Annotated in this window: 156 protein-coding genes and 7 pseudogenes (2 of these 163 cut by a window edge); 88 read left to right on the plus strand and 75 right to left on the minus strand. The window is 71.2% G+C overall.

Annotated features, from left to right (window positions below):
• Positions 1-9587, plus strand: a pseudogene (locus GA0070604_RS32985) (type I polyketide synthase); its annotated part reaches 517 nt to the left of the window's first position; the annotation flags it as partial.
• A gap of 43 nt (positions 9588-9630) precedes the next feature.
• Here GA0070604_RS32985 and GA0070604_RS14335 read toward each other — a convergent pair.
• The 4 genes from GA0070604_RS14335 to GA0070604_RS14350 are packed head-to-tail and all read right to left on the minus strand — an operon-like array spanning position 9631 to position 13802.
• Entirely contained in the window at positions 9631-10968 is a 1338-nt protein-coding gene (locus tag GA0070604_RS14335; protein WP_091118406.1) for a methylaspartate mutase, read from the minus strand.
• Positions 10965-11417, minus strand: a complete 453-nt coding sequence (locus GA0070604_RS14340) for a cobalamin B12-binding domain-containing protein (protein ID WP_091118407.1) — start codon at positions 11415-11417, stop codon at positions 10965-10967. Before GA0070604_RS14340 ends, GA0070604_RS14335 begins: the two co-directional genes overlap by 4 nt.
• 2 nt (positions 11418-11419) lie before the next feature.
• Positions 11420-12709 carry a methylaspartate ammonia-lyase gene (locus tag GA0070604_RS14345; RefSeq protein ID WP_091118408.1) on the minus strand — a complete coding sequence of 430 codons (1290 nt, stop codon included), beginning with the start codon at positions 12707-12709 and terminating at the stop codon, positions 11420-11422.
• A 13-nt stretch (positions 12710-12722) separates the two neighbouring features.
• Positions 12723-13802: an arylcarboxylate reductase gene (locus tag GA0070604_RS14350; protein ID WP_091118409.1), complete on the minus strand. Its 1080-nt coding sequence runs from the start codon at positions 13800-13802 to the stop codon at positions 12723-12725.
• A 183-nt stretch (positions 13803-13985) separates the two neighbouring features.
• Here GA0070604_RS14350 and GA0070604_RS14355 point away from each other — a divergent pair, with 183 nt between their 5' ends.
• From GA0070604_RS14355 to GA0070604_RS14440, 17 genes and pseudogenes are all read left to right on the plus strand, one after another.
• The gene (locus GA0070604_RS14355; RefSeq protein WP_091118410.1) at positions 13986-14417 is read left to right on the plus strand and encodes a type II toxin-antitoxin system Rv0910 family toxin; all 432 of its coding nucleotides are present in this window, start codon (positions 13986-13988) and stop codon (positions 14415-14417) included.
• A gap of 310 nt (positions 14418-14727) precedes the next feature.
• Entirely contained in the window at positions 14728-15675 is a 948-nt protein-coding gene (locus tag GA0070604_RS14360) for a cytochrome P450 (protein ID WP_167363466.1), read from the plus strand.
• On the plus strand, positions 15672-15896 hold the full coding sequence (locus GA0070604_RS14365; protein WP_244161897.1) for a ferredoxin: 225 nt from the start codon (positions 15672-15674) through the stop codon (positions 15894-15896). The genes GA0070604_RS14360 and GA0070604_RS14365 overlap by 4 nt, the downstream gene beginning before the upstream one ends.
• Positions 15893-16864, plus strand: coding sequence for a hypothetical protein (locus tag GA0070604_RS14370; RefSeq protein ID WP_091118413.1), 972 nt, complete (start codon positions 15893-15895; stop codon positions 16862-16864). Before GA0070604_RS14365 ends, GA0070604_RS14370 begins: the two co-directional genes overlap by 4 nt.
• Before the next feature lie 65 nt (positions 16865-16929).
• A pseudogene (locus GA0070604_RS34295) lies at positions 16930-20444 on the plus strand (type I polyketide synthase); the annotation flags it as partial.
• Positions 20445-20486: 42 nt separating this feature from the next.
• Positions 20487-33707 (plus strand): SDR family NAD(P)-dependent oxidoreductase, encoded by a 13221-nt coding sequence (locus GA0070604_RS14390; RefSeq protein ID WP_425256117.1) that lies wholly within the window; start codon positions 20487-20489, stop codon positions 33705-33707.
• Between the two features lie 43 nt (positions 33708-33750).
• A complete protein-coding gene (locus tag GA0070604_RS32995; RefSeq protein WP_091118414.1) occupies positions 33751-43860 on the plus strand; it encodes a type I polyketide synthase in 10110 nt (3369 codons plus the stop codon).
• Between the two features lie 47 nt (positions 43861-43907).
• Positions 43908-49346 (plus strand): annotated as a pseudogene (locus tag GA0070604_RS34470) (type I polyketide synthase); the annotation flags it as partial.
• Positions 49347-49374: 28 nt separating this feature from the next.
• Positions 49375-56424, plus strand: a complete 7050-nt coding sequence (locus tag GA0070604_RS33540) for a type I polyketide synthase (protein ID WP_091118416.1) — start codon at positions 49375-49377, stop codon at positions 56422-56424.
• Positions 56421-56687, plus strand: a pseudogene (locus tag GA0070604_RS34310) (hypothetical protein); the annotation flags it as partial. The gene GA0070604_RS33540 and the pseudogene GA0070604_RS34310, both read left to right, overlap by 4 nt.
• Before the next feature lie 57 nt (positions 56688-56744).
• Positions 56745-61610 carry a type I polyketide synthase gene (locus GA0070604_RS33035; RefSeq protein ID WP_244161898.1) on the plus strand — a complete coding sequence of 1622 codons (4866 nt, stop codon included), beginning with the start codon at positions 56745-56747 and terminating at the stop codon, positions 61608-61610.
• Positions 61607-73867: a type I polyketide synthase gene (locus tag GA0070604_RS14415; RefSeq protein WP_091118418.1), complete on the plus strand. Its 12261-nt coding sequence runs from the start codon at positions 61607-61609 to the stop codon at positions 73865-73867. The genes GA0070604_RS33035 and GA0070604_RS14415 overlap by 4 nt, the downstream gene beginning before the upstream one ends.
• A gap of 285 nt (positions 73868-74152) precedes the next feature.
• The gene (locus tag GA0070604_RS14420) at positions 74153-74902 is read left to right on the plus strand and encodes a thioesterase II family protein (protein WP_091118419.1); all 750 of its coding nucleotides are present in this window, start codon (positions 74153-74155) and stop codon (positions 74900-74902) included.
• Between the two features lie 199 nt (positions 74903-75101).
• On the plus strand, positions 75102-76871 hold the full coding sequence (locus tag GA0070604_RS14425; RefSeq protein WP_091118420.1) for a fatty acyl-AMP ligase: 1770 nt from the start codon (positions 75102-75104) through the stop codon (positions 76869-76871).
• A complete protein-coding gene (locus tag GA0070604_RS14430) occupies positions 76868-78433 on the plus strand; it encodes an acyl-CoA carboxylase subunit beta (RefSeq protein WP_091118421.1) in 1566 nt (521 codons plus the stop codon). Before GA0070604_RS14425 ends, GA0070604_RS14430 begins: the two co-directional genes overlap by 4 nt.
• A complete protein-coding gene (locus tag GA0070604_RS14435) occupies positions 78430-78621 on the plus strand; it encodes an acyl-CoA carboxylase subunit epsilon (protein WP_208602054.1) in 192 nt (63 codons plus the stop codon). The genes GA0070604_RS14430 and GA0070604_RS14435 overlap by 4 nt, the downstream gene beginning before the upstream one ends.
• A gap of 269 nt (positions 78622-78890) precedes the next feature.
• Positions 78891-79715 carry an AfsR/SARP family transcriptional regulator gene (locus GA0070604_RS14440; RefSeq protein WP_167363467.1) on the plus strand — a complete coding sequence of 275 codons (825 nt, stop codon included), beginning with the start codon at positions 78891-78893 and terminating at the stop codon, positions 79713-79715.
• A 41-nt stretch (positions 79716-79756) separates the two neighbouring features.
• Here the strand turns inward: GA0070604_RS14440 and GA0070604_RS14445 are convergent, their stop codons facing one another.
• Positions 79757-80749 carry a helix-turn-helix transcriptional regulator gene (locus tag GA0070604_RS14445; protein WP_091118423.1) on the minus strand — a complete coding sequence of 331 codons (993 nt, stop codon included), beginning with the start codon at positions 80747-80749 and terminating at the stop codon, positions 79757-79759.
• Between the two features lie 111 nt (positions 80750-80860).
• On the opposite strand from GA0070604_RS14445, the gene GA0070604_RS14450 reads away from it, so the two are divergent.
• A complete protein-coding gene (locus GA0070604_RS14450; RefSeq protein ID WP_091118424.1) occupies positions 80861-81328 on the plus strand; it encodes a VOC family protein in 468 nt (155 codons plus the stop codon).
• A gap of 456 nt (positions 81329-81784) precedes the next feature.
• Positions 81785-82030, plus strand: coding sequence for a hypothetical protein (locus GA0070604_RS14455; protein WP_244161899.1), 246 nt, complete (start codon positions 81785-81787; stop codon positions 82028-82030).
• Between the two features lie 551 nt (positions 82031-82581).
• Here GA0070604_RS14455 and GA0070604_RS14460 read toward each other — a convergent pair.
• Both GA0070604_RS14460 and sodN read right to left on the minus strand, forming a co-directional pair.
• A complete protein-coding gene (locus tag GA0070604_RS14460) occupies positions 82582-83904 on the minus strand; it encodes a radical SAM protein (RefSeq protein ID WP_091118425.1) in 1323 nt (440 codons plus the stop codon).
• A 163-nt stretch (positions 83905-84067) separates the two neighbouring features.
• On the minus strand, positions 84068-84472 hold the full coding sequence (gene sodN, locus GA0070604_RS14465) for a superoxide dismutase, Ni (RefSeq protein WP_091118426.1): 405 nt from the start codon (positions 84470-84472) through the stop codon (positions 84068-84070).
• Between the two features lie 464 nt (positions 84473-84936).
• On the opposite strand from sodN, the gene pdxY reads away from it, so the two are divergent.
• The 3 genes and pseudogenes from pdxY (at position 84937) to GA0070604_RS34320 (ending at position 86608) form a co-directional block, all read left to right on the plus strand.
• Entirely contained in the window at positions 84937-85788 is an 852-nt protein-coding gene (gene pdxY / locus GA0070604_RS14470) for a pyridoxal kinase PdxY (RefSeq protein WP_091118427.1), read from the plus strand.
• Between the two features lie 297 nt (positions 85789-86085).
• A pseudogene (locus tag GA0070604_RS34315) lies at positions 86086-86274 on the plus strand (helix-turn-helix domain-containing protein); the annotation flags it as partial.
• 142 nt (positions 86275-86416) lie between these two features.
• Positions 86417-86608, plus strand: coding sequence for an MmyB family transcriptional regulator (locus GA0070604_RS34320; protein ID WP_377594268.1), 192 nt, complete (start codon positions 86417-86419; stop codon positions 86606-86608).
• 139 nt (positions 86609-86747) lie between these two features.
• Here GA0070604_RS34320 and GA0070604_RS14480 read toward each other — a convergent pair whose 3' ends face one another.
• The gene (locus GA0070604_RS14480; RefSeq protein WP_091118428.1) at positions 86748-87323 is read right to left on the minus strand and encodes an isochorismatase family protein; all 576 of its coding nucleotides are present in this window, start codon (positions 87321-87323) and stop codon (positions 86748-86750) included.
• Positions 87324-87574: 251 nt separating this feature from the next.
• Between GA0070604_RS14480 and GA0070604_RS14485 the strand changes: the two genes are divergently transcribed.
• Positions 87575-88093 (plus strand): helix-turn-helix domain-containing protein, encoded by a 519-nt coding sequence (locus tag GA0070604_RS14485; RefSeq protein ID WP_167363468.1) that lies wholly within the window; start codon positions 87575-87577, stop codon positions 88091-88093.
• 163 nt (positions 88094-88256) lie between these two features.
• On the opposite strand, the gene GA0070604_RS14490 is transcribed toward GA0070604_RS14485, so the two are convergent.
• A complete protein-coding gene (locus GA0070604_RS14490) occupies positions 88257-88928 on the minus strand; it encodes an ABC transporter ATP-binding protein (protein WP_091118430.1) in 672 nt (223 codons plus the stop codon).
• 35 nt (positions 88929-88963) lie between these two features.
• Positions 88964-90889, minus strand: a complete 1926-nt coding sequence (locus GA0070604_RS14495; RefSeq protein WP_141721295.1) for a hypothetical protein — start codon at positions 90887-90889, stop codon at positions 88964-88966.
• Positions 90890-91124: 235 nt separating this feature from the next.
• Between GA0070604_RS14495 and GA0070604_RS14500 the strand changes: the two genes are divergently transcribed.
• The 4 genes from GA0070604_RS14500 (at position 91125) to GA0070604_RS14515 (ending at position 93854) form a co-directional block, all read left to right on the plus strand.
• Positions 91125-91985, plus strand: a complete 861-nt coding sequence (locus tag GA0070604_RS14500; RefSeq protein ID WP_091118432.1) for a sensor histidine kinase — start codon at positions 91125-91127, stop codon at positions 91983-91985.
• The gene (locus GA0070604_RS14505; protein WP_091118433.1) at positions 91982-92692 is read left to right on the plus strand and encodes a response regulator; all 711 of its coding nucleotides are present in this window, start codon (positions 91982-91984) and stop codon (positions 92690-92692) included. The genes GA0070604_RS14500 and GA0070604_RS14505 overlap by 4 nt, the downstream gene beginning before the upstream one ends.
• A 68-nt stretch (positions 92693-92760) precedes the next feature.
• Complete coding sequence (locus GA0070604_RS14510) at positions 92761-93267, plus strand: winged helix-turn-helix domain-containing protein (RefSeq protein WP_244161722.1); 507 nt, start codon at positions 92761-92763, stop codon at positions 93265-93267.
• Positions 93267-93854, plus strand: coding sequence for a transposase (locus GA0070604_RS14515; RefSeq protein WP_141721428.1), 588 nt, complete (start codon positions 93267-93269; stop codon positions 93852-93854). The genes GA0070604_RS14510 and GA0070604_RS14515 overlap by 1 nt, the downstream gene beginning before the upstream one ends.
• 265 nt (positions 93855-94119) lie before the next feature.
• On the opposite strand, the gene GA0070604_RS14520 is transcribed toward GA0070604_RS14515, so the two are convergent.
• Both GA0070604_RS14520 and GA0070604_RS14525 read right to left on the minus strand, forming a co-directional pair.
• Positions 94120-94617, minus strand: a complete 498-nt coding sequence (locus tag GA0070604_RS14520; protein ID WP_091127124.1) for a DinB family protein — start codon at positions 94615-94617, stop codon at positions 94120-94122.
• Between the two features lie 196 nt (positions 94618-94813).
• Complete coding sequence (locus GA0070604_RS14525; protein WP_091118434.1) at positions 94814-95350, minus strand: PadR family transcriptional regulator; 537 nt, start codon at positions 95348-95350, stop codon at positions 94814-94816.
• A 108-nt stretch (positions 95351-95458) separates the two neighbouring features.
• Between GA0070604_RS14525 and GA0070604_RS14530 the strand changes: the two genes are divergently transcribed.
• Entirely contained in the window at positions 95459-96880 is a 1422-nt protein-coding gene (locus GA0070604_RS14530) for an MDR family MFS transporter (protein WP_208602055.1), read from the plus strand.
• A gap of 334 nt (positions 96881-97214) precedes the next feature.
• Here the strand turns inward: GA0070604_RS14530 and GA0070604_RS14535 are convergent, their stop codons facing one another.
• Positions 97215-98051, minus strand: a complete 837-nt coding sequence (locus GA0070604_RS14535) for an MBL fold metallo-hydrolase (protein WP_091118436.1) — start codon at positions 98049-98051, stop codon at positions 97215-97217.
• A 74-nt stretch (positions 98052-98125) separates the two neighbouring features.
• Here GA0070604_RS14535 and GA0070604_RS14540 point away from each other — a divergent pair, with 74 nt between their 5' ends.
• The gene (locus GA0070604_RS14540; protein ID WP_091118437.1) at positions 98126-98623 is read left to right on the plus strand and encodes a winged helix-turn-helix transcriptional regulator; all 498 of its coding nucleotides are present in this window, start codon (positions 98126-98128) and stop codon (positions 98621-98623) included.
• 88 nt (positions 98624-98711) lie between these two features.
• Here the strand turns inward: GA0070604_RS14540 and GA0070604_RS14545 are convergent, their stop codons facing one another.
• Both GA0070604_RS14545 and GA0070604_RS14550 read right to left on the minus strand, forming a co-directional pair.
• Positions 98712-99041: a VOC family protein gene (locus tag GA0070604_RS14545; protein ID WP_244161900.1), complete on the minus strand. Its 330-nt coding sequence runs from the start codon at positions 99039-99041 to the stop codon at positions 98712-98714.
• A gap of 473 nt (positions 99042-99514) precedes the next feature.
• Positions 99515-100519, minus strand: coding sequence for a glycoside hydrolase family 11 protein (locus GA0070604_RS14550; protein WP_091118439.1), 1005 nt, complete (start codon positions 100517-100519; stop codon positions 99515-99517).
• Positions 100520-101092: 573 nt separating this feature from the next.
• Between GA0070604_RS14550 and GA0070604_RS14555 the strand changes: the two genes are divergently transcribed.
• The 12 genes from GA0070604_RS14555 to GA0070604_RS14610 all read left to right on the plus strand — a co-directional run bounded on the left by GA0070604_RS14555 (position 101093) and on the right by GA0070604_RS14610 (position 111506).
• On the plus strand, positions 101093-102091 hold the full coding sequence (locus GA0070604_RS14555) for an ABC transporter substrate-binding protein (protein ID WP_091118440.1): 999 nt from the start codon (positions 101093-101095) through the stop codon (positions 102089-102091).
• Between the two features lie 61 nt (positions 102092-102152).
• Positions 102153-102920: an ABC transporter ATP-binding protein gene (locus GA0070604_RS14560; RefSeq protein WP_091118441.1), complete on the plus strand. Its 768-nt coding sequence runs from the start codon at positions 102153-102155 to the stop codon at positions 102918-102920.
• Positions 102917-103717 (plus strand): ABC transporter permease, encoded by an 801-nt coding sequence (locus tag GA0070604_RS14565; protein WP_091118442.1) that lies wholly within the window; start codon positions 102917-102919, stop codon positions 103715-103717. The genes GA0070604_RS14560 and GA0070604_RS14565 overlap by 4 nt, the downstream gene beginning before the upstream one ends.
• Positions 103714-104793, plus strand: a complete 1080-nt coding sequence (locus GA0070604_RS14570) for an Ldh family oxidoreductase (protein WP_091127125.1) — start codon at positions 103714-103716, stop codon at positions 104791-104793. The genes GA0070604_RS14565 and GA0070604_RS14570 overlap by 4 nt, the downstream gene beginning before the upstream one ends.
• Before the next feature lie 32 nt (positions 104794-104825).
• Complete coding sequence (locus GA0070604_RS14575; protein WP_091118443.1) at positions 104826-105560, plus strand: SDR family NAD(P)-dependent oxidoreductase; 735 nt, start codon at positions 104826-104828, stop codon at positions 105558-105560.
• Positions 105557-107161, plus strand: coding sequence for an FAD-dependent monooxygenase (locus GA0070604_RS14580; RefSeq protein ID WP_091118444.1), 1605 nt, complete (start codon positions 105557-105559; stop codon positions 107159-107161). The genes GA0070604_RS14575 and GA0070604_RS14580 overlap by 4 nt, the downstream gene beginning before the upstream one ends.
• A gap of 29 nt (positions 107162-107190) precedes the next feature.
• Positions 107191-107562 (plus strand): cupin domain-containing protein, encoded by a 372-nt coding sequence (locus tag GA0070604_RS14585; RefSeq protein ID WP_091118445.1) that lies wholly within the window; start codon positions 107191-107193, stop codon positions 107560-107562.
• Positions 107559-108095: a cupin domain-containing protein gene (locus GA0070604_RS14590; protein WP_208602056.1), complete on the plus strand. Its 537-nt coding sequence runs from the start codon at positions 107559-107561 to the stop codon at positions 108093-108095. The genes GA0070604_RS14585 and GA0070604_RS14590 overlap by 4 nt, the downstream gene beginning before the upstream one ends.
• Positions 108096-108124: 29 nt before the next feature.
• Positions 108125-108538, plus strand: coding sequence for a RidA family protein (locus GA0070604_RS14595; RefSeq protein ID WP_091118446.1), 414 nt, complete (start codon positions 108125-108127; stop codon positions 108536-108538).
• Positions 108535-109416 carry a fumarylacetoacetate hydrolase family protein gene (locus GA0070604_RS14600; RefSeq protein WP_091118447.1) on the plus strand — a complete coding sequence of 294 codons (882 nt, stop codon included), beginning with the start codon at positions 108535-108537 and terminating at the stop codon, positions 109414-109416. The genes GA0070604_RS14595 and GA0070604_RS14600 overlap by 4 nt, the downstream gene beginning before the upstream one ends.
• A gap of 186 nt (positions 109417-109602) precedes the next feature.
• Positions 109603-110373 (plus strand): GntR family transcriptional regulator, encoded by a 771-nt coding sequence (locus GA0070604_RS14605; protein ID WP_208602057.1) that lies wholly within the window; start codon positions 109603-109605, stop codon positions 110371-110373.
• Positions 110374-110549: 176 nt separating this feature from the next.
• A complete protein-coding gene (locus GA0070604_RS14610; protein ID WP_091118449.1) occupies positions 110550-111506 on the plus strand; it encodes an amidohydrolase family protein in 957 nt (318 codons plus the stop codon).
• 48 nt (positions 111507-111554) lie between these two features.
• On the opposite strand, the gene GA0070604_RS14615 is transcribed toward GA0070604_RS14610, so the two are convergent.
• A complete protein-coding gene (locus GA0070604_RS14615; protein ID WP_244161901.1) occupies positions 111555-112343 on the minus strand; it encodes a hypothetical protein in 789 nt (262 codons plus the stop codon).
• 257 nt (positions 112344-112600) lie between these two features.
• The gene (locus tag GA0070604_RS14620) at positions 112601-113113 is read right to left on the minus strand and encodes a 2-thiouracil desulfurase family protein (RefSeq protein ID WP_091118450.1); all 513 of its coding nucleotides are present in this window, start codon (positions 113111-113113) and stop codon (positions 112601-112603) included.
• Positions 113114-113357: 244 nt separating this feature from the next.
• On the opposite strand from GA0070604_RS14620, the gene GA0070604_RS32440 reads away from it, so the two are divergent.
• Both GA0070604_RS32440 and GA0070604_RS14625 read left to right on the plus strand, forming a co-directional pair.
• Positions 113358-113510, plus strand: coding sequence for a hypothetical protein (locus GA0070604_RS32440; RefSeq protein WP_167363469.1), 153 nt, complete (start codon positions 113358-113360; stop codon positions 113508-113510).
• Positions 113510-114472, plus strand: coding sequence for a golvesin C-terminal-like domain-containing protein (locus GA0070604_RS14625; RefSeq protein WP_091118451.1), 963 nt, complete (start codon positions 113510-113512; stop codon positions 114470-114472). Before GA0070604_RS32440 ends, GA0070604_RS14625 begins: the two co-directional genes overlap by 1 nt.
• 171 nt (positions 114473-114643) lie before the next feature.
• Here GA0070604_RS14625 and GA0070604_RS14630 read toward each other — a convergent pair whose 3' ends face one another.
• Positions 114644-115201, minus strand: coding sequence for a TetR/AcrR family transcriptional regulator (locus GA0070604_RS14630; RefSeq protein WP_244162198.1), 558 nt, complete (start codon positions 115199-115201; stop codon positions 114644-114646).
• A gap of 249 nt (positions 115202-115450) precedes the next feature.
• On the opposite strand from GA0070604_RS14630, the gene GA0070604_RS33040 reads away from it, so the two are divergent.
• From GA0070604_RS33040 to GA0070604_RS14650, 4 genes are all read left to right on the plus strand, one after another.
• Positions 115451-115960, plus strand: coding sequence for an ATP-binding cassette domain-containing protein (locus tag GA0070604_RS33040; protein ID WP_208602058.1), 510 nt, complete (start codon positions 115451-115453; stop codon positions 115958-115960).
• A gap of 41 nt (positions 115961-116001) precedes the next feature.
• Positions 116002-116616 (plus strand): CatB-related O-acetyltransferase, encoded by a 615-nt coding sequence (locus GA0070604_RS14640; RefSeq protein ID WP_091127128.1) that lies wholly within the window; start codon positions 116002-116004, stop codon positions 116614-116616.
• Positions 116617-116671: 55 nt separating this feature from the next.
• Positions 116672-117967, plus strand: a complete 1296-nt coding sequence (locus GA0070604_RS14645; RefSeq protein ID WP_091118453.1) for an erythromycin esterase family protein — start codon at positions 116672-116674, stop codon at positions 117965-117967.
• A gap of 174 nt (positions 117968-118141) precedes the next feature.
• Positions 118142-118690: a hypothetical protein gene (locus GA0070604_RS14650; RefSeq protein WP_091127129.1), complete on the plus strand. Its 549-nt coding sequence runs from the start codon at positions 118142-118144 to the stop codon at positions 118688-118690.
• A gap of 325 nt (positions 118691-119015) precedes the next feature.
• On the opposite strand, the gene GA0070604_RS14655 is transcribed toward GA0070604_RS14650, so the two are convergent.
• Complete coding sequence (locus GA0070604_RS14655; protein ID WP_091118454.1) at positions 119016-120674, minus strand: sensor histidine kinase; 1659 nt, start codon at positions 120672-120674, stop codon at positions 119016-119018.
• Entirely contained in the window at positions 120671-121420 is a 750-nt protein-coding gene (locus tag GA0070604_RS14660; protein ID WP_208602059.1) for a response regulator transcription factor, read from the minus strand. Before GA0070604_RS14660 ends, GA0070604_RS14655 begins: the two co-directional genes overlap by 4 nt.
• Before the next feature lie 169 nt (positions 121421-121589).
• Here GA0070604_RS14660 and GA0070604_RS32445 point away from each other — a divergent pair, with 169 nt between their 5' ends.
• The 6 genes from GA0070604_RS32445 to GA0070604_RS33550 all read left to right on the plus strand — a co-directional run bounded on the left by GA0070604_RS32445 (position 121590) and on the right by GA0070604_RS33550 (position 125799).
• Complete coding sequence (locus GA0070604_RS32445) at positions 121590-121757, plus strand: hypothetical protein (protein ID WP_167363470.1); 168 nt, start codon at positions 121590-121592, stop codon at positions 121755-121757.
• A gap of 68 nt (positions 121758-121825) precedes the next feature.
• Positions 121826-122959 (plus strand): alanine racemase, encoded by a 1134-nt coding sequence (alr, locus tag GA0070604_RS14665; RefSeq protein WP_341845357.1) that lies wholly within the window; start codon positions 121826-121828, stop codon positions 122957-122959.
• Positions 122956-123984 carry a D-alanine--D-alanine ligase family protein gene (locus GA0070604_RS14670; RefSeq protein ID WP_091118456.1) on the plus strand — a complete coding sequence of 343 codons (1029 nt, stop codon included), beginning with the start codon at positions 122956-122958 and terminating at the stop codon, positions 123982-123984. Before alr ends, GA0070604_RS14670 begins: the two co-directional genes overlap by 4 nt.
• The gene (locus tag GA0070604_RS14675; RefSeq protein WP_091118457.1) at positions 123984-125159 is read left to right on the plus strand and encodes a UDP-N-acetylglucosamine--N-acetylmuramyl-(pentapeptide) pyrophosphoryl-undecaprenol N-acetylglucosamine transferase; all 1176 of its coding nucleotides are present in this window, start codon (positions 123984-123986) and stop codon (positions 125157-125159) included. The genes GA0070604_RS14670 and GA0070604_RS14675 overlap by 1 nt, the downstream gene beginning before the upstream one ends.
• Positions 125156-125359: a hypothetical protein gene (locus GA0070604_RS33545; protein WP_244161902.1), complete on the plus strand. Its 204-nt coding sequence runs from the start codon at positions 125156-125158 to the stop codon at positions 125357-125359. The genes GA0070604_RS14675 and GA0070604_RS33545 overlap by 4 nt, the downstream gene beginning before the upstream one ends.
• A 26-nt stretch (positions 125360-125385) precedes the next feature.
• Positions 125386-125799: a M15 family metallopeptidase gene (locus tag GA0070604_RS33550; RefSeq protein ID WP_244162199.1), complete on the plus strand. Its 414-nt coding sequence runs from the start codon at positions 125386-125388 to the stop codon at positions 125797-125799.
• A gap of 388 nt (positions 125800-126187) precedes the next feature.
• Here GA0070604_RS33550 and GA0070604_RS14685 read toward each other — a convergent pair whose 3' ends face one another.
• Both GA0070604_RS14685 and GA0070604_RS14690 read right to left on the minus strand, forming a co-directional pair.
• Positions 126188-126823 carry an HNH endonuclease family protein gene (locus GA0070604_RS14685; RefSeq protein WP_091118458.1) on the minus strand — a complete coding sequence of 212 codons (636 nt, stop codon included), beginning with the start codon at positions 126821-126823 and terminating at the stop codon, positions 126188-126190.
• A gap of 262 nt (positions 126824-127085) precedes the next feature.
• On the minus strand, positions 127086-127817 hold the full coding sequence (locus tag GA0070604_RS14690; protein ID WP_091118459.1) for an MBL fold metallo-hydrolase: 732 nt from the start codon (positions 127815-127817) through the stop codon (positions 127086-127088).
• Between the two features lie 40 nt (positions 127818-127857).
• Here GA0070604_RS14690 and GA0070604_RS14695 point away from each other — a divergent pair, with 40 nt between their 5' ends.
• A complete protein-coding gene (locus GA0070604_RS14695) occupies positions 127858-128901 on the plus strand; it encodes a P1 family peptidase (protein ID WP_091127131.1) in 1044 nt (347 codons plus the stop codon).
• A gap of 95 nt (positions 128902-128996) precedes the next feature.
• Here GA0070604_RS14695 and GA0070604_RS33045 read toward each other — a convergent pair whose 3' ends face one another.
• The gene (locus GA0070604_RS33045; protein ID WP_208602060.1) at positions 128997-129215 is read right to left on the minus strand and encodes a Rossmann-fold NAD(P)-binding domain-containing protein; all 219 of its coding nucleotides are present in this window, start codon (positions 129213-129215) and stop codon (positions 128997-128999) included.
• A 176-nt stretch (positions 129216-129391) separates the two neighbouring features.
• Between GA0070604_RS33045 and GA0070604_RS14705 the strand changes: the two genes are divergently transcribed.
• The gene (locus GA0070604_RS14705; protein WP_167363471.1) at positions 129392-130975 is read left to right on the plus strand and encodes a PQQ-dependent sugar dehydrogenase; all 1584 of its coding nucleotides are present in this window, start codon (positions 129392-129394) and stop codon (positions 130973-130975) included.
• Positions 130976-131455: 480 nt separating this feature from the next.
• Here GA0070604_RS14705 and GA0070604_RS34325 read toward each other — a convergent pair whose 3' ends face one another.
• Entirely contained in the window at positions 131456-131896 is a 441-nt protein-coding gene (locus GA0070604_RS34325; protein WP_377593076.1) for a cellulose binding domain-containing protein, read from the minus strand.
• A 15-nt stretch (positions 131897-131911) separates the two neighbouring features.
• A pseudogene (locus GA0070604_RS34330) lies at positions 131912-133185 on the minus strand (glycoside hydrolase family 11 protein); the annotation flags it as partial.
• A gap of 39 nt (positions 133186-133224) precedes the next feature.
• Between GA0070604_RS34330 and GA0070604_RS14715 the strand changes: the two are divergent.
• Positions 133225-136095, plus strand: a complete 2871-nt coding sequence (locus GA0070604_RS14715) for an AfsR/SARP family transcriptional regulator (RefSeq protein ID WP_141721296.1) — start codon at positions 133225-133227, stop codon at positions 136093-136095.
• On the opposite strand, the gene GA0070604_RS14720 is transcribed toward GA0070604_RS14715, so the two are convergent.
• The 13 genes from GA0070604_RS14720 to GA0070604_RS14780 form a co-directional block, all read right to left on the minus strand.
• Complete coding sequence (locus tag GA0070604_RS14720) at positions 136010-137278, minus strand: NADase-type glycan-binding domain-containing protein (protein WP_091118461.1); 1269 nt, start codon at positions 137276-137278, stop codon at positions 136010-136012. The genes GA0070604_RS14715 and GA0070604_RS14720 overlap by 86 nt on opposite strands.
• Complete coding sequence (locus GA0070604_RS14725; RefSeq protein ID WP_167363472.1) at positions 137275-137799, minus strand: phage tail protein; 525 nt, start codon at positions 137797-137799, stop codon at positions 137275-137277. The genes GA0070604_RS14720 and GA0070604_RS14725 overlap by 4 nt, the downstream gene beginning before the upstream one ends.
• A 31-nt stretch (positions 137800-137830) precedes the next feature.
• Positions 137831-139786 carry a putative baseplate assembly protein gene (locus GA0070604_RS14730; RefSeq protein WP_091118463.1) on the minus strand — a complete coding sequence of 652 codons (1956 nt, stop codon included), beginning with the start codon at positions 139784-139786 and terminating at the stop codon, positions 137831-137833.
• Positions 139786-140196, minus strand: coding sequence for a GPW/gp25 family protein (locus tag GA0070604_RS14735; protein WP_091127132.1), 411 nt, complete (start codon positions 140194-140196; stop codon positions 139786-139788). Before GA0070604_RS14735 ends, GA0070604_RS14730 begins: the two co-directional genes overlap by 1 nt.
• A gap of 5 nt (positions 140197-140201) precedes the next feature.
• A complete protein-coding gene (locus GA0070604_RS14740; protein ID WP_091118464.1) occupies positions 140202-140483 on the minus strand; it encodes a PAAR domain-containing protein in 282 nt (93 codons plus the stop codon).
• Positions 140484-140515: 32 nt separating this feature from the next.
• On the minus strand, positions 140516-142357 hold the full coding sequence (locus tag GA0070604_RS14745) for a VgrG-related protein (RefSeq protein ID WP_244161903.1): 1842 nt from the start codon (positions 142355-142357) through the stop codon (positions 140516-140518).
• Positions 142341-143117 carry a CIS tube protein gene (locus GA0070604_RS14750; protein WP_091118465.1) on the minus strand — a complete coding sequence of 259 codons (777 nt, stop codon included), beginning with the start codon at positions 143115-143117 and terminating at the stop codon, positions 142341-142343. Before GA0070604_RS14750 ends, GA0070604_RS14745 begins: the two co-directional genes overlap by 17 nt.
• A 48-nt stretch (positions 143118-143165) precedes the next feature.
• Positions 143166-143603: a phage tail protein gene (locus tag GA0070604_RS14755; protein WP_091118466.1), complete on the minus strand. Its 438-nt coding sequence runs from the start codon at positions 143601-143603 to the stop codon at positions 143166-143168.
• Positions 143604-143667: 64 nt separating this feature from the next.
• A complete protein-coding gene (locus GA0070604_RS14760) occupies positions 143668-146319 on the minus strand; it encodes a hypothetical protein (protein WP_141721297.1) in 2652 nt (883 codons plus the stop codon).
• Positions 146320-146356: 37 nt separating this feature from the next.
• The gene (locus GA0070604_RS14765; protein WP_091118468.1) at positions 146357-146515 is read right to left on the minus strand and encodes a DUF6760 family protein; all 159 of its coding nucleotides are present in this window, start codon (positions 146513-146515) and stop codon (positions 146357-146359) included.
• On the minus strand, positions 146512-146961 hold the full coding sequence (locus GA0070604_RS14770) for a hypothetical protein (RefSeq protein WP_091118469.1): 450 nt from the start codon (positions 146959-146961) through the stop codon (positions 146512-146514). The genes GA0070604_RS14765 and GA0070604_RS14770 overlap by 4 nt, the downstream gene beginning before the upstream one ends.
• Before the next feature lie 4 nt (positions 146962-146965).
• Positions 146966-147409, minus strand: coding sequence for a phage tail protein (locus GA0070604_RS14775; RefSeq protein ID WP_091118470.1), 444 nt, complete (start codon positions 147407-147409; stop codon positions 146966-146968).
• Positions 147410-147433: 24 nt separating this feature from the next.
• The gene (locus GA0070604_RS14780) at positions 147434-148969 is read right to left on the minus strand and encodes a phage tail sheath family protein (protein ID WP_091118471.1); all 1536 of its coding nucleotides are present in this window, start codon (positions 148967-148969) and stop codon (positions 147434-147436) included.
• 166 nt (positions 148970-149135) lie between these two features.
• Between GA0070604_RS14780 and GA0070604_RS14785 the strand changes: the two genes are divergently transcribed.
• A complete protein-coding gene (locus GA0070604_RS14785) occupies positions 149136-149759 on the plus strand; it encodes a hypothetical protein (protein ID WP_091118472.1) in 624 nt (207 codons plus the stop codon).
• Here GA0070604_RS14785 and GA0070604_RS14790 read toward each other — a convergent pair.
• From GA0070604_RS14790 to GA0070604_RS14820, 6 genes are all read right to left on the minus strand, one after another.
• On the minus strand, positions 149756-153136 hold the full coding sequence (locus GA0070604_RS14790; RefSeq protein WP_167363473.1) for a hypothetical protein: 3381 nt from the start codon (positions 153134-153136) through the stop codon (positions 149756-149758). The genes GA0070604_RS14785 and GA0070604_RS14790 overlap by 4 nt on opposite strands.
• Before the next feature lie 434 nt (positions 153137-153570).
• Complete coding sequence (locus GA0070604_RS14800) at positions 153571-154326, minus strand: eCIS core domain-containing protein (RefSeq protein ID WP_091118475.1); 756 nt, start codon at positions 154324-154326, stop codon at positions 153571-153573.
• A gap of 108 nt (positions 154327-154434) precedes the next feature.
• Positions 154435-156531 carry an ATP-binding protein gene (locus GA0070604_RS14805; protein ID WP_244161904.1) on the minus strand — a complete coding sequence of 699 codons (2097 nt, stop codon included), beginning with the start codon at positions 156529-156531 and terminating at the stop codon, positions 154435-154437.
• A 3-nt stretch (positions 156532-156534) separates the two neighbouring features.
• Positions 156535-157158, minus strand: coding sequence for a Pvc16 family protein (locus GA0070604_RS14810; RefSeq protein ID WP_091118476.1), 624 nt, complete (start codon positions 157156-157158; stop codon positions 156535-156537).
• Positions 157159-157162: 4 nt separating this feature from the next.
• Positions 157163-160891 (minus strand): VWA domain-containing protein, encoded by a 3729-nt coding sequence (locus GA0070604_RS14815; protein WP_141721299.1) that lies wholly within the window; start codon positions 160889-160891, stop codon positions 157163-157165.
• 94 nt (positions 160892-160985) lie between these two features.
• A complete protein-coding gene (locus tag GA0070604_RS14820; protein WP_091118478.1) occupies positions 160986-161609 on the minus strand; it encodes a helix-turn-helix transcriptional regulator in 624 nt (207 codons plus the stop codon).
• A 160-nt stretch (positions 161610-161769) separates the two neighbouring features.
• Here GA0070604_RS14820 and GA0070604_RS14825 point away from each other — a divergent pair, with 160 nt between their 5' ends.
• Complete coding sequence (locus GA0070604_RS14825; protein WP_091118479.1) at positions 161770-163098, plus strand: COG1470 family protein; 1329 nt, start codon at positions 161770-161772, stop codon at positions 163096-163098.
• Between the two features lie 13 nt (positions 163099-163111).
• On the opposite strand, the gene GA0070604_RS14830 is transcribed toward GA0070604_RS14825, so the two are convergent.
• The 5 genes from GA0070604_RS14830 to GA0070604_RS14855 all read right to left on the minus strand — a co-directional run bounded on the left by GA0070604_RS14830 (position 163112) and on the right by GA0070604_RS14855 (position 168461).
• Complete coding sequence (locus GA0070604_RS14830; protein ID WP_341845343.1) at positions 163112-164185, minus strand: glycosyltransferase family 2 protein; 1074 nt, start codon at positions 164183-164185, stop codon at positions 163112-163114.
• 293 nt (positions 164186-164478) lie between these two features.
• Positions 164479-165066: a TIGR03086 family metal-binding protein gene (locus GA0070604_RS14840; RefSeq protein WP_141721300.1), complete on the minus strand. Its 588-nt coding sequence runs from the start codon at positions 165064-165066 to the stop codon at positions 164479-164481.
• 103 nt (positions 165067-165169) lie between these two features.
• Positions 165170-165829, minus strand: a complete 660-nt coding sequence (locus GA0070604_RS14845) for a class I SAM-dependent methyltransferase (RefSeq protein ID WP_244161906.1) — start codon at positions 165827-165829, stop codon at positions 165170-165172.
• 22 nt (positions 165830-165851) lie between these two features.
• The gene (locus GA0070604_RS14850; protein ID WP_091118482.1) at positions 165852-166457 is read right to left on the minus strand and encodes a TetR/AcrR family transcriptional regulator; all 606 of its coding nucleotides are present in this window, start codon (positions 166455-166457) and stop codon (positions 165852-165854) included.
• 360 nt (positions 166458-166817) lie between these two features.
• Entirely contained in the window at positions 166818-168461 is a 1644-nt protein-coding gene (locus GA0070604_RS14855; protein ID WP_141721301.1) for an alpha/beta fold hydrolase, read from the minus strand.
• A gap of 169 nt (positions 168462-168630) precedes the next feature.
• Here GA0070604_RS14855 and GA0070604_RS14860 point away from each other — a divergent pair, with 169 nt between their 5' ends.
• The 3 genes from GA0070604_RS14860 (at position 168631) to GA0070604_RS14870 (ending at position 174986) form a co-directional block, all read left to right on the plus strand.
• On the plus strand, positions 168631-170214 hold the full coding sequence (locus tag GA0070604_RS14860; RefSeq protein WP_208602061.1) for a metallophosphoesterase family protein: 1584 nt from the start codon (positions 168631-168633) through the stop codon (positions 170212-170214).
• 300 nt (positions 170215-170514) lie between these two features.
• Positions 170515-174090 (plus strand): DUF7507 domain-containing protein, encoded by a 3576-nt coding sequence (locus GA0070604_RS14865; protein WP_141721302.1) that lies wholly within the window; start codon positions 170515-170517, stop codon positions 174088-174090.
• A 185-nt stretch (positions 174091-174275) separates the two neighbouring features.
• Positions 174276-174986, plus strand: coding sequence for a DNA alkylation repair protein (locus GA0070604_RS14870; protein WP_091118486.1), 711 nt, complete (start codon positions 174276-174278; stop codon positions 174984-174986).
• Positions 174987-175050: 64 nt separating this feature from the next.
• On the opposite strand, the gene GA0070604_RS14875 is transcribed toward GA0070604_RS14870, so the two are convergent.
• On the minus strand, positions 175051-175659 hold the full coding sequence (locus tag GA0070604_RS14875; protein ID WP_091118487.1) for a phosphatase PAP2 family protein: 609 nt from the start codon (positions 175657-175659) through the stop codon (positions 175051-175053).
• 123 nt (positions 175660-175782) lie between these two features.
• Here GA0070604_RS14875 and GA0070604_RS14880 point away from each other — a divergent pair, with 123 nt between their 5' ends.
• Positions 175783-176460, plus strand: a complete 678-nt coding sequence (locus GA0070604_RS14880; RefSeq protein WP_091118488.1) for a response regulator transcription factor — start codon at positions 175783-175785, stop codon at positions 176458-176460.
• A 1-nt stretch (position 176461) separates the two neighbouring features.
• Complete coding sequence (locus tag GA0070604_RS14885) at positions 176462-177913, plus strand: sensor histidine kinase (RefSeq protein WP_167363474.1); 1452 nt, start codon at positions 176462-176464, stop codon at positions 177911-177913.
• Positions 177914-178050: 137 nt separating this feature from the next.
• On the opposite strand, the gene GA0070604_RS14890 is transcribed toward GA0070604_RS14885, so the two are convergent.
• The 4 genes from GA0070604_RS14890 to GA0070604_RS14905 all read right to left on the minus strand — a co-directional run bounded on the left by GA0070604_RS14890 (position 178051) and on the right by GA0070604_RS14905 (position 180671).
• Positions 178051-178485 (minus strand): SHOCT-like domain-containing protein, encoded by a 435-nt coding sequence (locus GA0070604_RS14890; protein WP_091118490.1) that lies wholly within the window; start codon positions 178483-178485, stop codon positions 178051-178053.
• A 13-nt stretch (positions 178486-178498) separates the two neighbouring features.
• Positions 178499-178762, minus strand: coding sequence for a hypothetical protein (locus tag GA0070604_RS14895; protein WP_244162201.1), 264 nt, complete (start codon positions 178760-178762; stop codon positions 178499-178501).
• Positions 178762-179124, minus strand: coding sequence for a DUF2089 domain-containing protein (locus GA0070604_RS14900; protein WP_091118492.1), 363 nt, complete (start codon positions 179122-179124; stop codon positions 178762-178764). Before GA0070604_RS14900 ends, GA0070604_RS14895 begins: the two co-directional genes overlap by 1 nt.
• 332 nt (positions 179125-179456) lie before the next feature.
• A complete protein-coding gene (locus GA0070604_RS14905) occupies positions 179457-180671 on the minus strand; it encodes a low temperature requirement protein A (RefSeq protein ID WP_167363475.1) in 1215 nt (404 codons plus the stop codon).
• A gap of 107 nt (positions 180672-180778) precedes the next feature.
• On the opposite strand from GA0070604_RS14905, the gene GA0070604_RS14910 reads away from it, so the two are divergent.
• A complete protein-coding gene (locus GA0070604_RS14910) occupies positions 180779-181537 on the plus strand; it encodes a class I SAM-dependent DNA methyltransferase (RefSeq protein WP_091118494.1) in 759 nt (252 codons plus the stop codon).
• Positions 181538-181596: 59 nt separating this feature from the next.
• Here the strand turns inward: GA0070604_RS14910 and GA0070604_RS14915 are convergent, their stop codons facing one another.
• From GA0070604_RS14915 to GA0070604_RS14925, 3 genes are read right to left on the minus strand one after another with little or no spacing between them, the layout of a single operon-like run.
• Entirely contained in the window at positions 181597-182736 is a 1140-nt protein-coding gene (locus tag GA0070604_RS14915) for an FUSC family protein (protein WP_091118495.1), read from the minus strand.
• 33 nt (positions 182737-182769) lie between these two features.
• The gene (locus GA0070604_RS14920; RefSeq protein WP_208602062.1) at positions 182770-183156 is read right to left on the minus strand and encodes a sensory rhodopsin transducer; all 387 of its coding nucleotides are present in this window, start codon (positions 183154-183156) and stop codon (positions 182770-182772) included.
• Positions 183156-184376, minus strand: a complete 1221-nt coding sequence (locus tag GA0070604_RS14925; RefSeq protein ID WP_244161907.1) for a D-arabinono-1,4-lactone oxidase — start codon at positions 184374-184376, stop codon at positions 183156-183158. The genes GA0070604_RS14920 and GA0070604_RS14925 overlap by 1 nt, the downstream gene beginning before the upstream one ends.
• A 159-nt stretch (positions 184377-184535) precedes the next feature.
• Between GA0070604_RS14925 and GA0070604_RS14930 the strand changes: the two genes are divergently transcribed.
• From GA0070604_RS14930 to GA0070604_RS14950, 5 genes are all read left to right on the plus strand, one after another.
• Positions 184536-186362, plus strand: coding sequence for a glycoside hydrolase family 15 protein (locus GA0070604_RS14930; protein WP_091118497.1), 1827 nt, complete (start codon positions 184536-184538; stop codon positions 186360-186362).
• 176 nt (positions 186363-186538) lie between these two features.
• The gene (locus GA0070604_RS14935) at positions 186539-187396 is read left to right on the plus strand and encodes a MerR family transcriptional regulator (RefSeq protein ID WP_091118498.1); all 858 of its coding nucleotides are present in this window, start codon (positions 186539-186541) and stop codon (positions 187394-187396) included.
• On the plus strand, positions 187393-188382 hold the full coding sequence (locus tag GA0070604_RS14940) for a BtrH N-terminal domain-containing protein (RefSeq protein ID WP_091118499.1): 990 nt from the start codon (positions 187393-187395) through the stop codon (positions 188380-188382). The genes GA0070604_RS14935 and GA0070604_RS14940 overlap by 4 nt, the downstream gene beginning before the upstream one ends.
• A 94-nt stretch (positions 188383-188476) precedes the next feature.
• Positions 188477-189436 (plus strand): WD40 repeat domain-containing protein, encoded by a 960-nt coding sequence (locus GA0070604_RS14945; protein ID WP_141721303.1) that lies wholly within the window; start codon positions 188477-188479, stop codon positions 189434-189436.
• Positions 189433-190239 (plus strand): hypothetical protein, encoded by an 807-nt coding sequence (locus GA0070604_RS14950; RefSeq protein ID WP_091118501.1) that lies wholly within the window; start codon positions 189433-189435, stop codon positions 190237-190239. Before GA0070604_RS14945 ends, GA0070604_RS14950 begins: the two co-directional genes overlap by 4 nt.
• Positions 190240-190289: 50 nt before the next feature.
• Here the strand turns inward: GA0070604_RS14950 and GA0070604_RS14955 are convergent, their stop codons facing one another.
• The 5 genes and pseudogenes from GA0070604_RS14955 to GA0070604_RS14970 form a co-directional block, all read right to left on the minus strand.
• Complete coding sequence (locus GA0070604_RS14955; RefSeq protein ID WP_167363476.1) at positions 190290-193661, minus strand: endo-1,4-beta-xylanase; 3372 nt, start codon at positions 193659-193661, stop codon at positions 190290-190292.
• A 195-nt stretch (positions 193662-193856) separates the two neighbouring features.
• Positions 193857-194453: a hypothetical protein gene (locus GA0070604_RS32450; RefSeq protein WP_244161908.1), complete on the minus strand. Its 597-nt coding sequence runs from the start codon at positions 194451-194453 to the stop codon at positions 193857-193859.
• Between the two features lie 93 nt (positions 194454-194546).
• Positions 194547-194690: pseudogene (locus GA0070604_RS34335) on the minus strand (DUF2510 domain-containing protein); the annotation flags it as partial.
• A 190-nt stretch (positions 194691-194880) separates the two neighbouring features.
• Positions 194881-196167 (minus strand): ArsB/NhaD family transporter, encoded by a 1287-nt coding sequence (locus tag GA0070604_RS14965; RefSeq protein WP_091118504.1) that lies wholly within the window; start codon positions 196165-196167, stop codon positions 194881-194883.
• 193 nt (positions 196168-196360) lie between these two features.
• Entirely contained in the window at positions 196361-196777 is a 417-nt protein-coding gene (locus GA0070604_RS14970; protein ID WP_091118505.1) for a hypothetical protein, read from the minus strand.
• Positions 196778-196972: 195 nt separating this feature from the next.
• Here GA0070604_RS14970 and GA0070604_RS14975 point away from each other — a divergent pair, with 195 nt between their 5' ends.
• Entirely contained in the window at positions 196973-197767 is a 795-nt protein-coding gene (locus GA0070604_RS14975; RefSeq protein ID WP_091118506.1) for a protein phosphatase 2C domain-containing protein, read from the plus strand.
• Positions 197768-197837: 70 nt separating this feature from the next.
• On the opposite strand, the gene GA0070604_RS14980 is transcribed toward GA0070604_RS14975, so the two are convergent.
• Positions 197838-198287: a VOC family protein gene (locus GA0070604_RS14980; RefSeq protein ID WP_091118507.1), complete on the minus strand. Its 450-nt coding sequence runs from the start codon at positions 198285-198287 to the stop codon at positions 197838-197840.
• 126 nt (positions 198288-198413) lie between these two features.
• On the opposite strand from GA0070604_RS14980, the gene GA0070604_RS14985 reads away from it, so the two are divergent.
• From GA0070604_RS14985 to GA0070604_RS15000, 4 genes are all read left to right on the plus strand, one after another.
• A complete protein-coding gene (locus GA0070604_RS14985; RefSeq protein WP_091118508.1) occupies positions 198414-199373 on the plus strand; it encodes a helix-turn-helix transcriptional regulator in 960 nt (319 codons plus the stop codon).
• 256 nt (positions 199374-199629) lie between these two features.
• Complete coding sequence (locus tag GA0070604_RS14990) at positions 199630-200847, plus strand: cellulose-binding domain-containing protein (RefSeq protein ID WP_091118509.1); 1218 nt, start codon at positions 199630-199632, stop codon at positions 200845-200847.
• Positions 200848-201105: 258 nt separating this feature from the next.
• On the plus strand, positions 201106-201477 hold the full coding sequence (locus tag GA0070604_RS14995; RefSeq protein WP_091127136.1) for a ribonuclease domain-containing protein: 372 nt from the start codon (positions 201106-201108) through the stop codon (positions 201475-201477).
• A gap of 65 nt (positions 201478-201542) precedes the next feature.
• On the plus strand, positions 201543-202022 hold the full coding sequence (locus tag GA0070604_RS15000; RefSeq protein ID WP_091118510.1) for a barstar family protein: 480 nt from the start codon (positions 201543-201545) through the stop codon (positions 202020-202022).
• A gap of 5 nt (positions 202023-202027) precedes the next feature.
• On the opposite strand, the gene GA0070604_RS15005 is transcribed toward GA0070604_RS15000, so the two are convergent.
• Positions 202028-202786: an HD domain-containing protein gene (locus GA0070604_RS15005; RefSeq protein ID WP_091118511.1), complete on the minus strand. Its 759-nt coding sequence runs from the start codon at positions 202784-202786 to the stop codon at positions 202028-202030.
• 177 nt (positions 202787-202963) lie between these two features.
• Between GA0070604_RS15005 and GA0070604_RS15010 the strand changes: the two genes are divergently transcribed.
• Positions 202964-203587 (plus strand): DedA family protein, encoded by a 624-nt coding sequence (locus tag GA0070604_RS15010; protein ID WP_208602063.1) that lies wholly within the window; start codon positions 202964-202966, stop codon positions 203585-203587.
• 118 nt (positions 203588-203705) lie between these two features.
• Here GA0070604_RS15010 and GA0070604_RS15015 read toward each other — a convergent pair whose 3' ends face one another.
• The 7 genes from GA0070604_RS15015 to GA0070604_RS15045 form a co-directional block, all read right to left on the minus strand.
• Positions 203706-205307 (minus strand): pectate lyase family protein, encoded by a 1602-nt coding sequence (locus GA0070604_RS15015; RefSeq protein WP_244161909.1) that lies wholly within the window; start codon positions 205305-205307, stop codon positions 203706-203708.
• A 261-nt stretch (positions 205308-205568) separates the two neighbouring features.
• Positions 205569-206750 carry a pectate lyase family protein gene (locus GA0070604_RS15020; protein WP_341845344.1) on the minus strand — a complete coding sequence of 394 codons (1182 nt, stop codon included), beginning with the start codon at positions 206748-206750 and terminating at the stop codon, positions 205569-205571.
• Between the two features lie 193 nt (positions 206751-206943).
• Positions 206944-208143, minus strand: coding sequence for a Gfo/Idh/MocA family protein (locus tag GA0070604_RS15025; protein WP_091118512.1), 1200 nt, complete (start codon positions 208141-208143; stop codon positions 206944-206946).
• Positions 208140-209618, minus strand: coding sequence for a mannitol dehydrogenase family protein (locus GA0070604_RS15030; RefSeq protein ID WP_377593041.1), 1479 nt, complete (start codon positions 209616-209618; stop codon positions 208140-208142). Before GA0070604_RS15030 ends, GA0070604_RS15025 begins: the two co-directional genes overlap by 4 nt.
• Positions 209619-209620: 2 nt before the next feature.
• The gene (locus tag GA0070604_RS15035; protein ID WP_091118513.1) at positions 209621-210925 is read right to left on the minus strand and encodes an enolase C-terminal domain-like protein; all 1305 of its coding nucleotides are present in this window, start codon (positions 210923-210925) and stop codon (positions 209621-209623) included.
• The gene (gene uxaC / locus GA0070604_RS15040; RefSeq protein WP_091118514.1) at positions 210922-212352 is read right to left on the minus strand and encodes a glucuronate isomerase; all 1431 of its coding nucleotides are present in this window, start codon (positions 212350-212352) and stop codon (positions 210922-210924) included. Before uxaC ends, GA0070604_RS15035 begins: the two co-directional genes overlap by 4 nt.
• A 17-nt stretch (positions 212353-212369) precedes the next feature.
• Positions 212370-213698 (minus strand): Gfo/Idh/MocA family protein, encoded by a 1329-nt coding sequence (locus tag GA0070604_RS15045; RefSeq protein ID WP_091118515.1) that lies wholly within the window; start codon positions 213696-213698, stop codon positions 212370-212372.
• Positions 213699-213943: 245 nt separating this feature from the next.
• On the opposite strand from GA0070604_RS15045, the gene GA0070604_RS15050 reads away from it, so the two are divergent.
• The 12 genes from GA0070604_RS15050 to GA0070604_RS15110 all read left to right on the plus strand — a co-directional run bounded on the left by GA0070604_RS15050 (position 213944) and on the right by GA0070604_RS15110 (position 227107).
• Entirely contained in the window at positions 213944-214990 is a 1047-nt protein-coding gene (locus GA0070604_RS15050; RefSeq protein ID WP_091118516.1) for a LacI family DNA-binding transcriptional regulator, read from the plus strand.
• 97 nt (positions 214991-215087) lie between these two features.
• The gene (locus GA0070604_RS15055; RefSeq protein WP_091118517.1) at positions 215088-216428 is read left to right on the plus strand and encodes an ABC transporter substrate-binding protein; all 1341 of its coding nucleotides are present in this window, start codon (positions 215088-215090) and stop codon (positions 216426-216428) included.
• A 29-nt stretch (positions 216429-216457) separates the two neighbouring features.
• The gene (locus tag GA0070604_RS15060) at positions 216458-217438 is read left to right on the plus strand and encodes a carbohydrate ABC transporter permease (RefSeq protein WP_091118518.1); all 981 of its coding nucleotides are present in this window, start codon (positions 216458-216460) and stop codon (positions 217436-217438) included.
• Positions 217439-217599: 161 nt separating this feature from the next.
• Complete coding sequence (locus GA0070604_RS15065) at positions 217600-218361, plus strand: carbohydrate ABC transporter permease (protein ID WP_208602281.1); 762 nt, start codon at positions 217600-217602, stop codon at positions 218359-218361.
• Complete coding sequence (locus tag GA0070604_RS15070) at positions 218358-218957, plus strand: hypothetical protein (protein WP_091118520.1); 600 nt, start codon at positions 218358-218360, stop codon at positions 218955-218957. Before GA0070604_RS15065 ends, GA0070604_RS15070 begins: the two co-directional genes overlap by 4 nt.
• A complete protein-coding gene (locus GA0070604_RS15075; protein WP_091118521.1) occupies positions 218954-219838 on the plus strand; it encodes a DUF6807 domain-containing protein in 885 nt (294 codons plus the stop codon). Before GA0070604_RS15070 ends, GA0070604_RS15075 begins: the two co-directional genes overlap by 4 nt.
• Positions 219839-220194: 356 nt before the next feature.
• Positions 220195-220605, plus strand: coding sequence for a DUF4440 domain-containing protein (locus GA0070604_RS15085; protein WP_091118522.1), 411 nt, complete (start codon positions 220195-220197; stop codon positions 220603-220605).
• A 147-nt stretch (positions 220606-220752) separates the two neighbouring features.
• Entirely contained in the window at positions 220753-221754 is a 1002-nt protein-coding gene (locus GA0070604_RS15090) for a LacI family DNA-binding transcriptional regulator (protein ID WP_244161910.1), read from the plus strand.
• 315 nt (positions 221755-222069) lie between these two features.
• On the plus strand, positions 222070-223449 hold the full coding sequence (locus GA0070604_RS15095) for an ABC transporter substrate-binding protein (protein WP_091118524.1): 1380 nt from the start codon (positions 222070-222072) through the stop codon (positions 223447-223449).
• Positions 223450-223530: 81 nt separating this feature from the next.
• Entirely contained in the window at positions 223531-224487 is a 957-nt protein-coding gene (locus GA0070604_RS15100; protein ID WP_091118525.1) for a carbohydrate ABC transporter permease, read from the plus strand.
• A 12-nt stretch (positions 224488-224499) separates the two neighbouring features.
• Positions 224500-225387, plus strand: coding sequence for a carbohydrate ABC transporter permease (locus tag GA0070604_RS15105; protein WP_091118526.1), 888 nt, complete (start codon positions 224500-224502; stop codon positions 225385-225387).
• 97 nt (positions 225388-225484) lie between these two features.
• Positions 225485-227107, plus strand: coding sequence for a glycoside hydrolase family 13 protein (locus GA0070604_RS15110; protein ID WP_091127140.1), 1623 nt, complete (start codon positions 225485-225487; stop codon positions 227105-227107).
• Positions 227108-227137: 30 nt separating this feature from the next.
• On the opposite strand, the gene GA0070604_RS15115 is transcribed toward GA0070604_RS15110, so the two are convergent.
• The 4 genes from GA0070604_RS15115 to GA0070604_RS15130 all read right to left on the minus strand — a co-directional run.
• On the minus strand, positions 227138-228235 hold the full coding sequence (locus GA0070604_RS15115) for a cellulose binding domain-containing protein (RefSeq protein ID WP_091118527.1): 1098 nt from the start codon (positions 228233-228235) through the stop codon (positions 227138-227140).
• Between the two features lie 59 nt (positions 228236-228294).
• Positions 228295-229626: a low temperature requirement protein A gene (locus tag GA0070604_RS15120; protein WP_091118528.1), complete on the minus strand. Its 1332-nt coding sequence runs from the start codon at positions 229624-229626 to the stop codon at positions 228295-228297.
• Between the two features lie 133 nt (positions 229627-229759).
• Positions 229760-230101, minus strand: coding sequence for an MmcQ/YjbR family DNA-binding protein (locus GA0070604_RS15125; RefSeq protein ID WP_091118529.1), 342 nt, complete (start codon positions 230099-230101; stop codon positions 229760-229762).
• A gap of 35 nt (positions 230102-230136) precedes the next feature.
• On the minus strand, positions 230137-230686 hold the 3' portion of the coding sequence (locus GA0070604_RS15130) for a TetR/AcrR family transcriptional regulator (RefSeq protein ID WP_091118530.1). Its footprint extends 68 nt past the window's final position; the window shows 550 of its 618 coding nt (coding positions 69-618); its start codon lies beyond the right edge, outside the window; its stop codon occupies positions 230137-230139.

Below are 230686 nucleotides of genomic sequence, written 5' to 3' on the forward strand. Positions count from 1 at the left end.
CCGGCAACGCCGTCAGCGTCGTGTCCGGTCGGGTCGCCTACACGCTCGGCCTCGAAGGCCCGGCCATGACCGTGGACACCGCGTGTTCCTCGTCGCTCGTCGCCGTGCACCTCGCCTGCCAGGCCCTCCGGCACGGAGACTGCTCGATGGCGCTCGCCGGTGGCGTCGCGGTGATGGCCACCCCGGCGGTGCTGATCGACTTCAGCCGCCAGCGCGGACTCGCACCGGACGGGCGGTGCAAGGCGTTCGCCGCGGCCGCGGACGGCACCGGGTGGGGCGAGGGCGCCGGCGTCGTGCTGCTGGAACGGCTCTCCGACGCGTTGCGCCACGGGCGACCGGTGCTGGGCCTGATCAAGGCATCGGCGGTGAACCAGGACGGCGCGTCCAACGGCCTGACCGCCCCCAACGGTCTGGCCCAGCAGGCGGTGATCCGGCAGGCGCTGGTGAACGCCGGGCTGTCCGCCGGGCAGGTCGACGTCGTCGAGGCACACGGCACCGGCACCACGCTCGGCGACCCGATCGAGGCCCGTGCGCTGATCGACACGTACGGGCAGCACCGGCCAGCCGGCCACCCGCTGTGGCTCGGGTCGGTGAAGTCGAACATCGGGCACACCCAGGCCGCAGCCGGCGTCGCCGGACTGATCAAGATGCTGATGGCCCTCCGGCACGGCCGCCTGCCCAGGACCTTGCACGTGGACGAGCCGACACCGCACGTGGATTGGTCGGCCGGCGCGGTGTCGCTGCTCACCGAGGACCGGCCGTGGCCAGGCGCGGACCAGCCGCGGCGCGCTGGCGTCTCCGCCTTCGGGGTGAGTGGCACCAACGCCCACGTAATCCTGGAGGAAGCGCCCACGCCACAAACGGAACCGGCGACCGGGCCACCGGCCCGAGGACCCTTCGACCACACGGCGCCGCTGCCATGGGTGCTGTCGGGGCGCACCGCCGAGGCACTGCGTGCCCAGGCGAGCCGGTTGACCGACTTCGCCGCGGCCGAGGACCTCGACCCGGCCGACATCGCCATGTCGCTCGTGACGACCAGGGCCAAGCTGGCGCACCGGGCCGTGGTGCTCGGCGCGGACCGTGACGCGCTCGTGGCCGGGACGACCGCGCTCGCCGACGGCACCCCCGCCCCACGGCTGGTGCGGGGAGCGGCGTTCGGCACGGCCAGGCCCTGTTTCGTCTTTCCCGGTCAGGGCTCGCAGTGGCCGGGCATGGGAGGCGCGTTGTTCGACTCGTCGCCGCTGTTCGCCGAACACGTGCGGGCGTGTGCGGAGGCGCTGGCGCCGTGGATCGACTGGTCGCTGGTCGACGTGGTCCGAGGCGAACCAGGAGCCGCGTCGCTGGACCGGGTGGACGTGGTGCAACCCGCGCTGTTCGCGGTCATGGTCTCCCTCGCCGAGCTGTGGCGCGCCTGCGGTGTCGAACCCGCCGCCGTGGTCGGGCACTCCCAGGGGGAGATCGCCGCGGCGTACGTCGCGGGCGCGCTGTCGCTGCCGGACGCGGCGAGGATCGTGGCGCTGCGCAGCCGTTGCCTGCGCGCGCTGTCCGGCGGCGGTGGGATGGCCGCGGTCGCTCTGCCGCTCGACGAGGCACAGGCCCGGCTGACGCGATGGCAGGACCGCGTCTCGGTGGCTGCGGTCAACGGAGCGCGCTCGGTCGTACTGTCCGGACATGTGCGGGAACTCGACGAGTTCCTGACCGGGTGCGAACGGGACGGTATCCGGGTCCGGCGGCTGCCGGTGGACTACGCGTCGCACTCCGCCCAGGTGGACTCGTTGCGTGCGGAACTGGTCGACGTGCTCGGCACGGTCCGGCCGCGAGGCTCGGCGGTGCCGTTCTTCTCCACCGTCACCGGCGGGCAACTGGCGACCACGGAGCTGACCGCGGACTACTGGTACCGCAACCTCCGTGACATGGTTCGGTTCGAAGCCGCGACCCGCGCGTTGATCGAGCACGGGTTCGGCCCGTTCGTCGAGGTGAGCCCGCATCCGGTGCTCACGAACGGGCTGCGTGAGACGATCGAGGACGCCGGGCGCGCGACGATGGTCGTCGGTTCGCTGCGGTCCGGTGAGGGCGGTGTCGAGCGGATGGCCGTCTCACTCGCCGAGGCGTACGTGTCCGGTCTGGACGTCGACTGGCAGGCCGTGCTCGCGGCGCATCCCGGGCGACCGGTCTCGCTTCCGACCTACGCCTTTCAGCGGGAACGGTTCTGGCTGGAGCCGGCCGCACCGGATTCCGGGCGTCCGGTCGACGCCGCGGAGGCACGGTTCTGGCAGGCGGTCGAACACGCCGACCTGGGCGCACTGGAGCAGACGCTGGAGTGCCAGGACGCCGTGGTGCTCGACGGATGGCGGGTGACGCTGCCCGCGTTGTCCGCCTGGCGCAGGCGCAGGCGGGAACAAGCCGCCATCGACTCGTGGCGGTACCGCGTCGAGTGGCGGCCACTCGGGCGGACCCGGGACACCGTGCTCGACGGGACCTGGCTGGTCCTCGCCCCGGCAGACATGGCGGACGACGGAATCACGGCGGGTGTCCGCGACGCGCTCGGCCGGCAGGGTGCACAGGTGGTGCCGGTCGAGGTCGACGCCCTCGACCGGGGACAGCTGGTCGAGGAGCTAGCCGCGCACCCGGGTGCGCGCGGGGTCATCTCGCTGCTGGGGCTGGACGAACGGCCCTTGCCGTCCCACCCCGCGCTGACCGTCGGCATCGCGTCGACACTGACGCTGGTGCAGGCGCTCGCCGATGCGGAGCTGCGCGTGCCCATGTGGTTGGTGACCAGCGGTGCGGTGTCCGCGGGAGACTGGGACCCGCTGGCCAGCACCGCCCAGGCGCAGGTGTGGGGATTGGGCCGGGTCGCTGGCCTTGAGCACCCGGAACGCTGGGGTGGTCTCATCGACGTCCCGAGCCCGTTGGACGAACGTGCCGCACAACGCGTGGTCTCGGTGCTGGCGGACGGAAATGGCGAGGATCAGGTGGCGATCCGCGACTCCGGGGCGTTCGTCCGGCGACTGCGCCGTGCGCCACGTGGAACCGTGCCTCCGGCACCTGGTTGGCGGCCGCGTGGCACCGTTCTCGTGACCGGCGGCACCGGATCACTCGGTGCCCGCGTGGCCAGGTGGTTGATCGAAGGCGGCGCCGAGCACGTGGTGCTGGTCAGCCGCCGGGGGGCCGCCGCGCCTGGCGCCGCCGAGCTGGCGGAGGAGCTGACCGGGTTGGGTGCCAGGGTGACCGTCGTCGCCTGCGACGTGGCCGACCGCGACGCGGTTGCCGGCATGCTCCGCGAGTTGCCGCCGATCAACGCCGTCGTGCACGCCGCTGGCGTCGGCGAACGTGCCTCGTTGCTCGATACCGACCTGCGTGGGCTCGCCGACGTGGTTGGCGGCAAGGTCGTGGGCGCACGCAACCTGGACGAGTTGATGGACGGCGCGCAGCTCGACGCGTTCGTGCTGTTCTCCTCCGGCGCCGCCACCTGGGGCAGCGCCGGGCAAGGCGCCTACGCGGCGGGCAACGCGTTCCTGGACGCGTTGGCGTTGGACCGCCGGCGCCGTGGGCTGCCCGCCACCTCGATCGCGTGGGGAAGCTGGGCCGGCGGCGGCATGGTCGACGCGACGGTCGACGAGTCGCTGAGCAGGCGCGGCATCCGAACGATGGACCCGGAATCGGCCGTCGCGGCCCTCCAGCAGGCACTCGACGACGGCGAGACCGCACTCACCGTGGCGGACCTGGACTGGTCGCGGTTCGTCCCGGCCTTCACCATCGCGCGCCGGCGTCCGCTGATCGAGGACATTCCCGAGGTCGCGGACGTGCTCAGCAGCGGCCAGCCGCCCGTCGCGGACGATGCCGGATCCTCCGCTCTCGCACGTGACCTGCGCGGGCTGACCGAGGGGGAGCGGCTCGGTGTCCTCCTCGATCTGGTGCGCGGTCATGTTGTCGCGGTACTCGGATACACCTCGCCCGATCAGGTTGCGGCGGCCAGAGCGTTCCGCGAACTCGGGGTCGACTCCCTGACCGCGGTCGAACTGCGGGACCGGCTCGCTGCGGAGACCGCGCTGCGTCTGCCCACCACGATCGTGTTCGACCACCCCACCCCGGATGACCTGGCGCGGCACCTGTACGCGGAGATGTTTGCCCAGCCGGCGCGGCAGGAGGCGGCGACGCCCGCGACGGTGGTCGCCGACGCCGAGGACCCGATCGCCATCATCGGGATGTCCTGCCGGTTTCCCGGCGGCGTCACCTCTCCGGAGGAGCTGTGGGCACTGGTTGCCGGCGGCGTCGACGCCATCGGCGAGTTCCCGGCCGACCGCGGGTGGGCCATCGACGCGCTGTACGACCCGGACCCCGGCGGGAAGCCGGGCAGGACCTACACCCGGCACGGCGGGTTCCTCTACGACGCGGCTGACTTCGATGCTGACCTGTTCGGGATCAGCCCGAGGGAGGCGGTGGCGATGGACCCGCAGCAGCGGCTGCTACTGGAGACGACGTGGGAGGCGTTCGAGCGGGCCGGTATCGCCCCCGACGCGGTGCGGGGCCGCCAGATCGGCGTCTTCGCGGGGGTCGCGGGCGGCGACTACCACCGGGGCACCGACGGTGTCGCCGAGGGCATCGACGGATACCTGGGGACGGGGAACGCCGCGAGTGTCGCGTCCGGCCGGATCGCATACACGTTCGGCCTGGAGGGCCCGGCGGTCACGGTGGACACAGCGTGCTCGTCGTCGCTGGTCGCCGTGCACCTCGCCGCGGCGTCGCTGCGCAAGGGCGAGTGTGAGCTGGCCCTGGTGGGCGGCGTCGCGGTGCTCTCGACGCTCGCCGCGTTCGTGGATTTCTCCCGGCAACGCGGCCTGGCGCCGGACGGGCGGTGCAAGTCCTTCGCCGCCGCCGCCGACGGCACCGCGTGGGGCGAGGGCGCCGGCATGCTGCTGCTGGCGCGGCTTCCGGACGCGCGCCGCGAAGGGCGCCGGGTGCTGGCCGTGCTCCGCGGCTCCGCGATCAACCAGGACGGCGCGTCGAACGGCCTGTCCGCGCCCAACGGCCTCGCGCAGCAGCGGGTGATCCGGCGGGCGCTGGCCGACGCGGGCCTGACCCCCTCGGATGTGGATGTGGTCGAGGCGCACGGCACCGGCACCACGCTGGGTGATCCGATCGAGGCACAGGCGTTGCTGGCGACCTACGGGCAACGTGACGGCGGCCAGCCGCTGTGGCTCGGCTCCGTCAAGTCGAACATCGGGCACACGGCGGGGTCGGCCGGCATGGCCGGTGTGATCAAGACGGTGATGGCGCTTCAGCATGCTCACCTTCCGAGGACACTGCACATCGACGAGCCGACCCCGCACGTGGACTGGTCGGCGGGCGCGGTGCGGCTACTGACCGAGGCACGCGACTGGCCGGACACCGGCCGTCCCCGCCGGGCCGGCGTGTCGGCCTTCGGCATCAGCGGCACCAACGCGCACCTCATCCTCGAGCAGGCGCCGGAGACCCCCGCCCCTGGCGGCGAGCACGTCGGTCCGGTGCCCTGCCCGCTGTCCGGAAGGGACGCCGCCGCGCTCCGGGAGCAGGCTCGCCGCCTGCGGGAGCACCTGGCTGCGCGTCCCGGATTGTGCGTGGCCGACATCGCCCACTCGCTTGCGGCGGCCAGGGCGAGTCTGCCGACCAGGGCCGTGGTGCTGGCGAGTGATGTCCCGGAACTGGTGGCGGGGCTCGACGTCGTAACGCAGGGACGCGCCGGCGGCGCGGTGGTCGCGGGCGAGGTCATCAGCGCGAAACTGGCCTTCGTGTTCGCCGGTCAGGGCGGGCAGCGCGCGGGCATGGGGCGTGATCTGTACGACGCGTACCCGGCCTTCGCCGACGCGCTGGACGCCGTGTGCGCCCACCTCGACGGGCGCCTGGGGGTCGCCCTGAAGCCGGTGCTGTTCGCCGAGCCGGGCTCCCCGGCGGCGGCGATGCTGGACCAGACCATGTTCGCGCAGGCCGGGCTGTTCGCGCTCGAAGTCGCGTTGTTCCGGCTCATGCGCTCGTGGGGGGTACGCCCCGACGTCGTGTGCGGCCATTCGGTGGGTGAGCTCGCGGCTGCGCACGTGGCCGGCGTCCTCTCCATCGAGGACGCGACGACCATGGTGGCGGCGCGCGGACGGCTCATGCAGGCCCTGCCTGAGGGCGGCGCCATGGTCGCTGTGCGGGCGAGCGAGGCCGAGGTGCTGGCCGCCACGGCGAGCCGTACGGACGAGGTCGTGGTTGCGGCGGTCAACTCGCCACGGTCGGTCGTCGTCTCCGGGCGGGAGGACGCGGTTGCGGAGGTGGCGCGTGTCTTCGCCGATCGGGGGCGCAAGACGACGCGGCTGCGGACCAGCCACGCGTTTCACTCCCCGCTGATGGAGCCGATGTGCGCCGCCTTCCGCGAGGTCGCGGAGTCGGTCACTTTCAACCCGCCGGAACTGCCCATTGTGTCCACGGTGTCCGGCTCGGTCGCCGGCGCCGAGCTGTGCACGCCCGAGTACTGGGTGCGCAACGTGCGGGACGCGGTGCGCTTCGAGGACGGCATCGCGACGATTCGACGGATGGGCGTTGGCACCTTCGTGGCGCTAGGGCCGGATGGTGCGCTCGTCGCGGCGGCGCTGGAGTGCCTCGACGACGCCCCGGAGGACACGGCGGTCCTCGCGACGTTGCGCGCACAACGGCCGGAGGTCGAGTCCATCCTGGCTACGGTCGGCGCGCTGCACGTGCGTGGCGGCGACGTGGACTGGGCGGCCGTGCTCGGCCGTCAGGGCCCGCCCACCGTCGAGCTGCCCACCTACGCGTTCCAACGACGACGTTACTGGCTCCGCGACTCCCTCGCGCCGGCAACACCGTCCGCGCACGGGCTGACCGAGCTGGACCACCCGTTGCTGACCGCGAGCGCGGAACTGCCCGACTCGTCCGGTGCCGTTTTCGCCGGACAGCTGTCGCTCCGGAGTCAGCCATGGCTCGCCGACCACGCGTTCCTCGGGCAGGTGCTGCTGCCGGCCACCGCGTTCATGGAGATGGTCCTGGCCGCGGGCCGCTCGGCGGGCTGTTACACGGTGGCGGACCTGGCGCTGGAAACCCCACTCCTGTTGCCGAGGGAGGGAGACACGCAGCTGCGCGTGGTGCTCGACGGCCCCGGCGAGCACGGCGAACGTGCGGTAACCGTGTACTCGCGGGCGCGTACCGACACGGTCGACGCCGTCTGGACCCGGCACGCGACCGCCACAGTGAGCCCGGAACGTGGCTGGGCCGTGCCCGATGGTCCGGGACACTGGCCCCCGATCAGCGCAGATCCGGTGCCGGTCGACGAGCACCACCAGCGGTCGGCGGCGCGGGGGTTCCACCGCGGGCCGGCGTTCCAGGGCCTGACCGCGGCATGGCGTGACGGCTCCGACGTCCTTGCCGAGGTTCACCTGCCCGGGCACTGCCGTGCCGACGCGAAGCGGTTCGGTGTGCACCCGGCGCTGCTCGACGCGGCGCTGCATGCCATGGGTGCCGGGTCGCTCGGCACCGAATCCGCGCTGCTGCCGTTCTCCCTGCACGGGGTGACCCTCCATGCCGAGGGCGCGACGACGCTACGGGTGCGGCTGTCTCCGACAGGGGAGAACACCGTCTCGGCCGTGGTGACGGACGAGGCCGGCCGGCCCGTCGTGACCATCGACGCGTTGCACCTCCGCCCGGTCGACCGGGCCAGGCTCGCCGCCGTCGGGTCCGACTCGTTGTTCGAGTTGGTGTGGCAGGAGGCGCGAAGCGCGGAGCGGCTGGACGACCATGACACGGACACGTGGGTAGCGGTCGGCATGGACGACGCCGACAGCGAAGGGGCGCTGGCCCTCGGAGCGACCTGTTATCCGGATTTGAGTGACGTCGTGGCCGCACCGGACGTCCTGCTCGTCCAGTCCCCGACGGCCGGTGACACGAGCGCGGGCGCCGTCGGCAGCGCCACGGTGGCGGCCCTTCACGTGGTGCAGACCTGGCTCGCCGACGACCTTTTCGCGCGGTCGCGGGTTGTGTTTGTGACCCGGTCGGTCGCGCCGGTCGACTCCGGCGCCGACGGCGGTGACCTCGGTCAGGCAGCGGTGTGCGGGCTGCTGCGTTCCGCACAGCTGGAAAATCCCGGCCGACTGCTGATGCTCGACGTGGACGACCACCCGGAGTCCTGGCGTGCGGTGCGCGCGGCGGTCAGCACGGCGCTGTCGGATGAGGAGCCACAGGTGGCGGTGCGAGCCGGAAAGGTGTTCGTGCCCCGGCTCACCCGCATCGGCGCGCCAGAGGTGGCGCCGCGCTGGGACACCACCGGCACAATCCTGATCACCGGGGCGACCGGGACGCTCGGAGGGGCCGTGGCCAGGCATCTCGTCGTCGAGCATGACGTACGGCACCTGCTGCTGGCCGCTCGGAGCGGCGCCGACGCGCCGGGTGCGCCCGAGCTCGCCGCGGAGCTGACCGCGCTCGGCGCGGACGTGCGGTTCGCCGCGTGCGATGTCGCCGACTCCGTCGCGGTCGCCGACATGCTGGCCACGATTCCGCCGGAGTGGCCGCTGACCGGCGTCGTCCACGCGGCGGGGACCGTCGACGACGGGATCATCCCCGCGTTGGACGCGGACCGCGTCCTCCGTGTGCTGCGCGCGAAGGTGGGCGGTGCGATCACCCTGCACGAGCTGACCGAGCATTTCGAGTTGTCGCACTTCGTGCTGTTCTCCTCGGTGGCTGGAGGGTTCGGTGGCGCGGGCCAGGCCAGCTACGCGGCGGCCAACGCGTTCCTCGACGCACTTGCCCACCGGCGCCGGGCGGAGGGCCGCCCGGCAACGTCCTTGGCCTGGGGGCCGTGGGCCGGCGGCATGGCGGCGCGGCTCGGCGAGGTCGACTCGACCCGGGTGCGGCGGGCCGGTCTCCTACCACTGACCACGGAAGCCGGACTGGCCCTTTTCGACCTGTCCGTCGCCGCGGACCGCCCGGTTGTCGTGCCGGCGCGGCTGGCCGTGGAACGTCTCGACGCCGCCTCGCCACCCGCGCTGCTCCGCGGCCTGGTGGGTGCCGGCCCGCGCCCGGTCGCCCGCACCGGCTCCCTGCGCCAGACACTGAACGAGGCGAGCGATGCCCAGGCGACGGACCTGCTCACCGACCTGGTGCGAACCGAGGCGGCCGCGGTGCTCGGACACATCAGCGCGGACGCCGTCGGGGCCGCGCAGTCCTTCCGGGCGCTGGGGCTCGACTCACTCGCCGCGGTCGAGCTGCGTAACCGACTGGGGGCGGCCACCGGACTGCGGTTACCGGCCACCCTGGTCTTCGATCACCCGACGTCCACGGAGCTGGCCACTCACCTGCTCACCCTCCTCGACGGTGACCGTCGTGACGAGCCCGGTGCCGTGCTTGCGGAGATCGGCCGACTGGAGTCCACGATCCTCGCCATGTCCGGAAAAGACCATGGTACGGCCGGCTCTGTCATGGCCCGGCTGCGCGTGATGCTGGCACGGATCGGGGAGGCGGATACCCGTGACGCCGACGATGCCACCGGCGACACCGCCCTGGCCGACCTCGGCGGGGACGATCTGATGGCTTTCATCGACGCGGAGTTCGGCACACGCTGATGCGTACGCGCCGACGGGCGGCGAACGCGGGAGGCGCCGCCCGTCAGGGCGCGGTGGGCGGTTGCCGGGAGAGAGGGCCGGCCACGGCGGCCTGACCGAACTTGCGCGCCACATAGGACAGCGAGGCGAGCAGATCGGCCGACGAGGAGTGCTCGCGCCCCGACGGCTGCGCGATGTGTTCGATCGGCATGGCTCCGACGAGCGACCAGCGCAGCCAGCCGTCGGTGTCCACGTAGCTGCGCGCCTCGCCGCGGTTGTCGGGGTGCAGGCAGAATGGTACGTCCAACAGGCCGGACGCGAACGCGATGACAAGGGCGCGGCCGATGTCCGGATCGAGTTCGAGCACGGTGTCGATGAGGGCACGTGCCTCGGCGTAGATCCCGGTGTCCGGCGTCGTGCCCGCCGCGATGCTCTCCTCGTCGAGTGCGGCCTTGGCCGCCCACTCCAGTGCGGTCACGTTCTCGGCTATCGTCGGGATGCGGTAGGCCTCGGCCACGGTCTTGACGATCAGGCGCGCCGAACCCGTGCGTACGGCCAGTTTCGCCGCCTCGGCCAACAGAAGCGCGGAACCAGCCGGCGAGCGCGGGTACATCCCCATATACGTGTAGACGACGACGTGCCAGTCGATGTCGCGAAGGACCTCGGTCGCGATGCGGCGCAGCACCATCAGCGCCTCCTCGTCCTGCGCGGCGTTGGTCTGCTGCGCGTAGCTCAGCGAGATGCTGCGCAGGCCGTGCTGGCGAAGGAACATCGCCTCCAGGACGCTGGTCGCGATGAGCAGGCTGGGTGGGCAGAGCTGACCGAGCAGGCACCCGCCGAAGGTCTCCAGGTGCGGCGTGACGCCCAGGTCTTCCAGGGACGCGAACCATTGCACGCAGCGTGCCCAGCTGTCCACGGACTCGCGGAGCGGGCTGCGGCTGTAGGGCAGGCAGTAGGAGACCGGGCCGCCCTCGGTGGCGGAAAGTCCGCTTCGGAGCAGCGTGCGGAAGATGTCCTCCGGTTGGGATGATCCGTGCCGGACCTGGACCGGGAAGTCCGCCCCCGCGACACCGTCGAGCATCGCGCGGGTGACGTCGGGCCCGTGCGTGACGATCGGGTAGCCGTTGAGCTCGACGCCCTTCGCGAGCGCACGCCTGGCCTCGGCGTGGTCGCCGAGCCTGGTGAAGCTGTCGACGGTTATCGTGCCGACGGTGGTGGCGGCGGCCCGCTTCGTGGCGACCAGGCCTGCCCGCATGCGCGCCGGGTCGGCGACGCCCATTCTGGGCTGGACCACGAGGTCACCGGCCTGCTGCGCGGCGTTGACGAACGCGCCGAACGAACCCGGCTCGGGACGGGCCGGCGACGCCGGGGACGGGTGTGCCCGCTGCCTGCCGATGGTCATGACGCGGTCGCGATCGGCAGGGAACGGAGGTATGACTGGAAGGAGTCGATATCCGCGCCGTCGGAGAACACGGCGTCGAAACCGGCGGCCAGCAGCGTGTCCGTCGTGCGCCGGTCGCTGCGCTCGGTGATCCCCAGCTTGCCGCCGATCACGATGTACGTGTCGGTGAGCTCCGGGCGTTCGCGTAGCCTCCGCACGACCCGCTTCCCGTCGATCCACCCGTGGCCGTTCACCGTGCTGATCACGACGAGATCGGGCCGTTGGCGCAGGCACTCGGCGACGAGTACGTCGTCGGGCACGCAGCTACCGAGGTTGACCACCCGGTGTCCCAGCTCCTCGATCAGCAACTCAAGGAACACCAGGTTCCACGTGTGCGAGTCGGACTGGGTGCTGCTGACAATGACCTGCAACTGCGCCAGCTCAGGCGGCCTCTCGACGGACGTGCCCATCGTCACTCCCTCGCCCCGGTCCGGCTCGTGGTCAGAGCGGGTAGCGCCGCGACCATCCGCGAGCGAGCCAGGCTGGCCACCCGCGCCATCTCGTTGCCGACGATCATCATCGCCTCGTCCACACCCATGCCGGGACGGGCGAGCACCTGGTCGGCGCCGCACGCCATCGCCACATTCGCGCAAACCCTGGCCGACTGGTCGGTCTCGTTGCAGGTGCCACCGCAGTACGCGACCAATCCGGCTGCGCGAACATGCAGCAGCGCTTCGACGGTGTTGTTGACACCGCCCAGATCCGGGGTTTTCACCTGTATCACGTCTGCGGCGCCGGCGGCGACGAACCGGCGGATGTCGGCCAGCGAGTTGCACCATTCGTCGGCGACGATCTGCACCCTGCTGCCGCGTTTTCGCAGCGCGCACCGCAGCGTGGCCAGCGCGTCGATCTGGGCGTCCTGGCTACCCCTGTCTATCGGCTGCTCGATCCGCAGTGGGAACGGCGCGGCGATGTCGCCGAGGTCCGTGAGGTAGTCGGCGACCCGGGAAACGTCGTTGCCGAGGGCGAGGCCGACGGTGCCGTAGGTGTCGAAGTGCAGAACCGGCTCGTAGCTCGACCGGGCCCGCACCCGCAGCACCCTGGCCCGCACCCAGCGCACGTACTCGCGGAAGATCTCGCCGTCCGCGCCCATCTTCTCCGCCATGTTGTTGATCAGGCCGTGGGGAAGGGCGCCGGCCTCCTTGAGGATCATCCTGTCCACGCTGAGGTAACGCTCGTCGCCCGACTGCGCGAACATCGGGACCGGCGTGATCTCTACGTTCGTCTGGTACTCGTCGCGGATGACCTCGGCCATGGTCACTCCGCGCCCGTGGGCGACGGCGGCCAGCAGTGCCTGGGTCACCCCGTAACGTATGGCCGTGTGCAGCGGACGGCCGTCCACGAGCAGACCGTCAATGCGCTCGGCCGCGTCGCGGAAACACCCCAGTCCGCCGGCGACGAGCGCCGGAGCGACGTGCGTGTTGATCACGTCGATCATGGCGTCGGTACCCACGGGTTCGTCGCGGCCCGCGACGCCCGCGTACTGGACGGAGGTGCAGTCACCGGTCGCCACGAAGCCGTCGTCGAGCATGAGCAGCACCGACACCGCGCGTCCCGGCTCGCGGATACGGTCGAATCCCGCCGTGACCGGCCGGCCGACATAACAGAACCCGTCCTGTCGCGCACCCGCTCGGATAGCGGCCTGGTCGTCATTGAAGTAGGCGGTCAGTACCGGCACGCACAACAGGTCGACGATCCTCACTGGGTCACCACCGCTAGTAGATGCCTTCCGGCGCCGCCCGGGCGTCGAGCAGTGGGCGGACGTTGGCCACGCCGTCGCACGGCCACTCGACATCGGGCCGGTACCGGACCGCCTGGTCACGCTCGAGGACGTTGGGAAGCAGGAGATCTTCCTGCAGGACGGTCAACCGCACCTGGCCGGACTCGCCGACCTCCACGGTCCTGCGCCAGTCCTGCCGATCCACCACCGCCATGGTGATCTGGGGGTAGTTCGGCAGGTGCGCCATCAGCTCACCGTCGTCGCGCACGACTGGCACCGTGGTCGGGCCGAACGTGTTGCCGTACATGATCGTCACCAGCCCGCCGTCGACGGACTCCTTGAAGCTGCGCCACATGGCAGGTGTCGTGTGCGTCCCGCTCATCACCACGCCGTCGACCTTGGCGAGCAGGTCCGGCGCGCGCCGGACCAGCACCTTCATCAGCGCGGGCGTGGTGCCGAGGTAGCTCACCGGCTGGGTGGTCAGGACGTCGATGGCCTGGTCGACCACGTGGTCGGTGTACTCCTGCGCCTCGCGCAACCGGCCGGCGCGCAACTGGCGCTTGACCCATCGTGGGTCGAAGTCGATGCCGTAGACCCGGGCGCCGTACCGCCTCATCAGGTAGTCCCAGCCGTTGTGACCGATGAGGTGCGGCCCGCTCGGCATGGCCTGGAGCCAGTTCCGGTCCGGCTGGAACCCGCCCTGGCAGATGGCCCACAGCCGCCAGGCGCCACGCACCTTGAGCATGGTGTCGGTGTAGTACACCCGGCACGGGTTCCCGGTCGTCCCGCCGGACTCGAACACCTTCCCGGTGAGCGGCCGCGGGACTGCCATGGGCACCAGCTCGGCTGGGTCTATCGAGCGCAGCTCGTCGATCGGGAACGGCTCGAACGCCAGCAGCTCCTCGTAGCGAGTGATGTCCAGTGGGTTGAAGGGAAGCTCGGCGGCCTTTCGTAGCCAGTACGGGCTGCCCGTGTCGGGGTCGAAATGACGTCGGAGGATCCGGCGTGTCCAGGCGTCGATATCCTGTGCCAGGCACTGCTGGACCACGGCGTTGACATCTTGCGGCACGGTCATCGGAATCTCGATTCCTGCCAAAATTGGTTTGTCTCAAAGAGCACATTATCAGGGCTGCCTTGCTGGCCTCCTTGCAATACCCTTGCAAACCGATGTCAATGCTTCACCGGGCCTTTTCTGCTGGTATTCAGCCGGCTATCGTGGCCGCATCAGACCTGGCTGAACTCCTAGTGAGGTGCTTTTATGGCCACTGCTACCGGCACGATCGAACTGGCGTCGAGCGCACCTGACGTGTGGCGGGCAGCGACGGATTTCGGGCGCTTTCCCGAGTGGCTCGCGATTCACCGGAAGTGGGTCGGCGACCACCCGGTCGGTCCGGTGGTGGGGGAGTCGTGCCAGCAGGAGGTCGTACTGCTGGGTCCGCCCGCCACCATCACCTGGACGGTGGCAACGGTCGTGCCGGACACCGCGCTGGAGCTGACCGGCCGCGGTCCCTCGGGGATACGGGCCCGGTTCAGCTGCTCGGTGGCGAGCGTCGGCGCGATCACCGAGCTCACGCTCGAGTTGGAGTTCACCGGTGGCCCGCTGACCGGGCCGATCGACGTCATGATCGAGAAATCCGCCAAGAGCCAGCTCGAAGCCAGCCTCGAGAAGTTCCGCGCCATGGTCTCGTAGCCGCTTCCGGAGACTTTCACGCACATTTCTGGTCCACGTCACAGGAACTGAGGAGAACATGACTGGCTCGGTGGTGGAGGATATTGATTTCCCGATTCGGCGGACCAGGCCGTTCCGGCCGCCGGCCGAATACGCCAGGATGCGGGAGACCGGCACGCCGGTGCGGGTCCGGCTGTACAACGGAAATCCGGCGTGGGTCGTCACGAGGCACGCCGACATTCGGGCGGTGCTCACCGACACGCGGTTCAGCTCGGACCTTTCCAATCCGGGATTTCCGGTGATTCACCCGGAGCTGGAGGCTCGCCGGCACATGAAAACGCTGGTGACGCTGGACCCGCCGGAGCACACCCGGGTCCGCCGGATGCTGATCAACGAGTTCACCGCCAGGCGGATGAATGCGCAGCAGGACGAGGTGCAGCGGACGGCCGACGAACTGGTCGACGCCATGCTGGCCGCCGGTGGGCCGGTGAACCTCGCGGAGTCCTACTCCTTCCCGCTCGCCGGCAGCATCGTCGGCAACCTGCTCGGCATTCCCTCCGATGAGATCGAAAAATGCATGTCCGACAGCCGCGCATACGCCCGTGCCAACGACTACGCGTCGATCGGCGCACGCATCGTCGAGTTCAAGGGGTTCCTGGCCGACCTGATCGCCGAGAAGGAGCGCGAGCCCGCCGACGACGTGTTGAGCAGGATCGTCGCCAAGAACGTGGCGGCGGGCGAACTGACGGTGGACGAGCTGGTCACCCTCACGTTCGTCATCATGGGCGCCGGGTACGGTCCGACCGCCAACATGATCTCGCTCGGTCTCGTACTGCTGCTCGACCACCCCGACCAGCTCGACGCCCTACGGGCGGACCCCGCGATGATGCCCAATGCCGTCGAGGAACTGCTCCGCTACGTGAGCGTCTCGGACCTCTCCGCGATGCGGGTGGCCACTTCGGACGTGGAGGTCGGGGGCTGCCTCATCCGCGCCGGCGAGGGGGTGATCGTCCCGAACGGTGCGGCCAACTACGACCCGGAAGTGTTCGAGGAACCGGACCACCTCGATCTGAAGCGGCCCACCGCCCGCCGGCATCTCGCGTTCGGCCACGGGATCCACCAGTGTCTCGGCGGCAACATGGTGCGCGTCGAGCTCGCCATCTCGTACCAGACACTGCTCAACCGCATTCCGGGCTTGCGGCTCGCGATCCCGTCCGCCGAGATTCCGGCGCTTGCCACGGTCCTGCCCGAGGTGCACGACATCCCCGTCACCTGGTGAGTGGTCCACCCATGCGGTTGCAGGCCGATCGAGACAGGTGCACGGGGTCCGGCAACTGCGCGCAGGTCGCGCCGTCGGTGTTCGACCAGGACGACGAGGGCCTGGTCGTCCTGGTCGAGCCCGAACCCGGTCCCGAGCACGAGGACGACGTGCGCGAGGCGATCGTGGTTTGCCCGGTGCAGGCCCTGCGAGACATCACCGAACCGAAGGAGAACCCATGACCATCGGCTACACGTTGAGTGGCGGGATGGCACCCGAGGCACCAGGACTCGACCTGTACGAGCGTTATCCCGTCATGCGCGAGTGGATCGACCAGGTCTCCGACTGGACGGGTGTCGATGTCGACCGGTTGCTCGTCGAGGACTTCTCCGAGTCCTTCTACGCCGAGAACCCGAGGTTCGGCTCGGATGTGCGGTTCGTGGCGGAGCTCCGGCAGGCCGCCTACTCGATCGGCATCTCGGACGTTCTGGCGGACATGGGGGTCCGCCCGGACGCGATCGCCGGGTCGAGCCTCGGCCTGATGGTCGGTGCGTGCCTGGCCGGCGCGATCGAGCGCACGGAACTGGTGGAACTGTTGCGGCATCGGACGTCCCTGCCGCTCGCGCCCGAGGGCGAGCCGGCGAGGGGAGTCGCCGTCGCGGTCCTGCCCGGGCCGGACGAGCTGGACCGCTACGTCGGCGACCACCGCCCGAACGTGTACCTCGCCGCCGAGCTCGGCGAGTTCATCGACGGCGGCCAGACGATGTACATGTTCTCCGGATACCTGGACGACCTCCGCGCGCTGGCGGCGGAGGAGCCGCCGGGCCAGGTGAACGTCATCAGTTTCCTCGGCGGCGCGCACAGCCCGCTGGAGCAGTTCGTCTACGACCTGCGGAAACCCTTCATCGACAAGATGACGATCCGGGATCCCGAGGTGGCGCTCTACTCCGCCCTGGACGGCCGCAGGCTCGTCACGGCGGAGGACGTGTACACCGACTTCCTGCGCAACACCGTTCAGACGACCTACACGTCCAACATCGGGAAGGGACTGGCCGCGCACGGTGTCGAGCTCGGCTTCGCGATCGGTGTGACCGCCACGGTCACCATGTTCAAGTTCCCCTTCCCGATTCTGCCGGTGCTCACCGCCGAGGACTTCGAACAGGTCGGTCCAGCGATCCACAACCACGGCATCGAGCTGAAGTTCGCGTAGCACGTACGGCATCGGAGCGGGAGAGCATGGCGAACGAGTCTGAGCTTGTCGAGTACCTCCGCCGCGTGACGACCGACCTCCGCCAGGCACACCGGCGGATTCGCAGTCTCGAGACCGCGGCTGACGAGCCCATTGCCATCGTCGGCATGGCCTGCCGTTATCCGGGTGGTGTCACGTCTCCCGAGTCGCTGTGGGACCTCGTGGCCGCCGGCACGGACGCGATCTCGGGTTTCCCCACCGATCGCGACTGGCCGCTCGCCTCGCTCTACGACCCGGATCCCGACCACTCCGGCACCTCCTACGTACGCGAGGGGGGTTCCTCTACGACGCCGCCGACTTCGACGCGGAGGTGTTCGGGGTGTCGCCGCGTGAGGCGGTGGCGATGGATCCGCAGCAGCGGCTGTTGCTCGAGGTGTCGTGGGAGGTACTGGAGCGGGCAGGGATCGACGCCGCCTCGCTGCGAGGCAGCCGGACCGGCGTGTTCGCCGGGCTGATGTACCACGACTACGCCACCCGGCTCGACTCGGTTCCGCGGGAGGTCGAGGGATACCTCAGCACCGGTGTGGCGGGCAGCGTCGTGTCCGGGCGGGTCGCGTTCACGTTTGGGTTCGAGGGCCCCGCGGTCACGGTGGACACGGCGTGTTCGTCGTCGCTGGTGGCCATGCATCTCGCCGCGCAGTCGTTGCGGAAGGGTGAGTGCTCGCTGGCGTTGGCCGGTGGCGTCACCGTGATGTCCACGCCGGCGACGTTCGTCGAGCTCTCCCGGCAACGAGGATTGGCCCCTGACGGGCGGTGCAAGTCGTTCGCGGCTGCGGCGGACGGGACCGGTTGGGGCGAGGGCGCGGGAATCGTACTGCTGGAGCGGTTGTCGGACGCACAACGCAACGGCCATCGTGTTCTGGCGGTGCTGCGGGCTTCGGCGGTGAACCAGGACGGCGCGTCGAACGGTTTGACGGCACCGAACGGTCCGTCGCAGCAGCGGGTCATCCAGCAGGCGCTGGCGAGCGCCGGTCTCGGTGTATCCGACGTCGATGCCGTCGAGGCGCACGGCACCGGTACGACGCTGGGTGACCCGATCGAGGCGCAGGCGCTGCTGGCGACCTACGGTCAGCGTGATCCGGATCGACCTTTGTGGTTGGGGTCGCTCAAGTCCAACATCGGGCACACGCAGGCGGCCGCCGGTGTGGCTGGTGTGATCAAGATGGTGCTGGCGTTGCAGCATGGCCGGTTGCCGCGCACGTTGCATGTGGACGAGCCGACACCGCACGTGGACTGGTCGGCCGGCGCGGTGCGGTTGCTGACCGAGGAGCGGAACTGGCCGGAGTACGGCCGACCGCGGCGGGCCGGTGTGTCGTCCTTCGGGGTCAGCGGCACCAACGCCCACCTCATCATCGAACAGGCACCGACGCCCGAGGTGCCCACCGAGGACGGGAAGCGACCGCCGGGCGTGTGGCCGGTGGTGCTGTCGGCGGCCGGTGAGAGCGCGCTCCGCGCCCAAGCCGAGGCACTGCGTGCGCACGTGTCGGCCCACCCGCACATGAGCGTTGCCGATATCGGGTTCTCCACCGCCACAACGAGATCGGCGTTGACCTACCGGGCGGCCGTCATGGCAGCCGACCGGGCCCGGCTGTTAGCGGGTCTCACGGCACTCGCCGCCGGTGACGCGGTTCCGGACGTCGTGCGGGAGACCGCCAGGGACGGCAGGTGCGCCCTTCTCTTTCCCGGCCAAGGGGTACGGCTCAGCGGCGCCGGCGCCGAGCTGCACGCCGACTTCCCGGTGTTCGCGGCCGCGTTCGACGAGGTGTGCGGGTTGTTCGGCCAGTGGCTCGACGAGCCACTGGCCGATGTCCTGTTCGCCGAGCCCGGCTCGCCGATGGGGCAGCTGACCCAGCGGACCGACTACGCCCAGGCCGGTGCCTTCGCCGTGGGCGTCGGGCTGTTCCGGTTGCTGCGCTCGTGGGGCGTCGTTCCCGACTTCGTGGCGGGCCACTCCGTTGGCGAGGTGGTGGCCGGCTGCGTGTCGGAGGTCCTGTCCCTGCCGGACGCCGTACGGTTGGTCGCCGCTCGCGGGCGGCTGATGCGCGACCTGTGCGGTGGCGGCGGAATGCTCGCGGTCTCGGCCAGCGAGGACTCCGTACGGCAGGCACTGGCGGGCCTGGCGCTGCCGGTCGAGGTGGCCGCGGTGAACGGGCCATCGTCGGTCGTGGTGTCGGGCGACGCCGGCGCGGTTGACCGGGTGGGGGAGCACTTCACGGGACTGGGCCGCCGCGTGCGCCGCCTGCGCGTCGGACACGCGTTCCACTCGGCGCACATGGACGCGATGGTGCCCGAGTTCCAGCGGGTGCTCGAGGGGTTGTCGTTCGGCCGTGCGGTGATCCCCGTCGTGTCGACGGTGACCGGGTCGGTCGCCGGTACCGAGTTGGCCGATCCGGCCTACTGGGTGCGGAACGTGCGTGAACCGGTGCGGTTCGCCGACGCGGTGCGCACCCTCGCCGCCAAGGGTGTCGACCGGTTCGTCGAGCTAGGGCCCGACGGCGTGTTGGCGCCGTTGGTCGTGGAGGTGTGCGCGGAGTCCGAACGTGCCGTTGTCGCGGCGCCCCTGCTGCGCAGTGGTGAGCCGCAGACACAGACCGTGTTGTCGGCGGTGGCGCGGTTGCACGCCGTCGGCACGGTGGTGGACTGGGCGGCTGTCTACCGGGAGAGTGCGTCGCGGCGGGTGGACCTGCCGACGTACCCGTTCCAACGCGACCGGTACTGGCTCGGGCCGGACCCGACCGTCGCGCGCGACGCCGCCGGCCTCGGGCTGGACTCCCTGGGCCACCCGCTGCTGGCCGCGGCGACGTCCACCCCGGGGTCCGACCGGTACATGTTCACCGGCCGGCTCTCCCTGACCAGCCACCCGTGGCTGGCCGACCACGCCATCCACGGCGCTGTCGTCGTGCCTGGCGCGGTGTTCGTGGAGATGACGTTGCGGGCGGCGGACGAGACCGGCTGTCAGCTCGTCGAGGAACTCACCCAGGAGACGCCGCTCGTCCTGACCCGGCACGGCAACGTACAGGTCCAGCTCACCGTCGAGCCGGCCGATGAGACCGGCCGGCGGGCCTTCGCCATCCACTCAAGACCGGAGGACAGCGAAGACCGGGTGTGGACACGGCACGCGGGTGGCGTGATCACGACGGAATCGGTGTCCGCGCCCGATCTCACCGCGTGGCCCCCGCCCGGCGCGGACCCCATCGACCTCGATCCGGTGGACCTGTACGAGGGCATGGCCGACGCCGGCCTCCACTACGGTCCGGCGTTCCGCGGTCTGCGGGCAGCCTGGCGGTCCGGCGACGCGGTGTTCGCCGAGGTGAGCCTTCCGGAACCGGTCGTGGGTCACGCCCACCGGTTCGCACTGCACCCCGCGCTCCTCGACGCCGCACTGCACGTCATCGCGGTCGACCGACCGAACACTGAGCCAGGCCGCGTCCCGTTCGCGTGGACCGGGGTGTCACTGCACCGCGGCGGCGCCACCGTGCTGCGCGTCCGGATCACGGGTGTGGGCACCGGCGCGGTGTCAGTCCTGGTGGCCGACGCTGCCGGGCACCCGGTCGCTGCCGTCGACTCCCTGGTGCTGCGTGCGATGACGGCCGACCAGGTGTCGGCCACGGACGCCACGGCCAGCCGATCCCTGTACCGCGTGGCCTGGCCCGAGGTGCCGCTCCCGGCGCAGGCGCCGGCCCACCGGGCGATCACGGTCGGAGCGGAACTGACCGGCCTGTTCAACAACGCCGGTGTGCCCGTCGAAGAGGGTCGAGACCTGGGTTCGGTCAGCACCGACGAGCACACCGTCGTGGTCGTCCGCCCGCCGGCCCGCGCGACCGGCGACCTTCCCCGCGAGGCACGGGACGCCGCCGCGGAGACGCTTGCGCTGATCACGACCTGGCTCGGCCAGGACCGGCACGGTGCGCGGCTGGTGCTGCTCACCAGGAACGCCGAGCACGTGGCCGGCGTCGACGGCGACACGGATCCGGTGCAGGCGGCCGCGGCCGGTCTGGCCAGGTCGGCGCAGGCCGAGCACCCAGGACACCTCACCCTCGTCGACATCGACGACGACCAGGACTCCCTCCGCGCGCTCGCGGCGGCACTGAACACCGGCGAGCCCCGGCTGGCGGTCCGGTCGGGACAGGTGTACGCACCCAGGCTGGAACCTGCAGGTCCAGTCGGTGCGCCACCGGCGTTGGACCCCGCTGGCACCGTCCTGATCACCGGTGCCACCGGCGCGCTCGGCCGCCTGGCCGCTCGTCACCTCGTCACCGCACACGGGATCCGCAGCCTTCTCCTCGTCAGCCGGCGCGGGGCGGACGCGCCGGGGGCCGCCGACCTGGCCGCCGAACTGCGTGCGATGGGTGCGACGGTCCACCTCGCCGCCTGTGACGTCGCGGACCGGGCCGGGCTGGCACGAATACTGGCCGGCGTGCCGGCGGCGCACCCGTTGACCGCGGTCCTGCACGCCGCCGGCACGCTGGACGACGGAGTCATCGAGGCCATGACGGAGGACAGCCTCGGTCGGGTGCTGCGCCCGAAGGTCGCCGGCGCGGTGCACCTGGACGAACTCACCCGGGATCTCGACCTGTCCGCGTTCGTCCTGTTCTCCTCCGCGGCCGGGGTGTTCGGCAGCCCCGGGCAGGCCGGGTACGCCGCCGCCAACGCCTTCCTCGACGCATTCGCACAACACCGGCGAACGCAGGGGCGTCCGGCCACGGCACTCGCCTGGGGTCCTTGGGCGTCGGCGGGGATGACCGAGGCGCTCGGCCCCACCGAACGCGCCCGGATGAACGACAACGGACTGGTGCCGCTCGGGGCGGACGAGGGAACCGCCCTGTTCGACACGGCGATCGCCGCCGCCGAGCCTGTCCTGGTGCCCATCCGCCTCGACAACGCGGTCCTGCGGGCGCGGGCCAGGGCCGGTGCGTTACCGGCATTGCTGCGCGACCTGGTCAGGGTTCCCGTACGACGTGCCGCGGCCGAGGCTGAACCGGGTTCCGCCGGCCAGGAACTGGTCGGACGTCTACTCGTCGCGCCGGAAGCGGACCGGCGGCGGATCATGCGGGACCTCGTGTGCTCGCATGTCGCCGCGGTGCTGGGGCACAGGTCGAACCAGATCGACGCCGAGCGTTCGTTCGACGAGATCGGGTTCGACTCGCTCACCGCGCTCGAACTACGCAACAGGCTCGGCGGCAGCACCGGGCTCAAACTGCCGGCAACCCTGGTGTTCGACCACCCGACGCCGGCTGCCCTTGCCACCCATCTGCTTGCCGCGCTGGTCGAGCCGGGTCGTACCGAACTCACTGTGCCCGTCGGGCGGGCGGCGCCGGGCGAGCCCATCGCGATCATCGCGATGAGCTGCCGTCTTCCCGGCGGCGCGGATACCCCCGAGCGGTTCTGGAAGCTCGTCGAGGACGGCGTGGACACCATGACCGCGTTTCCGGTCGACCGTGGCTGGGACCCGAGCCCCGACGCCGACTACGCGCGGCTCGGCGCGTTCGTGCCGGGTGTCGCTGATTTCGACGCGGGCTTCTTCGGCGTGTCGCCGCGTGAGGCGGTGGCGATGGATCCGCAGCAGCGGTTGTTGTTGGAGACGTCGTGGGAGGTGGTGGAGCGGGCGGGTATCGATCCTGCCTCGTTGCGGGGCAGCCGGACCGGAGTCTTTACCGGCCTCATGTCCCACGATTACGGATCGTGGCTGCCGGACGAGCCCGCCGACGTGCGCGGGCATGTCGGACTCGGTGTGGCCGGCAGCGTGGCCTCGGGACGGGTCGCGTTCACGTTTGGCTTCGAGGGGCCGGCGGTGACGGTGGACACGGCGTGTTCGTCGTCGTTGGTGGCGTTGCATCTGGCGGCGCAGTCGTTGCGGGGTGGCGAGTGCTCGCTGGCGTTGGCCGGTGGAGCCACCGTTATGTCCACTTCCGCCATCTTCACGGAGATTTCGCGCCAGGGTGGTCTTGCCGCCGACGGGCGGTGCAAGTCGTTTGCCGCCGCTGCCGACGGGACCGGCTGGGGTGAAGGGGTCGCCGTTCTTCTGCTGGAGCGGCTCTCCGACGCGCGGCGGAACGGGCACCCTGTTCTGGCGGTGCTGCGTGGTTCCGCGGTGAACCAGGATGGCGCGTCGAACGGGTTGACGGCGCCGAACGGGTTGGCGCAGCAGCGGGTCATTCAGCAGGCGTTGGCGAACGCCGGCTTGCGGCCGTCCGACGTCGATGTTGTCGAGGCGCACGGTACCGGTACCGCGTTGGGTGATCCGATCGAGGCGCAGGCGTTGTTGGCGACGTATGGTCAGCGGGATCCTGATCGGCCGTTGTGGTTGGGGTCGGTGAAGTCGAACATCGGGCACACTCAGGCCGCTGCCGGTGTGGCTGGTGTGATCAAGATGGTGCTGGCGCTCCGGCATGGTCGTTTGCCGAGGACTCTGCATGTGGATGAGCCGAGCCGGCATGTGGACTGGTCGGCTGGCGCGGTCCGGTTGTTGACCGAGGAGCGGGACTGGTCGGCGAACGGCCGGCCGCGGCGGGCCGGGGTGTCGTCGTTCGGGATCAGCGGCACCAACGCACACGTCATCATCGAGGAGGTCTTGCGGCACGACGATGCCTCGCCTGTCGCGTACCCCGACACGGTCGTTCCGTTCGTGGTGTCCGCACGTGGCGAGGAGGCGTTGCGCGCGCAGGCCGCGCGCCTGTGCCAGTTTCTCCTGGAGCGACCTGACGTTCCCGTCGCCGACGTCGCGCATTCGTTGGCGCGCCGCGGGGTGTTCGAGAACCGGGCCGTGGTGGTGGCCCGGGAACGCGCCGAGTTGCTGACCGCGCTCGCTGCCTACGCACACGACGGCGGCACGCCCGGCGTGGTACGAGGCGTTGTGCCCCCTGCCGGTGCGGGTGACGTGGTGTTCGTGTTCCCCGGCCAGGGATCGCAGTGGGCGGGGATGGCGGTCGAGTTGCTGGACTCGTCGCCGGTGTTCGCCGGGCGGATGGCCGAGTGCGCGGCTGCGTTGGGGCCCTGCGTGGACTGGTCGCTTCTCGATGTGGTGCGTCGCGGCGAGATGTTGGACCGGGTTGATGTTGTTCAGCCGGTGTTGTTCGCGGTGATGGTGTCGTTGGCGGAGTTGTGGCGGTCGTGCGGGGTTGAGCCGGCCGCGGTGGTGGGGCACTCGCAGGGTGAGATCGCGGCCGCATGCGTGGCGGGGGCGTTGTCGCTGACCGACGCCATGCGGGTGGTCGTCGCGCGTAGCCAGTTGATCGGGGAGCGGCTGTCCGGAAACGGCACGATGCTGTCGGTGCTGGCGACGCTTGGCGAGGTCGAGGGGTTGTTGCCGGAAGGCGTGTCGGTCGCGGCGGTGAATGGGCCGCGGTCGGTGACAGTCTCGGGTGATCTAGCGGGCGTGGCGGAGTTGGAGCGGCGGTTGTCCGCGGCGGGAATCATGCGGTGGCGGCTCGACGGAACGGACTTCGCCGCTCATTCACCGCAGGTTGACCGGCTGCGGGATGAGTTGCTGAGAGAGTTGGCCGATGTGGCCCCGGGCGCCACCGACGTGCCACTCATCTCCACTGTGCACGGCCACCGGATCGATGGCACCGAGCTGGACGGTGACTACTGGTACCGCAACCTCCGCCAACCCGTCCAGTTCCAGGCTGCCGTCCAGCAACTGTCGGAACTGGGATACCGGACATTCATCGAGATCAGCCCACGGCCGACCCTCACCATCGGCATCGAGGAAAGCCTCGCCGACGCCGTGGTCATCGGCACCCTACGACAGGGCGACGGCGGCATGGCACGGATGCTGACGTCCCTGGCCGAGGCATTCGTACGCGGCGCGCCGGTCGAGTGGTCCGCGGTTCTCCCCGATGCTCGCCTCACCGACCTGCCCACCTACGCCTTCCAACGAACCCGCTACTGGTTGCCTACCGGCGTGCGCGGGCTTCGCGGCATGGCCGATCTCGGGCTCACCCCGACCGGGCATCCACTGCTGGCGGCCGCCATGGCCGTGCCGGGATCGGACGAGGTCGTGTTCGCCGGCCGGCTGTCCCTCGAGACCCACCCGTGGTTCGAGGACCACAGCGCTTTCGGTTCCGTACTGGTGCCAGGCACCGCCTTCCTCGAAATGGCGGTGCGAGCGGCTGACGAGACCGGCTGCCGGCGAGTCGACGAGCTGACACAGGAAGCGCCACTGATCCTCTCCGGCCAGGACGCCGTAAACCTGCGACTGGTCGTCGGGCCGGCGGACGAGGCAGGACGCCGACGGCTGAACGTCTACTCCGTGGGCGCCACGAGCCGGCAGAACCCGATACGCCACGCCTCAGGTGTCCTGTCCGGCGACGAGACACTCCCTGGCGGTGACGACCTTACGGACTGGCCACCCGCCGGTGCGGTGCCGGTCGAGATCGCCGGCGTCTACGACCGGCTGGCCGACCACGGCCTCGACTACGGGCCCCTGTTCCGCGGCCTGCGGGCGGCCTGGCGCCTCGGCGACAGTGTGCTCGCCGAGGTCAGTCTGCCAGAGATCGAACAAGCACCGGCGGGCGATGACACGTTCGCCCTGCATCCCGCGCTGCTGGACGCCGCACTGCACGCGATCGCGGTCGTGGGCACCCAGGGAGCCAGCGACAACCAGGCGAAACTGCCGTTCAGCTGGTCGGGGGTGACGGCACACGCCGACGGTGCCACCCACCTCCGGGTGCGCGTCACTCCGCTTGGTCAGGACGCGGTGCGGTTGGCGATCGCGGACGACACCGGCGAACCCGTGCTGACCATCGAATCGCTCGCCCTCCGACCCGTCTCCGCCGACCAACTGGCCGGCACACGCGACCGAGCCGGGAACGCGTTGTACCGGCTGGAATGGACCGCGCTGCCGCCGTCCGTCGGCGAGCCCGCGGTCGCCGGCGAGAGCGTGGTGCTCGGCGACGACACGGAACTCGCCCGTGGCCTCGCCCAGGCGGGTATGGCAGTCCGAACCGCACACGATCTCGCACACCTCCAGGCGGGGGAAGGCACCCCCGACATCGTCCTGCTGCCCGCCACGAGCCACGACGCCGACCTCGATGATGTCCCGGACGTCGCCCGTGGGGAGACCGAACGCCTGCTCGCGGTGGTGCAGTCATGGCTGGCCGACGACACGCTCTCGGAGTCCCGTCTCGCCCTCGTCACCCGCGCCGCGGTGGCGGTCGCGGCGGGCGAGGTGCCCGACCTCGGGCAGGCGCCGATCTGGGGCCTGCTGAGGTCTGCGCAGACCGAGCATCCCGAGCGGTTCGTGCTGATCGACGTCGACGACGACCCGGGCTCGTACCGCGCGATGCTCGCCGCGCTGCGCGGTGACGAGCCCCAGATCGCCATTCGCCAAGGCGTTGCCCACGTGCCCCGGCTGGCCCGCGCGCCGGCGGTGCCCGCCGAGCGGGCGGTACCGGACGGCGAGGGAACCGTGCTGATCACCGGCGCCACCGGCGCCCTGGGCGCCAAGATCGCCCGCCATCTGGTGGTCGCACACAATGCCCGCAGGCTCGTGTTGACCAGCCGGCGCGGGCCGGCCGCCGATGGCGCGCACGAGCTCGTGGCGCATCTGACGGGGCTCGGCGCCGAGGTCAGCATCGTCGCCTGTGACACCGCGGACCGGACCGCGCTCGCCGCCGTACTGGACAGCATTCCCGCCGAACACCCGCTAACCGCCGTCGTGCACGCCGCCGGAGTGCTCGACGACGCGGTCGTGACCGGGCTGGCCCCGCGGCAGCTGGCCACATCCTTCGCACCCAAGGTCGACTCGGCTGTCAACCTTCACCTGCTGACCGAACACCTGGACCTCAGATCGTTCGTGCTGTTCTCCTCGGCGGCCGGCATCGTCGGCAGCGCGGGGCAGGGCAACTACGCGGCGGCGAACGCGTTCCTCGACGCGTTCGCGTGCTGGCGACGTGCACGCGGCCTACCCGCCACCGCCCTGGCGTGGGGACCGTGGACCGACATGGCGGACGGCTCACGCCGGGACCCGAGGATGTTCACCAGAACCGGCGTGGTCCCGCTGTCCGAGGACGACGGGCTGGCGCTGTGGGACGCCGCGATGGAACACGACGAGCCGGTGCTGGCGCCGGTTCGGTTCGACCTGGCGAAGGTCGCCGCCCTGCCCACGCCATCGCCGGTGCTCGGCAGCCTGGTCACCCGGCGGAGGCGGCGGCGCGCCATCGCACCCCACACCGATCTGCTGTCCCGCCTCGCCCAACTGCCGGACAGCAAACAACTCGACCGGCTGCGCGAACTCGTACGCGCCGAGCTGGCGGCGGTGCTCGGCCACGAGTCGCCCACGGCGGTCGACGCCGCGCGAACGTTCACGGACCTGGGCGTCGACTCGCTTCTCGCGGTGGAGCTGCGCAACCGTCTGGCCGTCGCCACGGGACTACGGTTGCCGGCGACGCTGGTCTTCGACTTCCCGACACCCGTTGCGGTCGCCGGCCGCCTGCACGCCGAGCTGGTCGCCCCCGCGCCGGCCCCGGCCGTCACGCGACCGGACGCGGCGGTGGCCGACGACCCGATCGCGATCATCGGCATCAGTTGCCGGTTCCCGGGCGACGTCCGGTCCCCCGACGACCTCTGGCGCCTCGTCGAACAGGGCATCCATGTCGTCGACCCGTTCCCTGTGGACCGCGGCTGGATGCACGATCCGGTGCCACCGGAGGTGACCTGTCCGTCCGGCGGTGCGTTCCTGGCCGGCGCCGCTGACTTCGACGCGGGCTTCTTCGGGGTGTCGCCACGCGAGGCCCTCGCGATGGACCCACAGCAACGGTTGTTGCTGGAGGCGTCGTGGGAGGTGCTGGAGCGGGCGGGCATCGACCCGGGTTCGTTGCGGGGCAGCCGAACGGGCGTGTTCGCCGGCCTGATGGCCCAGGACTACGCGATGTTGTTCGCCGGCGCCCCCGACCAACTTGAGGGGTACGCCGCGACGGCGGGTGCCGCGAGCGCGGCGAGCGGCCGGATCTCGTACACGTTCGGTTTCGAGGGGCCCGCGATGACCGTCGACACCGCGTGCTCGTCGTCGTTGGTGGCGATGCACCTCGCGGCCCAGGCGTTGCGAAACGGTGATTGCGAGCTCGCGCTCGCAGGTGGCGCTACCGTGATGTCCACCCAGGCCACGTTCACGGAGTTCTCCCGTCAGGGCAATCTCGCCGCCGACGGCCGGTGCAAGGCGTTCGCCGAGAGTGCGGACGGCACCGGGCTGGGTGAGGGTGTCGGAATCCTGTTGTTGGAGCGGCTCTCCGACGCGCGGCGGAACGGGCACCCTGTTCTGGCGGTGCTGCGTGGTTCCGCGGTGAACCAGGATGGCGCGTCGAACGGGTTGACGGCGCCAAACGGGTTGGCGCAGCAGCGGGTCATTCAGCAGGCGTTGGCGAACGCCGGCTTGCGGCCGTCTGACGTCGATGTTGTCGAGGCGCACGGTACCGGTACCGCGTTGGGTGATCCGATCGAGGCGCAGGCGTTGTTGGCGACGTATGGTCAGCGTGATCCTGATCGGCCGTTGTGGTTGGGGTCGGTGAAGTCGAACATCGGGCACACTCAGGCCGCTGCCGGTGTGGCTGGTGTGATCAAGATGGTGCTGGCGCTCCGGCATGGTCGTTTGCCGAGGACTCTGCATGTGGATGAGCCGAGCCGGCATGTGGACTGGTCGGCTGGCGCGGTCCGGTTGTTGACCGAGGAGCGGGACTGGTCGGCGAACGGCCGGCCGCGGCGGGCCGGGGTGTCGTCGTTCGGGATCAGCGGCACCAACGCGCACGTGATCCTCGAAGAAGGGCCGCGCCACGGCTCTGCCGAGCCCGTTCCGGACGCCGATGTCGTCGTACCGATCATGCTGTCGGCCCGCGATGGGGGCGCCTTGCGCGCACAGGCGGGACGTCTGCACGACTTCCTTCTGGAGCGGCCGGACGTCTCTCTCGCGGACGTCGGGTACTCGTTGACACGTCGCGGACAGTTCGAGCACCGGGCCGTCGTGGTCGCCCGGGAACGGACCGGGTTGCTCGCCGCGCTGGCCGACTTCACCTCCGGCGGCGACACCCCCGAGGTGGTGCAGGGCATCGCCACGCGCGCTGGTTCTGGTGACGTGGTGTTCGTGTTTCCCGGTCAGGGGACGCAGTGGGCGGGAATGGCCGTCGATCTGCTCGACTCGTCGCCGGTGTTCGCCGAGCGAATGGCCGAGTGTGCCACCGCACTGAGCTCCTGGGTGGACTGGGACCTGCTCGACGTGGTGCGTGGGCCGACGCCGATCGAGCGGGTCGACGTCCTTCAGCCGGTGCTGTTCTCGGTGATGGTGTCGTTGGCGGAGCTGTGGCGGTCGTGGGCAATCGAGCCCGTCGCGGTGATCGGACATTCGCAGGGTGAGATCGCAGCCGCGTGTGTCGCCGGTGCGCTGTCGCTCGAGGACGCGGTACGGGTCGTCGTGGCCCGCAGCCGGCTGATCGGAGAGCGGTTGTCGGGTGACGGAGCCATGCTGTCGGTGCTGGGCAGCATCGATGAGATTGAGAGTTTGTTGCCGGCGGGCGTGTCGGTCGCGGCAGTGAACGGGCCGCGGTCGGTGACGGTCTCGGGCGACCCGGCAGCGGTGACGGGGCTGGAGCGGCGCCTGTCGTCGGCCGGACTGATGCGGTGGCGGCTCGAGGGAACGGACTTCGCCGCTCATTCGCCAAAGGTCGATCGGTTGCGGGACGAACTGCTGGTCGAGTTGGCCGACGTGTCGCCACGGACCGCCTCGGTGCCGATGATCTCCACTGTTACCGGTGACCGGATCGACGGTGCCGAGTTGGACGGCGACTACTGGTACCGGAACCTCCGTCAACCCGTTCGGTTGGACCTCGCGGTGCGGGGAGTGCTCGACCAGGGGTGCGACGTGCTCGTCGAGGTCGGCTCGCACCCGGTACTACTGCCGTGGATCCAGGAAACCATCGACGAACGGCACGCCGACGCCGTCGCCGTCGCCTCGATCCGCCGGGACGACGGTGGGCTCGACCGCTTCACGACCTCCCTCGCCCAGGCGCACGTGCGTGGCGTCCCCGTCGACTGGGCGCCGTCCTTCGCCAACACCGCGGCGAAGCTCGTCGAGCTGCCCACATACGCCTTTTCGCGCCAGCGGTACTGGCCGCAGATCGGCGTGGCGGTCGGCGACGTCTCTGCCGCCGGCCTGGACATCACCGACCACCCGCTGATCGGCGCCACCGTCGAACTCGCCGCCGCCGGCGGCGTCCTCCTCACCAGCCGGCTCTCACTACACACCCACCCGTGGCTCGCCGACCACGCCGTCAACAACGAGACGATCGTGCCCGGCACGGTCCTGGTCGAACTCGCCATCCAGGCGGGCGCGCTCGTTGGTTGCGACCAGGTGGACGAACTGACCGTGCACGCGCCACTGATCCTGCCGCGGGACGCCGGGCTCACCGTGCAGGTCCGCGCCGAGGCCGCCGACGAAGGCGGCTACACGCTCACCGTTCACTCACGCCCCGTGGACGGCCCCGCCGGCATGCCCTGGACCAGCCACGCCTCCGGCATGCTGACCACCGACACACAGCAGGCCAGCGCGATGCCCGCCCAGTGGCCCCCACGAGGCGCCGAATCCGTGGACATCAGCGACCTGTACACCCGCCTGGCCGACGCCGGATACCGGTACGGTCCCGCGTTCCAGGGTTTGTCGGCGGCGTGGCGGCGCGGCGAGGACATCTTCGCCGACATCCGGCTGCCCGAGGCGCATCACACCGAAGCCGCGCGGACCGGGTTGCATCCCGCACTGCTCGACGCCGCCCTGCACACCATGATGCTGTTGAAGACCGACGACCGGCTGCGGCTCCCGTTCTCCTGGGCCGGGGTGAGCCTGCACGCGACCGGGGCCACCGCGCTGCGGGTACGGCTGTCCCGCACGGCGGACGACGAGGTACGACTGACCGCGGCCGACCCGGCCGGACAACCCGTCGCCGAAATACGGTCGCTCGTGCTCGGCGAGGTGGCCGCCGGCGACCTGCGGGGCGGCCACGACAACTCGCTGTACCACGTCGACTGGGTGCCCGCACCCACGTCCGACGCATCCCCCAGCATCGCGGTGCTCGGACCGGACACGCTCGGGCTACCAGACGTCGCGGTGTGGGCGGACCTCGATGACGTCGACGGCCCGATTCCCGACGTGGTCGTCATGCGCCTCGCTCCGAACCGGGACGCCGACGTGCCCGGGGCGAGCCGTGCGGCCACCCGGCGGACGCTGGACGTCGTACGTCGGTGGCTCGCCGACGAGCGGTTCACCGCCGCACGGCTGGCGATCGTCACCACCGGCGCCGTCGCCGCCGGGACCGGCGAAGGAGTCGAGGACCTCGGTAACGCCGCGGTGTGGGGACTGGTGCGTTCGGCACAGTCGGAGCATCCGGACCGCCTCGTCCTTGTCGACCTGGACGACACGCCGGAACCACTCGGCGCGCTACGTGCCGCATTGGCGACGGGGGAGCAGCAGGTCGGCGTCCGGGCCGGTACGGTCACCTGCCCGCGGTTGGTCAGGTTCACCGCACGCGACTCGCTGGTGCCCCCGCCGGACGCGCGGCTGTGGCGGCTGGACAGCCTCGGCGGAGAGACGTTCGAGGACCTCACCATCGCCGCATGCCCCGACGAACCGTTGCCCGCCGGCCACGTCCGCATCGCGGTGCGCGCGGCCGGGTTGAACTTCCGTGACGTGATCGTCGGCCTCGGCATGCTGCCGGAACAGCAGCACATCGGGTCCGAGGCCGCGGGCGTCGTCATCGAGACCGGGCCCGGCGTCACGGGTATGGCGGTGGGCGACCGCGTGATGGGCGTGTGCTATCAGGCGTTCGGCCACGTGGCCATCGCCGACCACCGCATGCTCGTCCCCATCCCCGAAGGCTGGTCCGACGAGCGGGCCGCGTCGATACCGCTCGCCTACCTGACCGCGTACTACGGGCTGGTGGACCTCGGCGGGCTCAAGGCGGGTGAGTCCGTGCTGGTGCACGCGGCGGCCGGTGGCGTCGGCACTGCCGCGGTGCACCTCGCGCAGCACCTCGGCGCCGAGGTGTTCGGCACGGCCAGCCCTGGGAAATGGGACATACTGCGCGCCAACGGGTTGGCCGAGGACCACATCGCCAGTTCGCGGACGCTCGACTTCGAGGAACGGTTCCTCGCCACCACCGGCGGCGCCGGCGTGGACGTCGTGCTGAACTGCCTCGCCGGCAAATTCGTCGACGCCGGCCTGCGGCTGCTGCCACGTGGCGGCCGGTTCCTGGAGATGGGCAAGCTCGACAAGCGGAACGTGAACGAGGTCGCCGCCGCACACCCGGGAGTCGTCTACCAGGTCTACGACATCATGGACGCCGGCCCGGAGCGCCTGCACGAGATGCTGGTCGAGATCGTCGCTCTGCTCGAGGCGGGTGCGCTCGAACCGTTGCCGTTGACCGTCTACGACCTGCGCCGGGCGCCCTCCGCGCTCCGCGCGCTCAGCCAGGCACGCCTCGTCGGCAAGGCGGTGCTGACCATTCCCCGGCCGCTCGACCCGGACGGCACCGCACTGATCACCGGCGCCACCGGCACCCTGGGCGGGTTGCTGGCCCGTCACCTGGCGAGCACGCATGGCGTACGAAACCTGGTGCTCACCAGCCGGGCCGGTATGGCCGCACCCGGTGCGCGAGAACTGCTGGCGGAGCTGACCGAGTTCGGTGCGAACGCGGCCATCGTCTCCTGCGACGTCGCGGACCGCGACGCCCTCGCCGAGGTGCTCGCCGGCGTGCCGGAGGAGCATCCCCTCACCGCTGTCGTGCACGCCGCCGGAGTGCTCGACGACGGCCTGATCGATTCGCTGAGCGTCGAGCAACTCGATCGGGTGCTCCGCCCCAAGGTCGACGGTGCGGTCAACCTCCACGAGCTGACCATGGACATGCCGCTGTCGACGTTCGTGCTCTTCTCCTCCGCGGCCGCCACGTTCGGTGGCGCCGGCCAGGCGAACTACGCGGCGGCCAACGCCTTTCTCGACGCGCTGGCGCATCACCGCAGGGCACGGGGACTGCCCGCATCCTCGATGGCCTGGGGCTTCTGGGCGCAGCGCAGCGCGATGACCGCACACCTCGGTGATGTCGAGGTCAGGCGTATGGCCCGGTCGGGCATGGCGCCACTGGACAACGAGCAGGGCCTGGCGTTGTTCGACCTCGCCAGCGTCGTCGACCTCGCGATGACCGTGCCGGCCAGGCTGGCCCTGGGCGCGCTGCGGGCGGGCCCGGTGTCCCCGTTGCTGCGTGGGCTGGTCGGAAACGGCGGCCGCCGCCTGGCTCAGGCGGTACGGCAGGGCGGCGACGGGCAGGCGCTGGCCAACCGGCTGGCCGGGATGACGCCGGCCGACCGTGACCGACTGCTTCTCGACATCGTCCGGTCGAACACGGCCGTCGTCCTCGGCCACGCCTCGTCCGACGAGATTGAGGCGGGCCGCGCGTTCAAGGAGCTGGGCATCGACTCGTTGACCGCGGTCGAGTTGCGCAACCGGTTGACGCGCGCGGCTGGACTGCGACTGCCGACCACCCTCGTGTTCGACCACCCGACACCGCTGGCGCTGGCCCGGTTCCTCGGGACCGAACTGGTGCCGGAGGGACTCAGCGAAATCGACTCGGTGCTCGCCGAATTGGCGCGGCTCGGCGACTCGATCGGCGCGCTCGATCCGGGGCCCGACGAACGGACCCAGATCACCGGCCGGCTGCGCGAGCTGATGTCGCGGTGGCAGGCCCCGTCCGAACTGCCCGCCGACGACCTCGAGTCGGCGACGAACGACGAACTCTTCGAACTGGTCGACCGGGGTTTCCCATTCTCGTGACCGCCCGGTCGCGACCGACGACGCCTGAGGAGCTGATGCCCGGATGTCCGAAGAGGCCAAGCTTCGCGACTACCTCAAACGTGCGATAACCGAAAGCCATCGCGCGTACGCGCGGCTGGCGGAGGTGGAGCAGCGCGTCCGCGAACCGATCGCGATCGTGGGGATGGCGTGCCGCTTTCCGAACGGCACCGACTCGCCGGCCGACCTGTGGGAGGCGGTCAGCGCCGGTGCCGACCTGATCGGGGAGTTTCCGACCGACCGGGGCTGGGACCTCGGCTCGCTGTTTCACCCCGATCCGGCTCGGCCCGGCACGTCCTACACCCGCGAGGGCGGCTTCCTGACCGCGCCAGGCGACTTCGATCCCGCCTTCTTCGGCATTTCGCCCCGTGAAGCCGTGGCGATGGACCCGCAGCAGCGGCTGCTACTGGAAACGGCGTGGGAGGCGATCGAACGCGCGGAGATCGACCCACGTTCCCTGCACAGCAGCAGAACCGGCGTGTTCATCGGCGGGGCGTCGCAGGAGTACGTCGGGTTGCTCGCCGCAGCGGACCACGACAGCGAGGGCCACCTGCTCACCGGGACGGTGGGCAGTGTGATGTCGGGCCGCATCGCCTACGTCCTCGGCTTGGAAGGCCCCGCGGTGACGGTGGACACGGCGTGTTCGTCGTCGCTGGTGGCGATGCATCTCGCGGCTCAGGCGCTGCGCAACGACGAATGCACGCTCGCGCTCGCGGGTGGGGTTTCGGTGATGGTCACCCCGGGGCCGTTCATCGAGTTCTCCCGGCAGCGCGGTCTCGCCGCCGATGGCCGTTGCAAGGCGTTCGCGGCGGCGGCGGATGGGACCGGTTGGGGGGAGGGTGTTGGTCTCGTTCTGTTGGAGCGGTTGTCGGATGCGCGGCGGAATGGTCATCGGGTGTTGGCGGTGGTGCGTGGTTCGGCGGTGAATCAGGATGGTGCGTCGAATGGTTTGACGGCGCCGAATGGTCCGTCGCAGCAGCGGGTGATTCAGCAGGCGTTGGCCAATGCGGGGCTGGGTGTGTCCGATGTGGATGCGGTGGAGGCGCATGGTACGGGCACGACGCTGGGTGATCCGATTGAGGCGCAGGCGTTGTTGGCGACGTATGGTCAGCGGGATCCTGGTCGGCCGTTGTGGTTGGGGTCGGTGAAGTCGAACATCGGGCACACGCAGTCTGCTGCGGGTGTGGCTGGTGTGATCAAGATGGTGTTGGCGCTTCGGCATGGCCGGTTGCCGAGGACTCTGCATGTGGATGAGCCGACGCCGCACGTGGACTGGTCGGCCGGCGCGGTGCGGTTGCTGACCGAGGAGCAGGACTGGCCAGAGAACGGCCGCCCCCGACGGGCCGGGGTGTCGTCCTTCGGGGTGAGTGGTACCAACGCGCACCTGATCATCGAACAGGCGCCACCGGACGTGCCCGATGACCAGGCGTCCGGTGAACACCCGCCGCCTCCGGTCGCCTCGGCCACCATGCCATGGGTGGTGTCCGGCAACACCGAGGCCGCCCTGCGCGCCCAGGCTCGACGCCTGCTCACCCACATCACCGAGCGGCCAGAGCTGTCACTGAACGACATCGGGCGAACGCTCGCCAGCGCACGGACCTCCCTTGCCTGCCGAGCGGTGGTGCTCGCCGACCACGCCGGTCACCCGTCGGCCCTGCGTTCGCTCGCCGACGCCGAACCAGCACGCACGGTGGTCCAAGGAACGGCACTGCGTGGTGACGGCGCCGTGTTCGTGTTTCCCGGCCAGGGATCGCAGTGGGCGGGGATGGCGGTCGAGTTGCTGGATTCGTCGCCGGTGTTCGCCGGGCGGATGGCCGAGTGCGCGGCTGCGTTAAGGCCCTGCGTGGACTGGTCGCTTCTCGATGTGGTGCGTCGCGGCGAGATGTTGGACCGGGTTGATGTTGTTCAGCCGATGTTGTTCGCGGTGATGGTGTCGTTGGCGGAGTTGTGGCGGTCGTGTGGGGTTGAGCCGGTCGCGGTGCTGGGGCACTCGCAGGGAGAAATTGCGGCCGCATGCGTGGCGGGGGCGTTGTCGCTCGCGGACGCGGCGCGGGTCGTGGTCGCACGTAGCAAGGCGTTGGTGGCGCTGGCGGGCAGCGGGGGAATGCTGTCGGTCGCCCTGCCGCGGGAGTCGGCCCGGAAACTCGTGACGGACAGCGGCGGGCGGTTGTCGATTGCCGCGCTGAACGGGCCGAGATCCGTGGTCGTGTCCGGCGATGACGAGGCGTTGCGGGAACTCGCGGCCCGCTGCGAGGTGGACGGTGTGCGCGCCCGCCGCATCGCGGTGGACTACGCCTCCCATTCGCCTCACGTCGACGGCCTGCGTGACGAACTGATGCGGGAACTCGTCGGCATCACCCCCAAACCCGCCACGGTGTCGTTCTGTTCCACGGTCACCGGCGGGTTTGTCGACACCACCACCCTCGATGCGGACTACTGGTTCCGGAACCTTCGGCAGACCGTGCGACTGGACACGGCGGTGGCGACGGTGCTCGACGAGGGCTGCGGCCTTCTGGTCGAGGTGAGCCCGCATCCGGTGCTGCTGCCTGGCGTCCAGGAGGCCATCGACGAACGGCAGGCCGAGGCCGTGATCCTCGGCTCGCTCCAACGCGACGAACCGGAAGCCCACCGGTTCCTCCAGTCGCTGGCCAGGGCGTACGTCCACGGTGCGGACGTGCGCTGGGAGAAGTTCTACCGGCCGGCCCAGGGACCACCTGTGGAGCTGCCGACGTACGCCTTCCAGCACGAGCGCTTCTGGGTGGCGCCACCATCCCCGGCGGCCGACACTACGGGGCCCGAGTCGGCGTTCTGGGACGCCGTGGACCACGGAGACGTCGCCGCCCTGTGCGAGACAATGGACATCGACCCCGCCGCACGGGAGTCCCTGGAAACACTCGCCCCCGCACTGTCGTCATGGCGCCGGCGACGGCGAGAGCGGTCTCTCGTGGACTCCTGGCGTTATCGAGTGGTCTGGCGTTCGCTGACCGTCCAGGCGCCACAGCAGATGGCCGGGACCTGGTTGGTGGTGACTCCGGCAGGCCACCCGGGCGCTGAGACAGCCGAGGAGGCGCTGCGTGGCGCGCAGATCGTCACGCTGGAAGTCGGTCCTTCGGCGGACCGGTCGGCCACGGCGGAACGCCTGCGCGACATCGTCTCCCGGCACGACGAGATCACCGGCGTGCTCTCCTACCTGGGCCTCGACGGCCGGCCACACGACGTTCACCCCGAGCTGACCGCGCGGGTGTCGAGCTCTCTGGTCCTTGCACAGGCACTCGACGACATCGGCCTCGACGCGCCGCTGTGGCTGGTCACCCGTGGGGCCGTCGCCGTCGTGCCCGGCGACCGGGTGTCGGTCGGGGCCGCGCAGATCTGGGGCCTGGGGCGGGCACTCGGGCTGGAACAACCCCAGCGCTGGGGCGGCCTCATCGACCTGTCCGAGGAGCCGAACGAGAAGGACGCGCACCGCCTGCGCGCGGTGCTGGCCGGCGAGCGGGCCGAGGACCAGGTCGCCGTCCGGCCGACCGGGCTGTTCGTGCGCCGGCTGGTCCGCGCGCCACTCGGCGACGCCCAGCCGGTGCGCGAATGGCGGCCCCGTGGCACGGTGCTCGTCACCGGTGGCACCGGTGGGCTCGGTGGTCACGTGGCCCGCTGGCTCGCCACCAACGGCGCCGAACACCTGGTTTTGCTCAGCAGACGTGGCCCCGAGGCGCCGGGAGCGAGCGGACTCGCGGCGGAGCTCGCGCGTCTCGGCACCCGGGTCACCATCACCGCGTGCGACATCGCCGACCGCGCCGGCCTGGCCAGGGTGCTCGACGCCGTGCCCGCCGCACAGCCGTTGACCGCCGTCGTCCACGCCGCCGGTGTCGGCCTGCAGGCGGCCGTCGCCACCACCACCGAGGCCGCCGCCGCACACGTGATCGGCGGAAAGGTCAGCGGAGCCCTGGTGCTCGACGAGTTGCTCGCCGACCGCGAACTCGACGCGTTCGTGCTGTTCTCCTCGGGCGCGGCGAGCTGGGGGAGCGCCGGCGGTGCCGTGTACGCGGCCGCCAACGCGGCGCTGGACGCGCTGGCCGAGGACCGTCGTGCCCGTGGCCTTGTGGCGACCTCGCTGGCCTGGGGCGGCTGGGCCGGCACCGGGATGGCGTTGGGCGGCGCCGAGCAGTTCCTCGCTCGGCAGGGACTTCGGATGATGCGACCGGAGGTGGCTGTCACCGCGATCAAGCACGCGATCGAGCACGACGAGACCACGGTGACGGTCGCGGACATAGACTGGAAGCGGTTCACCTCCACGTTCACCCTCGCCCGCCGCCGCCCGCTGATCGACGAGATTCCCGAGGCCGCCGAGGCGCTGGCGGCAGAGTCGGCGCCGGTGGGCGCCGGGCCACGGGACACCGCGCTGTGGCGGCGGCTCGCCGGCCTGACCGACGCCGAACGGGACGACGCACTGCTCAACCTCGTACGTGCGGAGGCGGCCGCCGTGCTCGGGCACGCCAGCACCGACCCGATCGGCGTCACCGTTCCGTTCCGGGAGCTCGGGTTCGACTCGCTGACCGCGGTGGAGCTGCGCAACCGGCTGGGCGCCGCGACCGGCCTGCGCCTGCCGGCGGCGGTGGTGTTCGACCACCCCACCGCGCGGGCCCTGGCCGGCACCCTGCTCGCGGAACTCTCCGGCGAACGGGCGACGGTCGAGGAACCGCGGAGAGTGAGTGCGACCGACGAACCAATCGCGATCATCGGCATGGCCTGCCGCTACCCTGGCGGCATCGCCAGCCCGGAGGACCTGTGGGCACTGGTGGCGAACGGGCAGGACGCGGTGGCGCCCTTCCCACGGGACCGTGGATGGCAGCGCTACGAACGGGTCGTACCACGCACCCAGGTCGGCGGCTTCCTGTACGACGCGGCGTACTTCGACCCGGGGTTCTTCGGGATCTCCCCACGCGAGGCGCTGTCCATGGATCCGCAGCAGCGCCTGCTCATGGAGACCTCGTGGGAGGTGTTCGAACGAGTCGGGCTGACGGCCGGCGCGCTGCACGGCAGCCGGACGGCAGTGTTCATCGGGTGCGCCTCCCAGGACTACGCCGCGCTGCTGCCCACCGGGGTGGACGAGGCCGAGAGCTTCGGGATGACCGGCACGTCCGGCAGCGTCACGTCCGGCCGGATCGCCTACGCGTTCGGTCTCGAAGGCCCGGCGCTGACCGTGGACACCGGCTGCTCCTCGTCGCTGGTGGCGCTGCACCTCGCGGCGCAGTCGCTGCGTACTGGTGAGTGCGAGCTCGCGCTCGCGGGTGGCGCGGCCGTGATGGCGACGCCGGCCGCGTTCGTCGAGGTCGCCCGCCAACGCGGTTTCGCTGGCGACGGCCGGTGCAAGTCGTTCGCCAGCGCCGCGGACGGCACCGGTTGGGGTGAGGGCGTCGGGGTGCTTCTGCTGGAGCGACTGTCGGACGCGCGACGCAACAACCACCCGATCCTGGCGGTGGTTCGCGGGTCGGCCATGAACCAGGACGGCGCCTCCAACGGGCTGACGGCGCCCAACGGGTTAGCGCAGCAGGGCGTGATCCGTGAGGCACTGGCGAACGCCGGCCTGGGGGTGTCGGACGTCGATGCGGTGGAGGCACACGGCACCGGCACCACGCTGGGCGATCCCATCGAGGCGCAGGCGTTGCTGGCGACCTACGGCCAACGTGATCCGGAACAACCGTTGTGGTTGGGGTCGATCAAGTCGAACATTGCGCACACCCAAGCCGCCGCGGGCGCGGCCGGCGTGATCAAGATGGTGATGGCGCTCCAGCACGGTCGCCTGCCGAAGACCCTGCACGTGGACATGCCCACCACGCACGTCAACTGGTCAGCAGGCGCGGTGCGTCTGCTGACCGAGGAGCGGGGCTGGCCGGAGACGGGGCGACCGCGGCGGGCCGGGGTGTCCTCGTTCGGGGTCAGCGGCACCAACGTGCACGTGATCCTGGAACAGGTGGAGGAGATCGGCGACGGCACCGTCCCCGAGGCGGAGACCATCCCGCCGTTGGTGATCTCGGCCCGGACCGATGCGGCCCTGGGTGCGCAGGCCACGGCGCTGCACGCATACCTGGCGGAACGACCGGAGGTTTCCCTGGCGGCGGCTGGGCACGCGCTGATGACGGGCCGGTCCGCCTTCGAACACCGTGCCGCCGTACTGGATCGCGACCGTGCGGGGGTGCTGCGCAAGCTGGGCGCGATCGCCGAAGGCAAGGCCACCGTCGGCGTGCTCACCGGACGGGCACGCGACGGCAAGGTCGCCTTCGTGTTCCCCGGACAGGGCGCGCAGTGGGCGGGCATGGCCGCCGGACTGCTCGACTCGGCGCCGGTGTTCGCCGGGCGGATGGCCGAGTGCGCGGCCGCGCTTGCGCCCTTCGTGGACTGGTCGCTGCTGGACGTGGCGCGGGCCACCGGCGACGCGGCGCTGCTCGACCGGGTGGACGTCGTGCAGCCGGTGCTGTTCTCGGTGATGGTGTCGCTGGCCGAGCTGTGGCGCTCCTGCGGGATCGAACCCGCCGCGGTGGTCGGGCAATCGCAGGGTGAGATCGCGGCCGCGTGTGTGGCGGGCGCGCTCTCGCTCACCGACGCTGCGAAGGTCGTCGCGCTGCGGTCCCGTGTCGTCCGCGCGCTGAGCGGAACCGGTGGCATGGTCTCGGTGAGGCTCACCCCGGACGACGCGCGGACGTTGGTGGACCGCTGTGCGCCGGGCCTGTCGATCGCCGCCGTGAACGGCGCGAGGTCCGTCGGTATCGCCGGCGACAATCAGGCCCTCGAGGAGCTACTCGCGTACTGCACGGAGCACGACATCCACGCTCGGCGGATCGCCGGCGACTACGCCTCCCACTCCGCGCGGGTCGAGGCGGTCCGCGACGATCTGCTGGCGGCGGTCGCCGGCATCTCCCCGCGACGCGCGCGGATCCCGCTGTACTCGACGGTGACCGGGACGGTGCTGTCCGGTGAGCAACTGGACGCCGACTACTGGTACCAGAACATGCGGCACACCGTGCGGCTGCACGACGCGGTGGAACGCCTCGACGCCGACGGTTTCGGGTTCTTCATCGAGACCAGCGCGCACCCGGTGCTCACCACCGTGCTCCAGGAGACGATCGAGGCACGGGGGAGTACCGCGGCGGTGCTCGGCACCCTGCGGCGTGACCAGGGCGGCCTCGACCGGTTCCTGACGAGTGCGGCGGAGGCGTGGGTTCGGGGCCTCGATCCCGACTGGGCGGGCGTGCTACCCGTGCGCCACACCATGCCCGCCGGTCTGCCGACCTACCCCTTCCAACGCGACCGGTACTGGTTGGACCCCGGCAAGGCCATGGCCGCCGATGTCACCTCCGCCGGCCTCAGCTCGCCCCGCCACCCCATCCTGGGCGCGGGCATGCGGCTGGCCGAGTCCGGCACGACGGTGTTCACCGGCAGGTTGTCGTTGGCAACGCATCCATGGCTGGCCGACCACCAGATTGACGGCACCGTCGTGCTGCCCGGCACAGCCATGGTCGAGCTGGCCGTGTGCGCCGGCGGCCTGGCCGGCTGTGACCAGGTGGACGAGCTGACCCTTCAGGCGCCGTTGGTGATCCCGGCGGCGGGCGCGGTCGTCCTGCAGCTGACGGTCACCGCGCCGAACGAGGCCGGCGACCGGGAGTTGCGGCTGCACGCACGCGTCGAGAACGCGGTCGAGGACGAGCCGTGGGTGCTGCACGCCACGGGATCGTTGACGCGATCCGGTTCCCGGCCCACGGGTGACCTGTCTGCGTGGCCACCCGCCGGGGCCACCGAGGTCGACGTCAACGACCTCTACGAGCGGATGGCCGAACGGGGCGCCGGGTTCGGGCCCGCGTTCCAGGGCGTCAGCGCCGTGTGGCGGCTCGCCGGTGAGATGTGTGCCGAGGTTGAGCTGCCCTCCGCACAGCGGGACGACGCCGACCGCTACGCCGTGCACCCCGCGCTGCTCGACTCGGCGCTGCACCCCATCGGCCTGTGCGAGTTCCTCGGCGAGGAGGTGACCACGCTCCGGCCGTTCTCCTACAACGGAATCCGGGTGTACACGGCGGGCGCCACGACGCTGCGCGTACGCCTGTCAGACGCCGGGGAGGGCAGGATCCGGGTGTTGGTGGCCGACGGGACCGGCGCTCCGGTCGCCGAGGTCGAATCGCTGGTCCTGCGTCCGGTCTCGGCCGAGCGGGTTGGTGCCGGCGCCACGTACCACGATTCCCTGTTCTGGATGGACTGGCGCCCGGTCGAGGCCACCACGGCCCCGACGTCGGGACGATGGGTGACCGTCGGCGATCCACGGCCGGAGTGGCACCTGATGGTGACGACCGACAGCGGCGCGACGGCGGGCTATGCCGACCTCGATGCGCTGACCGAGTCGATCGACGCCGGCTCACCCGTCCCGGAGGCCGTGTTCGTGGCAGGCACCCCCTCGGGGGCCTCGGCCGGACTGGCGGAAGGCACGAGGGACGCGGTCAACCGAATGCTGGCGCTTGCGCGGACGTGGTCCGCCGACGAGCGGTTCTCAAATGCTCGGCTGGTCGTCGTGACCCGAGGTGCGCTGGCCGTCGAGCCGGACGACGCCGTGCCCGATCTGGCGGGTGGCGCGGTGTGGGGGCTGCTGCGGTCCGCGCAGAACGAACACCCCGGCCGGTTCACGTTGCTGGACGTGGACGAGGACACGGTGCCCCCGTACGTGCTGAGGCACGCCGTCGGGTCCGGTGAACCGCAGCTCGCCGTACGGTCGGGGCGGGTTCTGGCGGCTCGGCTGGCCAGGGTGCCGCTGCCGTCGTCCAACGACGGCGGCGACCCGGCCCCGGTGTTCGACCGGATGGGCACGGTCCTCGTCACCGGCGCCACCGGTGGCCTCGGCGCGTTGCTGTCGCGACACCTTGTCATCAGGCACGGCGTCCGGAACCTGTTGCTCGTCAACAGGAGCGGCGCGGAGGCGCCCGGCGCCACCAGGCTGCGGACCGAGCTGCTCGATCTCGGCGCCAACGTGGACCTCGAAGCCTGCGACCTCGGTGACCGGGCCGCGGTGTCCGGCCTGCTCGAACGGATCCCGGCGAATCGGCCACTGACCGCCGTGATCCACCTGGCCGGGGTCTTCGACGACGGGCTGCTGTCCTCGCTGACCCCCGAGCAGGTCGCGACGGTGCTGCGCCCCAAGGTCGACGGCGCGGTCAACCTGCACGAGCTGACCGCCGGCATGGAGCTGTCCGCCTTCGTGCTGTACTCCTCGATCGCGGGCACCTTCGGCGGTGCCGGTCAGGGCAACTATGCCGCCGCCAACGCCTTCCTCGACGCGTTGGCCCAGTACCGCCATGCGCAGGGCCTGCCTGGCCGCTCGCTGGCATGGGGCCTGTGGGCCGAACGCGCCGGGATGGCCGGCCGGTTCGACGCGGCCGTCGTCGACCGCAACATACGTCGCGGTGTCGCGGCGCTGTCGGCCGAGGAGGGGCTCGCGCTGTTCGACGACGCGTGCCACGCCGACAACGCGGTGCTGGTGCCGATGCGGCTCGACAACGAGGCGCTGCGGGCGCGGGCGACGGCCGGTGACGTTCCACCGGTGCTGCGTGGCCTGGTCCGCGCGCCGCGGCGCCGGGCGAAAGCCGCGGAGGCAGGCCTCGGACAACGACTCGCTCACGCGTCCGAGGCAGAACGCAGGCAGGCGCTCGTCGACGTGGTCCGCGAGCACGCGGCCGACGTGCTCGGCTACGCGTCGTTCGACGAGCTGGACGTCGACAGGCCGTTCCGAGAGATGGGTTTCGACTCACTGACCGCGGTCGAGCTGCGCAACCGGCTCAGCGCGGTGACCGGTCTGCGGCTCCCGGTGACGCTGGTGTTCGACCACCCCCGGCCCGAGGCGCTGGCGGACCGCCTGTACGAGCAGCTCTTCGAAGCGCGGCCAGCGGACGACACGGACGACGCGCGGATCCGGGACGCCCTCGCGACGGTGCCGATCGCCCGCCTGCGGGAAGCCGGACTGCTCGGCAGGCTGCTGGACATGGCCGACGCCGGCGGCGGAGCAGCGCCGTCCGAGGCGACAGAGCCCAGGGAACGGATCGAGGACATGGACACGGCGTCGCTCGTGCGGCTCGCCATGGCCGACGCGGAGGGCGCGCAGTGACCGGGAAGGACACCTCGCCGACACAGGTCGTCGACGCGCTGCGTGCCGCGCTGCTCACGAACGACCGGCTGCGACAGGAGAACAGGCGGCTCGCGGCCCTGTCGACCGAACCGGTGGCGATCGTGGCGATGGCGTGCCGCTACGCCGGCGGCGCGCGGAACCCGGAGGAGCTGTGGTCGCTCGTACACACCGGCACGGACGCGATGAGCAGGCCGCCCACGGACCGTGGCTGGGACGTGGCGGCGGGCGAACCTTCGCCGTGTGGCGGTTTCATGCCCGACGCAGCCGACTTCGACGCCGGTTTCTTCGGTATCTCGCCGCGTGAGGCCGTCACGATGGATCCGCAGCAGCGGCTGCTGCTCGAAACCTCGTGGGAGGCGGTCGAGCGGGCACGCCTCGATCCCCGGTCGCTGCGCGGTAGCAGGACCGGAGTGTTCATCGGCGGGTCGGCGCACGAGTTCATGACCGTGCTGGCCACGGTGCCCGGTGCTGGTGACTACCTGGCGACCGCGGCGTCCGGGAGTGTGCTGGCCGGCAGGATCGCCTACACCCTCGGCTTGGAGGGCCCCGCCATGACGGTGGACACCGCGTGTTCGTCGTCGCTGGTGGCGTTGCACGTAGCGGTGCAGTCGATACGCAACGGCGAGTGCTCGCTGGCATTGGCGGGCGGGGTGTCCGTGATGACCACACTGGGCCCGCTGGTGGCCTTCGCCAAGCAGGGCGGCCTCGCGGCGGATGGGCGATGCAAGTCGTTCGCGGCCGCGGCGGACGGAACGGGCTGGGGTGAGGGTGTTGGGGTCGTGTTACTGGAGCGGTTGTCGGACGCGCAGCGCAACGGCCATCGGGTGTTGGCGGTGGTACGCGGTTCCGCGGTGAACCAGGACGGCGCGTCGAACGGGTTGACGGCGCCGAATGGTCCGTCGCAGCAGCGCGTGATTCGCGCCGCGTTGGCAAATGCCGGCCTCCGGCCGTCAGATGTGGACGTCGTGGAGGCACACGGCACCGGTACCACGTTGGGTGACCCGATCGAGGCGCAGGCGTTGTTGGAAGCCTATGGCCAGCGTGACCCGAGTCGGCCGTTGTGGTTGGGATCGCTCAAATCCAACATCGGGCACACCCAGGAGGCCGCTGGCATCGCTGGCGTGATCAAAATGGTGCTGGCGTTGCAGCATGGTCGCCTGCCAAAAACGCTGCACGTCAACGAGCCGACGCCCCATGTGGACTGGTCCGCCGGTGCGGTCAACCTGTTGACCGAGGAGCAGGAATGGCCCGACACGGGTCGGCCGCGACGTGCCGGGGTGTCCTCGTTCGGGATCAGCGGCACCAACGCGCACCTCATCCTCGAACAAGCGCCTCCGGCGGACCACACCTCTCATCCCGGGCAGATCGGCCGCGCGGGCCTACCGGCGATCCCATGGGTGATCTCCGCACGGGCACCGGAGGCCGTCGCGGCCCAGGCCCAACGCCTCCTGTCGACGTGCGCGGGTGAGTTCGACCCGGTGACGATCGGCCACTCGCTGGCCACCACCCGCTCCGCGTTCGAGTACCGCGCCGCGGTGGTGGCACCCGACGGCGACGGGCTCCTGCGGGGCCTGACCGCCCTTGTCGAGGGCAGGCCGGATCCGTCGGTGACCAGCGGAACCGCCGCCGGTGGCAAGACCGCGTTCCTGTTCTCCGGGCAGGGCACCCAACATCTCGGCATGGGGCGGGAGCTGGCGGGCGCCTTTCCCGTGTTCGCCCGCGCCTTCGCCGAGGTTTGCGACGGGCTTCGCCCCCACATGGACCGACCGCTTCGCGACGTCGTGTTCGCCGCGCCGGATTCGCCGGAGGCGGCGCTGCTCGACGAGACGCGGTACGCGCAGGCCGCGCTGTTCGCGGTCCAGGTGGCGTTGTTCCGGCTCGTCGAGTCGTGGGGACTGCGCCCGGACGTCCTCATGGGACATTCGGTCGGCGAGCTCGCCGCCGTGCACGTCGCCGGTGCGTTGTCGCTCGCGGACGCCTGCTCACTGGTCGCGGCCCGGGGCGAGCTGATGCAGGCGATGCCGCCGGGTGGGGCGATGGTGGCGGTGCAGGCCGCTGCGGACGAGGTCGCCCCCCTGCTCGCCGGCAGGGACGGCGAGGTGAGCCTGGCCGCGGTCAACGGACCCGAGGCCGTTGTGCTGTCCGGAGAACAGGACGCTGTCGCCGCGGTGGCGGCCGTGTTCGAGGCCCAGAGTCGCAGGTCCAAACGCCTGCGTGTCAGCCACGCGTTCCACTCCGCGCGGATGGACCCGATCCTCGCCGACCTGGTGCGGGCGGCGGAGAAGCTGACCTGGCGCTCACCGTCCATCGCAATCGTGTCGACCGTCACCGGCGAACCGGTCGGTGCTGAGCTGTGCGCACCGGACTACTGGGGCCGCAACGCTCGCGGGACGGTCCGGTTCGCCGACGGCATCCACGCGCTCGTCGCCGCCGGGGTGACACGGTGCCTGGAACTGGGGCCGGACGAGTCCCTCTCCACCCTGGGGCAGCACTGCCTCGGCGAGAACGACCGGATCACGTTCGTCCCCGCGCTGCGGTCCACCGGCTCCGAAACGCGCAGCGTGGTGGGTGCGTTGTCCAGCCTGCACACGTACGGCGCCGCGGTGGACTGGCCCGCGTTCTTCGCCCCTGCCGGAGCTGGCACGACGGACCTGCCCACATACGCGTTCCAGCGCCGGCGGTACTGGCCGGCGCGGAAAACGTCGACGGACGCCGCCGCGCTCGGCCTTGATCCGGTCGACCACCCGCTGCTCGGCGCGTGCGTGGTACGCGCCGACGCCGGCACGACCCTGTTGACCGGACGCCTGTCCGTGCGAGCACACCGTTGGCTCGCGACCGAGGAAGTCCTCGGCTGCGTTGAGCTCCCAGCGAGCGCCATGGTCGAACTCGCGATCCGCGCGGGTGACGAGGTCGGCTGCGACGTGGTTGAGGAACTACAGCTCGCCGGACCGCTTGTCCTTCCGGCGGAGGGGAACGTGCGCCTGCAGGTTGTGGTCGGCGCGCCGGACGACGCCGGGAGGCACCCGGTCGAGGTGCACTACCGGGCGGACGGAGCGGACGAGCGCCAGCCGTGGCGCCGCCACGCGACCGGCACGCTGGCCCGGAACGGAGCACCGCTCCCCGAGCCGATCGAGCAGTGGCCGGCGGCCGGCGCGGTCGTGGCGGAGCGGGAAACCCTCGACGGGCCAGCCCCAGGCACCCTGTGGCGCGACGCCGGCAGCGACGTCGTCTACGCGGAGGTCGAACTGCCCGAGGACCATCGCGAGCACGTCGACCGGTTCGGGCTGCACCCCGCCCTGCTCGACGCGGCGGCACGTGCGGCGGTCGCCGCGGGACTGCTGCCCCTGCCCGCCGGCGGTCGAGTCGCGTGGCAGGGGGTGTCGCTGCACGCCACGGGCGCCGTGGCGCTGCGCATGCGTATCGCACCGGACAGCGTGGACGCGGTGACGATCACCGCGGTGGACCTCGCAGGCCGGCCGGTGGCCTCGGTGAGGGCGCTGTCAGTCCATGCGGCCGACGGTGTCGCCCGGGCACCGGAGGGCGGCCCCGACTGCCTGTTCACCGTGCGCTGGCGCCCCTTCACCCCGGTTTCTGCCGGGCAGGCGCCACAGCCGTATCTGGTGCTCGGCGACAGCGACGGCGAGTACGCCGACCTGGCCGCGCTGGCCGAGGCGATCGACGGCGGACACGATGTGCCAGGTGTCGTGGTCATGCCGGTGTGCGCCGAGGCGGTCGCGGACACCGATGTTGTGGCGGCGGTGCGTGCGGCGACACACCGGGTGCTGGCCGCGATCCAGCACTGGTTGCGGGACGAGCGCTTCGCCTCCTCGACGCTTCTGATCGCCACGAGGGGCGCGGTCAGTACGCAGACCGATGGTGATGTCGCGGATCTCGCCGGCGCCGCGGTCTGGGGACTGGTTCGCACGGCACAGTCCGAACACCCCGCCCGGTTCGTCCTGGTGGATCTGGACGGGAGTCCGTCCGTCCCGCCGATGGGTGAGCTGCCTGGCTGGGGTGAGCCGCAGCTGGCCGTGCGTGCCGGACAGTTCCTTGTTCCCAGGCTGGCCAGGGCCACCATCTCCGAAGCCGGGAGCGGCAGCGCGTTCACCCCGGACGGGACGGTGCTGGTCACCGGCGCCACCGGCGGCTTGGGACCGCTCGTCGCCCGCCATCTTGTCGAGGTGCACGGGGTGCGCCGGCTTCTCCTGATGAGCAGGCGAGGCGGGGCGGCGGAGGGCGTGACCGACCTCGTCGCCGACCTGATGCGGTCCGGCGCGGCCGTGACGGTGGTGGCCGGTGACGTCGCGGACGCCGGCGCGGTGCGCCGCGCGCTGGCCGAAGCGGAGCCGGACCACCCCGTGCGCGGCGTCGTGCATGTCGCCGGCGTGCTGGACGACGGTGTCGTGGCGGCCCTGACACCGGAGCGGGTCGACAACGTGCTGCGCCCGAAGCTCGACGCCGCGGTGAACCTGCACCAGTTGACCAAGGACCTCGACCTGTCCGCGTTTGTGCTGTTCTCCTCGGCCGCCGGCATTCTCGGTGGCCCGGGACAGGCGAACTACGCCGCGGCTAACGCGTTCCTGGACGCGTTCGCGCAACATCGCCGCGCCAACGGCCTTCCTGCGGTCTCCCTGGCATGGGGAGGGTGGGGAGGTGGCACCGGCATGGCGGGAGAGGTCACGCGGCCGGGCCGATCCCGACTGGCGCGGGGCGGCATGGCCCTGCTGTCTGTTTCCGAGGGGCTGGCACTGTTCGATGCCGCGCAACGGGGACGCGACTCTGTCGTCGTACCCATGCGAGTGGACGTGTCCTCGGTGCGGGTGCACGCGGAGGATGTGCCACCGCTCCTGCGGGACCTCGTACCGGTACGTCCCAGACGTGGGGCGGCGAGCGGGGCGGCACCCACCTTCCGACAGCGGTTGGCGGCGCTATCCGCACCGGAACGGGAACGCGCGCTGCTCGACCTGGTCCGCACTCACGTGGCCGCGGTGCTGGGGCACTCGTCCCCGGAACAGGTCGAGCGTCACCGCGGCTTCCTCGACCTCGGCCTTGACTCCCTGACCGCACTGGAGCTGCGCAACGGGCTCGGCGCGGCGATCGGGCTCCGGCTGTCCGCCACCCTGCTGTTCGACTACCCGACGCCGGTCGACCTGGCCGCGCGGCTCGGTGAGTTGGTCAGCCCGGACGGGTCGACCACGAGGGCTGCGGTGCTTGCCGCGATTGCCCAACTCGAGGCGGGCCTGGCCGAACTGGACAGCTCGGTTCGCGGCTACGACACGGTGGCGCGCCGGATGCGGGCCATGGTCGCGAAGTGGCAGGAGAGGCAGGGCCGCGATCACGGCGACGCCCCCGACGTGGACTTCGGCTCGGCCACGGCCGACGAGATGTTCGAGTACATCACCCGAGACCTCGGTCTCGCCCACGCGGACGAGAAAGACGTGCCCGGCCAACCCGAGGCGCACTAGTCGGTACCACTTCCATCGAGGACGGCGTATGGCCAACGAGCAGAAGCTTCTCGACTACCTCAAGCTGGTGACGACCGACCTGCGGCAGACTCGCCAGCGCGTGGAACAGATCGAGTCCCAGCGGCACGAGCCGATCGCGATCGTCAGCATGGCCTGCCGCTACCCGGGCGACGTGCACTCGCCCGACGAGTTGTGGCGGATGCTCACCTCGGACGTGGACGCGATCGGCGCTTTCCCGACCGACCGGGGCTGGGGCAGCGAGGTGCTCGCCGCGCAGGAGGCCGGGCAGATACCCGGTGGCGGGTTCCTGCACGAGGCGGCGATGTTCGACCCCTTGTTCTTCGGGATCTCGCCGCGCGAGGCGGTCGCGATGGATCCGCAGCAGCGGCTCCTGCTCGAGGTGTCGTGGGAGGCGTTCGAACGGGCGGGCATCGATCCGGGATCGCTGCGCGGCACGCCCACCGGTGTCTTCGTCGGCGGCGCTCCCCAGGAGTACGTGGAACTGGCGTCGGCGTCGCCGGACGCGGCGGGCACGCACCTGATGACCGGCAACGCGGGCAGTGTGATGTCGGGCCGGATCGCGTACACGTTCGGGTTGGAAGGCCCCGCCGTGACGGTGGACACGGCGTGTTCGTCGTCGTTGGTGGCGATACACCTCGCTGTGCGGTCCCTGCGCAACGGTGAGTGCACGTTGGCGCTGGCCGGTGGTGTCACGGTGATGGCGACGCCGGCCTCGTTCCTCGAGTTCTCCGGCGAGGGGCTTGCCAGCGACGGGCGGTGCAAGCCCTTCTCCGCCGCCGCGAACGGCACCGGTTGGAGTGAGGGCGCCGGCCAGCTGCTGCTGGAGCGATTGTCCGACGCGCGGCGCAACAACCACCCGGTGCTGGCCGTCATCCGGGGAAGCGCGGTCAACCAGGACGGCGCGTCTAGCGAGCTGACGGCGCCGAACGGGCCGGCACAGCAACGGGTCATCGAGCAGGCACTGGCGGACGGCCGGCTGTCGCCCGCCGAGGTGGACGTCGTGGAGACGCACGGTACGGGCACGGCGCTGGGCGACCCGATCGAGGCACAGGCGCTGCTGGCCACCTACGGCCAGGGCCGGCCCGCGGACCGGCCCGTGTGGCTGGGGGCGGTCAAGGCGAACATCGGGCACACGCAGGCGGCGGCCGGCGTGGCCGGCGTGATCAAGATGGTGCTGGCGATGCGGCATGGTCACCTGCCGCGCGTGCTGCACCTGGACGAACCCACCCCGAAGGTGGACTGGACCTCGGGTGCGGTGCGACCGCTCGACAAGGCCCGACCGTGGCCGCAGGTGGACCGGCCCCGCCGGGCCGGCGTGTCCTCGTTCGGGATCAGCGGCACCAACGCGCACGTCATCATCGAGCAACCCGAGCGGGTGGACGTCCCGGCGGGGCGGGCGCCGATGCCGTGGTTGATCTCCGGCCGAACCGAGGCAGCGTTGCGGGACCAGGCCGCGCGCCTGCGCGACCACCTTGCCGACCGGACCGGCGACTCGCTCGACGGGGTCGGGCTCGCACTGGCGACGGCGCGGGTGCACATGAGGCACCGGGCGGGCGTCATCGCCGCGGACATGGACGGCCTGCTGCGCGGGCTCACGTGCGTCGCCGAGGAGCGGCCGTCCCCGACGGTCGTCGAAGGGGTCGCGGTCGAGGAGGCCAAGGTCGTCCTCGTGTTTCCCGGCCAGGGTACGCAGTGGGCGGGTATGGCGGCCGAACTGCTGGCGGACAGCCCGGTGTTCGCCCAGCGAATGCGTGAGTGCGCCGCCGCCCTCGCGCCCCACGTGGACTGGTCGCTGCTGGAGGTCATCGAGCAGTCGCCCGGCGCACCGGCGCTGGACCGGGTCGACGTCGTGCAACCGGCGCTCTTCGCGGTCATGGTCAGCCTGGCCGAGCTCTGGCGGTCGTGTGGCATTCGTCCCCACGCTGTCATCGGTCATTCGCAGGGCGAGATCGCGGCGGCCGTGTTCGTCGGCGCGCTGTCGCTCGAGGACGGCGCCCGCGTGGTCGCTCTCCGCAGCCGTGCGCTGGCGGAGCTCGCGCCAGGCGGTGGTATGGCATCGGTGGCGCTGCCTGTCGAGCAGGTGCGGCAGCGGATACGTGATCGGGTGGACCTCTCGATCGCGGCGATCAACGGGCCGGCAGCGGTGGTGCTCTCCGGCGCCGCGCCGGCGCTGGACGCGCTGGTGGCCGAACTGGAGGCGGACGGTGTGCGGGTACGCCGGATCGCGGTGGACTACGCCTCGCACTCCGCACAGGTGGATGCGCTGCGGCCGGTGCTGGCCGAGGTGCTCGCGCCGGTTGCGGCCACCACGTCGGACATCGCCTTCTATTCGACCCTGACCGGGACCCGACTGGACACCAAGGACCTGATCGCCGACTACTGGTATCAGAACCTGCGCCAGGAGGTCCGCTACGAGCAGGCCGTCCGAGCCGCGCTGGCGGACGGGCACAACGCATTCCTCGAATGCAGCCCGCACGAGGTGCTGACGCTCGGTACCCGTGCCATCCTGGAGGAGTCCGAGCGCCCCACATGGACCGGTGGGACGCTGCGAAAGGATGAGGGCGGCCTTGCCCGGTTCATGCTTTCGCTGACCGAGGCGCATGTGGGCGGCGTGCCCATCGACTGGGCGACGCTGCATGGCACCGGCGTGCCGGATCTGGATCTTCCGACGTACCCGTTCCAGCGCAGGCGCTACTGGGTCGAGAGCAGGGCGCGCGCGGGTGACGTGACCGCGGCGGGACTGTCGGTCGCCGACCACCCGCTGCTTGCCGCCGGCATGGAGTTGCCGGACGGTGGCGGGCTCGTGCTGAGCGGTCTGCTGTCGCTGCGCGCGCAGCCGTGGCTCGCCGACCATGCCGTCATGGGTTCCGTCCTGTTCCCCGGCACCGCGTTCGTGGAGGTCGCCGTCTACGCGGGTGACCAGGTCGGCTGCGAACGGGTGGACGAGCTCACCCTGCACACCCCGCTGGTGCTGTCCGCCAGCGGCGCCACACAGCTGCGCGTCGTGGTCGGGAAACCGGAGGCCCAGGGGCGGCGGTCCGTCGACGTGTACTCGCGGCCCCAGGCCGCCTCCTACGACGCGCCGTGGACACACCACGCCACCGGCATCCTGGCCGCGGGCGGCGCCACCCCGTCCTCCGACCTGGCGCAGTGGCCGCCTGCCGGCGGGGAACAGATGGAGTTCGACGGCCTCTACGACCGCGTCGCGGAGACCGGGTTCGCCTACGGCCCGGCGTTCCAGGGTCTGCGCACGGTGTGGGTCGCCGGTGACGACGTGTATGCCGAGGTCGTGCTTCCTGAGCAGGTGCGGGGCGACGCGGGGGACTTCGGCCTGCACCCCGCGCTGCTGGACGCCGCGCTGCACGCGGTGGGGTGGAGCGCGTTCATGCGTGAGGCAGGGCAGGGCATGCTGCCCTTCGCGTGGCGGGGCGTCACCCTGCACGCCAGCGGCGCCGCGGCACTGCGGGTCCGGCTCCGGGTGTCGGCCACCGGGTCGGTCCGGATCGAGGCGGCCGACGAGGCGGGAAACCCGGTTCTCTCGGTCGATTCGCTGAGGACCCGGCCGGCGACGCAGCAGTCACTGCGGAGTGGCGATACGCACCACGACTCGCTGTTCCGGCTCGCGTGGACCCCGGTGCGCGCACAGCCCGAGCCGGTCGGCCCCGGCGGTCTGGCGGTCGTCGGCGCCGACAGGCTCGGGCTCGGCGGCGCTCTGCGCGTCCCGCGCTACGCCACGTTCGACGAACTTCTCGCCGAGGAGACCGTGCCGGATATCGTGCTCGTTCCGCTCGGTGGGGAAGCAGGGCGCGACCTCGCCGAACGGGCGCGGACCGCCGCTGTCGACGTGCTGGCGCTCGTCCAGGCCTGGCTCGCCGAGCCGAGGTGCACGGGGGCCCGGCTGGTGTTCGTCACGCGTTCCGCGGTGTCCACCCGGCTGGGCGAGGACGTCCGGGACCTGACGTACGCCGGGGTGTGGGGGCTGGTGCGTGCGGCGCAGACGGAGCATCCGGACCGCTTCGGGCTGCTGGACCTCGACCTCGACGGAACAGAAGGGGTGGCCGACGCGGTCCTGGCCGGGCTGGGCAGCGGGGAACCCCAGCTGGCCGTCCGGTCCGGCCGGGTGTTGACGCCCAGGTTGGCCAGGTCCGCGTCCCCCGATGTCCTGTCAGTTCCGGGTGGTGACGCCGCGTGGCGGCTGGACGCCGCCGGCGACGGGACGATCGACGGTCTCACCGTGGTCGCCTGTCCGCACCTCGACGAGCCGTTGGGGCCGGGGCAGGTCCGGGTCGCGGTGCGCGCCGCCGGTCTCAACTTCCGGGACGTGGCCATCGCGCTGGGCATGGTGCCGGACCAGGAGGTGATGGGCAGCGAAGGAGCCGGAGTGGTCGTCGCGGTCGGCGACGGGGTAACCCGCTTCGCCGCCGGTGATCGGGTGATGGGTGTGTTCAGCGGCTCGTTCGGCCCAGTGGCGGTCACCGACCAGCGGTTGCTGACCGACATTCCGGACGGCTGGGACTTCGCCACCGCGGCGTCGGTGCCCATCGTGTTCCTCACCGCCTACTACGGGCTCCGCGACCTCGCGGGGCTGCGTGCCGGGAACTCGGTGCTGATCCATGCCGCTGCGGGAGGCGTCGGCATGGCGGCGGTGCAGCTGGCGCGGCACTGGGGCGCGGAGGTCTACGCGACCGCGAGTACCGGCAAGTGGGACACCCTGCGCGCGATGGGGCTGCCCGAGTCGCACATCGCCAACTCCCGGACACTTGACTTCGAGCGGACCTTCCTCGACGCCACCGGCGGCGCCGGCATCGACGTGGTGTTGAACAGCCTCGCCGGCGAGTTCGTCGACGCGTCGCTGCGCCTGCTGCCCCGCGGTGGCCACTTCGCCGAGATGGGCAAGACCGACAGGCGCGATCCCGAGCAGGTCGCTGGCACGCATCCAGGCGTGCGGTACCAGGTGGTCGACCCCGCCGAGGCCGGGATCGACCGGATGGGCGAGCTGCTCACCGAGATCATGACAATGTTCGCCGACGGCGTGTTGACGCCGCTGCCGGTTCGAAGCTGGGACGTGCGGCGTGCCAAGGAGGCGTTCCGGTATCTCAGCCAGGCGCGGCATGTCGGCAAGCTCGTACTGACTATGCCCACTGGGTTCGCTCCCGAGGGCACGGTGCTGATCACCGGCGGCACCGGCACCTTGGGCGGTCTGATCGCCCGTCACCTCGTGCTCCGGCACGGTGTACGGCACCTGCTGCTCGTCAGCAGGCGGGGATCCGCCGCCGACGGCGCGGCCGACCTCGAGCGCGAGCTGGTCGCCATGGGAGCGCACGTCACGATCGCCGCCTGTGACGTCTCTGACGGAACGGCCGCTGCGGACCTGTTGGCGGGCATTTCCGAACGCCACCCGCTGACGGCGGTCGTGCACGCCGCCGGTGTGCTCGCCGACGCGACCGTGGAATCGCTCGACAGCCGGCGAATCGACGCGGTGATGCGGCCCAAGGTGGACGGCGCGCTGAACCTGCACCGGCTCACCACCGGGATGGGGCTGGCGGCGTTCGTGCTGTTCTCCTCGGGCGCTGGCGTCCTCGGCGGCGCCGGCCAGGCGAACTACGCCGCCGCGAACGTGTTCCTGGACGCGCTGGCATACCACCGGAGGGCGGGCGGTGACCGCGCGACCGCGCTGGCCTGGGGACTGTGGGCCGAGCGCAGCACCATGACGGGGCACCTGAACGCCACCGACGTAGACCGGATCAGCCGGACAGTGGTGTCACCGTTGTCCTCCGAGCAGGGAATGGCGCTGTTCGACGCGGCCCTCGGTCTCGACGAGGCGCTGCTGGTACCGATCCCGATCGACGTCGGGGCCCTGCGTGCCCAGGCGGGGTCGGCACCGGTGCCACCGTTGCTGCGCGGGCTCGTGCAGGCCCCGGCCCGCCGCGTGGTGGACGCGCGGGACGCCTCCGGCGCCTCGGCACTGGCCCGGCTGCTCGCCGGAGCGTCAGATCGGGAGCGCCGCAGGATCCTGCTCGACCTCGTGGTGACGAACGTCGCCGCGGTGCTGGGCGACGCGGTTCTGGACGATGTCGAGCCGGACAGGCCGTTCAAGGATCTCGGGTTCGACTCGTTGACCGCGCTGGAGTTGCGCAACCGGCTGTCCGTGGCGACCGGCACCCGCCTGCCGGCGACGCTAGTGTTCGACCACCCGACACCCAACGCCATGGTGGACCAGCTGCTCGGCGGCATCGCCGGAGCCGAGGAGCAGCCGGTGGCCGCGCCGCCGCTGCCGGCGACCGGGGTGGACGAGCCGATCGCGATCGTCGGGATGAGCTGCCGGTTCCCGGGTGGGGTGACCAACCCGGACGAGTTGTGGCAACTGGTCAGTGCCGACGGCGACGCCGTAACCGGGTGGCCTGCCGATCGCGGCTGGGGTGACCCGGAGGTGAACGGAACGGGCGCGTTTCTGTCGGGTGTGGCGGATTTCGACGCGAGCTTCTTCGGGGTGTCACCGCGCGAGGCCCTCACGATGGATCCGCAGCAGCGGTTGCTGTTGGAGGCGTCGTGGGAGGCGGTGGAACGGGCGGGCATCGACCCTGCTTCGTTGCGAGGGAGCAGGACGGGTGTGTTCATCGGCGGCAGCTCACAGGACTACCTCGCCTACGTCATCGCATCCGGCAGCGCCGCCGCCAGCCACCTGCTGACCGGGACCGCGGGCAGTGTGCTGTCCGGTCGCATCGCGTACGTGCTGGGCACCGAGGGACCGAGCGTCACCATCGACACCGCGTGTTCGTCGTCGTTGGTCGCGATGCACCTCGCGGCGCAGTCATTGCGTGGCGGTGAATGCGACCTCGCGCTCACGGGCGGCGTATCGGTCATGTTCACGTCCGGCCTGTCCACGGAGTTCGCCCGGCAAGGCGGTCTCGCCGCCGATGGCCGTTGCAAGGCGTTCGCGGCGGCGGCGGATGGGACCGGTTGGGGGAGGGTGTTGGTCTCGTTCTGTTGGAGCGGTTGTCGGATGCGCGGCGAAATGGTCATCGGGTGTTGGCGGTGGTGCGTGGTTCGGCGGTGAATCAGGATGGTGCGTCGAATGGTTTGACGGCGCCGAATGGTCCGTCGCAGCAGCGGGTGATTCAGCAGGCGTTGGCCAATGCGGGGCTGGGTGTGTCCGATGTGGATGCGGTGGAGGCGCATGGTACGGGCACGACGCTGGGTGATCCGATTGAGGCGCAGGCGTTGTTGGCGACGTATGGTCAGCGGGATCCTGGTCGGCCGTTGTGGTTGGGGTCGGTGAAGTCGAACATCGGGCACACGCAGTCTGCTGCGGGTGTGGCTGGTGTGATCAAGATGGTGTTGGCGCTTCGGCATGGCCGGTTGCCGAGGACTCTGCATGTGGATGAGCCGACGCCGCACGTGGACTGGTCGGCTGGCGCGGTGCGGTTGCTGACCGAGGAGCAGGACTGGCCCGAGAACGGCCGCCCCCGACGGGCCGGGGTGTCCTCGTTCGGGATCAGCGGCACCAACGCACACCTCATCCTCGAAGCGGCAGGTGAACCGGTGACGAATCCGGAGACCGTCGCGTGTCCGCCCGTTCCGCTTCTGCTGTCCGCCAAGTCCGCCTCCGCTCTGCGGGCCCAGACGCAGCGGCTGCACGCACATCTGGTGGCGCAGCCCGAGTTCGACCTGGGCGGCGTCGCGTTCTCGTTGGCGACGACGAGGACCCACTTCTCGCACCGCGCGGCACTGACAGTCGACGGTCGCGACGCCGCACTGTCGGGCCTGGCCGAGTTCGCCGCGGGTGGGCGACCCGCCGGGCTGATCGAGTCGGTGGCGTCGGATGGAATGTTGGCCTGTGTCTTTCCCGGCCAGGGGGCGCGGATCAGCGGTGCCGGAGCGGAGCTGCACAGCCGTTTTCCCGTGTTCGCGGCGGCGTTCGACGAGGTGTGCGGGTTGTTCGACCAGTGGCTCGACGAGTCGCTGGCCGAGGTCGTGCTCGCCGCGCCGGGCTCGTCCTTGGGAAAGCTGACCGAGCGCACCGACTACGCGCAGGCTGGTGCGCTGGCGCTGGGCGTCGCGTTGTTCCAGTTGATGGGTTCCTGGGGTGTCGTTCCCGACTTCGTGGTGGGCCATTCCGTGGGTGAGGTGGTGGCCGCCTGCGTGTCGGGTGCGCTGTCCCTGCCGGATGCCGTGCGGTTGGTCGCGGCCCGGGGACGGTTGATGCAGGCGCTGCCGCCCGGCGGCGTCATGGTGTCGTTGCGGGCCACCGAGGACGAGGTCACGCCGCTGCTGACCGAAGGCGTGTCGCTCGCGGCGGTGAACGCGCCGAACTCCGTTGTGCTGTCCGGAGACGAGGATGCCGTTTCGGCGCTCGTGGCCGGCTTCGCGGGCCGCAAGAGTACCCGGCTGCGCGTGCGGCACGCGTTCCACTCCGCGCGTATGGACGGGCTGCTCGACGAGTTCCATGGCGTCGTCGAGGAGCTGTCGTTCGGTCCCGCGGTGATTCCGGTGGTGTCGACGGTAACGGGCTCGACCGCCGGGAGCGAGCTGGTCGATCCGGGCCACTGGGTGCGGAACGTACGTGAGCCGGTGCGGTTCGCCGATGCGGTGGGCACGCTGGTCGCCCGGGGTGTTGACCGGTTCGTTGAGCTGGGGCCCGACGGCGTGTTGGTGTCGATGGTCGCGGAGGTGTGTGCGGGGTCCGAGCGTCCCGTGGTCGCGGCGCCGTTGTTGCGTAGCGGTGAGCCGGAGGCGGCTACGGCGCTGTCGGCGATGGCGCGGTTGCACGCCGCCGGCACGCCCGTGGATTGGGCCGCCGTCTACGGAGAGGGCGCGTCGAGGCGGGTGGACCTGCCGACGTACCCGTTCCAACGCGAACGGTACTGGATGCGGCCCGACGGGACGATCCGCCCGGCAGACCTGCACGGCGTCGGAATGAGCGCCGCCGCCCACCCACTGCTCGGTGCCGGCGTCGAGCAACCCGACACCGGCGGGTTCCTCTACACCGGCAGGCTCTCGCTGGAAACACATCCGTGGTTGCGTGGCCACGCCTACGACGGCACCGCGATGTTCCCCAGCACTGGATTCGTGGAGTTGGCCTTGCGGGCCGGCCTGGACGTCGGGTGCCACCGGATCGGCGGCCTGAGCCTGGAGTCGCCGCTGGTTCTGCCACCGAAGGGCGGGGTGGCGGTGCAGGTGATCGTCGGCGCGGCCGACGACGACGGGCGCAGGCCGGTGCGGATCTTTTCCCGGGCCGAGGGCGCCACCGACGGCTGGCACCGGCATGCCACCGGCACCCTCGAACCCGGGACTGCCACCGGCACAACAGATCTGACGCAGTGGCCGCCAGCGGGCGCGGAAGAGATAGCGGTCGACGAGCTCTACGAACGTACCGCGGAGGACGGGTTCGACTACGACGCGGCCTTCCTCGGCGTCCGCGCGGTGTGGCGACGCGAGGGCGAGGTGTTCGTCGAGGTCGGCCTGCCAGCGGACGCCCACGACGACGCCGGCGGGTTCTGCCTGCACCCCGCGCTGTTCGACGCCGCGCTGCACGTGCTCGCCATGGACCTGTTCGAATACACCGTCGCTGGTGTCCCCTTCGCGTGGCATGACGTGTCCCTGCACGCGAGCGGAGCGTCCACACTGCGAGTCCGGCTCAGCGCCACGGAACGGGACATCGTGACCATGACGATGGCCGACGAGACAGGCCGAGCCGTCGCCTCGGTGGGCACCCTCGCGCTGCGGGCACCCACCAAACGAGCATTCCTGTACGAGCTGGGCTGGGTCGCGGCGCCAGAGCAGACCTCACCGGTGCGGCCGGCGCCGTGGGCACTCGCGGCCGCCGGCGAGTCCCGGTTGCCAGACCACGACCGCTGGCTCGTCGAGCACTCCGACCCGGCCGCTGCCGTTCGAGGCGGCGCGGCCGCGCATGCCGTCGTGCCGGTCGTCGAGACCAACGCACAGGACGACGTCCCCGGCATGGTTCGATCGGCGCTCGGCAGCGTGCTCGACGCTCTCACGAACTGGGTGACCGCGGACGTGCCGGCCACGGCCCGGCTGGTGGTGCTCACCAGGGGAGCCGTCGCGACCTCGCTGGACGAGGACGTGACCAACCTGCCGGGTGCCGCGTTGTGCGGCCTGGTGCGGTCGGCTCAGGCCGAACATCCCGATCGCGTCGTGCTCGTCGACGTCGATGACCTCGACGCCGCGGCCGCTGTGCAGCAGGCCGTCGCCACCGCGGTCGCCCTCGGGGAGCCGCAGGTCGCGGTGCGTGCGGGACGACTCCTGCTCCCACGGCTGACCCGCGTCACGGCGCCCGCACCGGCTGCTCCCACGATGCCACAACAGTCGGGCACGGTACTCGTCACCGGCGCGGCCGGCGCCCTCGGCAACGTGCTCTGCCGGCACCTGGCGACCGAGCACGGGATTCGCGACCTGCTGCTGCTCAGCCGCCGGGGACCGGACGCGCCCGGCGCGGCCCAGTTGGAAGCGGACCTCACAGACCTGGGTGTGCGGGTGACGACGGTGGCCTGTGACGTGGCCGACCGGGACGCCCTGCGCGCGGTGCTGGACGCGGCCGAGAGACCGATCACCGGCGTCGTGCACGTCGCCGGGGTACTGGACGGCGGCGGCGTCGCGGCCATGTCGCCGGCACGAGTCGACGGGGTGCTACGTCCCAAGGTGGATGCGGCGTGGCACCTCCACCAGCTGACCGAGCGGCTCGACCTGTCGATGTTCGTGCTGTTCTCCTCGGCCGCGGGCAAGCTCGGCGCGCCCGGCCACGCCAACTATGCCGCCGCGAACGCATTCCTGGACGCCCTCGCCACCCACCGTAGGGCACGTGGCCTACCGGGGCTTTCGCTCGCCTGGGGCGAGTGGTACGGCGTCGAGGGGATGGCGGTACGGCTGCAGGACACCGGCACCGCGGGCATGTCGCGAGAGCAGGGACTAGCCCAGTTCGACCTCGCGCAGCTCGTCGACCGGCCGGTGCTCCTGCCGATCCGGTTCGAGCCGGCCGCGTTGCCGCCCGATGACGTGCCGCCGCTGATGCGTGGCCTGCTCCCCGCGCGCCGCGTGCCGAAGGCGGCGTCGCGGCAGAACCCGGGGCTGCGGGACAGGCTCGCCGAACTGCCCGATGAGGACCGGCGGGCCGAGTTGCTCACCCTGATCAGGACCGAGGCGGCACGCGTGTTGGGCCACCGGGGGCCCGACCGCATCGCGGACGTCGACGTGTTCGGGGAGCTCGGGTTCGACTCGTTGATGGCGGTCGAGCTGCGCAACCAGCTGGTCGCCGCGACCGAGCTGCGGCTGCCCGCGACTGTCGTCTTCGACCACCCGACGCTCGCCGGGCTCGCCGGGGACCTGTCCGCCAGACTGAACGCGGCAGACGACCCCGCGCAGCCGGCCGCCTCCGTTGGCGCCGACCCGGACTACACGCTCGCGGCGATGTTCCGCAGGGCGTGTGAGCTGGACCAGCACGCCGAGGGGACGGCACTGCTGACGCAGGCGGCACGGATCCGACCGAGGTTCGCCACGAAGTCAGAAGCAGGCCGAGAGCCCGAGCTCGTCCGGCTCTGCGCCGGCACCGAGCAACCACCGCTGATCTGCTTCCCGTCCCCGACGGTCTACGGCGGGGTGCACGAGTACACCGAACTGGCCGCGCGGCTCGCAGGGGTGCGTGACGTGTGGTCACCTGTCTATCCCGGGTTCGCCTCGGGCGAGCGGCTGCCGGCCGACATCGGTGTGCTGATCGATTTCCTCGTCGACGCCATGCGGGAACTGGTGGTCGACACGCCGTGCTCGCTCGTCGGCCGGTCCTCCGGAGGGTTCCTGACGTCCCTGGTGGCGGCCCGGCTCGAGGAGCTCGGTGTGGTGGTGCAGAGCCTGGTGCTGCTCGACACCTACCCACCGGGCCCGGCCGCGACCACATACATCGAGCCGGTGATGCTGCGCGCGACCCTTGAGGCCGAGGGGAGGGTCGGGCCGATGACCGGTGTTCGACTGACCGCGATGGCCGGCTACTTCTCTCTGCTCGACCAGTGGTCGGCCCACCCGCTGTCGGCCCCGACCCTGCTGGTCCGGGCGTCGGAGGCCGTGGGTGGCGACCCGGGCGGCGCGGACTGGCGGGCGTCCTGGCCGATGCCGCACAGCATCGCGGACGTGCCCGGTGACCACATCACGATTCTGACCGACCACGTCGGCGCCACGGCAGAGGTCGTCCGGGAGTGGACCGCCAAGCAGGGAGTCGGAGGCGACCGGTGAGCACAGCCGAGAACCTCGCGGGCCGCGGCCGGGTGGCTTTCGTCTGCCCGGGACTGGGCCCGCAGTGGGCGGGCATGGGCGCCGCGCTCCTCCACTCGTCGGAGGTGTTCCGTGCCCAGATCGAGCTCTGCGAACAGGCCTTCGCCCCGTACCTCGACTGGTCGGTGTCGGACGTGCTGCGCGACCGGGCAGGAGCTCCGTCGCTGACCCGGATGGACGTCGCCCAACCGGCCCTGTTCGCGATGTCGGTCGGGGTCGCCGAGGTGTGGAGGTCGCACGGCGTGGTACCCGACGCCGTCGTGGGCCACAGCAACGGCGAGATCGCGGCGGCGTGCATCGCGGGCGGACTCTCGCTCGCCGACGGCGCCCGCATCGTCGCGCTGTGGAGCATCGCGCAGCTCCCGCTCGTCGGAAGCGGGGGGATGGCCGCGGTCTCGCTGCCGCCCGACCGTGTGCGCGATCGGCTCGGGGAGTTCGGCGACCGGCTCACACTCGCCGGCGTCAACGGGCCGGCCTCGACCATCGTGTCCGGTGAGACCGCCGCCCTCGACCAGTTGCTCGCGGGGCTCACCGCGGCGGGCGTGCGGGCCCAGAAGATCCAGATCGGCTGGCCTGCCCATTCCCCGAAGGCCGACGAGATCGCCGACCATCTGCTGCGGGTGCTGGCGCCGATCGCCCCGACCGCCTCGCGGACCCCGTTCTTCGCCGCGTGCACCGGCGGCCTGGTGGACACGAGCACGATGACGGCGGCCTACTGGGTCCGCAACATGCGGCACGAGGTGAACTTCGAGGCCGCCACCCGCGCGGTGCTCGACCACGGCATCGACACGTTCATCGAGGTCAGCCCGCATCCGGTGCTGACGATGGCGGTGCAGGAGACGGTCGACGCGCTGGGCGTCGACGCCGTCGTCGTGGGCTCCCTCCAGCGCGACAAGGGCGGCGAGGAACAGCTCGTCCGTGCGCTCTCGGCCGTGCGGACCGGTGCCGCGTACGGCGTTGACCCGGCCCAGCGGCTGCCTGCCCGGCTGGCGGCACTGCCTGAGCAGGCTCGGCGGGAGGCGCTGGTCGAGCTGGTACGCGATGCGGTCGCAGGTCCGCTCGGCCACGCGACGTTCGACCGGGGCGATGCGACCAAGACCTTCCTCGAACTCGGCGTCAACTCCGTCACCGCGGTGGAGATACGCGACGCCGTGGTCGCGGAGACGGGTGTGCGGCTGCCGGTCACCGTCGTTTTCGACCACCCGACGCCGACCGCGCTCGCCGACCGCCTGTACGCCGAGCTGTTCGGGGTGGAACGCGGTGTCCCGGCGCACACCACCGCCCGAGCCGACGACGAGCCGATCGCGATCGTCGCGATGAGCTGTCGGGCCCCCGGTGGTGTCCGCACCCCGACGGACCTGTGGCGGCTGATGCTCACCGGGACCGACGCGATCGGCGGCTTCCCGATCAACCGCGGCTGGCCGCTCGACGAGATCTACGACCCGGACCCGGACCGGCCGGGGCACACCTACAGCCGCGGCGGTGGCTTCCTGTACGACGCCGGCGAGTTCGACGCGGACCTGTTCGGCATCAGCCCGCGCGAGGCCATGGCGATGGACCCGCAGCAACGCCTGCTGCTCGAGACCTCGTGGGAGGTGTTCGAACGCGCCGGGATGGACCCGGCCGCGCTGAAGGGCCGCGATGTCGGCGTCTTCGTCGGTCTCGTGGACCAGCAGTACGCGCCGAGGCTGGACGCGGCGCCCGCCGAGCTGGAGGGACACGTGTTCACCGGCGGCGGCGCGAGCGTGGCGTCGGGCCGGGTGGCGTACACGTTCGGCCTGGTGGGGCCCGCGGTGACGGTGGACACGGCGTGCTCGTCCTCCCTCGTCGCCCTCCACCTCGCCAGCCAGGCACTACGTGCCGGCGAGTGCTCCCTCGCCCTGGTCGGCGGGGTGAACGTGCTGGCCACGCCCGGGATGTTCATCGAGTTCAGCCGGCAGCGCCTGCTGGCGCCGGACGGCCGGTGCAAGGCGTTCGCCGCCGCCGCGGACGGTGTCTCCTGGGCCGAGGGTGCCGGCGTCCTGCTCGTGGAACGGCTGTCGGACGCCCAGCGCAACCGCCATCCCGTGCTCGCCGTGATCAGGGGCAGCGCGACCAACCAGGACGGGGCGTCCAACGGGCTGTCCGCGCCGAACGGGCAGGCCCAGCAGAGCCTGATCCGCGCGGCGCTGGCGCGTGCCGGTCTGTCGGCCGGCGAGGTCGACGCCGTGGAGGCGCACGGCACCGGCACGAAGCTCGGCGACCCGATCGAGGCCGGTGCACTGCTCGCGACCTACGGCCAGGGCCGGGACCAGCCGCTGTGGATCGGCTCGCTGAAGTCGAACATCGGTCACACCCAGGCGGCGGCCGGCGTACTCGGCGTGATCAAGATGGTGCTCGCGCTCCAGCACGGCGAACTGCCCGAAACCCTGCACGTGGACGCCCCTTCGCCTCATGTGGACTGGAGTTCCGGCGAGGTCCGGCTGCTGACCGAGCGCCGGCCGTGGCCGGACACCGGCCGGCCACGGCGTGCGGGCGTGTCCTCGTTCGGCATGAGCGGCACCAACGGACACGTGATTCTCGAACAGGCGCCGTCGGACGCCGGCCAGGACGTCGGCCACCCGTCCGACGAGGTGGTGCCGGTGTTGCTGTCCGGCCGGACGAGGGACGCGGTCCGGGAACAGGCCAGGCGGCTGCGGGCGTACCTGGCCGGCGACGAGGGGTTACGGCCGGCCGACATCGCACACACCATGGCCACCCGCGCCGCGTTGCCGTGCCGGGCGGCGGTGCTCGGCGGGCGGACGGCCGTGATCATGGACCGACTCGGCGCCCTCGCGGACGGCAGGAACCCGCTCGGCGTGCTCGTGGACGAGCGAGTCGACGGCAAGCTCGCCATCCTGTTCCCCGGACAGGGGGCGCAGCGAGTGGGTATGGGCGGCGAGCTGTACCGCGCCTCGCCCGTGTTCGCCCGTGAACTGGATGCCGTGTGCGCCGCAGTGGAGCCGCACCTGGATCTACCGCTGCGGGACGTGCTGCTGGCCGAGCCGGGCACGGCCGAGGCGGATCTGCTGCACCGCACCGAGTTCACGCAGGCGAGCCTCTTCGCGGTCGAGGTCGCGCTGTTCCGGCTGGTCGAGTACTGGGGCGTGCGACCCGACTACGTCGGCGGGCACTCCATCGGGGAGCTGGCCGCCGCCCATGTCGCGGGCGTGCTGTCCCTCGCCGACAGCGCCCGCCTGGTGTCCGCCCGCGGCCGGCTGATGCAGGCCCTGCCCGACGGCGGTGCGATGACCGCGATCGCCGCCTCCGAGAACGCGGTGCGTGCGTCGCTGACCGGGCTCGAGTCCGAGGTCGCGATCGCCGCGGTGAACGGGCCCGGTGCCGTGGTGGTCTCCGGCGTCGCGAAGGCGGTGGCCGAGGTCGCGGACAGGTGGCGGGCGGCGGGGCGGGAGACGAAGCGGTTGCGGGTGAGCCACGCGTTCCACTCCCCGTTGATGGAGCCGATGCTCGCCGAGTTCGCCGCCGTCGCCGGTGATCTGGCTTATCACCCCGCCGCGATCCGCGTCGTGTCGAACCTGACCGGTGGTGTGGCGACCGACGCAGAGCTTGGTGATCCGGGCTACTGGGTGCGCCACGTCCGGGACACCGTCCGGTTCCACGACGGCGTGCGCGCGCTGTACGCGGCCGGTGTGCGTACCGCCCTGGAGCTCGGCCCGGGAGGCGTGCTGTCCGGCCTGGCCGGGGACTGCCTTGGCGACGAGGAGCGCGACCAGGTCGCGTTCGTGCCGGCGAGTCCCCGGGATCTCGCGGAGCCGGAGGCCGTGGTCACCGCCGTGGCCCGGGTGTGGGCCAGGGGCGCGCGTGTCGACTGGCCGGCGGCCATCGGTGGGACGCCCACGCTGCTGGACCTGCCGACGTATCCGTTCCAGCGCAAGGAGTTCTGGCTGCGGACCCGGCCGTCGGCCGGTGACGACGCCGCGCCCCCACCCGATTCGGCGTTCTGGGCCATGGTCGACCGGGCCGATCTCGATGCGCTGGCCCGAGAACTGCGGGTCGACACCGAGCAGCCGTTGTCCTCGATTCTGCCGGCCCTGTCCAGGTGGCGCCGCGACCGCGCCGAAGCGTCCGCTGTGGATGCCTGGCGGTACCGGACGGCCTGGCGGGCGACGGCGGCGCCGGCCGTGGCGGAGCTGCCCGGCACCTGGCTGGTCGTGGTGCCGTCCGGGCACGACGAGGCGCGGGGGCTGGCAGACCGGTGCGCCGGCACGGTGGAGCAGCGCCGCGGCGAACTCGTGTGGCTGGAGGTCCGCCCGGGTACGGCGCGGGCGGTGCTCGCCGAGCAGATCAACCGGGTCGCGGCCGGCCGACCGCCGTTCGCCGGGACGCTGTCTTTCCTGCCGCTCGACGAGCACCCGACCGCCGGCTCGCCCGCACTGACCGAGGGACTGTGGCACAGCGTGGTTCTGGTGCAGGCGCTCGGTGACGCGGGGGTCGACGCACCGCTGTGGTGGGTGACGACCGGCGCCGTACGTGTCGACGACACCGACGCGGTGATCAGCCCGTCCCAGGCGCAGGCGTGGGGTCTCGGCCGGGTCGTGGCGCTGGAGCACCCGCGCCGCTGGGGCGGCCTCATCGACCTCCCGCCCGACCCGGGTGACCGGGCGATCGACCTGTTCACCGGTGTGCTCGCCCTCGGTGGCGACGAGGACCAGCTCGCCGTCCGCGATTCGGGAGTGTGGGCACGACGCCTGCGTCCCGCACCGGCCGGCGACCGGAGCAATGTTTGGCGCCCCCGTGGCACCGTGCTGATCACCGGCGGCACCGGCGCCCTCGGTGGCCACGTCGCCCGGTGGGCCGCCGCCAACGGGGCGCAACACCTCGTGCTGGCCAGTCGGAGCGGGCTGGCGGCGCCCGGCGCCGAGGAGTTCGTGGCCGGTCTGGAGGCTCGGGGCGCCGGCGTGACGGTGACGTGCTGCGACATGGCCGACCGGGCCTCGGTGGCCGCACTGCTCGCCTCGGTGCCGTCGGACATACCGCTCACAGCCGTCGTCCACACGGCCGGGGTCAGCCAGTTCACGGACCTCGCCGCGGTGACGGCGACGGAGTTCGCGGCCGCGCTCACCGCCAAGGCCGCCGGTGCGGCGCATCTCGCCGACCTGCTGGCCGGCCACGAGCTCGACGCGTTCGTGCTGTTCTCCTCGGTCGCCGCGACCTGGGGGAGCGCGGCCAACGGGGCGTACGCCGCCGGCAACGCCTACCTCGACGCCTTGGCCGAGCAGCGCAACATGCGTGGCCTCGCCGCCACTTCGGTGGCGTGGGGGACGTGGGGTGGTGACGGCATGGCGCGCGGAACCACCGGTGAGCAACTAGCCCGTCGCGGGCTGGGGTTCATGGCGCCGGAGATGGCCGTCGCGGCGATGGCGCGAGCCGTTGGAGAGGGCGAACCGACGCTGACCGTGGCCGACGTGGACTGGGAGCGGTTCGTCCGGACCTTCACCGCCGTGCGGCCCAGTCCACTGCTGGCCGAGATCCCCGGAGTAGGCGACTCGCGCACCGATGCGGCTCCGGGGGCCCAGCGGCTCACCGGACTGCCCCGGCGTGCTCGCGAAACCGCCGTGGCCGCACTCGTGCGTACCCACGTGGCGGAGGTGCTCGGCCACACCGACGACGCCGCCGTGGTGACGAGCAGGACGTTCAGCGAGCTCGGTTTCGACTCGCTGATGGCGGTCGAGCTGCGTGACCGGCTCGCCGCGGCATCCGGTCTGCGCCTCGGCGGTCCAGTGATCTTCGACCACCCCACGCCGGAGCTGCTGGCCGCGTACATCTGCGCCGAACTCGACGGAGCCGACCTGGTCGAGTCGACGCCCACGACCGGGACACCGCTGGACCCGGACGACCAGATCGTCATCGTCGACATGGCGTGCCGGTACCCCGGTGGGGTCGCCTCCCCGGAACAACTGTGGGACCTGGTGTCGTCGGCCGCGGACGCGATCACCGAGTTCCCCGCGGACCGCGGCTGGGACGTCGAAGCGCTTTTCGACCCCGAGATGGCCACATCCGGAAAAAGCTACGTCCGCACGGGCGGCTTCCTGCACGACGCCGCCGACTTCGACGCCGGGTTGTTCGGCGTGTCGCCGCGTGAGGCGGTGGCGATGGATCCGCAGCAACGGTTGCTGTTGGAGGCGTCGTGGGAGGTGGTGGAGCGGGCGGGGATCGACCCGGTCTCGTTGCGGGGCAGTAGGACCGGCGTGTTCATCGGCAGCAACGGCCAGGACTATCGGGATCTCGGCGGGGCGTCGCGGGATGCGGACAACGGCTACCAGCTGACGGGCAACGCCGGCAGTGTCATGTCGGGCCGGATCGCTTACACGTTCGGTTTCGAGGGGCCGGCGGTGACGGTGGACACGGCGTGTTCCTCGTCGTTGGTGGCGTTGCACCTGGCGGCGCAGTCGTTGCGGGGCGGTGAGTGCTCGCTGGCGTTGGCCGGCGGGGTCACGGTCATGTCCACGCCAACCGCGTTCGTCGAGTTCTCCCGGCAGCGCGGCCTCGCGGCGGACGGTCGGTGCAAGTCGTTCGCGGCCGCGGCGGACGGGACCGCTTGGGGCGAGGGTGTCGGGGTCGTGTTGTTGGAGCGGCTCTCCGACGCGCGGCGCAACGGTCACCGCGTGCTGGCCGTGCTGCGTGGTTCCGCCGTCAACCAGGATGGCGCCTCGAATGGTTTGACCGCGCCGAACGGTCCGTCCCAGCAGCGGGTTATTCGTGCGGCGCTGGCCAACGCCCGTCTCACCGTGTCTGATGTGGACGCCGTCGAGGCACACGGCACGGGTACCACGCTGGGTGATCCGATCGAGGCACAGGCGTTGCTGGCGACGTATGGCCAGCGGGATCCGGATCGCCCGTTGTGGTTGGGGTCGGTGAAGTCCAACATCGGGCACACCCAGGCGGCCGCCGGTGTGGCTGGTGTGATCAAGATGGTGCTGGCGCTCCAGCACGGTCGCCTGCCCAGGACCCTGCACGTGGACGAGCCGAGCCCGCACGTGGACTGGTCGACCGGTGCGGTGCGGTTGCTGACCGAGCAACAGGAGTGGCCGGAGAGCGGCCGGCCCCGGCGGGCCGCCGTGTCCTCGTTCGGGATCAGCGGCACCAACGCACACCTCATCCTCGAACAGGCGCCGGCGGTCGCTGCCGACCTGCCCGTCGAGAAAACGACCGCAAGCACCGGCGTCGTGCCCGTGCCCATGTCGGCGAAGAACGCCAGGGCACTGCGTGACCAGGCGCTGCGCCTACGGGACCACGTCGAGGCCGACGAGGCGCTTGCACCGGCGGACGTCGCCACCGCCCTGGTTACGTCGCGCGCGCTGCTCGACAGCAGGGCGGTGATCACGGCGAGGAACCGAGAGGAGCTGATACGGGGCCTGGACACCGTCGCCCAGGGTGCGGCGGCGGCGAACGTCGTGACAGGCAAGGCCGTGCCAGGCGGCCTCGGCATGATGTTCTCCGGCCAGGGCACACAGCGGCCCGGCATGGGCCGAGCCCTCCACGGGGAGTTCCCCGGGTACGCGGAAGCCCTGGACGCGGTCTGCGCCGAGCTGGACAACCACCTCGACCGCCCGCTGACGCACGTGCTGTACGCCGACCCGGAGTCGCCGGAAGCGGGACTGATCGACCGGACGGAGTTCGCGCAGCCAGCGATCTTCGCCACGCAGGTCGCCCTGTTCCACCTCCTGGAGTCCCATGGCGTGCGACCCGACGTCCTCCTTGGGCACTCGATCGGCGAGTTCGCCGCCGCGTACGCTGCCGGCGCGCTCACGCTGCCGCAAGCCTGCTCCCTGGTCGCCGCCCGGGGACGACTGATGCAGGCCCTGCCGGTGAGCGGCGCCATGCTGTCCGTCTCGGCCGGCGAGGCCGATGTCCGGTACGTGCTCGCCGAACTGGGCCTGCCGCTGGACATCGCCGCGGTGAACGGGCCGTCGTCGGTCGTTCTGGCGGGTGATCGCGACGCCGTCGTCGCCGCCGCCGGCCACTTCTCGGCACTCGGCCGCAAGACGAAGAGGTTGCGCGTCAGCCATGCCTTCCACTCGGCGCTGATGGACGCAGTGCTGCCCGAGTTCGAGCGGATCGCCGAGACGGTCACGGCCGCGCCACCGGCCACGCCGTTCGTCTCCACGGTCACCGGCGCGCCGCTGTCGGCGGACACGCCGTTCACCCCGGACTACTGGGTTCGGCACATCCGGCAGACCGTGCGGTTCGGCGACGGCGTGGCCGCCATGGCCGGGCAGGGCGTGACCCGGTTCTGCGAGGTGGGCTTCGGCAGCGTGCTGACCGCCATGGCCCAGGACTGCCTCGACCGTTCGGACCTGGTGTTCGTGCCGGTCGTACGCGCCGACCGGGCCGAGCCGGATGCTTTCCGCACCGCCCTGGCCACCTTGCACACGACGGGAACGGCGGTGGACTGGCTGACCGTCCTCCCCGGGGACGCCAGGCCCGTCAGCCTCCCCACCTACCCGTTCCAGCGACAGCGGTACTGGCCGGAACCGGCCGCTCGGTCTGACGCGGACGGGCTCGGCATGCGGTCGGCCGGACACCCGCTGCTCGGCGCGAGCACGGATCTTCCGGACTCGGATGAGTTCCTGCTCACCGGCCGGTTGTCCCGGCGTACCCAGCCATGGCTGCTCGACCACTCGGTCCACGATCACGTGGTGGTGCCCGGCACCGCCCTGCTGGAGGCGGTCATGCGGGCCGGCGACGAGGCCGGGTGCGACCGGATCGAGGAACTCGCTCTGCGTACACCGCTGGTCCTGCCAGAACACGGCGGCGTGGCGCTCGGTGTCACCCTCGGCGAGGCGGACGAGAGCGGACGCCGATCGGTGGCCGTCCACGCGCGAGCCGACGGCGCACGGGACTGGACCTGCGTCGCGAGCGGCGCGGTGACGGCCAGCCCGCCACTCGCACCGCCGGAGGTTGCGAGCTGGCCGCCGCCGGGGGCGAGCGCCGTCGACACGAGCACGCTCTACGACGAGCTCGCGGCCACAGGCCTGGTGTACGGCGACGCCTTCCGTCTGGTGCGCGCCGCATGGCGGTCCGGGCAGGAGGTGTTCGCCGAGGTCGAGTTGGCGAGCGCGCAGGTCCCCGAGGCGGCTCGGTACTCGGTGCACCCGGCTCTGCTCGACGCGGCCCTGCACGCTTCCGTCCTGACCGTCGACGACCCCGGGGCGCGATCCGCGAGGCTGCCCTTCGAGTGGCACGACGTGACGGTGTCCTCGGCCGGCGCGTCGGCGTTGCGGGTTCGGCTGACTCCGGCCGGGGCGGACTCGATCGCCGTGTCCGCCACCGATCTCACCGGCGCGCAGGTGATCGCCGCGGGCACCTTGGTGCTTCGGCCCGTGGACGCGGAGCGATTGGGCGCCGACCACCGCGCGAGAGGCGAGCTGTTCCAGGTGCGTTGGACGGAGGTGCCGTTGCCGCCCGACTCCCCGGTGGGGCCGGTGACCTGGGATGTGCGCGCCTGCCTCGCCGGCACCGATGACATGGGTGATCTCGTGCCGGAACTGGCGTTCGTCGACCACGCCGCCCCGCTGCCGGGCGAGGAACTGCCCTCGTCCGTGCACGCCGCGGTCACCGGCCGGCTCGACCTGCTGCGGGCGTGGCTGTCCGACGAACGGTTCGCGACGGCGACGCTGGTGATGGTCACCCGGGGCGCGGTCGCCGTGGCGCCGGAGGAGGAGGTCGTCGACCTCCCGGGCGCGGCCGTCCGAGGGCTGGTGCGCGCGGTCCAGAGCGAGCATCCCGGCCGGCTGTTGCTGCTCGACGTCGACGGCGACGACGAGTCACGCCGCGTCATGACGACCGCATGCCGCCTCGACGAGCCGGAGATCGCGGTGCGCGGGGGACGCGCCTACGTGCCCCGGCTGGCGCCAGCCGAGGCACCCGCGCTGACGCCGCCCAGCGGTGCACCGGCATGGCGCCTGGACACCGCCGGGAACGGCGCGCTGGAGGGCCTACGGCTGGTCGGCTGCCCCGAGGTGCTCGCGCCGCTCGCGCGGGGACAGGTGCGGATCGCGGTGCGTGCGGCCGGCGTGAACTTCCGGGACGTGCTCGTCGCGCTTGACATGTACCCCGGACCCGCGCGGATCGGCGGGGAGGGTGCCGGTGTGGTGCTCGACGTCGGACCGGGGGTCGACGACCTCGCTCCCGGTGACCGGGTTATGGGGATGTTCGACGGCGCCTTCGGTCCCGTTGCCGTCGCCGACCACCGCACCGTGGTGCGGATGCCCCCCGGCTGGTCCTACGCGCAGGCGGCTTCGGTGCCCGTCGCGTTCCTGACCGCCTACTACGGCCTGGTGGACCTGGCCGGCCTGCGGTCGGGGGAGTCCCTGCTGGTGCACGCCGCAGCCGGCGGCGTCGGCACGGCCGCGGTACAGCTGGCCCGTCATCTGGGCGCCCGCACGTTCGGCACCGCCAGCGTCGGCAAGCACGACACGGTGCGCGGCCTCGGGCTGACCGACGATCACATCGCGTCCTCGCGGACGCTGGAGTTCGAACAGCGTTTCCTCGCGACCACCGGCGGCGCGGGTGTCGACGTCGTCCTGGATTCACTTGCGGGTGAGTTCGTCGACGCCTCGCTGCGGCTGCTGCCCAGGGGCGGCCGCTTCCTCGAGATGGGCAAGACCGACATCCGGGACCCGCACCAGGTCGCCGCCGCCCACCCCGGCGTCCGCTACCAGGCGTTCGACCTTGCCGACGCCGGTCGGGAACGGCTCGGGCAGATGCTGGGCGAGCTGATGGCGTTGTTCGAACGCGGCTCACTGGTTCCACCTCCCGTCACCACGTGGGACGTGCGCGATGCCGCCGACGCGTTCCGCGCGCTCAGCCAGGCGCGGCTGGTCGGCAAAGCCGTGCTGACGATGCCGCCGGCCGCCGGCCCGCGCGGCACCGTGCTCGTCACCGGCGGCACCGGTGCGTTGGGCGGGATGATCGCCAGGCACCTGGTCAGCGAGCACGGGGTGCGTGATCTCGTGCTCGCCAGCAGAAGCGGCCCCGAAGCACCCGGCGCCCGGCAGCTGGTCGCGGAGCTGACCTGGTCGGGGGCGCGAGTCCGGGCCGTGCGCTGCGATGTCTCGGACCGCGACGCGCTCGCCAACCTGCTGACCGGTCTGCACCTCGGTGGCGTGGTGCACGCGGCCGGGGTCCTGAACGACGCGGTTGTCGAGACGATGACGGATGCCGGCGTGTCCGCCGTGCTCAGGCCGAAGGTTGACGCGGCCTGGCACCTGCACGAGCTTACGGCGGGCATGGACCTGGACCTGTTCGTTCTGTTCTCGTCCGCGTCGGCGCTGCTCGGCAATGCCGGACAGGGCAACTACGCCGCGGCGAACGCGTTCCTCGACGCGCTCGCCGAGCACCGCAGGGCACGCGGCCTCGCCGGCGTTTCCCTCGCATGGGGGCCGTGGCACCAGTCGACCGGCATGACCGCCGGCATGACCGACCGGGACGTGCGCAGGCTGCACGCCGGCGGCATCGGGCTGCTGGCACCCTCGCGTGGCCTCGAACTGTTCGACGACGCGGTCGGCAGGGTGACCGCAGGGGTTTTCGCGCCGCTGAACCTGGACGTCCGCGCGCTGCGGGTGAGGTCGTCGACGGAGAACCTGCCGGCCCTGCTGCGCGGGCTGGTACGCGCTCGGAGCGCGCGCCGGTCGGACGAGCCGGCGGTCACTCTCACGAGCCGGCTCGGTGGGCTTCCGGCAGCCGCCCAGTACCAGGAACTGCTCACGCTGGTGCAGGTTCACGGGGCCGCGGTGCTCGGACACAGCTCGCCGGAGTCCATCGATCCGGAGGAGTCGTTCAAGCAGCTGGGCTTCGACTCGCTCGCGGCGGTCGAGTTGCGAAACCGGTTGCGGGCGGCGACCTCCGTGCCACTGCCGCCGACGCTCGTGTTCGACCACCCGACGCCCGGGGAACTCGCACGGGCACTGCGGCAACGGCTGATGGGAGATGACACCGGTCCGGACCTCGACGGCCTGCTGCGGGAGCTGGACCGGTTCGAGGCCGCCCTCACCGGGCCGGACGTCGTGGCCGCAGACGGCCACGGCGCGATCGCCAACCGGTTGCAGAGCATTCTCCGGCGACTGACCGGACCGGGCGAGCCACCAACCGATGACTGGGACCCCACGAAGCCGGATGAGATCTTCGACTTCATCGACCGGGAGTTTCCGGACGACCGCGGGCCGGAACGGTCGTGATCGCATGGGCTCAGCTGCTCAGCAGATCAACACGCGGCGTCTGCGGCTGCCGGGGGAGCGGGAATCGCGGGCGCGCGGCAAAAATCCCCACGAACAGGGGACGCTCGTGAAATCTTCACGTCCGTCCACGAAAAGTGGAAATACACAATGGTCGCGGAGTGCCTACGGGAGGTGTGGCGCCTTGCCCGCGTTATCGCTTTGACGAATCGTTCGCAGGTGATTCGGGATCGGAAGTAACCGTATTTCCAATGTGCTCCAGCTGATTTCGACGATGGGGTGAGTCGCATGCTCAATACCGTGGGTACGACCGATTTGTGGGTTCGCCGCTACCACCCGCGACCGGAGGCGCGTGTTCGCCTGGTCTGCCTCCCGCACGCAGGCGGTGCGGCCAGCTATTTCTTTCCTGTGTCCCGTGCGCTTACCGCGGACATCGAGGTGCTGGCCGTGCAGTACCCGGGCCGGCAGGACCGCCGCACCGAGCCGTTCATACGTACCATCGACGAGCTGGCCGACGCGGTGACGGCAGTGCTGGCCGAGGTTGCCCGTAATGGGCCCCTGGCGCTGTTCGGCCACAGCATGGGCGCCGTCCTCGGCTTCGAGGTGGCACTGCGCCTCGAACGCACCGGTGTTGTTCCGGCCGCACTGTTCGTTTCCGGCCGGCGCGCGCCGAGCACCGATCGCGACGAGCGGGTCCACCTGCTGGACGACGCGGGCGTGCTCGCCGAGGTCAGATCGCTCAGCGGAACCGACGCGAGAGTCATGGACGACGACGAGTTGGTACGCATGGCGTTGCCGGCCATCCGGAACGACTACACAGCGATCGAAACCTACCGGTGCCAACCGGGCCCGCCGCTGTCGTGCCCGATCCACGCGATGGTGGGCGACGCGGATCCCAAGGCCACCATCGACGAGGTGCGGGCCTGGCGTGATCACACCGACGCCGATTTCGAGCTCCACGTGTTCCCGGGGGGACATTTCTATCTCGACCAGCAGTCCACGGCAGTGCTGGCCGAGATAACGAAGGTGTTGGCCTGACAACGGGAGATGCTTTCGGGGCTCTCATGGCACCGCCGGTCCGCGCCGTTGCCGACCCGCGACTCGTTTCTGCGCGGCACGCGTACCGATGTGCTGGACCGCAACGAGCCGGGCGGCCGGCCATCGACCATCCGGTCGCCGACGAGCACCCCGCCTAGACCCGCGGGTACTCAAGACAGGGAAAGGGGATTTCCACATCATGACCACCATCGGGTCGAATCGGGGTGTCGGGGCCGGTGTACTGGGCACCCTCCCCGACCTCCTGCGGATACGCAGCGAGAAACAACCGGATGCGACCGCCTACGTGTTCCTGAGCGACGGCGAGACTCCGGTCGAGTCGTTGACCTACCGCGAGCTGTACGAGGCGGCGTTGGGCCGGGCCGCCGCGCTCGCCGAGAACGGTCTGTCCGGGCGTAACGCCGTGCTCGCGTTCCCGTCCGGCCTGGAGTTCATCCGCACCCTGTTGGGCTGCATGTACGCCGGGGTCACCGCAGCACCCGTGCAGGTCCCCCGACGCGCCGACGCCGTGCGCCGGCTGCGGCGGATCGTCGACGACGCGGGCGCGACGACCGTGCTCACCACCGGCCCGGTCAAGCACGCGCTTGAGGAGCAGTTCGGGCATCTGCCCGAGCTGACCGGGACATCCCTTGTGGATGGCGCAGAGCTGACCGGGCCGGCCGGTGAACCGGCCGAGTGGCCGATGCCCCAGGACATCGCGTTACTGCAGTACACATCGGGGTCCACCGGCGACCCGAAGGGGGCGGTCATCACCCATGCCAATTTCCTGAGCAACGCGGCCGAGACGGACGCGTTGTGGCCGTGCGAGCCGGACGGCAGGGTCGTTTCCTGGCTGCCCATGTTCCACGACATGGGCATGTTGTTCGGTGTGGTGCTGCCCTTGTGGGCCGGTGTTCCGTCCGTGCTGATGGCACCCGACTCGTTCATTCGCAGGCCAGCCAGGTGGCTGGAGGCGATCGCACGCTTCCGCGCGACACATTCCGCCGCACCGAACTTCGCCTACGAACTCTGCGTCCGCGCCGCCGTCGAGGGCCGCATGACGGGGGTCGGCGACCTGTCGAGTTGGCGGGTGGCCGCCAACGGCGCGGAACCGGTGCGCTGGCAGACCATACGTGAGTTCGTCCGGACCTTCGCCGGCAACGGGTTCGACCCGCGCGCCATGTGCCCCGGCTACGGGCTGGCGGAGAACACCCTGAAGGCGACGGGCAGCCGCCCGGAACGTCCTACCCGTCCGCTGTGGGTTTCCCCGGAGGCGCTCGGCGAGGGCCGGGTGGAGGTCGTCCCCGAGTCATCGGCCGCCACCCCGCTGGTCAGCAGCGGGGTCACCGTCCCGGGCACGGTTGTGCGGGTCGTGGACCCGCGGACCCGGCGGCCGAGCCCACCCGACCAGGTCGGCGAGGTCTGGATCAGCGGCCCGTGCGTCGCCATGGGGTACTGGGGTCGCCCGCAGGACAGCGAGAAGACCTTCCGGGCCACGGCACACGGCGTACCGGGCACGTTCCTGCGTACGGGGGACCTCGGATTCACGCACGACGGCGAGCTCTACATCACCGGTCGGCTCAAGGACGTGATCATCCGCAGGGGCCGCAACTTCTACCCGCAGGACATCGAGCTGACCGTCGAGTCCGTCGCACCGAACCTGCACCCCAACTGCACGGCCGCCTTCTCCGTCGACGACGGCATGACTGAACGGCTCGTGGTCGTCGTGGAGGTGGACGGCCGGGCACTGCGGGCGACGCCGTCGCCGGAGCTGGTCGAACGCATTACCACGGCGATCTGGGACAGCCACCGCCTGACCGTCGACGACATCCTCGTCGTTCGCCGCGGCGCGCTTTCCAAGACGTCGAGCGGCAAGGTCCAGCGCCGTGCCTGCCGCACCCGCTATCTCAACGGGGACTTCGTGCCGGTGGCCCGCAACGCCCCGCAGGCCCAGGTAGTGACGCTGCCATGAGCCGCCCGACGACAGCCGATCGGCTCGCGGAGCTGGCCCGCCGGCGAGCCGAGGCCAGCGAGCCGTTCGACCAGCGGGCCGTGCGGCGGCAGCACGAGCGGGGCAAGCTCACCGCCCGCGAACGGATCGACGGCCTGATGGACCCCGGCTCGTTCGTGGAACTTGACGCACTGGCCCGGCACCGGTCGTACAACCTGGGCATGGAGCGCAGACGACCGGTCGGCGACGGGGTGATCACCGGGTACGGCGCGGTGAACGGGCGCCGGATCTGCGTCTTCGCGCAGGACTTCACCGTCTTCGGCGGCAGCCTCGGCGAGGTGTACGGCGAGAAGATCATCAAGGTGATGGACCTGGCCATCCGCACCGGCTGCCCTATCGTCGGAATCAACGACTCCGGGGGCGCGCGTATCCAGGAGGGGGTGGTGTCCCTCGCCCTGTACGCAGAGCTGGTGAAGCGGCACGTGCAGGCCTCCGGAGTGATCCCGCAGATCTCCCTGATGGCCGGTCCATGTGCAGGCGGAGCGGTGTACGCCCCGGCGATCACCGACTTTGTGGTGATGGTCGACCAGATCGCGCACATGTACGTCACCGGCCCGGACGTCCTGCGCACCGTCACCGGCGAGGAGGTGGACCACGAACAGCTCGGTGGGGCGCGCAGCCACAACACGATCTCGGGCAATGCGCACTACCTGGCCGTCGACGAGGCGGACGCCTTCGAGTACGTCCGCCACCTGCTCGGCTACCTGCCGGCCAACAACCAGGAGGACCCGCCCGTCTTCGGTCCGTCGCAACTGCCGGATTCGACCGAGGTGGACCTCGCGCTGGACACCTTGATCCCCGACGACCGCAACCAGCCGTACGACATGCTCCACGTGGTCCACAGCGTGCTCGACGACGGCGAGCTGCTCGAGGTGCAACCGCTGTTCGCCAGCAACATGATCTGCGGCTTCGGCCGGGTCAATGGGCACAGCGTCGGCGTGGTGGCCAACCAGCCGATGCGGCTGGCTGGCGCGTTGGACATCAACGCCAGCGAGAAGGCAGCCCGGTTCATCCGCACCTGCGACGCCTTCCACGTCCCGGTCGTCACGTTCGTCGACGTTCCCGGCTTCCTGCCCGGTGTCGGTCAGGAGCAGGGCGGCGTCATCCGCCGGGGTGCGAAGCTGATCTACGCCTACGCCGAGGCAACCGTCCCCATGGTCACCGTCGTGACTCGGAAGGCTTACGGCGGCGGATACGGGGTGATGGGCTCGAAGCACCTTGGCACGGACGTCAACCTGGCGTGGCCGACCGCGGAGATCGCCGTCATGGGCGGCGACAGCGCGGTGAACGTGCTCTACCGCCGGGAGCTGAGTGTGGCCGCGGATCCGGCGGCCGAGCGCGACCGGCTACGCGCGCACTATGAGGAGACGCTGTGCAGTCCCTATGTCGCAGCGGAGCGCGGTTATGTGGACGCGGTGATCATGCCCCGGGAAACCAGATCGCAGGTGGCGCGTGCGCTGTGGGCGCTGCGGGACAAACGGGTCGCCCGGCTGCCGCGCAAGCACGGAAACATTCCGCTGTGAACGGCCCGTTTCGCGTCCTGCGGGGAAACCCGAGCGAGGAGGAGCTGGCCGCGCTGATCATCGCTCTGGCCACCCTGACCGCCGGCGAGAGTCCGGATGAACCCCGACGCGACCGGGTCCGATGGCTCACCCCGCCGGTGAGGCATCGCGGTCCGAACGCGTGGCGGCGCGGCCTCACCGCCTTCTGACGGAGGGGTCGCGATGCGTGAGGTGCCGATCGCCGGCCGGGGCGAGACTGCGGTGCGGATCGCGTACGCCTGCTCGCGACATCGGGATCTCCGGTGTGATCTCGCTGAGAGTCGACGGACCGGGGCGCCCGTCGGGTGTGTCCGGCGGGCTGCCCCTCCGCGTGCCGGCGATCTGCTGTCCGGGAGCGTTCGAGATCGTTCGAGGTGTCTTGTCGATCACGCGCGCCCATTCAGAATATCTATGCCTGGCAATATCGAGGGGGAATGCGATGCTGTCACTGGAGCTGCTCGGCCCGATCCGGGCGCGACGCGACGAGATGGTGCTGGCGGTTCCCGCTGGCAAGACGCGGACACTCCTGGCACTGCTGCTGCTCGAACCCGGTGCCGCGGTCAGCCGCGAGCGCATGGTCGGTGAGCTGTGGGGGGACGTGACGCCGCCGTCCGCCGCGGCGAATCTGCGCAACTACCTGTCCAAGCTGCGGTTGTGGTTGGCGAACAGCACGCACGACGACGACGGCGGCCGGCTGCTGATCCAGCGGCGCAACGGCTGGCAGCTGGCACTCGGCGACGTACCCGTTGAGGTGGATGTGTTCGCGTTCGAGAAGCACCTGGAACGGGCCCGCGCCGCCGTACGCGCGGGCGACCCCCACACGGCGTCCGGGCGCCTGCGCCGGGCGGTCACGCTGTACCGGGGCGCGCCGATGCAGGACGTCCCCCAGGGCCGGATGCTCTCCGGACGGGCCGGCGCCCTGACCGCGAAGTGGCTGGGTGCGGTCGAGGAGTACGTCGCCGTGCTGCTGGAGCTGACGCAGTACGAGGCGGCGCGGGTCGTGCTGCACGAGTTCCTCGCGGGGCAGCCGTACCGGGAGCGGGCGTGGGGGCAGCTGATGGTGGCGTGCGGCAACAGTGGTGACGTCCAGGGTGCCCTGCGCGCCTACGCCACCGCCCGTCGGGGCCTGGTCGACGGTCTCGGTGTCGAGCCGAGCGCCGAACTGACCAACCTTTACCAGCAGATCCTCCGGGGCGAGCCGGCGGTACGGCTGGCCGCCAGCGCCGCGTCGGCGCCACGCCGGGCCGAACCCGTGTGCTCGTAGGAGTGCGCCCGGTGGCGCGGCGGCATGAGCGAGTAGCCCGATCAAGAAGTCCTGCCGGGAGTGGGGCCGGCGGCGGTCCTGGCGAAGCGGCGGGCGAGGTGCCCGAAGGCGCCGACAAGCTCGGCGGGGCCGACAACCTCGATCTCGGTGTCGAAGCGGGCGATGGCGGCGGCGAGGCTGGGCCACGACCAGGAGCCGAGAGTGATCCGGCAACGGTCCGAGCCGAGCTCCTCGACGATCCCGTCGCGGGTGTAGAGGGCCACGGTGGCGGCCGGCAGGTCGAGGATCGCGGTGCCCTGGCAGGGCCAGCCGATGGTGCCGTCGTCGGCGCCGCGGAATCTGCCGGTGACGAAGGTGGTCACGCCGCCTCCGGGCAGTTCCCTGGGCGTGAAGCGGGGTCCGTTGGGGATGCGCAGGGTTATCTGGTCGGCGCGGAAGGTGCGCCAGTCCGACCGGTCGAGGTCCCACGCGACGAGGTACCAGCGTCCGTCCCAGGTGATGACGTGGTGCGGCTCGACACGGCGCGGGGACCTGTCCGCGGTCTCGGAGCCGTAGTCGAAGCGGAGGATCTCGTGGGCTTGCACGGCGGAGCTGATCGCCAGGAGCACGTCACCGTCGATCGGGGCGGCCGGTCGGGTGGCGGGCCGTTCGACGGCGGTGATCTGGAGGGCGTTGATGCGGTGCCGGAGCCGGGACGGCATGACCTGCCGGATGGTGGTCAACGCCCGTGCTGCCGCTTCGCCGGTGTCGTCGCCCAGGGTGGCGGCGGCGACCTGCAGCGCGATGGTGAGGGCGACGGCCTGCTCGTCGTCGAACAGCAGCGGCGGTAGTTCGGTGCCGGGGCTGAGCCGGTAGCCACCGTCGGGGCCCTTGACAGCGGCGATGGGGTAGCCGAGCTCGCGCAGCCGGTCGACGTCGCGGCGCACGGTCCGCAGGCTGATGTCGAGCCGCTCGGCCAGCAGCGTGCCCGGCCAGTCGCGGCGTGTCTGCAGCAACGACAGCATGGCCAGCAGTCGACCGGCGGTTTTCGGCATGAGATTGAACTTATCGGCAGTAGGTGCCACAGCCTGTCACCTACGTCGTCGAACCTTGGTGATGACGCCGGCCGGGCACCGGACCGGGAACAACTCTCACCAGGAGTCTTGATGAGCATCAGCACCACCGCCCACCTCAACTTTCGGGGCAACGCCCGGGAGGCGCTGGAGTTCTACCACTCGGTGTTCGGCGGCGAGATCATGGTCATCACGTACGGCGACTTCGGGATGCCGAAGGACCTGCCCGACGCCAGCAAGGTCGTCTGGGGCCAGGTCGCGTCCGACGACGGCTTCCGCGTCATGGCCTACGACGTGCCCAGCCAGGCCGGAACTGGCATCGCGCCGGTGCCCTCGACGCGGCGCGAGAACGGCATGACGCTCACCGGCGAGCCGTTCTTCCTGTCCGTCCGGGGTGAGACCGTTGAAGAGGTCGGCGCGCTGTGGGAGAAGCTGGCTGATGGCGCCACCGTCGTCGAGGCGTACGGCCCGGCGCGGTGGGCACCCGCGTTCGGGATGCTCACCGACCGCTTCGGCATCACCTGGATCCTCGACGTCGCCGCCCAGTACGCCAACGTCTGACCCTCGCCCTCCGGCAACGAAACGAGGCGCCGATGCCTCCAGGCGCCCACTGCACTCGGTCAGGTCGAACCGCCCCGCCACCGAAGGGTGTTCATGGGTCTCCGGTTTCAGATCCGGCTTCGTTGCCGGACCATCTACCCGGAGACCTCGCCGTATGTCCGATCTCCGATGCGTCGAACGGCGACTCCAGTTCGGGCGCCACCGCTGACGTTCCGGGGTGGACGGCGAGGATCACGTCGACCTCGCCACCACCTCGGTGGCCCGTCAGGCGGAGGTGGTCACGCGCCTGAAGGTCGCCCGACCGTCCCTCGCGCCCGGCTCTGGTCGGGGCGGCGGCACGGATACCGGCTTTGCGTCGCCCACCTATCGTGATCACGGTTGTCGCGTTCCTCGGAAGCGGCTGCCGACAGTAGGACGCAGACTGAGCACGATGAATGGGAGAAGAAGTTGAGGGCTTTGCGCCGACCTCGGGTCCGCAACCTCGTCGCCGCGACCTCGGTTGCGAGCGCGCTGGTGCTCGGCCTGGCCGCGCCCGCGTATGCGGACTACACCAGCCCGATCTACCCAACCTTGAAGGCATGCAACGACGCCCGGCCAAAGTACGCTTCGTCGTGGACGAAGCCGCAGGCGTGCCATCCGATGTACAACTGGGACGGCACGAAGGTGATCGGGTACGCGTTCCTGGTGAAGACCCAGGGCTAGTTGTTGAGACTGGCGGGTTGCGGGGCCTGCGGCGAATACTCGCCGTGGGCCCTGCGGCCTGTCGGCAGAGGCGCCGCCCCTGAGACAATGTCTGGTGGGGCGGTCGAGTTACTCCCAACGGATGCCGCGAGACGGGCTCGACGAGAGCGATAGTGCCGCCGCCTATTAGTCATGCGGCGGCGGAAACGATCGGTCCCGCGCCGAACGCCCAGGGTGTGCCAGATCGGCCCTGCGACGAGAAACCGAAGCCCGAGACCGGGCGGCCACCATGCCGATCCCCGCGGGGGCGGAGACGCGGGCTTCAGCGGCGAGCCGCTACGACGCGCACGCCCCGCCGCCCGGTCACTGGCCGGTGCGGCTGCTGCCGCCAGGCGGCCCAGTGCGGGTGGTGCGGCGCGGGGACCGGGGGTGCCGCCCAATGCTCCGTGCCCGGCCCGTCGTCGTCATCCGGTGCCGCTGCCGGATCGGCTACAGATCAGGTCGCGACCGGCACCCGTGGCGACATGACCTTGAGGAGGCCGTCGGGGTGAGAGCCCAGGCGGGGATCTCGTTCAGTTTCGAGGTGCTGCCGCTTCCGCGGGCAGGGTGTCCATGAACGAGCTGACCGAGAAGACCGCCTGACCGGGGCCGGCAGGGCCGTACCCGGGCGGGCTGGACAGGCCGTTCGCCTCCATGATCGCCCGGTAGATCTCCAGAAGTCGGATGTGGTATTCGAGCGGTGCGCCCTGCGGGTTGGTCCGGCCGAGTGGGGTGGTCGGCTCGGGGCACCAGGTTGTGAACCGAGGGGTGATCCCGCGGGACATGAAGTACTGGAGGCCCTCGGCGGTGGAGTCGATCGCCTCATCCACGGTGGTGAAGCCGTGCGGGGCGGCCATCTCGACGCCGGCGACGAAGTTCGGGATGACGTTGCGCGGCCCGAAGACCTCGGCGGAGTCGAGGATGCGCCGGTGCCACTCCTCCCGGCCCACGTACCGTTCCTTGCCCGGGCAGTAGAGCTCGAAGAGCCGTTTGTCCCACACCTCGTAGTTCGGGTGGTAGATCCGGATACCGTAGTCGTGGAAGCGCTGCACGTCGGCCCGCGGCAGAGCCTGGGCGACCACCTTGCCGATCCACCGACCAGGGAACCGCTCCTCGATCGCTTGTGCGTAGCGGCCGTAGAAGTCGGCCTCGGCCAGCCCTTCGACCTTGGAGGTGATGCTGCCGCCGGTGAGCGTGTATGCCTGTGATGCCCGCGTAGTGTCGTACTTGTCGATGATTGCCAGCGCTTCGAGGACCTCATCCACCGGCTTGACACCGGTGTACGGGCGGCCGGCCTTCTTGTGCTGGCGCCAGTTGTGGTTGATGTCGCAGTACTGGCACTCCTCCTTGGCGCCGAAGTACTGACAGACCCGGAACGCGGTCAGGTAGATGAGGTAGCCCCACTGGATCGTGGGGGCGACCTCCATCACCGATTTGCCGTTGGCGAGCGTGTGCCGGTAGTAGTCCGGCATCGGGGGCAGGCCCACCTCACTGATCGCCCGTCCGTCGAGGAAGAGCATGAGCCGCCCGTCGTCGTCGGGCCTGACCCGATACGGCGAGTCGGGGTTGATGCGGACCGACACCACCGTACGGCGAAGTCCGTACGGCCCCCCGGTGAGCACGATCTCCTCCGGCGGCCGGCGCAGGGCGGCGGCGCCCAATTCCGGCAGTGTCCGGTGATCGAACGAGAAGATGAAGTACGACTTGGGCTTGACGTCACCGCTCTCGTTGTCCGTCAGCGCCGACTCGTCGAAGGCCAGGCCACCGCGCAGCAGGTCCTCCTTGATCACCGCCTCGCGCGGCACGTGAGGAAACCGCCCCATGAGTTCTTCGATGAGATCGGTACGTGATGGCATGCGCCCCTCCTGAACGGGTTACGCGAAGGGCCTCGTCGGCGAGGCGAGGTAGATGAGGAGCTAGCGGTCCGATCATAGTTGGGCTGGATGTCCCCGGTGCCGCCGCCAAGAGGTGCCTGGCCGGCAGGGGCATGCCGGGAAGGCACCTCTTGGCGGCTGAGGCTCAGTTCTGCTTGGTTTCCCAGAAGATCTTCGAAATCTGCTCGATCTTCGCGAGGAGCTGGTCCGCTACACCAGGGTCGGCGGAACCCTTCGCGCCGCTGGCTCCGGCCAACTTGGTGGCCTCGTTGAACAGGGCGTGCAGCTCGGGGTACCTCTCGAAGTGCGGCGTCTTGAAGTAGTCGGTCCACAGCACCCAGAGGTGGTGCTTAACCAGCTCGGCCCGCTGCTCCTTCAGGATCAGGGCCCGGGTGCGGAACTCCGCGTCGTCGCTGGCCTGGTATTTCTCGCAGATGGCCTTGATCGACTCGGCCTCGATCCGAGCTTGTGCCGGATCGTAGACCCCACAGGGAAGATCGCAGTGGGCGCTCACGACGGTGCGTGGGCGAAGAAGGTGCGCCAGTCGCATCCGAGTCCTTCCGTTGATGATGCTGTCTCTCGGGCGGCGAGGTGACGAACAGTGCTGCGGGCGATTGTCGGACCCCCCACCGCTCCTTGATCCACAACACGACGCTAGAACCTCAACCCGACTTCATGTCAAACACGTGAGGCGAGTGGAGTGGACCGGCAGCGACGTGACCTGCCGCGCGTGCTCCGCCTCCCGTGATGCGGAGCGGCGCAGTTTCCTCGACCGGTCCTTTCCCGGGCGTACCGGAGCTTCGCACCACCGGAACCGCTGATCATTCCCCGGCTGGGGCCCATGGGTACGCCCGCCGGCTGGACGTCTCTTGACGCCGAAGAGGTTGCGGCCGAGAGCCGGATGACCGGTTCGATTCCGTCACTGTCGGTCACGGGCAGTGCCTTCCCCGGCGGAAATCCGGTTCCGGGGCCGCCGCGCGCATGCAGCCCGTGTTGCCTCTCTAGGCTGGGGCGATGAAGGTCTTGTCCATCCAGTCGGTGGTCGCTCACGGTCATGTCGGGAACTCCGCGGCCGTGTTCCCGCTGCAGCGCATCGGTGTCGAAGTCGTCCCCGTCCCGACGGTGGCTTTCTCCAATCACACGGGCTATGGCGCCTGGCGGGGGCCGCTCATCCCGCCGCCGGATGTGGCGGAGATTCTCCTCGGGGTGGAGGAGCGTGGGGTGTTTCCCCAGATCGATGTCGTGTTGTCCGGATATCAGGGCGGGGTGGGCATCGGCGACGTCATCCTCGATGCGGTGCGTCGGGTGAAGGCGGCGAACCCCTCGGCGCTCTACGCGTGCGATCCCGTCATGGGCAACGCCAAATCCGGGTGCTTCGTCGCACCGGAGATCCCTGGCCTGCTGCGCGACCGGGTCGTGCCGGTGGCGGACATCATCACCCCGAATCAGTTCGAGCTTGGGTTCCTGACCGGCACCGAGCCGGCGAGCATTGAATCGATCCTGGCCTCGGCCGACCTCGCCCGCGCCATGGGCCCCTCGACCGTGCTGGTCACGAGCGTGGAGCGCCCCGATCGGGAGGAGGGCCTGATCGAGATGCTCGTCGTGGACGGCTCCGGAGCCTGGCTCGTGACCACCCCGTACCTGCCGTTCAAGGCGAACGGGTCCGGCGACGTCACGGCGGCCCTGTTCACCGCCCACTACGTCAAGACCGGGAACGCGGCGCTGTCGCTGGAGCGTACGGCCTCCAGCGTCTTCGACCTGATCGAGATGACCTACCGGTCCGGCGAGCGTGAGCTCCAGCTGGTGCAGGCCCAGGAGTTCTACGCTACGCCGCGCATGCAGTTCAGCGCCAAGCAGTTGCGCTGAGCTCGACGCGTGTACACCCACGACGATTGAGGGTGCGCCACCGATCCGGTGGCGTACCGGCTCGGGAGTGCCTCGGCGGCTGAGGACCCCGATGCGTACGTCCGCGCTGGAGCCCTCGGCGAGCAGGTCGCGTACGGGTGGGGGAGGCAGCGGGTGCTCGGCGGACCTGGCGGCGAACGTGATGGTCGGGTCACCAGCCAGCCGTGGTGCCGCCCGTCCCTCCACGTCGAGCGCGCTCCAGGACGGCGAGGCTCTGAGATGTCCCCGACCACCCATACGATGGCGGAGTGTCCGCAGATGTCCACTCGCTCGCCCAGTCTGATCCGGGTGTGGCGGGAGCGGCTGGTCCTGTCGGACGTCGGGCTGCTCTCATACGGGCGTCGCCGCACCAAGGGGCTGCGCCGGGAGGAGCTGGCACAACTGGCCGGCGTGAGCTCGGACTACATCACCAGGTTGGAGCAGGGGCGATGGCAGACGCCATCGCCCCAGGTCGTCGCGTCCCTGGCGCGAGCTCTGCAACTCGACCGCACCGAGGCCGACCTGCTCTATCGGGCCGCCGGCCTGGCTCCGCCCGGCCCGGGAAGGATCTGCCACCACATTCCGGAACGAGAGCCCACGGTTCGTCGAGCTGTGGGCCGAGGGCAGCGCCGCGGCGCACCGGAGTCTTGTTCTGACGGTCCACCACCCGGACGTCGGCGATATCACCGTCGACAGCGACACGCTGACCGTCCCCGACGCCGACCTGAAGGTGGTCGTTCTAACGGGGGCGGCCGGTAGCGAAGCCGCGGAGCGGCTCGAGCGCCTGCGTACGGCGACCTGACCAGGACCGTCGGGTCGACTTCGTTGGGGTGCAGGCGTGCGTGGACGAAGGCGACCATGCCGTCCATGTCCAGGGCGCTGAGAGATGTTCCGTTGCGGGGCGCCGTATGACGGGAGAAGCGGGTCCGCACCGCCTGCGGTCATGACGGGATCAACTCGCCGACAATCGGGATCAGGGCCTGGCCGGCGGGGCTGGCCCAGCTTTTGGCGAGTTCGGTGAGGATCATGTTGGTGGAGGTGATCCCCGCGCCGGCGTTCTCCATCCGCCGTAGGGCGACCTCGTCTGCCCGGGTGCTCATCGATCCTCCGGCGTCGGCGACGACCTGGACCTGGTAGCCCTGGTCGAGCGCGGTCAGGGTCGGATACACCGTGCAGACGTCGTTGGTGACTCCGGCGATGACCAGGTTGCGGCGGCCAGTCGCGGCCACGGCGGCTGCGAAGGCAGGGTCGTCCATGGCGTTGACCACGCCGGTGCGCTGAATGCGGGCGGCGTACTCGTCGGGGGCGACGGTGGCGATCTCCGGAGCCAGGGGACCCTGGTCGTGGTCTTCCAGAGACGTCGTCAGGACGAGCGGGCCTTGGCAGCCTTGGCCAGCGCGACGGCGTTGGCCAGCATCTCGGCGTGATCGGTGGAGCGGACCCCAGCTCATCGTGCCGATCTGGTGGTCGATGAGCAGGATCGCGGTGTCGTCAGGCGTGAACAGGTTGAGTGACATCAGAACTCCGCGGGTCGTCTCCTGGTTGCCCCGTTGCTGGTGGCCTTGCGTCACATCGCAGCACCCTCATCGCCCACGTGGCAGGGAAGAGGCTTCCCTGGTTAACCCCTACCCGCGCGTCGGTGCCGGCTGGTTGCATCTGGCCACCGTCATCGATATCGCCACCCGCCGCGACGTCGTCCGGATACCGCGATCTTCGCGCTGACCTCGACCAGCCGGTGCGCGTAGGGTGTGAGGGGCGAGGAGGTGACGTGACGACACGGCGGGCCGATGCAGCCGGCGGACAGGAGAGCGTCGGGTCGCGTATCCGTCGGCTACGTACCGAGCGGGGGCTGACCCAGCGTGAGCTCGCGGAGCCGCAGTACAGCCGCGCTTTCCTCGCCGCTGTGGAGGGAGGCGTCCGCAATCCCGGCGACCGGCTGCTGGCGCACGTCGCGCAGCGCCTCGGCGTGGACCCGGACGACCTGCGCCACGGCCGGCCACCCGGCGCCGCCACGGCGATGGCCGATGCCCTGCAGGAGGCCCGGCGCGCGTTGTCCCAGGGCAAGATCGCCCACGCGGAGGAGATGTTCGCCCGGATCTGCACGGACGCCACCGGGTACGCACTGCCGGATCTGGCCTGCTGGGCGACGTACTGGCTGGGGGAGTCCCGGCTGCAGGCCGGTGACCTCCCTCGGCGCTGGCTGCAATGCACGTCAGGAGGGCGTCGAGTTGCTCAACAGCCGCAGGCGCCGAGCGGCGGAGACTCCGCGAAGATTCTTCTGGCATAGCGCGTCGGATCCGGGCCGAGCCGTTCGTAGTACAGGCGAGAGGCGGCCAGGGAGAGCCACCAGGCAAGGGAGCCAGGAGATGGCGCAGTACTTGATCTCGTTCAATCGCCCGACCGGCCCGCCAGATACACCCACTGAGACGTCGGGTACCAGGGGTGGTCGATCACCCGGCGCTCGCGGTCCCCGTCCCGTTGGGCGGGGAGGCGAGGTCGTGGGTCTTGTCGCAGGCGGTGGCGAGTCGTTCGTCATGAGTGGCGATGATGACCGTGGTGCCGCTATCGGCGAGCTGTCGCAGCAGTGCGGTGACATGTTCTCGGTTGTCCGGGTCGAGAGAGGCTGTCGGCTCGTCGGCGAAGAGGACGTCGGCACTCTTGTAGATCGCTCGGGCGATCGCCAGGCGTTGTTTCTCGCCCCCGGAGAGGTGGGCAGCGAGTTCGGCGCTGCGGCCGGGCAGGCCTGTGCGTTCCAGGGCCATGTCGAGGCGTCGCTGGTCGGCGGGGAGGCGCCGGCCCAGGATGCTCATCTGCATGGTGGCGTTGAACCCGACGGTCTCGTCGTCGATCACGCCGTAGTCCTGTTGGACGAAGGCAGCGTGGTGGCGCCAGAACTTCCGCCGTGCCGAATCCCTCCAGCCGGTGGTCTCGACACCGTCGATGCGCACCTGGCCGCGGGTGGGCTGCTGGAGCAGGCCGAGGCAGTGCAGCAGGGTCGTCTTCCCGCACCCGCTCGGGCCGATGAGGGCAGTCATCTGCCCGCTTTCACAGGTGACTGCCACGTTGTCGAACACCGTGCGAGAGCCGATGCGGACTTTCACTCCCCGGGCTTCGATGAGCATGTGCGTACGCCTTTCAGTGGCTGGATGCATGTGGGCTAGACGGTCCTGTTGATGACGGCGGAAAACATCCATCTGCGCGCGGCGAAGTGGCACAGCGCGGAGATGGCCAGTCCGAGGGAGCCGGCGGTGATGATCAGAGGCGTTCCGGGCGAGTCACGCCACAGCGTGAGCGCCAAGATGGCTGCGACGAGCGCCAGCCCTACCGCGACTTCGGGGGCCAGCCGGTTGGCGAGGATGCGTACCGCCGAGGTGCCGGCCAGGCGCAGTTGATAGTCCCGACGGTTATCCAACACGGCTGAGATGACGCTGCCGACCGCGGCAGAGATCACCATCGCAGCCAACATCGCGGCCAGGGAGATGCCGCGCAGCCATGCGAAGTAGGCCAAGAACTGAGCGAGCAGCAGCCCGTCCTCGGCCATGTACTGCACCCGTACCGCGCCGGTGAGCCCTTCCTCGGCCACCAACTGCTGGGTTGCCTCCAGACCGGTGAAGATCAGGTTCGACGAGGTGGCGGAGGAGGCGAGAAAGTCTTCGTTGAACATCCCCAACTCGGGCACGACCGCCAGGACAACCCGATCGAAGAAGACCAACTGTCCACTGCCGCTTCCGACCACAGGCAACGCCAGCTCACCATCGAAGCGGTAGTAGCTCACCGCCTCGACCAGCTCTCCGGGGTCGGCGCCGGTGTCGCGCTGCCAGATCTCAAGGCTCGGCAGCAGGAAGCTCCGCACCGCCTGGGGCAGATCACCGACGGAAACCGCGGTGAGGTCAGTGTGGTCGGTCTCGATCAGATCCAACCAGCGTTGGGTGACCAGAGCCAGGCCGCCGTAGCTCTGGCGTTCCTGCCCGCTGAGGTTGAGGTCGTCCGCTGACCAGGCGTGCGACAGGCTCACCGCGCCGTCCCGCTCGGCCCGCAGCGCCACCGAGGTGACCGGACCCTTGATCTCGTTGAACTCCCCCTCGTTCGCACCTAGCCGGAAGGTCAGGCCGACCTGGTCTGCCAGGAGACGCCACTGAGCCTGCTCGTCAGCGGCCGCGGTAGCCGCACGCAACGCACCGTAGGCCGGGGCCACCGCGGAGATGACCAGAACGAACGTCAGCACCTTCATCGCGGTGGCTACAGGCCGATAGCGGCGCACGGCTGGCTCCCGCCGGGCCAACGCTGCCGTCTTCGGCCAGGAGACCACCGACAGCACCACGACCGCCGCCAGGGTGGCGAAGACCACCAGCAGCTGTAGCAGCGCCAGGGTGGTCATGAAATACGGCAAGAACCCGGACCCGTGAGCGACTGCGACATAGACAGCGGCAACCGCGTGGACCGCGAGCGCCGACAGAGTGATCGGCGCCGTCAGCCCGATGATGTCTTCGACCACGATCCGGCTCGGTGCCGTCCCGGCCAGTACCCGAAGCGCACGTTGACGGGCACGTGCGGCGAGCCAGTAGACCGCCACCGTCACGAGCAGGACCACCGTGGCGACGAAGCAGGCGGCGAACGCCCCTTCGATAGCGATCATCCGCAGGGTCGCGCCGTGCCCGTCCGACTTCCAGAACTGGCCTACCTGCCGCTGTGTCAGCCACTCTTGCAGTTCGACCCGCCCTGCCTCGTCACCGGTGATCAGGTAGTGGCCATCGGCGATTGAATGCTCCAGAGCCTCCGGCCCACGCACCTGCACGTCTGGCAGGTCCCCGAACCGCACGAGGCGCGCCGGTAGCGTTCTGCGCTCGCCTACCACGGTGAGCACCTGGCCGGACTGATCGGCCCCGACATCACCTGTCACCATGACCAGCCCCAGGTTCAGCTCATCGCTCAACCGGCCCAGCTCGGCGAATGCCTCCTGGTCACTCAGTCCCGACTCGCTGAACTCCAGTGTCACCGCCGCCGATGCGCCCGATTCCAGCGGCAACGAGCGGTCCCGAAGGTCGGTGAACACCGCCGCGAGCACCGCCATCAGCGCGAACACGACCACAGCAACGCCGGCCACGACCCGGCCGTGTAGTGACCTCAATTTGCTCTGCCGTCCCTTCCTCTAGGGTCGTTGATCCGGCCGGATCCTGGCCCTCATTTCTTGAGTTCATTCAACGTGGCTTCGCCATGCCCGCCATCGGACCGTGGCCCGGCATTTTCTTCGGCCTGGGTCCGAGGTCTGTCAGACCTGAGACCCATGCCGTTACCTGTGGCGTAGGTATCATTGGGGGATGAATGAGCGGGGTGTGCGCCGGGCGCGCATTTGGCCGGTCGTGGTCGCTGTGATTCTCGTCGTAATGGCGGCGTCCTTCGTCTTTGGTCTCACCGCCCGTGCCTGGGCGGTCCTTGCTATCGGCGGCGCTATCGGAATCATCATTTGGGCTCTGCTGGAAATCCGTAGGGAAAGGGCGCGCCATGAAGCCGATCTTGCCAGGTGGGAGGCTTCTCGGGTGGTGCTGGCCGAACGCGTGCGGATCGCCCGGGAACTGCACGACATCGTGTCCCACGGATTAGGGATGATCACAGTTCGGGCGGCAACCGCCAGGCACCTGCATTCCCAACACCCGAATCAAGACCAACGAGCGGCGGAACGGTCGCTCCTGGAGGCTCTTGACGACGTAGAGGAGGTCAGCAGGCAAGCAACTGTCGAATTGCGTCGCATGCTCCAAGCTCTGCGCAATCCCGAGGAAATAGCCCCGCGACACCCCACCGAGAACCTGGAGTCTCTGCCCGCGATCATCGCTGATGCGGAATCTGCCGGACTCGACGTCGACCTGGATCAGCCCGACCTGGGAGCCGTGTCACTTGGTACGCAGGTGGTAGTCTGCGCAGTCATACGCGAAGGCCTGTCCAACGTCACCAGGCACGCTGGTCCCACCCGCGTTCAGGTGTCCCTGCTCCGTGAGAACGAAACGATCGTAGTGATCATCGATGATGAAGGACCGGGTACGGGATGGTCCAGCAAACCCGGAGTCGGCCACGGCCTCATGGGCCTACGTGAGCGGATCAAGAGTGTCGGTGGAACGCTTGAAGTTGGTCCCCGCGGTTCCGGCTACCGCCTCTATGCCACGATCCCCGATGATGCGCGATGACACTGACCGTTGATGCAGCCAAGGTGGTCTTGGTCGATGACCACCTCCTTCTGCGCCAAAGCCTCGCTTCCCTCATCGATGCGGATCCGCATCTGGCCGTAGTGGGCCAAGCCAGCGATGGAATCGAGGCAATCGATACCATTGGCGCCACTCGACCTGACGTGGTCCTCATGGACGTCCGGATGCCGCGACTCGATGGAATCGAGGCAACCAGGCGCCTCTGCCGAGACGCAAACCTGTCCCACACTCGGGTGCTTGTGCTGAGCATGTTCGAACTGGACGAGTATGTCTACCAGGCGATACGGGCCGGAGCCAGCGGATTCCTCCTCAAAGACACGCGCCCCAACGAACTGCTCGATGCCATCAAGCGCACCCACGCCGGAGAGTCCCTCTTTGCCCCCGCAATTCTGACTCGACTTATCGAGCATTACATAAGCATCCCGCCACAAAGTGCCGCCCAGGAGGCGGTCGGTCGATTGGGGGCGAATCTGACAGGTCGTGAGACCCAGATTCTCGAACTGATCGGCCGGGGGTTGTCGAACGAGGAGATATCCCGGCATCTCACCATTTCGATCAAGACTGTGAAGACCCACGTCTCGCATCTACTGAGCAAACTGTCTGCACGAGACCGTACGCACCTCGTCATCGCCGCCTACGACGCCGGTCTCGTCAGGCCACGACACCGTAACCGCGAAATGTCCGATTGATACAGAGGTTGAATGGTCAGGGTTAGGGTGTGGTCGATGCGGCGTGTCGACGTGACCGTGGCCGGTGGATGGCGTATCTGGTTCGGGTGCGCTATCCGGATGGTGGTGGGCTGACGGCCGAGGGTCGGGTCCGGCGTGAGGCGGTGCGGTTGCAGGCGGCGGCGCTGTTGAGTCAGGGCGTGTCGGTGTCGGAGATCGCCGGGCGGTTGCGGGTGTCGCACAACGCCGTCTACGTGTGGCGGCGGCGGTGGCTGGCCGACGGTGCGGCTGGGTTGGCGTCGAAGGGTCCTTCAGGTTCGGCGTGTCGGCTCACTGGCCAGCAACTGGACCAGCTTGCCGCCGCGTTGGAGGAGGGGCCGGCCGCGCACGGCTGGGCCGAGGACCAGCGTTGGACCCTGGCCAGGGTGGCGGAGTTGATCGTCCGGCTGTTCCGGCAGCGGTACACCCTGCGCGGGGTGTCGTTGTTGTTGCACCGGATCGGGTTCAGCCCGCAGGTGCCCAAGCATCGGCCGGTCGAACGCGACGAGGCGGCGATCGCGACCTGGCGGCGGGAGGTGTGGCCGCAGGCAAAATGATGGCGGCCGAGCGTGGCGCGTGGATCTGCTTCGAGGACGAGGCAGGTCACACGCTTCGGCCGTCCAAGGCCCGGACCTGGGCGCCACGTGGGCGGACACCGGTGATCCCGATGTCCGGTAAGGGTTCCGGCCGCATCTCGGTGGCCGGGCTGGTCTGCGTCAAGCCCGGACAACGAACGCGCCTGCTGTACCGGGTGAAGGTCCACCGTCCCCGCAAGGGCGAGCGGCGCAGCTTCGCCGAGACGGACTACGCCGCCCTGCTGGATGCCGCTCACCAGTACCTCAAGGCGCCGATCGTGCTGATCTGGGACAACCTCAACACCCACGTCAGCGTCGCCATGCGCGAACTTGTCGCGAACCGCGACTGGCTCCACGTGATCCAGCTACCCGCCTACGCCCCCGACCTCAACCCGACCGAAGGCGTCTGGTCACACCTCAAACGCAGCCTGGGCAACCTCGCCGTGACCGGCGTCGACCACCTCGCCGCGGTGGTGAAGAACCGGCTCAAGCGCATCCAGTACCGCCCCGACCTCCTGACCAGCTTTCTCACCCACACCGGTCTAACCCTCGACCCAGAACCGCCGTAACCCTGACCATTCAACCTCTGTAGTGCCAGTGCCGAGGCGAATCGGACACGGCCCATCACCGGGTACCCGTGCCGGGCGATGATCTCGGCGAGGATCAGGCCGCCCTTTGCAGGTCGCGTCCCGCCTCCCTCAATGCCGGTTACCTGCCCTGGTCGTGGTCCTGGCTGGACAGCGGGGCGATGGCCAACCGGCCCGGCTCCCACCGAAGGACTCAGCCCCGCGTCACACTGCGCAGTGCTCACTATGTGGTGGGGATGTCCGCGCACTACTCGTTGATGAGCTGCTCTCGAAGAATGTCTGCGTGCCCACAGTGCTGGGCGAGCTCGCGCAGCACGTGGAGATAGACCCACCGCAGCGGAAGCGGGCCCCGCCGGTGCCCGTGAAGGATGTCGTCCAGACCCAGGGATGACGTCGCATGACGTGATGCTTCGCAGGCCTCGCGGTGTGCGTGCTGGACGGTGGCGATCGTGTCGTCGTCATCGAGGATGAACGACTCCTCTGACGTGGCGGGGATGCCGATCTCAGCACGCGACCGGCAGGTGACGGCTTCGTCGAACCAGACCTTCTCGACGAAGGTCGCGTGCTTCACGAGACCCAGCAGCGTGGTCCGGGAGGTCACCAACGATCGGCGTACCTGTTCCTCCGTCAGCCCGTCCAAGCAGCGATTGAGCGCGCTGCGGTGTTCGTCGAGGAACGCCTCGATCTGGAGACGGGCTGGCTGTGCGACGACCTGATCGGCAAAGGTAGGCGGGTAGGAAGGCATGGGCGAAGCATGCCAGACCGTGGCCCTGGAGCAACTAGCCGACATCGAGCGTCTCGAACCTCAGGGCAGACCATGATGGCCGCCGCAGCCTCTGCGACGGAAGGCTCCCGCCCTCCTCGCGGCACGATCGCGGACCGGGTGCCTGCGCAGGGTTAGGCGCCGCCCTGATGTTTCCCTGCCCGTACCGGAGACCTGATCAGCCGGGTCCGGACGAGGTGAGCTCGGCGATGTGGTCGGCGGTGGCGGCGGCCCAGTCGCGGATCGCGGCCAGCTGCCGGATGCCGAGGTCCAGTGCGTACCAGCCGTTGCGGCCGGGCGCGGTCGGCGGGCGGTGGTGGTCGCGGACCTGTTCCAGTTCGCGGACCTGTTCCGCGTACCGCTCCGCCTCTCGGCGCAGCAGCGGGACGGCCTGCGCGGGGTCGAGCAGCGGCAGCAGGAACATGCGCAGGCTCGCCTCGCTGCGGATGCCGCGGGATGGCTCGGTGCCGGTGAGCCACTTCGCCAGCGCCGCGCGGCCGTCCTCGGCGATCTCGTAGACCTTGCGGCCGCGGCCGCCATCCTCGCGGACCGTGGCCAAGCCGTCGGCGGCCAGCTTGGCGAGCTCGGGATAGATCTGGCTGTGCCGGGCCGGCCAGACGTAGCTGAGCGAGCCGTCGAAGTTCTTGGCCAGGTCGTATCCGCTCAGCGGGCCGTTGGCCGCGAGCGCACCGAGCAGGGCGATTCGTAGCGACATGCCGAAATCCTACAGTCGGACCTGACATGTTTGACTTGACATGTCGACATCGACAGGTAGGTTCGACCCGTGGCAACGGCAACGGCAACGGCAACGGCAACGGCAACGGTGACGGCGGAGCGAGAGCTAGGGGGCCTGCGGCAGGGCGCCCTACTGGCCGCGGTAGTGGGCGGCATGCTGCTCGCCCTGCTGGACCAGACGATCGTCAGCACGGCGCTGCCGCGCATCACCGCCGACCTGGGCGGCGCCGGGCACTACAGCTGGGTGGTTACCGCCTACCTGGTGGGCATCACGGCCACCGGTCCCATCTACGGCCGCCTTTCGGACCGGTATGGGCGTAAACAACTGCTGCTTATCGGCATCGTGCTCTTCCTGCTCGGCTCCGGGCTGTGCGCCACCGCGTGGACCATGCCGCAGCTCGTCGCGTACCGGGCGGTGCAGGGTCTGGGCGCCGGCGCGCTCATGCCGCTCTGCCTGGCTCTGGCCGCAGAGACCTTCCCGCCCGAGCGGCAGGGCCGGGTGCAGGGCGTCCTCGGCGGCGTCCTGGCCCTCAGCTACGCCGGCGGCCCGCTCGCCGGCGGCTTCCTCACCGACCACGTCGGGTGGCGTGCGATCTTCCTGGTGAACCTGCCGATCGGCGTCGTGATCCTCGTACTGATCGGGGCCATGCTGCCGGGTGGGACGCAGCGGACCCGGGCCGTGCGGCCAGACCTGGCCGGCACCGCTCTCTTCACGGCCGCGGTGGCGGCCCTACTCGTCGCGCTCAGCGAGATCGGCCAGGCGGGGAGCGGCCTCCCCGGGCCGAAAGTGCTCGGCCTGCTGGCACTGTCCGTGGTGCTCGCGGCGGTCTTCCTGAGAGTGGAGTCGCGGGTCGGCGAGCCGCTCATCCCGCTGCACCTGTTCCGGAATCGTGTCTACACGATGACCAGCATCGCCTCGTTCGGCGCCGCCTTCGCCCTGTACACCGGCATCGTCTTCCTGCCCCGATTCTTCCAGGCCGTCCGCCACTCCAGTGCCACCGCCTCCGGCCTGCGCATCTATCCGCTGCTGCTGGGCATGGTGGCCGGCAGCGTGCTGACCGGTGCGCTGATCGGGCGTACCCGCCGGCATCGGCCGTGGCTCGCCTCGGGGGCGGTGCTGATCGTCGCCGGATCGCTGCTCATGAGCCGGCTCGACACCGACACCACGGACGCCACGCTGGCGGCCTGGATGCTCCTCATCGGCGTTGGTCTGGGGCCGACGATGTCGGGGCTCACCATGGCGATCCAAAGCGCCGTCCCGCCGGCCTACCTGGGGACCGCCACCAGCAATCTGGGCCTCTTCCGCCAGCTGGGTGGAGTAGTGGCACTGGCCGTCGCGGACGTCGCCTACCGGTCCTTGACGCGCGGGGCGGCACCCGGCCCGGAGCCGGTCACCCAGGCCACCTCCACCGTGATCGGCTCGCTCGCCACCACCGGCGCGATGATTCTGCTGGCCGCGGTGGCCTCGATGCCCGCGGCCCGCACCGTCCCGCCGTCGCAACCGAAGTAGACGCATGTGTATTGACTATCGGCGGTTGGTCTGGGCCCGGTCCAGTCCAGCCGCATCTGACGTCGGGTGCCTGAAAGAAGGAGCGAGGCCGCCCGATGACGGGCGAACCGACGTGCCGGCCCGTCGCCGGCCGCCGGACTGGCTGCTGTTTCGGCCGGCCTGCCGCGCCGGGCCTGCTGCCCCGATCGCCGGCTCACAACCCGGGACCTGAGGACTGCACCGCCCTATCCGATGCTCGTCGTCCGCCCGTACATCCGCACATCGGCTTTGAGTCGTTCCGTGTCTTGGGTGAAGCTGCAGGACGGACGTGCGGGCCAGTCCCGCAGGCCGGCTGCTAGCCGGGCGTCCCCTGGCGCTCGCCTCTTCCGGCGAGGCGCTGGGCTTGCCCGTTGTGCACATCGCTCACCCACTCCCAGCCGGGCTTGGCCGATGGGCCGATCCGCGGGTCGCTGGGAGCCTGGGCGTCACGCAGGGCGTGCACGTACGCCCGATCCTGCTCGATCCGTGCGTGTATCTGATCGGCTCCGCCGACTGACCCGTGGCCGGGGACGAGGACATCGACGTCGCCTGCCACACCATCGAGCAGCCGCAGCGCCGCGAGGTAGTCCTCGATGGGGTCAGCGGTGTCGCTCAAATCGAGCATCGGAACCAAGACGTCAGAGAGCATGTCGCCGGCGACGAGAACCCCACGTTCTTCGATGAGAAGCGCCGCATGGCCCGGCGCATGCGCTTGATGCTCGATGATCCGGACTCGAGGACCATCCCATGGAATCTGCGCCGCCTCGGTGGGCAGGGCGGTGATCTGACCGAGCAGGTCCAGCGGGACCCGCTCGGCGATGCCCGTCGGGAGCAGGTGGGCGGTGATGCGGGCCTTCGCGCCCGGGTCGGACAGCTGATCCCGGACACTGGCCGCGCAGCGGGCCGTGCCGTAACGAGGGGCCGCGCCGAGCTGGGCGTGCCAGAGTAGGTGATCCCAATGGGGATGCGTCGAGAAGCCTGCCACAACGGTCTGGCCCGAACGGGACAGGTCGTTCGCGAGGCAGGCCATCTCGTGGTCCTGCACCCCGGGGTCGATGAGCAACACGCCGGCGCGGCCTTGCACGACGATGGTGTTGCTCTGGAGGAACTCGCTCTCGTGGATCAGCACACCGTCCGCGACCTGCCTCAGCACGGTGGCCCCTTCCGCTTGTGGGTTGCAACCGCTCATCGAGACGGTAGGCCTGGCAGTGGTAGATTGCAAGCACTATGGGCGAAGCGAATGAACCGCGATCGGAGTGTCCGATCAACGCCGCCATCGAGGTGTTCGGCGATCGCTGGAGCCTGCTCGTCCTCCGCGACATCGTCTTCGGAGACCGCCGCTATTTCCGAGAGCTACAGGCCAACTCCATCGAGGGGATCGCCTCAAACATTCTCGCCGACCGACTCAAGCGACTCGTCCAGTCGGGACTGCTCACCCGTGCGGACACGCGGCCCGGCCAGCGGGCACGCTACAGCCTGACCGAACCCGCGATCCAACTCGTACCTGTGTTCGCGCAGCTCGGCAGCTGGGGACTTCGCCACCGGCCCACGAGCTCCGCGCTGCGCGTTCGCGCCGAGGTGCTCGAACAAGGCGGCCCCGCGCTCTGGCAAGAGTTCATGGACGAGCTTCGCCGCTCGCACCTCGGCTCGGAATCCCCGGCGCGATCACCAAGCGTCCGCGAGCGACTGAACGCGGCCTACCTCGCAGCCACCAGCTCCTCGTAGCTGATGAGCGCTGGTCAACCGCCAGTTGCCCGGCTGCCTTCCCCCGGTGCCGGGCGACCGTCGTCATCGCATCCGCTCATGATGCCGTTCAACGGTGGCTGACGACGTTGACCACCTTGCCGTCTGGGTCGCGGACGAAGAAGCGCCGGACACCCCACTGCTCGTCAGTAATCGGGTGCACGATCTCCGCGCCCGTCGCGAGTACCGCCTCGTAGGCGGCCTCGACATCATCGACCTCCACGCTGAGGTCCGGGTTCACGGGGGCTGCCGCGTCTTGGGTGATGAGAATGACCTGGGCGGTGGGATTGGACGCTGAGACCAGGTTGACTACCCAGCCCAGGTTCATTTCCTCCCGAAAACCCAGCAATTGGTAGAAGCGGCTGCTCGCGACCGGGTCGGCGGTGGTGATATCAGGCACGGCACGGCGAATTGTCATGCCGGATTTTGGCATGCGGGGTACTTGCTCGTACGGGGAGTGGGCCGTTCATCAGGCGCCCTGGTCTGCCGCAGACCGCGCGTCACGCAGCATAGGCTACGGCGGCGATGCCCAGATGTACGGATGACTGCGTCTCGGCCTCAACCGCTTCCCTGCGGCGCCGCAGTTCTCACCGAGCCTTGGGATTGCGGCCGGGTGACCTGCTCGCTGACCGCTCATACTGCTGGGCAAGGCAGAGCCGGTCAACCAACTGTTCGTCGGCAAGGCCCGGCAGGTCGCGGTCCCAGGTCTCCAACATCTTCCATCGCGACATGACGCATGCCCTCCCTCCCGACCGACGCATCATTCCAGTGCACAGGGTGCAATCCTGAAATCCGAATCTCGTCGCCGGTCAATCCTGGCGTAAACGAGATCTGGGGTGCCGGCAGAGGCGACACCCCAGATCCCTTGTGGTGCTAGGACGCCGCGCAGCTGGCGGTCGGGTTCGTGTTGTTGCCGTTCTTGTAGAGCGTGATGCCGAAGTTGTTGCCGGAGCCGTTCGGCCTTGCGGTCAGCGTGCCGGTGCTACCGCTGACCGAGGCGTTCCAGCTGTTCTGCAGGCTCTGGCCGCCGTTCAGCCGGATCGTGACGGTCCAGTTGTTGCTGCCGCTGACCGACAGGTTCACGTTGAAGCGGTCGGCCCATTCCTCGCTGCGCGTGACGCTGACGGTGCAGCCGCCACCCGGCGGTGGAGTCGTCGGACCGGGTCCGCCGGAGCCTTCGCTCACGGTGATGCTGGCGCTGCCGCTGCTCTGGTAGCCCTCGGTGGCCATGATCTGGTAGTCGTGGGAGCCGAGGTTGAGGCCGAGGCTGGCCCAGGCGTTGAAGTGGTTGGCGGTGGTGATGGTGCCGCTGTTGCGGTGTGACTGGCGGACGCTCCAGTACTGGTAGAACGTTTTGGTGCCCTCGATGGAGGGTTGGTTGACTCGCTGGGTGCGGTAGATGTCGTAGGTGCTGCCGTCGGTGGTGACGGAGCCGAGTCGGGTGGCGCCGGTGCTCGGGTTGTAGCTGCCGAAGTTCTCGACGATGTAGTACTCGATGAGCGGGTTCCTGGTCCATCCGTACAGGGCGAGGTAGCCGTTGCCGTTCGGGCTGAAGGTGCCGGAGTAGTTCACGGTGTGGCTGGAGCCGGGGTTCCAGCCCTTGCCGACGACCATGTTGTTCATGTTGCTCCATTGGACGCTGTAGCTGCCGCCGGCGCCCAGGTTCATGGTGACGTTGCCGTTGTCCTTCCAGTACGAGTAGAAGTACCCGTTGTGGGTGCCGGTTGAGTTCGACGTGACGGTCCGGTCGGCCTCGGCGTGGGCCACGCCGGCCACGGTCAGCGAGGCGGCGGCCAGCACGACGGCGCTGGCGCCGCTGGCGAGCAGTCTGAACCGGCCGCGATCGCGGCCCCTTGGGCGGGCGGGGGCATCGTTCATGGTGTCACCTACTCGTGAGACCTGGCGGACGAGCCAGGCGGTGGTGGGGGATGTGTGGCTCGACGACACTAACGGCCATCGATGAATCATCGTCCGGGAGCGGTGGCCCTCTGTCAAGAATTTCCGGAACGAGTCCGGAAGAATTCCGTGCGCTGATCTCGCTGGTCAGAACCTGATCGCCAGGCCGATCCGAGGTCTCGATCTCGCTTGACGGCCAGTGGCGTTCGGAAAGTTTCGAGAGCGTTCCGGACCTGCTGGCAGGGCGGGGCAGGTGGTTGGCGTCCCGACGGCGCTGCCCCGGCGACGCCCGGGCGTGGCCCACGTCGAAGAGCTGGGCGACGATCAGGGCGCCTCGCGGGGCCTTGGGGGCGTGGGCTCGGGAGAGTTGCCGGTTGGCGGCGCCTCTGGATCCTGGTCGCCCCCTGTGGAGACGCGGCCGGGGAAGGCGAGGGAGCCGGGTCAGTGGGCCTGGCCGGGTGATGGGGCCAGCGGCCCGGCCGGGTTTTATCAAATGAGGTCTTGACGGATCCGGGGGTTTGACATTTTATAAAACCTGCTCACGTAGGAGGTCTCATGTCCGGTCGTAACCGGCTCGTCGCGGCCATCGCCGCAGCAGCTCTCGCGCTCACCGTCTCCGGCTGTGGTGGTTCGGAGAAGGCCGATTCCCCCGATGCCGCCTCCGTCACCTACCTGACCTCCTTCGGGACGTTCGGTCGGGACTCGTACGCCTACGTCGCCCTGGAGAAGGGCTACTTCGACGAGGTCGGGCTCAAGGTCACCATCAAGCCCGGCACGGGCACCGTCGACGTGATGAAGCTGGTCGGGTCGGGGCAGGCCGACTACGGCACCGGCGACCTCTCCGGGTTCATCACCACCATGGCCAACGACAAGTTCCCGGTCCGCGCGGTCGCCGCCATCCACCAGAAGTCGATGGCCGGGATCGCCTCGCTGGGCAAGGCGATCGACTCGCCCGAGAAGCTGCCCGGCGCCAGCATCGCGGACAGCTCCGGTTCCACCAACATGATCATTTTCCCGGCGTACGCCAAGGCGGCTGGCATCGACCCGAGCTCGGTGAAGTTCGTCCCGTCCTCGCCGCAGGCCCTGCCCCAGTTGCTCGCCGCCGGCTCGGTCGACGCGATCGGCCAGTTCGCCGCCGGCAAGCCGTTGCTGGAAAAGGCAGCCGGCGGCAAGGCCGTTACCATGCTGCCGTACGCGGACAAGCTGCCCGACCTGTATGGCAACGGCCTGCTGGTCTCCGAGTCGAAGCTGTCGAGCAACCGCGAAGAGATCGAGAAGTTCACCGCCGCGCTGCTCAAGGGCCTGCTCTACGCGGTGGAGCACCCCGAGGAAGCCGCCCAGTTGCTCAAGAAGCACGACCGGACGGCTGACGAGAAGGTGGCCGCCGCCGAACTCACCGAGATGCGCCCGTACGTCCTGGGCGACGGCGGGACCGCCGGGACGCTGGACCGGGAGCGGGTCGCGCGCATGATCACTCTGCTCGCCGGCACGGGCACCCTCAAGTCCACGCCGGCCGCCGACGACCTCGGCGTCTACGACATCGCAAAGCCGTAACTTCCTCTTCGACGGCGGTGCGCGCGGCCGGTGGTCGCGCGGCACCGCGAGGGGCGACACCATGATCGGAATTCGTAACGTTTCGCAGATCTACCGCACCCGGGCCGGTGACGTGGAGGCCCTGCGCGATCTGTCGCTGGAGGTCGCCGACGGCGAGTTCGTGGCGTTCGTCGGGCGGTCCGGCTGCGGGAAGTCCAGCCTGCTGCGGCTGGTGGCGGGCCTCCAGGAGGCCACCTCGGGCGAGATAACCGTCGCTGGCGCCCCGGTTCGGGGGCCGCGGCGCGACATCGGCTTCATGTTCCAGCGCCCGGCGCTGCTGCCCTGGCGGTCGGTCATCGACAACGTGCTGCTGCCGACCGAGGTGTTCAAGCTGGACAAATCGGCTGCCCGGGCCCGCGCCCACGAACTCCTCGACCTGGTCGGGCTGAACGGCTTCGAGAAGCGCCTGCCGCACGAGCTTTCCGGCGGCATGCAGCAGCGGGTCTCGCTGTGCCGGGCGCTCATCCAGCAGCCCCGGGTGCTGCTGATGGACGAGCCGTTCTCCGCGCTCGACGCGCTCACCCGCGCCGATCTCACGGTCGAACTCCAGCGCCTCCAGATGAAGGAGGCCTCCACGGTTCTCTTCGTGACGCACTCGGTCGACGAGGCGGTGCTGCTCGCCGACCGGGTGGTCGTGCTTAGCCCGCGCCCCGGCCGGTTGCGCGAGATCGTGAAGATCGACATCGCCCGTCCGCGTTCGCTCGGGCACGACGGCCACTCGGCCGAACTCGGCGAGCTTCGCGCCCAACTGCACGACCTGCTGATGACCCCCGAGGAGGTGGCACGGTGACAGTCACCGAGCCGCGCCGTACCCGGCCGGCCAAGCCGCGGACGGACAGTCGCCTGAGCCAGTTCGCCCTGCCAGCCCTCGGCTTGGCGGTCGCCATCGGCCTGTGGTGGGCGATCACCGTCGTCTTCGAGGTGGAGAGCTTCCTGCTGCCGTCGCCGGGGCAGGTGGCGCATGCCATGGTCGAACAGTCCGACTACCTGTGGGACAACAGCCTGGTCACCCTGTGGGAGACGCTGCTGGGCTTCCTGCTGGCCATCGCGGTCGGGGTGCCGCTGGCGCTGACCGTCACCGCCTCCCGGGTGTTGGAGCGCAGCGTCTACCCGCTGCTGCTGATGCTCAACGCCGTGCCGAAGGTCGCCGTCGCCCCGCTGCTGGTGGTGTGGCTGGGCTTCGGCCAGTTCCCCAAGGTCTTCCTGGTCTTCCTGGTCTGCTTCTTCCCGATCGTCATCTCCACCGCCGCCGGCCTCAGCTCCACCCCGGCGGACCTGGTGGAGCTGGGCCGGTCGCTGAAGACCAACTGGTGGCAGACGTTCCGCATGATCCGGATGCCGGCCGCGATCCCGCAGCTCTTCGTCGGTCTCAAGCTCGCCATCACCCTCGCCGTCATCGGCGCGGTGATCGCCGAGTTCGTCGGCGCCACCGAGGGGCTGGGCTATGCGATCGTCGCTTCCGGCTCCAGCGCCGACACCGCGCTGGCCTTCGCCGCGATGATCCTGCTCGGGGTGATGAGCGTCGTGCTGTTCTACCTGCTGGCGGCGATCGAGCGGCTCTGCGTCCCGTGGGCGGACCGGGCATGAGCGCGATCGAGTTCCAGCCGGCCGTCCCGGCGCGGTGGCTCACCGACGCGGTCGCCGCGGTCTTCCAGGCCCTGGGCTTCTCCCCGGACGCGGCCGGCCTGGTCGCCGGCTCCCTGGTGGACGCCGACATGCGTGGAATCCCCTCGCACGGCGTGATGCTGTTGCCGATGTACGTCGACCGGATCAAGGCCGGCTCGGTCAGCCGGGCCGAAAGCGCCGAGGTGGTCCGGGACAAGGGCGCCATCGCGGTGCTCGACGCCGGCCACGCGCTGGGCCAGCTCACCGGTGACCAGGCGATGCGGCTCGCGGTGGAGAAGGCGCGCACCTACGGGGCCGGTGTGGTCACCGTCCGCCGGGCGTTCCACTTCGGCGGGGCGTTCCGGTACGTCGACCTCGCCGTACGCAACGGCTGCATCGGCATCGCCGCGGCCAACACCCGCCCGCTGATGCCCGCCCCGGGTGGCGCGTCCGCCGTGGTCGGCAACAACCCGCTCGCGGTGGGCGTACCACGGGCGGACGGCAAGCCGGTGATCCTCGACGTGGCGCTCTCCGAGGCCGCGCTCGGCAAGATCCGGCTGGCCGCCGGCGAGGGCCGGGAGATCCCGCCGACCTGGGCGACCGACGCGCAGGGGCGGCCCACCACCGATCCGGCCGCCGCGATCAAGGGCCTGCTGCTGCCGTCCGGCGCCCACAAGGGGTACGGTCTCGCTTTCATGATCGACGTACTCACCGGGGTGCTGTCCGGCGGGGCGTACGGCCAGGGAGTGCAGGGCCTCTACGCCGACGTGTCGGTGCCGAACGACTGCGCGCACTTCTTCCTCGCCCTCGACGCCGAGGCGTTCACCGAGGACGCGGAGGAGCTGGCCCGCCGGGTGGACGACCTGGCCGGCCAGGTGCTCGCCTCCGCGCTGGCACCCGGCACGAAGCAGGTCCACCTGCCCGGTGCCATCGAAGCCGGCCGGTACGACCAGGCGCTGCGCGACGGGGTCGCGCTCCAGCCGTCGGTCTTCGCCGGGCTGCTGGAGATCGCCGATGCGCTGGGCGTGGCGCTCCCGCCACCGGTCAGCGCCGGCTGATCCGCCCGGTCCAACGAAGGAGGAAGGAAGGCATGGAGGCCAGTTTCGACGCCACCGGCGAGGTCCTCGTCGTCACCGGCGGCGCCAACGGGATCGGCGCCGCACTCGCCCACGCGTACGCGGACGCCGGGGGCACCGCCGTGGTGTTCGACGTGACCTCGGGGCAGCCGCACCCCGGCGGGCGGGTACGGGAGCACCTGGTGGACGTCTCCGACCGGGACGCCGTACGAGCGGCGACGGCCCGGGTGCTCGCCGAGCACGGCCGGATCGACGCCCTGGTGGCGGGCGCGGCGGTGCAGCCCCGGTGCGACGTGGTTGACATGGACCCCGAGCAGTGGCGCCGCACCCTGGCGGTGAACCTCGACGGGGTGGTCTGGTGCGCGCAGGCCGTCCTGCCGGACATGATCGCCCGCCGGTCGGGCACCATCCTGGTCTTCGCATCGGGTCTGGCCACCGCCGGCCGGGCGCAGGCCTCGGCGTACGCGGCGAGCAAGGGGGCGCTGATCGCGTTCGCCAAATCGCTGGCCGCCGAGGTCGCGGAGCACCGGATCCGGGTGAACACCGTCTTCCCCGGCGTGGTGGACACCCCGCAGTTCCGCCAGGCCAACCCGGCCGGCGGGGAACGGGAGCACTGGGAGCGGGCCACCGGCATCGGCACCCCGGCCGACGTCGTCGGCCCGCTGATGTTCCTGCTCTCACCCGCCGCCACCATGACCGGTTCCACCCTTACCCGCGACCGTGCCTACCCGAGGAGCGAGACGAAATGAGCAGCACGCCCGAGCAGTTGCCGGTAGGCATCGTCGGTGCCGGGCCGGTCGGTCTGATCACCGCGTTGGGCCTGGCCCACTACGGCGTGCCGGTGGTCATCTTCGAGGAGGACGACCGGCTGTCGCTGGACACCAAGGCCGGCACCGTCCTCACCCGTACCCTGGAGGTGCTGCACCGGTACGGCGCGCTGAACGACGTCCTGGCCGGATCGTTGCGCATCGACGAGATCGGCGAGCTGGACCGGGCCACCAACACCCAGACGCTCAGTGTCCGCACCGGTGACCTGACCGAGGACACCCGCTTCCCGTTCGTCATCAACATCCCGCAGCACGAGCTGGAACCGATCCTGCGGCAGCGGCTGGAGGCGACCGCACCCGGCGCGCTGCACATGGGACACCGGCTGCTCGACTTCACCCAGCACGCCGACCGGGTGGACCTGCGGCTGCACACCGAGGCGGGGGAGCGGACGGTGCCCGTGCGCTACCTGCTGGCCTGCGACGGCGGCCGGTCCAGGGTGCGGGACCAGATCGGCGCGATCGTCGAGGGTGAGACGTACCAGGAGCGGTACATGCTGGTCGACCTGAAGGTCGACCTGGACGTGGAGAACCCGCGCGACTACCCGTACCTGGCCTACTTCGGCGACCCTCAGGAGTGGATGATCCTGGTCCGCCAGCCGCACTGCTGGCGCTTCCTCTACCCACTGCCGGCCGGGCAGGCCGAACCGAGCCGGAAGGAACTGGCCGAGAAGGCCCGGCGGTTCATCGGGGACACCAAGAGCCTGGAGATTGTTGGCACCAACGTCTACAACGTCCACCAGCGGGTGGCCGACCGGTGGCAGGACGGGCGGGTGTTCCTGCTCGGCGACGCCGCGCACCTGATCACTCCGATGTGGGCGCTGGGCCTGAACACCGGGGCCCTGGACGCCTCCAACCTGCCCTGGCGGATGGCCTGGGTGCTGCGCGGCTGGGCCGAGCCGAGCCTGCTCGACGGGTACCAGGTGGAGCAGCGGCCGGTCGCCACCAAGGGGTCCGCGGCGATGGCCGCGGCGGCGCGGGCCTACATGGCCCGGCGGGCGGACGACCCGGGGGTGATGACCGCCGGCAACTGGGGCAACGCCTTCACCCGCGCCATGCTCGGGGTACGCCTTGACGTCGACGGCACCGGCGACTGGTCCATGGTCGCCGCCGGCGACACGCCCCTTCCGGTCCTGGCCGGGGCGCGCAGCCCGGACCTGCCGCTGTTCGGGCAGGCCGGCACGGTGCACCTGCACGACCTGGCCGCCGACGCGTTCGTGGCGCTCTACTTCACCGATCCGCGCCGGGTGCCGGCGCTCCCGCCGCAGGATTCGCCCGCGTTGCGCCACTACGTGGTGAGCCGGTGGGACGCGCCGCACGACTCCGGGCTGCGCGACCGGGCGCTGTTCGACCCGGGCGACCGGGTCCGGCGCCGGTTCGGGGTCGCCGACGACACGCTGGTGCTGGTCCGCCCCGACGGGCACGTGGCGGCCATCGTCGCGTTCGACCCGTCATCCGGCGCCGACACCGCCGCGGAACTCTACGCACGGATCACCGGGTGCCCGCCACCCCGTGACCCGGCCTGACCACACCCTCGTCTGCGAAAGGGATGACAATGAGCAACTACGGTCACGCGACCGCTCCGGACGGGAGCCAGGTTGAGCTCGGCGCCGTCGGCCAGGAGATCGTCTTCGAGAACGACCAGGTGCGGGTATGGGAGATCAGCCTGGCCCCCGGTGAGCAGCAGCCCTGGCACCACCACCTCAACCCGTACCTGGTGATCGCCCTGGAGGCTGCCGACAACCGGATCGACGCGCTCGCCGGCGGCGACCCGCGTCTGGTCCACGAGGCTGTCGGCGGGGTGGTCTACCGCGAGCCAGGGGAGGTCCACATGCTCACCAACCACGGCACGACCCGCTACCGGAGCCGGCTCGTCGAGCTCAAGTGCCTGGGGGAGAACCTCGTGGCCGGCGAGGGCGAGCGATGAGCGAGTCTCCGGCGCTCGTTCCGGCCCCGCCGGTGCCAGCCGGTGTCGATCCGCAGGAGTGGGCCAACAACCTCTCCGAGCCGTCCCGGTACGGCGGCGAGGCCGCCGACCGGTCGCGGGAGGCGTTGGTGCCCGGCCCGGACGGCCTGGTGCTGGCCCGGTTCCGCGAGATCCTGCTGCAGACCGACGAGTTGGACTGGGCGGACAAGACGCTGGCCGGCCTCTCGCACAAGGCGCTGTGGCGCAACGAGGAGACCGAAGCCTCCATCTCGCTGATCCGGTTCCGTAAGGGCGCCGGCATTCCGCTACGCCATTCGCACGCGTCCAACCAGTTCATGTTCTGCCTCAGCGGCCGGTACACCTACGTACCGACCGGGCTGACCCTCACCCCGGGCTCCTTCTACTGGAACCCGAAGGGCAGCCTGCACGGGCCGACCCTGGCCGAAGAGGAGAGCGTCCTGCTGGAGATCTACGACGGGCCGCACTACCCGACGCAGCCCGAGTGGTACACCGACCCGGCCGACGCCCACTAGCTCGACCCTCGAAAGAAAAGAAGGCAACCATGCCCAAGCAGCAGATCGTTTCCCCTGAGCTGGCCGCGCCGAACGGTCACTTCGCCCAGGCCACGCAGACCAGGGCGCGGGGCCGGATGGTGTTCGTGTCCGGCATGACTGCCCGCAACCGTGAGGGTGGGGTCACCGGCGTCGGTGACGTCGTCGCCCAGACCCACCAGGTCTGCCAGAACCTGCGCGCCGCGATGACCGCCGCCGGCGGGTCGCTGGAGGACATCGTGCGAGTGGACGTCTACGTCCGCAACATGGAGGACTTCCAGGCCATCCACGAGGTGCGCCGGCAGTACTTCACCGGTGAGCCGCCGGCCTCGACGATGGTGGAGGTCTCCAAGTTCGTCAACAAGGACTACCTGATCGAGATCAACGCGATCGGTGTGATCGACGACGAGGGTGACGCCGCATGAAGCTCGCCAGCGTCGTCACCGCGGCCGGCCGGCGGATCGGGGTGGTGACCGGCGACACCGTAGCGGTGCTCCCCGCCGAGCTCGGCGGCCTCGACGACGCGATCCGTGGTGGCTCGGCCGCGTTGGACGCGGTCCGGGCCGCCGCGCGGCAGGTCACGGCGGTGCCGTTGGCCGAGGTCCGACTCGACGCGCCGCTGCGTCGGTTCAACCGGGACATCCTCTGCACGGGCTGGAACTACTGGGACCACTTCGAGGAGTCACGCGGCAAGCGGGAGGGGCAGGACCCGGCGGAACGCCCCAAGCACCCGACCTTCTTCACCAAGGGCCCGGACACCGTCGTCGGCCCGTACGACGACATCGCCTACGACCCGCAGCTCTCCACCAAGTGGGACTACGAGGCGGAGGTGGCACTGGTCATCGGTGCGGACTGCCGTTCGGTGAGCGAGGCGGACGCGATGTCGTACGTGGCGGCGTTCTGCGTCGCGAACGACGTGTCGCAGCGCGACCTGCAACGCGCGCACGGCGGTCAGTGGCTCAAGGGCAAGAGCATCGACGCGACCATGCCGCTCGGGCCGTGGCTGACCACCCTCGACGAGGTGCCGGACCCGGCGAGCCTGCGCATCCAGTGCGAGGTGAACGGGGTGGTCCTCCAGGACGCGTCGACCGCGCAGATGGCTTTCCCATTCGCTCGTATCATCGCCGAACTGAGTTGGGGGATGACTCTGCGGGCCGGTGACGTGGTGCTCACCGGTACGCCGAGCGGCATCGGAAACGCCCGTGATCCGCAGGTGTTCCTGAACGACGGCGACCTGGTGGTGACCCGGGTGGAAGGGCTCGGTGAACTGCGCAACCGAGTGCGGCTCACGAAGCTGCACTGATCCCGTGCCGGTGCGGGGCGGGGCGGAGCGGCACCGCCCCGCACCATTCACAGTGTTGAAATCGATACTATTTCCAGGGCACGCCGGTGCGTTTGTGGGATCACCGAAACACCCATGAACCAGGATCATCTCCCCGATGGCGGGATGTGGACGGCATCCACCAGCGGCACTATCCGGAGGCACACCGTGGCAACAACCAACCGTAGAACTGCCCCGAGTGACGCCGGTGACGGCGGCCGGGCCGGTGCCGGTGGAGCCGACGGGCAGCACCGCACCCTCGCCGACTCGGCGACCGCGATCCTGCACGAGGCGATCCTCAGCGGTCGACTGCCGGCCGGCACCCCGCTGCGGCTCAACGAGATGGCCGACCTGCTCGGTATGAGCATGAGCCCGGTCCGGGAGTCGATCCGGCGGCTCGCCGCGCTCGGCCTGGTCGAGGTGGTCCAGCACAAGGGCGCCTGGGTCATGCCGCTGACGATCGAGGACGCGGTCGACACCCACGAGGCCCGGATCGCCATGGAGACGGCACTGATCGAGCGGGCGGCGACCCGGTTCACCGCCGGGGACGCCCGGCGTGCCGAGGCGGCCCTCGACGAGCACATCGCCGCTTCCGCCCGCGGCGACGCCACCGCGGCCCGCCGCGCGCACACCGATTTCCACTTCACCATCTACCGGGCGGCCGGATCGCGCTGGTTGCTGCGCGGCCTGGAGCCCGTCTGGGAGAACAGTGAGCGGTACCGGTTCGCCACGGTCACTCCGGCCGGGCAGAACGAGGAGCGGGTCCGGGAGCACCGCGCCATCCTCGACGCGTGTGTGGCGGGGGACGTGGCAGCGGCGGTAGCCGCCGTTCAGGTCCACATCCGGCACGCGGCCGATCGGGTGATCGGCAAGATGGACTCCGACGCCGCGGCGCCGACCACGGACCGGGAGCCGGGGCACGTGCCTGCCGGCGGATGACCACCGGCGCCACCGCGCCGTCGCACCCGGCGAGCCGGCCTGGCGCCGCCCTCCCGGGCAGGGCGGCTCTCGCCCGAAAGGCCGCCCGCCGCCGTGGGCGATCACCCCAGTCACCGTCCCTACCGTCGGCTCGTCCCATCGCGACCGCCGATCGGACCAACCATTAAGGAAGTCCCGTGCCTGGCATCGACATGCACGCCCACCTCGCCCCCGACCTCCGCCCGGTCGACCTCCCCGAGGTATCGGTCGACGTCGACGGCGCGGCTCTTCTCAACGGCAAACGGATCGGCCCGGCCGACCTGTACCACCCGGACCGGCTCGAGGAGCACCTGGACCAGGCTGGGCTGAACGAGGCGATCGTCAGCGTGCCACCGCCCTTCTACCGCCAGCGGCTGTCCGGACCGGAGGCGGCGGCATGGGTTCGTGCCGTCAACGACGGCCTGCTCGCTGTGGTCGCCGGCCGGCCCCGGCTCACCCCGCTGGCGTACCTGCCGTTCGAACATCCCGAGGTGGCGCTCGCCGAGTACGACCGGATCGCCGCCGACGACCGCTGGGCCGGGGTGGTCGGCGCCGCCGGTGGAGACGCCGGACCCTTGGACGGCCCGGCGCTGCGCCCGCTGTGGCAGCGCCTCGACGTGGACCGGCGCACGCTGCAACTGCACCCCGCGCACTCGCCGGATCCCCGGCTGGAGCCCTACTACCTGGCCAACCTGCTGGGTAATCCGGTCGAGACGACGGTGGCGGTGGCCCAGCTCGTCTTCGGTGGGGTGCTCGGCGCGTACCCGGGGATCCGGTTCGTCCTGGTGCACTGTGGCGGATGCGTGCCAGCGGTGGTCGGTCGCTGGGAGCGCGGGCACACCACCACCCGGCCAGGCGTACCCGCGCTGTCGCCCACCCCGGCCGAGGCGGTGCGCACGCTCTACGTCGACAACCTCGCCCACGACCCGGCCGTGGTCGACCTGGCGGTGTCGGTCTTCGGTGCGGACCGGCTGGTACTCGGCAGCGACTGGCCGTTCCCGATGGGCACCGACGACCCGTTCGCCTCGGTGGCCCACCGAGGCGGCGACTACGCCCGGCAGGTGGCCACCGACAACGCGGCGCGGGCCCTGGGACGTGAGCGCAACGGTCGGTGACCGCCCTCCGACGTCGTTTCCGCATCGTACCCAGGCCGCGGTGGGGGGTCAGCAGCCGAGGCGCTCGGTGGAAAGCGCGATGTCGTCGATCCAGAGGTCGAACACGCCCGGCGTGGTGCCGCCCTGGTAGAGCTGCCAGCCGATCTTTACGGTGTTCACCGTTGGCAGGATGAAAGGCACGTCGTTGCCGCCGTGCTGGTTGGTGGAGGCGGTCAGCCCCGGGTTCGCCACCCCGTCGATCCACACCGCGACGCGGTTGTCTGCCGGGTCGAGTTTCCACTCGAAGCACTGCCAGATGTCTTCGACGACCGGGGCGGACTCGCGCCAGTTGGTCCAGTCGCCAGTCGGTCCGCCATCGGCGCCCACGCCCCAGAAGATTCCGGGGACGGTGGGGGCGTACTGGCCGCCGATCGGACGGACGACCTCCGAGCTGCCGGTGCCGGTCGCCTCTACGAGCGTGAAGTGTGCCCAGTCGGGGGCGGTCGGGAAGGCGTCGACGCGTAGCCGCATACGGCCGTAGAAGCGGTTGCCCGGTGCCGCGAAGTCGTCGATGCGCAGGAAGGCGCGCCCGTTGTCGACCGTGTGGATGTGCAGCACCTGGTTGCCGCGGCGGGCGCGTTCGACGGTGAGTGTGCCGTTGCGCGTGTCGATGCCCCAGTTCAGGGTGCTGGGACCGCCGCGCGGCAGTCTCTCGAAGTCTTCGCAGAAGAGTAGGTGTCGGGTGCAGGAGCCGCGGTGGGAGGTGCCCGCTGCGTCGGACGGGATGCTGCCGGCTGTGGCGCCAAGCATCAGGGCGGCGGTTAATGCCGCGAGAAGGTTGCGCATGGTCTCCTCCATGACTCGGCCCTCACCACGCCGACGGCGCGCCGGAGGGACACGGCACCCGGTGCGTGGAAGCGTTCCCATGTATAGCAGATGTTGAATGCCTTTGTTGCGATCGGCGTCGGGGCACGCCGGTGTCCGGGACCAAGTCCTGTTGGGTGCGGAGGATCTCGGCCGCGCCCTCGGTGGTGGTCAGCGATGCGCCTGGCTCGGGGGTTGGCGTTGCCTGCGCCGGCCGGGCGAGGAAGGCAACGGGCGTTACGCCCCCACTCTCAAAGTGATGAGCTGGATGTGCTGGGCGTGTCTGAGCTGCGCTGCCTGGGTGCCTCGGAACGGCCGCGGATCGTGGTGATGGAGACGCCCTGCCGCTTCAGCATCGCGGCAACAACACCGTCTCCCTCGACAAGTTCACCCGTGTGCGTACCGTCGTAGATCATCCCGTAGCCGCAGGAGGGGCTTCGTGCTTGGAGGATCGCGCGGGTCAGGCCATGCTCAGCGGCCAGGTCGGCAACAATTTTCGCGCCAGCAATGAACGGGCCGGTCACGTCCTCCCCGTCGATGGTGACGACTCGGGCCTCACCATCGAGGACATCATGACCGTCACCCCCAACAATCTCGGCTGCGGGCCGAGGCGTCGGCAATCCTCCGAGCTGTTCGGCGCAGGCCGGGAGTGCCCGACCGGCTCGGACCTCTTCCACAACTGAATCGTCGGGGCGTGCTCGACTGTCGTAGCGGCACGGCTGTCCGGCAAGACATGCGCTCACCAGCACAACTTCCCGATCCATGGCTCAATCGTACCGAGCGCCCCTGACTGGTCCCGTATCTCGACGTCTCGGCCGTTGAGCGTTGCCTCGGACGACCGGGATGGCGGGAGGTGTCTGGTGCCGACCCGGCCGTCGGAGTGCCCGAAAAATTCCTTCGGTCTTGCGATCGGCGCTGAAGGGTATCGACATAGGCGTTCGTGACGGTATAGCGTGCCCGCCATCACGTTCATCGATCATTTGAACGTCTTCCGTGTGAAGGAGCGCCATGCCCACGCCACGATCCGTCCGCCTGCGGCGTCGAGGTCTGCTCGGCGTCCCGGCCCTGGTGGCCGCCGCGCTGACCGTCGCCGCCCGACCCGGCGCGGCGGCCGCCGCACCGAAGGCCGAGTGCCTGGCCGACCTGCTCGGGGAGTCCTGATGGCCACCATTCCCTGGCTGGTGGACGTGTTGCGGGCGGCCGGGGTGCAGGTCGTCGTCGAGGGTGACTGGCTTAATCGGATGCGCCCCGGCTCCTTCGACCCGATCGGGGTGCTGTGGCACCACACAGCGGCTACCTCCAGCGCCACCAACCCGCACCCGGCACTCAACATCTGCATCAACGGCCGGTCCGACCTGCCTGGCCCGCTCTGCCAGGCGCTCGTCGACTACCACGGCGTCTTCCACGTGATCTCGGCCGGACGCTGCAACCACGCGGGTACCAGCCGGGGCAGCGGGCCGATCCCGGCCGGTGACGGCAACACCATGCTGATCGGGTGGGAGATCGACTACAACGGGGTCAACCAGGAGATGACCGCGGCCCAGTACAACGCCTCCATCGCCGCCACCGCCGCCGTCCTCACCCGGCTCGGCAAGGACGCCAGCTACGCCCGTGGGCACCGGGAGACCAGCACCACCGGCAAGATCGACCCGTCCTTCATCGACTTGGACGTGATGCGGGCGGACGTCGCCGCGAAGATGGCCGGCGGCACCGCGTGGTCCTCGATCGTGGACAACGCCACCGCTGGACGCTTCACCGCCAGCGCGAACTGGGGTGTGTCGTCGTACTCCGGGCAGCGCTACGGCGCGGACTATCGCTTCGCGGACCCGGTCGCGGCCAGCGATGCGGCCTGGTACAAGTTCAACGTCCCAGCCACCGCCAACTACCGCGTCGAAGCCTGGTGGCCGGCCAACGCTGGCTACAACAGCGCGACGCCGTACATCATCGCCACCACGAGCGGTAACCAGACCGTCTACGTCGACCAGCGGGCGACCGGCGGGCAGTGGCGTACCCTCGGCACCTTCGCCCTGCCAGCGGGTGATGCCAACCGGGTGGCGGTGAGCCGGTGGAGCTCAGGCAGCGGCCTGGTCATCGCCGACGCCGTCCGGCTCACCCGGGTCTGACGGGCCAGCGCCGGGGCCCCACCGGGGCCCCGGCGAGGTCGTCCCAGATCGGCACGATCGGGGCTTTGAAGGTGCTGGTGAGCAACACAGGGCGCACTACCGATACCAGCACGGCTACGCCTTCTCCACGCTGATTGAGCAGCGGTGGACCCTGGCCCGGGCGGCGGGCCGTCAGGTGTCGCCGACCGGCGGAGGTTCGGCGAAGGCGCCGGCGGATGCGGCGATGGCGGCGGTTCTGGCCGCGTGGTCGGGCAGGCCCGGGTCGGGTGGCGTTCGGAGAAGCACCAGCTGGTGGTACAGCGGCGCGGTGGCGGCGATGAGCAGTCGCCGGGCGTCGGTGTGCGGCGGGAGTTCGCCGCGCCCGATGGCCTGGCGGACGATGCTCTCGCAGCGGATGTACCGGTCCTCCCAGAGTCGCCGTTGGGCGCGGTCGGCCTTCTCGGAGCGGAACGAGGCAGCGATCAGGGCCGCCACGATCGGCGGTTGTGCGGTCAGTGCGTCCTGGATTTCATGGTTCAGCGCGGCCAGATCTCCTCTCAGGGAGCCGGTGTCCGGGGGCTGCCAGGCGTCGTCGTTCGCCGCGTCGAGGACGTCGGCGAGCAGGCCGCCGACGTCCTCCCAGCGCCGGTACACCGTCGCGCGGTGCACGCCGGCGCGGGCGGCGACGGCCTCCATGGTGAGGCCGTCGTAACCGCGCTCTCCGAGCTCTGCGAGGACCGCGTCGAGCACCTGGGCACGGGTACGGGCGGTACGGCCGCCAGGGCGGCGTCGGGGCGGTGACACGGGTCGGGCGTCCTCCGGTCGGGGTGCTGGGAGAGCCGTCGCCGGTGATTCGGTTGCTCGGTGGGCCGGCGTCATGGCAGGATCTTAATGCATCAGTTGTCGCAGTAGTGGAGTCATCGATGCTCTTCCGAAGTGTTCGCCCGGCCGTGCGGCCCTTGCCGGCCGCCCCATCCTCGAATGCTTCGGAGTGCCCGCATGCCTACCCAGATCACCGCATTCGCCGTCAGCGGGTCCTCGGACAGCCGGCTCGTCCTTGACCCGGTGACCGGTTCGCTCGTCAGGGGCGAGCGAACCGGGATCATCGGTGAGAACGGATTCGGCAAGGCCACCGTGCTGCGCCTGCTCGCCGGGCGCGAACCGTCCGATCGGGGAGAGGTCGTCGTCCGGGCCGACGGCGGCGTCGGCCACCTCGCCCAGGACGGGCGGCTACCGCCACGCGACCGTCCAGTAGCTCATCGACCGGGCTCTGAGCGCAGTTGGTCAGGCGGGGGAGGCCGCCGGGTACGGCGAACGGCTGCGGTCGCCCGCCCGGGTCGAGGAACTGGCCCTCGCCGACTACGACGCCACCTTCGTCATCGTCGGCCACGATCGCCGGCTGCGCCGGCGTTGGCAGGGCGCCCACCTGCCCGTACCGCCGGCACCGGCGTCCGCCGCCAACGCCTGACGCGCCCGCAAAAACACGCCCTTCAGGAAGGAAACGATTAGTGACGCTGCCTGTGCCCGCTGACCCGACCGTGGTGCACCCGATGCCCGAGCAACCGCGGGTGGTGCTGCTGAAACCGCTGGTCACCTCACCACTGATCGAAGCCGGAGAGTTCTCCTACTACGACGACCCGGATGATCCGAACACCTTCGAGACCCGCAACGTGCTGTACCACTACGGGCCGGAGCGGCTGGTCATCGGAAAGTTCTGCGCGTTGGGCGAGGGCGTGCGGTTCATCATGAACGGTGCCAACCACCGCATGGATGGCCCCTCGACCTTCCCCTTCCCGATCATGGGCGGTTCCTGGGCCGAGCACTTCGACCTCATCACCGGCCTGCCCGGGCGGGGCGACACCGTGGTGGGCAACGACGTCTGGCTCGGATACCGATCCATGGTGATGCCCGGCGTCCGCATCGGTCACGGAGCGATCGTCGCCTCCGGATCCGTCGTCGTCGACGACGTCCCCGACTACGCCATCGTCGGCGGCAACCCCGCCCGGCTCATCCGTCGCCGCTACAGCGACGCGGACATCGACCGCCTCCTCGCCCTGGCCTGGTGGGACTGGCCGCTCCAGCACCTCACCGAGCACATCCGCACGATCATGTCCGGAAGCATCGACGACCTGGAGAACGTGGCGCCTGCGCCTCCGCACCGGTGATCCACTCGCGTACCAGCACCGCAGCGTTCCAGCAGCACAGAATCGAGCAATCAGCATGCCAGTTCCGTCCCACCACACCCCGTTCGTCGACTGGCTTCGCGGCCACGCCGTCCCGCTCACCCACCTCGACCCGTCGGCGCCGCTCGACGATCTGGAGCCGCTGCGCGAAGTCATCGGCAACGCGCGCGTCGTCGCGATCGGTGAGAACTCCCACTTCATCACCGAGTTCTCGCTCATGCGCCAGCGCATCCTGCGATTCCTGGTCGAACGCTGCGGCTTCACCGTCCTGGCCTTCGAATACGGCTTCAGCGAAGGCTTCCCCCTCGACACCTGGGCCCAGGGGGAGGGGACGGACCATGATCTGCCGGCCCAGCTCGCCGCGGCGATTCCGGTGGGGGTCGATGAGCCACTGCGCTGGATACGCCGACACAACGCCACCGCCGACGTGCCGGTGCGTTTTGCCGGGATCGACATTCCGGCGGCCGGTGGGTCCTTGCTTCCCGCACTGGCCCCGGTCGCCGACTACCTGCGCCAGGTCGACCCCGAGACCCTGCCGGCGATCCAGGCGGCGATGCGGATCGCCGACTCGTTCGCCGGTGCCTCCGCGGCTGCGGCCGCACCGGCCTGGACGCGTCTGACCGCCGCCGAGCAGGACGCTCTCAGCGCGATCCTGATGCGCCTGCTCATCCGGTTCCGCGCCGTCGCACCGCTCTACGTCTCCCGCGGGGACCAGCACAGCTACGACATCGCCGTGCGCCGCCTCGAAGCCGCCTGTCACGCCGACTACAGCTTCCGCGCCATGGCCGACCTCTTCGCCGGCACCGGCCTGACCGCCGACACCTCGGCCCGCGACGTCTACATGGCCGGGTCGGTCCTGTGGCACCTGGAGCGCCTCGAACCAGGGACCCGCATCGTGTTGGCGGCCCACAACGCCCACATCCAGAAAACGCCGGTCTCCTTCGACGGCCACCTCACGGGGCTGCCCATGGGGCAGCACCTGCACAACTTCCTGGGCGATGACTACGTCGCCCTTGCCCTGAGCAGCATTGCCGGACACACCGCCGACATGCGCCCCGACGAGAACGCTCGCTTCGGTTTCGCGATCGACAACAACGAGCTGCCACCGCCCGAGCCGGGAAGCATCGAGGCCGCCTTCGCCGACGCCGGCCTCGGGCTGAGCATCGCCGATCTCCGCCAGGCGCGTACGGGGGCAGCCGGCGACATCGAACCTTTCCCTGGCCCCGACCGCATCCGGATCCAGAGCGCGTACGTGCACACACCCGTCCTCGACGCGTTCGACGGCATCCTCAACACGCCGACCTCCACCGTCGCCGCCGACATCCAGACCTGAGCTTCCCGACCTCCCGATGCGGCGTACGCTGCGGTTCGGGCAGCGCCCGGCCCGGCGGTAGATCCGGATGCGATCGAAGGGGTGGGTAACGGCACGCGCGTTGGTTCGCGGCGTGCCTCAGCGGCTGGCCGCGATGGATCGGGACTGTCGGTCATCACTCTTATGATCGCGGCCATGTCGGCTGCCTTCACCACGTTGTGGACCCATGACGTCTGCCGGGAGCTTCGCAGGCACCGCGTCGGTGAGCGGCCCCCGGTGGCGTTCAGCGGGGTGCACCAGTCTCTTCCCAGCTGGACCAGCGTCGGTGCCGGCGACGAGGTCTTCGCGCTGCATGTCAACCGATGCGTGGTCTACCTGGTGAGCCGTCTGCGCGTCATCGACAAGCAGCGGCACGAGTGTTGCGGCCCCGCTCCCGCCAGCTGGCGCGACCCGGCGTACCCGGGTCACGGCGCCTGGGCGATGCTCGGCGCCGCCGGATGCGGGGCGAGCCCGGTACATGTCGAGGCGACACCGGTCCGCTTCGACGTCGCCATCCCGGGCGACCTGCTCAGCACGCTGACCTGGCGCAACCGACGCGGAGAACAACGTACTTTGAAGTACGTCGTCAACGGCCGCCTCGAACGCTCCGTCAGCCTCCAGAGCATCCGTCGTCTGACCGACGAATCCACCGGTCGATTGGCTGCCCTGCTCGATAGTTCGCCGCCCCCGAACCGCACGCCATAAATCCTCCAGGCGCATCATGGTCGGCAGCCATCCTTGACAGCCGACGCGCCTCGGCGACGGTTGAGGATGCTGGGCGACGTCTTCACCGGGTTCCGCCCGCCCGGTTCCGCCGGCTGGTCGCCGAACGCCGCGGCGACACGACCGCCGAAGGACGGCCGGGCCTTGACGCGATGCGGCCGGCGCCGGTCAGAGTGGCGAGCACGGTGGCCACCGCGCGGCCCGTCTGATGCGGGCCAGCAGCCGGGTGGCCACGGCCACCGGATGGTTCGGGGCGATCGCGGGATGGTGGCGAATCGGGCTGGACCTGACTCCCCGCCTGGGCCGTTCACTGGTCCGCGCGGGGCAGCGTGATGGTGAATGTCGTTCCGACGCCGACCTCACTCGCGACCGTGATCGTGCCCTGGTGATCGGTGACGATCTGCCGGGCGATGGCGAGGCCGAGGCCACTGCCCCCGGTACGGCGGCCCCGTGCGGCGTCGGCCCGCCAGAACCGGTCGAACACGTGCGGCAGCGCGTCCGCTGCGATTCCCGAGCCGGTGTCGACGACCCGGACGATCGCCTGTGTTTCGGTGCGGTTCGCGACCAGCCGGACGCTGCCGCCCGCAGTGGTCGCCCGCAGTGCGTTGGTGACGAGATTGCCCACCACCTGGCGGAGCCGGTCGGGATCGGCGTGTACCGCAACCGGCTCAGCCTCCACGCGCAACGACACCCCGGCTGACTCCGCCCGGGCGTGGTGGGCGGTGCCGCAGGTCTCCAGGAGTTCGGCCAGATCCACCGCGACCCGGTGGTACGCCAGGTTGCCGGCCTCGGCCAGGGCCAGGTCCTGTAGGTCATCGACAATGCGCTGTTGCAGCACCGCCTCTTCGAGCAGCGAGGCGTAGAGCTCCTGGTCCGGGGTGATCACGCCGTCGGAGAGCGCCTCGAGATAGCCGCGCAGGTTGGCCAGCGGGGTACGCAGCTCATGTGCGACGTCGGCGACCAGCCGGCGTTGCCGCTCCTCCCCGCGTTGCAGGGAGTCTGCCATGCGGTTGAACGACCGGGCCAGCTCCGCCAGCTCGTCGTTGCCCCGCACCGGAACCCGCCCGGTGAGGTCGCCCCGACCGAGCCGCTGGGCGGCCGCGGTGAGCGTGTCGATGGGGCGTAGCACCCGCCGGCTCAGCAGCACGGTGCCGATGACCGCGACCGCCGCAACGCCTGCCGCTGCGGCGAGCAGTGGACCGGCGGCCAACACGGAAGCCGGATCGCCGCGAGCGCCGAGGTAGACCCGGGCGGGGACCGGTGCGACGTCACTGATCGCGTTGGTGAAGGCTTGAGCCAGGCAGGAATCAGGTGTTCCCACCGTCGGGGTGGCACAGACCAGCATCCAGGCAGGGTCCAGCACGTCCCGGCCTGGGCCCGCCGCGATGTCGCGGCAGCTCTTGACGATGTCGTTGGCGGCCTGGCGGCCGTGCCAGCCGGCCGTGTTCAGGTCGGCGTCGAACTGCGGCACTCCCGTGCTGGTGGGTACGGCGACAACCGGGACGTGCTCCCGCGTCAGGCAGGCCGCGAACCGCACGCCGGTGCGGTAGGCGGCGATCGCGCCGACCAGACCTTTCTCCCGGCCCGCCGGATCCGTTGGCAATGCGGCCAGATTCAATGCCGGGCGCGGGTCGACGAACCCGACCGTCATGCCGAGCGGCCGGGCGGTGCGTTTCTCCTGGGTGTCGGTGTCCACGATCACCTGGCCCGTGTCGGCGACCAGGTGGATCCGCTGACCGGTCTGGGTGCGCAGCTCCCGCACCAGGTTGGGCACGCCCTCCCAGGTGCCGTGCTGGCTGCCGTACGCCCTGAGTCGGTCGACGACCTCGTCGAGTTGCGCCCGGTCGGCGGAGGCCGAGTCGTTGATCTGTCGCGAGGCCTGTCGCAGGGTCAGCCACGCGGTCGCCGCGGTCGCGCTCACCGCGACGAGGATGACCAGCCAGAGCACCCGGAGCCGGAAACTCACCGGCTGGCTCCGGGCCTGCCCCCGTGCGTCGGCGTCGCCGCCCGTTCCGGCTCCGGTTCGGCGAGCCGGTAGCCGCGGCCGTAGACGGTCTGCACGTACCGCGGCTCGGCAACGTCGTCCTCGACCTTACGGCGGAGGTTCATCACGTGCGCGTCGACGGTGCGTTCGAGCACGTAATGATCGAATCCGAAGGCGCGGTCGATGATCTGCGCCCGGGTGAACACCCGCCCGGGCTCGCCGGCGAGCACCTCGAGGATGCCGAACTCCTTGGCCGTCAGGGCGACCGGCCGGCCACCGACGCGTACCTCGAACCGGCCGGCGTCCACCTCGAGCTCGCCGACGCGCAGCACCGCCCGGTTGTCGGCGCTCACCACCCGGGCCCGGCGCAGCAGCGCCCGTACCCGAGCGGCCAACTCCCGCGGGCTGTACGGTTTGGTGAGGTAGTCGTCGGCGCCAAGATCGAGACCCAGCAGGACGTCGTCCTCGGTGGTACGGGCGGTCAACAGCAGGATCGGAATCTCTGATTCCGCGCGCAGGATCCGGCATACGTCGAGGCCGTCGACGACCGGCATCATCACGTCGAGGATCACCAGGTCCGGCCGCCGGGACCGGCACTGGTCCAGCGCGGCCCGCCCGTCGCCGACCAGCAGCACGCTGTGCCCCTCGCGTTCGAGATAGAGCCGTACCAGGTTGGCCTGCTTGGGGTCGTCCTCGGCGACCAGGATCCGCGCGCTCATGTTCCCCATTCTGGCTGGTGGTGGCGGGGGTCAAGTAAACCCGAAACCTGTGAAGAACTGATGTGGGCGGGCTCCGGAGATCGGCGGGCGGGATATCCGCACAGCTGGCCCACGGTTTCTTCAAGGGTTCTTCACAGCCGGCTGCCTACCGTGCCGTCATGCCAGTCAGGAGCCGGTCATGACCTTCGAACCAGCACACCCAGGCCGCCGCGACGAGCAACAGCGGCGGGCGGTCCGGCGGCGGATCCGGGAGACGCTCGCGGTGCGCCGGGCCGCTGCTGTCGGCGGGCACGGGGCCGCCGAACCGCAGGGTGAACCGCCCGTCGAAGCCGAGGCTGCCAGGTGACGCCAGGTACGCGCGGTCGGCGTACGCCGACCGGTGTGATCGATGAGGGTGCCCAACTGGCCGAGGCTGTGATCGATCTTGCGGCGATCGCGGAGAACATCCGGACGATCGCGGCGGTCGCCCGTACCGGGTTGATGGCCGTGGTGAAGGCCGACGGGTTCGGGCACGGCGCGGTGCCGGTGGCGCGGGCCGCGTTGGGGGCCGGCGCCACCTGGCTGGGCGTGACCTCGGCCACGGAGGCGTTGGCGCTGCGATCGGCGGGCATCGACGCGCCCGTCCTGAGCTGGCTGCACCGGCCGGACGAGGACTTCACCCGCCTGATCGCCGCGGACGTCGACATCGCGGTGTCGACCCTGACCCATCTGCGCGCGATCGCCGACGCGGCCACGGATCTCGGTGTGCCCGCCGCGGTCCAGCTCAAGGCGGACGTCGGTCTGTCACGTAACGGCGCCAACGGTGACGACTGGCCCGAGCTGGTCGCCTGGGCTCGCAAGCACGAGAAGGAGGGCAGCGTCCAGGTACACGGGGTGTGGTCCCACCTGACGAACGCCGACGTGCCTGGATGCCCGAGCATCGTGCGGCAGGTGTCGACATTCCGGGAGGCGCTGCGGATCGCCCGGGACGCTGGGCTTGATCCTGAGATAGTGCATTTGGCCAATTCGGCGGCGGCGCTCGCCACCCCGGAGACCCGGTTCGATCTCTGTCGGATCGGCCTGGCCATGTACGGCATCAGCCCCTTCGGCGCGGCGGATCCCCGCCGTTTCGGCCTGCGACCCGCCATGACCCTACGGTCAAGGGTGATCAACCTGAAACGCGTGCCCGCCGGGACCGGCGTCTCGTACGGGGCCGACCACGTGACCAACCGGCCGACCACACTCGCTCTGCTGCCGCTCGGGTACGCCGATGGCCTGTCGCGCACCGCCGAGGGCCGCGCGTGGGTCTGGCTCGCCGGTCGACGATGTCCGATCGTCGGCCGCATCGCCATGGATCAGTGCGTCGTCGACGTCGGCGATCTACCGGTGGCGCTCGGCGATCCCGTGGTCGTCTTCGGCCCCGGCGCCGAACCCGGCTCGCCCGAACCGGCCGAGCCGACGGCCACCGAGTGGGCGCAGTGGGCCGGCACCATCCCGCACGAAGTCTTGACCGGAATCGGCGCGCGAGTGGCGCGCGTGCACCTACCGGGGGAAGCGGATACACCATGACTGTTCGTTTGGCGATGCTGTTCGGTGGGCGCAGCGGAGAGCACGACGTCTCCCGGCGCTCGGCGGAAAGCATCCTGGCCCATCTCGACCGTGACACGTACGACGTGACCGAGGTGCTGATCGAGCGCGACGGCCAGTGGCGGGTGAACGGCGACCGGGCCACGTTCGCGCAGGCGCTGCGGACCCTCGGCGACCAGGACGTGGTGTTCCCGGCGCTGCACGGCCCGTACGGTGAGGACGGCATCGTCCAGTCGATGCTGGAGTGGCTCGGCGTCGCTTTCGTCGGAAACGGTGTCTTCGCCAGCGCCGCGGGGATGGACAAACCGGTCACGAAGAAACTCCTCGTCGCCGACGGCCTGCGGGTGGCCGCGGGGGTGACGCTGCGCCCCGACGAGGAGCTGTCGTCGCGGGATCGGGAGCGACTGGGGCTGCCCGTTTTCGTCAAGCCGGCCAGGGCCGGCTCCAGCCTGGGCGTCTCCAAGGTTGAACAGTGGGCGCAACTGCCCGCCGCCCTGCGGCTCGCACGCGAGAGCGACGCGAAGGTTCTCGTCGAACGCGCCGTGCGCGGCCGCGAGATCGACGTCGGCGTCCTCCAGCACCCCGACGGTCGCGTCGAGGCCGGGCCGCCGCTGGAGATACGGGTGGCGAACGCCTCCTTCTTCGACTACGACGCCAAGTACGACGGCGGTGCCGTCTTCGACATTCCGGCTCAGCTCGACTCCGGCACCACCCGACTACTGCAGGACCGGGCCGTGCAGGCGTTCCACGCGCTCGGATGCCGTGGGCTGCTCCGCGTCGACTTCTTCCTCCCCGATCCGGAAGCCGATCACGGCACAGAGTGGACCGGAGACCACCGGGAGCCGGTGATCAACGAGGTCAACACCTTTCCCGGCTTCACCGCCGCCTCCCAGTATCCGCAGATCTGGCAGCGGGCCGGCGTCGGCTACTCCGCACTGCTCGACATCCTCATCCAGGGCGCGCTGCAGCGACGCGACACCGCCTTCCCCTGCCCGAGTCCCTGCTGATGGCCGTCTACGCCGCGGAACATCTCCGCGGTCTCCGCATGATCGTCACGGGTGGGGGAACGGGCGGGCACACCTACCCGGCGCTGACCACGATCCGTGCGCTCCACGGCCGGCTAGCGGCAGCCGGCACCGAACCGGACGTCCGCTGGGTGGGTGTCGCTCACGGACTGGAGGCCAGAATCGCCCGGCAGGAGGGCATTCCCTTCACCGCGATCACCACGGGCAAACTGCGCCGCTCGCCGAACCTGCACGAGTGGGCCCGCAACGTCGCCGATGCCTTCCGCGTGCCGTTCGGCATCTTCCAGGCCATCATGATCGTGGTGCGTACCCGGCCCGAGGTAATCTTCTCTACCGGCGGATACGTCTCCGTCCCGATCGGGATCGCCGCCTGGATGACCGGCCGTCCGCTGGTCATGCACGAGCAGATCCTCACGCTCGGGCTGGCGAACCGGATCCTTGCCCGCCTCGCCGATCGAGTTCTGCTGAGCCACGAGTCCTCCATCGAGCATCTGCCCGCCGGAGCCAGAACCCGCGCGGTGGTCACCGGCAACCCGGTCCGGCCAGAGATCCTCACGGGCAACCGCAACCGGGCGCTCGCCGCGTATCACTTGGACCCCCGCCTGCCGCTGGTGTACGTCACCGGCGGTGCCCAGGGCGCCGTCCAGGTCAACAACCTGATCGCCGACATCCTCCCCGGACTCCTGCCGAAATGTCAGGTGCTGCACCAGTGCGGCGACTACTCCCTCGACCGGATGCGGCAGGTCGGGGCCGCCCTTCCGGAACACCTGCGCAGCAGGTACCGGGTCGTCGACTACGTCTACGACGAACTGCCGGACGTCCTGAGCGCCGCGGACATCGTCGTCGCGCGCAGCGGCGCCGGCACCGTCGCCGAACTCACCGCGCTGGGCAAGGCCTGCGTCCTCATCCCGCTCATCCCCACCGGCGGCGACGAACAGCGGCGGACCGCGCGGCACCTCGCCGACGCCGGCGCCTCCCGTATGCTCGCCGGCCCCGACGCCTCCGCCAACCGTCTGTACGAGGAGATCATGGTGCTGCTCGACCACCCGGAACGACGCCAGGAGCTGGCCAACGCCGCCCGTCAACAGGGCCGCCCCCACGCGGCCGCAGCCGTGGCCAGCGCAATCATCGACGCCGCCGGCCGGTGCCGGTCATGATCCTGCTGTCTGATCGGCGAATCTCGGCCATCCCGCTCGGCGACAACGGGGAAGCCCTGGTCGACGTGCGCCAGGTTGCGGAGCTTCGGGTTGACGATCGCCTGGCCGACGAGGCCGGGGCCTACGCGCACCTTCGTGAGGCGACGGTCCAGCGCTTGCTCGCCGCCCAGCGGACCCTGCCCGAGGACTGCGGCTGCTGATCATTGAGGGGTACCGGCCGCTCAGCCTGCAGACGACCTACTTCGAGAGCTACCAGGAAGAACTGCGCCGCAGGTATCCGGAGTGGGACCCGGCGCGCCGGCACGTGGAGGCCAGCAAGTACATCTCGCCGCCCGAGGTGGCTCCGCACAGCACCGGCGGGACGGTCGACCTCACCCTCTGCACGGCTGACGGGATCGAACTGGACCTGGGCACGATCGTCAACGCCAGCCCGGTGGACAGCGCCAACGCCTGCTTCACCGGATCGCCCGACATCTCCCCGCAGGCCCGCACCAACCGCGACATCCTCGCCCAGGCGCTCTCGTCCGCCGGCATGGTCAACTACCCGACCGAATGGTGGCACTGGTCGTTCGGCGACCGCTACTGGGCGCTGAGCACCGGGGCCACCCGGACCCGGTACGGGCCGGTAGACGTCCCGTGAAGCGGCCCTACGAGACGGTGTGCCCCCGTACGCCGAGCTGGCAGTAGACGATCAGCTCGCCGTCGGGTAGCTCGCCGGGGCGCCGGCGACGAGGCGGTGCGCGCCGCCACCATCAGCGGACCTGCCGGCACCGATACCGCCCGCTGACCCGGCGGTGACGATGGATCGGGCGCCGTGAATGATCACGTCACGTCGGGTGACGCGTGCCGCGGCGGATACCTGGACAGTGCGGCTGATCGGTGTCGGACCGCCCTCGATGCGGTGACCGGGGGGCGGTCCGACACCGCCGCCGACATCCAGGGCGGGCGCCTGGACTGTGCGGCCGGCGGCAGGACCTCGCTCATGGCCTGTGGGCCTGGCGTACCTCGACCCGCGTTGTGAGCTGTGGTCAGCAGGTGCCGAGCATGCTGTTGAGCGCGGACTTCTCCGCGCTGTCGACGGTGAGGTTGTAGTACCACTTCACCTGGATCCAGGCCCTGGCGTAGGTGCAGTGGAAGGCCGCGCGCGAGGGCTTCCACCTGGCCGGGTCCTGATCGCCCTTCGCCTGGTTGACGTTGTCGGTGACGGCCCACAGCTCGGGACCGCCGAGGTCGTTGGCGTACGTCTGGCGTGCGGAGGTCGTCCACGCCCAGGCCCCGGAGCGCCAGGCCTCGGCGAGGGGAACCATGTGGTCGATGTCGATGTCAGCGGGGTTCGTCCAGGTCGCGCCGTCGTAGGGGCTGTACCAGGATCCGGAGGTCGGGTAGCAGTTGCTGTCGACGGTGACGTTGGTGCCGTCGCGCTTGAGGACCTGCTCGCGGGTGTTGCAGGAGCCGCTGATGGTGATCCAGTGCGGGAACAGGTCGCGGTTGTAGGTGGACTGGTGGGATTCGGCGGCGACGGTGAGCGAGTTCAGCCGGCTGAGGGCGGTGCTGTATGAGGGGATGTTGGGCGGGGTGGCCTGGGCCGGGGCGGCGGTGGCGGCGAGGGAAACGATGAGTGCGGCCGTTGTCGCGACGGCGGCTCTGACAATACGGGGGGTCACGGGCTCACTCCTGACTGTGCGTCACCGCCGCCAGCCGGGGTGTCCGGATCGACATGCGGCAACCTGATTGATGGAGGAGAATATAGTGACGGCCCGTCGATGCCGGAACGCCGACCTGAACCTCCTCTGAAGGGCATGCGGACAACACGCGTACGGCGATGATTTCGCGGCCGTGCGTGCCTTCGTCACGCGGCTCTCGGTGCTGGCGCTGCTCGCGGACGGTGACCGGTGGCGATCCGGCTGATCTACGCGCAGCCTCCGGTCAGCCCGACAGGCTGGCAAGCAGCTGCCGTACCTCCGAACCGGTGCGGGGATGACTGTGGCTGTCGACATACCAGTCGAACCGGCCGAGGTCGTTCTCGTCGAGCAGCGACCGGATCAGCTCCAGGTCGTACGTGTCACCCGGCTTCCGCAGGTGGTAGGGCGGTGGGTAGAAGCAGTCCCCGAGCAGCAGCACGCCGGAGTCGGGCACCGCGACCACTGTCGAGTCCTCGGCGTGCCGGCCACCGACGTGGCGAACCACGATCCCACCGGGCAGGGTCAGCGCGTCGTCGAACTCGGTGTGCGGCGGCACGATGGTGAAGTCATTCCAGGAGTCCATTGCCCGGGCCCGGGCCCGGAAACTCGGCCCGAGCAGGGGGTTTGCGGCCAGCTCCTCGCGCAGATACCGGTGCCCCCACGGGCGTCGGGCCTCCGCATCGAGGATGCGGGCCCCGGTCCGGTGCCCGATGACCTCCACATCCGGCCAGGCGCACGCACCCCAGACATGGTCCCAATGGTGGTGGGTGTAGACCAGGCGGCGCGGTGCCGGCAGCCCAGCCGCCTCGATGTCGGCCCGGATCTGTCGAGCGGCCGCGGGACTGTTGCCGGCGTCGACCAGCACGCTGCCCGACTCGTCTGCGATGACCGCGACCCCACCCTGGACGTTGTCGTGGTCCTCGTCGTGTGGATACCACCACACCCGGCCGGCCAGGTGCCGCAAGGATCTCCGCATGCCGCACTGTAACAACGACAACAACGATGACAGGAGCGCCATGAAGCAGCTGAGCCGCCGCGCCCGCGACCTCGGACTCGTCGTTGGGCCGCTGCCTACCGGGCGGCACAATGCGATCACCGACGTCGCCGGGATTCTGGTCGGGCACACCACCATCGACGACGGCGCCGACCTGCACACCGGTGTCACCGCTGTTGTACCGAGCCAACTCGGCCCCGGACGATGGACCCTGCCGGCCGCTGTCTACTCCGGCAACGGCCACGGGAAACTCGTCGGCTCGACCCAGGTCGACGAACTCGGGGTCCTGGAGTCACCGATCGTCCTGACCGCCACGTTGTCCGTCTTTTGGGCCGCGGACGCCCTGCTGGGTTACCTGATGGACCGCCGGCCGGACGGCCTGTCGTTCAACCCCCTGGTCGGCGAGACCAACGACGGCCACCTGTCCGACATCCGCCGTCGCCCCATCACCACGGAACACGTGCTCGCCGCCATCACCCAGGCGTCCGGTGAACCACCGGCGGAGGGCTGCGTCGGAGCCGGCACCGGCACCACGGCCCTCGGCTTCAAGGCCGGCATCGGCACCTCGTCCAGGACGGTGCGGGTGGCCGACCGTCCGGCGACGGTCGGCGCCCTCGTCCAGTCCAACTTCGGCGGAGTGCTGACCGCCCTCGGCGTTCCGCTGCCCGCCGACGAGCTGATCCCGGACGCCGACCGGGCCGAGCCGCCCGGCAACTCGTGCATGATCGTGGTGGCCACCGACGTGCCCCTGGACGCCCGACAGCTCGGACGCCTCGCCCGGCGGGCCATCTTCGCGATGGGCCGGGTCGGAGCGTCATACAGTAACACCAGCGGCGACTACGCGATCGCGTTCAGCACCGCCCAGCCGCACCTGCCACCCATCCCTGACGGGGAAATCAACCCCGTCTTCGCCGCCACCCTGGACGCGGTCGAGGAAGCCCTGCTCAACTCGCTGTTCACCGCCGTCACCACCACCGGTACGGCTGGTCGGACCAGTCACGCCATTCCACATCGAGAGGCGATCCGGCGGTTGACGGCCGCCGGCCGACTGGCGGCGCCAGTCTGAGAGCCAGCGGGCGCTCCGTGCCACCCGACTGATCTCCGCGTCGAAACCAGCGAGCCGGCGCTCGATCGCGGCACCGATCGAGCCGTACCCGACGATCAGCACCCGGGCGTCAGCCAGCCCGGCCGACCAGCCCGAGACCCAGCGGCCCTCGCCTCCGCCCGGACGAAGTCCGGCAGCCGGCGCCGGGCGGCCAGGGTGAGCGCCACCGCCAGTTCGGCGGTGGCCGCGTCGTGCACGCCCCGGCCGTTGGCCAGGGCCAGGCCGGGCCGCAGGTACGGCAGGCCGTGGTCGTAGCCGGCGGTCACGGTCTGCACCACCTGAGTCGGGGCGTCCGGGCGATCGGCTCGCAGAAGCGGGGATCGACAACCATGTACGGCGGGTCGGGCGCGGGCCGCCGGGGTACGATCCTGGGAGCGTTCCCATACTTCGGGACGCGTGGATTTGAAGGTCGTCTGCGGCACTACCGTCCTGTTAAGCGATGGGAGCCAATATGCTGCGACGTTCTTCCCTCAGACGGCTCTGCGTGGCCGGCGTGGCTGCCCTGCTCGCCCCACTCGTGGCGACCGGGCCGTCCGCGGCGGGGCAACCCGCGTCGGGGCCGCCCGCACCGGACCGCGTCGGGGCCGCCGCCGTGCCGCCGCTCGACCAGCTCACGGTCAGCACCACCCAGGTCGCCTTCGGGCTGCAACGACCCACCGCGATCTTCGCCCCCGACGACGGCAGTGGCCGGCTGCTGATCACCGAGAAACAGGGCACGATCCGGGTCTACCGTCCGGACACCGGGCTGGCGGCGGAGCCGCTGCTCGACATCCGGGACCGGGTCGACACCTCCGGCAACGAACGCGGCCTGCTCGGCGTGGTCACCTCGCCGAACTTCACCCAGACCCGCACCCTGTACGTCACCTACACGGCGCTGCCCGAGGGCACCGTGACGCTGTCCCGGTTCACCCTGGACACGGCCGGCCAGACGCCGATACCGGCCGCCCGGGAGCAGGTGGTGCTGACCCAGCCGCACGCCGAGTTCTCCAACCACAACGGAGGGAACGTCGCCTTCGGGCCGGACGGCTACCTCTACTGGAGCATCGGAGACGGCGGCGGGGCCGACGACGTACTCAACTCGGGGCAGAACCTCGGCACCCTGCTCGGCAAGATTCTCCGGCTGGACGTGAGCCGCTCCTGCAACGGCCGGAACTACTGCGTACCCGCCGACAACCCGTTCGTCGGCACCGCCGGGGCGCGGCCGGAGATCTGGGCGTACGGGCTGCGGAACCCGTGGAAGTTCTCGCACGACCTCGGCGGCGACGGCTCGCTCTGGATCGCCGACGTCGGACAGGGCACCTTCGAGGAGATCGATCACCTGCCGGGGAACCGGGGTGGGGCCAACTTCGGCTGGTCCTGCCGGGAGGGTCCGCAGGTTTTCAACCCCGACCGGTGCCAGGACGGCGCCACGTACGTCGAGCCGGTGCACTCGTACCGCACCTCGGTCGACGGCTGCGCCGTGATCGGCGGGTACGTCTACCGGGGCCGGGCGTACGCCGACATCGCCGCCGGCACGTACCTGGCCACCGACTACTGCTCCGGTACGGCCTTCGTGGTCCGGCCGCCGGCCAGCCCTGGCGGCGCGTACGCGACCCGGGCGCTGACCGAACTGACCATCCAGCCGACCAGCCTCGGCCAGGACGCCAACGGCGAGCTGTACCTGGTCAACGACCTGCCCGGCCAGTTGCACCGAATCTCGTTCGGCACCGCCGCCCCGCCACCGGCCTGCACGATCAGCTACCGCGTCGACCAACAGTGGGGGACCGGTTTCACCGCCACGGTGGTCATCACCAACACCGGCACCGCGCCGATCAACGGCTGGACGGTGGGTTGGAGCTTCCCCGCCGCGCAGCGCGCCGACACCTTCTGGAACGCCACCGGCAGCCAGCAGGGCGCGGTGGTGACCGCCCGCAACGCCGACTGGAATCCGAACATCCCGCCCGGGGGCAGCACCGACTTCGGCTTCCTCGCCTCGAACACCGGCCCGAACCCCGCGCCGACCAGCTTCACGCTCAACGGCAAACCCTGCGGCTGACGGGCGAGCGCACAGCCTGCCGTCCTCCGTCACCGTGTGGGAGCGAGCCACCTCGAACCGCAGGCTCGCTCCCACACGGTGGAACTGCCCTGGTCTGCCCTCGTCGCCAGTAGCGCGTAGCGGCCGGCCGAGGTGACGAAGCAGCTCCAGGCCGCGCCACGAGCCGTTCCCCGACCGAGGGGGTGGACGGCCAGCAGCGGGTCCGTTCCCGCCGTACCCGCGCCGCGACCGTCACCGCTCCGGTCGCCGGCGGTCCGGGTGCTGTCGATTCCGCCGACCGGGACGGCTTCGTGCGGACCGCCGGGCGGGGATACGGCCGGCCCGTCGGTGGGTCGGCTCTGGGTGGCACGTCTCGCGACCCACAGACGCACGCAGTCCCCAAGGGGTGGGCCCTGGGGACGAGATGCCGGTCGGGATGTCTCGCCGGCCGTATGCCGAGTGCCGGGTCCGGGGGTACCGGACCCGGCACAGCGGGGGTGCCTAGCTACAGGCGGAGCCGTTGAGACTGAACCCGGTCGGCGCGGCGCCGTTGCCGTTGTGGGTGGCCTGGAAACCGATGGTGGTCGAACCACCCGGTGGAATGGAGCCGTTGAAGCTGACGTTGGTGGCGGTCACCTGGCCGCTGCTCGGTGAGAACGTGGCGTTCCAGCCGGAGGTGATGGTCTGCCCGGACGCGAGGTTGAACTTCAACGACCAGCCGTTGATGGTGCTCGTGCCGGTGTTGGTGATGGTGATGTTGTCGGTCAGACCGTTGTTCCAGGAGTTGACGTCGTTGGTCACGCGGCAGGGCCCGCCGCCGCCCGGCGGCGGCGTGGTCGGGGCCGGCGAGGCCGTGGTCGGGGTCGGCTGGGGGTTGCCGCCGGAGCCTTCGCTCACGGTGATGCTGGCGCTGCCGCTGCTCTGGTAGCCCTCGGTGGCCATGATCTGGTAGTCGTGGGAGCCGAGGTTGAGGCCGAGGCTGGCCCAGGCGTTGAAGTGGTTGGCGGTGGTGATGGTGCCGCTGTTGCGGTGTGACTGGCGGACGCTCCAGTACTGGTAGAACGTCTTGGTGCCCTCGATGGAGGGTTGGTTGACCCGCTGGGTGCGGTAGATGTCGTAGGTGCTGCCGTCGGTGGTGACGGAGCCGAGTCGGGTGGCGCCGGTGCTCGGGTTGTAGCTGCCGAAGTTCTCGACGATGTAGTACTCGATGAGCGGGTTCCTGGTCCATCCGTACAGGGCGAGGTAGCCGTTGCCGTTCGGGCTGAAGGTGCCGGAGTAGTTCACGGTGTGGCTGGAGCCGGGGTTCCAGCCCTGCCGACGACCATGTTGTTCATGTTGCTCCATTGGACGCTGTAGCTGCCGCCGGCGCCCAGGTTCATGGTGACGTTGCCGTTGTCCTTCCAGTACGAGTAGAAGTACCCGTTGTGGGTGCCGGTTGAGTTCGACGTGACGGTCCGGTCGGCCTCGGCGTGGGCCACGCCGGCCACGGTCAGCGAGGCGGCGGCCAGCACGACGGCGCAGGCACTGCCGATGACCAGCCTGATCCGGTCGCGCCCACGGCGCTTCGACTGGGCGGGGGTGTCATTCATGTGCGCCTCCTCTCGTGAGATCGGCCCGAAGGCCAGGACCGCGTGACGCGACTCGACGGTGTGGTGGTTCCGCCGACGAGCGAAGCCGGTGGTGGCATGACCTGGAGTCGGGCAGTCGTTGAAGCTCATCAATGCTGGAAGTATTGGTCCACCGCAGAGGGTTGTCAACAATTTCCGGAAGCCTTGCGAAAGGTCCAATGTCGACTCTGCTTCCTCCGACAAGCCTCTGGCCTGGCGGTCGACCCGGCTGCTCCGGTGAAAAATCGAGACCCCGGACGGCCGAGGCCTCGCCGTGTGGCCGACTTCAGCGTCAACGTCCCCGAAAGTTTCGGAGACGATCCGGGCCCGCCGGGACCACCCGCATCCGTGCCTGCTCGCCGGGCGCGGACGCTGATTCGTCCACGAGGCCAGCTCGACGGCGTCCGGTGACCAGACGGCCGACTCCCGGGTGCCCCACCGCACCCCGGATCCGACCCGCTCATCCAAAAAACAAGGGCCGCACCAACCGGTATGTGTCCGATCACGTACCGCTGTCGGAGTGCTTCCCTGGCTACTATGAGCGATGTTCCGATCGCGACGGCCGGTCCGATGGACGTCGGCCTCGGGGAGGTGCGCGTGATGCCGACGGGATCCGCCCGCCATCCGTCGCTGAGCCTTGTGCGAGCTAGGCTGATCACCTCGTTGAACGTACGGCCGCACTCCCTCGGCCTGGTCGTCGCCCCCGCCGGGTCCGGCAAGACCACCCTGCTCGCCCAGTACGCGGCGAGCGTGGCCGGGCCGGTGGGCTGGTTGCGTACCGTGCCGTCGGACGTGGACCCGGCCCTGCTGTCGTGCCGGATGGACGCGGCGCTGCCCGACGGCGCCGGCGGGCTGCTGGTCGTTGACGACCTGCATCTGATCGAGGGTTCACCGGGGGAATCCGTGCTGCTGGACCGGGCGCTCGCCCTGACCCGGGCGGGAGTCCGGGTGCTGATCGGCACCCGCCGCGCCCCGTCGCTGATCCTGGCCCGCCACGAGTTCTCCGACAGCGTCATCATCGACGCCGAGGAGCTGCGCTTTCGCACCTGGGAGGTCGAACGGCTCCTGCGGGACGTCTACCGGGAGCCGCTGCCCGCAGACGACGTGGCGGCCCTGGCCCGGCGACTCGGGGGATGGGCAGCCGGCCTCCAGCTCTACTACCTCTCCACCCGTGGTCAACCGCTGCCCGACCGGCGACGCGCCGTGGCCTCGCTGGCCATGCGTTCGGCGCTGTCCCGGGACTATCTCACCCGTACGGTGTTGGCGGAGCTGGCTCCGTCCCTGCGCCGGTTCCTCGTTCGCACCTGCGTGTTCGAGGTCCTCACCGCCGAGCGGTGCGATCGGCTGCTGGGCGGCGGCGACGGGCAGGCCGCGCTGGAGGAGTTGGAACGCCGGCAGGCCTTTACCGTCTCCCACGACGGTGGCCGCTCCTTCGCGTACCACGAGGTGCTGCGCGCCCACCTGACCACGGCGTTGGTCGAAGAGCTGGGGGAAACCGAGGCCCGGGCCTGGCACGCCCGCGCCGGGCGGCTGCTCGCCGAGGAGGGTGCGGCGTTGGAAGCGGCCCGGTGCTTCGCCCGGGCCCAGTTGTGGCCGGAGGTGCACCGGCTGCTCGACGCCGCCGGCAGCGCCGTCGCCGTGCGGGGCCTCGACCCGTGGTCCGACCTGCTGCCGGCCTGGTTCATCGCCGAGGACCCGTGGCTGGTGCTGGCCGACGCCCAGCACCGGATCAACGAGGGTCAGTTGGCGGCGGCGGTGCCCCTGCTACGCCGCGCCGAGGCGATGTTCGGCGGAGGTCCGGGCGCCGCCCGCTGCCGGTCGCTGCGCGCCGACGTGACGGCCTGGCTGCCGGACGGCCCGCACTGGCGCGGGCACTGGTCCGGCTGGCTGCGCACCGCAACTCGCCGGCACCCGATGGTCGTGGTCGGCGAGGCGGAACGGCTGACCGGCGCTGAGGATCGCCTGGTCCGTGCGGGCGCGCTGCTGCTGGCCGGCCACGCCGCCGAGGCGCTGCGCGTCCTGGACGGGGCGGGTCCCGTCGATGCCGGCCTGGTCGGCCTCGCCGGCCAGCTGCTCCGCGCCGCCGTCGCGTTGGCTGGCGGGGATCCGCAGGCGTCCGCCGCCGTCGCCGCCGTCGGCCTGGCGGCCGACCACGCGGGCCTGCCATGGCTGGCCCGGCTCGCCCGGGCGGTGCCCGCCCTGGCCGGGGCGGAGGCCGACCTCAAGGAGGCGGCCGCCGTCGTGGAGGAGTGCGACCGGTTGGGAGATCGGTGGGGGGCCCTGCTCGCGGCCGGCTGCGCCGCGCTGGCCCGCTCGATGCGCGGTGGGCCGGAGATGGCGGAGGCGAGCCAACTACTCGACCGGGCCCGCGAGGTGGACAGCGGGGTGCTCGCCGCCTGGGCACAGTCGCTGCTCGCCCTGGCCGCCGTGCGCGCCCGGCTGCCGGACGCCGAGGTCGAGGTCCGCCGGGCGGAGGGCACCGCCCGGGGGGCCGGGGTGCCGGGGGCGCGCGTGCTCGCCCTGGCCGCGGGCGTGCCCGCCGGACCCGGTCGGGCGGTCGCACTCTCCGCCGTGCACTCCGCCGCCGAGCAGGCCGGGCTGCCCCGGGCGGCGGTGGCCGCCTGGCTCACCCCGGAGGCCCGGCCGTCGCCCGCCACGCCGGACACGGCCGCGCTGACCGTACGCTGTTTCGGCAGCTTCCGGGTCTGCCTGCACGGCGAGCCGCTGAACTGGTCTCCGCTGCGTCCCCGGGCCCGGGCGGTGGCCCGGATCCTCGCCATGCACGCCGGCCGCGCCGTGCACCGCGACCGCCTTCTCGACGCGCTCTGGCCGGACACCGACCCGGCGACGGCCACCCGCACCCTGCATGTCGCCCTGTCCAGTCTGCGTCGGTTCCTCGACACCCACCTGCCCGCCGGCGACGGGGAGACGCTGCTGCATCGCGACGGGGACGCGTACCTGCTGGCCCTCCCGGCGTACGCGTGGTGTGACGTCACCGAGTTCCGGCGGGCGTTGGAACGGGCGTCCCGGCGTGGGCCCACCCGCGACCCGGGTGCGCTGGACGACCTGCGGGTGGCGGTGGCCGCGTACACCGGTGAGCTGCTGCCGGAGGACGGCCCGGCGGAGTGGGTGGTGGCCGAGCGGGAGACCCTGCGCCGGCAGGCGGCGGACGCGGCGGCCCGGCTCGCCGAGGCCGCCCTGCGCGGGGACGACGGCGGGGCCGCCGCCGTGCGTGGGGCCGGCTCGGTCGAGCCGGCGGTGGCGATGGCGGCCCGCTGCGTCGAGATAGACCCCTGCCACGACGTCGGTTGGCGCCTGCTGATCGCCGCGCACGATCGGGCGGGCAATGTCGCCGCCGCCGAACACGCCCGCCGCCGGTACGCCGACGTGCTCGTCTCCCTCGGGCTGGACCCGTCCCTGGTCGCGGGATTCCCGCCGTCCGCTCCGATCAGCGTCGACCGAAGAATTCCGCTTCCCCGATCGCGACCGACGGGATCAACCCAGGCCCGTACGTCGAGCGGACCACCAGCCTGATCCGCGTCACGTTCGACGCCGCCACGTCGAAGTGCTGTTCCCCCGGCTCGTCGCGCAGCTCGATGTCCGTCTTCTGCTGTTTTCCGGCGGCGTCGACGGTGATGACGGTCAGCCCGCGGGGCCGCCCGGCGGCGAGGAACGCCTGTCGCCGCGGGCTGACGCCGGGGGTGATCACCACGGTGAGCAGCCGTACGGGCTCGCTGAACCGGCCCTCCACCCAGGCGCCGGCGGCGACCCCGTTCGGCGCCCAGTAACGGTTGGTCGCCCCGTCGGTGAGCCGGGCCGCGCTGCCGCCGGGCGCCTCCGACGACGCGGTCACCGCTGCCGGGACCAGCGGCACCGGGTCCTGAGTGCGGTCGCGTACCGCCTCCACCACCCGCCGTGCCAGGGGCGGCCCGATGACGGCCAGCACCGCGACCAGGCAGAGCGCGAGCACGATCAGCAGGGTCCGGCGGGTCGCCCGGGCTGCGGGGCGGTCGTCCCGCAGCGAACGCCGGCGGGACGCCCGGCGGCGGAGCCGGTCCCACCAGCGTTGCCACCAGGTACGCCGCGGCGCGGGCCCGGCCGGGGCGGCCAGTTCGGCCCCGCACGAGCGGCAGAAGCGCCGGCCCGGGGCGTTGTCCACACCGCAGGACGGGCAGGCCGGCCGGGGCTGCGACGGGTGGGGCGGGGCGACCGGGTCCACCGGCTCCGGTTCGTCGGACGGCAGCCCGTGCCGGTCGGGCCGTCCAGGCTGCCGAGGGGCAGGCTGGACACCCCCGCCGGCCCGGTCGGTCGCCACGGAGCCGTCGGTGGGCTGGCGGGGCGACACGTCCGGGGCGGGCCGGCCGGTGGTCGCCGCCGCGCTGGCCGGAACACCGGCGCCGACGGCCGGCGGGTGGGGGTCGCTGTCGGCCTCGGGCTCCGCCGGCCGGTCGGTGGCCCGCCCGGTCTCGGCCTCCCCACCGTCGGTCCGGCCGTCGTCGGGTTGTCCCGCGGTGGCCCCGCCGGTCCGTGGGCGGCCGTCGAGCGCGCCCGTCCCTGGGCGGCCGTCGGCTGATCCCGTCCCTGGGCGTTCGCCGGCGTCGGCGGGCCGCCCGGTCGACGTCTCGGCCTCCGCATCCCAGTGCAGGAACTCGCCGCAGGCACCGCAGAACTGGTCGCCGTCGCCGTTGGTCGCACCGCACTCCGCGCAGAGAATCATGGCTGCGTCTCCAGGGTCACCCGAACGTGGGCCGGCACGGCGGACGCCAGGACCTGGCGTACCAGCATCTCGTCGACCTCCCCGCGGATCCGCACCCGGACCTCCGGCGCCTCGTCGGGCGGTGGCGTGCCGGTCGGTGTCGTCGAGCAGGTAACCGCGCCGCTGTCGACGACCTCCACCTGCGTACCGGTGGCGACCCGCAGCGCCAGCGCGACGCCACGGGCCGTACCGCGCCAACGGTGCACCTCCACGGCGTGCCGAACGAGGTCCCGGCGTACGTCCAGCGGCCGGTCCCCGTCCCCGGGAGCGGCCACCCAGCCGGCCAGCCAGTCCACGAAGTCCGGTGGGGCGAGCCCCAGGTCGAAGTAGGCGTCGAGGCAGTCGAGCGTCAGCAGGATCGGTGCCAGCACCTCGTCCAGGCCGGCGGTGAACCGCTGTGCGAAGTCGTCCTCCAGGTACACCGCCGGCAGTTGCTGCCCGATCGGGTGCGGGCTGACCAGCCCCGGTACGGAACCCCGCATGATCCCCTCCTGACCTCGGTGACCCGGCCGCTCACCCGGTTACCCGCACCTGGTGGCCGTACGAGAAGGCGAGCGCGTTGACGCCGAGCTCGAGCCGTTGTACGGCCTCACCGCGTTCCCCGGTGGTCGGGTCGGCCCCGAACAGCCGGACGTCCTCCACCAGGTCGACCCCGTCGACGCGCTGGAGCACCGCGTACAACTCACCCGACTGGACCGGCCGGCCGAACGGCCACCCGGCGCCGTCCGGCCCACCCCGCACCGGGTCCAGGTAGTCGTAGAGGGCCCGCAGCGCCCGACGGCGCAGGTCGGCGGTGGACGCGGAGGCCCGGGGCCGGGCCCGGACCTGGGCGACCACCGTCACCCCCTGGTAGAACGGCGGCTCCACCAGCACCCGGGCACCGACGCAGCGGCGCGCGTCGAGGAAGGACCGGATCCGCTCCAGGGTTTCCTCCCGGGGCCGCAGCGCGGCGAACCGGGCCGCGTCGTCGTCGGCGTCCCGGTGTTCACCCAGCGCGGGCACGACCAGCACCCGCACCGCGGTCGAGTCGCCGCCGGCGGGCACGCAGCGTACCCGCAGCACCTCGGGCGCGGCCTGGCGGGACAACTGCTCGTAGTCCTCCGCGGTGACCGCCCGTTCCCGGGTCCGCAGGGTCAGCGGCCCCCGCACCGACGTCTCGGCCAGTGACTCGCCGTCGACCCCACCGGTGGCCGCCGCCCGGTTGGTCACCGTGGACACGAACGGCACCGGGTCGCGCAGCACGCTCAACGCGCGGGCGGCGACATTGCCCCGCCGGCCCCCGCCCGTCCGGTACGCCGGGATCCGGATCACCGCTCCCTTCGGCGGCACCGCCCCGTACCGGCGTACCGTGCCGTCGGGCTGCCGCACGGCCGGCCCGAAGGCGATCTCCCCGCTCGCCCGGTCCACGCACACGTGCCGGTCCTCGGGCCCGGAGTCGGCGAAGCTGGACACCTCCCGCCAGGTCTGCCACCCCTCGGTCGTGCCCACCTCCACCTCGACCGCGCCGTCGGCCGCCACGATCGGCGCCCGCTGCACCGTGAACCGCTGGCCGGGCACCCCCTCGGACGCGCCGAGGCTCTCCCCGGCGATCAGCTCCGCGTGGCAGGCCGCCACGGTCCCGCCGATGGTGGCCGCCTCGGCCCGACCCAACCGCGGTGGGGCGTGGAAGTACGGCTGACCAGCGGCGGGCTCCCGCAGCCGGCAGCGCAGCCAGCCGGCACGCTGGCGCGCCACCACCGACGCGGCGTGTCCGGCCGGCACGTGCAGCACCACCTCGCCGGCCCGGTTCAGCGCGCCGGTGCTGTCCCGCTCCACCGGGCACGCCACCCAGCCGTCATCGGTCCACGCCTCCCAGACCAGCGGCGGGTTCGTCGGGTCCACCCCGCGTCCGGCGACCGCCCAGTCCATGGTGAGCAGCACCGCGCAGCCGGGCACCGGAACGTCGAGTCCGAACAGCACGGCGTCGCCGGCCACCGGCGGGTCGGCGAACGCCGGCACCCGGTCCGCGCCGCCCAGGTCGCCCGTCCGGTCCGTCGGCTGGCCGCCGGCCGGTACGGTCACCACGCGGACCAATCGGCACGGCGGCACGGTCAGCTCGTGCAGCGTCTCGAACGTCACCGGCTCGACGTGCTCGGCCCGGACGGTCGCCACGTGTGTTCCGGCGGGGACCACGACCGGCGCGTCGCGCGGCGCGGAGAGCCAGAACGTCACGTCCGTCGAGGCCACCGCCGGCGGGAACGGCGTGATGCCGAGCAGGTCGAGGAACTTCACGTAGTGCCGGTCCGGCACCCGGTTGAGCCGGTACAGCAGCTGGTCGACCATGTACGCGAACGTCTCGATCAGGGTCACCCCCGGGTCGGAGACGTTGTGGTCCGTCCACTCCGGGCAGCGCCGCTGCACCAGGCGTTTCGCGTCGTCCACCAGGTCCTGGAACCGGCGGTCGTCGAGGTGGGGCGCGGGCAGGGCCATCACGGGGCTCCGGGGTCGTGCGCGGGGATGACGTAGAACGGGAAGACCAGGTTGCGAGGGTCGTTGTCCTGGCGAAGCCGATAGCGGATGTCGATGTGCAGCGTCCCGCTGGCGACGTCGGCGAAGTCGACCAGCACGTCGTCCAGCTCGATGCGCGGCTCCCACCGTTCCAGCGCCAGCCGCACCTGGTAGGCGATCTGGCCGGCGGTGGACGGGTCGGCGGGCGCGAACGCCAGCTCGTGGATGGCGCACCCGAACTCGGGCCGGCCCGGCCGCTCACCCGGGGCGGTACCGAGGATCAGCCGGATGCTCTCCACCACCTCGCGGTCCCCGCGCACCAGGGCGATCCCGCCGGTCGGCCCGGTACGCAGCGGGAACGCCCAGCCGGTGCCGACGAAGTCCGTGGCCATCCGGGTCACCCGCCGATCAGCACGGTCGGGCAGCCGGCGACGATCGGCGCGCCGCAGCCGGCCAGGTCGCCGACGCGGGCGGCCGGCTGGCCGCCGATGAGCACCGTGGGGCATCCGGGCGGCAGCAGGGGAGACGGCGGGTGCGGCGGGGTGCCCGGGAAGGCGCACGCGTGCATGGCGCCCACGGTCGCGGCGGGCTGCTCGCCGATGAGGACGGTGGGTACGCCGGGGCCGCCGACCGTCCCCGGATGGGCGGTGGGGTCGCCGACGCGAGCGGCTGGTGGCACGGCACTCTCCCTTCGGTAGCTCTGACGGCTGTTCAGTTGATGCGCACCACGGCACCGCGCACCGTGACCGGGCCGCCGGCGGTCAGCTCCGCACCGCCCTGGCCGTTGACCTTCACGGTCGCGCCCTCCACGGTCGCGCCGGCGCTGCCGCGTACGCTCACCCGGCCCTGCCCCTCGATCCCCACGTCACCCTTCGCGGTGACCGTGACCTTCTGCCCGGCCAGTTCCAGCGGCCCCGACCCGGCGTCCAGGCTGATCCCGTTCTGGGCCCGAACGCTCACCTTGCCGTCGCTGACGATCTCGATCTGCCGGCCGGTGCGGTCCAGCCGTACGGTGAACTTCCGGTCCCCCGTGGCCAGCAGCACGCCGTCCGGGCCGCTGCCGGCCTCCAGCAGCTCCAGCCGGTGGCCGGTGCGGGAGACCAGCGCCCGGGCCGCGACCCGGCCGCTGCTGCCGTCCACCGGGTCGGTGTCCAGTTTCGGCGGCGCGTCAGTGCCGTTGTGCAGGCCGCCGAGGACGTACGCGGCGTCCAGGTTGCCGTCGGTGAACCCGACCAGCACCTCGTCACCCACCTCCGGCAGCAGCACAGCACCCCGGTCCGCGCCCGCACCGGGCTGCACGACCCGCGCCCAGCCGGTGGTGTAGGTCTCGTCCAGCCACGGCAGGGTGAGCCGGACCCGGCCGAGCTTCTTGGGGTCCTTCACGTCGCTGACTACCGCCGGGACCAGCCCGTGGCCGGCCCGCTCGGCCCCGGTCGGGCCGGCGGTCAGCCCGTACAGCGACCGGTCCGAGCGGCCGGAAACGGTGAACGCCGTGGTGTAGCCGGCCTGCTCGCTGAACACGTGCCGGGTGCTGGTCAGCACGTACCGGCCCTGGAACGGCTCGCCGATGTTCGCCAGCGCGACCGGCGTGCCCGCACGCAGCTGGGCGTTGCCCTTCGCCACCCCCTCGATCTCCGCGCACCCGCCGCCCAGGTCGCCGGCGAGCGCGCCGGCCACCACCCGGACCGCGGCGTCCGTGCCCAGGGTCGGGTCGGCCACCAGGTACGGCGGGCTGCCCAGCTTCTTTCCCAGCTCGGCCGGATCCACGCCGATGCCCTCGGCGCCCGGCACCTTCGGGGTCGCGGTCGCGTTGACCGCCCGTTTGTTGGCCGGGTCCCAGCCCCGCGCACTCACCGTAGGCACCTGAGCGGTGGCGGTGACGCCGGCGCGCAGCGCTATTAGGTTCCGGTTCAACTCCAGCACCAGCGGGTCCTGGGTGGCCCGCGCCGACGGGTCCGGCGCGCCGGCGGGCGGCTCCGGCATCCGCAGGTGCAGCTCCCCGTCGAGCACGGTCACCTGCGCGCCGACCAGCTCCGCGAGCCGGTGCAGGAACGTCCAGTCGCTGACATTGTCCTGGCTGACCTGCGCCTCCGGCTCGCCCCCGATGCCGGTCACCGGGTCGATCCGGCCCGCCTTGAGCCCGGCCCGCTGGGCCACCTTCCGCACGATGTCGGGCACGCTCATCCCCGGGTACGCGGCTACCCGCCGGCCGCGAAGCAGCCGGTGGGCCAGATCGAGGCCGCGGACCTCGGTGAACGTGCCGGTGGCGTCCAGCTCGCACTCCAGAGCGGTGACCTCGCCGGTGAGCAGCAGCGCGGGGCCGCCCGGGTCGGAGGTCTGCACGCTCAGCCGCACCGGGACGCCGATGGCGAACCCGCCCTTGGCCAGCACGGTCCGGTCCGGGTCCCGGTACCGCAGCACGAACCGGTCGGGCAGGTTACGGCTGTCGTCCACCGCCGCGTACGTCAGCAGCGACGCGATCTCCGCGGGCAGCGGGCTGCCACCCACCTCCACCAGGAGGGCGTTGGCGAACTGTTCATTGGCCACGGGCACCGTCCGGCACGGTCAGCTCCTCGGGGGCGGGCACCAACAGCGCGGTGCCGGGGCGCAACCGCATCGGGTCGTCGATGTCGTTGGCCTCGGCGATCTGCCGCCACAGCCCGGCCCGCCCGTACGCCTGGTAGGCCACCGAGTGCAGGGTGTCTCCGGCGACGACGACGTGGATGTCCCGGGCGGCCAGCGCCCCGGAGGTCGGGTTCTGCCCGGGTTGCTCCCCGGAGATCTCCTCCAGGGTTACCGTGCACAGCGCCCGCACGGGCGTGCCGCCCGGGGTGAACAGGGTGTACTTGGCGCTGACGCTGGCCACGAAGGACGGGAAGCCGACCATGCCGCCCCAGTGGAACACCACCCACGGCGGTGACCCCTTCTTCTGCTGTCGGCTGGCGTCGGTCGGCACACAGCAGGCGAACAGCTCCTCGACCCGCTTCACCACCGAGCTGTCCATCGTGTCGGTGGCGTCGAAGAACATCTCCAGGGTCAGTTTGCACGGGTCCGAGCCGGTGAACTCCGGCACGCCGCTCTTCTTCGCGTTGCGCTGCGCGTCCCGCTTCCACTTGGCGGTCTTCGTCAGCGCCAGCTCCTTCGGGTTGAACTGGAACGGGATTCGGCCCAGCTGCGGGCCCGGGGAGGCGGTGCCTCCGTTGCGCGGCGGTTCGTGCAGTTGCAGGTACGCGTGCGTCAGCTGCGGCGGGGCACCGCCGCCCCGACCGGCGGGGCTGCCCGCGGCCGTGAAGGTGACCGGGGAGGCACTCACGGCGCCGCCTCGCTTCGCTTGAGGCTGATGGTCCGCTCGCTCACCGCGTCACCCCCCGGTCCCGGGCCCGAAGAAGCCGTGGTGGGCCAGTTCCAGGGTTTCCACGGCCACCTTCGGGCTGTCCGGGCTGAGTTGTGGCCCGGTCCAGCGCACCGGGATGACGTCGAGCAGGCCCCAACGGGCGATCACCGTGCCCTCCAGGGTGCGCGCCTCGATGGTGGCGGTCTTGCGGGTGATCCCGTTGGCCATGCCGGAGAACCACCGCATCAGCTTGCCGCTGTCCGCCGTGATCGGGCGGGAGAGCTTGACGTTGGAGAACTTCATCCGGGTGGGCAGCTGCCAGACGTGCCCGTTGTTGCCGCCCTCCTCCCGCTGCTCGACGACCACCTCGCAGCCCAGTCCGTCGCAGGTGTTGAACGCGCCGAGATCCTGATCGTCGATCTTCACGACGAAGGCGATCGCGACGGCGACCTCGTCCTTGGCCATCCATACCTCCTGGTCGGTCGGCGCTGGTTCCTGCTGCGTTCCCGCCCGTGTCCGCTCCTTGGTCTCAGCCCGGCCCGCCGAGCACCCCGTGCCGTTCCCGGTCGAGGCGCAGCTCGGTCTTCAACCGGCGTAGCAGCGGGTCGTACAGCTTCTTCAGCAGTTCCTCCGGCTCCGGCCCGCCGGCTGGCGGGCCGCCCGGTGCCGCCGGTTGACCGGCCGCCGCCGGCCGGCCGTCGGACGGTGGGGTCGCGGCCGGGCCCGGCGCGTCGGCCGGCGGAGGTACGTCGGCTGGTGGCGGTGCCTCGGCTGGTGGCGGCGTGTCGTCCGGCTCGGCCCGCTGCACGATCGGGGCGGGTGGATTCCGGCCCGGCGCGGTCGCCGCCGGCATCGGCCCGCCACCGAGGTACGCCATCGGCGGGCTGTCGCCTCCCGAGCCCGTCCCACCGGGTGGTAAGGGGGGCGGCGAACCGGGAAGCGTGCCCACCCATCGCTGGACCGCCGGCCCGGTGCCGGTAGGCGCTCCGGAGTGGACGGCCGCCGGGGCGCTGGGCAGGTCGGGCACGTCCGCGACGAGGCTCGACGGTGACGGCTGCGGGTCGGATACGGGGAGCGACGCGGCGGCAGCGGGTACGGGTTCCTCGTCGCGCCGCCAGGTCACCCGCTGCACGCTCGGGCGGGCCGGCGCGGGCGCGGCGGGCACGTCCCCGGTGAGCAGCCGTACCGGGCGGTCGCCGACCAGCCGTGCCACCACCAGGGGCGGGGGAGCGGGAGTCACGTCCGGTCGTCCGCCGCCAGCCGTGTCGTCCCCGGCGTCCGGCGTGTCGCCGTACCCACCGGCCGGGCCGACTCGGGCGTCCGGCGTGTCGCCGTACCCACCGGCCGGGCCGACTCGGGCGTCCGGCGCGTCGCCGTACCCACCGGCCGGGGCGGCCGGCGAGCCTGCCGCCGGCGGGTGCGTGGCCGCCGGCGCCGCCAAGCGGGACACCACCGGCAGGTCGGAGCCCCGTGCCCCGGCCTCGCGGTCGCCGGTCGGGTCCGCCGCTCGGCCGCCCCGGACCGGGGTCTCGGCCGGTCCTCCGTCAACGGCGGATGGCACCGGGGCGGGTGGCTGAGCGAGCAGCGGCGCCACACGTGCCTCGCCGGGATGCCCGTCGTCCGGCGGCACGAACGTCTGCACGGGCGGTCCGCCCGTATCCGATCCTGCCGGGTCGCCGCCCGACGCCGCGCCGTCGCCGGCCTGCGCGGTGCCGTCCTGGAATGCCCGGCCCGTTGCGGTGCCGGCGACCGGCAGGTCACCGACCGGCGTGGCGGGGGCAGCATCGGGTTCGGTGCCGTCGTGGCGCCACCCAGGGTCGACGGCGGTTGTGGGCGCGTCGGCGGCGAGGCGGGAGACTGGGACCTCGCCGACCAGACCGGCCTGGTCGCTCACCGTCGTCGTGCCCTCCACCGGGCCGTCGCCCACGCCGCCCTGCCCACCCGCAGCGGCTGCGGGGGCGGCAGCTGCCTCGCTCGCTCCGGTCGGGGGCCGGTGGGCCGGGGCCGGAGCATCGGCTCCCGCCGGGGAACGTTGGACCGGCGCGGCGTCCCGCACGCCGGTGAGGTCATGGGCCACCGACGCCACAGCCTCGGGCGGCGGGAGCAGCGGGGACATGATCGGTTCGCCCAGGCCGAGCCGGCGGGGCGGCCTCGGGGCGCCTGCCGGAACCCGCTGTACGGGCAGGTCGGGCACCGACTGAGGGGAGCCGGATGCCACCGGCCCGGGGGCCTCCGCCGACCCCGACGGTTCGGGTGGTGCCACGTCCGGGCCGCGCTGCTCGGCCGAGATCGGCTCCGTCGCCGGGATGTCCTGTCCGAGGGTCGGCGCCTGCGGCGCGTCGACGGGAGCGGACCGGTCAGTGTCGACGGCCCGCTGGGGCATGGCGGCCGGCGGTTCAACCGTGGGCAGATGCAGCGCCACCGCGGGCGGGGGCGCCGTCAGCAGGCGGCTGACCGCCACCGGCTCCAGCGGCACCGGTTGGCCGACCGGCATCGGCTCCGTTGCCATCGGTTGGTCGGCCGTCACCAGCTCTACCGGCATCGGCTGGCTGACCGGGACCGGATCCACCGGCACGGACCGGACCGGGAGCGGCGCGGCCGGCGGGTCCGGCACCGCCGGATGCCGCTGTGCCGTGGCACCGGAGACCTGCCGTCGGTCCGGGGCGGGGGAGGGGACCTGCCGTCGGTCCGAGGTCGGGCCGGAGGGCTGCCAGCGGTCCGGGGTCGGGTCGGATAGCTGCCGTTGCAGGGAGGGCGTGGCCCGGCCGGTGTCCGCCACCGGCGTCGCGAGCGGCAGCGGCGCGGGATCGTCGCCGTGCGGCCGGCCGGTGGGCTCGAGGTCCGCCCGTGTCGGCTCGCTCACCGGCGCGGCCGCGCCGTGCAGCACGCCCGCCGGTTCGGCCGCTCCGACGAGATGGCCGAGGGGAGCCAGGTACGACGGGTCGCGCCAGGCGGCCAGTGAAGCGGTGAACGCCTCGGGCAGGTTCAGCCGCGGCTCATCGGGGGTGATTCGCTGGATCGGCGGCAGACCCAGCCAGGCGGGCGGCTCGCCGCGGCCACGTGCCGGGGCGTCGGCCGGTGCGCTCCCCGCCACCGCGTCGCCGGTCGGCGTGGCTGCCACCGGAGCGCCAGCGGTCTCGCTGGTGTCCGAGGCGGGCGCGTCCGCGGTGGACCGCTGCACGGTCCGCTGCGATCGCCGGCGCCACGGCCACATCGGGTCACCGTCCCTGACTGATCCGGGTGTTGATGCTCGCGATCTCGGCCACGTACCGCAGCCGCTCGCCGTGTTCGAGGTCGAGGATCTCGTCCAGCGACCAGTGGAAGTGGTAGGCGACGTACGCGACCTCGGCGTAGATGCGGTCGGCCGCGTACGTCACGATTCCCCCAGGCGCCCACCGGCGAGGTCGACCGCGAATCGGTGCTGACACTCCGGGCACACCACACTCGCGCGGGTGTGCCCCTCGCTGTTGATCCGCCGGTACATGTCCTGCAGGAACGCCAGGTCGGAGGCGAACAGGTCCTCCACCACGCCGGGGTGCACGTCCACCACCGTGCCGATCCGGGTGATCACCCGGCTGAGCAGTACGACGGTGAGGTACGGCGGGTTCTCCCGTACCCGGTCGTCGCGCAGCGGCACCAACTCGTCCCGCGCGGTCGCCAGCCGCATCACCCCGTCCCGGTGCACCGTGCCGGAACCGTCCACGTAGCCGCGGGGCAGCTCGAACGGGAACTCCGTGCGCAGCGTCTCGCGTCGCGGGGCGACGGCGGGCGGCTCGGCCAACTCGGGACCGGGCGGCGGGACGAGCGACGACGTACGGCGCATGGGGCTACTCGACCTCCATCGACTCGTACGTCACCACGAGCTTTTCGGTGAGCACGCTGGTGTCGCCGGCCTTGAGTGAGCTGATCTCCAGGCTCTTCGCCCACGCGTTGGTGAGCTTGTATCGCTTGATCGGCATGCCCTCGTAGTCGAATACGATGATCGCGCCGCCCTTGCGGGCGTCGCCCATCTTGCCGAAGCGGCAGTCCTTGATCCACCGCTCGAAGCTGTTGTCCGCGGTCAGGCCCCGGGTCAACGTGACCTCGCCGGCCTTCGGCGCGCCGGGCGCCTTACGGACCACGAACTTGCCGTCGGCGGTGTTCGACTTGTACTCGATGACGTCCTGCTCCATCTTGAGGCCGGTGACCTCGGTGATCTGGCGGATGACGATGCTGTCCACCTCCAGCCCGAACGAGTGGCCGACGGCGGAGTCGAAATCGGGGAGCGGCACGACTGCCTCCTGACGCTACGGGGACTACTCGTTGACCAGGCTGGTGCCGCCGGAGATCTGCGCCAGCTGGAAGATCACGAACTCGGCGGGCTTCACCGGTGCGACGCCGATCTGGCAGATCACCTGGCCGGCGTCGATGCTCTCGGCCGGGTTGGTCTCGCGGTCGCACTTGACGAAGAACGCCTCGTCGGGGGTGAGGCCGAACAGCGCGCCCCGCCGCCATTCGTTGATCAGGAACGCGCTGATGGTGCGGCGGATGCGGGCCCAGAGCATGTCGTCATTGGGTTCGAAGACGACCCACTGGGTGCCGTTGAGGATCGACTCCTCCAGGTAGTTGAACAGCCGCCGCACGTTCAGGTAGCGCCAGGCCGGGTCGGACGACAGGGTGCGGGCGCCCCAGACCAGGATGCCGCGGCCGGGGAAGGCACGGATGCAGTTGATGCCGAGCGGGTTGAGCAGCTCCTGCTCCGCGCGGGTCAGCTGGGTCTCCAACGCGACCGCGCCCCGGATCGGCTCGTTGGCGGGTGCCTTGTGCACGCCCCGCGCGCCGTCGCTGCGCGCCCATACGCCGGCGATGTGGCCCGACGGCGGCATGAACCGGTTGGTGCCGGTCACCGGGTCGAACACCTTGATCCAGGGGTAGTAGAGAGTGGCGTACTTCGAGTCGTGACCGGCCTGGTCGGTGCGCCACTCCTTGACCTGCTGCGCCGACAGGCCTGGCGGTGGGTCCAGGATGGCCATCCGGTCGCCCATCAGCTCACAGTGGGCGATCATCGCCGACTGCACGGCCTTCACCGACTCCAGGTCGATCGCGCCGCGCTGGTACGCCCCCATCAGGTCGGGCACCGCGACCATGGTCACCTCGTCGACGGCCTCCAGACCGCCGAACCCGGTACGCTCCGCCGCGTCGCCCACGTACTCGTCCGCCGACACGGTCTCCGGCGCGCCGACCGCGGGCGGCTCGGAGGTGAGCGCCACCTCGCCACCGGACGGGCGGGCCAGTTGGCCGGTCGGCGCCGCCTCCTCGATCGTGATCAGCTTCGACCGCTCGCGGACCACGGTCACCACGTTGTCCTTGCCGCGCTTGGTGGTCACCGACTCGAAGGTCTCGACCACCTGGCCGCCGCGCTTGACCACCAGGTTGAACCGGTCCTCGCCGGCACCCTCCGGCGGGTCGGCGACCTCGACCGTGACGTCCTCCGGGGTGCCCTCGGGCAGCGCGCGGGCGACCACCCGGTACGTGCCGAGGACCGCGGCTGGCGCGGGCGCGGCCGGCAACGCCTCCTCGCTGGCCCGGTCGCCGCCGACCCGGACGATGTACGCGGCCCCGCCGCCCTGCATGAAGTACCCGTAAACGGCGTGGCCCAGGTAGCAGTCCGGGGCGAACTCGCCGAAGATTTGCGAGTACTGGCTCCAGTTGGTCACCAGGGTCGGGGTGTTGAACGGCCCCTGCGCGGCGAAGCCGACGAACGCGGCGACCGCCGTGCCGACGCCCTCGATCGGGCGGGAGCCGGACTCCACTTCCTCGACGTACACGCCCGGCGCCAGGTAGTTGGGCATCACGCCTCCTCGTCCCTCAGTCAGGGTCGAGTCGAGCGTCCCGCGTACGGGCCAGCGTCTACACGTCCGCTGGGCCGCTTGATCGGGAAAATTCGTTTGCACGTTCGGGCATCCGACTGCGGCTCCCGGCGATTCATCGATGATCTGGATGAACGGCTGAGATATCTTGAGCAAGCTCATAGATGTCGATCATCTTGAGGGGTGGCAGATGGCGGAGATAAATCTGGTTCCTCGGGACAGGACGACATTTGAGGATTTCTCGCGGTTTGCGCGGGACCGCGGCTGGCAGCTAGATCAGAGATCTGTTCGAGCCGCGCGCGGGGAGGAGTCGCCGGAGTTTCTGTGGCGGACCGACAACGGCAGCACGGTCAGACTGATCCAGAGCGCCCCCCTCGACCTTTCCTACGTGGTCGTGGCGGGAGACGAGCGCGACCGGCTGGCGGATGAGGTACGGGAGCGGTTTCCCGCCTTCTCCTGGCCCGAGATTATTGAGCGGTTGTCCGAGGCTCGTTCCGACGAGGAGCGGATAGCGGCCTTCCGTCTTGTTGCTGCCACCGAGAGCGCCGACTACGACCCGACCGTCTACGGTGCCGTCCGCACGGGCCTTGATGATTCGGACCCGCTTGTGCTGCTGGCAGCTCTGGGTGCTGCCTTCTATCTCCGGTGGCGACAGTTCGAGCCCTTGGTGCGGCGCGTTAGCGAGTCGCCGCAAGTGAGTGAGAACGTCAGGGTGACGGCGGGTAACCTGCTCGGGCTCACCCTGTGGGATCGCGGGCACGAGGGGTCCTAGTCGGTGTAGCGCTTCTCCGCCGTTTTCTTCGCGTCCTCGATCGCCTGGGACAGATTCAGCTGCTTGCGTCCGATCTGGCGGGCCAGCTCCGGGTCGCTCGCAACGAGCTTCTTCTTGTCCTTGTCGGACATCGGCATGACGGACAGTTGTACCCCTCGACCGGCCAGCTTGGCCAGAGCGCTCTTCGCCTCGGAGCTGTCCGTCCCCTCGGAGTGGTAGAGGGATAGGGCAGAGACCTTGGTCTTCATCGTCCAGCTCTTGTCCCTGGCGAAGTCGGTCATGCTCAGGATGGAATCCGCGCAGGGCAGGCACGGGCTCCTCGTTATGTGAAGCGCCAACCAGCAGATCGGGTCGTACTGCAGGGCTTCCTTGAACTCCTGCGCCTGTGGGAGGGATCCCCAATTGCCCTTGAGTCGCTCCAGTACGGCGACCTCGGCATGCGCACCCTTTTCCGAGATGCTCTCCTTTTCGATCTTTCCCTTCTTCACCCAGGTCCCGAGCGTTCGGCGCGGCACCAACTCACGGCTGCCGTCCTCGTTGGTAAGCCAGAACCTGTCGCCGCTCCGGAGCACTGCGCTCTGCAGCGTGGCGAGCTTGTTCAGTCGAGCAGGCCAGGACAGGTTGGCTTGTGCCCGTGTCGCGATATTCTTGTCGAGTGCCACGTCAACCGGTATCCGGAAGGGTTGCTGGGGTTGGAAGTGGTCTTGTTCGTTGGCTCGGGGGTCCTTGCTAAGATCGCAATCTACCTCCACGACCTTGGTCTTGGCACTCGCCCGAACGAAGAACCCGAACCTGGATGCGTTGGGGTCGGAACTGACGACGTGCAGCTCCTTGAGGCCCTGGCTGCGCCACTTGTTCCAGACGGTCGCGGTCGCGTCCTTGATGTGGCGAGGGCTTGCCTTCGCGCCGAGGTGGCCACGAAGGTCCGCCGCGACTCCCGCCCGGACCCGCGCGCTGCGCTCCGTCTGCGCTTCGTCGCGTCCCCGGCGGCCGCCCGCCCGGTTCCGTAGGCTGGTGGACTTTGCCTTCAACTTCGCCCACAGTTTCTTGCCGAGTCCGACGATCTTGCCGACGACCCAGTCGACGGCCTTCATGACCGGCTTGGCCAGGGCCTTGAAGAACTTTTGGACTTTCTGGGCGAGCCCGCCGATGCCGAGTACCGCGGCGAGGACCCCGATCAGCACCGGCACGGACCGGGCGAGGGCCTTCTCGACCAGGGCCGGCACCCCACCCGGCCCGCCGCCCGCGATCGCGATGATGGCATCGAGGACCGAGTTGACGAACTCGATGATCTGGGCCCCTTGCGTCACGATGAACGTGACGAAGTCGATGATCATCTTGACCGCGCGGATGAATGCCGAGGCGGGGTTGAGCAGGCTGATGATCCAGGTGATGCCAGCCATCAGGATGGTCGGGATCAGGTATTCGCTGATCTTGGAGAACAGGTTGGCTTTCAGGTCGCCGACCTTCTCCTTGATCTCTTCCCACATGCCGCCGAGGCCTTGCGCCTGGACCTTCTGCACCACGGGCACGGACTGCTCGACCGCGCCCATGGCCTGCTCGGGCACGCCCCGCTTGACGATCCGCCCACGGATGGCCGCCCAGGTCAGCCCGAGCAGCGAGCCGATCATCATGACGATGCCGCGCAGGTCGAACTTCGCCGGCAGTTCCAGCCCGGCCCCGGCCATCGCCCCGGTGAGCCAGCCGACGAGGCCCTTCTTCAGGTGCTCGCCGATGTTCGCCATGAACGCCCGAAGGCCGGCGCCGACCGCAGAGACCAGCTTGCCGAGGAAGCCGATCGGGTCCTTGATGATCGCCATGACCGCGTGGGCGGCCTTGGCCAGGACACCCATCAGCATGTCCTTGAGCTGCATGATGGTCTTGATGACCCCGGCGACGGCGTCGACGGCCTTGGCGACCAGGCCCTTGTTCTTCTCCTTCTCGGCGGCGATCTCCTCGTCGACCGATTTGAGTGCCTCGTTGTACTTCGACGCGAGGGTTTGCACCAGCTCGGTGCCCTTGTTGTTGACCTGCTCGGTGAGCTCGTCGAACTTCCCGGAGAACTCGCCCGCCGCCTCCTTGCCGATCGCCTGCAGGTCGGCGGGGAGCTTCTTCACTTCCGCCTGCAACTCGTTACGGCCGGTGGCGATGCGCTGCTTCGCCCGGCCCAGTTCCGCGCCGATGGTGTCGGCGACACCGGAGATGACCTGCTGCATCCGGTCGACGTAGCCCTTGCGGGCCGTGACGAAGATCTGGTTGGCCTCCTCCGGCAGGCCGGCGAACTTGTCCTTGAGCCACCGGCCCTTGCCCAGCAGCCCCGAGTAGCGCTTGTCCTTGTACTCGTCCATCCGCCGCTTGTGTTCGGCGGTGAACGCGTCTCGCGCCGCTTTCTCGCCCGCGCTGAACTGGTCGTCGACCTTCTTGTCCAGTCCGGACAGGATGCCCTCGACGTCCTTCTTCGTCGCGTCGAAGACCTTCTGCAGGATCGCGGTGACCTTGGCACGCTTGGCCTCGTCGGCGGACTTCGCCTCCTCCTTGCCCGCCCCGACCTGGGCGCCCGCCTTCTTGCGGTCGGCGGTGAGGGCGGTCATCGCCGCCGCACCCGCCTGACCGGCCGCCGCCTTCGCCCCGGCCAGTGTCTGCGCCTCGGCGGCGCGCACCTGACCGGGCGCGGTGGCTGCGTGCTGCTCGGCGGCGTTCTTCTCCTTCAACGCCCCGGTGAACTCCGGCTCGTTGGACTTGGCCAGCTGCTCCTCGGTGACCTGCGCCTCGGCCATCTGCTGGTCGACCTGCTTCGGCCCACCCGAGAGGTCCGTCGCCGCCGGCGGGGCTTTGTCCGGCACGGCCTTCGCCGGATCCGGCGTGCCCGGCGTGCCCGGGGTGGCCGGTGGCTTGTCCGCCACCAGCGGGGTGACCGGCTTGTCGACCGCCTTCGACGTGTCCGGCGGCGCCTTGGTGGTCGTCTCGATCGCGTTCGCCGACGCCTTCTTGCCGTCGGTGACCTGGCCCTGGACCTGCCCCTTGACCGCATCCGCCTTGCCCGAGTCGCCGAACTTGTCGGCCTCGTCGAGGTTCTTCGGCGCCTGCGCCGCGATCGCCTCGTTCACCGCCCGGATGAACGCGGCCTTGTCGAACTCGCCCGGCTTGGCGGCGTTCATCTTCTCCGCGTTCGCCGCCTTGCCCTGCGCCTCCTTGTCGTCCTGCGGCGGCTTGGCGGCGCCCTGCGCCTTCGCCGCCTCCGACTTCGCGGGCGGATGGGCGGCCAGCAACTTCTGCTTGCCCCGCACATCCGCCTTCAACGCCGCGAACTTCGGATCCGCCTGCGGCCCAGGCCGGTGCACCGGACCCGCATCGGTCGCTAGCCGCTGCACCGGCACCTCGACCGTCGGGGCACCACCCGCACCGGCCAGGGTGCCGGTCGTCGGTCCCGCTCCAGCCGGCGACCGCTGCGCCGGTGGCGAAGCCGTACCCGACGAACCGGTCCGCCGGCTCCCTGCCGGTGCCGAGCGGCTCGGCTTGGCCGGCCTGGCCGAGGCCGTACGACGCTGGGCCATCAGGGCGGATACCGCGCGGTTACCGGCGGCGGACTGCAACCGCTGTGCTGCCGCCGGGCTCATCGGCCGGGCCGGCGACGCTCGCTGAGGCTCGACTGCGGGTTCGGCGAGAGTCGGTGGGTCACTCGCGGCCCGCTGCGACACCGGCAGGGCAGGACGGCGTACGGCATCCCGGCGCCCGTCGCGCTCCTCGGCCGGTGCCTTCACTCGACCCCCCGACTCCCGGCCCTTCGGCCGCGATCGAAATCCGGGTACGCCTACTCCGCGGACTCCTCCTCTTCCTCGCCGGCCTCCTGCCGCTGGACGTACGTCTGTGCCGACTCGTCCTCCTCGGACATCTCTTCCTCGCGCTGCACGGTCGGATGGTCATGACCGTCGTGGTCGACGGCGCGTTGGACCGCTGGTGCCGAGGTGGGCGACGCCGGCGCGGACATCAGCCGGTCGGCGTTGGCGACGGCCTCCCGCTCGAACCGGTCGGACGGGTCGCTGACCTTGACCCCGCCGCCGTTGTCGGTGCCGTCCACCGGGCCGCTGCGCTGCTGCACCACGTGGGTCAGCTCGTGGGCGAGCATGTGTTGGCCCGTCGGCGAGGCCGGGTCGTAGCTGTCGCGCTGGAAGACGATGTTCGACCCGACCGTGTACGCCTGCGCGTTCACCGACTTTGCCGACTCGTGCGCCGCTCCGTCGGTGTGCACCCGGACGTCGGAGAAGTCCTGCCCGCCGAAGCGGGTCTCCATGTCGGTGCGGACGTCGGCCGGCAGCGGGGACCCACCGCCGGAGTTGACCACGTCGTGTACGGGGGAGCGGTCCTCGGCCGGCTCGACCAGCTCGCCGACGGCCTGGTTGCCGACCGCCCGTTGCAGGCCGAGGAGCCCGGACGCGCCGAGCACGTCGGGCCGTCCGGCGGTGGCGGCCTGATACATCAGCGCGTCGCTGTCCCGGTCGACCGGGCCGAGCCGGTCGCCGGCGGGTCGTACCGATGCCTCCGAGTCGAACTCACGGTGTCCGCGCATGGTCTACCCCCTCACACCGGGCCTGTATCGACCGTCCACCCCGGGCAGGGGAGCGGGCCAGCCCTGCCCGGCCGACGCGGGGGCACCGCCGCCTGCCCGAAAGGGCAATCAGCCGACCGCCAGCGGCAGCCAGGGACCGAACTCGCTCTCCAGGGTCAGCCGGCCGAGTTTGCGGTACTCCCGGCCGACCGCGCCGACCAGCTCCGCCATCCCCACCGGCCGGCCTGCCCCGGCGGCCAGATAGCCGGCGGTCACCGCGGCGGAGCGGATGTGCCCGCCGGCCAACTCGAAGGCGCCGGCCAGGAAGTCCAGGTCCACGTCGGTGCCGCGGGGCACCCGGTCGCCGAGACACCGGTCCCACAGCGCCCGCCGGGCCGCCTCGTCGGGCACGGGGAAGTCCACCACCACGTCGAGTCGCCGGGTGAACGCCTCGTCCAGGTTGGCCCGCAGGTTCGTGGCCAGCACCGCCAGCCCGTCGAAGGTCTCCATCCGCTGGAGCAGGTAGGCACTCTCGATGTTGGCGTACCGGTCGTGCGCGTCGCGTACCTCGGAGCGCTTACCGAAGATCGCGTCCGCCTCGTCGAAGAGCAGCACCCCGTTCACCCCGGCCGCCTCGCCGAAGATTCGCTCCAGGTTCTTCTCCGTCTCCCCGACGTACTTGTCCACCACGGTCGCCAGGTTGACCGTGTACAGGTCCAGCCCGAGGCTGCCGGCCACCACCTCGGCGGACATCGTCTTGCCGGTGCCCGAGTCACCGGCGAACAGCGCCGTCACCCCGTGCCCGCGCCCACCACCGGGGCGCATCCCCCACTCGCGCAGCACCCGGTCCCGGTGCCGGGCCCGCCCGGCCAGCTCACGCAGCAGGGACAACGTCGGTGCCGGCAACACCAGGTCGTCCCAACCGACCTCCGGCACGATCCGCCGGGCCAGCCGCTCCAGGCCCGCCGCGTTCTGGGTACGCGCACCCGCCCGTAGGTGCGCCTCGCCGACCCGATCGCCGGACGCGGCGGCGAGCTGCGCGGCCACCGCGGCGGCCCGCCGGATCGCCGGTGCGCCCAGTACGAACTGCGCGGTGGCGGCGGCCGGGTCGACCCCGTCGGCGAGCCGGTCGGGCAGAGCCGATCGCCACACGGCCGCCCGCTCGTCGGCGGTCAGCGGCGCGACGTCCACCTGCAGCGGCGCCAGTGCGGACCACGTGGGATCCCACGGCTGCGTCCCGTACGCCAGCACCGGTACCGGCCCGGCGGTCAGCCGGGACCAGACGGCCCACGGCTCATCGCCGTGCACCGGCCCGACCACCAGGCCGGCCCCGGTGAGCAACGCCTCCCGTAGCAGCAGGGTGGCCAGCTCCGCCGGCTGTGCCTCGGCCGCCAGTCGGGGCAGGTCCACGGCGAGGGCGCCACGCCCGGCCCGGTCGAGCGCGGCCGCCGCCAGCGCGCAGGCGCTGCCGCCGGGGCTCTCCCGCAGGTACGCCAGACGGACCCCGGCCCGATCCAGCGCGCGACCGAGCGGTTCCGCGTCGGGCGGGGACGGCGCGGTCGGGGCGACCGGTTCGGCGAGGCCGATCAGCAGCGACTCGGGCGCCTCCGTGCCGAGCAGCCAGCCGCCGACCCGGTCGGGCACCCACAGACCGCGGCTGAGTACCGGCCGGTCGGGGGAGTCCACCCGCAGCAGCGCCAGGTCGACCAGCGGCGCTCCGGCGGTGAGCCGGAGCCGGGCCGACGCGGCCGCCTCGGGCAGCCCGCAGAGCCGCAGCGCCAGGCCGATCGAGGGGCGGCGGCGGGTGACGTCGTCGTTGAGGTACCCGTAGAACTGCTCGAACCGGCTGTCCACGTCGGGGGCGAGGGCCACCAGCAGTAGCGCCTCGTCCAACGGGGTCAGCCCGGCCGCGGCGGCCAGCGCGGCCAGCCGGTCGTCGGATCGCGTCCCCGACCGTCCGTCGGCCCACCGGGCGGCGGAGGCGTCGGGCGTGCCGGTGGCGTCGGTCGTCGTGGCCGCCGGAGCATCGACGGGATCGGCGGGCCACGGCTCGAACGGCTCGCGAGCGGCGGCGAGGGCCGCGTCGACCGCCTCGTCGGAGAGGTAGAGCCCCCGGAACGGGTCATCCGGTTGCGGGTCGCTCTCCCGGCGGTGTGCCACCGCCGCGCGTACCGCCAGTTCCACCCGCTGCAGACGGCGCAGCAGCACCAGCGCCTCCCCGACCACCGCTCAGCCTCCGGTACGCGCCGGACGGTGCCGGACCCGGTCGTGTCCGCCGCCGGTCCGGTCGGCGACCTCGGCGACCACGCCCTCGCGGGCCGGCGGTCCGACCGGCACCTCGCGGCCACTGTCGACCGGGGCGCTGACCACCAGGTCCAGCGATGGTTTCAACTCGCCGCCCAGCGCTGTCCAGACGTCGGCGAAGGCCCGATCCTCCGGGGGCGGCAGCGCCACCGTCATCGGCACCGGCATGCCGATCGCGGCCACCGAGCCGGCCAGCACGGCCGGCGGCAGCGCGTCGAGGCGCAGGAAGCACAGCAGCAGCGAGGAGAGCAGCCGATGCTCGTCCTCCGGCCGCTGCGTCCACGCGGTGACCAGGTAGGAAAGCTTCACGTAGCGGGGCGGGGCGACCCGTCGGGTCACCTGCCCCTGCTCGTCGTACTCGTTGATCAGCCCGCGTGAGCGGCGGCGCAGGTCCTCTCGGATGTCGTAGAGGTAGATGTTGACCGTGGGCGCGTTACGGCGGGCCGCCCACTCCTTCGTCGGCGCCTCCAACACGATGTCCACGCTGGAACTCGGCAGCGCCTCCTCGCGGACCAGGCGGCGCAGCGCGTCGTCGATCTCATGAATCACCCCGTCACCCCCGGCTCCCGAAGGCGGGTGGGCCGATCCCGCGCGGCACCACCAGGAACGGCTCGGGCGCGCGTACCGGGCCGAAGGCGCGACCCGAGACCGGGCTGACGGTCAGGTCCCGCGGCCCCAGGGTGTCCTTCCGTAGGACCAGGACCTGGGTACGGAAGCTGCCGTCCGCGCCGACGGTCACCGTGTCCGGGGTGGTGGTGATCCCCGGCGCCCAGCGAAGGCGCACCCGCGCCCCGGCCGGGAAGTCGGTGCCGATCGCGGCGGTGACGAAGCCGGGCGGGCCGATCGCCGGGTCGAGGCGTACCCGTGGCGCCAGCACCCGGACCGGCGCCTGCGCGGTACGCGACGCCGGCACCCCCCGGACGGTGGCGGCGAGCCGGCCGGTGACCGTGCCGGTGACCGCCGCCTGCGGCGGCAGCACCACGGTGATCACCTGCTGGGTGCCGGGGCCGAGCGTACCGAGCAGGCAGAGCCGACGGTCGGCGGCGCAGCGCGGGTCGGCGGCGTGCGGGGGCAGCAGCGACGCCGGCGCGGCGACCTCCAGCCAGACGTTGTCGGCCGGCAGACGGGTCGAGTTACGGATGGTGAAGGTGACCGGGATCGGATCGCCGCCGACGTAGCCGGGTTGGCCGCCCACCGACACGCCGAGACTCAGGTCGGGTACCGGAAGCCGCTGGAACGTCGGCTGGCTGCCCACCTCCCGAATCACCGTGGTGGGCGGGCCGCCGCCACCGGACAGCACCACGATGTCCGCGGGTTCGGTCGACCGGAGACCCGGCGGGGCCTGCTCCAACGCCACCGCGATCCGGCGTCCGTCCGGCGACCAGGCCGGGTCCGCCGCCCAGCGGTCGTCTCGGTCGGCCGCCGGGAGCGGATGCCGCGCGCCGGTGCCGTCGGGCGCCACCACGCACAGGTCGTGGCCGCTGTCGACGAACGCGATCGCGGAGCCGTCCGGCGACCAGGCCGGAGCACCGTCGGCGGATCGGGTCGGGCAGGGGTCACCCACCCGCGCGCTGAGGTCCCACTGGTCGGTGACGGTCAGGGTGCCGGCGACGCTGCCGTCGAGGCGGGCGAGCCAGATCCGGCTACCCGCGATCTCCGGGTCCGCCACCACGATCAGTGCCGTGTCGGAGCTGGTACGACCGGCGCTGTCGGTCGCTGTGCAGGTCACCACGGTCTGCCCGATCGGGAACAGGGAACCGGACGGCGGTTCGCACCGCACCGGCAGCGGCCGTTCGGCGCTGTCCACCGCTGACGCCCGGTAGGTCACCCGCGCGCCGTCCGGCCCGGTGGGCGCCACCTGCACGTCGTCGACCTGGACCAGCGGCAGGCCGGGTCGGGCGACCCGGACGACCAACTCCTGTACGGCGTCCGACCCGGCCTGCGGCGGTTCGAGGTCGAAGCGCACCGTGCAGCGCAGCACCGAACCGGGTGCCGCTCCCGGCGCGACCGCGACGGTTTCCGCGAAGACCGCCCGCTCGCCGGCGGCCACCCGGGCGGGGTCGGGGTCGAATTCGACGGAGAGCCCGTCCTCGCACGTGGCGCTGGGTTTCACGGTGACGGTGAGTTCGCGGATGGCCTTCTCCACCGCGTCGATCATGTCCGCCGGGTCGCTGTTGGCGGTGAGCCGTCCACCGGTGGCCGCGGTGATCCGCCCCGCCGCGCCGTCGTAGTTGAGGCCGCGTTCGAAGTCGGCGCCGACGATGGGTACGCCGATCAGCGCGATCCCGGCGGCCCGCAACTCGCGGATGAGGTCGGCCTCGGCGATGGTGCCTTCCTCGGGCGGCGGGGCCGTCTTGTCCACGCTGTCGGTGTCGCTGATCAGCACCACCACCCGGCTGCTGTCCGGGCGGAAGTTGATCCGGTCGTTGCGGGCGAGCTGCCGCAACGCGTAGAACCAGTTCTCCGTGCCGTACGGGTTTTGTGCCGTCAGGTGGCCGACCGCGTCGTAGACCGCGTCGTCCTTGTCGGTCACCGGCTGCCGTGGGAAGTACATGAACTCGTCGTAGGGACCGCCGACGTCGGCGCGACCGCTGAACGTGGCGAGACCGAACCGGGCCTCGGGCTGGCTCTTCCGGACGTTGCCGATCACGCCGGGCAGCCGGTCCTTGAGCTGCTCGATGACGCTCGAACCGCCCTCGCCGGGCTGGGACATCGAGGCGGTGTCGTCGACCAGGAAGACGATGTCCGGCCGGGGCGGGATCTCCGGGGTGCGCACCGACTGCTGCACGGTGAAGGTGCTCCCGGGCCGGGCGGGCCGGTCCACGACGAGGGTCGCCAGATCGCTGTCCCGGGCCGAGGCGTACCGGGCGAAGGCCAACTGACGGCCGTCCGCTGACCAGGTCGGCTCGGTGTCGCTCCCGGTGAGGTACGCGGGCATCGGCACCTCGGCGAGCAGCCGCGCGTCGGCGACCGAGACGACCAGGATGCGCGACGGGGCCTCGCCGCCCGACGGCTGCCGGCTGAAGGCGATCGCGTCCCCGGCCGGCGACCAGGTCGGGTCGGTGTCGCGGTCGCCGTCGACGGTGCCCGGCGGGGCGAAAAGCTGTGGGTTGGCGCCGGTGGCGTCGGCGACGACGATGCGGGCGCCGCCGCCGGGCTGCTCGGCACTGTAGGCCAGCCGGAGCCCGTCCGGGCTGAACGCCGGCCCGGTCTCGGACAGCCCGGGCCGGGCGGTGTGGTCCCGACGGTCGCCACCGGTGGCGTCGGCGCTCCACACGTCGGTGGTGCCGTCCACCTCGGTGGCCGTCCACAGCAGGTCGTTACCCTGCCAGGCCGGCTGGTGCTGGGGCAGCGTCCCGGTGGCCACCGGGACGATCCGGCCGGCCCGGAGGACGTACACGTCACCGGACGGGTCGTCGCGGGTGGTGGTGAAGGCGAGCTGGGTGCCGTCGGCGGACCAGGCCGGCTCCGCGGCGTCGCCCGGGCCGGGCACCGCCCTGGTCACCGGGCCGCCCGTCGCGGCCACCGTGGCCACGGTACGCAGGCTCGGGGCGCTGGCCGGCGCGAAGCGGGTGGTGGTGAAGGCGAGCCGCCGGCCGTCCGGCGACCAGGCGGGTTGCCCGTCGGCGGCCGGACCGTCGGTGAGCCGTGCCGGGGCGCCACCCGCGACGGGCAGCACCCAGAGATCGCCGGCGGGGTCGTCGCGGGTGCTGGCGAACGCGATCCTGGTGCCGTCGGGGGACCAGGTCGGCCAGCTGTCCTCGGCCGGGTGGTCGGTGAGCCGACGCAACCCGGCGCCGTCTACGCCGACGACCCAGATGTCGGCACTGCCCGCCCGGTCGCTGGTGAAGGCGACCCGCCGCCCGTCGGGGGACAGGGCGGGGTGCTCGATCGTGCCGGGGCCGCCGACCAGCCGCAACGGTGCCGACCCGGGCCGGCGCAGGTAGAGCCCGCCGGGCAGATCCGCGCCCCCGGCGGCTGCCTTCCGTCCCACCCAGACCACCCGGCCGGCGCGCGCGTCGGCCTCCTGCTCGGCGTCACCGCGTTCGGCCTCGGACAGCAGCGGCTGCGGCCTTCCGGCGGCGGCGATGCTGATCATCAGGGTCGGGCGTTCGAAGCTGGTGTAGCCCAGCCGGTAGTCGACCTCGGCCCGGGGTGATGTGGGCGCCGATGCCGGCAGGACCGATGGCTCGGGGGCAGCCACGGCCGGCCCGGCCAACAACGCGAGCACCACGACTCCCCAACGGCGGCTGCCCCAGCGCACGACACCTCCCGTGCTCACCAGTGCCACCACCGTGGCTGCCCCGGCTCCGTCAGGTGGTGACAGTCGGTGCCGGCCTGTGGGCAGGGTGGTCTGCCCGAACGGGCAGCGCGCCTCAGATCAGGCCGTTACGCAGCGCGTACGCCACCGCGTGGCAGCGGTTGCGCAGGTGCAGCCGGCTCGTCACGTCGTGCAGGATGTTCTTGATCGTCCGCTGTGAGTAGGACAGCTTCGCGGCGATCTCCGCGGTGTCGAGGCCCTCCGCGACCAGGCGCAGCACCTCCACCTCCCGCTCGGCCAGCCCGGAGAAGGTCAGCCCCCGTGGCCCGAGCACCTCCCGTTGCAGCGCCCCGACCTGCTGCAACAGTCGGCCCAGCAGGTCCGGCGGCACCGCGCCCTCGCCGGCCGCAGCGGCCCCGATCACCGAGACCAGCCGCTCCGCGCTCGCCTCCGAGCGGCGCACGATCCCCGCCACCCCGTGCTCCACCGCGGCGACCAGGCCGGCGTCGTCCACCTGGGTCACCACCAGCACCAGGGCGGACCCGCCCCGGCTGCGTAGCGCGCGCAGCATACGCAGGGTCGGTTCGTCGATGCTGTCGCTGATGATCACGGAAACGACGGCCTGCTCCGCTTCGGACTCGTCGAGCAGCAGCACCTCCGGGCGGGGGCGGAGCTGGCTGACCACACCGGCCCGGGAGATCACGTCGGTGGAGTAGAGGTGGACGGGCAGACGTCGCATGAGCCCTCCCAGCAGCTGCTTGTCCGGACGACACGTGCGCTGAGTATCACCTCGCGCACCAATCGTGCAGTCAACGTGGGTTCAACGGCCCTCACACGTTGCCCCAAGGTCTTCCTCTACGCCTGATTGATCCGGCGCGGCCACTCCTAGAGTCGCGGCCATGACCACCGACGCGAACCTGGATACCGGCCTCGTCGAGGTCAGCCCGGGCGGCGAGGCGAGCTGCCGGCTGGAGATCCGCAACGGCGGCCCGATCGTCGAGTCGTACGCGATCGAGGTGCTCGGCGAGCCGGCCGGCTGGGCCAGTGTGGAACCGCCCACCGTATCGGTCTATCCGGGCTCCGCCGAGTCGGTCACCGTCCGCTTCCACCCGCTCCGTTCGGCGCAGGTGGTGGCCGGCGAGCGGCCCTTCGCGGTGCGGGTGATCCCGAGCGAGACTCCGGACGCGCAGGTCGTGCCGGAGGCCACCGTGCGGGTTCTGCCGTTCGCCGAGATCGCGCCGGAGATCCTGCCCCGCACCTCCAGGGGCCGGTGGGGCGGCCGTCACGAGCTGTCGGTGGCCAACCGGGGCAATGTCCCGCTCGGCCTGGCGCTGACCGGCAACGACCCGGACAACCGGCTCAACGTCGCGATCCGCCCCCCACAGATCACCGTTGCCCCCGGCGCGACGTCGTTCGTCCGGGTACGCGCCCGCCCTCGCCGGCTGCTGTGGCGCGGCCACCCGGTGACCGTGCCGTTCCAGGTCAACGTCGCCTCTGACGACACGCCCCCGGCGACCCTCGACGCCGCCACCGTGCAGGAGCCGCTGCTCCCGCGGGGGTTGGCCCGCGTGGTGGCGGCGCTGCTGGTGCTGGCACTGATGGGCGTGGGTCTCTGGTACGCGCTGCTGCGCCCCACGGTGAAATCACTCGCCGAGGAGGCCGCTCAGGAGCAGGTCGCGCCGGTGGCTCAGCAGGCCAGCGCCGCCGATGCCCGCGCCCAACAGGCGGACAGCAAGGCCCAACAGGCGGTCGACGCCGTCGCGCCCGGAGCCAGCTCCCCGCTGCCCACCCCGAGCACCAGGGTGCCACCGCCCTCACCGACGCCCAGCGCGGGCGTGCCGGCCATCCCCGCCGGCGCCGAGTCGTCCAGCCGTCGGCTCGCGGTGACCGCGCGGGCCGGCACCACCCGCACCGACCAGTACACGGTGGCGGCCCGCCGGGTCTTCGTGCTGACCGACATCTTCCTGCAGAACCCGCAGGGCGACGAGGGGCGCCTCGACCTGGTGGTCGACGGTACGACGGTGCTGACCGTGGCGCTGAACAACTTCCGTGACCTGGACTACCACATGGTCTCGCCGATCGAGGTGCCCGCCGGCCGGGTGATCAGCCTGCGAGCCAACTGCCGACGGGCCGGCACCACGCTGGACGGCGCCGGCGGCGGAGGGGGCCAGTGCCGCGATTTCGCCCTGCTCAACGGCTACACCCGCGCCGCTCCCGTCCGAGGCTAGGAGGGCGAGGCGGTCAGTTCGGATCTTCCCGCACGGTTTCGTCGGCGGCCCGCCGGAACTCGCGTCGCGGCGAGACCTCGTCGTGGGCCGGCACCCGCTGCCGGACCCGCTCGGCCGGCCCGGTCGGCAGGCGGGACGCCGGGCCGGTCTCCGTGACCAGGTGCTCCGTCTCCTGGACCAGGTAGTGCGGCCGGCGCTTGGTCTCGTAGTAGATCCGGCCGATGTATTCCCCGATCACACCGAGAATCATCATCTGGATGCCGCCGAGACCGATCACGCTGACGATGATGGTGGTGTAACCGGGGACGTCGATGCCCTTCTCGACGGCGTCGGCCACCACCCAGGCCATGTAGCCCACCGCGATCAGGGTGAGGAACAGGCCCCCGTAGATGGCCAGTCGCAGCGGCCGGTTGTTGAACGACAGGAGCCCGTCGAACGCGTAGTTGAAGAGCTTGCCGAAGCTCCACCTGCTCCGCCCCGCCTGGCGGGTCTCGTTGCGGTGCGCGACCACGACGGTGCGGAACCCGATCCAGGAGAACAGCCCCTTGGAGAAGCGGTTGTACTCCGGCATCGCCAGCACGGCGTCCACCGCGACCCGGGACAGCAGCCGGAAGTCGCCCGCCCCGTCCTGTAGCCGCACGTCGATCCACCAGTTGACGATGCGGTAGAAGGACCGCGAGGCCAGCGTACGCAGGAACCGGTCACCGTGCCGGTCCCGCCGGGCGATCACCTGGTCGAACCCCTGCCGGTACAGCGTCACCATCTCGGGCAGCAACCGGGGCGGGTGTTGCAGGTCGGCGTCCATGATGACTACCGCGTCCCCGGTGGCGCGCTTGAGGCCGGCCAGCATCGCCGCCTCCTTGCCGAAGTTCCGGCTCAGCGCCGTGTAGCGCACGGACGGATCCCTGGTGGCGAGGCGGCGCAGCGCATCGAGAGTGCCGTCCTCGCTGCCGTCGTCGACGTACACCAGCTCGACGTCGACGTCGGGCAGGTCCGCGAGCGCCTCGATCACCGCCGAGTGCAACCGTTCCACCGAGGCTTCCTCGTTGAAGCAGGGCACCACCACCGACAGCCGCACCGTCGTCACCCCATCCGGTCAGAGGTGGTAGACCAGCACACCATCGAGTTCCTCCCGGGTGCCCAGACCGTCGCTCGGCCGGGCCTTCCGTCGGTCGGGATGGTGGGCGCCGGACGGGGTTCCGCGATCTCGGCGGTCGCCTGCGCGTCGGTGGAGCCGGTGGTCATGAAATCGATGCTTCCGACTTATGTGGCCTTGTCGATCAGTGGTCCGAGCTGGGGCTTGCGAGGCCGGCGCAGGCGCACGGCCTCCGGCGCGACCAGAATCGAGCCAGGCTAATCGAAAAAGTTGAGGATGTAAACTTAGCGGCGGGACCGGGCGGGCGTCCAGAACGGGTCGCGGCCGATGTACGCGATGAGCCGGGTCTGGGCGTCGGCGTCGTCGGGGGTGGGTACGCGTGGACCGTACTGTCCTGACGAGCGGAGCACGTCGTCGAGTGGCTCCATCCCCGCCAGCAGCGCTTCGCAGAATTTGGAGTCGAGCCGATCGTCCTGCCCGGTGGCGCGGGACAGGTCCCACGTGTGCATGAACACGTCGGAGGTGTAGAACGTGTCGATCGCCTGGTCGAGCGGCACCGCGCCGAAATGCGGGTTGACCAGCATCCGTTGTGGGGTTCCCGGATCGTCCAGCAGCGCCTGCACCCCGTCGCACTGTGCCTGCCAGGCGGCGACCGGGTCGTCGTCCACACTCGGCCCGCCGGTCAGTTCGACGCCGGCGCCTGCGGCGAGGAACGGCGGGAACCATTCGACGAGGTGGCGTACCACGTCCCGGGCCGTCCAGTCGGCCACCGGCGAGGGGACGTCCCAGTGCCTGGCGGCACGGACGCGTTCGGTGAAGGTGGCCGCGACGTGGCGGTGCCGCGCTACGGGGTCGAGGTCTGACAGCGTCATTGGTGAGCATCCTTTCGAGCCTGGCGTATCCGTCCACGCGCCCCAATTGTCGACGCGCGTCCGCGTGCTGTTCGGATCGGCCCACCGGGCGGGGCGTCCGCCCTCAGGTGGTGAGCGGGTCCGGCGGTCGGCTGCTGACCGGCCGGCGGGCGTACACCCGCTCCACCGTGCCGAGTTTGCGCCGCTCGGATTCGACGACCTCAAGCCCGGCGGCGGCCAGCAGCGACCGGGGACGGCGGGTCATGTGCTCCCCGGCGGCGCGGATCGTGATCGACTCGACCAGTCGCTGTCCCACCCAGACCGGCCACCAGTTGCTGCCGATGTGGTCGAGCAGCAGTAGCCGTCCGCCGGGCCGCAGCACCCGGGCCATCTCCGTGACGGCCGCACGGTGATCGGGGATCGCGCAGAGCGACAGGGTGCACAGCACCGTGTCGAAGCTGGCGTCGGCGAACGGCAACCGCTGGGCGTCCGCCACCCGCAGATCGACGTCCAGGTCGAGGTCCGCTGCGCGCTGCCGGGCGATGTCCAGCATCGCCGGGCTCAACTCGATCCCCGTGATGCGCACCCGCGGCGGGTAGAACGGGAAGTTCCGGCCGGTGCCGACCGCGACCTCCAGCACGTCTCCGGTGGCCCGGGAACACACCCATTCCCGGCCCCCGCCGAACTGGACCTTCTCCCAGAACTGGATGTCGCGGTCGTAGCGGGGAGCCACCGTCTCCCACACCCGCCGCGCCTTCGCGGTGGACTCTTCCTCGGCTGCCACGAGCACCTCCGGATGCGAATGATCAGGTACGACGGGCGGATGGCCGAGCCGGGGAGTCGGCGGCGGCGATGACGCCGGCGATCGCGCGGCGGATGCGGTCGGCTGCCGTGGTGGCATCCGGCTGCCCGACGTCGAGCCAGGCGATGACGGCCTCGACCGCGACGGCGGTCGCCAACCGGGCCGCCCACTGTGCCCAGGCTCCGTCCGGGACCGCGGTCTTGATCCGTGCGTGCGCGATCCTGGTCAGCTCGCTGCGGAACCCGTCAATGCAGGCCTGGAACTCCGGCTCCCGGGCGGCGTGCACGAACAACAGCCGGAAGCCCGCCGGCTCGGCGGCGGCCGCCGCCAGCAGGCCGTCCACGCTCGCGTCGGTGAAGCTGCCCACCGACTCGCCGATGTGGGCCATCAGCAGGGCGCACACCCGGTTGAGCACCGCCTGGTACAGGTCGGTCTTCGACTCGAAATGCCGGTAGAGGATCACTCGGGTGATGCCCGCCTCGGCGGCGATGTCGTCCAGGCTCGTGGCCGCGAACCCGGCCCGTGCGAACGCCCGGGTCGCCGCCGCCAGGATCTGTTCCCGCCGCTGCGCACGCGGCAGTCGTCCCGCCGGCCCGGCGACGTTCGCCATTCCCGCCTCCCGATACCTGTTGTCGACTGCCGAGTGTACTACTTCCAATGTTGACTCTCGGATATACACAGGGGAGGAGGCGAGCGTGACGACCCGTAGCGGCGGTGTCGGGTGATCGGGCAGGGGAGAGCCGGGCGGCGAGAGCGAGGCGGCCGGGGCCGCGCTGACCCGTCACCGCCAGGCGACGGCGGAGCCGGTCGGGGCGTAGCACGGCAGTGCGCGTCGGTGGTAGCGGACGGTGGCACTCACCGGAGCAGGTGACGCGCCGGCCGGTTCCCGGAGCCCGCTCGGCGTACGGGCCCGGGTCGGTCGGACGCGCCTCGAAGCAGGCAGGCCGGCGGCCGCCGAGACCCGGGACGTTCAGCCGCGGCAGCGCGGTGTCTCGTACCCGCCGGGCCCGGAGGAGAAGAGCGAGATCCGTAACGGCGGAGCCTGCCAGGCGACCGCGGCGGCCCGCACTGTCCGGTACAGGGTCGCGCCCGTCGTACGCGGGGTCGCACCGTGGAGGAACGCGACGAGCTCCCGCTGCACCCGGCTGCGGTCGAACGCGTCCCCGTGCACGGCGACCACCAGGACGAACGGCACGCCCAACGGGTTGCCCGGCCGATCGGTGAGGGCATCGCTGAGCGTTACGAACGCCACCGTGCGTACCTCCGGGACGGGGCAGAACATCTGATCGCGGTAGCGCTGTGGGCTGCCCATGAGCGAGCGGATGAGCGGTTCGTCGATGCTGATCGGCAGGCCGCTCGACCAGCTGGCGACCGTCAGGATCGCCCGCAGCTGCGCGCCGGTGGCCAGTCCCCAGCCGTGTCCGTCACCGGCCGGCGGGAAGGCGGCTCCGGAGGGGTTGGTCACCGGGCTGAGCAGGACGACTGCGACCACCGCCGGGTGCGGGCGGGTCGCCAGGTAGGTGCGGACGACGAGGGTTCCCTCACTCTCCGCGAGCAGGGCCACGGGCTTACCGGTACGGGCGTGCACCTCGGCGACCTGGGCGTCGAGCAGTTTCGCGCTGGTCTCCAGCGACTGCTGGGTCTGCTGCGACCGATACGGCAGCGGACGCCCGCCGGCGTCGAGCCCGGCGTAGGAGAACATCTCGAACGGGATGCTGTCGGTGACCTGTGGGCTGCCGCCCGTCGGCGTTCCGTCGCCGACGGAGTCGTAGCCGCCTACGAAGATCAGTGCCTGAGGCGGCCGGCCGCCGGGGCCGATGGCCAGTGGGGGTGGCGGTTGCTCGGCGGCCTGGACAGCGGTCCTGGCCAGGAATCCGGCCGGGGCGATGCCGAGCAGCAGCCCGACGGCGACGAGCGGGGCGACCGGGACCCGGACCAGCCGGATGCGGGCCGCCAGCGCCGCCGAGAGCAGCCGCCGCCAGAGCCAGCCGTTGACGATGCCGGCCACGGCGGCCAGCACGATGGGCGACGGGCCCGGCGCGGCGGACAGGACCACGGAGGCGACGGTCAGGACCAGGAACGACACCACGGCCCAGAGCACGGTGGCCGGTGGCGGCAGCCCTTGCCACCAGTCGGGCACCAGTCCGGCCCGCTGCGCGACGAGGACGAGCACGAACACCACACCCACGTCGGCGATGAAGAGCCAGGACAGTGAGGTCGCGCTGATCGCCACCGAGAGCGCGGCCCAGGGCAGCAGGAAGACGGTCAGGGCGGCGGTGCCCGTGATGCCGGTGAGCAGGGCCCGGCCCGCCGCCGGTCGCCGTCCCGCGAAGGACGGCCAGGCGACCAGCACGATGGCGGTGGCCCACACCCCGCGCGCCAGCACCGTGGCGATCAGTTCCCCGGCGAACTGGGGCCACGAGTGGTGATAGACGGAGATCCATCGCAGGTCGTGAAAGATCGCGAAGGGCAGCGGCGCGCTCGCCTGCGGGGCCAGCCCCACCAGGGACCGGAGGCCGAAATGGGTCGACAGCGCCGCTTCCAGCACCGGCGGAAGCGTCGTCAGGGCCAGCAGTGCCAGGAGGCGTGCGGACGCCGATCGCAGCACAGCCACCGCGCCGACCTCCTGCCCGCCCGGCTGCCGCCATCCAGGACCCGGGCCGCTCAGGTGTGGATAGCCAGCATGTTATCGGCTGCCTCTTTCCATCTTCGGCATTTCGGGTGCGGATTCCAGATCCACCGGGGCAGCGGGGCGCGGTGGGCGGCGGGGCATACTCGTGCCCGTGGCGTTGCTCTGCGAACCGTATCTGCTCGATCCGCGGCCCGACGGCATCCACGTGCTGTGGCACACCGAGCGCGTCGGGCGGTGCCAGGTGGTCCTGGCCGGCGTGGACGTGCCACACCTGACCGACCAACAGGCGTACGCCGCCGCGACCGGCCGCGCCGAATCGGGTGACGGGTGGCGGCGGTTTCCCGCGGAGACCCGGCTCCTGTCGCGGATGCGGGAGGACGCCGAGTCCTCGGTGCCGGGGCGGACGTACTCCGGGGTGACCCGACGCCTGGTCCACCGGCACCTGGCCAGGGTGGGCGGACTGCCCGCTGGACGTACGCCGTACCGGGTGGTGTCGATCGACGACGACGGGCGGGCCGACGTCACACCCGTCTACAGCCTGGCCCCGGCGGCGCCGTCCGGCCGACCGGTCCGGCTGCTGCTGACCAGCGACCACCAGCTCATGCCGATGGTCCCCGCGAACCTGGCCATGGTCGGCGAGACGGCGGGTACCGCCCTCGACGGTGTGCTGATGGCCGGCGACATGGTCAACGTCGCGGACCGGGCCAGCGACTGGTTCGACAGCACCCGTCGGCCGGCGTTCTTCGCCAGCTTCGCCGGCCGGGCGCCCGGCCGCTGGCCCGGTGCGCCGATCCTGCCGAACACCCCGCTCTACCCGTCCATCGGCAACCACGAGGTGATGGGGCGCTGGTCGGAGACCGGTTCGTTGGAAGAACAGTTCAACGACGCCCGACCCGGCGAGTGGGACGTCACCACCTACGAGGAACTGTTCCCGGTGCCGCGCAGCGACGCCGGCGGGCCGCGCTGGTGGTCGCGGACGATCGGCGACGTTCACCTGATCAGCCTCTTCGTCACCGCCATCTGGCGTTCACCGAAGCTGACCGGGCGGGGCAAGTTCCAGGAGGCGGCGCAGGACGTCGACCATCCGCAGCGGTGGGGGCACGGTCAGTTCATCTTCGAACCGATCGCCCGCGGCTCAGCGCAGTACCGCTGGCTGGCGAACGAGCTGGCCTCGCCCGCGGCGCGGTCCGCCCGGTACCGGGTGGTGATGTTCCACCATCCGAGCCACGGGCTCGGTCACCACTCCGCACCGCCGTTCACCGACCCGGTGCCGGCCGTCCGGCCGGGCGGGATCACCTACCACTATCCGCTCGGCGACGACTACGTCCTGCGCGACGTCGAGCCGCTGCTCGACGAGGCACAGGTCCACCTGGTCCTCAACGGGCACTCACACGTGTGGAACCGGTTCCGCAACGCGGCCGGTGTGCACTGGCTGGAGACCTCCAACGTCGGCAACAGCTATGGCGCCTACGATGTCACGTCCGGGCGGTCACGGGAGCTGCCCGACGGGTATGTCCAGCAGGGCGACCCCGGCGGGTTGACCCCGATCGTCCCCACCGTCGCGCCCCTGGCCGGGCCCGACGGCGCTGCCCTGCCGTACGTGGCGAGCAACGAGGTCACCGTCTTCACGCTGCTGGACACCGCCGACGGGCTGGTCCGCTCGTATCGCTTCGACACCGTCGACCCGGAGGCCGGGGTGGTCCTCTTCGACGAGTTCGCCCTCGACGGGCCGTAGCCCGCGTCAGCCGCCGTAGCCGCTTCAGCCACCGTTGGCCAGGGTCTGCCAGGCCGCGCGGAGGGTCCACAGCACCGCGTCTAGCTGCCGATACGAGCCTTAAAGGCGGTTTGTCGGTTTAAGTCCGATCGGCCCGGTTTGCTCCCTACGATGCGTGCTGTGGAGACTATGAGAAGTTCTGCGCTTTCCGAGCGACTGCGGCGGATTTCTGCGGCAGCCGCGGCGATGCTGTTCAGTGTCGGGCTGGCGGTGGTGGTACCGGCGCCCGATCCGGCTGGTGCCCAGCCGGGGAGCACGCTGGTGTCCGAGACGTTCACCGGCGCGACCGCGGATCCACGGTTCGAGGCTTTCGGGTCGGCCTGCCTGACCGGCGCGCCGCCCGGTGCGCCGCCCCCAGCCGGCGAGCATACCCTCGGCGGGTGTAGTGCGACGCCGGTCGGGCCGGTGCCGCCCCCCGGTGGTGCACCGTTCGGCTACCTGCAGTTGACCGACGCGTCCTTCGATCAGGCCGGCGCGGTGCTGTTCAACCAGGCCATCCCGGCGACCCAGGGCCTGGAGGTCACGTTCGACCAGTGGCAGTACGGCAGCACCACCCCGGCGACCCCGGCCGACGGCATCTCCTTCTTCCTCGTCAACGGGGCCGGCAACCTCACCGCCCCCGGCGCCTTCGGCGGCAGCCTCGGGTACGCGCAGAAGCTGCCGGACGACAACCCGGCCAACCCGTTCCTGCCCGGCGTGAACAACGGCTACCTCGGTATCGGCCTGGACGTGCTGGGCAACTACTTCGGCGACTGGGAGCACCGCGGGAACGGCTGTCAGCAACGCTCGCCGGCCGGCACCATCTTCCGCGTGCCGGCCCCGGGGCCGAACATGGTCACCGTGCGTGGTCCGGGCAACGGCACGGAGGGCTACTGCTTCCTGACCGCGACCACGAGCAACTTCTCCACCACGCCCCCGTGGCCGTCGACCCTGCCGGGCCAGTTGCAGGGCCCGACGCCGGTCTTTCCCCCGAACGTGACCCCGGAGCAGGCGCAGAACCTGCTGGAGCCCACCAGGCGCAGGGTCACGGTCCAGATCACCCCGGCCCCGAACCCGCAGGTCACCGTCTCAATCGACTTCAACGACGGCCGTGGTTCGCAGCAGGTGCTCCAGTTCGCCGCACCGGAGCCGGTTCCAGCGACCTACAAGTTCGGCTTCGCCGGCTCGACCGGGGCGTTCACCGACGTACACCTGATCCGTAACGTCACCGTCACCTCCGCCGTACCGCTGCCGCAGTTGAATCTGGTCAAGCAGGTGAGCCTCAACCAGACGCTGCCTCCGGTCATCCCCGTCGGGACACCCGTTAACTACGACTTCGTGGTCACCAACAGCGGCAACGTCCCGATCAACAACCTCGTGGTGAACGACTCCCACATCACGAACGTCTCCTGCCCGACCACCACCCTGGCCCCCGGGCAAACCATCACCTGCACCGGCACCCATATAGTGACCCAAGCCGACATCGATGCCGGCGTCATCGTCGACACGGCGATCGCCACCGGCACCGGCCCGGGCGGTGAACAGGTCAACTCGCCCGAGTCGGAGGCCAGCCTGCCGGTCGGCAACGGCACCGCGGAACTCTCGCTGGAGAAGATGGCCGAGCCGTCGACCGTGACGAACGCGGGGCAGGAGATCACCTACCGGTACGTGGTGACGAACACCGGCACCGTGACGATCAACAACCTGCGCGCCGCCGACACCGCGTTCAGCGGGAGGGGCACGCCACCGGTGGTCACCTGCCCGAGCAACACCATCGCCCCGAGCAACCAGGTCGTCTGCACCGGCACCTACACCGTCACGCAGGCCGACATCGACGCCGGCGTGAACATCACCAACACCGCCACCGCCACCGGCACCGGCCCGAACAACCAACAGGTCACCTCGCCACCGGCGGACGCCAGTGTCGCCGTTGTCCCCGCCGCGTCACTGGCACTGGTCAAGTCCGCCAGCCCCACAGAAGTCACCGCGGCGGGCCAGACCGTCACCTACCACTTCCTCGTCACCAACACCGGGAACGTCACCCTGAACAACGTGCAGATCCACGAGGTCGAGTTCTCCGGCACCGGCCAACTGTCCGCGATCGACTGCGCGGCCACCCCCCTCGCCCCGGGGGAGAGCACCACCTGCCAGGCCACCTACGAGGTCACCCAGGCTGACATCAATGCCGGCACGATCACCGACACCGCGAACGCCACCGCGACCGCCCCCGGCGGCGGCACCGTCACCTCCAACAACTCCTCCGCCACCGTGAACACCACCGCCACCACGTCGCTCTCGCTGACGAAGTTCGCCGAGCCGTCGAGCGTGTCGAGCGCGGGGGAGCAGATCAGCTACAGGTACGTGGTGACGAACACCGGCACGACGACGATCACCAACGTGAACGCCGCCGACACCGCGTTCAGCGGGAGGGGCACGCCACCGGTGGTCACCTGCCCGGTCAACACCCTCGCCGCAGGCGAACAGACAATCTGCACCGCCACCTACACCGTCGTCCAGGCCGACATCGACGCCGGCGCGAACATCACCAACACCGCCACCGCCACCGGCACCGGCCCGAACCAGGAACAGGTCACCTCGCCGCCGTCGGAGGCCACCGTCCACGTCGTCACCGCCGAGTCGCTGACGCTGGTCAAATCCGCCGAGCCCACAGAGGTCACCGCGGCCGGCCAGACCATCACCTACTCCTTCCTGGCCACCAACAACGGCACCGTCACCCTCAACAACCTGAGGATCCACGAGGTCGAGTTCTCCGGCACGGGTCAGCCGCCCGCGATCACCTGCGAGGTCACGACCCTCGGCCCGGGCCAGAGCACCACCTGCCAGGCCACCTACACCGTCACCCAGGCCGACATCGACGCTGGCAAGATCACTGACACCGCGAACGCCACCGCGACCAACCCGGGTGGCGGCACCGTCACCTCCAACAACTCCAGCGCCACCGTGCGGACCGCGGCGGTCCGGGCCGAGCTGACCCTCGTCAAGTCCGCCAAGCCGCAGACGGTCAAGAAGGCTGGCCAGAAGATCAAGTATTCCTTCACGGTCACCAACACCGGCACGGTGCCCCTGACCAACGTGACCGTCAACGAGACCGAGTTCAGCGGCACCGGGCCCCGGCCCGAACCGGTCTGTCCGCCCGAGGCGGCGTCGCTGGCGCCCGGCGCCTCGGTGATCTGCACCGCCACGTACACGGTCACCAAGGAAGACATCAAGGCTGGAAAGATCACCGACACCGCGGTCGCCACCGGCACCGGCCCGAACGGCGAACAGGTCACCTCGCCGCCGTCAACGGTCACCGTTACCGTCCAGGCCGCCGGCCGGCTCGAGGTTGTCAAGACCGGCCGCGTCGTCAGCGCCGAGGATCACGACGGCAAGGACCGCGACGACAAGGGTGACGGCAAGGACCGCGACGGCAAGGACCACAACCGGGTCAGGCCCGGCGACCAGATCGAGTGGACCCTGACCGTCACGAACGTCGGCACCACCACCATCCGGGACATCACCGTCACGGACTCCCTGGAGAACGCGATCACCTGCCCGAAGACCGAACTGGCCCCCGGCGAGTCGATGACCTGCACGGTGCCACCTCACACGATCACCGAGGAGGACATCAAGGCCGGCCAGGTCACCAACATCGCCACCGCCAGCGGGGTCACCGACACCGGCGTCCCGGTCACCGCGGAAGGTCGAGCCACGGTCAAGCTGGAATCAGGCGAGCTGCCTGTCACCGGCAGCAACCTCACCACCCCGCTGACCGTCGGTGCCGTGGTCACCGCCCTCGGCGTACTGCTCGTGCTCGCCAGCGTGCGTAGCGTCCGACGCCGCGTACGGAGGTCCTGAGCCTCGGGCCGTGGATCCGCCCCGCCCTAGCGGCGTTCGAGCTGGCGGGTAGCTGACGAGAGTGCCCTTCCGGGCCGCGATGATCGGGTTGTCGAACCTGACCCGAGCGGCTTGGGAGGGCACTCTCGGCGCAGCGACCTGACGCAGCGCCGAAGGCACCGGCGGTCGCGATAGTTTGCACAGTCATGGCCACGATCGCGGACGTTCGCCACGAACTCGCCAGCCTCGCCGACCCGCACCGGGCGGCGGGGGTGAGCCGGTTCCTGCAGATGATTCCAGGCGGGTACGGCGAGGGCGACCGGGCCATCGGCGTACCCGTGCCGGAGCAGCGCGGGGTGGCCGGCAGGTATTGGCGCGACCTCTCGCTGACCGACACGGCGATCCTGTTGACGAGCGGAGTGCACGAGGAGCGTCTCACCGCGCTGTTCATCCTGGTGCGAAAGTTCGTCAAGGGGGACGAGGAGGAACGGAGCCGGATCTTCGGCATCGTCCTGGCCAACACCAGCCGCATCAACAACTGGGACCTGGTGGACTCGTCCGCGCCGTACATCGTCGGTCCCTGGCTGATGGACAAGGACCGGAGCGTGCTGGACCGGTTGGCCGAGTCGAGCCTGGTGTGGGACCGGCGGATCGCCGTCATGGCGACCCTGGCCTTCATCAGAGCCGGCGACTTCGACTGGACCTTCCGGCTCGGCGAACGTCTCCTGCGCGATCCGCACGACCTCGTCCACAAGGCGGTGGGCTGGATGCTGCGCGAGGTGGGCAACCGTGACCGGGCGGCGGAGGAGGAGTTTCTGGCCAAGCATTACCGGGTCATGCCGCGGGTCATGCTGCGCTACGCGATCGAGAAGTTCGAACCGCAGCGACGCCGGGAGTACCTGTCCGGCCTGGTCTAGCTGATCGATGCTCGCCGGCTGGGACACGCCGTGTTCCCGGCTGAGCCGCGCGAGGAACCGGTGGTCACGGCCGGGCCGCAGCCGTCTCGTCGGCCGTCGCCGGGGCGCCATGGCGCAGCAACGGGCGCAACCGGGTGCCGTCCAGCCAGCCGAGGGCGGCACCGATCGGCCCGCGGGCGACCAGGTAGCCCAGCAGCGTCACCACGGCGCCGACCGCGAAGCCGGCCAGCACGTCCAACGGATAGTGCGCCCCGATGTAGATCCGGGCGAAGCCCATCACCGCGGCGGCGGCCACGGCCAGCAGGCCGAGCCGCCAGCTGACCAGCAGCAGGCCGGCCGCGACCGCGCCGGCCATCGTGGCGTGGTCCGACGGGAACGACGGGTCTGTGCTCCGGTCGGCCAGCACCAGGATGCCGGGCAGCGCCGTGTAGGGGCGGGGTACGTGCATGGCCGACACGATCGGCTGGTTGGCCGCCACCGCGAGCAGCATGCCCACCGGTGCCCACACCGCCGCAGGCAGTCCCGCACCACTCCGGCGGGCAAGCCACCAGCCGGCCAGCAGCAGGACGGCGAAGAGCACCACACCGTACGCCGCGTAGCCGGCCAGCGGGGCGTGCAACCATGGCGTTGCCCGAGCCAGCTCGTTGATCTCCAGGAAGAGTCGGGTGTTCATGCTGCTCCCTTCACCCGTCCGGATCAGGATGCCGACAGTAGGCAGCGGGACATGAAGGGCAGATGAAGATCATCGGCGTTGTGCTGCACTGGTGGTGGGGCGACGGGGTGGAAGGAGGCGCGGGTGCGGGTCCTGGTGGTGGAGGACGAGCGGCGGCTGGCCGACCTGCTCGCGCAGGGGTTGCGCGAAGCCGGACACCTTGTCGACATCCGGCACACCGGCACCGCGGGGCTGCTCGCCGCGGCCACCGGCCCGTACGACGCGGTCGTGCTCGACGTCATGCTGCCCGGCCTCGACGGCACACAGGTCTGCCGCACCCTGCGAGAGCACGGCAACCACGTACCCGTGCTGATGCTCACCGCCCGGGGCGATGTCCCCGACCGGGTCGCCGGCCTCGACGCCGGCGCCGACGACTACCTGACCAAGCCGTTCTCCTTCGACGAACTCCTCGCCCGGCTGCGCGCCCTGCACCGCCGCTCGGCCGGCCCACCGCCGTCCGAGGTCCGTGCCGGCGATCTGCTGCTCGATCCGGCCCGAAGGCGGGTGTTCCGCGGCGAGACGGAGATCGACCTGTCCGCGCGGGAGTTCGACATCCTCGCACTGCTGATGATCCGGGCCGGGCAGTGCCTGACCCGCTACCAGATCCTCGACGAGGTGTGGGACGGCGAGACCGACATCCGGTCCAACGTCATCGACGTCCACGTCGCCACCCTCCGCGCCAAGGTCGACAAGCCGTTCGGTCGGCATGCCATCGAAACCCTGCGCGGCGTCGGCTACCGGCTGCGCTCCGACGGTGGCTGACATGCCGCGACGTCGCCGCTGGGGCGCGCGGTGGGACCGGCTGCCGCTGCGTGTCCGACTGGTCGCCGGCTTCGCCGCCGCGATGCTGGTGGTCCTCACCGGCGCGGGCGCGTTCGTCTACCTGCGCGTTCGGTACGCCCTTGACCTGCGTCTCGACGAGGACCTGGCCACCCTGTCGGCTCAGCTGACCACCGCCGCCCGCTCCAGCACGCCACCGGCTGCCGCCGCCCGGACCGGTCCGGGGGAATACTGGCAACTCCTCGACGCCGCCAACCACGTCCTCGCGGCCAGCCCTGGGCTACCCGCCGGCTCCCTGCTCACCCCCGAACAACTCGACCGCGCTCTGCGCCAGCCGGTCCGGGCGGACCGGGGCACCGTGCTGCCCATCAGCCCCCGCCCCCTGCGCCTGTACGCGGCTCCCGTCCGGCCCGGGGCCGCCCCGGCGGCGGGCCAGCCCGCGGTCACCGTCGCCGCCGTCCGCCGCGACCAACGCGACGAGGCGTTGCGGGAACTCATCGGCCAACTCGCCCTGGCCAACCTCGCCGCCCTCGCCATCGCCTCCCTCGTCGGCTACCGCCTGGCCCGCGCGGCGCTCGCCCCGGTCGAGCGCTACCGCGGTGAAGCCGCCCGGATCGCCGCCGGCGCCACCGGCGTACGCCTCGCCGTCCCCGCCACCGGCGACGAGGTCGCCCGCCTCGGCCGCACGCTCAACGACATGCTCGCCGCCCTGGAGAGCGCGCTGGACCGGGAACGGCAGTTCATCAACGACGCCAGCCACGAACTGCGTACCCCGTTGACCTTGCTCGCCGCCGAACTGGAGCTGGCCCTGCGCCGGCCCCGCACCACCGCCGAGCTGGAACAGGCCCTGCGGGACGCCGCCGCCGACACCGCCGACCTCATCGCCCTCGCCGACGCCCTGCTCACCATCGGCACCCAACCCGAGCAGGACGACGCCACCCCCACCGTCGACCTCACCGCCCTGGTGACGACCACGGTCGACCGCTACCGGACCCGTACCGGCACCGAACCCACCGCCCTGCGCTGCCGAGCCGAGCCGGGCCTGACCGTGCGCGGAGACGCCACCCGTCTGGGGCGGGCCGTGACCAACCTGCTCGACAACGCCACCCGCTACGGCGCACCCCCGATCACCGTCGCCGGCAGTTGTGTCGACAGCCTGGTCCGGATCACCGTGCACGACGAAGGCCCGGGAATCGAGCCGGCATTCCTGCCACACGCCACCGAACGCTTCCGCCGCGGCGACGTGGCCCGCACCTCGCCCGGCACCGGCCTCGGCCTGTCGATCGTCGACGCCATCGTCCGTGCCCACCACGGGGAACTGCGGCTCTGCTCCGCCGGTGTCCACCAACGCGTCAACCCGCGCTACGACGTCCCGTGCGAGCACCCTCCGCACGGCACGACCGTGACCGTGCTCCTGCCCGCCGCACGCCGCTGAGGTCAACGCCGAGCGGCCGGGCTCATCCCGCCCAGGTTCGCGCGCCGGGACCCGGCCGGCCGTGGCGGCAACTCGTGCCTCGGGAATCCGCGCACACCGCGCTCACCACGACGGCCGTCGTGGTGAGCGCCCGCTATTCACTCGCAGAACACCTGCACCTTCGCGTCGGGCTGGTCGACGTCGACGGTCATCTCGTCGAGATGCTCGATCAGCTCCTCGATGTGCTGCGGCTTCAACTGGGTGAGGTCGATCGGCACACCCGACTTTGCCAACTCGTCGTTGGCCTGGCTGAGCGCCTGCGGTGGGATCAGGCTGGCCAGCCGTACCCCGGCCCGCAGCAGTTGCAGCGGTACTCGTACGTTGACCCTGCCGGGTCCGTTGCCGCCGAAGTTCTCCAGCGAGTCCACCACGACCCGTAGGTATTTTCGCTGAGACTTCGGCGCCGGCTCGGCGTCGGGCGACGACGAGTTCGGCTGATTCCGCTCCAGGGCGGCGATCAACTGCTCGGCCTCGTCCGTGGTGATCTTTCCGTCGGCCAGCATCTGCAGGATCTGCCTGCGCTGCTCACTCATGGTCACTCCATTCCTACCTGATGTCCACCAGTACGGCTGTGCGGCTATGCTCGATCTCGATCCGGGTGCCGCGGAGCGCGCACAGCAGCCCCCAGCCGGCGTCGAGCGCTCGGACCGGGTTGATCCGCCAGACCAGGCAGGCGACCGCCGCCACCGCCACCGCCAGCGCGAGCAGCAGCACCGGCGACAGGACCAGCAGCACCGGGAGAATCGGGATCCAGAGCCGTACCCGCCGGCCTCGCCCGTTGCGGACCCGCACGCTCACCACCTGCGGCATCATCTCGGCCCCGCCAACTCTCGCAATGCCTCCTGCGCGCTGATCTGGCCCCGCTGCAGTCGGTCGATGACGTCGGCCGGTGCCGGGGCCGGATCGATGTCGACGAAGTCGAGTCCCTGCGCGATCCGGTTGAGTCGGGACTTGATCGTCGGATAGCTCACCCCGAAGATCCGCTCCATCTCCTTGATCGAGCCGTGGCAGCGGACGAACGCGGTGACGAACACCTGGTCCTCCATGCTCAGTTGGGCGAGCTGCGGCGGCTCGAACTCACCCTCGATGGCGATGCCCCGATCGGTCAGGCGCACTCGCTCGACCACGAACGGCTGGCCGTCCGTGAGGTTGGTCAACTCCTGCCAGTCCATCCGATGCTCCGATCAGCCATCCACTATCGATAGTTAATTTGTACCTTGACTTTTTTGAACAGGCAAGACCAGCGACTTAACTTTATTCAAGTTCTCCGCATGGCTGCCGCCGCGCTGCCGCTTCGCCGCGCGGGGCGTGGGCGGCGCGGCCGCAATGATGCGAACGCGGCCGACGACGGCGGTATCCGCTCGACAGCCAGCGGGCGCAGGCGGGCCTCCGCTTCGTGCCTGGTCCTCGTACACGTTTCTCAGCGTGCCGCGGCGCTCGCCGCCATGGCCTCGGCGCTACGGCCCGCCGGGACCGCCCTCGGCGCGGCGTGTGGCTGGCGGCGTCAGGGCGGGGTGGGCTGTTCGTGGGGGTGGCGGTGTGCGCGTCTCGTGTCGCCGGCGGCGATGAGGAGCAGGACGGTGGCGGCGATGCTCGAGACCGCCAGCGGTGGGATGAGGGCCAGCGGGGCGATCAGGGCCGCGAGGGCGACGATGCCGGCGAGGCGAGACGCGGAGACCCGGGCGAAGACGACGTATTCCAGCATGGAACGGCCGATCAGGAAGACGACGGGTCCGACGAGGATGACGAAGGACCAGGCCAGGGGCGTGTGCCGGTCGGGACGCGTCTCGACCAGGTCGTGTCCGATGCTGGTGGTGATGATGCCGAGGACCATGATCAGGTGGGCGGCCCCGGCGACCCGACCGACCCGGGCGGGCCGCGAGGCGGCGAGTGCCGCCGCGCCGACCAGTTGCCCCGCGACGTGAAAGTAGAGGCGCCACAGCAGAACGGTGGTCGTGAACGCCACGGCCAGCGCGGTGATCCGGAACGGGCTGGGCGGCACCTGGGTGAAGGCGACTCCCACCGACAGCAGGGGCTCACCGAGAGAGATCATCAGCAGTTGCTGGTAGCGCTCGGCGAGGTACCGGGCAGCAACCTCCCACAGGTTCGCCAGGCTGGCACCGAGCCGGGGCACGGGCCAGCCGAGAGCGCTGGCGGCGTACTCGACGAGCATCGCCCCGCCCCACAGCGCCGTGCGCGTGTGCCCGTTCGTCACCGCGCCGATCAGCCAGGGCACGGAGGTCGCCGCATACCAGCATAAGGAGCGTAGATACACCCGGCGTACCTCGGGAACCGTGCCCAGGAGACTGATCGCCAGGGTACGACCGGCCTGCATGGCGATGTACGTGCACGCGAAGGGCACGGCACGCGCGTCGAAGGCCTGCGCCACGCTGACGCCGAAGACGAGCACCCCGAACACGCTGGCGATGACGAATGCCTGCACCAGGGGCCGGCGCGGATCGAAACGGGCGGTGAGGTACGTGGTCAGGGTCCAGACCCGCATCAGCGGAAGGAACAGCAGCAGGGTGTGCCCGAGCACCAACCAGCCCGCGGAGTCGGGCGCCCTCACCAGGACATCGAACGCCTGTGCGACCAGCCGGCTCAGGATGAACACCATGGCGAGGTCGAAGAACAGTTCCACGAAGGTGGCCTGCTCCGCCTCGCCCTCCCGAAGCAGCAGACCCCGACCTGGGGCAGGTCTGCTGCCGTTCCTCGTCACCGCACCGGTAAACCCGGAACCCGGCGGCGGAAACATCGGGAGTGGCGCTGTCACCCGCCCGTTAACCGGTGGCGTGAGCGTTGGGAGGCAGAGGATGCTTCGGACCCATGACGAGCAGCGACCTCTGGGACGAGGACACCGCGGAGCGGTACGACGACATCTCGGCCGAGATGTTCGCACCCCACGTGCTCGACCCCGCCGTGGACTTCCTCGCCCGGCTGGCGGGTTCCGGCCCCGCGCTCGAGTTCGCGATCGGCACGGGTCGGGTGGCGATCCCGCTCGCCGCCAGAGGCGTCCCCGTGACCGGGATCGAGTTGTCCCAGCCGATGGTCGACCGGCTGCGGCGCAAGGCCTCCGCAGAGCGGTTGCCGGTCGTCGTCGGTGACATGGCCACGACAACCGTTCCCGGCCAGTTCTCGCTCGTGTACGTCGTATGGAACAGCATCGGCAACCTGTGCACGCAGGACGAGCAGGTGCAGTGCTTCCGCAACGCCGCCCGGCACCTGTCGCCGGGTGGTCGCTTCGTCATCGAGCTGTGGGTGCCGGGCATCCGGCGGTTCCCGCCGGGGCAGGCGGCGGTGCCGTTCGAGGTGACCGACCGGCACGTCGGCTTCGACACCTACGACATGGTCACGCAGCGGGGAACCTCCCACCACTACTACCGGGGGCTGGACGAGGGGAGCGCACGCTACGGCTACAGCAACTTCCGCTACATCTGGCCCGCCGAGTGTGACCTCATGGCCCGGCTGGCCGGCTTGACGCTGGAGCAGCGGGTGGCGGACTGGCACGGAGCGCCCTTCACCTCCGACAGCGAGAGCCACGTGTCGGTCTGGCGCAAGCCGCTCGACGCCGCTGCTCAGGGCTGACTGACGCCACCCGGGGATCCGCCCGCCGGCCTGGCCATGGGCCGCTGTCACGGTATCGACTACGCAGCCCCTGGCTGCGGACGGGCGGCCTGCCGGACCAACCGGCGGGCCTCGCCATGGGAAACGCCGGTGGCGCGGAGCAGGTCGTTGGCGACGGTGCGCAGTTGGGCGACGACGATCGTTCCGGAGAACCCGATGTCCTGCCGGCATGCGGCGCCGGCGTGCCGGACCGCCGCCAGCACCCGCTCCCGGGCCTGCACGGGTTCTTTGGCGGCGAGGAATTCGCGGTGCAGCAGTCGGACGGCCTCGCCGAAGAGTTCCACGGCGGCTGGTAGGTCGGCTGGCACGTTCTCCCCGCTGCGTAGCGTGGTGCCGATCCGGCGGACCAGGGTTCGGCTGTTGCGAAAGGCGCGGTCCATGTGTTCGGTGCCCAGGCGGTAGGCGGCCAGCCTCCGTCGCCCCCGCCAGCGGACGGGGGAGAGGCGTACCACCTCGTGGGCGGCGTTGATCGCCTCGTCGACGCGGGCCAGTTCGGCGTTGGTTTCGCGCATCCGGTCGAGCACCTCCTCGGCGCGGCGGGCATCGCCCCTGGCGAGCGCCTCGGCGGCGGCGGTGATCTGCCGGGAGAAGAGATCGAGCGCCGGGCCCGCCACCCGGCGGACGGTGCGTAGCGGGTTGAGCGGGGCCAGCACCAGGACCACGAACATGCCCACCACGCCGCCGACCAGCGCGTTGATCGTCCGGGGCAGCTCCAGGCCCGGCGCGGTCGGGGTCAGCGTGGCGATCAGCACGGCCGTACCGCCGGCCTGGGTCATCAGCGCGCCGGTGCCGCGGACCGCAGCCGCCGCGGAGACCGCCAGGAAGACGATCGCCGCGGTCTGCCAGGGGCCGGTCCCGACCAGGAGGATGAGCAGGTCCCCGACGGTGATGCCGAGCACCACTCCGAGGACCAGTTCGATCGTCCGGCGGGCCCGGTTGCCGAGCGCCGCGGCGATCACACCGACGGCCGCGGCGGGGGCGAACGTCGGTTCCGGGTTGCCGAGCACCTCCCGGGCCACGAACCAGGACAGCGCCGCCGCGAGCCCGGCCTGCACGGCCACGATCAGATACGCCTGCAGCCGGCGCCGGATGTCGCGGCCGGTGCCGACGGCCCGGCCGCGTACCGGTCTGGCCACGGAGCGCAGGCGGTCGGACGGCATGGGCCCGGGTACCCCCGCGGCGAGGCGCCGAACCTACCCGTGCGGCGGGGCCGGGTAGGCCATGGTGCCGGTGAGCGCCACCACGCCCGGCAGCCGGGTGTCCTGGCGGAGGAACTGCGCCACCACGGGCACCGTGGAGTGCAGCAGGCAGCCGTACGGCCGGTCGAGCTGGATGGCCTCCGGGTCGATCAGGTCGTTGACCCGCACGTGTCGGATCCGCCGGGCGCCGACCGTGATCCGGTACGGTCCGACCGGATCGCAGTCCTCGTAGTAGAGGTCCAGGCTGAGCTCGGCCTCGGTGTCCGTGGCGTTGAGGACGCAGAGCTGGTCGAAGCTGGTGAAGTCGGGTTCCTGCCCGTGGCTGGGAAACGGGATGTGCCCGCCCGGGACGACCCACACGCGGGCGCCGATCTCCGGCATCACTCCTCCTCCAGCAGCCGGGCCAGGTCGGGAGCGAGGAACACGCCGTCCGGGTCGAGACGCCGCCGTACCGTCTGGAAGTCGTCCCAGCGGGGATAGAGCGGTCGCAGCTCCCGGGCGGTCAGCCAGTGCTTCTTGCCCCAGTGCGGGCGGCCGCCGTACTGCCGGAAGACCGACTCCATGTCCCGGAAGTACTCCTCGAAGGGCAGGCCGGTGTTCTGGAGGCAGGCGATGGTGATGGTCGGGCGGCCGTAGGCGTTGCTCAACCAGATGTCGTCGGCGGCGATGCTCCGTACCAGCACCCGCCAGCCGGCGACCCGGCGGTGCCGCTCCTTGACCCGGCGGCGCACCTCCGCGAAGCAGGCCGAGAACGCCGCGGTCGGGAGCATGTACTCGATCTCCTCGAAGCGCAGTTGGCGGGCCTGCGGAATGGTCCGGTGGGTGGGGCCGACCTCGATCTCCCGCGGCGCCTCCCACGGTGTCGATCCGGGCACCCGGCGTGCGGCCCAGGCCCGCTCGTCCGGCACCTCGTCGGTGCGGTTCAGGGTCCGGATCTGGGCCAGGTCGCTGCGTGGATACCAGTAGAAGTCCACGTTGCGGTTGGTGTGCTGCAGCTCGGCCAGGTGGTCCAGGGTCCAGTCGACGTGCGCGCACCACGCCCGGCGGTGCAACTCGAAGCGGGGCTGCACGTCGAGGGTGACCCGGGTGACCACGCCGAGCGCGCCGAGCGAGAGCCGCGCCGCGGGCAGCAGCTCCGCGTTCCGTTCGGCCGAGATGTCCAGCACCTCGCCGGTGCCGGTGACCAGCCGTACGCCGGCGACCTGGGTGGACAGGTTGCCGAAACCGAGCCCGGTGCCGTGGGTGCCGGTGGCGGTGGCGCCGGCGATTGACTGGTAGTCGACGTCGCCGAGGTTCTCCATGGCCAGTCCCGCGTCGTGCAGGCCCTCGCCCAGCGCCGCCAGCTTGGTGCCCGCCCAGGCCGTGGCGCGGTCCCCGTCGTCGGCGATCAAGCCGGCCATCCGGTCGAGGCTGAGCAGCATCCCGCCGGTGCGGACCAGCGGGCTCGACGAGTGGCCCGAGCCGACCGGGCGGATCGTGGTGCCGGACTCCCGTGCGCGTCGGATCAGCCGGCGCACCTCGTCCTCGTCGTCCGGCTCGGCGTGTTCCGCCGGGGTGAAGGACAGGCTCCCGGACCAGTTGACGAACCGTTTCGCCACCACGCCCCCTCTTTGCCCCGGATCCGGCTGACTACCCGCCGCCGTGCCGGGTACTCGCCGGTCCCGGGCGACGCCGGCCAGGAGGAATCGCATGCCCGCCTTCGGGTTCCACGCCTCGCACGAGCAGTTCCCACCGAGCCTCCGAGTCCTGCCGGCGCTGGCATGACCGTCCCGCCCATCGACTCGTACGCCTTCCTCTCCGACACGCACACGACCGCGCTGGTCGGTCCGGACGGCGCGGTCGAGTGGTTCTGCGTGCCGCACGCCGAGGGCGACGCGGTGTGTGCGCGCCTGCTCGACCGGCGTGTGGGTGGTTCCTTCGCGCTCTCCGTCGCCGGCTGCCCGGAGCCGGTACGCCGCTACCTGCCCGACACGCTGGTGGTGGAGAGCCGGTACCCGGCGGCCACCGGCACGGCCGTCGGGCAGGACTTCCTCGCGATCCGGCCCGGCGCCCCGGACCGGCCGATCCACGCCGAGAAGCTGCTGGTCCGGCGGGTGACGGCCGAGCGCGGCACGGTACGGCTGGCGATCCGGCTGCGACCGCGACCCGGCTACGGTGCGGCCGCCGCCGAGTGGGCGGCCGCCGATGGCCGGTGGCAGGCGCGGGGCGTCCCGCTCGACGTGCGGGCCACCCTGCCCCTCGCCGCCGACGGCGGCAGCCTGTGCGGCGAGATCGAGCTGCCCGAGGGGGCGACGGCCACCGTGTTGATCGGCTACGGCGAGCGGTCCGGCCCGGCCGCGCCGCAGGAGCTGCTCGACCGGACCTGCCGCACCTGGCGGGACTGGTCGGCGCGCAGCGACTACGCCGGCTTCGGCGCCGACGTGGTGCGGCACAGCGCGCTGGTGCTGCGCGGCCTGTCCTTCGACGAGACCGGCGCGCTGCTCGCCGCGCCGACCACCTCGCTGCCCGAGGAGATCGGCGGGGTACGCAACTGGGACTACCGGTTCACCTGGCACCGTGACGCCGCGCTGCTGCTGCTCGCGCTGTTCCGGCTCGGTCACGCCGAGGAGGGGCGGCGCTACCTCCGCTTCCTGCTCGACGTCTGCTCCGGACCGGGGGACACCCTGGCGCCGCTGGTCGGCATCAGGGGCGTGACGACCGACGAGCAGGCGCTGCCGCACCTGTCCGGGTACGCCGGCTCAACGCCCGTGCGGATCGGCAACGGGGCCGTCGGGCAGGTGCAGTTCGACACGTACGGGCACGTCCTCGACGCCGCGTTGGCGTACCAGCAGCTCACCGGCGAGCTGACCGCCGAGCAGTGGCGGCTGCTGCGCCGCCACGTCGACGTCATGGCGCAGCGGTGGCGGGAGCCGGACCACGGCATCTGGGAGATCCGGGGGCCGCGCCGGCACTACGTCAACTCCAAGGTGATGACCTGGGTCTGCCTCGACCGGGGCATCCGCCTCGCGGACCTCGCCGGCGACCACGACGCGCCGGTACGGCGGTGGCGGGCGGAACGCGACGCGCTGCACGCCGAGGTCTGTGACCGCGGCTACGACCGTGAGCTGGGCAGCTTCGTCATGGCGTACGGGTCGCGCGAGGTGGACGCCGGGCTGCTGCGCATCCCGGTGGTCGGCTTCCTGCCCGGCGACGACCCCCGGGTGGCCGGCACGGTCGACCGGATCCGCGAGCGCCTCACCATCGGGCCCGTCCTGCTCCGCCGGTACGCGGTGGGCGACGGGCTGCCGGGTGAGGAGGGCGCCTTCCTGCTCTGCTGCTTCGAGCTGGTCTCGGCGCTGGTGCTCGCCGGCCGGCGGGACGACGCCCGTGGGGTCTTCGACCAGCTCTGCGGCTACGCCGGCCCGCTCGGCCTCTACGCCGAGCAACTCGCCGCCGACGGCACGGCGCTCGGCAACTACCCGCAGGCGTTCACCCACCTCGCGCTGATCGAGGCGGCCCTCAACCTCGACGGCGCGGCCGACCGGGACGCCCTGCACAGCTGGGCCGAGCGACACCCGATCCGGCCCGAACCGAGACGCGGCCCGTAGGAACCGTACCGGCCGGCCGCGATTCCCTCGGCCTCGCTGCTCACCGATCGCCGACGCGCCGGGCTCCTGCTGCCCCACCATCCCGGACTTCCATGATGATCTGGTCCGTGATCGGTCCGGCGGGGGCCGGGATTGACTCTCTCTCTGGGGGAGGGTCGAGGCTGTTGGAGGCATGGGTGACGGGGTTGATGCCGATCGGAGTGTTCGCGCGAGCGACCCGGTTGTCCGTTCGAGTGCTGCGTAACTACGACCGGCTGGGTCTGCTCGTCCCGGCGTGGGTCGATCCGGGTACCGGCTACCGCCGGTACGGCGTCGATCAGTTCGCCCGGGCGGGGCTGATCCGGCGGCTACGAGAGTTGGAGGTGCCGTTGCCCGAGATCGCCGAGATCCTGGCGGCCGACACCCCGCAGCAGGCACGCCTCGTCATCGAGCGGCACCGGGAACGCGTGGCCGTGCGGGCGGCCCGGCTAAACGAGATCGCCGGGCGGTTGGGGGCCGTGCTGGCCGAGCCGGAGCGCGTGCCGGGCTGGCTGCACGTGTACGAACGATGGCGCCCCGCCCAGCCCACCGCCCGCATGCTGGTGCGTACCCCGCTGAGCGGGCTGGCCGAGGCGCTGGGGCCCGGGTTCACGCGGCTGTTTGCCGGCCTCGCCGAGCAGGGGATCGCCCCGGCCGGCCCGGTCGGGACCCGCTACCTCGGCGACGACCTCGACGCGGCGGAGTTGACGGTGGAGCTGTTCGTGCCGGTGGGGCGCCCGCCCCGGCCGACCGCGACGATCGCGGCCGGGGAACTGACGGGCTGTCTGCTCGCCGCGACCGTCCACGAGGGCGGCTACGACGACATCGAGACCGCGTACCGGTCGCTGGGGCGCTGGATCGCCGAGCAGGACCGGGTGCTGGCGGGCCCGGCCGAGGAGTGCTACCTCGTCCCGCCCGCGCCCGGCGTGCCCACGGCGGCGCTCCGTACGGAGGTCGCCTGGCCGGTCCGAGCCCCGTCCAACCCGACCCGACCAGCAGATCAGGACACCGAATGATCATCGACAATGTGGCGTTCCCCGCCGGCCAGCACTGCGAGACCACCGCACTCGGCGCGCTGTTGCGCCACGAGGGTCTCGACCTGTCCGAGCCCATGCTGTTCGGCCTCGGCGAAGGTCTGGGCTTCGTCTACTGGGACGCCAAGAGTATGGATTTTCCGTTCCTCGGCGGCCGATCCAAGCCGACCATGATCACCCGGACCGTGGCCGACCGGCTGGGTCTGACGCTGCACATCCAGGAGACCGCCTCGCCCCGGAAGGCCTGGCAGAACGTTGTTGCCGCCCTCACCGCCGGACGCCCGGTCGGCCTGCAACTCGACTCCTACCACCTGGACTACTTCACCACGAAGGTCCACTTCGGGGCCCATTTCGTGGCGATGCGCGGCTACGACGACACCCACGCCTACCTGATCGACACCGCCCAGCAGGGCGGCGCCGTGACGACCACGCGGACGAGCCTGGAACGGGCCCGCGACGAACGCGGGCCGATGACCGCCCGCAACCTTTCGTACACCATCGCCGGCCCCGCCGGTCGTCCCGATCTGGGCGACGCCATTCGGGCGGCCGTGCGCGGCAACGCACACACCTTCCTCAACCCACCCATCGCCAACCTCGGCCACCGCGGCATCGCCAAGGCGGCCCGACAGGTGGCGCGCTGGCTCGACCGCTCTAGTGACCCGTCCCGCGACCTCCCCCGGGCGGCGGCGCTGATGGAAGGCGGCGGGACCGGCGGCGCCCTGTTCCGCAACATGTACCGCGACTTCCTCGCCGAATCCGCGGCGATCGTCGACGACGATAACCTCCGCCTCGGTCAGCGGCTCTACGCCGAGATCGCCCCGTTGTGGAGCGAGGTCTCCCAGCACCTCACGGCCGCCGGAGAAACCGGCGAACCAGAGCACCTGAACCGCGCCGCGGCGATCTTCACCGAACTCGCGGGCCGGGAACAGCACGCCATGCGGATCCTGGCCGCCGTACCCGCCGACTGACCCACCATCGATTTCTCTACCCGCCCTGCGACCTTGACAAGTCTCTATAGACTCCGGCCTTGGATTGTGGCGTCCTGGGGGGAGTTGCAAAACGGTGAGGTTGGCCGCGGGCGTCGTGCTGCTGGCCTGTCTGGTCGCGTGCCAGCCAACTCCTGGCCGTACGACCTCCGACGGGTCGGACCCGATCATCACGACCAAGTCTTCACCGACATCGATCGCGCTACCGGCCGAGACCTTCGACCTGGCCTGGCGTCAGCTCGACCATCACCTCAGCCAGGATGGGCGATTCGAAGCCAGGCATGTCGATGAATGGGTGGTGGTCACCCGGGACGGCGGGGAGTTCGGCCGGTTCGGCACCGCTGCTGAGAGGGTCCTCGGCATGGACTTCTCGCCGGACGGGCATTACCTCGCCGTCGCGCATCCCGACACGGTGATCATCTATGACCTGCGGACCAAGCAGCCGAAGGCGCTGTTCACCCCGCCCGTGGAGAGCATCCGTTTCTCGGCGGACAGCGCCTACCTAATCGGCCGAGAGGATTACCAGAAGGTCCGTAACGGTCGCTTCGTTGTGATCGACATGGCGACGGGGACGTGGGTGACCTCACCGGTGCCGCCGGAGATCGAGGTGTCCAACGATCCAGGTGCCTATTGGTACTCGGGATCGTTCGCCGTTTTCGACCACGGCAGACAGGTCGTGGCCGCGGGCAGCGACGGATTCCTGCACTGGGCGGTGGAGAGTCAGAAGTTCACCTGGGTGCCGTGCGGCTGCGGAGCGGACACGGGCGCGGTGAACCGCGCCGGAAGCCTGGTGGCCCTGGTGATTCCCGACAACAGGCTGTCGCTGTGGAACGTGGCCGGCCGACGTGAGCAGCGGGTCTGGACGCTGCCGGAGCGACCGCCGCTGAACGGGGACTATCAACTGCGGTATTTCGGTGTGGAGCCGCACTTCACGGAGGACGGGAAATGGCTGCTTCTCGACGGCGGCGAGGGCGGGCAGGTCTGGTCGATACCCGACGGGGTCAGAGTGACGATGCTGCCACGCGGCAAGAGGTGAGGCCGACGCGGCGCGCGTTGCGGTCCATCCACAAGGGATGGTGGTTCGTGGTCGGCGGGGTGGTCACGGCGGTCATCGGAGCCGCGGCGAGCATCTATGTGCCGAAGTGGCTCGACCCGCCGGACGAGCGGCCGATCGCGATCAACGTGGTGAGCAACCCGGCCACCGTGCCGGCCTGGGGGAACGACGTCTTCTCGTTCGTCATGCCGGCCGGTGCCCGTCCAGCCACACCCCCTCCGATCGACTGCGCCTCGGTGGTGGACTGGGCGCACGCCAACGGCGGGGTGGACCAGGATGCCACCCGGGTACGCCTGGTGGTGCAGGGCGTATCCGACAAGGGTGTGCTCATCGAGGGAATGCGAGCGCGGACCATCAGGCATTCGGCGAGGCCCGCCCCGGGCGGCATCTCACTGACCTGTGGCGGTGGGCAGGGCACCGTCACGCCACGGCAGGTCGCCATGGACCTGGACAAAGACCACCCGTCAGCCGAGTACGCCGTCAAGGTGGACGGCCGGCTGCCGCTGTTCGGTGTCACCCTCCAACGAGGAGAAACCGAGGTCTTCGAGCTGACCGCCACCACGAAAGGCACGGTGGAGTGGGTCATCGAGCTCAACCTGGTCGTCGGCGGCGAGCCGCAGAGCGTCGAGGTGACCAACCATGGCCGCGCCTTCCGGACGACCGGCTTCATCGGCCCGCGCGGTTATCGGGTCGAGGCCGGGACGGAGCACTGGGTGGAGTGCGCCGGAACTCCACCGGCCTGCGGCACCACGCCGGTATCGCCGGTCGAACTGCGCTACTCCTGACCCGCCGATGGCGGCCACCGCCAGTGCGGAACGGTGGCCGCCGCCGGGCGTCACAGGTTGGCGCAGTACCCGATGCTGACGGTGCTGGCACCCGGTGCCAGGGTCCGGTTCCAGTCCACGCCCCTGATCCGGTAGCTGCCGTCGGCCAGCCGTTCCCGCTGGAAGTTCCACGCGTCGTAGATGTCGCCCTCGAGATCGACGACAGCGGTCCATGCGACGGGCTTGGCGCTGGTGTTGGTGGCGGTGATGGTCGAGCAGTAGCCGCCGCCGCTGTCGGAGTTCCACCGGGCGATCGTGGTCAGGGTGACCTCCACGTTGGAACCGGCCACCAACCGGCCGACGCCCCACCGGGCGGTGCTCTGGTAGCCCACACCCTCCTGCTCGGCCCAGTTGCGGATCCCGGTACGAGCGCCGTTCGACGCGTCGTTGACCTGGAAGTCCAGGCCGTGGAACGTGTCGAGGCCGCCGTATTCGAGCAGGCTGATCGCCGCCTCGACGGTGTAGCCCGTCGCGGTACGCACGGCTGCGCTGTCCAGGCGGCCCGCCTGGAACGCCTCGTCGCCGGTGCCGAACGACACGACGTTGTCGGCGTTGATCCGGATCTGGGTGTCGTCGTAGCGGTAGGCGCCGTTCTTGGCGTTGCCGGCGTCGACGTAGATCTCGACCGAGTCCTGGGTCCACGGGTCGGAACCGGAGACGTCCACCGTCGGGTCGGTGACCTCGGCCAGCACGTAGAGCGTCTGGCCCCGCCAGAGGGTACGCACCTTCGCGGTCGCGCCGTCGGTGCCGGAGACCTTCTTGGCCGTGGTCACCGAGCCCGCGTGGGCCCAGACGGCGTCCACCGTGCCGTCGATGACCGGCGCGGTGGCGGTCTCGCGCACCTCCAGGTACGACAGCTCCTCCACCAGGGTGAGGGTGCCGACCGCTCCCGGGGTGTTCCAGCCGGACGTGGTGCCGTTGTCGCGGACCCGCACGTCCAGGGTGAGCGTGTCGCCCCGGGCGGCGCCGGTCAGCGGCAGGCGGGCGACCAGATCGTAGCCGCCGTCCCGCTTGGCCACGACGGCCGGCACGTCACCGCTGCCGTCGCGGGAGACCTGGTACGTCTTGCCGCCCAGGACGAAGCTGACCCGGTCGTCGCCGGAAACCGTGGTGTCGTTGACCGTGACGTACGCCGTCAGGTGATCCGGTGCCCAGCGCAGCTGGAACCGCGCCGCGTTCTCCACCGGGTGCAGCGGCAGCTTGCGCCAGGTCAGATCCTTCGGGGCGCCGGCGGTGAGGGCCACGTCACCGGCGAAGACGTTGGCGGTACGCAGCCGGGCGGACAGCTCGCCGTCCACCGCCCCGTGGTAGGCGGGCTTGGCCCGCAGGTTGTCGTCGAACAGCAATGGGGCGCCGCTGCTGTTCCGCCACGATCGGCCGTCGGTGAGACCCCAGACGGTGACGGACAGCAGGTCCTTAGTGTGCGCCCGGAAGATCCGGAAAGCGTCCCGGTAGTAGTAGCCCTGCTCGATCAGGTTCGCCTGGGTGACCGGGGTGCCCGTGGTGACGTCGAACTCGGTGACGGCCTGGGTCACCGGCAGGTCCTTGAACGCCGCCAGCGCGGCCTCCAGGCTGCTGACCGGCGTGGCCAGCGAGACGTGGAACTGGTGGCCCACCCCGTCGATCGGCACGCCGCGCGCGAGCAGCCGCTGCACGAGCGCCCGGTAGCGGGCCTGCTTGCCGCTCTGCTCGGTGTTGTAGTCGTTGATGAACAGGGCGACCGGGTGGGTCTTCCCGGCGGCGGCGTAGGTGTCGTTGAACGCCTCGTTCGCGTACTGGAACGTCAGGTCGATGAAACTTTCGCCGAGGATCCGGTACCACTCGCTGCGGCGCAGGCCGTCGGCGTACTCACCGCTGTCGCTGACCACCTCGTTGACCGCGTCGAACGCGTACAGCGGGTTGGTGGCGGAGCCGAACGGACCGTACCGCTGGCTCAGCGACCTGGCGATGTTGAAGACGTGGGTGCGCAGCCGCTCGCGCAGCAGCTGCTGGTCGGCCGTCGACGTGGTCAGTGGCTGCCCGGCGGCGTCCTGGAAGAACCAGGCCGGGGTCTGGCTGTGCCAGACCAGCACGTGGCCGTAGACGTGCAGGTCGTTGTCCCGGGCGAAGTCCATCAGGGCCAGCGCCTGCTCGTGCGGGCGGAAGTTGCGCTCGCTGTCGTACCAGGCCTCGGGCTTCATGTGGTTCTCTGGCGTGATCTGGTTGAAGTGCCGGGTCAGCAATTGGGCGGCCCCGCCGACCGTCTCCCGGCTGTCGATCGCCACGCCGACCGGGAAGTCGGTGGTCTGGTGGATGCCGGTGAGGTCCTCGATGACCGGTGGCTCCGGCACCCGTACGACGATGTCGTCGACGAGGAAGTCGCTGGTGTTGCCGGCCACGTCCGCACCCTGCCAGCGGGTCTCGAAGTAGAGGAACGCGCTGTCCGCGGCCGGCATGGTGAAGCGGGCGCTCACCTGCGTCCACCCGGTGTTGGTGACCGTCTCGAACTGGGCGAGGGTGCTGAACGACTGGCTGTCGCCGGTCGTGCTGGCCAGGCTGAGCCAGACCTGGTCGGTCGGCTGGCCCTCGGCGAACCGTAGCCAGGCGTCGAACTCGTAGGTCACGCCCGCCGTCAACAGGCTGGTCACGTCGCGGCCGAGGCCGGCGCCCTGGTTGACCCGGTTGGTGACCAGCGCCGCGGACGCACCCCCGTGCGCGACGTCGGTGAGCGTGACCTTCGGAGCACCCGGACCGCCGTCGCGCGGGCCCCAGCCGTCCAGCCCGTTCTCGAAGTCGGTGTCGATGGCCCTGGTGCCCGGCTCCGGCCCGCCGCTGCCGTCGGGCGCGGTGATCAGGATGTCGTCGAGGAGGAACGGGGTGCTGCCGTCCGCCTCGACGTAGAGGGTGGCGCTGCTGAGCCCCGCGGGCAGCGTGTAGTCGCCGCCGATCCGTACCCAGCCGGCCGCGGTGGCGGGTGCGCTGCCGCCGATCCAGGTGTAGGTGTTGGCGCCGCCGTCGGCCGGGGTCGCCTCGACGGTGAAGTGCACGCCGGCGGTGCCCTCGGTGCCCGCCGGCAGCTTCGCCCAGGCGCTGACCGTGTACTGCGTACCGGGGTTGAACACCGCGGTCGCGCTCGTCGCCGGGCCCTGCCAGTTGGCGGTGCGGCCGGTGACCGACAGGCTGTGGTCGCTCTCGTGGCCCTCGTCGGCGATGGCGAGGGTAACGGCGCCGCGCTGCCCCCACGGGGCGTACGAGCCGGACTCGAAGTCGTTGGAGAGGACGGTCTGCGCGGCGGCGGCCGGGGCGGGTGCGGCGGTGATGGCCGCGATGAGCGCGGTCGAACAGAGTACGGCGAGGGTCTGCGATCGGCGTCGTGATCGGTGGGACAGGTTCCAGAGGCGCATCGGTGGTCCCTTTACGCGAATTGGATGGCGGTGGGGTGTGCCTGGCACCGGCTTTCCCTCGGCGGATCCAAGCGCGTGCATGCTATGACGGGCCCACTGCCGGGGCCAGAACTTCCGGAAGTTCTCGGAAAAGCGGCGAGACAGCAACGGCCGCAAGGATGGACGGATCGTGACGTTACGGGGGTTGACATTCCCCTATCGGCTGGGTCGGGATTTTCTTCTGCTCGTGACGGGACACGCGACGATCAGCAGAAGGTAGGACCAGACGACAGCCATGGGACCGGTTCCGGCCTTGACCTCGGCCGTATCCGCGACCGGCGAAGCGGCGAAGGCGGCGAAAGCCGCGCCGAAAAGCAGCGCCGCCAGCAGGTTGCACCAGCGGGGCGTCCAGCCGCGCCTGCGTACGCCGACCGCGGTGGCTGTGGCCGCGACGGCGAACGCTGCCTGTAGGAACGCCAACCCGTGGTGATAGGCGGACGCCCAGCCGCCGAGGTCGTACCGGTGGACGCTGAACCAGCCGGCGGCGTCGCGGTAGTGCACCGGTAGCCGTCCGTCGCCGACCTCGATCCACGGCAGTACGAAGAAGCCGAAGGCCATCAGGCCCGCGGCTCCGCCGACGACCAGCAGCCGCCACGCCACATCGGTGGTAGCTCGCCGGCCACCCTCCTCGACCATGCTGGTGGATGGCCGCGCAGGCGCGGGATCACGTCGGGTCGGCACAGCATCTCCGGACGCCGTCACCGGGGCAGGCGGCAGCGGCACCCGCTCCGCCTCGTCGGGGCCGGTCGACACGCCCGACGACGGTGACGCGGCGGCGGCCGGCGGGTCCGGTGCCGCGGGCAACGGGTCCACAACTGGCCGTTGCCATCCGTCCAACGCCTGCGGCGTCCACTGGGTACCGTCGAACCACCGGAGCGGAAAGCGGCCCGTCGGGTCCGGATACCAGCCCTGCCGCACGTCTGTATCCTCCCCGAGCGAAGCCAGTGGACGCCGCAGGGCGCTGGCTCGGCTCGTTCGGGGCCTGGCCACTGCCGACGCCGGCCGCCCTGAGTACAACGTACACGCGCGACCGGTCGACGGTCGCCCTCGGCGGGCGGCCGTCGACCAGTCGCGCCAGCGCCGGACGGGACGAGGGGGGACTCGGGACCCTGGTCCCGTCCGGCGAGGGGTGCGGCCAACTGTCGCCCTGGTGGGGCGACACAGATCCGTCGGGGCGGGGTCAGGCGAAGTAGCGCAGCCAGACGTAGGCCCAGGCCACGATTGTGGTGACGACGGTGGTGATGATGCCGTACCTGGTGAACTGCCAGAAGCCGATGGGCTGGCCGGCGCGGGCGGCCACCCCGAGCACCACCACGTTGGCGCTCGCCGCCACCGCGGTGCCGTTGCCCCCGAAGTCGGCGCCGAGGGCAAAGGCCCACCACAGCGGCTGCATGACCGCGGGGTCGACGCTTTCGGCCACGATGTCCTCGACGATCGGCGCGGTGGTGGCGACGTACGGGATGTTGTCCAGGAACGCCCCGAAGACGGCCGAACCGAACAGCAGCGAGGACGCGGCGGCGAAGTAGTCATCGCCGACGGCGCCCACCGCCCAGTGGCCGACGGCGCTGATCACCCCGGTCTCGACCAGCCCCCCGACCATGATGAACAGGCCCATGAAGAACACCAGCGTGGACCATTCCACCTCGGGCAGGAACTGCTCCGGGGTGGCGCGGGTGACCAGCACCATCGCCCCGGCGCCGAGCAGAGCCACGATGGCCGGTTCGAGGTGCAGGACGGCGTGCAGCGAGAAGGCGGTGATGACCAGGCCCAGGACAGCCAGGCAGCGCACCAGCAGCCGAACGTCGGTGATGGCCTTGCGCTCGTCGAGGGCCATCACCTCCGCGACCCGCTCCGGGTGGTACTCGAAGGAGCGACGGAACAGCCACCGGCACATCACCACGAACACGACGAACGCCACCGTGACCACCGGCGCCATGTGCACCAGGAAATCGTTGAAGGTGAGGCCGGCTCGGCTGGCGATGATGATGTTCGGCGGGTCGCCGATCAGCGTGGCGGCCCCGCCGATGTTCGACGCGAGCGCCTCCGCGATCAGGTAGGGGACGGCGGAGACACCCAACTTGTCGCAGACCAGCAGGGTCACCGGGGCCACGAGCATGATGGTGGTGACGTTGTCCAGGAACGGCGACGCCACCGCCGTGATGAGCATGAGCATCACCATCAGCCGGTACGGCCGGCCCTGGGACTTCTTCGCCGCCCAGATCGCCAGGAACTCGAACAGGCCGGTCCGCTTGACGATCCCGACGATGATCATCATGCCGAGCAGCAGGAAGATGACGTTCCAGTCGATGCCGGCGTGTTCGGAGAAGAAGACGTCGTTGCCGGGGACCAGGCGTAGCAGCGCCATCAGCCCGGCGGCGGTCAGCACCACCGCGACCCGGTGGATCTTCTCGGTGGCGATGAAGAAGAACGCCACCGCGAAGATGGCGATGGCGGCGGCGGCGCTCATGGCCGACCCCCTGGCGGGCCGTCGGCCATCGTGCGGCAGGTCGCGTGCGGGTGGGGATTCGGTGTCCAGGTATGCGCTGATGGCGGTACGGGCAGCAGGACCCGTACCGCGAATGGGCGGTACAAAACAGCCTCCGAGAAGCAGTGACGCGCCGCCGACCAGCGGGCGGCGGTGAACGGGTGACGTTGAGCGTTTAGTGCGTCACGGAGGCGGGCGGACCCCGGCACCCGAGGATGACCGGGGTGCGCGAGGGCACCGCGGCGGCCCCCGCGTCGGAAAGGACGACGTGGTGGCCGATCGGGTCGAGGTGGACTCGGGGCGGCAACACCGCGTGGGGCCCGCCGTCGCCGCCGCCGTCACCGGTGTCGCCGTACGGCGGGTCGCAGGTGCCCGACTGCGTCCAAGCAGCGGCGCCCGCGGAGAAGGTGACGCCGGTGGCGGTGGCACCCAGCGCGGAACGCGGCTTCACCTGGAACGCGTCGCCCGGCCTCAGCTCCGGCGCGGCGCTCATCCCGATCAGCAGCATCCCGACGCCGGCGACCACGGCCAGCACGATCGCCAGGGGCCACGCCGCGAACCGGTGACGGTCGACCTCGTGGCGGACCCTCATCGCGGCACCTCCCAACGGTCGCAGCACGGGCTCGGGTAACGGCTTGGGCACGAAAGTCTACCGAGTGGGCCAACCGTCCTTTGAGATCCGCTGCTCGGGCGCGGGCGATGAGGCTGGGCGCGGGCCCGGCGGAGCATCCGAGCCGGCCGGCGACTGTAGGGTTGACGCCCACTCGGCGCGAGGGCGGGGCGGGACATGCGGGTGGCGACGGCAAGCGCGGCGGCACGGGTCGGCCGCACGAACGAGGACTTCACCGGTGCCGTGCCGACGGCGGCGGTATTGATCGACGGCGCCGGCATCCCCGGCGCCGAATCGGTCTGCCGGCACGGCGTGGCCTGGTACGCCTCCCGCCTGGGCGGCAACCTTCTCGGTCTCCTGTCGCTCGGGCGGGATCGAGGCCTTCCGGCGCTGCTCGCCGAGGCCATCGAGCAGGTGACCGACGGTCACCGGGACACCTGCGACGTCACCGACCCCATCAGCCCGTCGGCGACCGTGGCGATCCTGCGCCTCTCCGACGGCCTCATCGAGTATCTGGTGCTCGGGGACTCGGTCCTCGTGCTCGACAGCGCGGCCGGCGCGCCGCACGTCGTCTCCGATCCCCGGGAGGTGATCATCAGCCGGGCGTACGAGTCAGCGCTCGACGCGATCCCGGCGGGCAGCGACGAGTACCACCGCCTCCTCCGGGAACTGCGCGCCAACCGGAACCGGCCGGGTGGCTTCTGGGTGGCCAAGGACGACCCGCGGGCGGCGGACGAGGCGATCACCGGAATCCGCCCCGTCTCCGAGCTGACCGGTGCCGTCCTGCTCAGCAACGGAGCCAGCCGCCTCGTGGACCGGTTCCGGCTCACCGACTGGCCCGGGGTCATGGCCGTGCTGGCGTCGAGCGGACCCGCCGAGATCATCCGCCGTGTCCGGCAGGCGGAGGCGCGCGACGCGGTGGCCGCGGACGACGCGACGATCGCGTACTGCACCGACCTCGATGGGGGCTGAGCGTCGGCAGCGGAGCCGGTCCGTCGTACGCCTCGCCGCCGACCCTCCGCTCTTCTCCGCCCGACCTGGCTCAGGAGACGCAGAACTCGTTGCCCTCCGGATCGGTGAGCACGGACCACTCACCCCCGGGTTCCTTGACGTGACGGACCAGCGTCGCGCCGTGCGCCCGCAGCCGGGCCACCGTCGCATCCCGCTGGCCTCGATCGGCATGGACGTCGACATGGAGCCGGTTCTTTCCCGCCTTCGGCTCCGGAACGCGGTTGAACAGCAGTCGCCTGCCCAGGCCCGTACCGCTGACCGGGTCGAACGGGTCGTCAGGATGCCGGACCGCCGCGGCGTCCCGCCAGAACAACCGGCCCTGGAACTCGACACACAGGCTCTGCTCGACCGTCCCGGCGGCGAGCAGACGCTCGATCAGCGTGCTGTTGTCCTCGATCTGGTAGCCCAACGCCTCCGCCCAGAACGCGGCCTGGCGGTGCGGGTCGCCCGCGTCGACAACCAGTTTCCAACCGAGTGCCATGAAACCTCTTTCCTCAGGATGCGTACTGTTCGTATCCCGCCCGGCGCGCGGCGCTGGTCGGTCATGGCTCCAGTCTCCCGCGTATAGCGGACAGGATCGTTCCGCGATCTCTGGAACGATGGGTGCGTGACCGTCGAGACGACGACCGAGCGGGTGCTGCGGCTGCTGGCGCTGCTGCAGCGCCGGCCGTCCTGGACCGCCACCGAACTCGCCGCGGAGCTGGGGGTCACCGACCGTTCGGTCCGTCGCGACGTGGAGCGGCTGCGCGCGCTCGGCTACCCCGTGCACGCGACGGCGGGCGTCGGCGGCGGCTACCGGCTCGGCGCGGGCACCCGGCTGCCGCCGCTGCTCCTCGACGACGAGGAGGCGATCGCGACAGCCGTTTCCCTGCGGCTGGCGGCGGGAGGCACGGTCGCCGGGGCGGGCGAGGCGGCGCTGCGGGCGCTGACGAAGCTCGACCAGGTGATGCCGTCCCGGCTGCGCGCCGAGGTGCGGGCGGTGCACGGCGCCACCGAGACCCTGGTCGGCCCCGGGGTCGAGATCGACGCGGAACTGCTGGTCACGCTCGCGCGGGCCTGTCGCGACGCCGTCCGCGTACGGTTCCGGTACGCCGGCCGCGACGGCGGGGAACGCGAGCGCACGGTCGAGCCGGTACGGATGGTCACCACCGGCCGCCGCTGGTACCTGATGGCCCGGGACGTCGACCGCGACGACTGGCGCACCTTCCGGCTGGACCGGATGCGCGAGGTGGCGGCGACGACCTGGCACTTCCGGCCGATGCCGCATCCGGATCCGGTCGCCTACGTGCGGCGGTCCGTGACCGAGGCGCCGTACCGGTATCTCGCGCGGGTGCGGCTGCGCGCCCGGCCAGACCAGGTTCGGGAGTTGGTGCCGCCGCAGGTGGGGCACGTCGAGGACGATCGCGACGGGTGGTGCGTGCTCGTCGTCGGCGGGGAGAACCTGGAGTGGCTCGCCGCGCACGTGGCCCGGCTCGGCTTCGACGCGGAAGTGCTGGAGCCTCCGGAGCTGCGGGAGGCCGCCGCCCGGCTCGCCCGTCGCCTGGCGGCGATGGCCGGGACCGGCTGACCAACCCGGCCGGTCCGCCCGGCACCGCGCCCGGCAGGTCGGGTACGCCGTGTCAGCGCCGCCCGCCCGCGACTCACCGGCACCCCTTGCCAGGAATCGACGAAATTCACTACATTGGCCGACGGGCGCCGCCGTACGGCGGCTGCACGTCGCGCCCGAGCCGGGCATTTCCCGTACGCATCGTCGCGTCGGCACGCGAGGTCTTCGCAACTCCGTACCGCCGGTCACCGGCCGGCGGTCCGCCGAGAGGACCCCGATGAGGATTTCCCGCGCCCGTCTCACCCCGCTCGTCGCGGCCGTGGCCACTCTGGTCGCCGCCGCCGTCGTCACCCCACTGGCCGCCGGATCGGCCACCGCCGCTCAGGGATGCCGGATCGACTACCTGGCGAACGAGTGGTCCGGCGGCTTCACCGCCACGGTCCGCGTCGCCCCCGGCGACACCCCGGTCAACGGCTGGACGGTCACCTGGACCTACCCCGGTGACCAGCGGATCACCAGCGGCTGGAACGCCGAGGTCAGTCAGTCCGGCAAGACCGTCACCGCCCGCAACGCGGCCTGGAACGGCAGCGTGCCGGCCGGCGGCACCACCGAGTTCGGCGTCCAGGGCACGGCCAGCGCGACCGGCCAGGCCCCGAGCGGTTTCACGCTCAACGGCGTACCGTGCAACGGCGCTCCGGTCCCGACCACCGCCCCGCCGACGAACAGTCCGCCACCGACGACCTCGCCGAGCCCCACCGTCCCGCCGTCGACCATGCCGCCCTCGCCCACCCTGACCCCTCCGCCGTCCGGCTGCGCCGGCGCGGTGCTCTGCGACGGCTTCGAGAACCAGACCGGGTCCGCACCGACGGGTGACTGGAGCGTGGCCCAGCCGGACTGCTCCGGGGCCGGTGCCGCCGTCGTGGACACCACCACGGTCCACGCCGGTACCCGGGCGATCCGGATCAACGGCGCGGGAGGTTACTGCAACCACGTCTTCGTCCGGTCCAACCGTGACCTCAGTTCCCTCAGCACGCTGCGCTACGGGCGGGTCTGGGTGCGGCACACCACCGCGCTCCCGGCCGACCACGTGACCCTGCTCGCCATGACCGACGCCGCGGACGGCAACCGGGACCTCCGGATGGGGGGCCAGAACGGCGCTCTGCAGTGGAACCGGGCCTCCGATGACGCCACCCTGCCCGAGCAGAGCCCGGCCGGGGTGGCGCTGAGCGTGCCGCTGCCCACCGGGCGCTGGTCGTGTGTGGAGTTCATGGTCGACGGCAACACCGGGCAACTGCGTACCTGGTTGGACGGGGTCGCGGTCGCCGGCCTCACCGCGGACGGCGTGCCGACCCACGACATCGACGGGCAGTGGTACAACCGCACCTGGCGGCCCCGGCTCACCGACTTCAAGCTCGGCTGGGAGAGCTACGGCGGGGCGGCGGACACCCTCTGGTTCGACGACGTGGCGCTCGGCGCCAACCGGATCGGCTGCTGACCGGCCCGGGCCGGGCGATCCGCGTTCGGGTCGCCCGGCCCGCAACCGATCATCAAGCGTTCACCGGGCATTGTGGCCCGGTTCCCGTCCGGGGCCTGTACGGCGCAACGGATCACCGCCAGACTGGGGCGCGATCGGGAACGAAGCCGATCGATATCCGTCGCCCAGGACAGGGAGGATCCCTTGACCACGCTCGCGACCCCGCGTCCCGCCACCCGCCTACACCGCTTCCTCGGCGCGTTCGCGCTGCTCACGGCCATGGTCGCCGCCGGGCTCGTCGGCCCGTCGGTGGTCTCCACCAGGCTCGCCGAGCCGGCCCACGCCGCCGTCTACAGCTCCTGCACGATGACCCGCTGCGCGGACGCCCGCACCGCGCGCTCCGGCTGGTCCGCCAAGGGCTTCCCGACCAGCCGCGGCTGGTACTCCTGGAGCGGCGGGCAGTACAACTACGCCGGCGGCCAGTTCTACAACCGCGAGGGGCAGCTCCCCGCCAACGCCACCTACTACGAGTACGACGTCTACCCGCGCGCCAACGGCGCCGCCCGCGACGCGTACCGGATCGTGGTCAACAAGAGCACCGGGGTCACCTGGTTCTCACCCGACCACTACGTGAACTTCTACCGGCTCTGACCGTGACACCATCTGGGTCGGGCCGGCCGACGGCCCGACCCACCCGAGGAGTAGTGGAGGGACGGATGGCCGCAGCCCCGCCGCACCCGCCGTCCTGGCTCGCGTTCGACACCGAGCCGCCGGTCGACCCGACCGGGGTCGTGCTGGCCGGGACGGCGGCCCGCACCCGCGCCGGCCTCTTCGACGCGCTGGCCGCGGCCCTCGCCCTGCCCGACTACTTCGGGCGCAACTGGGACGCGCTCGCCGACGTGCTGGCCGACCGGCTCGACGCCGGCCCGCTGACCCTGGTCGTCAGCGACGCGGCGGAACTCCTGGCCGACGAGCCACCCGCGCAGCTCGGCACCCTCCTCGACCTGCTGGGCGGCGTCGCGACCGGCGGGCACGAGCCGCTGCGGCTGGTGCTGCGGGAGCGGGCGCGACGGCTGCCCGCCGTGCGGCGGCGGATCGGTGCGGCCCTCGCCGGCGTCGCCGCACCGCCCGGCCCTGCGGCCGCCCCGCCGCTCGACAGGCACCCCGACGGGCGGGACCGCGAACCACCCCGGTGACGACCTCAGTTGGGCTGGTCGAGGATCGCGCTGAACCGCTCCTCGGCCAGATCGAGCTGGGCGAAGATGTGCCGCTTCACCGGTGCGGACAGTGGTGTGTCCGGCCGGGCGATGAGGTCCCGGAAGACCGGCACCAGCGGCCGGTACTTGGCGGCCGACCGGGCCACCTTCGGCCCGACCGTGTGGATCACACCCACCCCGTTGTCGGTGAAGTCCGATATCTTGATCACCCGGGCCCACGGCTCCCGGTCGAGGCTCGCCGCGACGTGCTCCCGGTACTGGACGTGCCGGTCGCGTTCCGGGTCGTACGGCGGATTGGTGACCGCGCCGACCAGCCGGGCGACCCGCGGGCCGAACCGGTCGGCCAGCGTGGCCAGCGCCGCCGCCGTGGGATCGTCGCCGACGGCTCCCGGTCGATGCGCGGCGGCCGGCGCCTGGGGTCGCCGCAGGGCGGCCAGCTCCACCGGGTGGTCCTCCACCGCGTCGTGCAACAGGCCCGCCACGATCACGTCCACGTCCCGCACCTGATAGTGGTGCATCATCCGGATCGCCACCCGTAGCAGGTGGTTGAGGTACGGCTCGCGGACCCGCCGGTCGTCGCGGTGCAGCTCGGCGGCGAGGTCGAGGGCGGCGGTGAGTCGTTCCCGCGCGGCGGCGTCGAACGCCCGGATCTCCAGGCGGAACCGGGCCAGCAGCCCCGGTTCGCCGTGGATCTCGGTGATCGCGTGCATCGGCATGGTGGCCAGGTATGCGGGGAACTCCATGCGTCTCTTATAACTGATCTTCGCTGGCCGGCGGGACCCGCCGTCGGCCATCCGACGACCGCCAGCCGTCGTCGCGGCGGCGGGTGACCGGGCCTGGCTCGTCCCCCTCCCGCGCCCGGACGGCGGCAAGCCGCGCGAGCACCGGCGGACCGTCGGCCCCGGGGTGACAATCGGCGGATGGACCTGGTGTTGAACCTGCTGGTGGCGCTGCCGCCGGCCCTGGTCCTGTCCCTGGTCTTCCTGTTCCCGGCGCTGGAGGCGTCGGCCTTCCTCGGGCTGGTCGTCCCCGGGGAGGTGGCGGTGCTGGTCGGTGGGGTGCTCGCCCACGAGGGCCGGCTGCCGCTGTGGGCCGTGATGGTGGCCGCGATCTTCGGGGCGGCGCTCGGCGACCAGGTCGGCTACCTCGTCGGCCGCCGCTACGGCCACCGGCTGCTCGACCGGGCGCCCCGCCGGCTCGTCCGCCCCGAGGAGGTACGCCGAGGGCTGGCGCTGATCCGCCGCCGGGGCGCCCTCGCGGTGGTGCTCGGCCGCTGGGTGGCGGCGCTGCGCGCGCTGGTGCCCGGGCTGGCCGGGATGAGCGGCATGCACCGCCGCGCCTTCACCGTCGCGAACGTCACGGGTGGCGCGCTCTGGGCGGCGACGGTGACGATGCTGGGGTACGTGTTCGGGGCGTCGTACCGGCTGTTGGAGCGGCGGCTCGGTTGGGGCGGCGAGGTGCTGCTGGCCCTGGTGGTGCTGCTGGTGCTGGTCCGGCTGGTCCGGGCCCGCCGCGCGCGGAAGGCGTCCGACCGGCGGTCCTGACCTCGTCCCGGTGCGCCCGCCGGCGAGGGCCCGTCCAGGGCGCCGCTGGTCAGGGCGGGGCGGACCCGGGGCAGGCCGGCGCCCCCGGGAGGACGCCGGCCAGGTCGGGGACGCCGGGTCAGCCGCTGACCTTCCCGGTGCCGGCCCCGGCGGTCACGGTGGACTTCACCGTGCTCGCGGCGTCCAGGGTGTACGCGTACGGGATGGCCGCGACACTGCCGGCGGTCTGCGGCGTGCCGGAGTTGACGAAGACGTTGTTGCGCTGGACCAGGTTGCCGGCGGGCGAGGAGCCCTCGCCGACGTGCGTGGGGTCGGTCATGTTCTCGAAGTAGTTCCCCTCGACCAGCACTCCGGCGTTGCAGGTGGTGGCGACGCCGTAGCTGTACGACGGGTTGGCGGTGTTCACGTAGTAGTTGTTGAACACGTGCACCGGGTTGCCGAAGCGGACCCGCGGGTTGCGTTGGAAGCAGTTGCTGAACACGTTGTGGTGGTAGGTCACCTTCAGCTTGCCGGTGTCCTCGCCGGAGTTGCTGTCGCTGTGCCCGACCAGCGAGCACTTCACGTGGTCGTGCAGCCGGTTCCAGGAGACGGTGACGAAGTTCGACCCGTGGGTGACGTCCAGCAGACCGTCGTAGTAGTCGGTGCCGTGGCTGGTGTCGCTGGACAGGTCGTTGTGGTCGATCCAGACGTTGGTGGAGTTGTCCAGGTGGACGGCGTCGCCGTTGCCGACGCTCGCCGGCACCCTGGCGATGTTCAGGTTGCGGATGATGATGTTGCGGGCGTCGCGCAGGTTGAGCCCGCAGCCGGTCAGCCCGGAGCCGCTGCCGACCCCGATGACCGTCTTGTTCGAGCCGACCCGGATCTCGGTCGAGCAGGCGAAGTTCCCGCTGACCCGTACGGTGGTCGCCGTGTCGCCCTTGACCGCGTTGGCCAGGGCCGTCGCGTCGGTCACCGTGACCGTGCCGCCGCCGGCCCCGCCGGTGGTGCCGCCGTTCTGGGTGGCCCAGCCGACCAGTCCGGTGGTCGGCGGCGGGGCGGAGGTCGGCGTGGGGGAGGCGGTCGGTGACGAGGAGGTCGGCGGCGTGGTCGGGGCGCCCCCGACGCCGTCCACCGTGACGTCGTCGAAGACCGCGTCGGCGTACGCGGTGACCAGCACGATCCGGCCGGCGGAGTACGCGGTGTCGGTGCCCGAGGCGATCTGGGCGCCGTTGGCGAAGCCCTTGATCGTGCTGCCGCTGGCCTCGATCCGCAGCGTGTACCAGGTGCCGGTGGACACGGTCAGCGCGGCGGAGCCGATCACGGTGAGCTGGCTGCCGTTGACCATCTGGAGTTCGGCCCGGTTGGCGTTGGTCAGTGCCAGCCGATACATCTTCGTGGCGCTGGTGGACCGGGAGGCCAACCCGATCAGCCGGTTGCTGCCGTTGAACGACAGCGGCTTGACCCGGGCCTGGACCTGGTAGTCGGTCCAGCTGGTCTGGCCGGCGAAGGCACGGGCCAGCTCGCTGGTGTTGTTGCTCTGCCGGTACGCCGGGGTGCCGTCGGTAACCACCGACCAGTCCCCGCCGGACTTGGACCAGCCGTCGGCGTTGCCGTCGTCGAAGTTGTCGCCGAACAGGGTGGCCGCCGCGGCGTTGCCGGTCATCGCGACGGCGAGCAGCAGGGCGGTGAGGCCGGCGCCGGCTGTGGCCAGCGCTGTCCGGTGGTGGTGTCGGAGTCGCACGGTGCTTCCTCCTGTGGGTGTGGTGGGGGACGGGCGGCCGTGGCCGCCGTGGCCCAAGGCGCCACGCGGGACGGGCGTGGCCCCGGGGGTCAGCGGGGTAGCCGGCCGGCGCCGGCGAGGACGTCGACGACGGGCGGGACCAGCGGCGCCGGCAGGACCGGCGCGGCGCGCAGGGTGGGCGTCCAGCCGGCGTCACCGCCCAGATCCGGGTCGTGCGCCGCGTTGTACGCCCCGAGCAGGTCGACCGGGCGGGCCGGGCCGTCACCGCGCCGCAGCCAGCTGCCCCCGCTCGGTGAGTGCGGTGCCGCCCCAGTCCCGGATCAGGTCGGCCGGGTCGATGTCGTCGGCCAGGGTGAAGAAGTTGTTCTCCGCGTGGATCGCGGACTGGACGCCGACGCCGAGGGCGTACTCGAAGCCGGGGCCGCGGAGCCGGTAGTGGTTGTTGTGGACGTCGACCTGGCCGAACCGGACCCGGGGCAGGCGTTGCAGGTCCCCGTCGAAGAGGTTGTGGTGCACGGTGACCCTGAGCCGGTCGACGTCCGGCCCGACGGTGTTGGACGAGCCGATCAGCATCAGCTTGTCCCGGCCGACGAACCGGTTCCAGGAGGCGGTGACCAGGCTGGCGGTGTGGGTGACGTCCAGCGAGCCGTCGTGCACCTGGTAGGGGCGGCCGAAGCGGCTGGGCTGGGCGCTGTCCGGGTTGTCGCCGTCGGTGAAGGTGTTGTGGTCGACCCAGACGTGCTCGCTGCGGCGGACCGAGAGGTGGTCGTACTGGGATTTCCAGTTTCCGGTGTCGCCGTCGGTGGGGGACCAGGCCGGGAAGCAGTCCCGGGCGTCGTCGAAGGTGAGGTTGCGGACGATCACGTTGCTGACCCGGTCGACCATCAGGGTCAGCCCGGTGAGCCGGGCGTTGCGCAGCCCGATGATCGTGGTGTTCGAGCCGACGTTGATCTGCGTCTGCCGGGTCTGGTTGGCCACCGACCGCACCCGGGCCGTCTCCAGGGGGCCGCTCGGATCCGCCCGTCCCCACACCGCCGGGTCGTACGCGGCGAGGTAGGCGTCGAGCGAGTACTCGGGGTCGGCCAGGTCGGCGCAGTCGAGCAGGGTGCCGTCGGGGCGCTCGAAGCCGTCGATGACGCCGTCGACGTAGACGATCTTGGGAGTGGCGTCGGTGGCGTTGCGGGCGTTGTCGCCGCCGAGCGCGGCGACCAGTTCGGCCCGGGTGCGTACGACGTGGATCCGGTCGGGGGCGGCGGCCCCGCCGCCGCTGGTGCCAGGTCCCTCGGCGGCCCATCCGTCGTTCGCCGGAAGCGCCTGGCGGCCGAGCTGCCGGGCGGCCCAGGACAGTGTCGGCCCGGCCGGAGCGGCCGTAGCGGAGGTGGCGGCGGTGATGATCGAGAGCGCGGCGACGAGGAGCGCGGCGCCCGCTGCTGTTGTACGCATGGCTCGTTCCGTCCTGTCAGCTTTCGATGGCCGATAACCGTGACGGTAGAGTCATGTATTTATGGGAGTCAATGTGTATGATGTGCAGGTTTGTTGCAGTTCCACCGTGCGTACGGCGTCGGCCCGGCGGTGCGCGGCGGGAATGGCGGTTGTCTGTCCGGATCGCCCCGGACCCGGCCCGGCCGGGTTTGCACTACCGTTGCGGCACCTCCCCGGCCAGCCCGTCCACCCGGTACGGCGGCACCGCCCACGGCACCCCCAGCTCCGACGGCAGCGCCCCGGACTCCGCCGCCCGGCGCAGCACCGCGTTGACGCCCCGGACACACAGCACCCGCCGCGGGCCCTCGCCGACGGTGTCGACCAGGTCGCCGCCGAGCAGCGCCGGTTCGGGTGCGCCCCGCAGCGCGGTGAGCACCTCGGTGAACGGCGCGGTACGCGCCAGCGGCGCGATCAGCGGCACCCCGGCCGCGCGGTGGTCGAGCAGGTTCTCCAGCAGCCCCCGCCGGCCGGGCACCGGGCGCGGCTCCGGCTCGCCCGGCAGCCACAGCCGGTCGGTCGGGTACTCCAGCACCGCCCGTCCCCGGGCAGCGGCGACCACCACCTCACCGGGCACGAAGTCCGCGCCGGCCAGGGTGACCGCGGCCAGCACCGGCGGCCCGGCCCGTGGCGTCACCCGCAACACCGCGGTGTCGTCCACCTCGATCGGCCGCACCCGGTAGCGCTCCACCTCGACCCGGTCCGGGGCGACCGGCGCTCCGGTCACCGCCTCGGCGACCGCCAGGCATTGCATCACCGCGTGCGCGAGCGGGTTGGCGAGGACCCCGTCGAGCACCGGTCGACCGCCGAGGGTCCGCCGCCCGGCCCAGGGGGAGCGGGCGTAGTAGGCGTCGGGGCGCTGCCAGGCGGCGACGGTGGCGATGCCGTCGACCGGACCGAGCCGGCCGGCGGTGACCGTGTCGGTCAGCTCCGCGAGGGCCGCCGAGCCGAGCGCCTGGAAGCCGACCTGCACCGCCCGGCCGGTGGCCGCCGCCGCGGCGGCCAGGGCCCGGTGTTCGGCCAGGTCGAGCACCGGCGGCTTCTCCAACAGCAGGTCCGCGCCGGCAGCCAGGGCGTCCAGGGCGATCGGCAGGTGGGTGTGCGGCGGGGTGCAGATCACCACCACGTCGGGGCATACGGCGGCGAGCATCGCCCGGTGGTCGGTGTGGAACGCCACCTCCGGCGGCACCGGGGTGGCCGGCTCGTCCTCCAGCGGCCGGACGTCGACCAGACCGACCAGGCGCAGCCGGCCCGCGGCGTGCAGCGCGGCGATCACGCGCCGGTGCCAGCGACCGTGGCCGTTCGCCCCGACCAGGGCCACCCGGGGCAACCCGCCGTCGCCGCCCCGGGTGGTCATGCCGCGCCCGCCAGGGTGGCGCGGACGCCGTGCCGTTCCAGTGCGCTCAGCCAGCCCACCACGTCGGCGCGGACCTCGTCGTCGGCCGCCAGCTCGGCGGGGAACACCTCGCGCAGGGCGAACAGCGCGTCGACCACCCCGGCGGGGGTGTCCCGGCCGGCGGCGAGCGCGGCCCGGATCCGGTCGGCGAGCGGGTCGTCCAGCGGCAGCGGGCGGCCGTCGTCGGCGTACCCGAGGAGGAAGCGCAGCCAGGCGGCGACGACGAGGGCAACCCACCGGGCCGACCGGCCGGCGGCACGCAGGTCGGCCATGGTGTGCAGCACCCGCTGCGGCAGCTTCTGCGAACCGTCCATGGCGATCTGGAGGGTGCGGTGCCGGATCGCCGGGTTGGTGAACCGGGCCAGCACCTCCTCCCCGTAGCCGGGCACCGAGACGCCGGCGGGTGGGGCGAAACTCGGCGCGACGTCCTCGGTGACCAGCCGGCGCAGCACGGTGTCCAGGTGCGGCAGGGCGAGGGCCTCGGCGACGGTCTCCGCGCCGGCCAGGGCACCCAGGTAGGCGGTGGCCGAGTGCACCCCGTTGAGGGCGCGCAGCTTCAGCCGCTCCCACGGGCCGGCGTCGTCGGTGAGGGTGGCCCCGGCCCGCTCCCAGGCGGGACGGCCCCCGGGGAAGTCGTCCTCGATCACCCACTGTGAGTACGGCTCGGCGGCCACCGCGGCCAGGTCGGCCACCCCGAGCGCCCGCCGGGCCGCGGCCAGCGTGTCCGGGGTGCTGGCCGGCACGATCCGGTCGACCATGGTGCCGGGGAAGCTGACGTGCGCCTCGACCCAGCCGACCGGGCCGTCGGGCACCCGGGCCAGGGCGAGGGCCTGGGTCACCAGCCCGCGCAGCCGACGCCCGTTGGCGGGCAGGTTGTCGCAGCTGACCAGGGCGAGCGGGCCGGTGTCGGCGGCGGCCCGGGCGAGCAGCCCGCGTACCAGCAGCCCGGGAACGGTCTGCGGGGGCCGGCCGGTGGTGAGGTCGGCGACGAGTTCCGCATCGGCGCGCAGCTCTCCGGTGACCGGGTCGAGCTGGTACGCCTTCTCGGTCACCGTCAGCGTCACCATCCGGATCACCGGGTCGGCGAGCAGGCCCACCACGGCGGCCGGGTCGCTGGCCGCGTGGCGTACCCCGGCCAGGGCGCCGACCACCCGGGTGGCGGCGCCGTCGGCGGCGAGGGTGGCGACGCTGAACAGGGCGTCCTGCGCGGCGAGGGCGTCGACCACGGCGGTGCTGCGCGGCGCGACCCCGATGATGCCCCAGTCCCCGCCGGCCGCGCCGACCGCCGCCTCGGTGTGCACCGCCTGGTGGGCCCGGTGGAACGCGCCCAGCCCGAGGTGGACGATGCCGGCCGGCACGGTGCCGGGGCGCAGCAGCGGCCGGCACTCGACGGGCAGCCGGCGCAGGGCGGCCAGGCCGAGCCGGTCGGTGTCCATGTTCACCGCCATGCCGGGCCGTCCGGGAAGCGGAACCGCGCGATCGACTCCGGCCGCATGGTGCTGCTGTAGCCGGGCGCGGTGGGCAGCAGGTAGCGCCCGCCGCGGGTGCGCACCGGGTCGACGAAGTGCTCGTGCAGATGGTCGACGTACTCGACCATCCGGCCGTCGAGACTGGTGCCGACCCGGAGGAAGTCGAACGCTGCCAGGTGTTGGACGTACTCGCAGAGGCCGACGCCGCCGGCGTGCGGGCAGACCGGCACCCCGAACTTGGCGGCCAGCAGCAGCTCGGCGAGGACCTCGTCGACCCCGCCGACCCGGCAGGCGTCGACCTGCATGACACCGACCGCCTCGGCCTGCAGGAGCTGCTTGAAGATCACCCGGTTGGCGGCGACCTCGCCGGTGGCGACCCGGCACCGGCCGCCGGTCAGGTCGGTCACCGCCCGGGCGATCCGGGCGTGGCCGAGCACGTCGTCGGCGTGCGTGGGCTCCTCGATCCAGTACGGGTCGACCTCGGCCAGCGCGGTCATCGCGGTGATCGCCTCGTCGACGTCCCACACCTGGTTGGCGTCCATCATCAGCAGCGCGTCCGGGCCGATCTCGGCCCGGATGATCCGGGCCCGGCGCAGGTCGTCGTCGAGCGGGCCGCCGACCTTCATCTTCATCGCCCGCCACCCCTGGTCGTACGCCGCGCGGGTCAGCGCCCGCACCTTGTCGTCGGGATAGCCGAGCCAGCCGACCGAGGTGGTGTACGAAGGCAGACCCGTCTGCTCAAGCTCCGCGAGCCGGTCGTCCCATCCGACCAGCCCCTTGTCGAGGATGGTCGCCGCCTCGTCGGAGGTGAGCGCGTCGCTGATGTGCCGGAAGTCGACGCTGGCCACCAACTCGTCGGTCGGCAGCTCGGCGAGGTACCGCCACATGGGCTTGCCGGCCAGCTTGGCGCGCAGGTCCCAGACGGCGTTGACCAGCGCCCCGGCGGCCATGTGGATGACGCCCTTCTCCGGGCCGAGCCAGCGCAGCTGCACGTCGGCGGTGAGCGACCGCCAGAACGCCACCGGCTCGGCGGCGATCTCCGCGACCGTCCGGCCGCGTACGTGGTGGGCCAGGGCGTGCACGGCCGCACAGGTGATCTCGTTGCCCCGTCCGTTGGTGAAGGTGAACCCGGCCCCGGTCGGCCCGCCGTCGGTGGCCAGCTCGACGTACGTGGCCGAGTAGTCGCCGCGGTTGATCGCGTCCGAGCCGTCGCCGCTGGCGGCGGTGGGGAACCGCACGTCGTGCACGCTGACGTCGGTGATGGTGATCGTCATGCCCGCGCCCCGAACTTGAAGACCCGCTTCGGCAGGCGGTACGCCAGGTCGACGATGGTCTCGGCGGCCTCGTCGGCGGGCAGCCGGTGCTCGGCGACCAGCCGGGCCAGGAAGCCGGCGTCGATCCGGCGGGCCACGTCGTGGCGTACCGGGATGGAACAGAAGGCGCGGGTGTCGTCGACGAATCCGGCGGTGTTGTAGAAGCCGGCGGTCTCGGTGACCGTCTCCCGGAACCGGCGCAGCGACTCCGGCGAGTCCAGGAACCACCAGGGGGCGCCGAGATACAGCGCCGCGTACCCGCCGGCGAGCGGCGCGAGTTCCCGGGTGAAGGTGTCCTCGTCCAGCGTGTAGAGCACCACCCGCAGCCGCGGGTCGTTGCCGTACGCGTCGAGCAGCGGGGCGAGCCCGTGCACGTACTCGGTGGCCTGCGGCACGTCGCCGCCGACGTCCCGGCCGTGCCGGGCGTACAGCCCGCGGTTGTGGTTGCGTACCGCGCCCGGGTGCAGCTGCATCACCAGGCCGTCGTCGAGGGACATCCGGGCGAACTCCAGCAGCATGTGTGCCCGGAACGCCTCGGCGTCGGCCCCGTCGGCCAGGCCGCGCCGGCCCCGGTCGTACAGCGCCGCCGCCTCGGCGTGACTCAACGCGAGGGTACGGGCGGTCGGGTGCCCGTGGTCGGAGGAGGTCGCGCCGGCCGCGACGAACGCCGCCCGGCGTTGCCGCAGGGCGGCCAGGTAGCCGGCGTACGTGCCGGTGTCCTCGCCGGAGACCTCGGCGAGCCGGTCCACGTTGGCCGACCAGTCGTCGAACTCCATGTCCACCACGTCGTCCGGGCGAAACGTGGTGACCACCCGCCCACCGGGCCCGCCCCAACCGTCGGCGGCGAGCTTGGCGTGCTGGGCGAGGTCGTCCAGCGGGGACTCGGTGGTGGCGAGCACCTCGATGCCGAAGCGTTCGAACAGCGCCCGGGGCCGGAACTCCGGTTCGGCGAGGCGGGCGGCCAGCTCGTCGTAGATCGCGTCGGCGGTGGCCGGGGAGAGCGCGGTGTCCACCCCGAACACCGTGCGGAAGGTCTGCTCCAGCCAGAGCCGGGACGGGGTGCCCCGGAACAGGTGCCAGTGCGCGGCGAAGCGCCGCCAGATGATCCGCCCGTCGGTCTCGGCCGGGCTGCCGTCGATGGTGGGCACGCCCAAATCGGCCGGTGGCACGCCCTGGCTGAGCAGCATCCGGGTGAGGTAGTGATCGGGCACGATGAGCAGCCGGGCCGGGTCGGGGAACGGGCGGTCCTCGGCCAGCAGGGCGGGGTCGACGTGCCCGTGCGGGGAGATGATCGGTTGCTCGGCCGCCAGCGCGTACAGCTCGCGCGCGAGGGCGCGCTGGCCGGGTTCGGCGGGCAGGAGCAGGTCGCGGCGGGAGACTGTCGGCACGGGGGTGGACTCCTCGGTCAGGGCAGGGTGAGCAGGTCGGCGACGCGTACGGGCGCGCCGGTGTCCAGCGAGCGGTTGGCGGCCAGGCCGGTGAGCAGCGCGAGCGCACCGTCGTACGCGGTGGCGGCCCGGTCGAGCGGGTCGGGCTGGCCGCCGAGGAGCACCCGGGTCATCCGGGCGTCCGCGCCGCCGTGCCCCCGGCGGGTCCAGCCCGGCACCGGGATCGGCACCGGCGGCGCCCAGAACGGCCGCAGGGTGAGCCGGGCCTCGCCACGCTCCACGGCCGCCTCGTCGCCGTGCAGTGCGGCGCCATTGAGCGCCCCGGCGCCGGCCGGGCTGACGTGGTCGCTCTCGGTGACCTCCAGTTCCAGGCGGCCCCGACTGCCGTTGATCATGACGCGGTAGCCCTCCCATGGGGCGTACGCGGTCAGGTGGTAGGTCATGGTCGCGCCGGAGGAGTAGCGGGCCAGCACGGCGAGGTCGTCCTCGATGGTGACCCCGGGGGCGAAGACGTTGCGGTCGCGGTGGTAGCCGTCCTCGGACTCGGCGTCGAGATAGAGCTCGCGCAGCCGGGGGTGCTCGGCCAACCGCAGGGCGAAGGGGTCGTCGTCGGCGGCGGGGGAGCCGTGCGCCCGCTCGTAGTCGCGGGCGTAGCCGTGCCGGCGGCCGGTCTCGCCGTAGAAGAACAGTCGCCCGGCCGCGTGGACCTCGACCGGGCGGGCGTCCAGCCACCAGTTGACCAGGTCGAAGTGGTGGCTGGCCTTGTGCACCAGCAGCCCGCCCGAGGTGGCCTTGTCCCGGTGCCAGCGGCGGAAGTAGTCGGCGCCGTGGCGCACGTCGAGCAGCCACTCGAAGTGCACCGAGCCGATCTCGCCGACCGCGCCGTCGGCGAGCATCCGCCGGAGGAGTTCGTGCAGCGGGTTGTAGCGGTAGTTGAAGGCGACGGTGACCCGCCGTCCGGTCTCGGCCACCGCGTCGAGGATCCGCCGGCAGCGCGGCGCGTCGACGGTCATCGGCTTCTCGGTGACCACGTCGCAGCCGGCCCGCAGGGCCGCCACCACGTACTCGTCGTGGGTGACGTCCACACTGGTCACCAGCACCACGTCCACCCGCTCCTTGGCCAGCATGGCGGCGAACTCCGCGGCCTGGTACGTGGGCACCGGCGGGTGGCCCAGCTCGACCAGCCACCGGTTGTGCGCGTCCATGCGGGCCTGGTTGACGTCGGCGAGGGCGACCAGTTCGGCGGTGTCGGCGTGGTCTAGGGCGAGGGCGCGGACGAACATCTCGGCCCGCGCCCCGGCGCCGACCAGGGCATGACGGATCCGTTCCCGGACGGGTGGTGGCATCGTCGGCCTCCCCGGCATGCTGCAAAGGTTTGCAGCGACGAAACCATGTTGGCGAGCGGCCCGTCAACGGTCGATGCGAAAGCCGTGGCATTCACGCCGACTTAATGCGATAAAGCGGTGCGCCGGGAGCAATAGCGAAATCGAGCGACAGCAATCGACCGTTGACACCGGAGCAACCGTTTGCATTAATGGCCGCACCTGCGTGACCACCACCACCACCACCACATCCGATGAGGGAGCCCGCCGTGCCAGCCACCATCCGGGACGTCGCCCGGGCCTCGGGGGTGCACATCTCCACCGTCTCCCGGGCGTTCTCGGCCCCGCACCTGGTCAACCCGGAGACCCGGGTTCGCGTGCTGGCCTGCGCGGAGGACCTCGGCTATCGGCCAAACCGGGCCGCCCGGGCCCTCATCACCGGTCGTACGCACAACATCGGGCTGATCGTGGCCGACATCGCCAACCCGTTCTTCCCGCCCCTGATCAAGGCGGCCGAGGGGCAGGCCAGATACCGCGACTACCACGTCTTCGTCGCGGACACCAACGAGGACGCCTCCGCCGAGGAGGAACTGGTCCACGCCCTGGCCAAGCAGGTCGACGGGGTGCTGCTGTGCAGCCCTCGAATGAGCAACAGCCTGATCGAGCAGGTCAGCCGGGAGGTCCCGGTGGTGGTGATCAACCGGCTGGTCGCCGGCCTGCCCTGCGTGATGATGGACGTCGGCCAGGGCGCCCGGGCCGCCGTGGAGCACCTGCTCAGCCTGGGCCACCGGCGGATCGCGCTGCTCGGCGGCCCGCGCGGGTCGTGGACCAACCGGGAGATCCGTCGGACGGCCGGGGCCGCCGTCCGGGTCGGCGGCGCGGAGCTGACCGTTCTCGGCCCCAACCATCCCACCGAGGAGGGCGGCCGGACCATGGCCGAGCAGGTCCGCCGCAGCGGCGTCACCGCCGTGCTCGCCTACAACGACCTGATGGCGATCGGCCTGATCGAAGGGCTCGACGCGCTCGGGCTGCGGGTCCCGGAGGACGTCAGCGTCGTCGGCGTCGACGACATCACGCTGAGCCGACTGACTCGCCCCAAGCTGACGACGGTGGCCACGCCGACCGCGGCCGCCGGCCGAACGGCCGTCGACATGCTGCTGCAACATGACCCCGACGCGTCCCGCGGCGCCCGGGGACGTGGTGCGGGGGCCGGCGACCGTCGCACCACCGCACAGGTAATGCTCCAGACCGAACTGGTCGTCCGCGACTCGACCGGGCCCGCCCCACCGCCCGGCCGGAACGCCGCCGGCACCTGACGTGCTGGCCCGGGCCCGCATGGCCGTGCGAACCCGGGCGGCCCGTGGACGGCCACCGGTGACGTCGTCGCCTCCCACAGCCGAGGAGTGAGCGCAGATGCACCCCGCGACATCCCCCACCACCGGCACACCCGCCGGGCGGAACCACCGTACTCTCCTGTCCCGACGCCGATTCGCGCGCGGCCTGGCGGCCGTGGCGCTGGCCGTGCCCCTGGTCCTCGGCGCCGCCGGCTGCGGCGACGACGAGGCCGGCGCCGACGGCCCGGTCAAGCTCTCCGTCTTCTGGTGGGGCGGCGAGGCCCGGGCCAAGCTCACCGAGGACGCCCTCGCCCTCTACACCAGGAAGCACCCCGATGTGACCTTCGAGAAGACCTGGCAGGCCAACCAGGGCTACTTCGACAAGCTCGCCACCCTGACCGCCGGCGGCGACCCGCCCGACCTGTTCCAGATCGACGACAACTACCTCGCCGAGTACGCCGCCCGCAGCACCACCCTGGACCTGACCAGCTACAAGGACTCCGGCAAGCTGGACCTGTCGAAGTTTCCCGAGAGCCTGTGGCAGTACGGCGTGGTCGACGGCAAGCTCGCCGGCATCGCCTCCGGGGAGAACACCCAGGGCCTGGTCTACAACAAGACGCTGTTGGCGAGGAACGGCCTGCCCGAGCCCACCACCGGGATGAGCTGGGAGGAGCACATCGCCTGGGCCGAGCAGGTGGCGAAGAAGAGCAGGCTGCCCGGCACCCAGGACCCGAGCGCCGACTACAAGGCGTTCTGGGTCTGGCTGCGCCAGCAGGGCAAGGACCTCTACCGGGGCACGGAACTCGGCTTCACCGCCGAGGACGTGACCAGGTGGTTCGAGCTGTGGAAGGGCGCCCGGGACCGGGGTGCCACCCCGACCCCGGACGTCATCCACGAGGGCAACGCCACCGACATCACCAAGCAGCTGGTGGTCACCGGCAAGGCGGCCACCAGCTGGGTCTGGGCCAACCAGATGCCGGACCTGAAGAAGAACACCAAGGACGAGCTCGGCGTGGTCGCCTACCCGGGTGACCCGAGCGCCCAGTGGGCCCGGGCCTCGATGTACTGGTCGGTCTTCAGAGGCAGCAAGCACCGGGACATCGCGGTCGACGTGATCAACTTCATGAACAACGACCCGGAGGCGGTCGCCCTGCTCGGCACCGACCGCGGCCTGCCGTCCAACCTCGACCTGCGGGCCAAGGTCAGCGAGACGGCCACCGACCCGGCGATGAAGCTCTCCATCCAGGTCGAGTCCGACCTCGCGCAGAAGTTCGGCCCGTCGCCGCAGGTGCCGATCAAGGGGCACAGCAAGATCCGGTCCGAGCTCACCAAGGCCGCGGAGAACGCCCAGTACGGCCGGGCCACCCCGGCCGAGGCCGCCGCCCAGTTCATCGACGCCTGCAAGGCCGTGATCCGCTGACCCGACGGCCGACGGAAAGGAGCCGGCCCGTGGCCCTCACCACGGCGCCCGCCCGGAACCGACGCACCGGCCCGGCCGGCACCCAGCCCAAACGGCGTGGGTCCGGCCGGATCCGGCACGGCGAGGGTCTGGCCGGGTACGTCTTCCTCTCGCCCTGGCTCATCGGACTGATGGGCATCACGGCGATCCCCATGCTCTTCTCGCTCTATCTGAGCTTCACCGACTACGACATCCTCACCCCGCTCGCCGAGGTGCGCTGGGTCGGGCTGGCCAACTACGAGCGGATGTTCACCGCCGACCCGTCGTACTGGCACGCGGTGCGGGTGACGCTGACCTTCGCCCTGGTGGCCGTGCCGTTGAAGCTCGCCGGGGCGCTCGGCGTGGCCCTGCTGCTCAACCGGGCCGGGCGCGGCGTGGGGCTGCTCCGCGCCCTGTTCTACCTGCCGTCGCTGCTCGGCGGCAGCGTGGCCCTGGCCATCGTCTGGGTCAACATGTTCAACCGGGACGGGGCGTTCAACTCCTTCCTCGCGTTGTTCGGCGTCGAGGGGCTGCCCTGGGTCAGCGACCCGGACTGGGCCCTGGAGACGCTGATGGTCCTGGCGATCTGGCAGTTCGGCGCGCCGATGGTGATCTTTCTGGCCGGGCTGAAGCAGATCCCCACCGAGCTGTACGAGGCGGCATCCGTCGACGGCGCCGGCACCTGGCGGCGGTTCCGCGCGGTCACCCTGCCGATGCTCTCCCCGGTGATCTTCTTCAACCTGGTGCTGGAGACCATCCACGGCTTCCAGGGCTTCACCGCCGCTTTCGTGTTGAGCAACGGCACCGGCGGCCCGGTCGACTCCACCCTGATGTACACGCTGAAGCTCTACATCTCCGGCTTCACCGACCTGGAGATGGGCTACGCCTCCGCGATGGCCTGGGTCTTCCTGGCCGCCATCGCGATCATCACCGCGATCTTCTTCAGCACCGGCCGGTTCTGGGTGCACTACTCGGACGGGGAGTCGTCGTGAGCGCGAGGAGTGAGCCGGGTTTTGCGAGCCCCGCGGTCGCGAACGAAGGAGTCACCGGGACCCCGCTCGCCCCCGCTCGGCGGCGCCCCGGCACCCGGCAGGCCGTCCGGCTGCTGATCCTGATCGCGATCGTCGCGGTGGTGCTCTACCCGCTGGTCTGGATGGTCGGGACGTCGGTGAAGTCCCCGGAGGAGATCGTCAACAACATCGGGCTGCTGCCCGAACGGTTCACCCCGGGCAACTACCGGCAGGGGTGGGGCAACTTCGACGTCGCCTTCGGCCGGTTCTTCCTCAACAGCGCGCTGGTCAGCCTGCTCACCGTCGTCGGCAACGCGGTCTCCTGCCTGCTGGCCGCGTACGCCTTCGCCCGGCTGCGGTTCCGGCTGCGCCGGGTCTGGTTCACCGTCATGATCGGCACTCTGCTGCTGCCCGGCCACGTGCTGATCGTGCCGCAGTACATCCTGTTCCGCAGCCTCGGCCTGGTCGGCGGCGACTGGCCGTACCTGCCGCTGCTCATCCCGCACTTCCTGGCCACCGAGGCGTTCTTCGTCTTCCTCATGGTGCAGTTCATGCGGGGTATCCCGCGCGAGCTGGACGAGGCCGCCAAGATCGACGGGGCGTCCGCGTTCGGCGTCTTCCGGCACGTCATCCTGCCGCTGAGCCGCCCCGCGTTGGTCACCACCGCGATCTTCTCGTTCATCTGGACCTGGAACGACTTCTTCCGGCAACTTGTCTACCTGTCCAAGCTGGACGACTACACGGTTCCGGTGGCGCTGACCCTGTTCATCGACTCCACCAGCCAGAGCGCGGTGGGGCCGATGTTCGCCATGTCGGTGCTGTCCCTGCTGCCGGTGTTCCTGTTCTTCCTGGCCTTCCAGCGCCTCCTGGTCGAGGGCATCAACACCAGCGGGATCAAGGGATGAGCGCCACCCGGGACTGGCGGGACACCCTGCGCGAGGCCACCGACCTGGCGCTGCTCGGCTTCGCCCTCGCGCTGGCCGCCCTGCCGGTGCTCACCCTCGCCCCGGCCGTCGCCACCGCCAGCGCCGCGCTGCACGACCGGACCGTGAGCGGAAGCTGGCCGGACGCCCGGACCACGTTCGCCCGGTTCGGCCGGGCGCTCCCGGCCGGGCTGGCGGTCAGCGCCGTCGGGTTCGCGGTCGCCGGCGCGATCGGTGCCGATCTGGTCGCCCTCGCCACCGGTCGGGTGCCCGGCGGTGGGCCCGCGCTGGCCGTCACCGCCGTCGTCGGCGTCGCCCTCCTCGGGTACGCGGGCCTGGTCGCTGTCGCCGTCGGGCACACCGACGGCCGGGGCTGGCGGGCCGCGGCCCGGACGGCGGCGCGTACCTGCCCGGCGCGGCCCGGCACCTGGGTGGCCGCCAGCGGGGTGTGCTGCCTGGCCGGCCTGCTCGCGGTGCTGGTCACCCCGATCGCGGTGCCGATCCTCGCCGGGTACGCCCTGGCGGCCCTGCACGCCGTCGCCGCCCGCCGTCCGCTCACCCGCTCGGAGGCACCGTGACCGCTGACCCCCGTCCCGCCGCCCTGCCCGGGTCGGACGGCGACCCACGGCTGGCCGTCGACGGCGTCGAGGTGGCCCGCTACGTCGTCCACCCCGAGCTGGACCGCCGGCACGGGCCCCGGCCGTACCTGCACCCGGTGCGGACCCTGGCCGGCACCCCGGTCACCGACGCGTTCCCCGCCGACCACGTCTGGCACCTGGGCGCCTCCCTCGCCGTGCAGGACGTCGACGGCACGAACCTGTGGGGTGGCCGCACCTACGTGCGGGGCGCCGGCTACACCTGGCGGGACGACCACGGCGTCATCGCGCACACCGGCTGGCGGGAGCGGGCCGCCGACCGACTCGACCACGACCTGCACTGGCGGGACCGGGCCGGCCGTCCGCTGTTGGCCGAGCGGCGCCGGCTCACCGCCACGCCCGCCGACTCCCGCGCCTGGTGGCTCGACCTGGACACCACGCTCACCACCGCCACCGGTCGGGACGTGCACCTGGGCAGCCCGGCCACCAACGGCCGCCCCGGCGGGGCCGGCTACGGCGGCTTCTTCTGGCGCGCGGTCGCCGAGGCGGAGCCCCGGGTCCTCACCGCGGACGCCGAGGGGGAGGAGACGGTCAACGGCAGCGCGGCGCCGTGGCTCGCGCTGACCGGCACCGGGCCGGGCGGCGGGGCGTACACCCTGGTCTTCACGGGGCTGGGGCCCGGTGACCGGTGGTTCGTGCGGACCTCGACGTACCCGGGGGTCTGCGTGGCCTACGCCTTCGACCGGCCCGCCACGGTCCCCGCGGGTGGGCCCCGACGCCGCCGGCACCGGGTGCTGGTCGCCGACGGGCACCTGGACCGCGCCGCCGTGGCGGACCGGCTCGACAGGTCGGTATGGCCGTGACCGGGCCGGAGAGATTCCGCGTCTGCCCGGGGTGGTCACCCCGACCGAGGCGCAGCGGGCCCTCGACCACGGCCTGCGGTGGTTGACGGCGTTTCCGGCGGTCAGCCTCGGGCCGGCCTGGTTCCGGGCGGTAGCCGGGCCGCTGCCCGAGGCGCGCTCCGGTGCGGTGTCGGCCGTTGGGAGGAGGCGGGACGGGCCCGGCGGTACTTGATATTTATGAATACATGTGGTATTATGTCCGGTTAGGACTGGTAGCGTGGCGGCGCTCCCGCGTGCTGCGGTCACCGCGCCGGGGAGCGCCCGCTCAGCCGCGCCGGCCCACGGCGCGGTCGGTTTCCCCGAAAGGACCCAGTCGCGTGCCAGAGGCAGCCACCGTCGCTCTCGACACCCGTGTCCGTCGCTTTCTCGCCGCCCTGACGCCGGACGCCGACAGCGCGGACGCCCACGCTGTCGGCGCCTGTTTCGCCGATCCGTTCCTGGTCGCCGACGACACCGGCGCCCGGCCGGTGTCCCGCGCCGCCTTCCTCGCCGCCCTGCCCCGCCGGGAACGACTGTTCGCCGCCGCCGGATTCGGCCCTGCGGCGCTGGCCGAGGTCACCTGCCACCGCGTCGACGACCGGTACGTGCTGGCCCGCACCGAGTGGGACGCCGCGCGTGTGCACGGCGGCGCGCCGGTGCGGCTCGTGTCGTCGTACCTGCTGCACGACGACGGTGGGCGGTTCCGGATCGTGCTCTACCTCAACCACGAGGGCCTGCCCGGGGCCTGAGTCCCGCCGGCGGGCTCACCGCGGCGCCGGGGCCGGTGGCGCCGCCGGCCCCGGCGCGTCACTGGTGGCGGTGTCGGGCGCGCGTCTTGCCGCGAGCGAGCAGGCGGCGGTTCATTTCTTGCAAGAAGGCGACGTAGGATTGCCGCCGTGACGAAACGGTTGACGGAGGTGGCCCGCAAGGCGGGCGTCAGTGAGGCGACCGTGAGCCGGGTGCTCAACGGGCGCGGCGGCGTGTCGGAGGCGACCCGGACCGCCGTGCTGACCGCCCTGGACGTGCTCGGCTACGAGCGCCCGACCAAGCTGCGCGGCGAACGGGCCCGGCTGGTCGGCCTGGTCCTGCCCGAACTGCAGAACCCGATCTTCCCGGCGCTCGCCGAGGTGGTCACCGGTTCGCTGGCCCAACGCGGGTTCACCCCCGCGCTCTGCGCCCGCACCATCGGCGGCGTGCCCGAGTCCGGCTACGTCGAGATGCTCCTCGACCACCAGGTCTCCGGGGTCATCTTCGCCGGCGGGTCGTACGCCCTCGCCGACGCCTCGCACGAGCACTACCGGCGGCTGACCGACCGGGGGCTGCCCGTGGTGTTGGTCAACGCCGGCGTCGACGACCTCGGCTTTCCCCGGGTGTCCACCGACGACGCGGTCGCCGTCGAGCAGGCGTACGGCCACCTGCGCTCGCTCGGGCACGACCGGATCGGGATGGTGCTCGGCCCGGAGGGGCACGTGCCGTCCCGGCGCAAGTTGGCCGCGATGATCCGGGTGGCCGGCTGGGCCGGCGACACGGAGTACGTCGAGCGCTCCAGCTTCTCCATGGAAGGGGCGCGGGTCGCCGCGACGAAGCTGGTCGAGCGGGGCGTGACCGGCATCATCTGCGCCAGCGATGTGCTGGCCCTGGGCTCCATCCGGGCCGCTCGGCGGCTGGGTCGGGTGGTGCCGACCGACGTTTCGGTGGTGGGCTTCGACGACTCCGCGTTCATGACCTGCACCGACCCGCCGCTGACCACGGTGCGGCAGCCGATCGAGACGATGGGACAGGCCGCGGTGGACCTGCTGGTCACCCAGATCGAGGGGGCCGGCGTGCTACGCGACGAGTTGCTGTTCGAACCCGAACTGGTGGTACGCGGCTCCACCGCCCCGGCCCCCGGCCGCTGACCGTCTTCCTGGCCCCGGACGAGGCTTCCGGCCGCCGACCGCTGCTCGCGGTCGGCGGCCGTTTCGCTTCATGGTCAACGCCGTGTGCGGCATGCGGTGGTCACAGCCTGCCGCGAGGCCGCTTGTTGCCGCACCTGGAGTTGACCATCGCGCCGGCCACCCGCCGCGTCGCGTCTTTTCAAAAGACAGTCGACATCTTGCTGCGATGAGTCCGCCTCGTTACAGTGGCTCCACTCACACCCGGCCCGGGCGCAGCTTCCCGCGGCGGGTGCCTGGCAAGGCCATGGAGACACCCGTTCCCGAAGGGATGGACAGATGTCCGTACCGCAGTACCGGAAGGCTGCGGCGCTAGCGCTCGTGGCCGGCCTGGGGCTCACCCTTGCGGCTTGCTCCACGAAGAGCGACGACGCGACGAAGGACGCCAGCGGCAAGGTCACCATCACCGTCGACTGCCAGCCGGTCGGCGCCCAGAAAGAGCTGTTGCAGAACTGGAACGAGGACGTGGCCGAGTTCCAGCGGCAGAACCCCGACATCGTCATCAAGAGCGTCAGCGTCGGCGAGCAGTGCAACAACCCGCCGGACTTCACCGCCCGCCTCGCCGGCGGCACCATGACCGACGTGTTCTACGGGTACATGACCGATCTCCAGCAGGTGCTCGACTCCGGTCAGGCGATGGACATCACCCAGTACGCCAACAAGGACACGATCCCCACCTGGGACAGCGTCGACCCGGCGCTGAAGGAGGTCTTCACCGACAGCGGCAAGCTCTACGCCGTACCGGTGAAGAACTACTCGATGGGCCTGGTCTACAACAAGGTCCTGTTCCAGCGGGCCGGGCTCGACGTGAACAACCCGCCCAGGACCTGGGCCGAGGTCCGGGCCGCCGCCAAGAAGATCTCCGCGCTCGGCAACGGCATCGCCGGCTACGCCGAGTACAGCGCCGGCAACACCGGAGGCTGGCACTTCACCTCCCTGCTCTACTCCCAGGGCGGCCAGGTGCTGACCCCGGACGGCAAGAAGGCCGACTTCAACAACGCGATGGGCAAGCAGGTCCTGCGGAACCTCAAGGACATGCGGTACGGCGACAACAGCATGGGCGCCCGCCAACTGCTCCAGTGGGGCGACCTGTTGACCAACGCCGGCGCGGGCAAGGTCGGCATGTTCATCGGCGCGCCGGACGCCACCCAGGCGATCGTCAGCCAGTTCCAGGGCAGGTTCCAGGACTGGGCGATGGGCCCGCTGCCCGGCCAGGACGGCCCGGCGAAGGGGACACTCGGCGGTGGCGAGGGCTACTTCTTCAAGAAGGGCCTCTCCCCGGAGCAGGTCAAGGCCGGCCTGAGGTGGATCGCGTACCAGAAGCTGACGCCGGGCAAGGGCCAGTTCGACTACGTCCGGGCCAAGCCGCAGAACTACCCGGTGGGCCTGCCCCAGCCGCTGCTCTTCGCCAACGGGAGCGACGCGCAGAAGCAGGAACTCGAACTGCGCAAGGCGAACGCGAACGTTGACACCACGAACTTCGCGGCCTTCGAGGCGAACCCGGTCCCGATCAAGGGCGAGCCGCGCAACGCGCAGGCGATCTACGCGGTGCTCGACGCCGCGATGTCCGGGGTGCTGACGAACCCGAACGCGAACATCGACGCGTTGCTCAAGACGGCCGAGGACAAGGTGAACCAGCTCCTGGCCAGCGGGAGCTGATCCGACGGGTGGGGGCCGGCGCACCGGCCCCCACCCTCCACGCCACCACCGTCCGGCTCACCGACTTCCGCAGGAGTTGCCTTGGCGATCACCACCGTCCCGGGTGCCACCGGCAGACCGGGTCGCCCCGCGCCGCCGTACCCGGCCGGGCCCGGGCGTACGAGTCTCGGCCGCAAGGTGCGGGACAACCTCACCGGGCACGCGTTCCTGCTCGGCGCGGTCGCCTGCTTCGCCGTCTTCTCCTGGTACCCGATGGTCCGCGGCGTCGTCATGAGCTTCCAGCGCACCCGGCGCGGCGAGACCACCTGGGTCGGCTGGGACAACTACGTCCGCATCCTCAACGACCCCAGCTTCTGGACCGCCTGGAAGAACACCTTCTACTTCACGATCCTGGCGCTCGTCCTCGGGTACGCGATGCCGTTCCTCGTGGCGATCATGCTCAACGAGTTCCGCCACGCCAAGGGGTACCTGCGGATCCTGGTCTACCTGCCGGTGATGCTGCCGCCCGCCTCCGCGCTCTTCCTCTTCAAGTTCTACGCCTACGACCCCAGCGACGCGGGCCTGTTCAACGCGATTCTCAAGGCACTGCACCTGCCGACGTCGGAGTGGATGCAGTCGCCCGGGATGACGATGCCGGCGATGGTGATCGCGTCGACCTGGATGAACATGGGTAGCGCGGTGCTGATCTATCTGGCGGCGCTGCAGAACATCCCCGGCGAACTCTACGAGGCGGCCGAGCTCGACGGCGCCGGAATCTGGCGGCGGATCCGCCACGTCACGATCCCGCAGACCCGGTTGATCCTCGCGCTCCTGGCGATGCTGCAGATCGTGGCCACGATGCAGTTGTTCATCGAGCCACTGATCCTCGCCAACGGCGCGGGCGCACAGGACTCCGCGACCTCGGTGGCGTACCTCATCTACCAGCACGGGTTCTTCCAGAACGACCTCAACGGCGCCGCGGCGCTCGGCGTGATCATGCTCGTGGTGCTGGCCGGCTTCTCCGCCGGCTACGTACGGCTGACCTCGAAACAGGACTAGGACGGGCGAGACATGGCGCAGGACTCCGGCACCCGGACCCTCATCTCACCTACCCAGCTCAGGCGCGGGCGCGGGCGGATCATCTACTGGACGCTGCTCGCCGTCGTCGTGCTGGTGTTCACGCTCGTCTTCCTCGGGCCGCTCTACTGGATGGTCACCGGCGCGCTCAAGTCCGGCCAGGAGATCGCGCAGACCCCGCCGTCGCTGTATCCCAGGGACCCCCAGCCGCGGAACTACGCCGACGCGTGGACCAACCTGGACCTCGCCAAGCTGCTGTTCAACACGTTCTACTACGCGACCGGGGCGCTGCTGTTCCAGCTCGTCCTCGACACCGCCGCCGCGTACGCCCTGTCGAAGCTGCGACCGGTGCTCGGCAAGGTGATCCTCGGCATGATGCTGGCGACGCTGATGATCCCGGCGATGGTCCTCATCGTCCCGCAGTACGTGACCGTGATCGACCTGCCGATCCTGCACCTCAACCTGCTCGACTCGCCGTTCGCGATCTGGCTGCCCCTGGTCGCGAACGCGTTCAACATCTTCCTGCTGAAGCGGTTCTTCGACTCGATTCCGGAGGAGCTGATGTCGGCGGCGGTCATGGACGGGGCGACGCCGCTGCGCACCCTGTGGTCGATCATCCTGCCGATGTCGCGCCCCATCCTCGGCGTGGTCTCGATCTTCGCCGTGACCGCGGTCTGGAAGGACTTCCTCTGGCCCAAACTGGTCATGCCGTCGCCGGAGACCCGGACGGTCAGCGTCGGCATCTACGCCTTCTCCGGCGGCACGCCGATGAACGTCGTGATCGCCGCGTCGGTGATCGCCGCGATCCCGACCGTCGTCATCTTCCTGATCTTCCAACGGAACATCATGTCCGGCCTGACCACCGGCGGCCTCAAGGGATAGCCCCGGACACGCCGACGCGCGACCAACGACCGTTCGCCCGACAACACCCTCAGGTCCGGCGAACCCACCGACGTACCAACGCAGAAAGCAGGTGCTCGTGTCCACAGCAGACAGCGGTCCGTGGTGGCGTGGCGCGGTGATCTACCAGGTGTACCCGCGCAGCTTCGCCGACGGCGACGGCGACGGGATCGGCGACATCACCGGCATCCGGTCCCGGCTGGGTCACCTGTCCGCGCTCGGTATCGACGCGATCTGGTTCAGCCCCTGGTACCCCTCCCCGATGGCCGACGCCGGCTACGACGTGGCCGACTACCGCGACATCGACCCGGTCTTCGGCACCCTGGCGCAGGCGGAGGCGCTGATCGCGGAGGCACACACGCTCGGCATCCGGACCATCGTCGACGTGGTGCCGAACCACTGCTCCGCGGCGCACCCCTGGTTCCAGGCGGCGCTCGCCGGCGGCCCGGACGCGCCCGAGCGGGAGCTGTTCTGGTTCCGCCCCGGCCGGGGCCCGAACGGCGACCGGCCGCCCACCGACTGGGTCGGCGAGTTCGGCGGCGAGACCTGGACCCGGACCGTCAACCCGGACGGCGCCCCCGGCGACTGGTACCTGCACCTGTTCGCGCCGGAGCAGCCGGACTTCAACTGGGACCACCCACGGGTGCGGGCCGAGTTCGAGGACATCCTGCGGTTCTGGTTCGACCGGGGGGTGGACGGCATCCGGATCGACTCGGCCGGCCTGCTGGTCAAGGACGGGACGCTGCCCGAGACGCTGCCGGACCGACCGCACCCGTTCCGCGACCTCGACGGGGTGCACGAGATCTACCGCGCCTGGCGGCGGGTCGCCGACGAGTACCCGGGCGACCGGGCGCTGATCGGCGAGGTGTGGCTGCCGGACCGGCAGCGGTTCGCCAACTACCTGCGCCCGGACGAGCTGCACGCGGCGTTCAACTTCGACTTCCTCGGCTGCGCCTGGGATGCCGCCGCGCTGCGCGAGAGCATCGACGGGACGCTGAGCGCCCACGCGCCGGTCGGCGCGCCGGCCACCTGGGTGCTCTCCAACCACGACGTCACCCGGCACGTCACCCGCTACGGCCGGGCGGACACCACGTTCAGTTTCGCCGCCAAGCGCGAGGGGATCCCCACCGACCTGGAGCTGGGCACCCGCCGGGCCCGGGCCGCCGCGCTGCTCTCCCTCGCGCTGCCCGGCGCGGCGTACGTCTACCAGGGCGAGGAACTGGGCCTCTGGGAGGTCGAGGACATCCCGTACGAGCTGCGCCAGGACCCGATGTGGGAACGCTCCGGCCGGGTCGATCCCGGCCGGGACGGCTGCCGGGTGCCGCTGCCGTGGACCGGAGACGCCCCGCCGTTCGGGTTCAGCCCGGACGGCGCGGCGGTCCCGCCCTGGCTGCCCCAGCCGGCCGACTGGAAGGACCGTACGGTTCGGGCGCAGACCGGCGACCCGCACTCGATGCTGGAGCTGTACCGGGCCGCCATCGCGCTGCGCCGCGACGAGGCGGCGCTCGGCGACGGCACGCTGACCTGGCTGCCCGCCCCCGACCGGGTGCTCGCCTTCGGCCGCGAGCCCGGCTTCGCCTGCCTGGTCAACCTCTCCGACACGGCGGTGCCGCTGCCCGACCACGACCGGCTGCTGTTGGCCAGTGGGCCTGTCGACGACCGGCTTCCGCCGGACACCGCCGTCTGGCTGCGTACCCGCTGATCCGTCGCGGTGCCGGCGTCCCCTGCTCCGTCACTGCATCGAGCAGGGGGCGCCGTCGACGGTGCACCCCTCGGGTGCTCGCGTGCGCGTATCCCGTACGTCGAACCGGAACGTCGTCGACCCCTGGGCCGGCACGGCCTTCCCGGTGAAGGTGACGACCTGCCCGTCCTGCCGCCACTCGACCCCGGTCGCGTTGTTGATCGCGGCCCCCGTGGCCAGCGTCACGACCACCGCCCAGTCCTGCTTCTCCGTCCCGCCCGGGTTGGTCACCACCACCTCACCCCGGTAGCCGAACAGCCGGTCGGAGACGGTCTGGTAGCGGGCGGTCAGCGGGGCCGCCGGCGTGGGGGTCGCCTCGGGCGTCCGGGTCGGCGTGGCGGTGCTGGGGGAGGGGGACGGCGACTGGGATGGGGAAGGGGACGCGGTGGCGCTGTTCCGGGCGGCGGTCGACACGGTCCGCGACGGGGTGCTTTTGGGGGCGGGGCTCGTGGTGGTCGGCAGCAGCAGCGTCGACTGCGGCGTGGCCTCCGGGATCCGCGGCGCCGGTCGGGTGAGCCACACCGCGGCCCCGCCGGCCAGGGCGAGGCACGCCAGCCCGCCACCGATCACCCCCGCCCGGCGGCGCCGCCCGGCCCGGGTACGGCCGTCGCCGAGCAACCGGACCACGGGCAGCTCGGCGGTCAACCCGCCCTCGGCGCGGCGCAGGTCGACGCGCTGGAACGCCAGCCAGTCGAGGATCGCCGGCAACCGCACGGTCACCGCCTGCTGGTGATACTCCGACCGAAGGGCGTGCCGTTCGGCGTCCCACTCGCCCGCCAGCAGTTCCTCGCGTACGGACAGGCGGCAGCCGTGTCCGGAGGGGACGATCTGGCAGGTCAGCCGGGTGAGCTGGTCGCCCTCCCGGCAGTCCAGCACGTATCGCTGCGGCGCCTGCCGCTCGACCACTGTCGCCTCGATGTCGGCGACGAACCCGGGCAGCCCCGCCGTACGCAGCAGCAACCGTTCCGGCCGGTCGGCCGGCGGGACGCTCTCGGCGAACCACTTGCCCAGCAGCGCGGGCTCCGTCAACGCCCGCCACACCGTGTCGGACGGGTGGAACAGGTCGATTTCGATGCCGATCTCGATCACGCGCAGACTCTACGGGTCAGGGTTGGACGGCGCTCCGGACGGGGATCCCCGCCGTCGCACTACCGGGCCGGCTGCTCCGGACCGCCGTCGTGCCACCGGGCACGCCAGGCGGCCTCGCGCGTCTCGTGCGTGGCCTTCTCCTCGTACACCGCCCGGCGCAGGGCGCCGCGGGAGTCCGCGAACGCCAGCACCTCGACCACGACGAGCGCGACGCAGATGGCGGTCAGCAGGCTGAGCGCCGCGAGCGCCGGCAGGTGCCGTCCGACCGGAAGCCCGGCCCCGAGCGCGAGGAGCACGCCGACCCGGGTCCAGGTCACGGTTCGCAACATGCGTAGTTGGAATATCACGTCGGTGGCCAGGAAGACCATCACCCCGCTGAACAGCAGCGGCACGGATGCGCCCCGTCCCCGCTCGGTCAACCCGCCCACCGGGTCGGTGATCGTGGCCACCAGTTCCTCCGCGCCGATCGCGAAGAGGATCACGCCGGCGATCATCGGCAGGTAGAGGTAGGCGTACGCGTCGCGGGCCATCGCCAACCTCGGCGGGCCCTGGGCGGAGTGCAGCGCGATCCGGGCGGCCGGGCCGATCATGTCGAAGTGTGCCCACCACAGCGCCGCCGTGAAGAGGATGCCCAACATCGCCGCCACGATGGCCGGCCACGTCACCGGCTTGCCGAGCAGGTTGCCGCCGACGCCGACGGAGATCACCGACTCGCCCAGCGCGATGATGAGGATCAGGTCGTAGCGTTCCGTCCAGTGCTCGGCGGAGGTGACCTCCCAGCCCCTGGTGCCGGCCAGGAAGCCGCTGGCGTACTGGACGATGACGACGACGATCCACAACCCGTCCCGGAACCATATCGCGAGGTCCGGATCAGCGATCCGCAGCGGAACCACCGCCGCGATCAACAGGAGGAAGGCCGTGATCGCCACCTCGGGGAAGAACTGGACCAGTTGGCGGCGGGCGTGCGGCTGACCCCGGGTGGCGTGCGCGTACAGCACCAGATGCACGGCGCGGAAGACCAGGTAACTGATCGTGACCACGATCGGCCCGCCGGTGCCCAACTGGTGGTCGCCGAAGGTCTGCGGCAGGGCCAGCGCGAAGGTGAACAGCGCGATCATGCCGACCACCATCAGCACCGGGACGAAGCCCTCGCCGAGCCGGAGCCGGGCGGCGACCATGCTGTGCACCACCCAGCACCACCAGAGCACCGCGAGCACCAGCATGGCGTGCAGCAGCTGCCGGCTGCCCACGTTGGCGGCGGTGGCTCGGGTGATGATGAAGAACGACACGACGAAGACGAGGTCGAAGAAGACCTCGAACTTGTCCACCCGGGCGGCCGGAGCGATCGGGATGGCCGGCCCCAGCCCGCCGCGTCTCCGGTCCGCGCCCACCGGACGAGTCTCCCAGTGCCCGGACAGCCTCGGGCCGGATTCGGCACATGCCCGCCCGGGCCGAACCTCACCCCTCCAGGCCGCGGGTCGGTCGGCCCAGGTAGATGACCCTCAGCACAGCCGGCCGACCGGCTCAGCCGCCCAGTCGCTGGCGGGCGAGGAACTTCGGCACCACCATCCGCCACGACTCGGTCACCAAATCGGTCATCCGCTCGTGGTCGAGCCGGTGCAGGTGGCAGCACACCCAGTTGAACCGCAGGTCGGACGGGCGGGGGAGGAGGAACAGGTCCGGTTCGGTGGCGATCAGCGCGTCCCGTTCCTCCTTCGGGTAGCCGAAGCCCATCGTCCGCTCGTCCCGGCTGAACGCGACGTAGACGATGGCGCCCACCCGGAACTTGACCCGGTCCCGGATCAGGTGCTCGCTGGTGCGGGGGAGGGTCCGGGCCAGGGCCCGGACGTCGTCGACGGTGACCACCGCCCGACCGTAACGCCGGCGGGTGACATTTCGCGTCACCGGGACGCGCCGCCACCGCCCTCCACAGCCGGGGTCGCGTGGGCAAGCGCGATCCGGAGCGTGTCGACCATCGGGGTGTCCGGGTGCTCGGTCCCGTGCTGGGTGGCGACCCGCAGGGTGGCCAGGAAGACCGCCGCCATGATCCGGGAGCGCAGCGCCCGGTCGGGGCCGGTGAGCCGCTGGGCGAGTTCGGCGGCCAGTTCACGTTCGTTCGCGGCGTACGTGGCGGCCTGGTGCGCGAGCAGCCCCGGGTGCCCGTGTAGTTGGCGGCGGCGGTTCAGCCAGGACAGCCCGGTGTCGTCGTCGTGGTAGACCTCGACCGCCAGGTGCAGTGCGGCGCGGCTCAGCGCGGCCCACGGCGCCTCGTCGGCGGGTCGCGCGCGCAGCAGGTCCAGCAGTCGGCGCAGCCGCCGGGTGTCGCCGTGGAAGAGAGCCTCCTCCTTGCTGGAGAAGTAGTTGGAGAACGTCCGCCGGGAGACGTTGGCGGCGTCGGCGATCGCCTCGACGGTGACCCGGTCCGGCCCCTGCTCGGCGGCGAGGCGCAGG

It is taken from the genome of Micromonospora eburnea (assembly GCF_900090225.1).
Classification (GTDB): domain Bacteria; phylum Actinomycetota; class Actinomycetes; order Mycobacteriales; family Micromonosporaceae; genus Micromonospora; species Micromonospora eburnea.

What these genes read in the sequence shown, in the direction of transcription:
- GA0070604_RS14445 (WP_091118423.1), bottom strand. Translation starts at nt 80,749, where the DNA reads ATGCCGAAAACCGCCGGTCGACTGCTGGCCATGCTGTCGTTGCTGCAG.
- GA0070604_RS32995 (WP_091118414.1), top strand. Translation starts at nt 33,751, where the DNA reads ATGTCCGAAGAGGCCAAGCTTCGCGACTACCTCAAACGTGCGATAACC.
- GA0070604_RS14965 (WP_091118504.1), bottom strand. Translation starts at nt 196,167, where the DNA reads ATGAGCGCCGCCGCCGCCATCGCCATCTTCGCGGTGGCGTTCTTCTTC.
- sodN (WP_091118426.1), bottom strand. Translation starts at nt 84,472, where the DNA reads ATGCGACTGGCGCACCTTCTTCGCCCACGCACCGTCGTGAGCGCCCAC.
- GA0070604_RS14575 (WP_091118443.1), top strand. Translation starts at nt 104,826, where the DNA reads ATGGAGGCCAGTTTCGACGCCACCGGCGAGGTCCTCGTCGTCACCGGC.
- GA0070604_RS14975 (WP_091118506.1), top strand. Translation starts at nt 196,973, where the DNA reads ATGCGGGTGGCGACGGCAAGCGCGGCGGCACGGGTCGGCCGCACGAAC.
- GA0070604_RS14585 (WP_091118445.1), top strand. Translation starts at nt 107,191, where the DNA reads ATGAGCAACTACGGTCACGCGACCGCTCCGGACGGGAGCCAGGTTGAG.
- GA0070604_RS15020 (WP_341845344.1), bottom strand. Translation starts at nt 206,750, where the DNA reads ATGCGTACAACAGCAGCGGGCGCCGCGCTCCTCGTCGCCGCGCTCTCG.
- GA0070604_RS32445 (WP_167363470.1), top strand. Translation starts at nt 121,590, where the DNA reads ATGACCTTCGAACCAGCACACCCAGGCCGCCGCGACGAGCAACAGCGG.
- GA0070604_RS14730 (WP_091118463.1), bottom strand. Translation starts at nt 139,786, where the DNA reads ATGGCCCTGCCCGCGCCCCACCTCGACGACCGCCGGTTCCAGGACCTG.
- GA0070604_RS14670 (WP_091118456.1), top strand. Translation starts at nt 122,956, where the DNA reads ATGACTGTTCGTTTGGCGATGCTGTTCGGTGGGCGCAGCGGAGAGCAC.
- GA0070604_RS14955 (WP_167363476.1), bottom strand. Translation starts at nt 193,661, where the DNA reads ATGCGCCTCTGGAACCTGTCCCACCGATCACGACGCCGATCGCAGACC.
- GA0070604_RS15095 (WP_091118524.1), top strand. Translation starts at nt 222,070, where the DNA reads ATGTCCGTACCGCAGTACCGGAAGGCTGCGGCGCTAGCGCTCGTGGCC.
- GA0070604_RS14515 (WP_141721428.1), top strand. Translation starts at nt 93,267, where the DNA reads ATGGCGGCCGAGCGTGGCGCGTGGATCTGCTTCGAGGACGAGGCAGGT.
- GA0070604_RS14780 (WP_091118471.1), bottom strand. Translation starts at nt 148,969, where the DNA reads ATGCCCAACTACCTGGCGCCGGGCGTGTACGTCGAGGAAGTGGAGTCC.
- GA0070604_RS14500 (WP_091118432.1), top strand. Translation starts at nt 91,125, where the DNA reads ATGAATGAGCGGGGTGTGCGCCGGGCGCGCATTTGGCCGGTCGTGGTC.
- GA0070604_RS14570 (WP_091127125.1), top strand. Translation starts at nt 103,714, where the DNA reads ATGAGCGCGATCGAGTTCCAGCCGGCCGTCCCGGCGCGGTGGCTCACC.
- GA0070604_RS33040 (WP_208602058.1), top strand. Translation starts at nt 115,451, where the DNA reads ATGCCTACCCAGATCACCGCATTCGCCGTCAGCGGGTCCTCGGACAGC.
- GA0070604_RS14660 (WP_208602059.1), bottom strand. Translation starts at nt 121,420, where the DNA reads ATGGGGAACATGAGCGCGCGGATCCTGGTCGCCGAGGACGACCCCAAG.
- GA0070604_RS14355 (WP_091118410.1), top strand. Translation starts at nt 13,986, where the DNA reads ATGGCCACTGCTACCGGCACGATCGAACTGGCGTCGAGCGCACCTGAC.
- GA0070604_RS15105 (WP_091118526.1), top strand. Translation starts at nt 224,500, where the DNA reads ATGGCGCAGGACTCCGGCACCCGGACCCTCATCTCACCTACCCAGCTC.
- GA0070604_RS14970 (WP_091118505.1), bottom strand. Translation starts at nt 196,777, where the DNA reads ATGAGGGTCCGCCACGAGGTCGACCGTCACCGGTTCGCGGCGTGGCCC.
- GA0070604_RS14490 (WP_091118430.1), bottom strand. Translation starts at nt 88,928, where the DNA reads ATGCTCATCGAAGCCCGGGGAGTGAAAGTCCGCATCGGCTCTCGCACG.
- GA0070604_RS14625 (WP_091118451.1), top strand. Translation starts at nt 113,510, where the DNA reads ATGGCCACCATTCCCTGGCTGGTGGACGTGTTGCGGGCGGCCGGGGTG.
- GA0070604_RS14930 (WP_091118497.1), top strand. Translation starts at nt 184,536, where the DNA reads ATGACCGTCCCGCCCATCGACTCGTACGCCTTCCTCTCCGACACGCAC.
- GA0070604_RS14540 (WP_091118437.1), top strand. Translation starts at nt 98,126, where the DNA reads ATGGGCGAAGCGAATGAACCGCGATCGGAGTGTCCGATCAACGCCGCC.
- GA0070604_RS14480 (WP_091118428.1), bottom strand. Translation starts at nt 87,323, where the DNA reads ATGTCACTCAACCTGTTCACGCCTGACGACACCGCGATCCTGCTCATC.
- GA0070604_RS14885 (WP_167363474.1), top strand. Translation starts at nt 176,462, where the DNA reads ATGCCGCGACGTCGCCGCTGGGGCGCGCGGTGGGACCGGCTGCCGCTG.
- GA0070604_RS14340 (WP_091118407.1), bottom strand. Translation starts at nt 11,417, where the DNA reads ATGGGCACGTCCGTCGAGAGGCCGCCTGAGCTGGCGCAGTTGCAGGTC.
- GA0070604_RS15025 (WP_091118512.1), bottom strand. Translation starts at nt 208,143, where the DNA reads ATGACCACCCGGGGCGGCGACGGCGGGTTGCCCCGGGTGGCCCTGGTC.
- GA0070604_RS14940 (WP_091118499.1), top strand. Translation starts at nt 187,393, where the DNA reads ATGATCATCGACAATGTGGCGTTCCCCGCCGGCCAGCACTGCGAGACC.
- GA0070604_RS14425 (WP_091118420.1), top strand. Translation starts at nt 75,102, where the DNA reads ATGACCACCATCGGGTCGAATCGGGGTGTCGGGGCCGGTGTACTGGGC.
- GA0070604_RS14735 (WP_091127132.1), bottom strand. Translation starts at nt 140,196, where the DNA reads ATGGCCACGGACTTCGTCGGCACCGGCTGGGCGTTCCCGCTGCGTACC.
- GA0070604_RS14840 (WP_141721300.1), bottom strand. Translation starts at nt 165,066, where the DNA reads ATGACGCTGTCAGACCTCGACCCCGTAGCGCGGCACCGCCACGTCGCG.
- GA0070604_RS14420 (WP_091118419.1), top strand. Translation starts at nt 74,153, where the DNA reads ATGCTCAATACCGTGGGTACGACCGATTTGTGGGTTCGCCGCTACCAC.
- GA0070604_RS14695 (WP_091127131.1), top strand. Translation starts at nt 127,858, where the DNA reads ATGAAGCAGCTGAGCCGCCGCGCCCGCGACCTCGGACTCGTCGTTGGG.
- GA0070604_RS14980 (WP_091118507.1), bottom strand. Translation starts at nt 198,287, where the DNA reads ATGGCACTCGGTTGGAAACTGGTTGTCGACGCGGGCGACCCGCACCGC.
- GA0070604_RS14875 (WP_091118487.1), bottom strand. Translation starts at nt 175,659, where the DNA reads ATGAACACCCGACTCTTCCTGGAGATCAACGAGCTGGCTCGGGCAACG.
- GA0070604_RS14770 (WP_091118469.1), bottom strand. Translation starts at nt 146,961, where the DNA reads ATGCGCCGTACGTCGTCGCTCGTCCCGCCGCCCGGTCCCGAGTTGGCC.
- GA0070604_RS14510 (WP_244161722.1), top strand. Translation starts at nt 92,761, where the DNA reads ATGGCGTATCTGGTTCGGGTGCGCTATCCGGATGGTGGTGGGCTGACG.
- GA0070604_RS14650 (WP_091127129.1), top strand. Translation starts at nt 118,142, where the DNA reads ATGTCGGCTGCCTTCACCACGTTGTGGACCCATGACGTCTGCCGGGAG.
- GA0070604_RS14450 (WP_091118424.1), top strand. Translation starts at nt 80,861, where the DNA reads ATGAGCATCAGCACCACCGCCCACCTCAACTTTCGGGGCAACGCCCGG.
- GA0070604_RS34325 (WP_377593076.1), bottom strand. Translation starts at nt 131,896, where the DNA reads ATGGCCACCGAGGGCTACCAGAGCAGCGGCAGCGCCAGCATCACCGTG.
- GA0070604_RS14890 (WP_091118490.1), bottom strand. Translation starts at nt 178,485, where the DNA reads ATGAGTGAGCAGCGCAGGCAGATCCTGCAGATGCTGGCCGACGGAAAG.
- GA0070604_RS14620 (WP_091118450.1), bottom strand. Translation starts at nt 113,113, where the DNA reads ATGGATCGGGAAGTTGTGCTGGTGAGCGCATGTCTTGCCGGACAGCCG.
- GA0070604_RS14825 (WP_091118479.1), top strand. Translation starts at nt 161,770, where the DNA reads ATGACCACCGACGCGAACCTGGATACCGGCCTCGTCGAGGTCAGCCCG.
- GA0070604_RS14590 (WP_208602056.1), top strand. Translation starts at nt 107,559, where the DNA reads ATGAGCGAGTCTCCGGCGCTCGTTCCGGCCCCGCCGGTGCCAGCCGGT.
- GA0070604_RS14755 (WP_091118466.1), bottom strand. Translation starts at nt 143,603, where the DNA reads ATGGCCAAGGACGAGGTCGCCGTCGCGATCGCCTTCGTCGTGAAGATC.
- GA0070604_RS14460 (WP_091118425.1), bottom strand. Translation starts at nt 83,904, where the DNA reads ATGCCATCACGTACCGATCTCATCGAAGAACTCATGGGGCGGTTTCCT.
- GA0070604_RS14720 (WP_091118461.1), bottom strand. Translation starts at nt 137,278, where the DNA reads ATGATTCTCTGCGCGGAGTGCGGTGCGACCAACGGCGACGGCGACCAG.
- GA0070604_RS14915 (WP_091118495.1), bottom strand. Translation starts at nt 182,736, where the DNA reads ATGCCGTCCGACCGCCTGCGCTCCGTGGCCAGACCGGTACGCGGCCGG.
- GA0070604_RS14850 (WP_091118482.1), bottom strand. Translation starts at nt 166,457, where the DNA reads ATGGCGAACGTCGCCGGGCCGGCGGGACGACTGCCGCGTGCGCAGCGG.
- GA0070604_RS14370 (WP_091118413.1), top strand. Translation starts at nt 15,893, where the DNA reads ATGACCATCGGCTACACGTTGAGTGGCGGGATGGCACCCGAGGCACCA.
- GA0070604_RS33545 (WP_244161902.1), top strand. Translation starts at nt 125,156, where the DNA reads ATGATCCTGCTGTCTGATCGGCGAATCTCGGCCATCCCGCTCGGCGAC.
- GA0070604_RS14995 (WP_091127136.1), top strand. Translation starts at nt 201,106, where the DNA reads ATGGTCGCCGCCGGGCTCGTCGGCCCGTCGGTGGTCTCCACCAGGCTC.
- GA0070604_RS14390 (WP_425256117.1), top strand. Translation starts at nt 20,487, where the DNA reads ATGACGGCCGACCAGGTGTCGGCCACGGACGCCACGGCCAGCCGATCC.
- GA0070604_RS32440 (WP_167363469.1), top strand. Translation starts at nt 113,358, where the DNA reads ATGCCCACGCCACGATCCGTCCGCCTGCGGCGTCGAGGTCTGCTCGGC.
- pdxY (WP_091118427.1), top strand. Translation starts at nt 84,937, where the DNA reads ATGAAGGTCTTGTCCATCCAGTCGGTGGTCGCTCACGGTCATGTCGGG.
- GA0070604_RS14580 (WP_091118444.1), top strand. Translation starts at nt 105,557, where the DNA reads ATGAGCAGCACGCCCGAGCAGTTGCCGGTAGGCATCGTCGGTGCCGGG.
- GA0070604_RS14615 (WP_244161901.1), bottom strand. Translation starts at nt 112,343, where the DNA reads ATGGAGGAGACCATGCGCAACCTTCTCGCGGCATTAACCGCCGCCCTG.
- GA0070604_RS14525 (WP_091118434.1), bottom strand. Translation starts at nt 95,350, where the DNA reads ATGTCGCTACGAATCGCCCTGCTCGGTGCGCTCGCGGCCAACGGCCCG.
- GA0070604_RS14430 (WP_091118421.1), top strand. Translation starts at nt 76,868, where the DNA reads ATGAGCCGCCCGACGACAGCCGATCGGCTCGCGGAGCTGGCCCGCCGG.
- GA0070604_RS14520 (WP_091127124.1), bottom strand. Translation starts at nt 94,617, where the DNA reads ATGCCTTCCTACCCGCCTACCTTTGCCGATCAGGTCGTCGCACAGCCA.
- GA0070604_RS14990 (WP_091118509.1), top strand. Translation starts at nt 199,630, where the DNA reads ATGAGGATTTCCCGCGCCCGTCTCACCCCGCTCGTCGCGGCCGTGGCC.
- GA0070604_RS14920 (WP_208602062.1), bottom strand. Translation starts at nt 183,156, where the DNA reads ATGCCGGAGATCGGCGCCCGCGTGTGGGTCGTCCCGGGCGGGCACATC.
- GA0070604_RS15030 (WP_377593041.1), bottom strand. Translation starts at nt 209,618, where the DNA reads ATGGACACCGACCGGCTCGGCCTGGCCGCCCTGCGCCGGCTGCCCGTC.
- GA0070604_RS15000 (WP_091118510.1), top strand. Translation starts at nt 201,543, where the DNA reads ATGGCCGCAGCCCCGCCGCACCCGCCGTCCTGGCTCGCGTTCGACACC.
- GA0070604_RS14900 (WP_091118492.1), bottom strand. Translation starts at nt 179,124, where the DNA reads ATGGACTGGCAGGAGTTGACCAACCTCACGGACGGCCAGCCGTTCGTG.
- GA0070604_RS14560 (WP_091118441.1), top strand. Translation starts at nt 102,153, where the DNA reads ATGATCGGAATTCGTAACGTTTCGCAGATCTACCGCACCCGGGCCGGT.
- GA0070604_RS14690 (WP_091118459.1), bottom strand. Translation starts at nt 127,817, where the DNA reads ATGCGGAGATCCTTGCGGCACCTGGCCGGCCGGGTGTGGTGGTATCCA.
- GA0070604_RS14350 (WP_091118409.1), bottom strand. Translation starts at nt 13,802, where the DNA reads ATGACCGTGCCGCAAGATGTCAACGCCGTGGTCCAGCAGTGCCTGGCA.
- GA0070604_RS14895 (WP_244162201.1), bottom strand. Translation starts at nt 178,762, where the DNA reads ATGCCGCAGGTGGTGAGCGTGCGGGTCCGCAACGGGCGAGGCCGGCGG.
- GA0070604_RS15065 (WP_208602281.1), top strand. Translation starts at nt 217,600, where the DNA reads ATGGTCGGGACGTCGGTGAAGTCCCCGGAGGAGATCGTCAACAACATC.
- GA0070604_RS14910 (WP_091118494.1), top strand. Translation starts at nt 180,779, where the DNA reads ATGACGAGCAGCGACCTCTGGGACGAGGACACCGCGGAGCGGTACGAC.
- GA0070604_RS15055 (WP_091118517.1), top strand. Translation starts at nt 215,088, where the DNA reads ATGCACCCCGCGACATCCCCCACCACCGGCACACCCGCCGGGCGGAAC.
- GA0070604_RS14820 (WP_091118478.1), bottom strand. Translation starts at nt 161,609, where the DNA reads ATGCGACGTCTGCCCGTCCACCTCTACTCCACCGACGTGATCTCCCGG.
- GA0070604_RS14505 (WP_091118433.1), top strand. Translation starts at nt 91,982, where the DNA reads ATGACACTGACCGTTGATGCAGCCAAGGTGGTCTTGGTCGATGACCAC.
- GA0070604_RS14440 (WP_167363467.1), top strand. Translation starts at nt 78,891, where the DNA reads ATGCTGTCACTGGAGCTGCTCGGCCCGATCCGGGCGCGACGCGACGAG.
- GA0070604_RS15010 (WP_208602063.1), top strand. Translation starts at nt 202,964, where the DNA reads ATGGACCTGGTGTTGAACCTGCTGGTGGCGCTGCCGCCGGCCCTGGTC.
- GA0070604_RS14555 (WP_091118440.1), top strand. Translation starts at nt 101,093, where the DNA reads ATGTCCGGTCGTAACCGGCTCGTCGCGGCCATCGCCGCAGCAGCTCTC.
- GA0070604_RS14550 (WP_091118439.1), bottom strand. Translation starts at nt 100,519, where the DNA reads ATGAACGATGCCCCCGCCCGCCCAAGGGGCCGCGATCGCGGCCGGTTC.
- GA0070604_RS15045 (WP_091118515.1), bottom strand. Translation starts at nt 213,698, where the DNA reads ATGCCACCACCCGTCCGGGAACGGATCCGTCATGCCCTGGTCGGCGCC.
- GA0070604_RS14725 (WP_167363472.1), bottom strand. Translation starts at nt 137,799, where the DNA reads ATGCGGGGTTCCGTACCGGGGCTGGTCAGCCCGCACCCGATCGGGCAG.
- GA0070604_RS14335 (WP_091118406.1), bottom strand. Translation starts at nt 10,968, where the DNA reads ATGACCATCGGCAGGCAGCGGGCACACCCGTCCCCGGCGTCGCCGGCC.
- GA0070604_RS14870 (WP_091118486.1), top strand. Translation starts at nt 174,276, where the DNA reads ATGGCCACGATCGCGGACGTTCGCCACGAACTCGCCAGCCTCGCCGAC.
- GA0070604_RS14360 (WP_167363466.1), top strand. Translation starts at nt 14,728, where the DNA reads ATGAAAACGCTGGTGACGCTGGACCCGCCGGAGCACACCCGGGTCCGC.
- GA0070604_RS14705 (WP_167363471.1), top strand. Translation starts at nt 129,392, where the DNA reads ATGCTGCGACGTTCTTCCCTCAGACGGCTCTGCGTGGCCGGCGTGGCT.
- GA0070604_RS15005 (WP_091118511.1), bottom strand. Translation starts at nt 202,786, where the DNA reads ATGGAGTTCCCCGCATACCTGGCCACCATGCCGATGCACGCGATCACC.
- GA0070604_RS14645 (WP_091118453.1), top strand. Translation starts at nt 116,672, where the DNA reads ATGCCAGTTCCGTCCCACCACACCCCGTTCGTCGACTGGCTTCGCGGC.
- GA0070604_RS14595 (WP_091118446.1), top strand. Translation starts at nt 108,125, where the DNA reads ATGCCCAAGCAGCAGATCGTTTCCCCTGAGCTGGCCGCGCCGAACGGT.
- GA0070604_RS15035 (WP_091118513.1), bottom strand. Translation starts at nt 210,925, where the DNA reads ATGACGATCACCATCACCGACGTCAGCGTGCACGACGTGCGGTTCCCC.
- GA0070604_RS14675 (WP_091118457.1), top strand. Translation starts at nt 123,984, where the DNA reads ATGGCCGTCTACGCCGCGGAACATCTCCGCGGTCTCCGCATGATCGTC.
- GA0070604_RS33540 (WP_091118416.1), top strand. Translation starts at nt 49,375, where the DNA reads ATGGCCAACGAGCAGAAGCTTCTCGACTACCTCAAGCTGGTGACGACC.
- GA0070604_RS14800 (WP_091118475.1), bottom strand. Translation starts at nt 154,326, where the DNA reads ATGCGCGGACACCGTGAGTTCGACTCGGAGGCATCGGTACGACCCGCC.
- GA0070604_RS15070 (WP_091118520.1), top strand. Translation starts at nt 218,358, where the DNA reads ATGAGCGCCACCCGGGACTGGCGGGACACCCTGCGCGAGGCCACCGAC.
- GA0070604_RS14640 (WP_091127128.1), top strand. Translation starts at nt 116,002, where the DNA reads ATGCCCGAGCAACCGCGGGTGGTGCTGCTGAAACCGCTGGTCACCTCA.
- GA0070604_RS14600 (WP_091118447.1), top strand. Translation starts at nt 108,535, where the DNA reads ATGAAGCTCGCCAGCGTCGTCACCGCGGCCGGCCGGCGGATCGGGGTG.